The organism is Mycolicibacterium diernhoferi, from assembly GCF_019456655.1.
Taxonomy (GTDB): domain Bacteria; phylum Actinomycetota; class Actinomycetes; order Mycobacteriales; family Mycobacteriaceae; genus Mycobacterium; species Mycobacterium diernhoferi.
On the sequence record NZ_CP080332.1, the window covers coordinates 5,535,547 to 5,763,583 of the forward strand.

The 228,037-nt window shown below is 67.8% G+C and carries 222 protein-coding genes, 7 tRNA genes, 1 other RNA gene and 3 pseudogenes (2 of these 233 running past the window's edge); 95 read left to right on the forward strand and 138 right to left on the reverse strand.

All coding sequences use genetic code 11. The features are described 5' to 3' along the window. A protein-coding gene (gene dacB / locus K0O62_RS26340) for a D-alanyl-D-alanine carboxypeptidase/D-alanyl-D-alanine endopeptidase (RefSeq protein ID WP_073856876.1) crosses the window boundary here: on the reverse strand, positions 1–751 show its 5' portion. 626 nt of this gene lie to the left of the window's left edge; only the first 751 of its 1,377 coding nucleotides appear in the window; its start codon is at positions 749–751; its stop codon lies off the left edge, out of view. Positions 752–818: 67 nt separating this feature from the next. Between dacB and K0O62_RS26345 the strand changes: the two genes are divergently transcribed. The 3 genes from K0O62_RS26345 to K0O62_RS26355 all read left to right on the forward strand — a co-directional run bounded on the left by K0O62_RS26345 (position 819) and on the right by K0O62_RS26355 (position 3,119). Continuing rightward, a complete protein-coding gene (locus K0O62_RS26345) occupies positions 819–1,307 on the forward strand; it encodes an inorganic diphosphatase (RefSeq protein ID WP_073856877.1) in 489 nt (162 codons plus the stop codon). Between the two features lie 93 nt (positions 1,308–1,400). After that, positions 1,401–1,922, forward strand: coding sequence for a 2-oxo-4-hydroxy-4-carboxy-5-ureidoimidazoline decarboxylase (locus tag K0O62_RS26350; protein ID WP_073856878.1), 522 nt, complete (start codon positions 1,401–1,403; stop codon positions 1,920–1,922). A gap of 27 nt (positions 1,923–1,949) precedes the next feature. After that, positions 1,950–3,119: a serine hydrolase domain-containing protein gene (locus K0O62_RS26355; protein WP_073856943.1), complete on the forward strand. Its 1,170-nt coding sequence runs from the start codon at positions 1,950–1,952 to the stop codon at positions 3,117–3,119. Here the strand turns inward: K0O62_RS26355 and K0O62_RS26360 are convergent. Further along, positions 3,074–4,039 carry an oxygenase MpaB family protein gene (locus K0O62_RS26360; RefSeq protein WP_073856879.1) on the reverse strand — a complete coding sequence of 322 codons (966 nt, stop codon included), beginning with the start codon at positions 4,037–4,039 and terminating at the stop codon, positions 3,074–3,076. The two genes, K0O62_RS26355 and K0O62_RS26360, sit on opposite strands and share 46 nt — an antisense overlap. Before the next feature lie 82 nt (positions 4,040–4,121). Here K0O62_RS26360 and K0O62_RS26365 point away from each other — a divergent pair, with 82 nt between their 5' ends. Further along, positions 4,122–4,766 (forward strand): TetR/AcrR family transcriptional regulator, encoded by a 645-nt coding sequence (locus K0O62_RS26365; RefSeq protein ID WP_073856880.1) that lies wholly within the window; start codon positions 4,122–4,124, stop codon positions 4,764–4,766. Here the strand turns inward: K0O62_RS26365 and K0O62_RS26370 are convergent. The 3 genes from K0O62_RS26370 to K0O62_RS26380 are packed head-to-tail and all read right to left on the reverse strand — an operon-like array spanning position 4,753 to position 7,240. Beyond that, positions 4,753–5,226 carry a nitroreductase/quinone reductase family protein gene (locus K0O62_RS26370; RefSeq protein WP_073856881.1) on the reverse strand — a complete coding sequence of 158 codons (474 nt, stop codon included), beginning with the start codon at positions 5,224–5,226 and terminating at the stop codon, positions 4,753–4,755. The two genes, K0O62_RS26365 and K0O62_RS26370, sit on opposite strands and share 14 nt — an antisense overlap. A gap of 9 nt (positions 5,227–5,235) precedes the next feature. Beyond that, positions 5,236–6,837: an aldehyde dehydrogenase (NADP(+)) gene (locus K0O62_RS26375; protein ID WP_073856882.1), complete on the reverse strand. Its 1,602-nt coding sequence runs from the start codon at positions 6,835–6,837 to the stop codon at positions 5,236–5,238. 28 nt (positions 6,838–6,865) lie between these two features. Further along, positions 6,866–7,240: a hypothetical protein gene (locus K0O62_RS26380; protein ID WP_073856944.1), complete on the reverse strand. Its 375-nt coding sequence runs from the start codon at positions 7,238–7,240 to the stop codon at positions 6,866–6,868. A 137-nt stretch (positions 7,241–7,377) separates the two neighbouring features. Here K0O62_RS26380 and K0O62_RS26385 point away from each other — a divergent pair, with 137 nt between their 5' ends. From K0O62_RS26385 to K0O62_RS26395, 3 genes are read left to right on the forward strand one after another with little or no spacing between them, the layout of a single operon-like run. Then, positions 7,378–11,304, forward strand: a complete 3,927-nt coding sequence (locus K0O62_RS26385) for a Pls/PosA family non-ribosomal peptide synthetase (protein WP_073856883.1) — start codon at positions 7,378–7,380, stop codon at positions 11,302–11,304. Further along, the gene (locus tag K0O62_RS26390; RefSeq protein WP_073856884.1) at positions 11,301–12,641 is read left to right on the forward strand and encodes a M1 family metallopeptidase; all 1,341 of its coding nucleotides are present in this window, start codon (positions 11,301–11,303) and stop codon (positions 12,639–12,641) included. Before K0O62_RS26385 ends, K0O62_RS26390 begins: the two co-directional genes overlap by 4 nt. Next, complete coding sequence (locus K0O62_RS26395) at positions 12,638–13,894, forward strand: hypothetical protein (protein ID WP_073856885.1); 1,257 nt, start codon at positions 12,638–12,640, stop codon at positions 13,892–13,894. The genes K0O62_RS26390 and K0O62_RS26395 overlap by 4 nt, the downstream gene beginning before the upstream one ends. On the opposite strand, the gene K0O62_RS26400 is transcribed toward K0O62_RS26395, so the two are convergent. Beyond that, the gene (locus tag K0O62_RS26400) at positions 13,869–14,453 is read right to left on the reverse strand and encodes a TetR/AcrR family transcriptional regulator (protein WP_073856886.1); all 585 of its coding nucleotides are present in this window, start codon (positions 14,451–14,453) and stop codon (positions 13,869–13,871) included. The genes K0O62_RS26395 and K0O62_RS26400 overlap by 26 nt on opposite strands. A gap of 2 nt (positions 14,454–14,455) precedes the next feature. After that, entirely contained in the window at positions 14,456–16,231 is a 1,776-nt protein-coding gene (locus K0O62_RS26405) for an N-acyl-D-amino-acid deacylase family protein (protein WP_073856887.1), read from the reverse strand. Positions 16,232–16,351: 120 nt separating this feature from the next. Here K0O62_RS26405 and galE point away from each other — a divergent pair, with 120 nt between their 5' ends. The 4 genes from galE to K0O62_RS26425 are packed head-to-tail and all read left to right on the forward strand — an operon-like array spanning position 16,352 to position 19,960. Then, complete coding sequence (gene galE / locus K0O62_RS26410) at positions 16,352–17,335, forward strand: UDP-glucose 4-epimerase GalE (RefSeq protein ID WP_073856888.1); 984 nt, start codon at positions 16,352–16,354, stop codon at positions 17,333–17,335. 33 nt (positions 17,336–17,368) lie between these two features. Beyond that, positions 17,369–19,156, forward strand: coding sequence for a hypothetical protein (locus tag K0O62_RS26415; protein ID WP_097933477.1), 1,788 nt, complete (start codon positions 17,369–17,371; stop codon positions 19,154–19,156). A 17-nt stretch (positions 19,157–19,173) separates the two neighbouring features. Then, a complete protein-coding gene (locus tag K0O62_RS26420) occupies positions 19,174–19,548 on the forward strand; it encodes a carboxymuconolactone decarboxylase family protein (protein ID WP_073856889.1) in 375 nt (124 codons plus the stop codon). A gap of 52 nt (positions 19,549–19,600) precedes the next feature. Further along, entirely contained in the window at positions 19,601–19,960 is a 360-nt protein-coding gene (locus tag K0O62_RS26425; protein ID WP_073856890.1) for a hypothetical protein, read from the forward strand. On the opposite strand, the gene K0O62_RS26430 is transcribed toward K0O62_RS26425, so the two are convergent. Then, on the reverse strand, positions 19,957–20,526 hold the full coding sequence (locus tag K0O62_RS26430; RefSeq protein WP_073856891.1) for a TetR/AcrR family transcriptional regulator: 570 nt from the start codon (positions 20,524–20,526) through the stop codon (positions 19,957–19,959). The two genes, K0O62_RS26425 and K0O62_RS26430, sit on opposite strands and share 4 nt — an antisense overlap. Positions 20,527–20,573: 47 nt before the next feature. Between K0O62_RS26430 and K0O62_RS26435 the strand changes: the two genes are divergently transcribed. Continuing rightward, positions 20,574–21,404, forward strand: coding sequence for a lysophospholipid acyltransferase family protein (locus K0O62_RS26435; RefSeq protein WP_073856892.1), 831 nt, complete (start codon positions 20,574–20,576; stop codon positions 21,402–21,404). On the opposite strand, the gene K0O62_RS26440 is transcribed toward K0O62_RS26435, so the two are convergent. Further along, a tRNA-Thr gene (locus tag K0O62_RS26440) sits at positions 21,404–21,476 on the reverse strand. The genes K0O62_RS26435 and K0O62_RS26440 overlap by 1 nt on opposite strands. A gap of 64 nt (positions 21,477–21,540) precedes the next feature. Beyond that, positions 21,541–22,752: a DNA polymerase III subunit delta' gene (locus K0O62_RS26445; RefSeq protein WP_073856893.1), complete on the reverse strand. Its 1,212-nt coding sequence runs from the start codon at positions 22,750–22,752 to the stop codon at positions 21,541–21,543. Between the two features lie 80 nt (positions 22,753–22,832). On the opposite strand from K0O62_RS26445, the gene K0O62_RS26450 reads away from it, so the two are divergent. Continuing rightward, entirely contained in the window at positions 22,833–24,401 is a 1,569-nt protein-coding gene (locus K0O62_RS26450) for an adenylate/guanylate cyclase domain-containing protein (protein ID WP_073856894.1), read from the forward strand. Here K0O62_RS26450 and topA read toward each other — a convergent pair. The 3 genes from topA to K0O62_RS26465 all read right to left on the reverse strand — a co-directional run bounded on the left by topA (position 24,376) and on the right by K0O62_RS26465 (position 28,171). Then, a complete protein-coding gene (gene topA / locus K0O62_RS26455) occupies positions 24,376–27,201 on the reverse strand; it encodes a type I DNA topoisomerase (RefSeq protein ID WP_073856895.1) in 2,826 nt (941 codons plus the stop codon). The two genes, K0O62_RS26450 and topA, sit on opposite strands and share 26 nt — an antisense overlap. A 111-nt stretch (positions 27,202–27,312) precedes the next feature. Then, a complete protein-coding gene (locus K0O62_RS26460; protein WP_073856896.1) occupies positions 27,313–27,894 on the reverse strand; it encodes a hypothetical protein in 582 nt (193 codons plus the stop codon). Positions 27,895–27,967: 73 nt separating this feature from the next. After that, on the reverse strand, positions 27,968–28,171 hold the full coding sequence (locus K0O62_RS26465) for a cold-shock protein (protein WP_006243848.1): 204 nt from the start codon (positions 28,169–28,171) through the stop codon (positions 27,968–27,970). Positions 28,172–28,455: 284 nt separating this feature from the next. Here K0O62_RS26465 and K0O62_RS26470 point away from each other — a divergent pair, with 284 nt between their 5' ends. Together K0O62_RS26470 and K0O62_RS26475 are read left to right on the forward strand one after the other, a co-directional pair. Then, a complete protein-coding gene (locus K0O62_RS26470) occupies positions 28,456–30,804 on the forward strand; it encodes a DNA 3'-5' helicase SftH (protein WP_073856897.1) in 2,349 nt (782 codons plus the stop codon). A 272-nt stretch (positions 30,805–31,076) separates the two neighbouring features. Then, positions 31,077–32,162 (forward strand): PAS domain-containing protein, encoded by a 1,086-nt coding sequence (locus K0O62_RS26475; RefSeq protein WP_073856898.1) that lies wholly within the window; start codon positions 31,077–31,079, stop codon positions 32,160–32,162. On the opposite strand, the gene K0O62_RS26480 is transcribed toward K0O62_RS26475, so the two are convergent. From K0O62_RS26480 to ssd, 7 genes are read right to left on the reverse strand one after another with little or no spacing between them, the layout of a single operon-like run. Continuing rightward, a complete protein-coding gene (locus K0O62_RS26480) occupies positions 32,159–32,590 on the reverse strand; it encodes an Rv3654c family TadE-like protein (RefSeq protein WP_264002300.1) in 432 nt (143 codons plus the stop codon). The two genes, K0O62_RS26475 and K0O62_RS26480, sit on opposite strands and share 4 nt — an antisense overlap. Beyond that, positions 32,487–32,783 (reverse strand): TadE family type IV pilus minor pilin, encoded by a 297-nt coding sequence (locus K0O62_RS26485; RefSeq protein ID WP_073856899.1) that lies wholly within the window; start codon positions 32,781–32,783, stop codon positions 32,487–32,489. Before K0O62_RS26485 ends, K0O62_RS26480 begins: the two co-directional genes overlap by 104 nt. A 23-nt stretch (positions 32,784–32,806) precedes the next feature. Continuing rightward, a complete protein-coding gene (locus K0O62_RS26490; RefSeq protein WP_073856900.1) occupies positions 32,807–33,010 on the reverse strand; it encodes a DUF4244 domain-containing protein in 204 nt (67 codons plus the stop codon). Positions 33,011–33,022: 12 nt separating this feature from the next. After that, a complete protein-coding gene (locus tag K0O62_RS26495; protein ID WP_073856901.1) occupies positions 33,023–33,580 on the reverse strand; it encodes a type II secretion system F family protein in 558 nt (185 codons plus the stop codon). Then, positions 33,577–34,359: a type II secretion system F family protein gene (locus K0O62_RS26500; RefSeq protein WP_073856902.1), complete on the reverse strand. Its 783-nt coding sequence runs from the start codon at positions 34,357–34,359 to the stop codon at positions 33,577–33,579. Before K0O62_RS26500 ends, K0O62_RS26495 begins: the two co-directional genes overlap by 4 nt. Beyond that, entirely contained in the window at positions 34,356–35,522 is a 1,167-nt protein-coding gene (locus tag K0O62_RS26505; protein ID WP_073856903.1) for a TadA family conjugal transfer-associated ATPase, read from the reverse strand. Before K0O62_RS26505 ends, K0O62_RS26500 begins: the two co-directional genes overlap by 4 nt. After that, the gene (gene ssd, locus K0O62_RS26510; RefSeq protein WP_073856947.1) at positions 35,519–36,574 is read right to left on the reverse strand and encodes a septum site-determining protein Ssd; all 1,056 of its coding nucleotides are present in this window, start codon (positions 36,572–36,574) and stop codon (positions 35,519–35,521) included. Before ssd ends, K0O62_RS26505 begins: the two co-directional genes overlap by 4 nt. Positions 36,575–37,035: 461 nt before the next feature. On the opposite strand from ssd, the gene K0O62_RS26515 reads away from it, so the two are divergent. Next, positions 37,036–37,911 (forward strand): HAD-IB family hydrolase, encoded by an 876-nt coding sequence (locus tag K0O62_RS26515; protein WP_073856904.1) that lies wholly within the window; start codon positions 37,036–37,038, stop codon positions 37,909–37,911. Between the two features lie 390 nt (positions 37,912–38,301). Here K0O62_RS26515 and K0O62_RS26520 read toward each other — a convergent pair whose 3' ends face one another. Beyond that, a complete protein-coding gene (locus tag K0O62_RS26520) occupies positions 38,302–39,039 on the reverse strand; it encodes a Fic family protein (RefSeq protein ID WP_073856905.1) in 738 nt (245 codons plus the stop codon). Between the two features lie 125 nt (positions 39,040–39,164). Here K0O62_RS26520 and acs point away from each other — a divergent pair, with 125 nt between their 5' ends. Beyond that, positions 39,165–41,111, forward strand: coding sequence for an acetate--CoA ligase (acs, locus tag K0O62_RS26525; RefSeq protein WP_220045479.1), 1,947 nt, complete (start codon positions 39,165–39,167; stop codon positions 41,109–41,111). 11 nt (positions 41,112–41,122) lie between these two features. On the opposite strand, the gene K0O62_RS26530 is transcribed toward acs, so the two are convergent. Further along, the gene (locus K0O62_RS26530) at positions 41,123–41,785 is read right to left on the reverse strand and encodes a S1 family peptidase (protein ID WP_097933981.1); all 663 of its coding nucleotides are present in this window, start codon (positions 41,783–41,785) and stop codon (positions 41,123–41,125) included. A gap of 111 nt (positions 41,786–41,896) precedes the next feature. Here K0O62_RS26530 and K0O62_RS26535 point away from each other — a divergent pair, with 111 nt between their 5' ends. Both K0O62_RS26535 and K0O62_RS26540 read left to right on the forward strand, forming a co-directional pair. Continuing rightward, positions 41,897–42,400, forward strand: a complete 504-nt coding sequence (locus K0O62_RS26535; protein WP_073859310.1) for a phage holin family protein — start codon at positions 41,897–41,899, stop codon at positions 42,398–42,400. Between the two features lie 10 nt (positions 42,401–42,410). Beyond that, entirely contained in the window at positions 42,411–43,397 is a 987-nt protein-coding gene (locus tag K0O62_RS26540; protein ID WP_073859309.1) for an alpha/beta fold hydrolase, read from the forward strand. Here K0O62_RS26540 and marP read toward each other — a convergent pair. From marP to nth, 4 genes are read right to left on the reverse strand one after another with little or no spacing between them, the layout of a single operon-like run. Then, on the reverse strand, positions 43,385–44,575 hold the full coding sequence (gene marP, locus K0O62_RS26545; protein ID WP_073859308.1) for an acid resistance serine protease MarP: 1,191 nt from the start codon (positions 44,573–44,575) through the stop codon (positions 43,385–43,387). The genes K0O62_RS26540 and marP overlap by 13 nt on opposite strands. Then, positions 44,572–45,336, reverse strand: a complete 765-nt coding sequence (locus K0O62_RS26550) for an NUDIX hydrolase (RefSeq protein WP_073859307.1) — start codon at positions 45,334–45,336, stop codon at positions 44,572–44,574. Before K0O62_RS26550 ends, marP begins: the two co-directional genes overlap by 4 nt. Further along, positions 45,329–45,979 carry a TlpA family protein disulfide reductase gene (locus K0O62_RS26555; protein ID WP_073859306.1) on the reverse strand — a complete coding sequence of 217 codons (651 nt, stop codon included), beginning with the start codon at positions 45,977–45,979 and terminating at the stop codon, positions 45,329–45,331. Before K0O62_RS26555 ends, K0O62_RS26550 begins: the two co-directional genes overlap by 8 nt. Beyond that, the gene (gene nth, locus K0O62_RS26560; RefSeq protein WP_234800290.1) at positions 45,976–46,656 is read right to left on the reverse strand and encodes an endonuclease III; all 681 of its coding nucleotides are present in this window, start codon (positions 46,654–46,656) and stop codon (positions 45,976–45,978) included. Before nth ends, K0O62_RS26555 begins: the two co-directional genes overlap by 4 nt. Before the next feature lie 145 nt (positions 46,657–46,801). Here nth and K0O62_RS26565 point away from each other — a divergent pair, with 145 nt between their 5' ends. Together K0O62_RS26565 and crp are read left to right on the forward strand one after the other, a co-directional pair. After that, positions 46,802–47,053: a hypothetical protein gene (locus tag K0O62_RS26565; protein ID WP_073859321.1), complete on the forward strand. Its 252-nt coding sequence runs from the start codon at positions 46,802–46,804 to the stop codon at positions 47,051–47,053. A 141-nt stretch (positions 47,054–47,194) separates the two neighbouring features. Further along, positions 47,195–47,869 carry a cAMP-activated global transcriptional regulator CRP gene (gene crp, locus K0O62_RS26570; protein WP_019510750.1) on the forward strand — a complete coding sequence of 225 codons (675 nt, stop codon included), beginning with the start codon at positions 47,195–47,197 and terminating at the stop codon, positions 47,867–47,869. 91 nt (positions 47,870–47,960) lie between these two features. Here crp and K0O62_RS26575 read toward each other — a convergent pair whose 3' ends face one another. From K0O62_RS26575 to sp36, 3 genes are read right to left on the reverse strand one after another with little or no spacing between them, the layout of a single operon-like run. Further along, positions 47,961–48,743 carry an MBL fold metallo-hydrolase gene (locus K0O62_RS26575; RefSeq protein WP_073859305.1) on the reverse strand — a complete coding sequence of 261 codons (783 nt, stop codon included), beginning with the start codon at positions 48,741–48,743 and terminating at the stop codon, positions 47,961–47,963. A gap of 4 nt (positions 48,744–48,747) precedes the next feature. Continuing rightward, positions 48,748–49,209, reverse strand: coding sequence for a RidA family protein (locus K0O62_RS26580; RefSeq protein ID WP_073859304.1), 462 nt, complete (start codon positions 49,207–49,209; stop codon positions 48,748–48,750). Beyond that, positions 49,206–49,370, reverse strand: a complete 165-nt coding sequence (gene sp36, locus K0O62_RS26585) for a Sp36 family protein (protein ID WP_097933991.1) — start codon at positions 49,368–49,370, stop codon at positions 49,206–49,208. Before sp36 ends, K0O62_RS26580 begins: the two co-directional genes overlap by 4 nt. Before the next feature lie 48 nt (positions 49,371–49,418). On the opposite strand from sp36, the gene bagA reads away from it, so the two are divergent. Both bagA and bagB read left to right on the forward strand, forming a co-directional pair. Continuing rightward, positions 49,419–50,456, forward strand: a complete 1,038-nt coding sequence (gene bagA / locus K0O62_RS26590; RefSeq protein ID WP_073859303.1) for an ATPase BagA — start codon at positions 49,419–49,421, stop codon at positions 50,454–50,456. Between the two features lie 6 nt (positions 50,457–50,462). Then, a complete protein-coding gene (bagB, locus tag K0O62_RS26595; protein WP_073859302.1) occupies positions 50,463–51,593 on the forward strand; it encodes an ArsA family ATPase in 1,131 nt (376 codons plus the stop codon). A 6-nt stretch (positions 51,594–51,599) separates the two neighbouring features. On the opposite strand, the gene K0O62_RS26600 is transcribed toward bagB, so the two are convergent. After that, positions 51,600–51,956, reverse strand: a complete 357-nt coding sequence (locus tag K0O62_RS26600) for a WhiB family transcriptional regulator (protein ID WP_073859320.1) — start codon at positions 51,954–51,956, stop codon at positions 51,600–51,602. Between the two features lie 226 nt (positions 51,957–52,182). Here K0O62_RS26600 and ponA2 point away from each other — a divergent pair, with 226 nt between their 5' ends. From ponA2 to K0O62_RS26630, 6 genes are all read left to right on the forward strand, one after another. Next, positions 52,183–54,636: a transglycosylase/D,D-transpeptidase PonA2 gene (gene ponA2 / locus K0O62_RS26605; RefSeq protein ID WP_073859301.1), complete on the forward strand. Its 2,454-nt coding sequence runs from the start codon at positions 52,183–52,185 to the stop codon at positions 54,634–54,636. Positions 54,637–54,656: 20 nt separating this feature from the next. After that, complete coding sequence (locus tag K0O62_RS26610) at positions 54,657–55,604, forward strand: metallophosphoesterase (protein WP_073859300.1); 948 nt, start codon at positions 54,657–54,659, stop codon at positions 55,602–55,604. Beyond that, positions 55,601–56,704: an L-cysteine desulfhydrase Cds1 gene (gene cds1, locus K0O62_RS26615; protein WP_073859299.1), complete on the forward strand. Its 1,104-nt coding sequence runs from the start codon at positions 55,601–55,603 to the stop codon at positions 56,702–56,704. The genes K0O62_RS26610 and cds1 overlap by 4 nt, the downstream gene beginning before the upstream one ends. A gap of 226 nt (positions 56,705–56,930) precedes the next feature. Further along, positions 56,931–57,004: transfer RNA gene (locus K0O62_RS26620), tRNA-Pro, on the forward strand. 183 nt (positions 57,005–57,187) lie between these two features. Beyond that, complete coding sequence (locus K0O62_RS26625; protein WP_276036158.1) at positions 57,188–57,946, forward strand: SPW repeat domain-containing protein; 759 nt, start codon at positions 57,188–57,190, stop codon at positions 57,944–57,946. A 70-nt stretch (positions 57,947–58,016) separates the two neighbouring features. Beyond that, a complete protein-coding gene (locus tag K0O62_RS26630; protein ID WP_073859297.1) occupies positions 58,017–58,802 on the forward strand; it encodes an acyl-CoA thioesterase in 786 nt (261 codons plus the stop codon). A 15-nt stretch (positions 58,803–58,817) separates the two neighbouring features. Here K0O62_RS26630 and K0O62_RS26635 read toward each other — a convergent pair whose 3' ends face one another. After that, a complete protein-coding gene (locus K0O62_RS26635; protein WP_073859296.1) occupies positions 58,818–59,282 on the reverse strand; it encodes a GatB/YqeY domain-containing protein in 465 nt (154 codons plus the stop codon). Positions 59,283–59,316: 34 nt separating this feature from the next. On the opposite strand from K0O62_RS26635, the gene K0O62_RS26640 reads away from it, so the two are divergent. From K0O62_RS26640 to K0O62_RS26660, 5 genes are read left to right on the forward strand one after another with little or no spacing between them, the layout of a single operon-like run. Further along, the gene (locus K0O62_RS26640; protein WP_073859295.1) at positions 59,317–60,318 is read left to right on the forward strand and encodes a DUF7847 domain-containing protein; all 1,002 of its coding nucleotides are present in this window, start codon (positions 59,317–59,319) and stop codon (positions 60,316–60,318) included. A gap of 1 nt (position 60,319) precedes the next feature. Further along, on the forward strand, positions 60,320–60,919 hold the full coding sequence (locus K0O62_RS26645; RefSeq protein WP_073859294.1) for a DUF4129 domain-containing protein: 600 nt from the start codon (positions 60,320–60,322) through the stop codon (positions 60,917–60,919). Further along, on the forward strand, positions 60,916–62,004 hold the full coding sequence (locus tag K0O62_RS26650) for a DUF4350 domain-containing protein (RefSeq protein WP_073859293.1): 1,089 nt from the start codon (positions 60,916–60,918) through the stop codon (positions 62,002–62,004). The genes K0O62_RS26645 and K0O62_RS26650 overlap by 4 nt, the downstream gene beginning before the upstream one ends. Continuing rightward, positions 61,902–62,954, forward strand: coding sequence for an AAA family ATPase (locus K0O62_RS26655; RefSeq protein ID WP_205870692.1), 1,053 nt, complete (start codon positions 61,902–61,904; stop codon positions 62,952–62,954). The genes K0O62_RS26650 and K0O62_RS26655 overlap by 103 nt, the downstream gene beginning before the upstream one ends. A gap of 35 nt (positions 62,955–62,989) precedes the next feature. Next, positions 62,990–64,309, forward strand: a complete 1,320-nt coding sequence (locus K0O62_RS26660; protein WP_073859319.1) for a DUF58 domain-containing protein — start codon at positions 62,990–62,992, stop codon at positions 64,307–64,309. On the opposite strand, the gene K0O62_RS26665 is transcribed toward K0O62_RS26660, so the two are convergent. Continuing rightward, the gene (locus K0O62_RS26665; protein ID WP_073859291.1) at positions 64,306–65,298 is read right to left on the reverse strand and encodes a stage II sporulation protein M; all 993 of its coding nucleotides are present in this window, start codon (positions 65,296–65,298) and stop codon (positions 64,306–64,308) included. The two genes, K0O62_RS26660 and K0O62_RS26665, sit on opposite strands and share 4 nt — an antisense overlap. A 27-nt stretch (positions 65,299–65,325) precedes the next feature. Here K0O62_RS26665 and K0O62_RS26670 point away from each other — a divergent pair, with 27 nt between their 5' ends. Genes K0O62_RS26670 through lfrA form a run of 3 tightly spaced genes read left to right on the forward strand, consistent with a single transcriptional unit; the run spans position 65,326 to position 68,217 of the window. Next, positions 65,326–66,090, forward strand: a complete 765-nt coding sequence (locus K0O62_RS26670; RefSeq protein WP_073859290.1) for an RDD family protein — start codon at positions 65,326–65,328, stop codon at positions 66,088–66,090. Positions 66,091–66,145: 55 nt separating this feature from the next. Next, complete coding sequence (locus K0O62_RS26675; protein ID WP_073859289.1) at positions 66,146–66,709, forward strand: TetR/AcrR family transcriptional regulator; 564 nt, start codon at positions 66,146–66,148, stop codon at positions 66,707–66,709. Then, positions 66,706–68,217, forward strand: coding sequence for an efflux MFS transporter LfrA (lfrA, locus tag K0O62_RS26680; RefSeq protein ID WP_073859288.1), 1,512 nt, complete (start codon positions 66,706–66,708; stop codon positions 68,215–68,217). The genes K0O62_RS26675 and lfrA overlap by 4 nt, the downstream gene beginning before the upstream one ends. Here lfrA and K0O62_RS26685 read toward each other — a convergent pair whose 3' ends face one another. Then, positions 68,218–69,402, reverse strand: coding sequence for a hypothetical protein (locus tag K0O62_RS26685; protein WP_131817471.1), 1,185 nt, complete (start codon positions 69,400–69,402; stop codon positions 68,218–68,220). 504 nt (positions 69,403–69,906) lie between these two features. Then, positions 69,907–71,223: a carotenoid oxygenase family protein gene (locus K0O62_RS26690; protein ID WP_073859286.1), complete on the reverse strand. Its 1,317-nt coding sequence runs from the start codon at positions 71,221–71,223 to the stop codon at positions 69,907–69,909. Between the two features lie 96 nt (positions 71,224–71,319). Between K0O62_RS26690 and K0O62_RS26695 the strand changes: the two genes are divergently transcribed. From K0O62_RS26695 to K0O62_RS26720, 6 genes are read left to right on the forward strand one after another with little or no spacing between them, the layout of a single operon-like run. After that, positions 71,320–71,979, forward strand: a complete 660-nt coding sequence (locus tag K0O62_RS26695) for a PadR family transcriptional regulator (protein ID WP_073859285.1) — start codon at positions 71,320–71,322, stop codon at positions 71,977–71,979. Positions 71,980–72,000: 21 nt separating this feature from the next. Continuing rightward, on the forward strand, positions 72,001–72,678 hold the full coding sequence (locus tag K0O62_RS26700; RefSeq protein WP_073859284.1) for a hypothetical protein: 678 nt from the start codon (positions 72,001–72,003) through the stop codon (positions 72,676–72,678). A 28-nt stretch (positions 72,679–72,706) separates the two neighbouring features. Then, on the forward strand, positions 72,707–74,023 hold the full coding sequence (locus tag K0O62_RS26705) for an MFS transporter (RefSeq protein ID WP_073859283.1): 1,317 nt from the start codon (positions 72,707–72,709) through the stop codon (positions 74,021–74,023). Positions 74,024–74,050: 27 nt separating this feature from the next. After that, positions 74,051–74,767, forward strand: a complete 717-nt coding sequence (locus K0O62_RS26710) for a class I SAM-dependent methyltransferase (protein ID WP_073859318.1) — start codon at positions 74,051–74,053, stop codon at positions 74,765–74,767. 11 nt (positions 74,768–74,778) lie between these two features. Continuing rightward, positions 74,779–76,260, forward strand: coding sequence for a glutamate-cysteine ligase family protein (locus K0O62_RS26715; protein WP_073859282.1), 1,482 nt, complete (start codon positions 74,779–74,781; stop codon positions 76,258–76,260). A gap of 20 nt (positions 76,261–76,280) precedes the next feature. Further along, complete coding sequence (locus K0O62_RS26720; RefSeq protein ID WP_073859317.1) at positions 76,281–76,952, forward strand: class I SAM-dependent methyltransferase; 672 nt, start codon at positions 76,281–76,283, stop codon at positions 76,950–76,952. A 3-nt stretch (positions 76,953–76,955) separates the two neighbouring features. Here the strand turns inward: K0O62_RS26720 and K0O62_RS26725 are convergent, their stop codons facing one another. The 13 genes from K0O62_RS26725 to K0O62_RS26785 all read right to left on the reverse strand — a co-directional run bounded on the left by K0O62_RS26725 (position 76,956) and on the right by K0O62_RS26785 (position 89,201). Continuing rightward, on the reverse strand, positions 76,956–78,107 hold the full coding sequence (locus K0O62_RS26725; RefSeq protein ID WP_073859281.1) for an acyl-CoA dehydrogenase family protein: 1,152 nt from the start codon (positions 78,105–78,107) through the stop codon (positions 76,956–76,958). Positions 78,108–78,167: 60 nt separating this feature from the next. Beyond that, positions 78,168–78,662, reverse strand: coding sequence for a DUF2243 domain-containing protein (locus K0O62_RS26730; RefSeq protein WP_073859280.1), 495 nt, complete (start codon positions 78,660–78,662; stop codon positions 78,168–78,170). A gap of 86 nt (positions 78,663–78,748) precedes the next feature. Beyond that, positions 78,749–79,828: an ergothioneine biosynthesis PLP-dependent enzyme EgtE gene (egtE, locus tag K0O62_RS26735; protein ID WP_073859279.1), complete on the reverse strand. Its 1,080-nt coding sequence runs from the start codon at positions 79,826–79,828 to the stop codon at positions 78,749–78,751. Further along, on the reverse strand, positions 79,825–80,775 hold the full coding sequence (egtD, locus tag K0O62_RS26740) for an L-histidine N(alpha)-methyltransferase (RefSeq protein ID WP_073859278.1): 951 nt from the start codon (positions 80,773–80,775) through the stop codon (positions 79,825–79,827). The genes egtE and egtD overlap by 4 nt, the downstream gene beginning before the upstream one ends. Continuing rightward, a complete protein-coding gene (gene egtC, locus K0O62_RS26745; RefSeq protein ID WP_073859277.1) occupies positions 80,775–81,497 on the reverse strand; it encodes an ergothioneine biosynthesis protein EgtC in 723 nt (240 codons plus the stop codon). Before egtC ends, egtD begins: the two co-directional genes overlap by 1 nt. Then, complete coding sequence (gene egtB / locus K0O62_RS26750) at positions 81,490–82,776, reverse strand: ergothioneine biosynthesis protein EgtB (protein ID WP_073859276.1); 1,287 nt, start codon at positions 82,774–82,776, stop codon at positions 81,490–81,492. Before egtB ends, egtC begins: the two co-directional genes overlap by 8 nt. Continuing rightward, complete coding sequence (gene egtA / locus K0O62_RS26755; protein ID WP_073859275.1) at positions 82,776–84,023, reverse strand: ergothioneine biosynthesis glutamate--cysteine ligase EgtA; 1,248 nt, start codon at positions 84,021–84,023, stop codon at positions 82,776–82,778. Before egtA ends, egtB begins: the two co-directional genes overlap by 1 nt. A 93-nt stretch (positions 84,024–84,116) precedes the next feature. Further along, a complete protein-coding gene (locus tag K0O62_RS26760) occupies positions 84,117–84,779 on the reverse strand; it encodes a sensor domain-containing protein (RefSeq protein ID WP_425561808.1) in 663 nt (220 codons plus the stop codon). A gap of 30 nt (positions 84,780–84,809) precedes the next feature. Beyond that, positions 84,810–85,256 carry a hypothetical protein gene (locus K0O62_RS26765; protein WP_234800287.1) on the reverse strand — a complete coding sequence of 149 codons (447 nt, stop codon included), beginning with the start codon at positions 85,254–85,256 and terminating at the stop codon, positions 84,810–84,812. 148 nt (positions 85,257–85,404) lie between these two features. Beyond that, positions 85,405–85,752 carry a hypothetical protein gene (locus tag K0O62_RS26770; RefSeq protein WP_073859272.1) on the reverse strand — a complete coding sequence of 116 codons (348 nt, stop codon included), beginning with the start codon at positions 85,750–85,752 and terminating at the stop codon, positions 85,405–85,407. A 52-nt stretch (positions 85,753–85,804) separates the two neighbouring features. After that, positions 85,805–86,884 (reverse strand): glycoside hydrolase family 183 protein, encoded by a 1,080-nt coding sequence (locus K0O62_RS26775; RefSeq protein WP_079244604.1) that lies wholly within the window; start codon positions 86,882–86,884, stop codon positions 85,805–85,807. A 2-nt stretch (positions 86,885–86,886) separates the two neighbouring features. Then, entirely contained in the window at positions 86,887–87,933 is a 1,047-nt protein-coding gene (locus tag K0O62_RS26780; protein WP_073859271.1) for an aspartate-semialdehyde dehydrogenase, read from the reverse strand. Between the two features lie 2 nt (positions 87,934–87,935). Then, a complete protein-coding gene (locus tag K0O62_RS26785; protein ID WP_073859270.1) occupies positions 87,936–89,201 on the reverse strand; it encodes an aspartate kinase in 1,266 nt (421 codons plus the stop codon). Between the two features lie 215 nt (positions 89,202–89,416). On the opposite strand from K0O62_RS26785, the gene glnT reads away from it, so the two are divergent. The 7 genes from glnT to K0O62_RS26820 all read left to right on the forward strand — a co-directional run bounded on the left by glnT (position 89,417) and on the right by K0O62_RS26820 (position 96,018). Further along, on the forward strand, positions 89,417–90,721 hold the full coding sequence (glnT, locus tag K0O62_RS26790; protein WP_073859269.1) for a type III glutamate--ammonia ligase: 1,305 nt from the start codon (positions 89,417–89,419) through the stop codon (positions 90,719–90,721). A gap of 21 nt (positions 90,722–90,742) precedes the next feature. Then, a complete protein-coding gene (locus K0O62_RS26795) occupies positions 90,743–91,612 on the forward strand; it encodes a class II glutamine amidotransferase domain-containing protein (RefSeq protein WP_073859268.1) in 870 nt (289 codons plus the stop codon). Then, positions 91,600–92,283: a protein glxC gene (locus K0O62_RS26800; protein ID WP_073859267.1), complete on the forward strand. Its 684-nt coding sequence runs from the start codon at positions 91,600–91,602 to the stop codon at positions 92,281–92,283. Before K0O62_RS26795 ends, K0O62_RS26800 begins: the two co-directional genes overlap by 13 nt. 11 nt (positions 92,284–92,294) lie before the next feature. After that, positions 92,295–93,632 (forward strand): FMN-binding glutamate synthase family protein, encoded by a 1,338-nt coding sequence (locus K0O62_RS26805; RefSeq protein ID WP_073859266.1) that lies wholly within the window; start codon positions 92,295–92,297, stop codon positions 93,630–93,632. Next, entirely contained in the window at positions 93,629–94,825 is a 1,197-nt protein-coding gene (locus tag K0O62_RS26810; RefSeq protein WP_073859265.1) for an NAD(P)/FAD-dependent oxidoreductase, read from the forward strand. Before K0O62_RS26805 ends, K0O62_RS26810 begins: the two co-directional genes overlap by 4 nt. An 85-nt stretch (positions 94,826–94,910) precedes the next feature. Further along, on the forward strand, positions 94,911–95,558 hold the full coding sequence (locus K0O62_RS26815) for a type II toxin-antitoxin system RelB family anti-toxin (RefSeq protein ID WP_073859264.1): 648 nt from the start codon (positions 94,911–94,913) through the stop codon (positions 95,556–95,558). Positions 95,559–95,829: 271 nt separating this feature from the next. Next, positions 95,830–96,018 carry a hypothetical protein gene (locus K0O62_RS26820; protein WP_131817470.1) on the forward strand — a complete coding sequence of 63 codons (189 nt, stop codon included), beginning with the start codon at positions 95,830–95,832 and terminating at the stop codon, positions 96,016–96,018. Positions 96,019–96,276: 258 nt separating this feature from the next. Here the strand turns inward: K0O62_RS26820 and K0O62_RS26825 are convergent, their stop codons facing one another. Next, positions 96,277–96,567: a WXG100 family type VII secretion target gene (locus tag K0O62_RS26825; RefSeq protein ID WP_079244780.1), complete on the reverse strand. Its 291-nt coding sequence runs from the start codon at positions 96,565–96,567 to the stop codon at positions 96,277–96,279. After that, positions 96,567–97,205, reverse strand: coding sequence for a WXG100 family type VII secretion target (locus K0O62_RS26830; protein ID WP_073859262.1), 639 nt, complete (start codon positions 97,203–97,205; stop codon positions 96,567–96,569). The genes K0O62_RS26825 and K0O62_RS26830 overlap by 1 nt, the downstream gene beginning before the upstream one ends. 242 nt (positions 97,206–97,447) lie before the next feature. Between K0O62_RS26830 and leuA the strand changes: the two genes are divergently transcribed. From leuA to K0O62_RS26845, 3 genes are all read left to right on the forward strand, one after another. Next, positions 97,448–99,274, forward strand: coding sequence for a 2-isopropylmalate synthase (leuA, locus tag K0O62_RS26835; RefSeq protein WP_073859261.1), 1,827 nt, complete (start codon positions 97,448–97,450; stop codon positions 99,272–99,274). Positions 99,275–99,322: 48 nt separating this feature from the next. Next, positions 99,323–99,739 (forward strand): SHOCT domain-containing protein, encoded by a 417-nt coding sequence (locus K0O62_RS26840; RefSeq protein ID WP_073859260.1) that lies wholly within the window; start codon positions 99,323–99,325, stop codon positions 99,737–99,739. Between the two features lie 192 nt (positions 99,740–99,931). Continuing rightward, positions 99,932–103,072 (forward strand): NAD-glutamate dehydrogenase domain-containing protein, encoded by a 3,141-nt coding sequence (locus K0O62_RS26845; protein ID WP_234800286.1) that lies wholly within the window; start codon positions 99,932–99,934, stop codon positions 103,070–103,072. A 67-nt stretch (positions 103,073–103,139) separates the two neighbouring features. On the opposite strand, the gene K0O62_RS26850 is transcribed toward K0O62_RS26845, so the two are convergent. Continuing rightward, positions 103,140–104,219: an LLM class flavin-dependent oxidoreductase gene (locus K0O62_RS26850; protein ID WP_073859259.1), complete on the reverse strand. Its 1,080-nt coding sequence runs from the start codon at positions 104,217–104,219 to the stop codon at positions 103,140–103,142. A 391-nt stretch (positions 104,220–104,610) separates the two neighbouring features. Here K0O62_RS26850 and K0O62_RS26855 point away from each other — a divergent pair, with 391 nt between their 5' ends. Further along, positions 104,611–105,207, forward strand: coding sequence for a TetR/AcrR family transcriptional regulator (locus tag K0O62_RS26855; RefSeq protein ID WP_207551007.1), 597 nt, complete (start codon positions 104,611–104,613; stop codon positions 105,205–105,207). Between the two features lie 16 nt (positions 105,208–105,223). Here the strand turns inward: K0O62_RS26855 and K0O62_RS26860 are convergent, their stop codons facing one another. Beyond that, positions 105,224–105,538 (reverse strand): cupin domain-containing protein, encoded by a 315-nt coding sequence (locus K0O62_RS26860; protein WP_097933987.1) that lies wholly within the window; start codon positions 105,536–105,538, stop codon positions 105,224–105,226. Between the two features lie 31 nt (positions 105,539–105,569). Beyond that, positions 105,570–106,067, reverse strand: a complete 498-nt coding sequence (locus tag K0O62_RS26865; RefSeq protein ID WP_165637055.1) for a flavin reductase family protein — start codon at positions 106,065–106,067, stop codon at positions 105,570–105,572. A 120-nt stretch (positions 106,068–106,187) separates the two neighbouring features. On the opposite strand from K0O62_RS26865, the gene K0O62_RS26870 reads away from it, so the two are divergent. Next, complete coding sequence (locus K0O62_RS26870) at positions 106,188–106,844, forward strand: 3,4-dihydroxy-2-butanone-4-phosphate synthase (protein WP_073859255.1); 657 nt, start codon at positions 106,188–106,190, stop codon at positions 106,842–106,844. Positions 106,845–106,853: 9 nt separating this feature from the next. Here K0O62_RS26870 and K0O62_RS26875 read toward each other — a convergent pair whose 3' ends face one another. Beyond that, the gene (locus tag K0O62_RS26875) at positions 106,854–107,714 is read right to left on the reverse strand and encodes a mycofactocin-coupled SDR family oxidoreductase (protein WP_073859254.1); all 861 of its coding nucleotides are present in this window, start codon (positions 107,712–107,714) and stop codon (positions 106,854–106,856) included. Positions 107,715–108,042: 328 nt separating this feature from the next. Here K0O62_RS26875 and K0O62_RS26880 point away from each other — a divergent pair, with 328 nt between their 5' ends. Beyond that, entirely contained in the window at positions 108,043–108,813 is a 771-nt protein-coding gene (locus K0O62_RS26880; RefSeq protein ID WP_073859253.1) for an SDR family NAD(P)-dependent oxidoreductase, read from the forward strand. Positions 108,814–108,864: 51 nt separating this feature from the next. Further along, positions 108,865–110,109, forward strand: coding sequence for an ethanolamine utilization protein EutH (locus K0O62_RS26885; protein WP_073859252.1), 1,245 nt, complete (start codon positions 108,865–108,867; stop codon positions 110,107–110,109). Between the two features lie 12 nt (positions 110,110–110,121). Here the strand turns inward: K0O62_RS26885 and K0O62_RS26890 are convergent, their stop codons facing one another. Together K0O62_RS26890 and K0O62_RS26895 are read right to left on the reverse strand one after the other, a co-directional pair. Continuing rightward, a complete protein-coding gene (locus K0O62_RS26890; protein ID WP_097933989.1) occupies positions 110,122–110,385 on the reverse strand; it encodes a class I SAM-dependent methyltransferase in 264 nt (87 codons plus the stop codon). A gap of 77 nt (positions 110,386–110,462) precedes the next feature. After that, on the reverse strand, positions 110,463–111,452 hold the full coding sequence (locus K0O62_RS26895) for a DEDDh family exonuclease (RefSeq protein ID WP_073859251.1): 990 nt from the start codon (positions 111,450–111,452) through the stop codon (positions 110,463–110,465). A gap of 73 nt (positions 111,453–111,525) precedes the next feature. On the opposite strand from K0O62_RS26895, the gene K0O62_RS26900 reads away from it, so the two are divergent. Beyond that, positions 111,526–112,863 (forward strand): Mur ligase family protein, encoded by a 1,338-nt coding sequence (locus tag K0O62_RS26900; protein ID WP_083603735.1) that lies wholly within the window; start codon positions 111,526–111,528, stop codon positions 112,861–112,863. Next, the gene (locus tag K0O62_RS26905) at positions 112,860–113,567 is read left to right on the forward strand and encodes a type 1 glutamine amidotransferase (RefSeq protein ID WP_073859250.1); all 708 of its coding nucleotides are present in this window, start codon (positions 112,860–112,862) and stop codon (positions 113,565–113,567) included. The genes K0O62_RS26900 and K0O62_RS26905 overlap by 4 nt, the downstream gene beginning before the upstream one ends. A 35-nt stretch (positions 113,568–113,602) precedes the next feature. Here the strand turns inward: K0O62_RS26905 and K0O62_RS26910 are convergent, their stop codons facing one another. The 3 genes from K0O62_RS26910 to K0O62_RS26920 all read right to left on the reverse strand — a co-directional run bounded on the left by K0O62_RS26910 (position 113,603) and on the right by K0O62_RS26920 (position 115,575). Next, positions 113,603–114,514 (reverse strand): type IV toxin-antitoxin system AbiEi family antitoxin, encoded by a 912-nt coding sequence (locus tag K0O62_RS26910; protein WP_073859249.1) that lies wholly within the window; start codon positions 114,512–114,514, stop codon positions 113,603–113,605. Between the two features lie 104 nt (positions 114,515–114,618). Next, positions 114,619–115,230 (reverse strand): recombination mediator RecR, encoded by a 612-nt coding sequence (recR, locus tag K0O62_RS26915; RefSeq protein ID WP_073859248.1) that lies wholly within the window; start codon positions 115,228–115,230, stop codon positions 114,619–114,621. Between the two features lie 15 nt (positions 115,231–115,245). Next, entirely contained in the window at positions 115,246–115,575 is a 330-nt protein-coding gene (locus K0O62_RS26920; protein WP_073859247.1) for a YbaB/EbfC family nucleoid-associated protein, read from the reverse strand. Between the two features lie 152 nt (positions 115,576–115,727). On the opposite strand from K0O62_RS26920, the gene K0O62_RS26925 reads away from it, so the two are divergent. Next, on the forward strand, positions 115,728–116,435 hold the full coding sequence (locus tag K0O62_RS26925) for an Rv3717 family N-acetylmuramoyl-L-alanine amidase (protein WP_073859312.1): 708 nt from the start codon (positions 115,728–115,730) through the stop codon (positions 116,433–116,435). Here the strand turns inward: K0O62_RS26925 and K0O62_RS26930 are convergent. Then, on the reverse strand, positions 116,432–116,869 hold the full coding sequence (locus K0O62_RS26930) for an SRPBCC family protein (protein WP_073859246.1): 438 nt from the start codon (positions 116,867–116,869) through the stop codon (positions 116,432–116,434). The genes K0O62_RS26925 and K0O62_RS26930 overlap by 4 nt on opposite strands. A 70-nt stretch (positions 116,870–116,939) precedes the next feature. On the opposite strand from K0O62_RS26930, the gene K0O62_RS26935 reads away from it, so the two are divergent. Continuing rightward, positions 116,940–118,322 (forward strand): FAD-binding oxidoreductase, encoded by a 1,383-nt coding sequence (locus K0O62_RS26935; protein WP_073859245.1) that lies wholly within the window; start codon positions 116,940–116,942, stop codon positions 118,320–118,322. After that, on the forward strand, positions 118,319–119,623 hold the full coding sequence (locus K0O62_RS26940; RefSeq protein WP_073859244.1) for a class I SAM-dependent methyltransferase: 1,305 nt from the start codon (positions 118,319–118,321) through the stop codon (positions 119,621–119,623). The genes K0O62_RS26935 and K0O62_RS26940 overlap by 4 nt, the downstream gene beginning before the upstream one ends. Here the strand turns inward: K0O62_RS26940 and K0O62_RS26945 are convergent. The 4 genes from K0O62_RS26945 to ffs all read right to left on the reverse strand — a co-directional run bounded on the left by K0O62_RS26945 (position 119,562) and on the right by ffs (position 124,160). After that, positions 119,562–120,695 (reverse strand): diguanylate cyclase domain-containing protein, encoded by a 1,134-nt coding sequence (locus tag K0O62_RS26945; RefSeq protein WP_073859243.1) that lies wholly within the window; start codon positions 120,693–120,695, stop codon positions 119,562–119,564. The two genes, K0O62_RS26940 and K0O62_RS26945, sit on opposite strands and share 62 nt — an antisense overlap. 63 nt (positions 120,696–120,758) lie before the next feature. Further along, positions 120,759–122,672 (reverse strand): DNA polymerase III subunits gamma/tau, encoded by a 1,914-nt coding sequence (locus K0O62_RS26950; RefSeq protein ID WP_220045480.1) that lies wholly within the window; start codon positions 122,670–122,672, stop codon positions 120,759–120,761. A gap of 39 nt (positions 122,673–122,711) precedes the next feature. Further along, positions 122,712–124,007, reverse strand: coding sequence for an aspartate aminotransferase type Ic (locus K0O62_RS26955; RefSeq protein WP_073857206.1), 1,296 nt, complete (start codon positions 124,005–124,007; stop codon positions 122,712–122,714). A 58-nt stretch (positions 124,008–124,065) separates the two neighbouring features. Continuing rightward, an RNA gene (gene ffs / locus K0O62_RS26960) (signal recognition particle sRNA small type) lies at positions 124,066–124,160 on the reverse strand. A 97-nt stretch (positions 124,161–124,257) separates the two neighbouring features. Here ffs and K0O62_RS26965 point away from each other — a divergent pair. The 4 genes from K0O62_RS26965 to K0O62_RS26980 all read left to right on the forward strand — a co-directional run bounded on the left by K0O62_RS26965 (position 124,258) and on the right by K0O62_RS26980 (position 127,367). Further along, positions 124,258–124,343: transfer RNA gene (locus tag K0O62_RS26965), tRNA-Ser, on the forward strand. 70 nt (positions 124,344–124,413) lie between these two features. Beyond that, complete coding sequence (lucA, locus tag K0O62_RS26970; RefSeq protein WP_073857207.1) at positions 124,414–125,100, forward strand: lipid uptake coordinator LucA; 687 nt, start codon at positions 124,414–124,416, stop codon at positions 125,098–125,100. 83 nt (positions 125,101–125,183) lie between these two features. Further along, the gene (locus K0O62_RS26975) at positions 125,184–126,206 is read left to right on the forward strand and encodes a S1C family serine protease (protein WP_073857208.1); all 1,023 of its coding nucleotides are present in this window, start codon (positions 125,184–125,186) and stop codon (positions 126,204–126,206) included. 897 nt (positions 126,207–127,103) lie between these two features. Continuing rightward, positions 127,104–127,367: a hypothetical protein gene (locus K0O62_RS26980; protein WP_073857209.1), complete on the forward strand. Its 264-nt coding sequence runs from the start codon at positions 127,104–127,106 to the stop codon at positions 127,365–127,367. Positions 127,368–127,380: 13 nt separating this feature from the next. On the opposite strand, the gene ligD is transcribed toward K0O62_RS26980, so the two are convergent. Together ligD and K0O62_RS26990 are read right to left on the reverse strand one after the other, a co-directional pair. Then, positions 127,381–128,433, reverse strand: coding sequence for a non-homologous end-joining DNA ligase (gene ligD / locus K0O62_RS26985; RefSeq protein ID WP_073857210.1), 1,053 nt, complete (start codon positions 128,431–128,433; stop codon positions 127,381–127,383). Beyond that, entirely contained in the window at positions 128,433–129,479 is a 1,047-nt protein-coding gene (locus K0O62_RS26990) for an ATP-dependent DNA ligase (RefSeq protein ID WP_073857211.1), read from the reverse strand. The genes ligD and K0O62_RS26990 overlap by 1 nt, the downstream gene beginning before the upstream one ends. A gap of 150 nt (positions 129,480–129,629) precedes the next feature. Here K0O62_RS26990 and K0O62_RS26995 point away from each other — a divergent pair, with 150 nt between their 5' ends. Further along, positions 129,630–130,025, forward strand: coding sequence for a hypothetical protein (locus K0O62_RS26995; protein ID WP_131817411.1), 396 nt, complete (start codon positions 129,630–129,632; stop codon positions 130,023–130,025). A gap of 28 nt (positions 130,026–130,053) precedes the next feature. On the opposite strand, the gene K0O62_RS27000 is transcribed toward K0O62_RS26995, so the two are convergent. From K0O62_RS27000 to K0O62_RS27040, 9 genes are all read right to left on the reverse strand, one after another. After that, on the reverse strand, positions 130,054–131,502 hold the full coding sequence (locus tag K0O62_RS27000) for an MCE family protein (protein ID WP_073857213.1): 1,449 nt from the start codon (positions 131,500–131,502) through the stop codon (positions 130,054–130,056). Position 131,503: 1 nt separating this feature from the next. Continuing rightward, a complete protein-coding gene (locus tag K0O62_RS27005) occupies positions 131,504–132,628 on the reverse strand; it encodes a virulence factor Mce family protein (protein WP_073857214.1) in 1,125 nt (374 codons plus the stop codon). Next, a complete protein-coding gene (locus tag K0O62_RS27010) occupies positions 132,628–133,929 on the reverse strand; it encodes an MCE family protein (protein WP_425561807.1) in 1,302 nt (433 codons plus the stop codon). The genes K0O62_RS27005 and K0O62_RS27010 overlap by 1 nt, the downstream gene beginning before the upstream one ends. Next, positions 133,926–135,212 carry an MCE family protein gene (locus K0O62_RS27015; protein ID WP_073857362.1) on the reverse strand — a complete coding sequence of 429 codons (1,287 nt, stop codon included), beginning with the start codon at positions 135,210–135,212 and terminating at the stop codon, positions 133,926–133,928. Before K0O62_RS27015 ends, K0O62_RS27010 begins: the two co-directional genes overlap by 4 nt. Then, positions 135,209–136,237, reverse strand: coding sequence for an MCE family protein (locus K0O62_RS27020; RefSeq protein WP_073857216.1), 1,029 nt, complete (start codon positions 136,235–136,237; stop codon positions 135,209–135,211). The genes K0O62_RS27015 and K0O62_RS27020 overlap by 4 nt, the downstream gene beginning before the upstream one ends. After that, positions 136,234–137,682, reverse strand: a complete 1,449-nt coding sequence (locus tag K0O62_RS27025) for an MCE family protein (protein ID WP_073857217.1) — start codon at positions 137,680–137,682, stop codon at positions 136,234–136,236. The genes K0O62_RS27020 and K0O62_RS27025 overlap by 4 nt, the downstream gene beginning before the upstream one ends. Positions 137,683–137,686: 4 nt before the next feature. Beyond that, positions 137,687–138,541: an ABC transporter permease gene (locus K0O62_RS27030; RefSeq protein ID WP_073857218.1), complete on the reverse strand. Its 855-nt coding sequence runs from the start codon at positions 138,539–138,541 to the stop codon at positions 137,687–137,689. Then, positions 138,538–139,293, reverse strand: a complete 756-nt coding sequence (locus K0O62_RS27035) for an MlaE family ABC transporter permease (RefSeq protein ID WP_234800159.1) — start codon at positions 139,291–139,293, stop codon at positions 138,538–138,540. Before K0O62_RS27035 ends, K0O62_RS27030 begins: the two co-directional genes overlap by 4 nt. 282 nt (positions 139,294–139,575) lie before the next feature. Next, positions 139,576–140,076 carry a MarR family winged helix-turn-helix transcriptional regulator gene (locus K0O62_RS27040; RefSeq protein ID WP_073857363.1) on the reverse strand — a complete coding sequence of 167 codons (501 nt, stop codon included), beginning with the start codon at positions 140,074–140,076 and terminating at the stop codon, positions 139,576–139,578. A gap of 128 nt (positions 140,077–140,204) precedes the next feature. On the opposite strand from K0O62_RS27040, the gene K0O62_RS27045 reads away from it, so the two are divergent. The 10 genes from K0O62_RS27045 to K0O62_RS27085 all read left to right on the forward strand — a co-directional run bounded on the left by K0O62_RS27045 (position 140,205) and on the right by K0O62_RS27085 (position 149,415). Then, positions 140,205–141,140, forward strand: a complete 936-nt coding sequence (locus K0O62_RS27045) for a spirocyclase AveC family protein (protein ID WP_079244358.1) — start codon at positions 140,205–140,207, stop codon at positions 141,138–141,140. Between the two features lie 17 nt (positions 141,141–141,157). Further along, a complete protein-coding gene (locus tag K0O62_RS27050) occupies positions 141,158–141,334 on the forward strand; it encodes a DUF7156 family protein (RefSeq protein ID WP_165693813.1) in 177 nt (58 codons plus the stop codon). Positions 141,335–141,363: 29 nt separating this feature from the next. Next, complete coding sequence (locus tag K0O62_RS27055; protein ID WP_073857220.1) at positions 141,364–142,440, forward strand: threonine aldolase family protein; 1,077 nt, start codon at positions 141,364–141,366, stop codon at positions 142,438–142,440. Continuing rightward, entirely contained in the window at positions 142,437–143,534 is a 1,098-nt protein-coding gene (locus K0O62_RS27060) for an ATP-dependent DNA ligase (RefSeq protein WP_073857221.1), read from the forward strand. The genes K0O62_RS27055 and K0O62_RS27060 overlap by 4 nt, the downstream gene beginning before the upstream one ends. 141 nt (positions 143,535–143,675) lie before the next feature. Beyond that, positions 143,676–143,945, forward strand: a complete 270-nt coding sequence (locus tag K0O62_RS29060; RefSeq protein WP_234803603.1) for a hypothetical protein — start codon at positions 143,676–143,678, stop codon at positions 143,943–143,945. After that, on the forward strand, positions 143,945–145,555 hold the full coding sequence (locus K0O62_RS27065) for an FAD-linked oxidase C-terminal domain-containing protein (protein WP_308214471.1): 1,611 nt from the start codon (positions 143,945–143,947) through the stop codon (positions 145,553–145,555). The genes K0O62_RS29060 and K0O62_RS27065 overlap by 1 nt, the downstream gene beginning before the upstream one ends. A gap of 37 nt (positions 145,556–145,592) precedes the next feature. Then, positions 145,593–146,237: an MBL fold metallo-hydrolase gene (locus tag K0O62_RS27070; RefSeq protein ID WP_073857222.1), complete on the forward strand. Its 645-nt coding sequence runs from the start codon at positions 145,593–145,595 to the stop codon at positions 146,235–146,237. A gap of 6 nt (positions 146,238–146,243) precedes the next feature. Next, on the forward strand, positions 146,244–147,104 hold the full coding sequence (gene gluQRS, locus K0O62_RS27075) for a tRNA glutamyl-Q(34) synthetase GluQRS (protein ID WP_073857223.1): 861 nt from the start codon (positions 146,244–146,246) through the stop codon (positions 147,102–147,104). A gap of 44 nt (positions 147,105–147,148) precedes the next feature. Further along, positions 147,149–148,651, forward strand: coding sequence for an ABC transporter permease subunit (locus K0O62_RS27080; RefSeq protein WP_079244560.1), 1,503 nt, complete (start codon positions 147,149–147,151; stop codon positions 148,649–148,651). Then, positions 148,648–149,415 (forward strand): amino acid ABC transporter ATP-binding protein, encoded by a 768-nt coding sequence (locus K0O62_RS27085; protein WP_073857224.1) that lies wholly within the window; start codon positions 148,648–148,650, stop codon positions 149,413–149,415. The genes K0O62_RS27080 and K0O62_RS27085 overlap by 4 nt, the downstream gene beginning before the upstream one ends. Before the next feature lie 10 nt (positions 149,416–149,425). Here the strand turns inward: K0O62_RS27085 and K0O62_RS27090 are convergent, their stop codons facing one another. The 7 genes from K0O62_RS27090 to tgt all read right to left on the reverse strand — a co-directional run bounded on the left by K0O62_RS27090 (position 149,426) and on the right by tgt (position 158,089). After that, a complete protein-coding gene (locus K0O62_RS27090) occupies positions 149,426–150,982 on the reverse strand; it encodes an acyl--CoA ligase family protein (protein WP_073857225.1) in 1,557 nt (518 codons plus the stop codon). Between the two features lie 82 nt (positions 150,983–151,064). Further along, entirely contained in the window at positions 151,065–151,625 is a 561-nt protein-coding gene (locus tag K0O62_RS27095) for a TetR/AcrR family transcriptional regulator (RefSeq protein WP_073857226.1), read from the reverse strand. Then, positions 151,622–152,974, reverse strand: coding sequence for a hydroxysqualene dehydroxylase HpnE (hpnE, locus tag K0O62_RS27100; RefSeq protein ID WP_073857227.1), 1,353 nt, complete (start codon positions 152,972–152,974; stop codon positions 151,622–151,624). The genes K0O62_RS27095 and hpnE overlap by 4 nt, the downstream gene beginning before the upstream one ends. Before the next feature lie 28 nt (positions 152,975–153,002). Continuing rightward, complete coding sequence (locus K0O62_RS27105; RefSeq protein WP_073857228.1) at positions 153,003–154,334, reverse strand: acetyl-CoA hydrolase/transferase family protein; 1,332 nt, start codon at positions 154,332–154,334, stop codon at positions 153,003–153,005. 10 nt (positions 154,335–154,344) lie between these two features. Beyond that, positions 154,345–155,550 (reverse strand): saccharopine dehydrogenase C-terminal domain-containing protein, encoded by a 1,206-nt coding sequence (locus tag K0O62_RS27110; protein WP_073857229.1) that lies wholly within the window; start codon positions 155,548–155,550, stop codon positions 154,345–154,347. A 78-nt stretch (positions 155,551–155,628) separates the two neighbouring features. Further along, on the reverse strand, positions 155,629–156,852 hold the full coding sequence (locus K0O62_RS27115) for a cytochrome P450 (RefSeq protein ID WP_073857230.1): 1,224 nt from the start codon (positions 156,850–156,852) through the stop codon (positions 155,629–155,631). Between the two features lie 19 nt (positions 156,853–156,871). Further along, positions 156,872–158,089, reverse strand: coding sequence for a tRNA guanosine(34) transglycosylase Tgt (gene tgt, locus K0O62_RS27120; RefSeq protein WP_073857366.1), 1,218 nt, complete (start codon positions 158,087–158,089; stop codon positions 156,872–156,874). A 55-nt stretch (positions 158,090–158,144) separates the two neighbouring features. Here tgt and K0O62_RS27125 point away from each other — a divergent pair, with 55 nt between their 5' ends. Both K0O62_RS27125 and K0O62_RS27130 read left to right on the forward strand, forming a co-directional pair. Beyond that, complete coding sequence (locus K0O62_RS27125; RefSeq protein ID WP_079244476.1) at positions 158,145–158,585, forward strand: lipoprotein LpqH; 441 nt, start codon at positions 158,145–158,147, stop codon at positions 158,583–158,585. Between the two features lie 118 nt (positions 158,586–158,703). Continuing rightward, complete coding sequence (locus tag K0O62_RS27130; protein WP_073857231.1) at positions 158,704–159,219, forward strand: lipoprotein LpqH; 516 nt, start codon at positions 158,704–158,706, stop codon at positions 159,217–159,219. 54 nt (positions 159,220–159,273) lie between these two features. On the opposite strand, the gene K0O62_RS27135 is transcribed toward K0O62_RS27130, so the two are convergent. Next, positions 159,274–159,588, reverse strand: a complete 315-nt coding sequence (locus K0O62_RS27135) for a DUF732 domain-containing protein (RefSeq protein ID WP_073857232.1) — start codon at positions 159,586–159,588, stop codon at positions 159,274–159,276. Between the two features lie 145 nt (positions 159,589–159,733). Here K0O62_RS27135 and K0O62_RS27140 point away from each other — a divergent pair, with 145 nt between their 5' ends. Beyond that, the gene (locus tag K0O62_RS27140) at positions 159,734–161,131 is read left to right on the forward strand and encodes a PE-PPE domain-containing protein (RefSeq protein WP_165636998.1); all 1,398 of its coding nucleotides are present in this window, start codon (positions 159,734–159,736) and stop codon (positions 161,129–161,131) included. On the opposite strand, the gene K0O62_RS27145 is transcribed toward K0O62_RS27140, so the two are convergent. Then, the gene (locus tag K0O62_RS27145) at positions 161,095–162,291 is read right to left on the reverse strand and encodes a zinc-binding dehydrogenase (protein WP_073857234.1); all 1,197 of its coding nucleotides are present in this window, start codon (positions 162,289–162,291) and stop codon (positions 161,095–161,097) included. The genes K0O62_RS27140 and K0O62_RS27145 overlap by 37 nt on opposite strands. 112 nt (positions 162,292–162,403) lie before the next feature. Here K0O62_RS27145 and K0O62_RS27150 point away from each other — a divergent pair, with 112 nt between their 5' ends. Beyond that, a complete protein-coding gene (locus K0O62_RS27150; RefSeq protein ID WP_131817413.1) occupies positions 162,404–164,083 on the forward strand; it encodes an alpha/beta hydrolase family protein in 1,680 nt (559 codons plus the stop codon). Between the two features lie 41 nt (positions 164,084–164,124). On the opposite strand, the gene K0O62_RS27155 is transcribed toward K0O62_RS27150, so the two are convergent. The 3 genes from K0O62_RS27155 to K0O62_RS27165 all read right to left on the reverse strand — a co-directional run bounded on the left by K0O62_RS27155 (position 164,125) and on the right by K0O62_RS27165 (position 165,232). Further along, positions 164,125–164,215: transfer RNA gene (locus tag K0O62_RS27155), tRNA-Ser, on the reverse strand. Positions 164,216–164,267: 52 nt separating this feature from the next. Beyond that, complete coding sequence (locus tag K0O62_RS27160) at positions 164,268–164,717, reverse strand: nucleoside deaminase (RefSeq protein WP_073857236.1); 450 nt, start codon at positions 164,715–164,717, stop codon at positions 164,268–164,270. Beyond that, entirely contained in the window at positions 164,714–165,232 is a 519-nt protein-coding gene (locus tag K0O62_RS27165; RefSeq protein ID WP_073857237.1) for a tRNA adenosine deaminase-associated protein, read from the reverse strand. Before K0O62_RS27165 ends, K0O62_RS27160 begins: the two co-directional genes overlap by 4 nt. Before the next feature lie 77 nt (positions 165,233–165,309). Between K0O62_RS27165 and K0O62_RS27170 the strand changes: the two genes are divergently transcribed. Then, positions 165,310–166,269 (forward strand): prephenate dehydrogenase, encoded by a 960-nt coding sequence (locus tag K0O62_RS27170; protein WP_207550992.1) that lies wholly within the window; start codon positions 165,310–165,312, stop codon positions 166,267–166,269. On the opposite strand, the gene K0O62_RS27175 is transcribed toward K0O62_RS27170, so the two are convergent. From K0O62_RS27175 to K0O62_RS27195, 5 genes are read right to left on the reverse strand one after another with little or no spacing between them, the layout of a single operon-like run. After that, positions 166,232–166,816: a putative glycolipid-binding domain-containing protein gene (locus K0O62_RS27175; RefSeq protein WP_234800160.1), complete on the reverse strand. Its 585-nt coding sequence runs from the start codon at positions 166,814–166,816 to the stop codon at positions 166,232–166,234. The genes K0O62_RS27170 and K0O62_RS27175 overlap by 38 nt on opposite strands. Then, positions 166,809–167,579 (reverse strand): ABC transporter permease, encoded by a 771-nt coding sequence (locus tag K0O62_RS27180; RefSeq protein ID WP_073857240.1) that lies wholly within the window; start codon positions 167,577–167,579, stop codon positions 166,809–166,811. Before K0O62_RS27180 ends, K0O62_RS27175 begins: the two co-directional genes overlap by 8 nt. Continuing rightward, the gene (locus tag K0O62_RS27185; protein ID WP_073857241.1) at positions 167,576–168,232 is read right to left on the reverse strand and encodes an ABC transporter permease; all 657 of its coding nucleotides are present in this window, start codon (positions 168,230–168,232) and stop codon (positions 167,576–167,578) included. Before K0O62_RS27185 ends, K0O62_RS27180 begins: the two co-directional genes overlap by 4 nt. 32 nt (positions 168,233–168,264) lie before the next feature. After that, the gene (locus tag K0O62_RS27190; protein ID WP_073857242.1) at positions 168,265–169,374 is read right to left on the reverse strand and encodes an ABC transporter ATP-binding protein; all 1,110 of its coding nucleotides are present in this window, start codon (positions 169,372–169,374) and stop codon (positions 168,265–168,267) included. Between the two features lie 7 nt (positions 169,375–169,381). Then, positions 169,382–170,323, reverse strand: coding sequence for an ABC transporter substrate-binding protein (locus K0O62_RS27195; RefSeq protein ID WP_073857243.1), 942 nt, complete (start codon positions 170,321–170,323; stop codon positions 169,382–169,384). Between the two features lie 131 nt (positions 170,324–170,454). On the opposite strand from K0O62_RS27195, the gene K0O62_RS27200 reads away from it, so the two are divergent. Continuing rightward, the gene (locus K0O62_RS27200) at positions 170,455–170,814 is read left to right on the forward strand and encodes a LapA family protein (protein ID WP_073857244.1); all 360 of its coding nucleotides are present in this window, start codon (positions 170,455–170,457) and stop codon (positions 170,812–170,814) included. Between the two features lie 4 nt (positions 170,815–170,818). Here the strand turns inward: K0O62_RS27200 and K0O62_RS27205 are convergent, their stop codons facing one another. Next, positions 170,819–171,832, reverse strand: coding sequence for a phosphotransferase family protein (locus tag K0O62_RS27205; protein ID WP_073857245.1), 1,014 nt, complete (start codon positions 171,830–171,832; stop codon positions 170,819–170,821). Positions 171,833–171,856: 24 nt separating this feature from the next. After that, positions 171,857–172,462: a histidine phosphatase family protein gene (locus K0O62_RS27210; protein WP_073857246.1), complete on the reverse strand. Its 606-nt coding sequence runs from the start codon at positions 172,460–172,462 to the stop codon at positions 171,857–171,859. 17 nt (positions 172,463–172,479) lie between these two features. On the opposite strand from K0O62_RS27210, the gene K0O62_RS27215 reads away from it, so the two are divergent. Then, on the forward strand, positions 172,480–173,238 hold the full coding sequence (locus K0O62_RS27215) for an SDR family NAD(P)-dependent oxidoreductase (protein ID WP_073857368.1): 759 nt from the start codon (positions 172,480–172,482) through the stop codon (positions 173,236–173,238). On the opposite strand, the gene K0O62_RS27220 is transcribed toward K0O62_RS27215, so the two are convergent. Further along, positions 173,235–175,154 (reverse strand): alkyl/aryl-sulfatase, encoded by a 1,920-nt coding sequence (locus tag K0O62_RS27220; RefSeq protein WP_073857247.1) that lies wholly within the window; start codon positions 175,152–175,154, stop codon positions 173,235–173,237. The genes K0O62_RS27215 and K0O62_RS27220 overlap by 4 nt on opposite strands. Positions 175,155–175,209: 55 nt before the next feature. Then, positions 175,210–175,701, reverse strand: a complete 492-nt coding sequence (locus tag K0O62_RS27225; RefSeq protein ID WP_073857248.1) for a metallophosphoesterase family protein — start codon at positions 175,699–175,701, stop codon at positions 175,210–175,212. Between the two features lie 92 nt (positions 175,702–175,793). On the opposite strand from K0O62_RS27225, the gene K0O62_RS27230 reads away from it, so the two are divergent. Continuing rightward, positions 175,794–178,136 carry a putative bifunctional diguanylate cyclase/phosphodiesterase gene (locus tag K0O62_RS27230; protein WP_073857249.1) on the forward strand — a complete coding sequence of 781 codons (2,343 nt, stop codon included), beginning with the start codon at positions 175,794–175,796 and terminating at the stop codon, positions 178,134–178,136. Here K0O62_RS27230 and K0O62_RS27235 read toward each other — a convergent pair. From K0O62_RS27235 to K0O62_RS27280, 10 genes are all read right to left on the reverse strand, one after another. Beyond that, positions 178,102–178,497 carry a nuclear transport factor 2 family protein gene (locus tag K0O62_RS27235; protein WP_073857250.1) on the reverse strand — a complete coding sequence of 132 codons (396 nt, stop codon included), beginning with the start codon at positions 178,495–178,497 and terminating at the stop codon, positions 178,102–178,104. The genes K0O62_RS27230 and K0O62_RS27235 overlap by 35 nt on opposite strands. A gap of 67 nt (positions 178,498–178,564) precedes the next feature. Next, entirely contained in the window at positions 178,565–179,254 is a 690-nt protein-coding gene (locus K0O62_RS27240; protein ID WP_079244482.1) for a TetR/AcrR family transcriptional regulator, read from the reverse strand. Positions 179,255–179,295: 41 nt separating this feature from the next. After that, complete coding sequence (locus K0O62_RS27245) at positions 179,296–180,738, reverse strand: NAD(P)(+) transhydrogenase (Re/Si-specific) subunit beta (RefSeq protein WP_073857251.1); 1,443 nt, start codon at positions 180,736–180,738, stop codon at positions 179,296–179,298. Beyond that, positions 180,735–180,938 (reverse strand): hypothetical protein, encoded by a 204-nt coding sequence (locus K0O62_RS27250; RefSeq protein ID WP_073857252.1) that lies wholly within the window; start codon positions 180,936–180,938, stop codon positions 180,735–180,737. The genes K0O62_RS27245 and K0O62_RS27250 overlap by 4 nt, the downstream gene beginning before the upstream one ends. Beyond that, positions 180,935–181,261: an NAD(P) transhydrogenase subunit alpha part 2 gene (locus K0O62_RS27255; RefSeq protein WP_073857253.1), complete on the reverse strand. Its 327-nt coding sequence runs from the start codon at positions 181,259–181,261 to the stop codon at positions 180,935–180,937. Before K0O62_RS27255 ends, K0O62_RS27250 begins: the two co-directional genes overlap by 4 nt. After that, a complete protein-coding gene (locus K0O62_RS27260) occupies positions 181,254–182,399 on the reverse strand; it encodes an NAD(P) transhydrogenase subunit alpha (protein WP_073857254.1) in 1,146 nt (381 codons plus the stop codon). The genes K0O62_RS27255 and K0O62_RS27260 overlap by 8 nt, the downstream gene beginning before the upstream one ends. A gap of 28 nt (positions 182,400–182,427) precedes the next feature. After that, complete coding sequence (locus tag K0O62_RS27265) at positions 182,428–183,594, reverse strand: acyl-CoA dehydrogenase (RefSeq protein WP_073857255.1); 1,167 nt, start codon at positions 183,592–183,594, stop codon at positions 182,428–182,430. A 4-nt stretch (positions 183,595–183,598) separates the two neighbouring features. Further along, positions 183,599–184,588, reverse strand: a complete 990-nt coding sequence (locus K0O62_RS27270; protein ID WP_073857256.1) for an NADPH:quinone oxidoreductase family protein — start codon at positions 184,586–184,588, stop codon at positions 183,599–183,601. Between the two features lie 288 nt (positions 184,589–184,876). Beyond that, positions 184,877–185,974: a phosphotransferase family protein gene (locus tag K0O62_RS27275; protein WP_073857257.1), complete on the reverse strand. Its 1,098-nt coding sequence runs from the start codon at positions 185,972–185,974 to the stop codon at positions 184,877–184,879. Then, entirely contained in the window at positions 185,967–187,217 is a 1,251-nt protein-coding gene (locus K0O62_RS27280) for an acyl-CoA dehydrogenase family protein (protein WP_073857258.1), read from the reverse strand. The genes K0O62_RS27275 and K0O62_RS27280 overlap by 8 nt, the downstream gene beginning before the upstream one ends. Before the next feature lie 40 nt (positions 187,218–187,257). On the opposite strand from K0O62_RS27280, the gene K0O62_RS27285 reads away from it, so the two are divergent. Next, positions 187,258–187,878 (forward strand): TetR/AcrR family transcriptional regulator, encoded by a 621-nt coding sequence (locus K0O62_RS27285; protein WP_097934183.1) that lies wholly within the window; start codon positions 187,258–187,260, stop codon positions 187,876–187,878. A 15-nt stretch (positions 187,879–187,893) separates the two neighbouring features. Here the strand turns inward: K0O62_RS27285 and K0O62_RS27290 are convergent, their stop codons facing one another. The 14 genes and pseudogenes from K0O62_RS27290 to K0O62_RS27355 all read right to left on the reverse strand — a co-directional run bounded on the left by K0O62_RS27290 (position 187,894) and on the right by K0O62_RS27355 (position 205,079). Beyond that, positions 187,894–189,423, reverse strand: a complete 1,530-nt coding sequence (locus tag K0O62_RS27290; RefSeq protein WP_073857370.1) for a class I adenylate-forming enzyme family protein — start codon at positions 189,421–189,423, stop codon at positions 187,894–187,896. 38 nt (positions 189,424–189,461) lie between these two features. Next, positions 189,462–190,550 (reverse strand): acyl-CoA dehydrogenase family protein, encoded by a 1,089-nt coding sequence (locus tag K0O62_RS27295; protein WP_073857260.1) that lies wholly within the window; start codon positions 190,548–190,550, stop codon positions 189,462–189,464. After that, entirely contained in the window at positions 190,547–191,725 is a 1,179-nt protein-coding gene (locus tag K0O62_RS27300) for an acyl-CoA dehydrogenase family protein (protein WP_073857371.1), read from the reverse strand. The genes K0O62_RS27295 and K0O62_RS27300 overlap by 4 nt, the downstream gene beginning before the upstream one ends. Before the next feature lie 41 nt (positions 191,726–191,766). Next, positions 191,767–192,525, reverse strand: coding sequence for an SDR family oxidoreductase (locus tag K0O62_RS27305; RefSeq protein ID WP_073857261.1), 759 nt, complete (start codon positions 192,523–192,525; stop codon positions 191,767–191,769). After that, on the reverse strand, positions 192,522–193,739 hold the full coding sequence (locus tag K0O62_RS27310; protein WP_073857262.1) for an acetyl-CoA C-acetyltransferase: 1,218 nt from the start codon (positions 193,737–193,739) through the stop codon (positions 192,522–192,524). Before K0O62_RS27310 ends, K0O62_RS27305 begins: the two co-directional genes overlap by 4 nt. Before the next feature lie 159 nt (positions 193,740–193,898). Beyond that, positions 193,899–194,573: a TetR/AcrR family transcriptional regulator gene (locus K0O62_RS27315; RefSeq protein ID WP_073857263.1), complete on the reverse strand. Its 675-nt coding sequence runs from the start codon at positions 194,571–194,573 to the stop codon at positions 193,899–193,901. A gap of 376 nt (positions 194,574–194,949) precedes the next feature. Next, complete coding sequence (locus tag K0O62_RS27320; RefSeq protein ID WP_073857264.1) at positions 194,950–196,467, reverse strand: AMP-binding protein; 1,518 nt, start codon at positions 196,465–196,467, stop codon at positions 194,950–194,952. A gap of 182 nt (positions 196,468–196,649) precedes the next feature. Continuing rightward, the gene (locus tag K0O62_RS27325; protein WP_079244401.1) at positions 196,650–198,089 is read right to left on the reverse strand and encodes a carotenoid oxygenase family protein; all 1,440 of its coding nucleotides are present in this window, start codon (positions 198,087–198,089) and stop codon (positions 196,650–196,652) included. Between the two features lie 289 nt (positions 198,090–198,378). Then, entirely contained in the window at positions 198,379–199,818 is a 1,440-nt protein-coding gene (locus K0O62_RS27330) for a carotenoid oxygenase family protein (protein WP_220045481.1), read from the reverse strand. 155 nt (positions 199,819–199,973) lie between these two features. Further along, positions 199,974–200,410 (reverse strand): annotated as a pseudogene (locus tag K0O62_RS27335) (nitroreductase family deazaflavin-dependent oxidoreductase). Between the two features lie 87 nt (positions 200,411–200,497). Next, positions 200,498–201,175: a response regulator transcription factor gene (locus K0O62_RS27340; RefSeq protein ID WP_079244867.1), complete on the reverse strand. Its 678-nt coding sequence runs from the start codon at positions 201,173–201,175 to the stop codon at positions 200,498–200,500. 61 nt (positions 201,176–201,236) lie between these two features. Beyond that, positions 201,237–202,358 carry an NDMA-dependent alcohol dehydrogenase gene (locus K0O62_RS27345; RefSeq protein WP_073857266.1) on the reverse strand — a complete coding sequence of 374 codons (1,122 nt, stop codon included), beginning with the start codon at positions 202,356–202,358 and terminating at the stop codon, positions 201,237–201,239. 28 nt (positions 202,359–202,386) lie between these two features. Continuing rightward, positions 202,387–203,838, reverse strand: coding sequence for an aldehyde dehydrogenase (locus K0O62_RS27350; protein WP_073857267.1), 1,452 nt, complete (start codon positions 203,836–203,838; stop codon positions 202,387–202,389). Continuing rightward, positions 203,835–205,079, reverse strand: coding sequence for an aromatic ring-hydroxylating oxygenase subunit alpha (locus tag K0O62_RS27355; protein ID WP_073857268.1), 1,245 nt, complete (start codon positions 205,077–205,079; stop codon positions 203,835–203,837). The genes K0O62_RS27350 and K0O62_RS27355 overlap by 4 nt, the downstream gene beginning before the upstream one ends. Before the next feature lie 156 nt (positions 205,080–205,235). Here K0O62_RS27355 and K0O62_RS27360 point away from each other — a divergent pair, with 156 nt between their 5' ends. Further along, positions 205,236–205,430 carry a ferredoxin gene (locus K0O62_RS27360; protein ID WP_073857269.1) on the forward strand — a complete coding sequence of 65 codons (195 nt, stop codon included), beginning with the start codon at positions 205,236–205,238 and terminating at the stop codon, positions 205,428–205,430. A 152-nt stretch (positions 205,431–205,582) separates the two neighbouring features. Then, positions 205,583–205,993, forward strand: a complete 411-nt coding sequence (locus K0O62_RS27365; protein WP_073857270.1) for a nuclear transport factor 2 family protein — start codon at positions 205,583–205,585, stop codon at positions 205,991–205,993. A gap of 23 nt (positions 205,994–206,016) precedes the next feature. Here K0O62_RS27365 and K0O62_RS27370 read toward each other — a convergent pair. The 15 genes and pseudogenes from K0O62_RS27370 to K0O62_RS27440 all read right to left on the reverse strand — a co-directional run. Then, positions 206,017–206,482: pseudogene (locus tag K0O62_RS27370) on the reverse strand (CAP domain-containing protein); the annotation flags it as partial. A gap of 128 nt (positions 206,483–206,610) precedes the next feature. Further along, complete coding sequence (locus K0O62_RS27375; RefSeq protein ID WP_234800162.1) at positions 206,611–207,183, reverse strand: Rv1363c family protein; 573 nt, start codon at positions 207,181–207,183, stop codon at positions 206,611–206,613. Between the two features lie 48 nt (positions 207,184–207,231). Then, positions 207,232–207,780: an Rv1363c family protein gene (locus tag K0O62_RS27380; RefSeq protein ID WP_073857272.1), complete on the reverse strand. Its 549-nt coding sequence runs from the start codon at positions 207,778–207,780 to the stop codon at positions 207,232–207,234. Continuing rightward, complete coding sequence (locus K0O62_RS27385) at positions 207,744–209,195, reverse strand: MCE family protein (protein ID WP_073857273.1); 1,452 nt, start codon at positions 209,193–209,195, stop codon at positions 207,744–207,746. The genes K0O62_RS27380 and K0O62_RS27385 overlap by 37 nt, the downstream gene beginning before the upstream one ends. Before the next feature lies 1 nt (position 209,196). Continuing rightward, entirely contained in the window at positions 209,197–210,321 is a 1,125-nt protein-coding gene (locus K0O62_RS27390) for an MCE family protein (RefSeq protein WP_165636999.1), read from the reverse strand. A gap of 8 nt (positions 210,322–210,329) precedes the next feature. Further along, positions 210,330–211,640, reverse strand: a complete 1,311-nt coding sequence (locus K0O62_RS27395; RefSeq protein ID WP_073857275.1) for an MCE family protein — start codon at positions 211,638–211,640, stop codon at positions 210,330–210,332. Next, positions 211,637–212,896 carry an MCE family protein gene (locus K0O62_RS27400; RefSeq protein WP_079244281.1) on the reverse strand — a complete coding sequence of 420 codons (1,260 nt, stop codon included), beginning with the start codon at positions 212,894–212,896 and terminating at the stop codon, positions 211,637–211,639. Before K0O62_RS27400 ends, K0O62_RS27395 begins: the two co-directional genes overlap by 4 nt. Then, a complete protein-coding gene (locus tag K0O62_RS27405) occupies positions 212,893–213,921 on the reverse strand; it encodes a virulence factor Mce family protein (RefSeq protein WP_073857277.1) in 1,029 nt (342 codons plus the stop codon). Before K0O62_RS27405 ends, K0O62_RS27400 begins: the two co-directional genes overlap by 4 nt. A gap of 19 nt (positions 213,922–213,940) precedes the next feature. Then, entirely contained in the window at positions 213,941–215,374 is a 1,434-nt protein-coding gene (locus K0O62_RS27410; RefSeq protein WP_073857374.1) for an MCE family protein, read from the reverse strand. Between the two features lie 5 nt (positions 215,375–215,379). Continuing rightward, on the reverse strand, positions 215,380–216,210 hold the full coding sequence (locus K0O62_RS27415; RefSeq protein ID WP_073857375.1) for an ABC transporter permease: 831 nt from the start codon (positions 216,208–216,210) through the stop codon (positions 215,380–215,382). Between the two features lie 20 nt (positions 216,211–216,230). Next, complete coding sequence (locus K0O62_RS27420) at positions 216,231–216,998, reverse strand: MlaE family ABC transporter permease (RefSeq protein WP_073857278.1); 768 nt, start codon at positions 216,996–216,998, stop codon at positions 216,231–216,233. A 432-nt stretch (positions 216,999–217,430) separates the two neighbouring features. After that, positions 217,431–218,480: an NADP-dependent oxidoreductase gene (locus tag K0O62_RS27425; RefSeq protein ID WP_073857279.1), complete on the reverse strand. Its 1,050-nt coding sequence runs from the start codon at positions 218,478–218,480 to the stop codon at positions 217,431–217,433. Between the two features lie 73 nt (positions 218,481–218,553). Beyond that, positions 218,554–219,786 (reverse strand): aromatic ring-hydroxylating oxygenase subunit alpha, encoded by a 1,233-nt coding sequence (locus K0O62_RS27430; protein WP_165637000.1) that lies wholly within the window; start codon positions 219,784–219,786, stop codon positions 218,554–218,556. Between the two features lie 847 nt (positions 219,787–220,633). After that, positions 220,634–220,706, reverse strand: a tRNA-Arg gene (locus K0O62_RS27435). A 35-nt stretch (positions 220,707–220,741) separates the two neighbouring features. After that, positions 220,742–220,830 (reverse strand) — tRNA-Ser (locus K0O62_RS27440). A 118-nt stretch (positions 220,831–220,948) separates the two neighbouring features. Between K0O62_RS27440 and hisC the strand changes: the two genes are divergently transcribed. From hisC to K0O62_RS27455, 3 genes are read left to right on the forward strand one after another with little or no spacing between them, the layout of a single operon-like run. After that, positions 220,949–222,001 (forward strand): histidinol-phosphate transaminase, encoded by a 1,053-nt coding sequence (gene hisC, locus K0O62_RS27445; protein WP_073857281.1) that lies wholly within the window; start codon positions 220,949–220,951, stop codon positions 221,999–222,001. Continuing rightward, positions 221,986–222,444 carry a hypothetical protein gene (locus K0O62_RS27450; protein ID WP_073857282.1) on the forward strand — a complete coding sequence of 153 codons (459 nt, stop codon included), beginning with the start codon at positions 221,986–221,988 and terminating at the stop codon, positions 222,442–222,444. The genes hisC and K0O62_RS27450 overlap by 16 nt, the downstream gene beginning before the upstream one ends. A 17-nt stretch (positions 222,445–222,461) precedes the next feature. Next, positions 222,462–223,271 carry a crotonase/enoyl-CoA hydratase family protein gene (locus K0O62_RS27455; protein ID WP_073857283.1) on the forward strand — a complete coding sequence of 270 codons (810 nt, stop codon included), beginning with the start codon at positions 222,462–222,464 and terminating at the stop codon, positions 223,269–223,271. Positions 223,272–223,291: 20 nt separating this feature from the next. Here K0O62_RS27455 and K0O62_RS27460 read toward each other — a convergent pair whose 3' ends face one another. From K0O62_RS27460 to K0O62_RS27470, 3 genes are all read right to left on the reverse strand, one after another. Then, on the reverse strand, positions 223,292–224,308 hold the full coding sequence (locus tag K0O62_RS27460) for a bile salt hydrolase (RefSeq protein ID WP_073857284.1): 1,017 nt from the start codon (positions 224,306–224,308) through the stop codon (positions 223,292–223,294). 34 nt (positions 224,309–224,342) lie between these two features. Next, positions 224,343–224,432 (reverse strand) — tRNA-Ser (locus K0O62_RS27465). Between the two features lie 19 nt (positions 224,433–224,451). After that, entirely contained in the window at positions 224,452–224,964 is a 513-nt protein-coding gene (locus K0O62_RS27470) for a MarR family winged helix-turn-helix transcriptional regulator (RefSeq protein WP_073857285.1), read from the reverse strand. 41 nt (positions 224,965–225,005) lie between these two features. On the opposite strand from K0O62_RS27470, the gene K0O62_RS27475 reads away from it, so the two are divergent. Beyond that, entirely contained in the window at positions 225,006–225,977 is a 972-nt protein-coding gene (locus K0O62_RS27475; protein WP_073857286.1) for an NAD(P)H-quinone oxidoreductase, read from the forward strand. An 18-nt stretch (positions 225,978–225,995) separates the two neighbouring features. On the opposite strand, the gene K0O62_RS27480 is transcribed toward K0O62_RS27475, so the two are convergent. Further along, positions 225,996–227,192 carry a cysteine desulfurase-like protein gene (locus tag K0O62_RS27480; RefSeq protein WP_073857287.1) on the reverse strand — a complete coding sequence of 399 codons (1,197 nt, stop codon included), beginning with the start codon at positions 227,190–227,192 and terminating at the stop codon, positions 225,996–225,998. 156 nt (positions 227,193–227,348) lie between these two features. Between K0O62_RS27480 and K0O62_RS29110 the strand changes: the two are divergent. From K0O62_RS29110 to wzt, 3 genes and pseudogenes are all read left to right on the forward strand, one after another. Beyond that, positions 227,349–227,456 (forward strand): annotated as a pseudogene (locus K0O62_RS29110) (hypothetical protein); the annotation flags it as partial. Beyond that, positions 227,453–227,959 (forward strand): bacterial proteasome activator family protein, encoded by a 507-nt coding sequence (locus tag K0O62_RS27485; RefSeq protein ID WP_073857288.1) that lies wholly within the window; start codon positions 227,453–227,455, stop codon positions 227,957–227,959. The pseudogene K0O62_RS29110 and the gene K0O62_RS27485, both read left to right, overlap by 4 nt. Positions 227,960–227,965: 6 nt before the next feature. Further along, positions 227,966–228,037, forward strand: partial view of a galactan export ABC transporter ATP-binding subunit Wzt/RfbE gene (gene wzt / locus K0O62_RS27490; RefSeq protein WP_073857289.1) — the beginning only. 732 nt of this gene lie beyond the right edge of the window; only the first 72 of its 804 coding nucleotides appear in the window; it begins with the start codon at positions 227,966–227,968; the stop codon falls past the right edge of the window.

A 228,037-nucleotide genomic window follows, 5' to 3' on the forward strand; every position in this document is an offset into this window, starting at 1 on the left:
CCAGCGCACGGCCGGCGTCCAGGCCGGGGGTGCGGGAGCGCCGCGAATCCACCGTCGTCGGCTGGGTGCGGCCGCCGTCGAGCATCACCGACTCGATCGGCGCGATGTCCCCGCCGTCGATGTCGAGCGGATCCCAGCCCGGCGCCATCGTGGGCCCGCTGTATTCGCCCAGGTCGACCTGCACCGCGGTGACCCGGGTGCCGGTGCTGCGGACCTGTTCGGCGAGATCGCTGATCCGGGCCGCGCCCTTGTACCAGGTGCGCCTGCCCGGTTCGAAGGCCGACAGGGTCGGATCCCCGCCACCGTGCAGCACCACCACGCCGGGACGGTTGCCGGCCAGGACCCGGGTGGTCAGGGTCGCGTCCCGGTCCAGCGTCAGCAGCGCAGCCGCCGCGGTGAGCACCTTGTTCGTCGACGCCGGCTGCATGGGGATGCGTTCGCCCTGTTCCCACAGTTCAGCACCGGTGACGCCGTCGGTCACCCGGCCGGTCAGCGCGCCGAGGTTCGGGTCGGCCAGCGCGGCGGCCAGCGTGGCGGTCAACCCCTTGCGGGTCGGTTCGGTGGTGGCCTCGCCCAGCGGCCGGACCCCGGGTGCGGCCGTCACCGCGGCGGGTTGTTCGGGCAGGGCACTGCGCGCCGACGTGCGTGAGGAGGTCAGCACCGCGGTGACACCGACCACGGCAGCCACCAGAACGAGTACCACCAGGCCGATCACCAGGTGGGTGGATCGGCGCCATCTCCCGGGCCGCATGCCTTGCAGCGTATCGCTCCTCTAGGGTGGACCCGCCAGAGGAAAGCAAGCCGAAGGAGCAACGCCGGTGTCGTTCGACGTCGTCATCGAGATCCCCAAGGGATCGCGCAACAAGTACGAAGTGGACCACGAGACCGGCCGCGTCAAGCTCGACCGGTACCTGTACACCTCCTTCGGATACCCGGCTGACTACGGCTTCTTCGAGGACACCCTCGGCGAGGACGGCGATCCGCTGGACGCGCTGGTGCTGCTGCCCGAGTCCGTGTTCCCCGGCTGCATCGTCGAGGCCCGCCCGGTCGCGATGTTCAAGATGACCGACGAGGCCGGCGGCGACGACAAGCTGCTGTGCGTGCCCGCCGGCGATCCGCGCTGGGACCACATCCAGGACCTCGCCGACGTGCCACCCTTCGAGCTCGAGGCCATCAAGCACTTCTTCGTGCACTACAAGGACCTGGAGCCGGGCAAGTTCGTCAAGGCCGCCGATTGGGCCGGCCGCGAAGAGGCCGAGGCCGAGCTGCAGCGCTCGATCGAGCGTTTCAAAGCACAAGGTCACTGACACTCCCCCGCGGGACTCCGCGGTGGGACACGATTTTGCCTCGATGTAACACGAGGTAACCCGGGCGTGTCCTGGCCCTTCGATCATGGATGCGTGTTGCTGCATCAAGGGATCGGCCTCGACGTGTTCAACACGCTGCCCGAACGCAAGGCCGTGCACGCGCTCTATGAGTGCGTCAACAGCTACGGGCTGGCCCGTGAGCTCGCCCGCGGCCGCCCCTACGCCGATCACGAGGCGCTGTTCCGCCGGGCCGACGCGCTGCTGTTCGCGTTGTCCGAGCCGGCGGTCGATCAACTGCTGGAAACCTGCCCGGACGTCGGCCGACGCCCCCGTAGTGCCCGGTCGGCGGCCGAGCAGTGCGCGGTGTGGGACGAGGACCCCACCACCATGGACGCCCTCAGCACGGCCGCCCGCGAGTACTTCGACCGGTACGGCTTCCCGTTCGTGATGTTCGTCGACGGCCGTTGCGCCACCGAGGTCCTGAAAGCCCTCGACAGTCGCCTGCATCACGAGGTGGAGATGGAACGCAAGATCCTGCGCAACGAACTCGCCAAGATCGGCCGGACCCGGTTGGAGCGCATGCTCGGACCCGAAGGCGGATTTCACAACTGGTGACAGCCCACCCGGTACATGATGTCGGGCATGGGAAATGTCGAAGGGTTCTGGTCGCCGGAGTTCGCCCCCCTCGCGGAGGCACTGCAGCAGGCCATCAACGACGGCGAGGAGTGCGGCGCGGCGATCGCGATCGACGTCGACGGCGAACTGGTCGTGGACATCTGGGGTGGCCACGCCGACGCGGCGCGTACGACACCCTGGACGGCCGACACCATCGTCAACGTCTGGTCCTCCACCAAGAACGTGACCGCACTGGCCGGGCTGATGCTCATCGACCGGGGACTGATCGACGCGCACACCCCGGTGGCCGAGGCCTGGCCGGAGTTCGGCGCCGCGGGTAAACAGCGAATCACATTCGGCCACTTACTGACCCACTCGTCGGGACTATCCGGGTGGGAGCAACCGGTGACACCCGAGGATCTGCTGGACTGGGACCGCTCGACCACCATGCTGGCCACCCAGGCGCCGTGGTGGGAACCGGGAACGGCCACCGGCTATCACGCGCTCACCCACGGACACCTCATCGGCGAAGTCGTCCGTCGGCTCACCGGTCAACCGTTGAAGCAGTTCGTCGCCGAGCAGATCGCCGGCCCGCTGGGTGCGGACTTCCAGATCGGCGCCCGGCCCGAAGATGCCGGACGGATCGCCGAGATCATCGCCCCCGCAGATCCGTTCGAGGGCATTCCGCCGATGGACCAGTGGAGTGAACCGATGCTCAAGACGTTCACCGGTCCGGCACCGGACCCGCTGATCGCCAACACCGCAGGATGGCGGGGCGCCGATATCGGTGCGGCCAACGGCCACACCAACGCCCGCGCGCTGGCCAGGATCCTGTCCGCAATCTCGCTGGGCGGCACCGTGGACGGGGTGACGCTGCTGCGTCCGGAGACCGTCGAGCGCATCTTCGAGACCCAGCTGGAGGGCCCCGATCTGGTGCTGGCCGGCCATCACCTGCGGATGGGCCTGGGCTTCGGATTGCCCAGTCCCGCCATCGGTTACATCCCGGACGGCAAGATCTGCTTCTGGGGTGGCTGGGGCGGTTCCTGGGAGTCGATGAATCCGGACCGGCGCACCACCATCGCGTACGTGATGAACAAGATGGGCCCCGGTATCGAGGGATCGGCCCGCACCGACCGCTACTTCCGGCTGATCTACGAGGCCCTGGGCGCGAACGACTCCAACTCGTGGCGGGTGTGAAAGGCCCGCAGCTGCTCGTAGCGGTACCGGTTGTACGCCATCGGCTCCAGCACGGCCCATTTCGGTAGCCAGCGCCGCGCCGCCTTGATTCCGGCTTTGTAACAGGAGAATTCGGCTTGCTTGGCCGGATTCCAACTGCTGTTCAGCAGTTCCTGCATCTTCGGGTGGGTTGCCGACTCGGCGCAGATACGGGCCGGGCGGGCCAGCGCGGGCACCGCGAGCTTCCACACCGGCGCCACGATCTGATGCAGCCACTGCGGGCCGAACAGGGTCGGCACCGGCGGCGCGGCGAACTGATCGGCCGCCCACTGCAGGAACGGGTTGTCCGCGAGTTCGGTCGCCGCGACCTCGTCGTAGTAGGCCTGCATCTCGGCCACCGTCGCGGGCACGTCGGCGGCCGAGGACGGGATCCCGACATCGGCCACCGCACCCACGGTGCGCCACACCACCTCCCGTTGTTCATCGGTGAAGTTCTCGCCGTAGACGGCGATGTAGCCCGCGTAGAACACGTTGAGTGAGGTGGCCCCGACCCACTTCCACAGCTTGGGGTCCAGTGCGCTGTACCGCTCGCCGTCGAACTCGCCCTTGCCCACCCCGTGCACGGCGGCGTGCTTGGTCTTCAGCCGCTGCGTGGTGGCCGCCCGGTCCGCCTCGTCGGCGAATGCCAGCGGGCCGTTCCACAGATAGCTGTTGATCCCGCGGTCGGTGAAGTTGGCGGCAAACCGGCCGCTGGCGTCGACGGCGGCGGCCACCTTGCGGTAGGCCACCTGATCGAGGGCGAGCCGGCCGAACAGGCCGAACGCCAACGGCATCCCCATCCACCAACGCACGTCGGCGGCCAGTTCGCGGTGCGGCTGGCCGGGGTCCCAGGGCTTGGGATCGCCGGTCTGCGAGTCGATCTCCGATACCGTGTCCGTCATCTTCCGGCCTCTCTGCCAAACAGGAAACGCCCGTGTGCAGATTAGGAAATCAGCATCCATCGGGCTGTGTCAAGATGTTCCGGTGAGCAAGGTCAGCCGTCGCTACGGCGGACAGTCCGCCGATGACCGGGTGGCCGAACGCCGGGCCCGGCTACTGGCGGCCGGCCTGGAGTTGATGGGCACCCGCGGCATCGCGGGCACCACCGTGCGTGGGGTCACCGAGGCCTCCGGGGTGGCGCCGCGCTACTTCTACGAGAGCTTCTCCGACATCGAGGCCCTGCACCTGGCGGTCTATGACGCGATCATCGAGGAGAGCGCGCACCGGTCGGTCACCGCGCTGGCCGACGCCCCCGACGACGACCTCGCCCGGACCCGGGCGGTGCTCAGCGAACTGGTCGACCTCATCCTCGCCGACCCGCGCAAGGGCAGGATCCTGGTCCTGGAGGCGACCGCCTCCCCGGTGCTGGGCCGGCGCAGCCTGGTCGAGTCCAGCCGCTTCGCCGGGATGCTGGCGTCCACGGCGTCCAGCGGCGGCGATCCCGGCCTGCAGCCCGAAGGCCTCCCGACGGACCTGCGACTGGTCGCCCAATTCCTGGTCGGCGGGGTGATCAGCACCATCGGGGCGGTACTGCTCGGCGATGTCGAGGTCGACCGCAAGCACCTGGTCGACGTACTGGTCAACCTGTTCGAGGCGGTCCGCGCCCCGGCGGCCGTCAAGAAAGCTTGATCGCCGCGATCTTCAGTCGGCCGACCGCGTCCTCCCACTCGGCGCGGGTGGGCAACCGGCCGCCGGAAAAGCTCATGCCCATCTGGCGTTGCGCCTTCTTCGGGCCGTAGGAAAGCGCGAGCCGCTCGACGATGTCGACGACCGCCGCCGGGTCGGTGATCAGCTCGCCGCGCATGGTGCGGGTCTTCCCGCGGTGCGACACCTGGACCGGCGCACCGCCTTTGAAGTTGTACTTCCATTGCGCCTCCAGCACGACGTAGAGCGAGCCGTCGAGCTGGTGGGCGCTGACCGGGGTCGCGTACCGCTTACCGGATTTGCGGCCGGTGAACGACACCAGCATGAAATCCGACAGCGGCCCGCCGAGCGGGGACTTGAGGGCGAACTTCAGCGCGGGGTTGACCACACGCAGGAGCGCGTCGGGGGGATGCACGGCCTCGACGGCCGCCGATTGGTCTGCCATGTCCCCACGTTAGGGCCCCTCGGCCGGGCTGACCAGCACACCGTCGACACGGCGCCACAGCCCGTCGGGGTTGCCGTCGGCAACGGCGCTGGGCAGCAAGGCTTTCGGAACGTTCTGATACGCGACGGGACGCAGGAAACGCTCGATCGCCCGGGATCCGACCGAGGTGGTCCGCGAATCCGAGGTGGCCGGGAACGGGCCGCCGTGCACCATGGCGTGGCAGACCTCGACACCGGTGGGCCAACCGTCGAACAGCACCCGTCCCGCCTTGAGTTCGAGTAGCGGCAGCAACTCACGCGCGACGTCGTGGTCGGACTCGTCGGCGTGCACGGTCGCGGTGAGCTGACCTTCGATGCCGCGGGCAACGGCCTGCATCTCGGCGGTGTCGGCACAGCGCACGATCAGGCTCGACGAGCCGAACACCTCGGCCTGCAGATCGTCCGACGCCAGGAAGGTCTGCGCATCGGTGGTGAAAAGAGCTGCGTGACAGGTTGTCTCACCGCCCGGCTCGCCGCGTCCGACCAGCTCGGCGCGCGCGGCCAGCTTCTGCACACCGGCCGCGTAGTTGCCGGCGATGACCGGTGTGAGCATCGCGGTGGCCGGAGCCGCGGCCAGCGCTGCGCGGGCGGCGGCGACGAAGGCGTCCAGGCCGGGCCCGTCGACGGCGACGATCAGTCCGGGATTGGTGCAGAACTGCCCCGACCCCAGCGTCAGCGAACCGATGAACGCCCGGCCCAGCTCGGCGCCCCGGCCACCCAGTGCACCGGGGAGCAGGAAGACCGGGTTGATCGAACTCATCTCGGCGTAGACCGGGATGGGCTCGGGGCGGGCGGCCGCCGCGGCAGCCAGCGCGAGCCCACCGCCGCGGGATCCGGTGAAGCCGACGGCCTTGATCCGCGGATCGCTGACCAGCGCGGTACCGAGACCGGGACCGGTGCCGAACAACAGCGAGAAGGTTCCGGGCGGCAGCCCGGCATCGGCGACGGCCGCGGTGACGGCGCGGGCCACGATCTCCGAGGTGCCGGGGTGCGCGTCGTGGCCCTTGACCACGACGGGGCAGCCGGCGGCCAGGGCGGACGCGGTGTCGCCACCGGCCACCGAGAACGCCAGCGGGAAGTTCGATGCGCTGAACACGGCCACCGGGCCGAGCGGGATGAAACGCTGCCGGACGTCGGGGCGCGGCACCGGCGTGCGGTCGGGTTGCGCGGTGTCGATGCGCGCGCCGTTCCAGCTGCCCTCGCGCAGCACCTCGGCAAACAGCCGCAACTGGCCGGTGGTGCGCCCGAGCTCCCCGGTGATGCGGGGCTGGGGCAGGCCGCTCTCGGCAACGGCCCGCGCGATCAGGCCCTCGCCGGCCGCTTCGAGGCGTGCGGCGATGTCGTCCAGGAATCGGGCGCGCGCCTCGGCGGTGGTGGCGCGGTACACCGGGAAGGCCTCGGCGGCTGCGGCGGCTGCAGCCTGCACATCGTTGGCGTCGCCGTAGCGGTAAACGGGGTCGAGCTGTTGCCCGGCGGCCGGGTCGAAACCTCGGATCTGCGGACCGGTACCGGTGACCGGTGTTCCGGCGATGATCATCTGGCCGGTCGGAGGGCTGGAAACGCTGGTGGTCACGTCATCAACGCTAAGCCCCCGGTGCGGGCTAGGCGCAAGCGCGGTTGCGCTGCTCCAGCAGATCGAGCACGGTGTGCCCCAACTCTGCGAGGTCCTCGCCGGATGTGGCGTCGACCAGGGTCACCCCGTCGGCCACCCCCGCGGTCTCGATGTCGGCGATCAGCCCGGCCAGCCCGCTGACGGTGCCCGCGTAGCGCACCCCGTCCGCGTCGGACCCGAGCGAGGCGTAGGCGGCACGCACGTCACCGGCGACGGCCACCAAGATGTCGAGGATCACCGCGACCTCGCCGTCGTCGCCGCGCAGCCGGGCCCGGGCCCGTCGCGCCTGCTGCAGGTCACTGGCGGACACCCGGACAACCGGGGCCGGACCGGAGGTCAGCTCACTCCACGCTTCATCTGCCACGAATAACCGCACATACCCAGGTTAGGAACGCACCGCGGCCCGGCCAACGGTTGCAATCAGCACGACCGTAAGGAAATTTTCCCGGTGCATTCACGCGCCGCTCGCGGGCCCGCCGGGGCGCTTAGTAGTTTGGAGCAGTGACAGCGGAGACCGGCCAGGCGATTCCTCCTCAGTACCTTCTCTCCCCGGCAGCCGCTCCGCCACGGACCCTGGTCGACGTCCTCTACGAGACGGCCAACCGCTACCCGGACGCCCCCGCCATCGACGACGGTGAGGTGCAGCTCACCTATGCCGAGCTGATCAGCGACATCGAGGACAGCGTGGAATGGCTGGCGGCCCGCGGTATCGGCCGCGGTGACCGGATCGGCATCCGGATGGCCTCGGGCAGCTACGCCCTCTACACCGCGATCCTGGCCACCCTGGCCACCGGCGCCGCCTACGTCCCGGTCGACGCCGACGACCCCGAGGAACGCGCCGCACTCGTCTTCACCGAGGCCGAGGTGGTGGCGGTCATCACCGACCAGGGCCTGGTGCGCGGCCCGGGTTCCTCCCGCGGCTGGCGGGCGGCGGCGCCACTCACCCGCGACGACGCCTGGATCATCTTCACCTCCGGATCGACCGGCACCCCCAAGGGTGTCGCGGTGACGCACCGCAGCGCCGCGGCCTTCGTCGACGCCGAGGCGCGGATGTTCCTGCAGTCCTCGCCCATCGGCCCCGGCGACCGGGTGCTGGCCGGGCTGTCGGTGGCCTTCGACGCCTCCTGCGAGGAGATGTGGCTGGCCTGGCGCAACGGCGCCTGCCTGGTCCCGGCACCGCGGTCGCTGGTGCGCAGCGGGATGGACCTGGGCCCGTGGCTGGTGTCCCGGGACATCACCGTCGTCTCGACCGTCCCCACGCTGGCCGCGCTGTGGCCGGCCGAGGCACTGGAGTCGGTGCGGTTGCTGATCTTCGGCGGTGAGGCCTGCCCGCCCGAACTCGCCGAACGGCTCGCGGTGGACGGGCGCGAGGTGTGGAACACCTACGGCCCGACCGAGGCGACCGTGGTGGCCTGCGCGGCCCGCCTGGACGGGTTCGGAAGGCTGGAGCGCAGCGACCCGGGTCATGAGCCGCGCCCGGTCAGCATCGGGCTGCCGCTGCCGGGCTGGGACCTCGTCGTGGTGGACCGCGCCGGTCTGCCGGTGGGCCCGGGCGAGGTCGGTGAGCTGGTGATCGGCGGCGTCGGGCTGGCCCGCTACCTGGACCCGGAGAAGGACGCCGAGAAGTACGCGGCCATGCCGTCGCTGGGCTGGGAGCGCGCCTACCGCAGCGGCGACCTGGTGCGGCTGGAGGCCGACGGCCTGTACTTCCAGGGCCGCGCCGACGACCAGGTCAAGGTCGGTGGGCGGCGTATCGAACTCGGCGAGGTGGACAACGCGCTGGTGCACCTACCCGGGGTGAGCGCCGGGGCGGCCGCCGTGCGCCGCACCGCCAGCGGCACGCCCCTGCTGGTCGGCTACATCGCAAGCGCCGACCCGGAATTCGACCTCGCCAAGGCCCGCGCCGAGCTTTCCGAGGCGCTGCCCGCCGCGCTGGTCCCCCGCCTGGTGCTGCTCGACGAACTGCCCACCCGGACCTCGGGGAAGGTGGATCGCAACGCGCTGCCGTGGCCGGTCGACCCCGCCGCCGGAGGCGCGGGGGCCGAGGAGCCCGAACTGGGCGGCACCATGGGCTGGCTGGCCGGACTGTGGCGCGACGTGCTGGCCGCGGTGGTGGACGGACCGGAAGCCGACTTCTTCGCCCTCGGCGGCGGATCGCTGTCGGCCGCGCAACTGGTCGCGGCGGTGCGCGCCCGTTATCCGCAGGTCACCGTCGCCGATCTGTACGACCACCCGCGGCTGGGTTCGCTGGCCGGCTATCTCGACGAGCTGGCCCCGCCCCCGGAGGTGGTGCGCCGCGACGTCACACCCACACCGGTTCGCACCCAATTGGCACAGGTGGCGCTGTCGGTGCCGCTGGCCACGCTGACCGGCCTGCAGTGGGTGATCTGGCTGGCCATCCTGAACAACCTCGCCGCCGCCGTGGACCTGGTGCCCTGGGCGGCAGGCGTGAACTGGTGGTGGATCATCGCCGGGTTCCTGGTCTTCATCACCCCGCCCGGACGGATGGGCATCGCCGTACTGGGTGCGCGCACCCTGCTCTCCGGGTTGCAGCCGGGCACTTACCGGCGCGGCGGATCCGAGCACCTGCGGGTCTGGTTCGCCGAGCGGCTGGCCGAGGCCAGCGGGGCGGAGAATCAGGCCGGGGCCCCGTGGCTGGTGTATTACGCCCGGGCCCTTGGTAATTCGATCGGCAAGGGGGTCGACCTGCACTCCGCACCGCCGGTCACCGGGATGCTCACCCTGGGCCATCGGTGCTCGATCGAACCCGAGGTCGACCTGACCGGGCACTGGATCGACGGGGACCTGTTCCACGTCGGCCCGATCACCATCGGCAACGACTCCACCATCGGTGCCCGCACCACCCTGCTGCCGGGGGCGTCGATCGGCAAGAACGCCGATGTCGCCGCCGGCTCCGGCGTGATCGGCAAGGTCAAGAACGGGCAGTACTGGAAGGGCTCGCCGGCGGCGAAATCCGGTAAGGCGCGCCACCCTTGGCCGCAGGAGCGGCCCGCCCGCGCCCCGGTGTGGGTCGCCGTCTTCGGCATCACCTCGATGCTGCTGGGCGCACTGCCGCTGGCCGGGCTCGCCGCCGGGCTGGCCGTGCTCGGCTGGGCGATCCGCGACACCGCCACCGGAGCCGACGCGATCGTCCCGGCCCTGATGTGGACCCCGGTGGGAGCACTGGTCGCCGTGGCCGTGTACGCCGCACTGACCGTGATCGGGGTACGCCTGCTGGCCATCGGACTGACCGAGGGCTATCACCCGGTGCGCAGCCGCGTCGGGTGGCAACTGTGGGCCACCGAACGGCTGATGGACGCCGCGCGCAACTATCTGTTCCCGCTCTACGCCAGCCTGCTCACCCCGTGGTGGCTCCGCCTGCTCGGCGCCAAAGTGGGCAAGGACACCGAGATTTCGACCGCGCTGCTCACCCCGAAGTTCACCGAGATCTGCGACGGCGCTTTCCTGGCCGACGACACCATGGTGGCCTCCTACGAGCTCGGCGGCGGCTGGATCCACGTCGCGAAGGCCACCATCGGCAAACGAGCGTTCCTGGGCAACTCGGGTATCACCCAGCCCGGCCGCCGGGTGCCCGACGACGGGCTGGTGGCCGTGCTGTCGGCCACCCCGCACAAGGCCAAGGCGGGTTCCTCCTGGCTGGGCAGCCCGCCGATCCGGTTGCGCCGCAAGCCCACCGCCGCGGACACGATCCGCACCTTCCACCCGTCCACCGAGCTGCGGGTGATGCGCGCGGTCGTCGAGACCTGCCGGCTCATCCCGGTCATCGTCACCTTCGCGATCGGCGTCGCGGTGCTGGGCGCGCTGCACCACCTGGCCGGCGCCATCGGCTACGGCTGGACCGCGCTGGCCGGCGGTTTGGTGCTGCTGGCCGCCGGGGCTGTCGCGGGTGCGATTGCGGTGGCGGCGAAATGGATTGTGGTGGGCCGCATCGAGGCGGTCGAACACCCGCTGTGGTCATCGTTCGTGTGGCGCAACGAGGTGTCGGACACCTTCGTCGAGACGGTGGCCGCGCCGTGGTTCGCCCGGGCCGCCAGCGGCACCCCGGTGATGAACATCTGGCTGCGTGGTCTGGGTGCCCGGATCGGCCGCGGGGTCTGGTGCGAGACCTACTGGCTGCCCGAGGCGGATCTGATCACCCTCGGCGACGGCAGCACCGTGAACCGGGGTTGTGTGGTGCAGACCCACCTGTTCCACGACCGGATCATGCGGATGGACACCGTGATCCTCGACGAGGGCGCCACCCTGGGCCCGCACTGCGTGGCGTTGCCGGCCTCGCGCATCGGCGCGGGCGCCACCGTCGGCCCCGCCTCGTTGGTGATGCGCGGTGACGAGGTGCCGCCGTGGACCCGCTGGCAGGGCAACCCGATCGCACCATGGACGGTCAAGCGCAAGAAGCACGACCGATGAGGCCGGCCAAGAAGCCGGCCCGCAAGTCCGCCCACCAGCCCCCGGTGATCGACCCCTACCTGCCCCGCAACGGCAACTTCGGCTACCGGGTATCCCGCTACGAACTCGACCTCGAATACAAGGTGGCGATCAACCGGCTCGCCGGATCGGTCACCATCACCGCGGTGACGCTGGCCGCGCTGCGCACCTTCAGCCTGGACCTCTCCGATGCCATGTCGGTGTCGAAGGTGACGGTGAACGGTCGGCGCCCCAACCAGTTCCGCTGTTCGGCGGACAAGCTGCACATCACCCTCGGCGCGGCCCTGCCCGCCGGCGCCGCGATGACCATCGCGATCCGCTACGGCGGGACACCCCGTCCGCTGCGCACCGTCTGGGGAGAGGTCGGCTTCGAGGAACTGTCCAACGGCGCGCTGGTCGCCGGGCAGCCCAACGGGGCGGCCTCCTGGTTTCCCTGCGACGATCACCCGGCGGCCAAGGCCAGCTACCAGATCCGGATCAGCACCGACAGCCCGTATTACGCACTGGCCAACGGCGAACTGGTCTCCAAGCAGGTGCGGGCCAGCCACACCGTCTGGGTCTACGAGCAGGCCGAGCCCACCTCCACCTACCTCATCACGCTGCAGATCGGGGAGTACGAACGGCTCCGCCTGCAGAAGAGCCCGGTGCCGATGTACGCCGTGCTGCCGGACCGGTTGCGCGGCGACTTCGAACACGACTTCGCCCGCCAGCCCCAGATGATGAAGCTGTTCACCCGGCGGTTCGGGCCGTACCCGCTGGCCACCGGGTACACCGTCGTCGTCACCGATGACGACCTGGAGATACCGCTTGAGGCCCAAGGGCTTTCGATCTTCGGCGCCAATCACTGCGACGGCAGCGGCTCGGCGGAACGGCTGATCGCCCACGAACTGGCACACCAGTGGTTCGGCAACTCGGTGACGGTGCGGCGCTGGCGCGACATCTGGCTGCACGAGGGGTTCGCCTGCTACGCGGAATGGCTGTGGTCCGAGGAGTCCGGCGGGCCCAGCGCCGAGGAGCGGGCACGCAGTTACCACCGCAGGCTCTCCGATTCCCCGCAGGATCTGCTGCTGACCGATCCCGGCCCGGCCGACATGTTCGACGACCGGGTGTACAAGCGCGGCGCGCTCACCCTGCACGCCCTGCGCGGAGTCATCGGTGACGATAATTTCTTTGCGCTGCTTCAGGATTGGACCGCCCGCTACCGGCACAGCACCGCCGTCACCGATGACTTCACCGGTCTGGCCGCCAATCACACCGACGTCTCGCTGCGGTCGCTGTGGGACCGCTGGCTGTACTCCGAGGACGTACCGGACCTGTGACCGACGCCAGCGCGGCAGTACCGGCCCGCGGCCCGGTGACGCGGGGCAGCGTCACCCGGGTCGGGATCGCCACCGCGTGCTCGGCGCTGTGCGGCTACGCCGTGCTCTATCTGGCCGCCCGCGATCTGGAACCCGCCGGATTCTCCCTGTTCGGGGTGTTCTGGGGGGCGTTCGGACTGGTCAGCGGCGCGGCGAACGGCCTGCTCCAGGAATCCACCCGCGAGGTCCGGGCGCTGCGCGGCCAGATCGTAACCGGGCCCGAACGCACCCGCCCGATGCGGGTCGCGGCCGTCGTCGGCGTGGCGGCGGCCGGTGTGATCGTGCTCAGCTCGCCGCTGTGGTCGGCGCAGGTGTTCGGGGAGTCCCGGTGGCTCAGTGTGGTGCTGCTGAGCATCGGCCTGGCCGGATTCTGCCTGCACGCAACGCTGCTCGGCATGCTGGCCGGGGTCGACCGGTGGACGCAGTACGGATCGTTGATGGTGACCGACGCCGCGATCCGGGTGGCGGTCGCCGCTGCGGCCTTCGTGCTGGGCTGGGGACTGGCCGGGTTCCTGTGGGCGACCGTCGCCGGATGTCTGGCCTGGCTGATCCTGCTGGTGGCCTCGCCAACGGCCCGGGCAGCGGCCCGGTTGGCGACCGCCGGTTCGCCGCGCACCTTCCTGACCGGGACGCTGCACTCGGTGGCCGCCGCCGGTGCCAGCGCCGTCCTGGTGATGGGTTTCCCGGTGCTGCTCAAGGCCACCTCCGGCGAGCTCGGGGCGGCCGGCGGTGTGGTCATCCTGGCGGTGACACTGACCCGGGCGCCGCTGCTGGTGCCGCTGACGGCCATGCAGGGCAACCTGATCGCACATTTCGTGGATCAGCGGCACCGCCGTTTGCGCGCACTGGTCGCGCCCGCGGGCCTGGTCGTTGCAGTCGGGGCGGTCGGGGTGCCGGCGGCCTGGCTGGCCGGACCGTGGCTGCTGCGCACCGCGTTCGGAGCGGACTATCAAGCCCCCGGCGTGCTGCTGGCCTGGTTCACCGCCGGGGCGGTGTCCCTCGCGCTGCTCACCCTGACCGGCGCCGCCACCGTGGCCGCCGCGCTGCACCGGGCGTACGCGGCGGGCTGGGTGGGCGCCACGCTGGCCGCGGTCGCCCTGCTGCTGCTCCCGCTGGACCTGGAGACCAGGACCGTCGTCGCGCTGCTGTGCGGTCCGATGGTGGGCATCGCGGTGCACCTGTACGCGCTCAGCGTCCACCGAGCAGGTCGGTGAGCAACGCGATCCGCTTGTCCTCCAGATCGGGGGTCGGCAGCACCCCGCGCAGCAGCGCGGCGCCGTCGAAGGCGTTGGTCAACAACGCCCGGACGACGGGCAGCAGGTCGGGGTCGAGGTTGTCGATGCCGGGCACGCCCGCGGCGACCTCGTCGATCTTGGCCGCGTACTCGGTGAGCACGTGCTGCAGGGTGGCACGCAGCGCAGCGTCGGTGCGGGCCGCCACCATCAGTTCGTAGAGCACGGCGTTGGTGTCGTTGCCGGTGACGTCCCGCAGGATCGTCAGTGCCGATTCCAGCGCGGGCTTGTCCGCGGGGATCTCGGCGACCCGTTTCCCGAACAGGTCGAGCTGGCGGCGCAACACCTCATGGCCGGTGGCGGCCATGAAGTCCCCCATCGTCGGGTAGTGCCGGAACAGCGCGCCGACGGACAGGCCGGCCCGTTTTGCGATGATCGCCGCCGACGCACGGGCGTAACCGATTTCGATGATCGTCTCGATGCCGGCGTCGAGCAGCCGGGCGACGGTCTCCGCCCGGCGCTGCTGTTGGGTGCGGGCCATCGCTAGACCGTGGCGGTTGCCGCAGTACCGGCCCGCAGGTACCGGCCGCTGCGGACCGTGGCGCCGTAGCCGTCACGGAATCTGCCGCGGGCGAACACCACCTGGCCGTTGACACCGGTGGCGATGACGGTGTCGTCGTTGCGGTTCACCATGCGGCTCAGTCCGCCGTAGAACGGCACCACCGCCTCGTGATAGGCGTTGACCGAATCATCGAGGGCGCCCACGTCGATCACCACGAAGTCGGCCCGGTCCCCGCGGCGCAGGGTGCCGGCGTCGAGTCCGAACCAGTCGGCGACCTCCGCGGTCAGCCGGTGCACGGCGCGCTGCGGGGTGAGGAACGGCCGCCCGGCCTCATCCGCATCGCGGACCCGCTTGAGCAGGCGCAGCGCGTAGTTGTAGAACGCCATGTTGCGCAGGTGCGCGCCGGCATCGGAGAAGCCCATGTGCACCGAGGGATCCGCGGCCAGCCGGTCGAGCACGTCGGGGCGGTGGTTGGCCACGATCGTGGTCCAGCGGACATTGCGTTCGCCGTTGTCCACCAGCACATCCAGGAAGGCGTCCAGCGGATGGATGCCCCGCTCGTCGGCGATCTGGCCGAAGCTCTTGCCGATCAACGACCCGTCCGGGCATTCGACGATGGTGGCGTCGTGGAAATCACGGTGCCACAAGGTGGGTCCGAGCTTGCGCCGGTCGAACGACCGGCGGAACCGGCGCCGGTATTCGGGGTCGGCGAGCAGCGTGTTGCGCTCCAGCTGATCACGCAGGTGCAGCGCCGCGGTACCGGCGCCGAACTCCTCGAAGACCGGCAGATCGATTCCGTCGGAATACAATTCGAACGGCACCGGGAGATGCTGGAACCGCACCTGGGCGCCGATCAGCTTGTTCAACACCCGGGTGCCGATGCCGATGACCCGCGCGGCGCCCGGTGAGGACTTGGCATCGGCCGACACCAGCAGGCTCATCTTCACACCGGGCCGGCGGCCGAACAGGCCGCTGCTCTCCAGGAAGAAGTTCAACGCTTCCTGCGCGCGGGCCACGTTGGGTGCGCTCTGCAACATGCGGCCGCGCCGGCGCAGCACCTTGATCAACCGGCGGCGTTCGCGCCAGGTGGCGAAGGTGGACGGCAGCGCGCGGGACCGGAACCGGTCACCGTCGAGTTTGTCGATGGCGGCATCCATCCCGGACATGCCGAGCATCCCGGCGTCCAGGGCCTGCTCGAGGCGCTGGGCCATGGTCTCCAGCTCGGCGTCGGTCGGGACGACACCGCGGGTGGTGGCGCGGTCCAGGCCGAGCACCGAGGCGCGCAGGTCGGAATGCCCGAGCAGCGAGGCGATGTTCGGGCCGAGCGGCAGTGCGTCGATGGCGGCCACGTACTCGGCGGGGTTGTGCCAGGTCTTGTGTTCGGTCAGCGCGCCGTGCACGTACTCGCGCGGTACCGCCTCGACCCGGCTGAACAGATCGGCGGCGTCCTCGGTGTCGGCGTACACCGTGGACAGTGAGCACATGCCGAGCAGCACGGTGGTGACGCCGTGGCGCACCGATTCGCGCAGGCCCGGGTCGAGGAGCACCTCGGCGTCGTAGTGCGTGTGCACGTCGATGAAACCGGGGACCACCCATTTGCCCGCGGCGTCGATCACCTCGGGGCACCCGGTCTCGTCCAGTGGTGCGGCGGAGACCTCGGCGACGATGCCGTCGCGGATGCCGAGGGAGCGGGTCAGCGGCGGGCGTCCGGTGCCGTCGAACCACAGGCCGTCGCGGATGATCACGTCGTAGGACATCTCGCGACCCTAGGTTAGATAGCGATTGCTCACTATCTTTTTGCCGAATTTCGTCCACAGCACGGGCACCACATGTCTGCCTAGACTTTGCCCCCGAAGGACCCGAACAAAGGACAACACATGACCTGGCTCGTCACCGGTGGCGCCGGATACATCGGTTCGCACGTCGTGCGTGCGCTGACCGCATCCGGTACCGACGTCGTCGTGATCGACGACCTGTCGACGGGGCTGGCCCACTTCGTGCCCGCTCGCGTCGAGCTGGTGACCGCAAACCTGCTGGACTACGACACGGTCCGGGCCACCCTGGCCGACCACCGGGTGACCGGGGTGATCCACGTCGCCGGCTACAAGTACGCCGGCGAGTCGGTGAAGTACCCGCTGCACACCTATCAGCAGAACGTCACCGCCATGGCGACCCTGCTGCAGGCGATGGCCGATACCGGCGTCGACCAGATCGTCTTCTCCAGCAGCGCGGCCACCTACGGAACCCCCGACGTCGAGCTCGTCGACGAGCTGACCCCCACCGCGCCCGAGTCCCCGTACGGGGAGAGCAAGCTGATCGGGGAATGGCTGCTGCGCGACGTCGCCCGGTCCCGCGACCTGCGGCACACCAGCCTGCGGTACTTCAACGTGGTCGGCTCGGGATCGGTGGACCTGTTCGACCGCAGCCCGCACAACCTGTTCCCCAAGGTCCTCGACATGCTGTTCAACGGGAGTGTCCCGCAGATCAACGGCGGGGATTACGACACACCCGACGGCACCTGTGTGCGCGATTATGTGCACGTCTCGGACCTGGCCTCCGCCCATGTGGCGGCCGCCCGCCGGATGGAGGCCGGCAAGGACCTGGAGCCCGTGTACAACCTGGGCAGCGGATCGGGCACCTCGGTGCGCGAGATCATGACGACCATCCGCGAGGTCACCGGGATCGACTTCGAGCCGAAGGTGAACCCGCGCCGGCCCGGCGATCCGGCCCGCATCGTGGCAGCCGGCGATCTGGCCGCCCGCGACCTGGACTGGCAGATGCGCCATTCGCTGACCGAGATGGTCGCCTCGGCCTGGGCCGCCCGCCAGGAGGTCGGGCAGGACTATCCGACCGTGAGCTGATGCACGGCAGCGGGCTCCGTACAGTCGGCTGAGATGAAATGGAGTCCGGGCGAGCGGAGCGACGGGAGATGGATCTGCCGCACTGCCGTCGCGCTGATCGCGGTGCAGCTGCTGATCCGTTCCGTGCTGGCCTTCGGCGGCGACTTCTACTGGGATGACCTGATCCTGGTCGGCCGCGCCGGCACCCAGGACCTGCTCTCGGCTCAGTACTTGTTCGACGACCACGACGGGCACGTCATGCCCGGGGCGTTCCTGTTGGCCGGCGCCATCACCCTGGCCGCCCCGCTGCAGTGGTTCGGCCCGGCGCTCAGCCTGATCGTGCTGCAGGCGCTGGCCTCGGCGGCGTTGCTGCGGGCGTTGTACGTGATCTTGGGCTGGCGGCCGGCACTGCTGGTCCCGTTGACCTTCGCGCTGTTCACGCCGCTGACCGTGCCGGGTTTCGCCTGGTGGGCGGCCGGCCTGAACTCGCTGCCGATGCAGGCCGCGCTGGCCTGGGTGTGTGCCGACGCGATCCTGTTGGTGCGCACCGGCAATCGGCGATACCTCGTGACCGGCGTCCTGGTCTACTTCGGCGCGTTGCTGTTCTTCGAGAAGTCCGCGGTGATCCCGTTCGTCGCGTTCGCGGTGACCGCGCTGCTGGCCTGGGTGACCCGCGCGTCGGTGGCGCAGGTGTGGCGTCGTGGCCTCCGCCTGTGGGTGGGATTGCTCGCGGTGACGGTCGCATGGATCGGCGTGTACCTGATCGTCGTCGACCAGAAGCGCTGGTCGCTGGACCTTCCGATGACCTGGGACCTGCTGTGGCGCTCGATCACGCACGGCATCGTCCCGGGGTTGGCCGGCGGTCCGTGGGAGTGGCAGCGCTGGGCGCCGGCGTCGCCGTGGGCCACCCCGCCGGTGACGGTGATGGCGCTGGGCTGGCTGGTGCTGGCCGGCACGCTGGCGGTGTCGCTGTACCGCAAGGAGCGCATCGGCCCGGTCTGGCTGGCCGCCGTGGGGTACGCGGTGGCGTGCCAGGTGCCGATCTATCTGATGCGGTCATCGCAGTTCACCGCGCTGGAACTGGCTCAGACGCTGCGTTATCTGCCCGATCTGGTGGTGGTGCTGGCGCTGCTGGCCGCGGTTGCCTTCCGCGCCCCGAACCGGGAGTCCTCGCGTCGCCTGGACGCCTCCCCCGCCCGGTCGGCGGTGGTCATCACGGTGGCGGTGGCGTTCGTGGCCAGCAGCCTGTATTCGACGGTGACGTTTCTGCGGGCGTGGCAGGACAGCCCGGTGCCGGAGTATCTGGCCAACGCCCGCGCCGGACTCGCCGCGGTCGATCCGCTGGCGGCCCCGCTGCTGGATCAGGAGGTGGACCCGATGATCATGCAGCGTGTGGCGGCCCCGGAGAACCTGGCCAGCCACATGTTCGCGCTGCTGCCGGGACCCGGATTCAGCAGCGCCACAACGGAACTGCGCGTCTTCGACTCGACGGGCCGGTTGCGCGACGGATTGGTCACCTGGATCCGGACCATCACCCCGGGGCCCGAGCCGGGCTGCGGCTACCTGGTGCAGACCGATGGCGACGAGGTCGTCATGAAACTGGACGGGCCGCTGCTGCCGGCGGACTGGACGGCCGAGATCAACTACCTGGCCAACAGCGAGGGGTCGCTGACCATGTCGCTGAGCGAGGGCCCTGCGGTGAAGGTGCCGGTGCATCCGGGCCTGAACCGGGTGTTCGTCCGGCTGCCCGGGGCCGGTGACGCGATCCGGGTGAGCGCGAACACCGCCGCGTTGGCGGTGTGCATCGCGTCTGGGCCGATCGGGTTCGTCGCGCCTCGTTGAGTGGCACGATAATAAGCATGACTAACTTACGCGCCGACGGCCTGCGTGTGTTCCGTGAACTGCTCCCCGGCCTGCTGCCCGACGACGACGCGGACGTCGAATTCGGCGACGGGTTCGCCCCTGAACTCATGGACATCGGCATGCAGACCGTCTTCGGCGCGTTGTGGACCCGCCCGGGCCTGGCCAAGCGGGACCGCAGCCTGGTCACCCTCGGCATCCTGATCGCATTGCGCGCGACCGACGAACTGCCCTATCACTTCAAGATCGCCCGGCAGAACGGGCTGACCGACTCCGAACTCGCCGAGGTCATCTACCACGCCAGCGGATACGCCGGATTCCCCGCCGCGAGTACGGCCCGCACCATCGCCGCCGACGCGCTCGCCGACGACTGACCACCGGCGTGTGCGCACGCCACTTGTCGGTGCCGGTCCCTACCCTGTTGGCATGGATTCCCGGCCGTCCGTCGTCGCACCCTGCAGGCACTGCAATATCGAGACGGTCTGGCTGCAGATGGCCTACGGCGGCTGGCGGCTGTTCGACGCCGAGATGCACCCCACCGATGAGAGTGCCGCCGGGAACCGGTTCGCGATCCGGCGCCTCACCCGCCAGGTCGTCGATCTCGACGATGTCCACGAGGCCCGTTGGCCGGCGAAGTGCCTACAGCTGCACCGGTTCCGCTGCCCGGCCAGCCATGACGATTCGCTGTTCCACCACCGCCGGCCGCGGCAGGCCAACGACATCGATCTCGAGGATCTGTGGCACCGCCTGGCGGAGCGTAAGGTCGCCCAGCGCCGGGCCGGCTAGCGCCGTTCGGCGATGAGGCGGCTAGCGGCGTCCACCGCGACCGCGCGCCGGTGCGCGATCGTCTCCGGATCGTCGGTGACCGCGTCGGGGTGCGGCAGGTGCGCCCAGGCCAACCCGGTCGAGAACAACAGCACGATCAGGTCCTCGGGCCGCCAGGCCGGGTCGACGTGGCCGGCGGCCTGCGCGGCTTCGATGGCCGCAACCGCCTGCCCGGGCATCGGTTCGCCGTCGAACTCGGGCGCACCGAGGTCGAGTCCCTCCAGCTTGGCCCAGGTGATCATCCGGAGATGCTCGGGCCGGCGCCACGCCAGGTCATAGATCTCACCGACGAATTCCGCGACCGCCTCGGGGCGCAGCGTGACCGACGCGAAGAGCTCCCGGCCATCGCCGACGAACACCTCCCGGAACAGGGTCTCCTTGTCGCCGAAGTGGGCGTACAGGCGTTCCTTGCTGGCCTTGGCCTCCTTGGCGATGCGGTCGATGCGGGCGCCGGCCAGACCGCACCGAGCGAACTCGGCGCGGGCGGCAGCCAGGATCGCCGAACGTAGTTCCGTCGTGGTTCTCACAGCGGAAGCATAACCAGACGAACTGGTTCGTTCGGTATGGTGGCCGTATGAGCGTCCTGACCGACACCGGATCCCTGATGGATCAGCCCGGACGCATCCGGGCCATTCGGCGTGCCGTCCAAACCGTCGCCGACCGGATCGACCCCCTGGTGAGCCTCTGCCGTCCATACGTCGAGGGCCTGGACCGCCTACCCCGCGATGGCCGATTCCTGTTGGTGGGCAACCATACTCAGGCGGGGATCGAAGGGTTCCTGATTCCGTATCTGGTGCGCCGGGAGATCGGGCGGCTGGTGCGCCCGTTGACCGACCGGGCATTCGGCAATATGCCGCCGCCGATGGCCGATCTGCTGGCCGCGTGCGGCGCGACCGTCGGCGCACCGGAGTCGGCCCGGGAACTGATGCGGCATGGCGAACCGATCCTGGTGTTCCCCGGCGGCGGGCGCGAGATCTCCAAGTTCCAAGGCGAAGAGAACACCTTGAGCTGGGAGGGCCGCGCCGGGTTTGCCCGCCTCGCGGTCGAGAACGACTATCCGATCGTGCCGGTGGCGCTGCTCGGCGGTGATGAGATCTACCAGAGCTTCACCACCCGCGATGGCCGCTGGGGGCGGCTCAGCCAGGCCCTGGCCGGGAAGCTGCCCGGGAAACCCGATACACCGATACCGCTGCTGCACGGGGTCGGCCCGACGCTGATCCCCCGACCACAGCGGATGTACGTCCGGTTCGGGGCGCCGATCCGGGGAACCCAGACCGACGAACTGCGTGAACAGACCAAGGATGCGCTGGAAGGGGCGCTGGCCGACCTGATCCGGGTGCGCGCCGAGGATCCCTATCGCCGACTCAACCCGCTGGCCTGGACCGCAGCGGTCCGCCCGAAGTGAGCCACCCAGGGGAATCGAACCCCTGACCTATTCATTACGAGTGAATTGCTCTACCGACTGAGCTAGGGTGGCGCGCTCTTTGCAGAGCGGCATGAGTCTACGACAGCACCTGCGCAGCACCCAAGTTGATGTCCGATCAGGTCCGCAGCGCCTGCCCGATGGTGGCCACCATGGCATCCACGGCGAACTTCGGCTTCACGTTCGTGGCGAGCGCCTCTCGGCACTGCAGCACCGCCTCGATACAGCGCAGCAGCCGGTCCGGCGGGACGTGCTCGGCCATCGCGCCGGCCTTCTCCGCCATGTCCGGGTGGTTGGCCACCACCTGACCGGCGCCCGCCGACACCACCATCGCGTCCCGGAAGTAGGTGGCCAGGTCCATCAGGGCCCGGTCCAGCGCGTCCCGGGATGCGCGGGTCTGGCGCGACTTCTGCCGCTGTTCGAGCTGTTTCATCGCGCCGGCCGCACCGCGGATGGTGCCCGCGGTGCCCTTCCCGGTCCCGCCCGCGCCGAGGGCGGTCCGCAGTTCCTCGGCCTCGGTCTCGTTGCGGTCCACGGTCAGCGCCTTGGCCTCCGCCTCGGCGGTGGCCACCAGTTCCTCGGCGGCGCCGAACGCCCGGGACGGCGTCGCCGCGTCGCGGGCCAGGCTCAGCGCGCGTTCCCGGCGCAGCCGGGACTCCGGGTCGGTGGCCAGCCGCCGCGCCCGGCCCACATGCCCGCCGCTGACCGAGGCCGCCCAGGCCGCCACATCGGCGGCGATTCCGTCGCGCTCGGTGAGCACCGTGGCGATCGCCGCGGTCGGCGGCGTCACCAGGGCGACATGCCGGCACCGCGAGCGCAGCGTGACCGCGATGTCCTCCGGGTCCACCGACGGCGCGCAGAGCAGGAACACCGTCGACGGCGGCGGTTCCTCCACCACCTTGAGCAGCGCGTTGGCCGCCCCCTCGGTGAGCCGGTCGGCATCCTCGACCACCACGATCTGCCACCTCCCGGTGCCGGGCCGCCGTGACGCGATCTGGACGATGTCGCGCATCTCCTTGACCCCGATGGACAACCCCTCCGGGATGATCCGGCGCACATCGGCGTGGGTGCCGGCCATCGTGGTGGTACAGGCGCGACATTCACCGCACCCGGGTTCCCCCTCGGACGTGCACTGCAGGGCGGCGGCGAAACACACTGCGGCGATGGAGCGTCCCGAGCCCGGCGGGCCGGTGATCAGCCAGGCGTGGCTCATCCCACCGGCCGTCAGACCGCTGTGAGACTTTTCACCCCGAGCTGCCGTCGCGGCCGTGAGCAACTCGGCCTCCACGAGGTCCTGGCCCACCAGACGCGAGAAAACACCGCTACGCACCGGTCAACAGTAGTGCCACCCGGGGACACGACACGCTGGCAGCGGCACGACACGTCCGCCCGGCCCGATACGGTAAACGGGTGAACGCGGAGGTGATACCCATCGGGCGCATCAGCGCGTTCATCCGATGGGTGGCCCGCACGCCATGGCCGGTGTTCGGTCTGGGGATGGTTCAGGCCGACATCATCGGCGCGTTGCTGGTGCTCGGCTTCCTGCGCTACGGCCTGCCACCGGAGGACCGGATCCAGTTGCAGGAGCTGCCCGCCTTCAACCTCGCCGTCTTCCTCGGCTATCTGTTCGTGTCGTTCACCATCGCCGCCTACATCACGCTGCGGATGCTCATCCCGGTGATCCGCTGGCAACGCCGCGACACCCTGCTCGGCGACACCTCCACCACCATCACCGAGGTGGCCCGGGTCCGCGCCCTGAAGATGCCGTTCTACCGGTCGGTCATCAACGTGACCAACTGGTGCCTGGGCTCGATCGTGTTCATCGTGGCCAGTTGGCCGGTCGCCAGCAAGTCGGCTCCGGTGGTGGCGGTGGCCACCGCGCTGGGGGCCACCGCGGTGGCGATCATCGGCTATCTGCAATCGGAACGGGTGCTGCGCCCGGTCGCGGTCGCCGCACTGCGCACCGGGGTGCCGGAGAATTTCCGGGCCCCCGGGGTCATCCTGCGCCAGGTGCTGACCTGGGTGCTGTCCACCGGGGTGCCGATCCTTGCCATCGTGCTGGCGGTGGTGGCCAGCAAGTTCGAGGTTCTCAGCGCACCGGCGGAGAAGCTGACCACGCCGATCCTGCTGCTGGCCATCGCGGCACTGCTGATCGGTCTGATCGGCACCATCCTGGTCTCGATGTCGATCGCCGACCCGCTGCGGCAGCTGCGCTGGGCGCTCGGCGAGGTGCAGCGCGGAAACTACAACGCGCATATGCAGATCTACGACGCCAGCGAGCTCGGACTCCTGCAGGCCGGCTTCAACGACATGGTGCGCGATCTCGCCGAGCGGCAGCGGCTGCGTGACCTGTTCGGCCGCTATGTCGGCGAGGACGTGGCCCGCCGTGCGCTGGAGCGCGGCACCGAGCTGGGCGGCCAGGAACGCGACGTCGCGGTGCTGTTCGTCGACCTCGTCGGTTCCACACAGCTGGCCTCGACCGTCCCGGCCTCGGAAGTGGTGAACCTGCTCAACGAGTTCTTCCGCGTCGTCGTCGACACCGTGAACAAGCACGGCGGGTTCGTCAACAAGTTCCAGGGCGACGCGGCACTGGCCATCTTCGGCGCCCCGATCGAGCATCCCGACGCCTCCGGTGCCGCGCTGGCGGCCTCCCGTGAACTGCACGACGAACTGGTGAATGTGTTGGGGCAGACCGAGTTCGGCATCGGGGTGTCCGCGGGCCGGGCGATCGCCGGACACATCGGGGCCCAGGCCCGGTTCGAATACACCGTCATCGGCGACCCGGTGAACGAGGCCGCCCGGCTCACCGAGTTGGCCAAGCTGGAGGAGGGTCACGTGCTCGCCTCCGCCATCGCGGTCAGCGGGGCCCTGGACGCCGAGGCTCTGGCCTGGGACGTCGGCGAGACCGTCGAACTGCGCGGGCGCACGGCCCCGACGCAGCTGGCCCGGCCGGTCAGGCCTTTTTCGCGGCCTTCTTAGCCGGCGCCTTCTTGGCGGCCGTCTTCTTGGCGGCGGCCTTCTTCGCCGGAGCCTTCTTGGCGGCCTTCTTCACCGGACCACGGGCCCGACGATCGGCCAGCAACTCCGAGGCCCGCTCGTCGGTGATCGACAGCACGTCGTCACCCTTGCGCAGGCTGGCGTTGGTCTCGCCGTCGGTGACGTAGGGGCCGAACCGGCCGTCCTTGATCACCATCGGCTTCTCCGACACCGGATCCACCCCGAGCTCGCGCAGCGGCGGGGTGGCAGCACCCTGACGGCCCCGCCGTTTGGGTTCGGCGTAGATCTTCAGCGCCTCATCGAGGGTGATGGTGAACATCTGCTCTTCGGTGGCCAACGATCGAGAGTCGGTGCCGCGCTTCAGATATGGGCCATAACGGCCGTTCTGCGCGGTGATCTCTTCCTTGCTCTCGGGATCGACACCCACCACCCGCGGCAGCGACAGCAGCTTGAGTGCGTCCTCGAGGGTGACCGTCTCCAGATCCATCGTGCGCAGCAGCGAACCGGTGCGCGGCTTCGGACCGGTGGGCTTCTTGCCCTTCTTCGCCGGGCTGCCCGCCTCCCCGTCATCCGGTGGCTCGGGCAGGATCTCGGTGACGTACGGGCCGAATCGTCCGTCCTTGGCCACGATCTCGTGCCCGGTCTCCGGATCGACGCCCAGCGATCGTCCCTCTTGCGGTGTGGCGAAAGCCTTTTCGGCGAGCTCGAGGGTCAGCTCGTCCGGCGTCAGCTCATCCTTGAGGTTGGCGCGCTGCGGCTTGAGTTCACCCGGATTGTCCGGGTCGGCGATCATCCGCTCCAGGTACGGCCCGTTGCGGCCGACGCGCACATTGACCGCGCGCCCCTCGGCATCGTCGAACAGCTTGATGGAGTTGACCTCTCGGGCATCGATGCCCTCCAGGTTGCCGCCGACGAGCTGTTTGAGCCCGCCCTCCCGGGCGACCGAGCCGTCCGCACCGTGCTCGCCACCGAAGTAGAAGTTGTTGAGCCAGTTGGTCCGTCGCTCGTTGCCGGCGGCGATCTCGTCGAGTTCGTCCTCCATGGCGGCGGTGAAGTCGTAGTCGACCAGCCGACTGAAATGCTGTTCCAGCAGCCCGATCACCGCGAACGCCACCCAGGACGGCACCAGCGCGCTGCCCTTCTTGTGGACGTAGCCGCGGTCCTGGATCGTCTTGATGATCGAGCTGTAGGTCGACGGCCGCCCGATACCCAGGTCTTCCAGCGCCTTGATCAGCGAGGCCTCGGTGTAGCGGGCCGGGGGCGAGGTGGTGTGCCCGTCTGCGGTGAGATCGGCGGCGTCGACCCGCTGCCCCTGGGTGAGGTTGGGCAGGCGGCTCTCGGCGTCGTCGGCCTCGCCACCGGCCTGGTCGTCCAGGCTCTCGACGTAGGCCTTCAGGAAACCCGGGAAGGTGATGGTGCGCCCGGAGGCGTTGAACACGACCTGCTCGCCACCGGCGGCCTGGCCGGCGATCCGCAGGCTCAGTGTGGTGCCGCGCGCGTCGGCCATCTGCGAGGCCACGGTGCGCTGCCAGATCAGCTCGTAGAGCCGGAACTCGTCGGTGTCCAGGGCGCTGTGCAACTGACCCGGGGTCTGGAACACGTCGCCGGCGGGGCGGATCGCCTCGTGGGCCTCCTGCGCGTTCTTCACCTTGCGGGTGTACTGGCGCGGGGTGGGGTGCACGTACTCCTGGCCGTAGAGCTGACCGGCCTGCGTACGGGCGGCGTTGATCGCGGACTCCGACAGCGTGGTCGAGTCGGTACGCATGTAGGTGATGTAGCCGTTTTCGTACAGCCGCTGCGCGATGCTCATGGTGCGCTCGGAGGTGAAGCGCAGCTTGCGGCCGGCCTCCTGCTGCAGCGTCGAGGTCATGAACGGCGGGTAGGGCTTGCGCGTGTAGGGCTTCTGCTCCACCGAGGAGACGGTCAACTGTGCCCCGCGCAGCCCGGTGGCCAGCGCCGCCGCGGCGGCCTCGTCGAGCACCCGCACCTCGTCGGGCTTGCGGACCGCGCCGAGGGAGTCGAAGTCGCGCCCGGTCGCCACCCGGCGCCCGTCGACGGTGTTCAGTTTCGCGGTGAACTTCGGCGGGGCGGCCTGCGGATCGGACACGCTGGCGTCCAACTCGGCGGTGACATCCCAGTACCCGGCGCTGCGGAAGGCCATCCGCTCGCGTTCACGCTGCACGATGATGCGGGTCGCCACCGACTGCACGCGGCCGGCCGACAGCTTCGGGGCCACCTTCTTCCACAGCACGGGTGAGACCTCGTAGCCGTAGAGCCGGTCCAGGATGCGCCGGGTCTCCTGCGCGTCTACCAGGTCGATGTCCAGGTCACGTGGGCTTTCCGCGGCGGCCCGGATCGCCGGCTCGGTGATCTCGTGGAACACCATCCGTTTGACCGGGATGCGCGGTTTGAGCGTTTCGAGCAGATGCCAGGCGATCGCCTCGCCCTCACGGTCACCGTCCGTCGCGAGATAGAGCTCGTCGACGTCCTTGAGCAGGCTCTTGAGCTCGGTGACGGTGCTCTTCTTGTCCGGGCTGACGATGTAGAGCGGTTCGAAGTCCGCATCGACGTTGACGCCGAGACGCGCCCACGGTTCGGACTTGTACTTCGCAGGCACATCGGCGGCAGCTCGCGGCAGGTCACGGATGTGGCCACGGGAGGATTCGACGATGTAATTGGAGCCGAGGTAGCCCGCAATCTTGCGTGCTTTAGTCGGCGACTCGACAATCACGAGCCGCCGAACGTTACCGGCGCCTGCCCGGCTCCGGTCGTCGTCAGCCACCTTCTTCTTCTCTCCACTTCAGCTGTTGCCAAACGTCGTGCGACGACCTGGCAACTGACAATTTCGCATCCTGGGCGGGCATGTGCAAACTGGCTCGCCCGTCAGACACCCTTATATTCGCGGCCACTGTGCGAACGCATCAGGGTCGTCCGGAGGTTCCCCGACATTCTCTACCAGCCGTGACAGCCGTCGCCTACCGCTGATGCGCAACCCCGGACGCGACCCCCGAGTTCCGATCAGCGTCGGGGCGATTCCCACCCGCATCAGCGCCGACGCGAGCGCGGCGTGGGTGTCGGGCGCGTGCGGGTCCAATCCCAGCAAGAAGCGATCATCGGCCTCGGGGTGCCCCGCGGCCAGCGTCCAGGCCCGCAGCTCGCGCGCGCCGGGCAGCCACTGGGCCGGCACGGTCTTCACCGCGCCGCGCGTCCACTCCCGGGCGATGTCTGCCAGCCGGCCGTGCATCCCGGTGCGCACCAACGGGGTGTTCTCGTCGGTGCGCGCGATCTCCGGTTCCAGACCGACCTCGCTGATCATCGCGGCCAGTTCCCGGGCCCGCCACAGCTGATCGACGACGACGGACAACCGCGCCGCACCGCCGCCGATCACCACCTGACCGTGGGCAGCCAGCAGCCCGGTCAGGTCGGCGACGGCGGGCGGCACCGACTCGGCCGAGAAGAAGGACAGCTGGCTCACATGACCGACACTATCGGCGTCCGATACGAAAACACCCCCGGCTCGGCCGGGGGTGTCCTCCTAGTGAGGTGGCTCAGACGGCGCGAACGCCGGTGGCCTGCGGCCCCTTGGGGCTCTGGCCGACCTCGAACTCGACCTTCTGGTTCTCTTCCAGGGTGCGGAAGCCCGACCCCTGGATCTCCGTGTAGTGGACGAAGACGTCAGCGGAGCCGTCCTCGGGGGCGATGAAGCCGAAGCCCTTTTCCGCGTTGAACCACTTCACAGTTCCCTGTGGCATCTTTCGTACATTCCTTCTCTTACCGGGTGCGGTTCACCGACTTCCGGTGTACCGGGCCCGTTCCGACCGCTTACCAACGCGTGTGTCGCCGGAACTCGACCCGACCTACAACCTCGCAGGAACCGCGATCGCAACGTTCGATCCTGCGGGTGCTGAAACACGAACACAGAAGCTGCGACCACGTTCAGTCAACCATGTTCAACGCGTCTGCGACAGTCTTCAAAATGATCATGTAGTTAACAATTGACCTGGATACGCATCAAAACGATCTTGAAAGGCGACCCTTGTCTGATTCCGGGACGGATTCCGGGTCCGATTTCGGCCGGGACCTGCTGACTCGGGCGATCGAGGGCACCGACCCGGGCGAGCATCCGGTGCGCCACGTCGAGGACCTGCCGCCCAGGCGCGGGGCGCCCCGGGACTGGCCGCGCTGGGCCGATCCGGACCTGGTCGCCGCATTCGCCGACCGGGGCGTCAACGCCCCGTGGTCCCATCAGGTGGAGGCCGCCGACCTGGCTCATGCCGGCCGGCACGTGGTGCTGTCCACCGGGACCGCGTCGGGCAAGTCGCTGGCCTACCAGCTACCCATACTCACCGCGCTGGCCGCCGATCCGCGGGCCCGCGCGCTGTATCTGTCCCCGACCAAGGCGCTCGGGCACGATCAGTTGCGCGCCGCGCAGTCGCTGACCGATGCGCTGCCCCGGCTGCGGGATGTGGCGCCGAGCGCCTACGACGGGGATGCCACCACCGATCTGCGCCGGTTCGCCCGCGAACGGTCGCGGTGGATCTTCTCCAATCCGGACATGATCCACCTGTCGCTCCTGCGTAACCACGCGAAATGGGCCGTCTTCCTGCGGAATCTGCGCTACGTCGTGGTCGACGAATGCCACTACTACCGCGGCATCTTCGGATCGAATGTGGCCCTGGTGCTGCGCCGGTTGCTGCGCCTGTGCGAGCGGTACTCGGGATCGCCGACGGTGATCTTCGCCAGTGCCACCACCGCGGCGCCCGCCGACACCGCCTCCGAGTTGATCGGGCAGACCGTCGCCGCGGTGACCGAGGACGGCTCCCCGCAGGGCGGGCGGACGGTCGCGCTGTGGGAGCCGGCCCTGCTGCCCGAACTGGTCGGCGAGAACGGGGCGCCGGTGCGCCGCTCCGCCGGAGCAGAGGCCTCCCGCGTGATGGCCGACCTGATGGCCGAGGGGGCCCGCACCCTGACCTTCGTGCGATCGCGCCGCGGTGCGGAGCTGACCGCGCTCGGCGCCCGGGCGCGATTGGAGCAGGTGGCTCCGGACCTGGTCGACCACGTCGCGTCCTACCGGGCCGGATACCTCGCCGAGGACCGCCGGGCACTGGAGCACGCGCTGTCCGAGGGGCAGCTGCGCGGCCTGGCCACCACCAACGCCCTGGAGTTGGGTGTCGACATCGCCGGGCTGGACGCGGTGGTGCTGGCCGGCTTCCCCGGCACGGTCGCCTCGTTCTGGCAGCAGGCCGGGCGCTCGGGGCGGCGCGGGCAGAGCGCACTGATCGTGATGATCGCGCGGGACGATCCGCTGGACACCTACCTGGTGCATCATCCGCAGGCGCTGCTGGACAAACCCATCGAGCGGGTGGTCATCGACCCACGGAATCCGTACGTCCTGGGCCCGCAACTGCTGTGCGCCGCCACCGAGCTGCCGCTCACCGACGCCGAGGTGAGGGCCTGGGACGCCGATGCCGTCGCCGCGACGCTCATCGACGACGGTCTGCTGCGCCGCCGGCCCGGCGGGTACTTCCCGGCCCAGGGCGTGGATCCGCATCCGGCGGTCGACATCCGCGGCTCCACCGGCGGGCAGATCGCGATCCTGGAGACCGGGACCGGGCGGGTCCTGGGCACCACCGGCACCGGCCAGGCCCCGGCGACCGTGCATCCCGGCGCCGTCTATCTGCATCAGGGCGAGACCTATGTGGTGGACGATCTGGACTTCGAGGACGGCATCGCCCTGGTGCACGCCCAGGATCCCGGGTACACCACCTCGGCGCGGGAGGTCACCGACATCGCGGTGACCGGCGACGGCGAGCTCAGCAGCCACGGTCCGGTGACGGTGGGCGTCGTTCCGGTGTCGGTGTCGAACACCGTCACCGGGTACCTGCGGCGCGCGCTGGACGGCGAGGTGATCGACTTCGTCGAGCTCGACATGCCGACCCGCACCTTGGACACCGTCGCGGTGATGTGCACGATCACGCCGGAAGCGTTGTCCGACAACGGTATCGAAGCGTTGTCGGTCCCCGGCGCGTTGCACGCGGCCGAGCACGCGGCGATCGGCCTGTTACCGCTGGTGGCCAGCTGCGACCGCGGCGACATCGGCGGCGTGTCCACAGCCGTCGGTCCTGGGCCCGGCACGACGGCCGGGTTGCCGACGATTTTCGTCTACGACGGGTATCCCGGCGGCGCGGGTTTCGCCGAACGCGGCTACCGGCAGATCCAGACGTGGTGGGCGGCGACCGCCGCGGCGATCGAGGCGTGTGAGTGCCCGGCCGGTTGCCCGTCCTGCGTGCAGTCCCCCAAGTGCGGCAACGGGAACGACCCCCTGGACAAGGCGGGCGCGGTGCGGGTGCTCCGCCTGGTACTCGACGCGCTGGCGCGACACTGATACCGCGCTTCGGCCCACCCCTCGGCGACCGCCACTGCCGGCGCGCCGAGTCCAGGCCTAGCGGAAAACGGTCGGACAACGCGATCCGTTTTCATCCCCGATCACCCGGGCACGTCGGGAAAATTACCCCTGACCGGCAGTTACCGCAATCCTTCGGACTTCCGCAACCATGTTGAACGGTATCCACGAAGGACATACCCAGCATGTTCCTACGAAATCCGCACCCTGAGCGAACCCGGCTTGCGCCCCGAATCGCCGCTAGACTGCCTGCCATGAACCACGACTGGTTGCTCGTGGAGACGCTCGGAGACGAACCTGCCGTGGTGGCGCAGGGCTCCAGAACCAAGAACCTGGTACCGACCAGCAGTTTCCTCCGTCGGAATCCGCATCTGATGGCCATCGAGTCCGCCATCGGGGCGACCGTGCGCGCCGGGCACGGCCTGAACATCATCACCCCCAAACATGACCGCGTAATTCGTACCGAGGTGGTGTGCATGACCGACGGGGTGGTCCACGGGGTGCATCTGTGGGTGGGGCCGCCGGACGCCGAACCCCCGGAGCGCCCGATCCCCGGCCCGGTCAAATGGGACCTGTCCTCCGGTATCGCCACCGACACCCCGGAGTCGCTGGCCAACGCCGGCCGGGATGTCAGCGTCGAGGCCACTCACGGGCGGGCGTTCGCCGAGGATCTGCCGGCCCGCGCGTTGAACGCCAACGAGTCCGAGGTGCTGTCCATGGTGATCAAGGCCAAACCGGGCTATCAGCTGTGCAGCACCTGGGATGTCACCGACTACCGCGGCGAGCCGATCACCGTCGGTTTCGTCGCCCGGGCGATCGAGGAGCAGCAGGAGGACGGCAGCGATCGGCTGATCTGCCGGGCGATGAACTGGCGCAGCGTGCGCGAGGGTCCGGTGGTGCGCCCCGACGATCTGGCCCAGCGCATCCTCAACGGATTGGCCGCACCCGGCGTGCACCGCGCTCTGGTCGACCTGACCCACTGGCGGTTGCTCAAGTGGCTGGACCGCCCGGCCCCGTTCTACGACTGGCGGGCCTTCGACGGCGACGTACCGGCGCTGCATCCCGACGATTTCGACCAGACGCAGACCATGCGGGCCGAGATCGCGGGTGGCCCGACGGCGCGGGTGCTCCGGTTGCCCGCCGTCGGCGGGGGTTACACCCCGGTGCACGTCACCGCCAACATGGTGGAGATCGACGAGGACACCCACGCCGCACTGCTGTCCATGCGGCTGCCCACCGAGGAGGAGCTCGCGGCGGTCCGGGACGGTGCCGACCACTCGACCCGCACCAGCCTGAAATCTATTCTGCGCCTCGGCAAATCGACCGACTCCGCGGACTAGTCCGCGGGCCCGGCGCGGGCCCGGGCGGAGGCCCGCCAGCCCGGCACCCCGGCCGCGGCCTCGACGGTGATGACGGCGTCGAGCCCCTGCACGGTGCAGTCGGTGACCGCGGTGCGCACCGCCGCGGCAACCGACACCGCCCGGGCGCAGGCGACCTGATGCCCGGCCGCCACCCAGGCGGCCGCCGACAGCGCGGCCAGATCCGCCGCGGACTGGGCCCGGTGGCGCGCGATCACCACCGACCCCAGCACCGCCACGCCGACCGTCACGGCCGAGAGCACCGCGATCATCGCCAGGCCGACCAGGCTCGCCGACCCGGTGTCCTCAGCCGCCCGGCTCCACCGCCGACACCGCCTCGGCCGTGATGGTGATCCCCGGCAGCAGCGGCGATCTCGTGCTGACCCGGGCGACCAGCGTCTCACCGTCACGCCGTATCGAGACCACCGCACCGTCCGGCCCGGCCCGGCGCGCCGCCGCCGCCCCGTCATCACCGCGGGCGGCCAACCGAGCCGCCTCCCGGGCGGCATCCACGCAGCGGATCTGCAGCACCACGGCATTGAGCCCGGCCAGGCACACCACCAGCACCGAGGCCAGCGCGGCGATGGCGAACGCGGCCTCCACGGTGACCGCACCGCTGTCATCGGTCAGACGCTGGTGCTCAGCGCGCGGCTGATGATCTTCGACAGGGCGCTGACGATGGAGTCGCCGGTCACCACCGTGTACAGGATCGCGCCGAACGCCGCGGCGGCGATCGTGCCGATGGCGTACTCGACCGTGCTCATCCCGGATTCGTCCGCCACGACGAGCATCAACCGGGCTTGAAGGCCCCGAATAGTGCTGCGTACCATCACTTTCCCCTTTCACCACAGACCCGACCACATCAGGTCGCCGGCCAGCCCGGCGACCACCGGGACGATGCCCAGGCAGATGAACGCCGGCAGATAACAGAGCCCGAGCGGGCCGGCGATGAGCACCGCCGCCCGCTGGGCCGCAGCGTCGGCCGCGGCCCCGGCATCGACGCGCACCTGCTCGGCCAGTTCGGTGACATTGGTTGCCAGCGCCGCCCCGGAACTGGCCGAGCGGCGCGCCAACCGCGCCAGCACCACACCGTGCCGGTCACCCTGATCACCGGGATCCGCCCAGGCGCGTTCGGAACCGGCACCGAGGGCGAGCAGTTGCGCGGCGCGGTTGAGCTGCCCGGCCAGCGCGGGCGGCGCCAACTCGGCTGCGGCGGCGGCCGCCGAGGCCGTCGCCATGCCCGCGGACAGACAGGCGGCCAGCACATCGAAACAGGAGGCCGCCGCCAGCGGATCGGCCGGCCGGACACCGGCCGTGTCGCCGGATGGGGCTCCCCGGAGCGGCGCCCGCCCGGTGCCCACCAACAGCGCGGCAGCGAGAAACACAGCAGCCCAAGTCATATCGGCAGTCCCGCGACGATCCGGTCCGACCAGTACAGCCCCAGACACGACAGCGCGATCCCGATCACCAGCAGCACTCCTCCCGTGCCCCCGGAGAACAGGAAACCGAGCGGGTCCGCACCGATCAGTTGGCCCAGCGCGATCCCCAGCACCGGCATGCCGGCCAGCACCGCGGCCGTCGTCCGCGCACCCGCCAGCCCGGCCTCCACCCTGGCCCGGAACCGGTCCCGCTCCACGATGTCGTGCTGGGCGGCGCGCATCAGGGTCGCGATGGCCAAACCGTGCGAGGCCGCCAGCTGCCAGCACACCGCCAGCCGTTCCCAGCTGTCCGCAAGCGCGGACCGTTGCGCAACCGCCCGCAGACCCATCGCCACGTCGGCGCCGAGCCGTCCACGGGCGGCCACCAGGCACAGCCGCTCACCCACATCGCCACCGAGTTCGGCACCCGCGGCGCCGAACGCCGCCACCGGATGCGCACCGGCTCGCAGCTCCCCGGCCACCATGTCCAGACCGTCGCGCAGAGCGGCCGATTCGGTGGATCGTCGGCGCCGGACCGCCGCCGCGCGCCGGCGGGCGGCCAGGGTGATCCCGAGGAGGGCCGCCGCGATCAGCACCGTCGCCGGCAGCACGAGGGCGACGGCGAGCGCCACCGGCACAGCGGTGGCCCGTACCGTCCACGCCGAGGGTTTCCGGGCCCGGCCCACCCCGGCCAGCCTGGTCCGCGCGGGCGCCGGTGTCACCAGCAGTGCCGCGGCCAGCAGCACGGCCGCGGCGGTCACCGGATACCCCGCTCTGCCAGATGGGTGTCGAGTATCGCTGCACCCGAACCGAATCCGCCATCGGCATGCCAGGCGGTCCGGGCCTGCACCCAGCCCTGCGATCCGCGGCCCAGCACCGCGATCTCCGCGAGCCGACGTCTCCCACGGACATCGCGGCCGACGTGCAGGACGACCTGCACCGCGGCGGCGAGCTGACTGTGCAGGGCGGCCCGATCCAGTCCGCCGAGGCCGGCGAGCGCCTCCAGCCGGGCGGGCACCTCGGCGGCGCTGTTGGCGTGCACCGTGCCGGCTCCGCCGTCATGCCCGGTGTTGAGTGCGGTGAGCAGATCGACCACCTCGGCACCGCGAACCTCCCCCACCACGATGCGGTCCGGGCGCATCCGCAGCGCCTGGCGCACCAGGTCGCGGACGGTGACCTGGCCGACGCCCTCGATGTTCGCGCCCCGGGCCACCAGCTTGACCACGTGCGGATGCCGCGGCGCGAGTTCCGGTGCGTCCTCGACGCAGACGATGCGCTCATGCGCGTCGACCGCGCCCAGCGCGGCCGACAGCAGGGTTGTCTTCCCGGCACCGGTACCGCCGCAGATCAGGAATGCCAACCGGCCGGCGATGATCCGGTGCAGCAGTTCCAGGGCGGGCCCGGGGATCGCACCGCCGGCCGCCAGTGCGGCGAGGTCTTGCCGGGCCGGGCGCAGGACGCGCAGTGAGATGCAGGTGCCGGCGGCCGCGACGGGTGGCAGCACGGCATGCAGCCGCACCGAATCCTCCCCGAGACAGCTGATCTGACCGTCCACCCAGGGTTGGCTGTCGTCGAGCCGACGGCCGGCCACCAGCGCCAGCCGCTGGGCCAGCCTGCGCACCGACTCCTCGTCATCGAACCGGATCGCGCTGCGGCGCAATCCGTTCCCATCGTCCACCCACACCGCGTCGGGCGCGGTGACCAGCACATCGGTGGTGCCCTCGCCACGCAACAGCGGGTCCAGGATGCCCGCGCCGGTCAGCTCGGTCTGCAGGATCCGCATGCCGGCGAGCACCTCGGTGTCACCGAGCAGGCCGCCGGATTCCGCGCGGATCGCCTCGGCGACGACCCCGGGGCGCAGTGGTGCCCGTTCGACGGCAAGGCGCTCCCGGACCCGGTCGATCAGCGAGCCGGTGTCGGTCATGACGCGGGCTGCCCGGTGAGCATGCCCATGACGCGGTTCGCAGCCCGTGCCAGCGGGGACCGGGTTCGCATCCGCAGCCCGCCCCGCTCCAGCGCATCGGCCAGCCCCGGTTGTGGCCGCATGGTGGCGACCACCGGCAGGCCCACCGTGGCCGCGATGTCCGCGGCCCGCAGACCGCCGGGCGACGGACCGCGCACCACCAGGCCGACGTTGGGATTCACGGTCTTCACCCATCCGGCCAGCGCTCCGGCGGCCGCGGCCGACCGGACATCCGCCGGCACCACCATCGCCACCAGATCCGCGGATTCCAACGCGGTTTCGGCGGCCGGGCTCACCCGCCGGGGAACGTCGCAGACCACCGTCACCCCTGCGCGCCGGCCCGCGTCGATGACGGCGCCGAGCGGCCCGGCCTCGACATCCCCGCCGTCCCGGCCGCCGGAGAGCACGGTGACCCCGCGACGCTGCGGCAGCGCCGCGTGCAGCGCATCGAATCCGAGCCGGCCGTCCCGCAGGGTCAGGTCCGGCCACCGCAGGCCCGGCGTGTTCTCGGTCCCCATCGCCAGGTCGATGCCACCGCCCCACGGGTCGATGTCGATCAGCAGGGATTGTGGGGCCGACTGGGCCAGTGCCGCCGCGAACAGCGAGGCGCCCGCTCCTCCGCACCCGCCCAGCGTCGCCAGCACCGCGCCGTGGAGGGTGGTCGAGCCGTGGTCCTGCGCTGCCGCCGCCAGCAGGTCGACGAGCACCTCGTCCTGCTGGGGCAGTCGGACGACCTGTTGCGCGCCGACCGCCACCGCCGCCTTCCAGTCCTCGACGTCGGGAGCCGCGGATCCGACCACCAGGACCTGATCGCGACGGGGCAGAGCCTGCGCACAGAGCCGGCCGGCGGCCGGCGTGTCGAGCACGACCGCCCGCGCGCTCACCCAGACCGTGCGACTGGACGGGTGGTGGGCGTGCACCACCCGGGCCCCCGTCGCGGCGGCCACCCGGTCGATGTCGTCCCGCAGCGCCGGATCGTCGATCAGAGCCAGCACTGCCGCGGTCGTCGCCATGGCGTCCACCGTGCCGAACCGCGTCGCGGCGGCACCAGGGGTCGCCGGCGATCTGTGCATGCAGGGGTGATTGTGGAAAACCTCGGACCTTCGCCGAGCCGCCTCCGACGTTGTGCAACGAACGTAGAAAACCGCGTTCCGCAACGATCATGAACCGTGCCGACGAAATCGGCCCAGAGGGCTTTGATGAGCGAATTTTGTCCCACAAAAAGGACGACCCCCGCCAGGGGGGGAGGAGGCGGAGGTCGTCGTGTATCAGCCCCGGGAGGTCGGGCTGATCCACACTCGGCCATAGCCGAGTAAGGCCCACTATACACACGGAAATGCCCGGTCGCGCAAGTACCAATCCAGGACATTTGCCCAAATTGCGAAAATTTGTGCAGTTTGCGACACGTGGCGTGACCTGCCACTTTCCCAGCGTTGGGAAACCCGTCCCTCGGCCTGCACCTATGCTGTGACGCGTGACGGAATCCAATGGGCACGCCGACGAAACGGGCGCACCGGAACCCGCAGCACACACCGGCCAACCGGTGCGCACCGCCGCCTTTTTCGATCTTGACAAGACAGTCATAGCAAAGTCGAGCACCCTGGCGTTCAGCAAACCGTTCTTCGATCAGGGACTGTTGAACCGGCGTGCAGTCCTCAAGTCCTCCTATGCCCAATTCCTGTTCCTGATGTCGGGCGCCGACCACGATCAGATGGATCGGATGCGGACCTACCTCACGGATATGTGCACCGGCTGGGACGTCGAGCAGGTGCGTTCGGTGGTCGGCGAGACGCTGCACGAGATCGTCGACCCGCTGGTCTTCGCGGAGGCCGCGAACCTGATCGCCGACCACAAGCTGTGCGGCCGCGACGTCGTGGTGGTGTCGGCATCGGGCGAGGAGATCGTCGCGCCGATCGCCCGCGCGCTCGGCGCCACCCACGCGATGGCCACCCGGATGGTGGTCGAGGACGGCAAGTACACCGGTGAGGTCGGGTTCTACTGCTACGGCGAAGGCAAGGCCGAAGCGATCCGCGAGCTCGCCGCCCGGGAGGGCTACGCGCTCGAACACTGCTACGCGTACTCCGACTCGATCACCGACGTGCCGATGCTGGAAGCCGTCGGGCACCCCTCGGTGGTCAACCCGGACCGCGCCCTGCGCAAGGAGGCGGCCGCCCGATCCTGGCCGGTGCTGACCTTCAGCCGGCCGGTATCCCTGCGCGACCGGCTGCCGGCACCGTCGGGCGCGGCGGTGGCCACCACCGTGGCCGTCGGCCTCAGCGCCCTGGCCGGCGGGGCGCTCACCTACTCCGTGCTCCGCAAAGTCCTGCCCCGCACCGTTACCCGCCGGTAGCTGGGCGGGGAGCCGTAACGATCGGGATTCACCCCGGGTTGATACTTGATGTGACTGCGGTCACGTAGTACAAAGGAGGCACGGAAGCTCGACGAGGCCAAGGCCACATCGGAAGAGAAGATGTGATCTCCCGACTCAGGCTTCCCAGCGCGGATCCCCGGAACCCACGCGGAGCACATGCCGCGGAATAGGCAGAAGCGTTGTGGGCCTGCGGAATTGCGAGAAGCGAATGACGTCGACGACCCCTTGGGTGGGGTTGCAGTCGTAGCGCACCGGAAGAACGCCGAGGCCACCCACACAACCGACCTGAGCACGCATGGTAACCGGAGTCCGTGCTAGCGGGCGGCGAGCCGAATCAGACGAGAGTCTGACCTCGGAACGTCGCCCGCTTCATTTGCTGGCCTGTGCAATCGAAAGCGCTTCGCGCGCACCGGCAAGCAGCCCCTGACTGCTGAACACCAGCCACGCGCCCAAGCCGTTCGGTGTCCCCGACGCGAATCCGCGGGCGGCCGCCCGGTAATTGCCCGACTGCTTCATCCAGAACATCTCCGGCACGCCGAGCCCGTGTGGGTCCAGACCGGTGGACATCGTGATGAGCCGGGACACCGCCCGCGCCACCACGCCGTCGGCGGTGCCGAACGGCGCCAGCGTCAGCAGTTCCCCGTGCGCGACCGCCGCCAGCACGAAGGCCGGCACGTTGGTCCCGCCGGTCACCAACTCGGCCAGCATCTCCAGCCTCGGCCCCACCTCGGGCGCCGATCGCGGCCGCCCCAGATGCTCGTCGTCGACCAGATCCGCGGCCGCCAGCGCGTGCAGTCGCGCCAGCGCCTGCAACGGTGCGCGCTGCCACACACCGGTCAGCGCGGTGGCCCCGCCCTCCAGGGCTTCGGACACCCGCAGCGCACCGGCGAGCACCGGGTCGGGCTCGCCGTCCTCGGACAGGCTCAGCGACCCGCCGTCGAGCACCGACGACGCCCGGGCGGCCCGCAGCGAGGCCTCGGCCGCGGTGGCCGGCCAGCCGCGTAGGTTGGTGCGGTGCCGGTGGGCCCGGCCGAGCTCCTCGCGGGCCTCCTCTCCGGCGGCCACGACGCCCTCGAGGGCAACCAGCGGGGCGAGTGGATCGGTCATTTCGATTACGCTAGCCGACCGCTGGGCTCGCAATCTCCGACGCTCGGCGCAGTACGCGCGCCGTCCGCAGGGCTTATTGTGACGACCCAACGTTGGTGCAACCCCCGGTGACTACAGTCACACCCATGAGCAACTCCGCTTACCCGCCGCCCGCCGATTTCGCGGCCAACGCCAACGCCACCAGCGCCCTCTACGACGAAGCCGAGCACGACAGGCTGGCCTTCTGGGCCACACAGGCCAACCGGCTGTCCTGGCAGGCCCCGTTCGACGAGGTCCTGGACTGGTCGAACGCACCGTTCGCGAAATGGTTCGTCGGCGGAAAGCTCAACGTCGCCTACAACTGCGTGGACCGCCACGTCGAAGCCGGCAACGGCGACCGCGTCGCCATCCACTGGGAGGGTGAGCCCGTCGGTGACGCCCGCTCCATCACCTACGCCCAACTCCAGGACGAGGTGAACCAGGCCGCCAACACCCTGACCGAACTCGGCCTGACCGCCGGCGACCGGGTCGCCATCTACATGCCGATGGTGCCCGAGGCCATCATCGCCATGCTGGCCTGCGCCCGCCTGGGCGCCATGCACAGCGTCGTCTTCGCCGGCTTCTCCGCCTCCGCACTCAAGGCGCGCATCGAAGACGCCGCGGCCAAGATCGTCATCACCTCCGACGGCCAGTTCCGCCGCGGCAAGGCCGCCCCGCTCAAGGCCGGTGTCGACGAAGCGCTGCACGCCCTCGGCGAGGCCAGCCCCGTGCAGCACGTTCTGGTGGTGCGCCGCACCGGAATCGACGTGCCCTGGCAGCAAGGCCGCGATCTGTGGTGGGACCAGACCGTCCCCAAGGCGTCGGCCGAACACACCCCGCAGGCCTTCGATTCCGAGCAACCGCTGTTCCTGCTCTACACCTCGGGCACCACCGGCAAGCCCAAGGGCATCGTGCACACCTCCGGTGGCTACCTGACCCAGGCCTCCTACACCCATTCGGTCGTCTTCGACCTCAAGCCCGAGACCGACGTCTACTGGTGCACAGCCGATATCGGCTGGGTGACCGGGCACACCTACATCGTCTACGGGCCGCTGTCCAACGGCGCCACCCAGGTGGTCTACGAGGGCACCCCGGCCTCCCCGACCGAACACCGCCACTTCGAGGTCATCGAAAAGTACGGTGTCACCATCTATTACACCGCGCCGACGGTGGTGCGCACCTTCATGAAGTGGGGCCGCGAACTGGCCTTCGAGCACGACCTGTCCAGCATCCGGCTGCTCGGCTCGGTCGGCGAACCGATCAACCCCGAAGCCTGGCGCTGGTACCGCCTGGTGTTCGGCGCCGACACCGCCCCCATCGTGGACACCTGGTGGCAGACCGAGACCGGCGCGGCGATGATCAGCCCACTGCCCGGGGTGACCACCTGCAAACCGGGCTCGGCCATGACCCCGCTGCCCGGCATCTCGGCCAAGATCGTCGACGACGACGGCAACGACCTCAAACCCGCCATCGACGGCGAAGAGCACACCACCGGCTACCTCGTCCTGGACAAGCCGTGGCCGGCCATGCTGCGCGGCATCTGGGGTGACGACGAACGGTTCAAGGACACCTACTGGTCCCGGTTCGCCGAACAGGGCTGGTACTTCGCCGGTGACGGCGCCCGCTACGGCACCGACGGCGAGATCTGGGTACTCGGGCGCATCGACGACGTCATGAACGTCTCCGGGCACCGGATCTCCACCGCCGAGGTCGAATCCGCGCTCGTCGGGCACGCCGGGGTCGCCGAAGCCGCCGTGGTCGGCGCCACCGACGAGCAGACCGGCCAGGGCATCTGCGCCTTCGTCATCCTCAAGAGCCACGCCGCCCAAATGAGCCACGAACAGATGGTCGACGAACTGCGCGCCGAGGTATCCAAGGAGATCTCCCCGATCGCCAAACCCCGTGAGATCCATGTCGTTCCGGAACTGCCCAAGACCCGCAGCGGCAAGATCATGCGCCGCCTGCTGCGCGACGTAGCCGAAGGCCGCGAACTCGGCGACACCTCAACACTGTTGGACCCCAGCGTGTTCGAGGCGATCCGCGCCAGCAAGTAGCGCGGACCGGGCTAGCCGACCGGCACGAATCCCGTGCCGGGCCGGTTCTTGGCGGTGATGTCGGCGAGCACCGAGTTGATCGACATGGTGACCGCGGGCGTGTGCAGAGGCACGTACTTGACCACGCAGGTCGGTAGTTCCTCGGTGAACGCGCCGTGGATCATGCCGACGAGTCGGTTGTCCACGGTGACCGGGGCGCCGGAGTCACCGGGCTGCCCGCACACCTGGTTCAGGATGGTGCCCGGATCCTGTCCGGGACCCCAGGTGACGCCGCAGGAGTATCCGGTGGTGCGGCCGAGCTTGCAGGCGACCTGACCGAACGACGGGTCCGGGGCCAGCCCGTCGATGCGGAACCCCTTGACGGTGTTGACCGGACGCACCCGCTGCGGATCGAATTCGATGACGGCGTAGTCGAGGCTGTCGTTGCCGGCGACCATGACGCCCAGGGTTCCGGCGGACTGCAGCCCCTCGGCGGCGACCACGGCTCCGGGTCCACCGCAGTGCGCCGAGGTGAAGCCGACGAGCTTGCCCTGGGCGTCGTGCCCGATCGCGGTCAGCGTGCAGAAGGCGTGACCGTCGATCACGATCCCTGATCCCCCACCGAGTTCCACCGGTCCGTCCGCCTGCGCTGCCGGAGCGGTCAGCAGGGCCGCACCAACCAGCAGTGAAAACAAGCGCGCAACGTGCTGCCAGCGGTGCCTCAAGATGTCCCCGTTCAGTCGGTTCCGGCCATTCTATGTCGGCTATGACGGACCGCCCGCTGCTGACATGGCAACATAGCCCGCATGAGTAATGGGGACCGCAAGAACGGCGTGCCAGCCACCGTGACGTCGATTCCGCTCGTCGATCCACACGCTCCGAAGGTCGACCCGTCCATCGGCGACCTCGTCAAGGACGCCACCGCGCAGGTCTCGACGCTGGTGCGTGCCGAGGTGGAGTTGGCGAAGGCCGAGATCACCCGCGACGTCAAGAAGGGGCTGACCGGCAGCGTCTTCTTCATCGCGGCGCTGGTGGTGCTGTTCTACTCCACCTTCTTCCTGTTCTTCTTCATCGCCGAACTGCTCGACAGCTGGCTGTGGCGCTGGGCGGCGTTCCTGATCGTGTTCGGCGTGATGGTGCTGACCACGATCGTGTTGGCCCTCTTCGGTTATCTCAAGGTGCGCCGGATCCGCGGTCCGCAGCAGACCATCGAGTCGGTGAAGGAGACCAAGGAGGCGCTGACCCCGGGCCACGACCGGCCGGCGGAGGCACCGCGTCCCGCGCTCACCACCGATCCTTCGGGCTGGTAGCCACCGCGTCATGCACCCCCGTCCCGATCCGTCGGTTGTGCGCATAGACGGACCGTGGCGGCACCTGCAGGTCCACGCGAACGGCATCCGCTTCCATGTGGTGGAAGCCGAGAGCTCGCAGGGCGACCATCACGGCGGCGGCGACCGCCCGCTGGTGATCCTGCTGCACGGCTTCGGGTCCTTCTGGTGGTCGTGGCGCCACCAGCTGAGCGGGTTGAGCGACGCGGCGAGCGCAGCGACGGGGGAGATCAGACCCCGGGTGGTGGCCGTCGACCTGCGCGGCTACGGCGGCAGCGACAAACCCCCGCGCGGCTACGACGGCTGGACGCTGGCCGGTGACACCGCCGGCCTGGTGCGGGCGCTGGGCCACAGTTCGGCGACGCTGGTCGGCCACGCCGACGGCGGCCTGGTCTGCTGGGCCACCGCCCTGCTGCATCCGCGGGCGGTGGACGCCGTCGCGTTGGTCAGCTCACCCCATCCGGTCGCGCTGCGCGATTCGGTGCTCACCGACGCCGCTCAGCGCCGGGCGCTGCTGCCCTGGTTGCTGCGCTACCAGATGCCCATCTGGCCGGAACGCAAACTGATGCGGCACAACGCGATCGAGGTCGAGCGCGTGGTGCGCAACCGGGCCGGGGGCAGCTGGCAGGCCACCGAGGACTTCGCCGCGACGATCCGCCACCTCCGGGAGGCCATCCAGATCCCCGGCGCGGCGCATTCGACGCTGGAGTACCAGCGTTGGGCGGTGCGCAGCCAGTTACGCGCCGAGGGACGCCGATTCATGCAGTCCATGAAACGGCCGCTGACCATCCCGCTGCTGCATCTGCGCGGCGGGAGTGACCCCTACGTGCTTGCCGACCCGGTGCGCCGCACCCGGCCGTTCGCACCGCAGGGCCGGTTCGTATCCGTCGACGGCGCCGGTCATTTCGCACACGAGGAAGCCCCGGGGCGGGTCAACGACGAGCTGACCGGATTCTTCGGCGAGCTCTATCCAGGCTGACCGATGCAGGTGCCGGTGGGCACCGGCGTGGTGTTACCGACCTTGAGCCGCTGTGGCAGCACTTCTTGGGCGGTGAGCACGAACCCGGTGTCCGCGTCGTCGACGGCGGCACCGAACACCACGCCGAGCACCTTGCCATCCTTGTCGACCATCGGGCCGCCGGAATTGCCTTGTTTGACAGTCCCTCTGATGGTGTAGACGGTGCGGTTCACGGTCGTGGAGTTGTAGATGTCGGGGCCGTTGAGCTCGATCGTCTCGCGCACCCGGGCCGGCGTCGCGGTGAAATCCCCGCCGCCCGGGTAGCCCATCACGATGGCGTCGGTGGTCGGCTTGGCCTCGTAGTCGTCGAAGAGCAACGGCACCGACGGCAGGTCCGGGACGGCCAGGATGGAGATGTCCTGGTTCGGGTCATAGGACACGACGCTGGCCTCGTAGGACTCGCCGTTGACCTCGACGGTGACGGTCTCCGCCCCGGCCACCACGTGCGCGTTGGACATCACCCGGTTCGGCGCGATGACGAAACCGCTGCCCTCCAGCACCTTCTGGCAACTCGGCGCGACCCCGCGGATCTTCACCACGCTGCCGCGGGTCGCCTCCACGACCGGTGACGCCGCCAGCGTCGCATCGGGCGCGTCCACCGCGACGACCGGGGTGCGGCTGAAGGGCTCCAGCACGGCGGGCAGACCGGAGGTGTCCAGCAGATTCGCCAGTCGCGTCGGGACCTTCTTCAGCCATTCCGGTGCGAGCGCGTCGACCTCGCTGAGCACCTTGGAACCACGGACCGCCCCGGCCAGCGTCGGCTGACTGGTCAGCGGGGTCGCCAGCAGCCAGGCCGCCACCAGCACCGTGACCAGTTGCAGCGCCGAACCGATGAGCGAGTCGACCGCCCGCAGAACGGGATTACGGATGGCGCTGCGCACCGCGCGGCCCAGCACGACACCGGCGATCTCGCCGATCACCACCAGGGCCAGGATGAGGAACAGGGTCGCGAACAGTTTGGTGCGGGGGCCGTCGATGCCGCCGACCACGTGCGGGGCCAGCAGCACACCGGCCACCGCGCCGAGCACCACGCCGACGAAGGACAGCAGCGAGCCGAGCGCACCCGAGCGCCATCCGGAAACCGCGGCCACGAAGGCGACGGCGAGAATGGCGAGGTCGAGCCACTGGGACGATGTCATTGTTGGGCCTCACCGTACTGGCTGGCGCCACCAACCAGCGCCATTGCCTCGTTCAACTCGCGCACGTCGTCGGTGTCCCAGGGCTGCGCCCACCCGGCGACGTCCAGCATCGCCGAGATCACCTGCCCGGTGAACCCCCACACCAGCATCTGGTTGAGCAGGAACGCCGGGCCGGCGAACCGGCTGGTGTTGGCCTCGCGGTACACCATCAACCGGTTCTCCGGATTGATGAAGGCGCGCAGCGGAACCCGCGCGACGATCGCCGCCTCGGCCGGATCGACCACCCGGACGGGGCCGGGATCCGGCGAGTAGGCCAGCACCGGCACCACATGAAAACCGGTCGGCGGGATGAACATCCGGTCCAGCACCGCCAGCGGGACCAGCCGGTCGGTGTCGACGCCGGTCTCCTCACGGGCCTCGCGCAGCGCGGTGGACACCGGGCCGTCATCCTCCGGGTCCGACACCCCGCCCGGGAACGCCGCCTGACCCGAATGATTTCGCAATGTGGAGGCACGCACCGTGACCAGCAGATCGGTCGCCGGCGGCGGCCCGCCCGCGGGTCCGTCGACCGGGCCGGAGAACAGCACCAGCACCGCGGCGTCGCGTTTGGTGCCCGCGCGGGTGGCCGATTCGTTGGCGGCGCTGATCGAAGCCAGAACATCGGCCGGCACCCGGCGGCGGTAGGCGTCGGGCACCGAGGCCACATTGTCGACCAGGGGCCGCAACCAGTCAGGCGCAGCCAGAGGGGTGAGGTCAGCCAACCGGCACTCCTATCGAAGAATTCACCGCCGCGGCGATCTCATCGGCGTCGGTGAACGGTCGCGGCAGGATTTCGGCCACGCTACCGTCCGACGCCAGAACCACCGTTGCAGGCATCACGTTCGGAACCTTGAGCGCGGCCGCGACCAGGCGGCGCCCGTCCTGCAGGGTCGGCAACCGCACCCCCAGCTCGGCGAGTCTGAGCAGACCCGCCGTTTCGTTCTCGTCCTGGTGCACGGTCAGCACGGTGACCCGATCGCCCATCCGCCGCTGGTACTCGGCCAGTGCCGGCAGTTCATCCGCGCACGGTCCACACCAGTAGGCCCACAGGTTGAGCACCACGGGCCGGCCGGCCAGCGCCGGAGCGAGATCCACCATGGTGCCGTCCCCCGCGCATTCCAGACTGATCCCGCGCAGCGAGGTCGGACCGGGCGCGGTGCCGCCGGCCGGGCACGGTGCCAGGTCGGCGCGGGCACGGGGCTCGGCCAGAGCCTCCGGGGTGTCGGCGTCCCGGTGGTCGCGGGCGGCCGGGGATCCCGGATCGACCGATTGCGGGGACCCGGTGTCGAGCTCGCGCAGGAGTGCGTAGCCGAGCGCCACCAGGATGATCAGTACTGCCGCGGTCCAGCGGGCCGAACGGCTCACAGCCCGGCCAGCGCCAGCAGATGCTCGGTCTCCGGACCTTTCACCAGTGCTGCGGCGGTCAACTTGTCGGTGGGACCCATACCGAAAGACGGGCAGTCCTTGGCCAGCACACACACCCCGCAGGCCGGGCGGCGGGCGTGGCAGACGCGGCGGCCGTGAAAGATCACGCGATGACTCAACAGGGTCCACTCGCGGCGTTCGATGAGCTCGCCGACGATGTGCTCGACCTTCACCGGATCCTCTTCGTCGGTCCAGCGCCAGCGCCGGACCAGCCTGCCGAAGTGGGTGTCGACGGTGATGCCGGGGATACCGAACGCGTTACCCAGCACCACGTTGGCGGTCTTGCGACCGATCCCGGGCAACGTCACCAGGTCCTCCAGATTCGCGGGCACCTCGCCGTCGAACCGGGCCTCCAGCTGCTGGCCGAGGTTGATCAGCGAGTTGGCCTTGTTCCGGTAGAAGCCGGTGGGCCGGATCAGCTCTTCGAGCTCGGTGCGGTCGGCCTGCGCGTAGGCCAGCGCGGTGGGGTACTTGCGGAACAGCGCCGGGGTGGTCAGGTTGACCCGCTTGTCGGTGCATTGGGCCGACAGGATGGTCGCCACCGTCAGCTCCAGCGGGGTGGTGAAATCGAGCTCGCAGTAGACGTGCGGGAAGGCCACCGCCAGGGTGCGATTCATCCGCCGGGCACGCCGAACCAGCCCCAGCCTGGTCTCGGTCCTCTCGCTCACCCGAATCAGCGTACTGAAATGCCTGAGCAGCGCTGGTGCCGACCGGTGGCAAAACGTGATCCTGTTGAGACCTTGCCCGTGTTTACTCTCCCGTGTGTCTTGGTTGCTGGTCGCATTCATCCCAGGGTTGCTGATGTTGGCGACCTTCGGGCTCGAGCGCCTGGAAGCCGGTCTGGAGCGGGAGGACACGAAGACCCTGCGCCGGAACATCGGGACCGATTTACTGGAACGCAGACGTCCGGCTCCCCGCGATCCACACGAGTTCGCCGGCCTGCCGACGCGGCCGGCGGCGTCGGTGGGGAGCAATCCGCAATTTCCGGCGACTCGCCAACCCAATCGTGTGTAGCGTTGGCTCGTCGCGAAAGGCTTCTGCCCGCCGCGTCGGCGGGGCCAACCTCTAGAATGATTCCGCTAACCAGCTGTGCTGTTGGCCACGACATGTCAAAACGAGCGTGTCATATCACCGAAGAGCTTAAAGAGGGGCAACGTGGACGAGATCCTGGCCAGGGCCGGAATCTTCCAAGGGGTAGAACCCACCGCGGTCGCTGCGCTGACCAAACAGCTGCAGCCGGTCGATTTTCCGCGCGGACACACGGTGTTCGCCGAGGGTGAGCCCGGTGACCGGCTCTACATCATCACATCCGGCAAGGTGAAGATCGGCCGACGCTCCCCCGACGGCCGGGAGAACCTGCTGACCATCATGGGGCCGTCGGACATGTTCGGCGAACTGTCGATCTTCGACCCCGGCCCGCGGACGTCGAGCGCCACCACCATCACCGAGGTGCGCGCCGTCTCGATGGACCGTGAGGCGCTGCGCGCGTGGATCGCCGATCGCCCGGAGATCGCCGAGCAGTTGCTGCGCGTGCTGGCGCGTCGTCTGCGCCGCACCAACAACAACCTGGCCGACCTGATCTTCACCGACGTGCCCGGCCGGGTGGCCAAGCAGCTGCTGCAGCTGGCCCAGCGCTTCGGCACCCAGGAGGGCGGCGCGCTGCGCGTCACCCACGACCTCACGCAGGAAGAGATCGCCCAGCTGGTCGGCGCCTCGCGTGAGACCGTGAACAAGGCGCTGGCCGACTTCGCGCACCGCGGTTGGATCCGGCTGGAGGGCAAGAGCGTCCTGATCAGCGACAGCGAGCGCCTGGCCCGCCGAGCGAGGTAGCGAGCGAGCATCCAGCTCCGAGCGAGGTAGCGAGCGAGCATCCAGCTCCGAGCGAGGTAGCGAGCGAGCATCCGGCAGGGTGCCGCGCCACCTACTGTCTGAGGTAGTCGAGCTGGGCCTGGGTGGACTTCTCCGCCGCAGGCCACAGCTTCTTGTCCACATCGGTGTAGACGTGTTCGACGACCTGTCGCGCGGTCGCGTCCTCACCGAGGACCCGAAGGGCCGCGCGCACCTGATTCAGTCGTGCCTCGCGGTGCGCCAGATACTTCGCCGCGACCTCCGAGAGATCCTCCAGATCCGGCCCGTGCCCGGGCAGCACCGTGCGCCGGCCCAGTCCCTGTAGCCGGCGCAGCGAGTCCAGGTAGGCCACCAGGCTGCCGTCCTCGTCGTCGATGACGGTGGTACCGCGGCCCAGCACGGTATCGGCGGTCAGCACCGCGTCATCGAGCACGAACGACAGCGAGTCTGCGGTGTGTCCCGGGGTCGCCATCACGGTGATGCGCAGTCCCGCCGCGTCGATCACCTCGCCGTCGGAGAGCGGCCCGCCCATACCGCGCAGGAACCCGCTGCCCACCGCGCGCACCACCGCGCCGGTGCGTTCCACCAGCTTGTCGATGCCATCGGTGTGGTCGCCGTGTTTGTGGCTGATCAGCACCAGCGGAATCCGGCCCAACGCGGCGATCCGGTCGATGTGTTCGGCATCGTCGGGGCCGGGGTCGACGATCACCATCTCGTCGCTACCCGGTCCGCGCAGCACCCAGGTGTTGGTGCCGTCCAACGTCATCATCCCGGGGTTGTCGCACAGCAGGACCGAGACCGTCGCCGTGTCTGTTTCCACGACGGGTCTCAGCACGCCGTACGCGGGATGGGTCATCCGATCACCCGATCTCGACGATCGCTTCCACCTCGACCGGAGCGTTGCGCGGCAGCTCGGACACCCCGACCGCCGACCGGGCGTGCGCGCCCTGCTCGCCGAACACCTCGCCGAACAGTTCGGAGGCCCCGTTGATGACGCCGGGTTGCCCGTCGAAGCCGGGGGCCGAGGCCACGAAGCCGACGACCTTGACCACCTTCACCACGGCGTCAACGCCGACCAGGGCGTGCACGGCGGCCAGCGCGTTGAGCGCGCACTGGCGGGCCAGTTCCTTGGCCTGCTCGGCGGTCACCTCGGCGCCGACCTTGCCGGTCGCCAGCAGCTCGCCGCCGGCGATCGGCAACTGTCCCGCGGTGTAGACCAGGTTGCCGGTGCGCACCGCCGGCACGTAGGCCGCCAGCGGCGCCACCACGTCGGGCAGCTCGATGCCCAGTTCGGCGAGCCGGGCGGACCAGTTCTGGGTCACTGCTTGGGCTTCTTCAGGTAGGCGACGTGCTGCTCACCGGTGGGGCCCGGCAGCACCGAAACCAGCTCCCAGCCGTCCGAACCCCATTGATCCAGGATCTGCTTGGTGGCATGCGTCAGCAACGGAACGGTGGCGTACTCCCAGCGGCTCACTTCACTCATGGGGGCGAGCTTATCCGCCGACGGCGCCCGCATGGTTAGCATGCAGGCGTGGAACACGAATCCAACGACCGCAAGCCGGTCGGCTGGCCATCCCGCCTGACCAAGGCACGGCTGCATTTCGTCACCGGTAAGGGTGGCACCGGAAAGTCGACGGTCGCGGCCGCCCTGGCGCTGACGCTGGCTGCCGGCGGACGCAAGGTGCTGCTGGTCGAGGTCGAGGGCCGCCAGGGCATCGCCCAGCTCTTCGACGTCCCGCCGCTGCCCTACAAAGAGGTCAAGATCGCGACCGCCGACGGCGGGGGCCAGGTCAACGCGCTGGCCATCGACACCGAGGCGGCGTTCCTGGAATACCTCGACATGTTCTACAACCTCGGCATCGCCGGGCGCGCCATGCGCCGCATCGGCGCGGTCGAGTTCGCCACCACGATCGCGCCGGGTCTGCGGGATGTCCTGCTCACCGGCAAGATCAAGGAGATCGTGGTGCGCTCGGACAAGCAGTCCAAGGCGGGCAAGGACGGCCAGATCGCCTACGACGCGATCGTCGTCGATGCCCCGCCGACGGGGCGGATCTCCCGCTTCCTCGATGTCACCAAGGCGGTGTCCGAGCTGGCCAAGGGCGGCCCGGTGCACTCGCAGGCCGACGGCGTCGTCAAGATCCTGCACTCGGATCTGACCGCCATCCACCTGGTCACCCTGCTGGAGGCGCTGCCGGTGCAGGAGACCATCGAGGCGATCAACGAACTGCGCGACCTCGGCCTGCCCATCGGCAGTGTCATCGTCAACCGCAACATCCCGACCTATCTACCGTCGGCGGACCTGGCCAAGGCCGCCGAGGGTGACATCGACGCCGACGCCGTCCGGGCCGACCTGGAGTCGGTCGGGATCACGTTGTCCGACAGCGATTTCGCCGGGCTGCTCACCGAGTCCATCCAGCACGCCACCCGGATCGCGGCGCGCACCGAAAGTGCGGAACTGCTCGAGGATCTCGAAGTGGCCCGCCTGGAGCTGCCCGCCATCGCCGACGGCGTCGACCTCGGCAGCCTGTACGAACTCGCCGAAGCACTTGCCGCCCAAGGAGTGAGGTAACCCGTCATGAGCACCACTCCTGCCGCCCTGGACCTGGGCGCCATCCTGTCCGACACCTCCAACCGGGTGATCGTGTGTTGCGGGGCCGGCGGTGTCGGCAAGACGACCACCGCTGCGGCGATGGCGTTGCGCGCCGCCGAGATCGGCCGCACCGTCGTGGTCCTGACCATCGACCCGGCCAAGCGGCTGGCCCAAGCGCTGGGCATCGAGAGCCTGGGCAACAACCCGCAGCGGGTCCCGTTGGCCCCCGAGGTCACCGGTGAGTTGCACGCCATGATGCTCGACATGCGCCGCACCTTCGACGAGATGGTGCTGCAGTACTCCGGGCCCGGGGTCGCCGAATCGATTCTGGAGAACCAGTTTTACCAAACCGTGGCGACCTCGCTGGCCGGCACGCAGGAGTACATGGCCATGGAGAAGCTCGGCCAGTTGTTGGCCGAGGACAAGTGGGATCTGGTGGTGGTGGACACCCCGCCGTCACGCAACGCCCTGGACTTCCTGGACGCCCCGAAGCGGCTGGGCAGCTTCATGGACAGCCGGTTGTGGCGCATGCTGCTCGCACCCGGGCGGGGCATCGGCCGCATCGTGACCGGCGCCGTCGGACTGGCCATGAAGGCCATGTCCACCGTACTGGGCTCCCAGATGCTCTCTGACGCAGCGGGTTTCGTTCAGTCTCTGGATGCGACGTTCGGCGGTTTCCGGGAGAAGGCGGATCGCACGTACGAACTGCTCAAGCGCAAGGGCACCCAGTTCGTGGTGGTATCGGCCGCCGAACCCGATGCGCTGCGGGAGGCTTCGTTCTTCGTCGACCGGTTGTCGAGCGAGAGGATGCCGCTGGCCGGCCTGATCCTCAACCGCACGCATCCGACGCTGAGCCACCTGGCCGGCGAGATGGCCGAGGAGGCCGCCGACGCCCTGGACGCCGCCAAGGGGCCGGGCGGGTTGACCTCGGCGGTGCTGCGGATCCACGCGGCTCGGGCGGCGACGGCCAAACGCGAGATTCGACTGCTGTCCCGGTTCACCGGCGCCAACCCGCACGTGGCGATCGTCGGCGTGCCGTCGCTCCCGTTCGACGTGTCGGACCTGGAAGCGCTGCGCGCGATCGGAGATCAGCTCACCGGGGCGGGTGCCGCCTAGGCGGATCTAGACGGCGCTGCGGTGCTTGCGCTGGGCGGCGAAGAACTCCGCCCAGGACACCACCTCGGGGTGCTGCTTGAGCAGGGCGCGGCGCTGACGTTCGGTCATCCCGCCCCAGACACCGAATTCCACCCGGTTGTCCAGCGCGTCGGCACCGCATTCGGCGATGACGGGGCAGTGCCGGCAGATTACGGCCGCCTTGCGTTGGGCGGCACCGCGCACGAACAGTTCATCGGGGTCGGCCTGGCGGCAGCGAGCCTGCGAAACCCACGCGATCCGGGCTTCCGCCTCGGCGCCCGGAACGACAGAGTGGTGTTGGGCGCCTACACCGATCTTGTGCGTGGCGGATGTTGTAACTGACACCAGCAATCCCTTCGTCCGGACTACATACCATGCAGATGTTATCTGCGCCACATTGCGTCAAGAGTGTTACCTGAATCGCATTGTCTGTCCAAGCTAGGTGGTCACTGGCCTTTTACGCAACAGTCAGATCACGATTTTTTGGGACGGCCGTGCCGTCGGCCCCCCAAATCCGGCATTCGCACCGCTCGCAGGCCCCCGATTGGACCCGCTGGCTACTCTGTAACTCATGCCTGAGCAGCCCTCGACGCCCCCGCCGGTCGCGGTGACGGTCATCAAACTGATGTGGTGCTGCCTGTTGGCCGCGGTCATCGCCGCCGCGCTGATGTTCCCCGTCGTCGGCGGGATCGGCCTGATGTCGAACCGGGCCTCCGATGTGGTGGCCAACGGATCGGCCCAACTCGTCGAGGGGGACATCCCCGCGGTCTCGACGATGACCGATGTGCGCGGCAACCCGATCGCCTGGCTCTACAGCCAGCGCCGGTTCGAGGTACCCATCGATCAGATCGCCAACACCATGAAGCTGGCGATCGTCTCCATCGAGGACAAGCGGTTCGCCGAGCACAACGGGGTGGACGTGCAGGGCACCCTGACCGGCCTGTCCGGTTACCTGTCCGGCAAGACCGACACCCGCGGCGGGTCCACCATCGAGCAGCAGTACGTGAAGAACTACCAGCTGCTGGTGGTCGCCCAGACCGACGCCGAGAAGCGCGCGGCCATCGAGACCACCCCGGCCCGCAAGCTGCGCGAGATCCGGATGGCGCTGACGTTGGACAAGACGCTGACCAAGCCGGAGATCCTGACCCGCTACCTGAACCTGGTGTCCTTCGGCAACGGCGCGTTCGGCGTCCAGGATGCCGCCCAGACCTATTTCGGCGTCAACGCCTCCGAATTGAACTGGCAGCAGGCCGCATTGCTGGCCGGCATGGTCCAGTCGACCAGCGTGCTGAACCCCTACACCAATCCCGAAGGGGCGCTGGCCCGGCGGAACCTGGTGCTGGACACCATGATCGAGAACGTGCCGCAGGAGGCCGAGGCACTGCGGGCGGCCAAGCAGGAACCGCTGGGCGTGCTGCCCCAGCCCAACGAGCTGCCGCGCGGCTGCATCGCGGCCGGGGACCGCGCCTTCTTCTGTGACTATGCGCTGGAGTACCTGGCCCGGGCCGGGATCAGCAAGGACCAGATCGCCAAGGGCGGGTACCTGATCCGCACCACCCTGGATCCCGATGTGCAGGCCAACGTGAAGTCGGCCATCAACCAGTACGCACCCAGCGACGTCACCGGCGTCGCCAGCGTGATGAGTGTGATCCGGCCCGGTAAGGACGCCCATCCGGTGGTCGCCATGGCCAGTAACCGCACCTACGGCCTGAACACCGACGCCGGCGAGACCATGCAGCCGCAGCCCTTCTCGCTGGCCGGGAACGGCGCGGGATCGGTGTTCAAGATCTTCACCGTCGCCGCGGCCATGGAGATGGGCATGGGTATCGACACCCAGCTGCCCGTGCCGCCGGCGTTCCAGGCCAAGGGCCTGGGCAGCAGCAGTTCGCCGGGCTGCCCGGCGGCCACCTGGTGCGTGCGCAACGCCGGCAGCTACCGGGCTTCGATGAACGTCACCGATGCGCTGGCCACCTCCCCCAACACCGCCTTCGCCAAACTGATCTCCCAGGTCGGGGTGCCCAAGGCCGTCGACATGGCGGTCCGGCTCGGCCTGCGGTCCTACGCGCTGCCCGGCACCGCCCGTGACTACGACCCGAACAGCACCGAGAGCCTGGCCGACTTCGTGAAGCGCCAGAACATCGGGTCGTTCACCCTGGGCCCCATCGAGGTCAACGGCCTGGAGCTGTCCAATGTCGCCGCGACCCTCGCCTCCGGCGGGACCTGGTGCCCGCCCAACCCGATCGACAAGGTGTACGACCGGCACGGCACCGAGGTCGCGGTGACCACCGAGACCTGCGAACAGGTGGTGCCCGAAGGGCTGGCCAACACGCTGGCCAACGCGTTGGGCAAGGACGACACCGGCGCCGGGACCGCGGCCGGGGCGGCCGGCTCGGTGGGCTGGAATCTGCCGATGTCCGGCAAGACGGGCACCACCGAATCGAACCGGTCTTCGGCGTTCCTCGGATTCACCAACGCGTTCGCCGCGTCCAACTACATCTACGACGACTCCACCACGCCGAGTGAGCTGTGCTCTTTCCCGTTGCGCCAGTGTGGATCCGGAAACCTGTTCGGCGGCAACGAGCCGGCCCGCACCTGGTTCACCGCGATGAAGCCGATCACCCCGGAGAACGTGGTGCTGCCGCCGACCGATCCGCGCTACGTGGAGGGCGGCCCGGGCTCCCGGGTGCCCAGTGTGGGCGGTATGAATCTGGACCTGGCGCGCCAACGGCTCAAGGAGGCCGGATTCCAGGTGGCCGACCAGCCGTCCTCGGTCAACAGCACGTCCCCGGCCGGTTCGGTGGTGGGCACCTCGCCGTCCGGGCAGACCATCCCCGGGTCGATCATCACCATCCTGACCAGTAACGGCATCGCTCCCGCGCCCCCGCCGCCACCGGTGGGTCTGCCGATCCCGGGGCTGCCGGCCCCGGTCGGGGAGACGGTCATCCAGATCCCCGGCCTGCCGCCGATCACGGTGCCCGTCCTCGGGCCGCCACCGCCTCCACCGCCGCCCCCACCGGTGCCGTGATCGGGCAGTAAACTGCTGACATGTCGCACGTGAGGAACACCGCTGCGATCGCCGCTGGCACCCTTGCCGCGGGGATCGGCTACGCGTCGCTCATCGAGCGCAATGCGTTTGCGCTTCGGGAAGTGACGATGCCGGTACTGACACCGGGCTCCACCCCGCTGCGGGTGTTGCACCTGTCGGACCTGCACATGCTGCCGCGTCAGCGACGCAAGCAGGCGTGGTTGCGGGAGCTGGCGTCGTTGCAGCCCGATTTCGTGGTCAACACCGGGGACAACCTGTCGCATCAGAAGGCGGTGCCCGCCGTGGTGCAGGCGCTCGGCGACCTGCTGTCGGTACCCGGTGTGTTCGTCTTCGGCAGCAATGACTACTTCGCGCCGCGGCCGAAGAACCCGGCGAACTATCTGTTCAACAAGAAGCGCCGGATCCACGGCGACCCGCTGCCCTGGCAGGATCTGCGTGCGGCGTTCACCGAGCGCGGTTGGCTGGACATGACGCACATCCGCCGCGAGTTCGATGTGGCCGGGCTGCGGATCGCCGCCGCCGGGGTGGACGACCCGCACCTCAAGCGGGACCGCTACGAGACGATCGCCGGCCCGGCCAGTCCGACCGCGAACCTGACCCTGGGTGTCACGCACTCCCCCGAACCGTGGGTCCTGGACCGCTTCGCCGCCGACGGCTATCAGCTGGTGATGGCCGGCCATACCCACGGCGGCCAGCTGTGCCTGCCGTTCTACGGCGCCATCGCGACCAACTGCGAGCTGGACCGCTCGCGGGCCAAGGGCCCGTCGCAGTGGGGTGCGAACATGAAGCTGCACGTGTCGGCGGGCATCGGCACCTCGCCGTACGCGCCGGTGCGGTTCTGCTGCCGTCCGGAGGCCACCCTGCTCACCCTGGTGGCCAGCCCCACCGGGGGCCCGGCGGTGGGTACCCACGTCGGACAGGCACATCCGACCGTATCGGCACGGTGAGCGCCGGAGGCGACATCGCCTGTGGCGGGCCTCGGGACTGGGTGGACAACGCCGTCCGGTTGATCGAGGCCGATGCCCGGCGCAGCGCCGACACCCATCTGCTGCGCTACCCGCTGCCGTCGGCGTGGGCCGCCCGCCACGATGTGGCGCTGTATCTCAAGGACGAGACCACCCACGTCACCGGCAGCCTGAAGCACCGGTTGGCGCGTTCGCTGTTCCTCTACGGCCTGTGCAACGGCTGGATCGGTGAGGGCACCACGGTCATCGAGGCGTCCTCGGGATCCACCGCGGTATCCGAGGCGTACTTCGCCGCGCTGCTGGGGCTGCCATTCATCGCCGTGATGCCCCGCTCGACCAGTGCAGCCAAAATCGCGCTGATCGAATCACAGGGTGGCCGTTGCCATTTCGTCTCTTCGTCCGGCGAGGTGTACGAGGAGGCCGAGCGGCTGGCGGCGGAGACCGGCGGGCATTACCTGGATCAGTTCACCAACGCCGAACGGGCCACCGACTGGCGCGGGAACAACAACATCGCCGAATCGATCTTCGAGCAGATGTGCGAGGAGGCCCACCCGGTGCCGGACTGGGTCGTGGTGGGAGCGGGCACCGGCGGCACCAGCGCCACCATCGGCCGCTATCTGCGCTACCGCCGGTACCCGACCCGGTTGTGTGTGGTGGACCCGGAGAATTCGGCGTTCTACCCGTCCTACGCGCTCGGTGACCCCCATTTCGAGACGGGCGCGTCCTCACGCATCGAGGGGATCGGCCGACCGCGGGTGGAGCCGTCGTTCCAGCCCGGTGTGGTGGACCGGATGATCGCGGTGCCCGACGCCGGATCGGTGGCCGCGGCCCAGCACGTCAGCCGGGTCCTCGGCCGCCGGGTCGGCCCGTCGACGGGCACCAACGTATGGGGTGCGTTCAAGCTGCTGGCCGAGATGATCGCCCAGCGGCGCAGCGGATCGGTGGTCACCCTGCTGGCCGACAGTGGCGATCGTTACACCGACACCTATTTCGACGCCGCGTGGCTGACCAGCCAGGGGCTCGATCCCTCCGAACCCGCCGAGACGCTGCGCAGGTTCGAATCCTCGGGACTCTGGGCCTGATCCTCGCGCCGGCCGCTCAGATACAGCCACAGCGCCGCCAGCACGAAGAAACCGATGTAGATCGACGCTCCCAACACGGTCATGGCGGTCTCTTCTCGCAGTCGCGGACCGCTCCCCCGAGCGGCACCTGTGCCCTCTACAACACCATCGGGGTCCGACAATCTTCCCGGTCGGGAGCCGTTTGGATTTCCGGCCACCCAGTGCGATACGCTGTCGTGGCTTCACTCGGGGTGTGGCGCAGCTTGGTAGCGTGCTTCGTTCGGGACGAAGAGGTCGTGGGTTCAAATCCCGCCACCCCGACTCGTGTGATCGCAGGTAAGAGGCCCTGACCGGGAAATCCGGTCGGGGCCTCTTGCGTACCGGCTGTTTCCATCGGGTCGGCCATGAACGTGCAGAGTGGGGCGCGGTTGGGGACCGTTTCCGCGGCCGATAGGGCCGGTAGACCCTATTCGCCCTGCTGGCCGCGGTGCAACGTATTGGCTTATGACGTCCAGTGATTGGATCGGCTGGACTGCAGTAGCGGTCGGTGGGTGCGCTGTGGTGTCAGCCTTCGCGTTCACTACGACTCAGGTCGGGCAGGGACTCGCCTTCGGTTTCGGCGCCTTCATCGTCTTCTTCGGAGCACTGTCCGTCCTCGCCCACGATCGGGCCCCCGATCACTGGGGTCTGGCGGTCGTCGGCCTGGCGATGTTCACCGTTCCGTTCATCGGCAACGGCTTCAGCTATGACCGGTGGTCGTCCTGGACGTGCTGGTTGGCGGGTGGCCTGGCAGTGATCCTCGGCGGCTTCGCCTGGATGCATGACCGGACGACGACCGAGTACGGCATCTCCGATGTGGGAGACAGCCAACGGCTGCGGCACCCGTGGAGCTACTGGATCGGGCGGCTGGCGTTGATCGTCGGCCTCGCCGCCGTGCTTCTGAGCATCGGGCTGCCCGCCACGGCCGCCCCGAGGGCGGTCACCATCGGCCTGGGCGCGATGATCGCCGTGGTCGCCGTCTGGTCGCTACTGGCCTCCGAGCCCACCCACAATTTCCTGACGCTCGCCATCGTGGGATTCGCATTGTTCTTGTCGCCCTGGGTGGCGGCGTTCAGCGGGGACGGCATCGCATGGACGGGCTGGGTGGCCGGCGGCCTCGCCACCGCGCTGGGGGTGGCGGGCTACGTGCGAGGTGAGCGCGGAGACTTCGCCACCGCCGTCCGCGACGATTCGACCGAGCGGTACCGCAGGCGATACCGCTGACGCTGTTCGGAGAAAGACCATGCCGCGGCCTCCCGGACAGGCCCAACCAAGCGGTTGGTACGGTCCGGGGATGACCACCAAGAGCTGGATCGCCGGCCTGCTCGATTTCGACCGGGACGGTGACGTGTTCATCGCGCCGCAGTGGAGCGCCCCGGGCTCCCGGCTGTTCGGCGGGCTGATCGCCGCGCAGGCACTCGGTGCGGCGGGCGCCACGGTCGGCCCGGACAAGTTGCCGCAGTCCCTGCACGCCTATTTCGTGCGCGGCGGCCGGTACGGGGTGGACGTCGAGTTGGAGGTCGAACGCACCCGCGACGGCCGGTCCTTCGACACCCGCCGGGTCACCGCACGCCAGCAGGGCAAGGTCATCCTGGAGATGATCACCTCGTTCCAGGTGGCCGAAGAAGGCCCGGACTGGCACCCACCGCGGCCCCCGTCCCTGGCCTTCGACGCCGCCATCCCCAAGGACCCGGCCCTGGAATCAGCCGAACGCTTCGAACTGCGGGCCGACCCCGCCGACGAGTCGCCGTGGGCGGTCCCGCCGTATTGGGTGCGCACCCGGGACGTCATCGAGGACGACCCGCTCATCCGGGCCTGCACGCTCACCTACATCTCCGACATCGGCCCGGTCCCAGCGGCCCGGCCGCCGGGCACCCCGGCCAACGACGAGGTCGGGTTCGCCGCCAGCTTGGATCACTCGGTGTGGTTCCACCGGCCGTTCGCGCCCGATCAATGGCACCGCTACGAGGTCGACTCGCTGGGCAACAGTCACTCCCGCGGGCTGGTCGTGGGCGGGCTCTACGACCGGACGGGCTCGCTGATCGCCAGCACCAGCCAGCAGGCGCTCTGGCGGCTGTGACCTTCTAGCGGCGACCTACAGGCGGGCCTTCACCGCCGCGGACAGCCGGGCACCGTCGGCCTTGCCGGCCGCGATGGCGGTGGCCGCCTTCATCACCTGCCCCATCTGCCGGACACCGGGACGCTCGCCGAGTTCCTCGGCGACCTGAGCCAGGGCGGTGTCGACCACGTCCGCCAGTTCGGCGTCGGTCAGCGGGGTGGGCAGATACTCGTCGATGACCCGCGCCTCGGCGTGCTCGTTGGCCGCGAGTTCGCCGCGGCCGTTCTGGGTGTAGATCTCAGCCGCCTCGCCGCGTTTCTTCGCCTCGCGGGCCAGCACCTTGAGGACGTCCTCATCGGACAGCTCGCGGGCCTGTTTCCCCGAAACCTCTTCGGCCTGGACCGACGCCAACAACATGCGCAGTGTCGCGGTGCGCAGCTTGTCCTGCGCCTTCATCGCCGCCGTCAGATCGGCACGCAACCTGTCCTTCAATTCCGACATGGCTGTGACGCTACGCCAGTGACAGGATGGAGCCATGAGTGCTGACGCCGGCGGGTACTACTACCCGTACGCAGCACCCGGCATCATCCCGTTGCGCCCGCTCAACCTGTCGGAGATCTTCAACGGCGCGTTCGCCTACATCCGGGCCAACCCGAAGACCACGCTCGGGGTGTCGACCATCGTGGTGGTCGTCGCGCAATTGCTCGCCGTGGCGCTGCAGTTCGGCCCGCTGGCCACCGGCGGGGCCCTGGCCCCGCCCGATCTGACCGGCCCCGATCCCGACGTCACCGTCCTGATGGGCTCCCTCACCGGGGCGATGGCCGGGGCGGTCGCCGTCTGGTTGTCCTCGATCGTGCTCAGTGGCCTGCTCACCGTCATCGTGGGCCGCGCCGTGTTCGGTTCCGCCATCACCATCGGCGAGGCCTGGCAACGGGTCCGCGGGCGACTGCTCGCGCTGCTGGCCTATGCCGCGCTGGAGACCCTCGGCGCGGCACTGGTGGTGGCCGCGGTCGCCGGGGTCATCACGATGGTCGCCTTCGTGCTCAACGGCTGGGCCGCGTTCGCGGTCGGGGTGCCGTTGGTGTTCGCCGCGATCGTGGCGCTGGTCTTCCTGTTCACCAAGCTCAGCTTCGCACCCACCCTGATCGTGCTGGAGCGGTTACCGGTGGTGGCCGCGATCGAACGCTCCTTCGCCCTGGTCCGCAGGGATTTCTGGCGGGTGTTCGGCATCCGGGTGCTGGCGATGTTGGTTGCGGCGCTGATCTCCACGGCGGTGGGGATGCCGTTCAGCATCGGCTCGCAGGTGCTGATCCTGATGGGTGACTCGGCCGGGGCAGCGCTCGCCGGGATGGCGTTGGCCGCCGTCGGTGCGGCGATCGGTCAGATCATGACCGCACCGTTCACGGCCGGGGTGGTGGTGCTGCTCTACACCGACCGCAGGATCCGCGCGGAGGCCTTCGATCTGGTCCTGCACACCGGCGCCGGCGGCGGGCCGGCCGAGTCCACCGACGACCTCTGGCTGACCCGCCGGCCCTGACGTGACCGGACTGAACATCGACGGCGACGCCGCGCACGACGCTGCCCAGCGTGAGCTCAGCAAGCCCATCTACCCCCGGCCGTCGCTGACCGATCAGGTCTCGGCCTGGCTGGACCGCGCGCTCTACCGGATCTTCACCGACGGTTCCTGGCTGCCCGGCGACTGGATCACCGCCGCGTTGCTCGGGACGGTCCTGATCGCGGCGATCATCGCGGTGATCCGGGTGGCCAGACGCACCATGCGCACCGACCGGCAGTCCACCGGCACCCTGTTCGCCGGCCACGAGCTGAATGCCGACCAACACCGTGTCGAAGCTGAAGCGTATGCCGCACAGGGTGATTGGACACTGGCCATCAGGCACCGGTTGCGTGCGGTGGCCCGAGGGCTTGAGGAGTCCGGCACGTTGGATCCGGTGCCCGGGCGGACCGCGACCGAACTGGCCCGTGACGCCGGTGTCGCGCTGCCCGAACTGCGCGCCGAGTTCCACCGGGCCGCGGAGACGTTCAACGGGGTCGCCTACGGCGCGCAGGTCGGCACCGAATCCGGGTACCGCCAGATCGCCGAATTGGATCGCAGCCTGCTCCGGGCGGCGGCCGGATGACCGGCCGTCGCTGGATCGTGGTGGCACTCCTGGCGATCGTCGCGGTCTCCGTCCTCAGCGCCTATCTGACCGCGCCCCGGACGGGCGGTCTGATGGAGGCCGATTCGACCTCGCCGGACGGGGCGCACGCCCTGGTCACCCTGTTGCGGGAGCACGGGGTGGAGGTGGTGGTCGCCGACGATGTGGACGCGGTCGCGTCAGCGGCGCGCCCGGACACCCTGATCCTCATCGCCCAGACGTTCTTCCTGCTCGACGACGACGGGTTGAACCGGCTGGCCGGACTGCCCGGGGATCGGCTGCTGGTCGCCCCGTCCGCCCGCACCCGGGAACGCCTGGCCCCGGCGGTGCAGCTGGACGGTTCCATCCAGTTCGGTGGACGACCGGATTGCGAACTACGGGAAGCGATCACCTCCGGCGATGTCCAGTTCGGCATCAGTGACAGCTTCCGCCGCGAGGATGACCTGCCCGCCATCCGCTGTTATGGCGGTGCGCTGCTGCGCTATACGGACGCCGATCGCACCATCACGGTGGTCGGCAGTTCGGACTTCATGACCAACTCCGGCCTGTCTGGGCCCGGCAGCGCGGCGCTGGCGATGAATCTGGCCGGCACCCACGACCGGGTGATCTGGTACGCGCCGCAGCGTATCGAAGGTGAATCCAGCGGCGAGGCATCGCTGTTGGATCTGGCTCCGCCTCAGGTCGGGTGGGTGGTGTTGCAGCTGTGCGTGGTGGTGGCACTGCTGGCCTGGTGGCGCGGGCGGCGGCTGGGCCCGCTGGTCGCCGAGCCACTGCCGGTGGTGGTCCGGGCGTCGGAGACGGTTCAGGGCCGGGGCCGGTTGTACCGCTCCCATCGTGCCCGTGACCGTGCCGCCGACGCGCTGCGCGCCGCCACGCTCACCCGGCTGCTCCCCCGGCTCGGACTCGCGCGCAACGCCGCACCGTCGGCGGTGACCCAGGCCGTGGCCCGACGCACCGGGAGTGACTGCGGCGCCGTGCTGTTCGGGCCCGCACCCGGTACCGACGCCGAACTTCTCGCCCTCGCCCACCACCTCGACGATCTCGAAAGGCAGGTCGCCCAGTCGTGACGACACCTCCACACCCCCGGGACGCGCTGCTCGCGCTGCGCACCGAGATCTCCAAGGCCGTGGTCGGCCAGGACGCCGTGGTGAGCGGCCTGGTCATCGCCTTGCTCTGCCGCGGCCATGTCCTCCTCGAAGGCGTGCCAGGGGTCGCCAAGACGCTGTTGGTGCGCAGCCTGGCCGCCACCTTGGCACTGGATTTCAAACGGGTGCAGTTCACCCCGGACCTGATGCCCGGCGATGTCACCGGGTCGCTGGTCTACGACGCCCGCACCGCCGAATTCGAGTTCCGGGCCGGGCCGGTGTTCACCAATCTGCTCTTGGCCGACGAGATCAACCGCACACCACCGAAAACCCAGGCCGCGCTGCTGGAGGCCATGGAGGAACGTCAGGTCACCGTGGACGGACAGGCCCGCCCGCTGCCTGATCCGTTCATCGTCGCGGCGACCCAGAACCCGATCGAGTACGAGGGCACCTACCAGCTGCCCGAGGCGCAGCTGGACCGCTTCCTGCTCAAACTGAATGTGGGACTGCCGCCCCGCGATCAGGAGATCGCCATCCTGGGCCGGCACGCGGGCGGATTCGACCCGCGCGATCTGTCCGGGCTGACTCCGGTGGCCGGCCCGGCCGAACTGGCCGCCGGGCGCGAAGCGGTCCGCAACGTCCGGGTGGCCCCGGAGATCCTCGGCTACCTGGTCGACATCGCAACGGCCACAAGGAATTCCCCGTCCATCCAACTCGGGGTGTCTCCGCGCGGCAGCACGGCCCTACTGGCCACCGCACGCGCGTGGGCCTGGCTGTCCGGCCGCGACTACGTCACCCCCGACGATGTGAAGGCGATGGCCGGCCCGACCCTGCGTCACCGCATCGCGCTGCGCCCGGAAGCCGAGTTGGAGGGGGCGGACCCCGACGGTGTGCTGGCCGGAATCCTGGCCTCGGTCCCGGTGCCCCGCTAGTGATTCCGGCGGGCTGGGGCGGAGCGACCGGGGGATTGACACTGTCGGGCCGGGCCGGGCTGGTGGCCTTGATCGGCATTCTGCCGATCGTGGTGTCCCCTTGGCCGGCATCGACTTTCGCCATCGTGCTGGCGGTGCTCGCCGTCGCTCTGGGCACCGATGCCGCGCTCGCGGCGAGCCCCCGGCGGCTGGTCGTGCAGCGGTCGGGTGACACCTCGGCGCGGCTGGGACAGAGCGTGGACAGCATCGTCGAGATCCACAATCCGGGCCGCCGGGTGCGGGGCGAGATGCGGGACGCCTGGGCTCCCAGTGCCCGCGCCCGCCCACGCACCCGAGCGCTGGACATCCCCGCCGGCGGGCGAGCCCGCCTGGTCACCACCCTGGCACCGGTCCGGCGCGGCGATCAGATCGCCGCGCAGGTCACCGTGCGCACGGTCGGCCCACTCGGGCTGGCCGGGCGGCAGCGCTCCCACGACGCGCCCCACCGGGTGCGCATCCTGCCGCCGTTCCTGTCCCGCAAGCACCTGCCCTCCCGGCTGGCCAAACTCCGCGAGCTCGACGGCATGGTGCCGGTGCTGATCCGCGGGCAGGGCACCGAATTCGATTCGCTTCGTGAGTATGTCGACGGTGACGACGTCCGGTCCATCGACTGGCGTGCGACCGCGCGCCGCGCCGATGTGGTGGTGCGGACCTGGCGGCCCGAACGGGACCGGCGGGTGGTCGTCGTGCTGGACACCGGCCGGACGTCGGCGGGCCGGATCGGCGTGGATCCCACCTCCTCCGATCCCGCCGGATGGCCGCGCCTGGACTGGTCGATGGACGCCGCGCTGCTCCTGGCGGCCCTGGCTTCCCGGGCCGGGGATCGCGTGGATTTCCTTGCCCACGACCGGGTTTCCCGAGCCGCCGTGTTCAACGCCACACGCGGCCAGCTGCTCGCGTCGCTGGTGACGGCGATGGCTCCGCTGCAGCCGGCGCTGGTGGAATCCGATACCGCCGCAATGGTCGCCGCGATCACACGCCGGGTCCGCCGGCGCGCCCTGGTGGTGTTGCTCACCGATCTGAACGCCTCGGCCCTGGACGAGGGCCTGATGTCGGTGCTGCCACAACTGGCCGGCAGGCACCAGGTACTGCTGGCCGCGGTCGCCGACCCGCGGGTGGACGCGCTGGCAGCCGGCCGGGCCGACGCAGCGCAGGTCTACGACGCGGCGGCGGCCGAACGCCTCCGCAACGACAGGCACGCCATCGCCGCGCGGCTGCGCAACCACGGTGTCGACGTCATCGACGCGCTGCCCGACCAACTGGCGCCCGCCCTCGCCGACCGTTACCTGGCAATGAAGGCCGCGGGCCGGCTCTAGGCCGTGGGTACCACGTCGGGCGCGTCATCGATGTCCCCGGTCTCCCCGGCCCGGGAGGCCTTGGCACCGAAGTGGAAAACATAGGCCAGAAAAGCGATCTCGGCGGTCACGCCGACGGTGATCCGGGCCCAGGTCGGTAACGGGGACGGAGTCACCAGCGCTTCGATGAGCCCGGAGATCAGCAACACCACGACCAGTCCGCCGGCCACCGACATGACGGCGCGGCCACGCTCGGCGAGCAGTTGGCCGCGGGGCCGGTCCCCCGGTGAGATCACCGACCAGCCCAGTCGCATCCCCGCAGCCGCCGCCAGGAACACCGCGGTGAGTTCCAGCAGACCGTGCGGGGTCAGCAGACCCAGGAACACATCCCCCTTGCCGGCCCCGAACATCAGCCCGCCGGACACCCCCACATTGGCGGCGTTCTGGAACAGCACCCACGGGATCGGCAGGCCCGCCAGGATGGCGAACACGATGCACTGCGCGGCCACCCAGGCATTGTTGACCCACACCCGCAGAGCGAACGAACCGGCCGGATTCTCGCTGTAGTACGAGGCGAAGTCGTGGTTGATCAACTGCTCCAGTTCAGCTGGTGTCCCGATCGCGGCCCGCACCTCCGGACTACCGGCCACCCAGAATCCGACGAGCAGCGCGACGAACAGGAAACCCAGCGCCGACCCGAGCCACCAGCGCCTGCAGTCGTAGGCGACGACCGGAAATGAGACCGTCCAGAACCGGAGGAACTCGCTGCCCAGCGGGGCACGTTCACCGGTGATCGCGGCGCGCGCCCGCGCGATCAGGCCGGACAGCCGGCCGACCAGGACCGCATCGGTGGTGGCACTGCGGACCATGGAGAGGTGGGTGGACACCCGTTGGTAGAGGTCGACCAGTTCGTCGATCTCGGCGCCGGTGAGGTTGCGCCGCCGTTTGGTCAGCTCCTCGAGCCGGTTCCACGCCGGGCTGTGGGCGAGCACGAACGCGTCGACATCCACGGGTGCGATCCTAGTAGCGTCGCGGGCATGGCCTTCCAGCCCGAACCTCTGGTGACCGGCGACGCCGTGCAGCTCGATGTGTCGATCGCCCAGCTGCCGGTCCGCGCGCTGGCCGCGTTGATCGACGTCACGGTGATGGCCGCCGGTTACGCGGTGCTGACCGTGCTGTGGGCGCTGACCCTGCGCGACTTCGACCCGGCACTGTCGGCGGCCGTGTTGATCATCTTCATGGTGCTGGTGCTGGTCGGGTATCCGGTGGTGTTCGAGACCGCGACGCGCGGCCGGTCGCTGGGCAAGATGGCCCTGGGGTTGCGGGTGGTATCCGATGACGGCGGTCCGGAACGGTTGCGGCAGGCAGCTTTTCGTGCGCTGTCCAGCGTCATCGAGATCTGGATGCTGACCGGCGGCCCGGCGGTCATCTGCAGCATGCTCTCACCGAGGGGCAAACGGATCGGTGACGTGTTCGCCGGCACCATGGTGATCAGTGAGCGCGCGCCGCGGTTGAACCCGCCACCCCCGATGCCGCCGGAACTGGCCTGGTGGGCGGCCACCCTGCAGTTGTCCGGGCTCGGCCCCGAGCAGGCCGATATGGCCCGGCAGTTCCTGTCCCGCGCCACCGGACTCGAGCCCGGACTGCGCGAGCAGATGGGGCGCCGGATCGCCGCGGACGTGGCGGCCCGGATCTCGCCGCCGCCCCCGCCGGACGTGCCACCTGAGTTGATGCTGGCCGCGGTGCTGGCCGAACGGCACCGTCGCGAGCTGGCGCGCCTGCAGGCCCGCCTACCCAGCTGAGACAAATTGGGACATCGATGTCCCAATTTGGATCTACACAGGTACACTATGCGCCATGAGTGTCTCCGTCGTGGCCGAGACCGGGGCGCGTGGTCGTACCCGGCGCGCGATCGTCGAAGCCGCCATCTCGGTCATCACCGACAACCCGGCCGCCACCCTGAGCGATATCGCCGAGGTCGCCGGCGTCGGCCGCAGCACACTGCACCGCCACTTCCCCGAACGCACCGATCTGCTGCGCGCGGTCGCCCTCCAGGTACACGCAGCCAGCAACGCCGCCATCGAGGCAGCCGACCCCACCTGCGGACCCGTGCTCGCGGCGTTACGGCGCGTGGTCGAAGGTCACCTCGACCTCGGCCCGATATTCGTCTACATCTACACCGAGCCGACCATCCAGGCCGATCCGGAACTGGCCGCCCACCTCGATACCGGCGACGAAGTGATCGCCGAAATCCTGGCCCGCGCCAGCGCCGACAAGCCGGCGTACCCGCCCGGCTGGGCACGCCGGGTGTTCTGGTCGCTGCTGCTGGCCGGTTACGACGCCATCAAGCAGGACGGCACCCCGCGGCACCAGGTCGTCGACGCCATCATGCACAGCCTCACCAAGGGAACCATCACATGACCACCGGGTCGCTCGCCACACCGACGATCCCGACCCGCCGCGCGTGGGTCGCACTCGCAGTCCTCGCGCTACCGGTCCTGCTGATCGCCATCGACAACACCGTGCTGGCCTTCGCACTGCCGGTGATCGCCGAGGACTTCCGCCCGTCGGCATCCACGCAGCTGTGGATCGTCGACGTCTACTCGCTGGTGCTGGCCGCCCTCCTGGTCGCCATGGGCAGCCTCGGGGACCGGATCGGCCGGCGCCGGCTGCTGATGATCGGCGGCACCGGATTCATGGTGGTCTCCGCCGCGGCGGCCTTCGCGCCCAGCGCCGAGATGCTGGTCCTCGCGCGTGCCGTGCTCGGCTTCTTCGGAGCCATGTTGATGCCGTCCACGCTGTCGCTGATCCGCAACATCTTCACCGATGCGTCCGCACGCCGTCTGGCGATCGCCATCTGGGCGTCCTGCTTCACGGCGGGTTCGACGCTGGGACCGATCGTCGGTGGCGCACTGTTGCAGCATTTCCACTGGGGCGCGGTGTTTTTGATCGCGGTGCCGGTCCTGCTGCCGCTGCTCATCCTGGGACCCAAGCTGATCCCGGAGTCCCGCGACCCGAATCCGGGTCCGATGGACCCGGTCAGTGTGGTGTTGTCGTTCGTGGCGATGTTGCCTCTGGTGTGGGCGATCAAGACCGGCGCCCACGACGGTCTGTCGATCCTGGTGCTGGCCGCCGCGGCGGTCGGCCTCGCTGCGGGCGCGCTGTTCGTGCGGCGGCAGAACCGACGGGACATCCCCATGCTCGACATGGCGTTGTTCCGCTCCGCCCCGTTCACGTCCTCGGTGCTGGCCAACTTCCTGTCGATCGTCGGCCTGATCGGGTTCATCTTCTTCGTGTCCCAGCACCTTCAGCTGGTGCTCGGGTTGAGCCCGTTGGAGGCGGGCCTGGTCACGCTGCCCGGCGCGGTGGTGTCGATGATCGCCGGCATTTCGGTGGTCAAGGCGGCCAAGCGGTTCAGCGCGCAGGCCCTGATGGTGACCGGCCTGGTGTTCGTCGCCGCGGGCTTCATCATGATCCTGCTGTTCCGCCATGATCTCTCGGTCGCGGCGATCATCGTGTCGTTCGTGGTGCTGGAGTTCGGTGTCGGTGTCTCCCAGACGATTTCCAACGACACCATCGTGGCCTCGGTCCCCCCGGCGAAAGCCGGTGCCGCATCGGCGGTTTCCGAAACCGCCTACGAACTGGGCGCGGTGGTCGGCGCGGCCACCCTGGGCACCATCTTCACCGCGTTCTACCGGGCGAATGTCGAGGTGCCGGCCGGACTGACACCGAGCCAGGCCGGGGATGCCGCCGAGAGCATCGCCGGCGCGACGGCGGTGGCCCGCGAGGTGCCGGCGCCGATCGCCGACAAGCTCCTCGAATCGGCCCACACCGCGTTCGACTCGGGGATCGCCCCGACCGCGATCATCGCGGCGACGCTGGTGCTCGCCGCCGCGATGATCGTCATCGTCGCCTTCCGGCGGGTCTGATCAGGCTGCTGCCCGCGGATTTCCCGCGCGCTTCGGTGAGCTCTTGCCCGAGGCGGCCTTCTTGAGGCTGGGCCGGGTGGCAACCGGTGCGGCCTCTTCGGGCTCCTCGATCTCCGCCTCCTCGGTCGGCTCGGCCACGGCCTCGGTGTCATCGGCCGGGGCCTCGGCAACGGGTGCCTCCGCCGGGGCTTCGGCCGCGGGCACCTCTGCCGGGGCCTCGGCAACGGGCGCCTCGGCCGGGACTTCCGCCGCGGGCGCCTCGGCCGGGGCGTCGGTGTTGCTCACCGGGGTCACCGTCGGTACACCGGCGTCCGCCTCGGCACCCGGGAGCGAGATCGTCAGGGTGGGCGCGTCAGCGTCGGGCACAGTGGCCACGGACGCGGCCAGGTTGGCGGTCCGGTTCACCGAGGCGGGCTGACCCGCCTTGAGCGCGTTGACGAGCATCATCCGGATGAAAGGCACCGTTCCGGTGGTGAACTCCTCGGCGTGCAGCACGATGTTGGACAGCACGTCGGCGATGCCGTTCTGCACGGCGTTGATGATCTTCGCCGGGTTCAACGACGTCAGCGAGGCCAACACCGCCTTGGTGCTGATGACGATCTGCTGCACCAGCGGGGTCGAGCCGGTATCGAATCCGATGCCGACGGTCGAGGCGACCGTCGCCAGCACGACACTCAGCCCCACGTCGAACAGTGCCGGCACCATCGCCTGTCCGACCTTGAACGGCCGCTCGAGCATCGGCTGCAACGGTGTCCACACTCCGTAGATGAGATTCATGATCGGATTCAGGCCGCTCAACAACAGACTGTCGATTGCGGCATTGATCTTGCCCTGGCCGATCAGGGAACCGGCCTCCTTGAGCGCCGCGGGCAGGCCCTCGACGAGCTCACCGATGGCAGCACCGCCGGCGCGGATCGCCTGCGCCAGCTGATCGACGGTGTACCTCTGGTTGGCGAGGATCTGCCGCAGGATCGGCAGTGGGTCGGCGATCTCGCTGCGGATTGTCTGGTTCAACCACTCGCCGGCCTCGATGACCACCGGCTTGAAGACCGTGATGGGGTTCTCGATCGAGGTGGTCAGGGCGACCGCGGGGGGCGGGCTCAGGTCCGGATGCGGCGCGATCGGGGTCACCGCGATCACGCTCGCACCAACCAGTGCCACCCCGGCGGTGATGTACGGCTTCATGGACAACTGCATTGACATCGTTTGCCAACCCTTCGTGGAGTACCCCCGGACCGGACACAACTTACTCAGCAGTAAGTTGACGTCAAGCGAGATTTGTAAAGTGACATGCCCTGCCATCTGCAGTATTGCGCACATTGCGCGTTGGGGACGTTGCTGCTGAGAGGGGTTATTGCACCTTCAGTAAAGCTGGGCAAACCGACGTACACGCAGAATCAATAGTTGCCTCTAGCAACTAATCCAGGACGGCCACCCGCACTATCCCGCGTTTGCTGTCCGGAAGTTACCAATCGGTATGACCTGCGTGATTCAGCGCACAGGCAGCCTATGTCGTGGTTTGCGCCACTCTTGCCGCCCCGGACCGCCGACCGGCGGGGGCGTCCACCTGCGCACGACCGGTGGCGTCATTTCAGCAACGAGTATGCGCCCCACCCCAGCGGTTGCCGGTATCGCCGGCACCGCGTCACCGGTGCGGTTTACCGCGTCCACATTGTGAGACGGAGGCGATCAGGCGCCGATCCAGTTGCCGTGGAAACCGAAGGGGACCCGTTGCGGGAGCGCGATGGTCGCCACCGGCGCACCGGAGAAGTCGGACGCATCGAGGATGACGAGATCGCTGCCGTCGCGCTGCGGGTCGTAGACGAAACTGAGGTACCAGCCGCTGCTCTCGTCGGCCTGCCCCGCGGCAGGCACGAACACGGCTTCACCGGATACGCCCGGCCCGAAGGAGTGCGTCTGCGCCGCGCCGGTGGACAGATCATGGCGCACCAGGTCGCTGTCGCCCACCGAGACCGAGTAACGGGCCGGCAGTCCGGCCAACCGATCGTCGATCCGGGGGAACTCGACGGCACGGTCATCGAGTTGGCGCTCACCGACCACACCGGTGCGCAGATCGATGCGCCACTCCCACAGCACCGCCTGCTGATCGAACCCTCCGCTGTCCCGCCACAGCTCCGGGTACCGAGCCGCTTGCAGCACAATCGAATTCGCATCCTCGTAGGCGTTCGCGACATGGAACACATAGCAGGGGTCGATCTCGAACCAGCGAATCTCACCGAACGGGTCGTCGCGGCGCAGCACCCCGAACCGGGCGCCGTGACCCTCGCTCCAGCGGTAGGGCATGTCCCCGGGCTGATTGATCGCGACGTTCAGGTCGAACACCACGGGCAGGTCCATGAAGACGACGTGACCGGCGGTCATGGCGAAGTCATGCATCATGGTGTGCGCCTTCACATCCACCGGCCGGTTGATCGTCAGCTCCCCGTGGGCATCCACCCGGTGGTAGCTGACATAAGGCTCGACGAGGCTGCCGTAACCGAAGAAGTGCATCTCACCGGAGGTCGGGCAGATCTTGGGGTGCGCGGTCATCGAGTTGGCCAGCTTGCCCCCGAAGTCGTAGGCGCCCAACGTCTCCAGCTCATCGCTGATCTCATAGGGAAACGAGGATTCGACCAGCGCGAGCGTCTTGCCCGCATGGTTGACGACGTGCGTGTTCGACGTCGCCGCGCGCAGGTTGCGCGTCCCGTCCCGGTTGTAGAGCGGGAAGTCCTCGATGAAGCTGTCGGTCCGCACCCATCGGTTGCGGTACCACTTGGCGGCGCCGCCCTCGATCCGAACACCATGGATCATGCCGTCGCCCATGAACCAGTGCGCGGTGTCCTGCCGTGGGTTCGGCCCGTTACGCAGGTACCAGCCGTCGATCTCGGGCGGGATCACGCCCCGTACCGGCAGGTTGTACTCGGTGAGTTCATCGGCAACGGGTGCGTAGTTGCCGCGCAGGAAAAAATCCCCGGTGGCGGGCAGTGCGGATTCCGTGGTGGCCATGACACCACGATCCCACAGAAATAGACCATTGCATCGCGATAGCTCTCGATATATCGTAAACGTATCAGAAACTATCGCGAGAGAAAGAAGCGATCCATGAACACCCCCACTCCCCCCTTCGGCTTCGGACCCGCGGGGTTCGACCGCAGACACGCCCGCCGCGACTTCCGCGATCACCTCCGCGCTCACGCGGCCGGGCCGCAGGGCCCATTCGGTCCCGGTTTCGGCCCAGGTCCCGGCTTCGGCCCAGGTCCCGGCTTCGGCCCGGGCTTCGGCTTCGGTCCCGGCGGCGGCCCACGCGGCCGTGGCGGGCGGGGCCGAGGCCGCCGCGGTGACGTGCGCGCCGCGATCCTGACCCTGCTCACCGAACGCCCGATGCACGGTTACGAGATGACCCAGGAGATCTCGGCCCGCAGCAACGGACTGTGGAAGCCGAGCCCCGGCTCGGTGTATCCGACACTGCAACTGCTGGTCGACGAGGGTTTGATCACCCCGGTGGAAAGCGAGGGCAGCAAGAAGACCTTCGGGCTCACCGACGAAGGCCGCGACGCCGCCGGCAAGATCGAGACCCCGCCGTGGGAGGAGATCGCCGGGGACGCCGATCCCAACGCGGTGAATCTGCGGGCCGCGCTCGGCCAACTCTTCGGCGCCGTCGGACAGTCGACACACGCCGCCACCAGCGATCAGCAGCGGCGCATCCTGGACATCATCAACACCGCGCGCCGGGACATCTACCAGATTCTCGGCGAGGAGTGACTCGATAGCATCGGGGTCACCATGGACTCCGACACCCTCACCACCTATCTGGTGCCTGCGCTCGTAGCGCTTCTGACCGCGGCCGGCGGCCTCATCGGCGTGTCGGTCCGCGACGCGGACGCCTACGAGCGCAGGCGGGTGTTGTGGCTGGGCTTGTTGGTGATCGCCACCGCGATCGTCACCATGTCGGCGGTGAGCTCGGCGACCGGCGTCGGACGCCCCATCGCCGCCGTGGGCCTGACGGTCTCGGCCTGCGCCGCCGCGATCGGCACCCACTTCCTGTGGCGCCGCGTCGTCCCCGAGGCGGAACCGCGCAGTGTGCTGCTGTCCCGGGTGTCGATCGGCATCGCGGTCGCCGTCATCATCGCCTCCGTATCGATGACCTACGTCGCGGGCACCGGCTGCCGGCAGGCCGAACCGCTGATACGAACCGCGTGGGTCGAATCGGGTTACGCCCAACCCGGGATCCCGGGTCAGGGCCCCACCTCGGGTGAGGTCGCGGACTGGGCGAAGCGTCTGCGCGAGCAGGCAGATCAGGTCACCGCGGGCAGCATCGCACCCCGTGCCCAGCGTCTCGCGGGGCTGGCCGACGAGATCACAGCAGCGGCTTCGGACCGCGATTTCGCCAGGCAGGCGGTGATAAGTGCGGAGTATTTCGACGTGCTCGGCGCCTTGATCAAGGAATGCCATCCGCAGTAACCGCTGACGGGCCGATAAACTCCGGCCAGTGACTTTCACCGACACCTCGGCGCCCGACCAGACTCCCGGCGATCGGCAGAAAGTCCGGACCGCGCTGATGGCGAGCCTGGTCGGCACCACGATCGAGTGGTACGACTTCTTTCTCTACGCCACCGCGGCCAGCCTCGTCTTCAACACCGCCTTCTTCCCGGATCAGACCTCGTTCGTCGGCACCCTGCTGGCATTCGCCACCTTCGCCGTCGGATTCGTGGTCCGCCCCATCGGCGGTTTCGTATTCGGTCACATCGGCGACCGGATCGGACGCAAGCGCACGCTGGCGCTCACCATGTTCCTGATGGGTGGCGCGACCGCGCTGATGGGCCTGCTGCCCACCGCGGCGCAGATCGGCGTCGTCGCCCCGATCCTGCTGTTGCTGCTGCGCATCGTGCAGGGCTTCGCGCTCGGCGGCGAATGGGCCGGCGCCGTGCTGCTCGCGGTCGAGCACAGCACCCCGCAGCGGCGCGGCTTCGCCGGCAGCATCCCGCAGGTCGGCCTCGCACTGGGACTGGCACTGGGCACCGGTGTGTTCGCGCTGCTGCAGACGGCGATGTCGGCCGAGGCCTTCCTGTCCTACGGCTGGCGCATCGCGTTCCTGTTCAGCGTCGTGCTGGTCGTCTTCGGGATCGTCGTGCGACTGAAGGCCTCCGAGACGCCGGCCTTCGAGAAGGTCAAAGAGGACAACGACGTCGCGGCGACGCCGCTGAAGGAACTGTTCCGCGGGCCGTCGCTGCGCCCGACGGTGCTGGGCATGTTGAGCCGCTGGGGTGAGGGCGCGGCCTTCAACACCTGGGGCGTGTTCGCCATCGCCTACGCCACCACCACGCTGCACCACGGCAAGGTCGACGTGCTCATCGTGGTGACCGGGGCCGCGCTGCTGATGGCGGTGCTGCTGCCGGTGTCCGGGCTGCTGGCCGACAGGTTCGGCCCCAAGCGTGTCTATGCCACCGGTATCGCCGCCTATGTGGTGGCGGTGTTCCCGGTGTTCGCCCTGTTCAACACCGGCAGCCTGGTGGCCTTCACCGTCGGCATCGTCATCGTGTTCGGTGTCGTCCACGCCTGGTTCTACGGTGCTCAGGGCACCCTGTACGCCTCGCTGTTCCCGGCCCGGATCCGCTACACCGGGTTGTCCACCGTCTATCAGCTGTCCGGGGTGTACTCCTCGGGCCTGACCCCGCTCATCCTGACCGCGCTGATCGCCGTGGGCGGGAACGCGCCGTGGCTGGCCTGTGCTTATCTCGTGCTGACCGGCCTGATCAGCATCGTGGCCACGCTGATGCTCAAGCCGATGGATATGGCCGACTTGTAGCGTGAAGCCGTGACCGATCTCGACCGGATGCCCCGCGGTGGCCCCGACGCGTCGTGTCTGGACCGGCTGTTGCAGACCGACCGGCCCGAGTACCTGGACCGCGATGATGTCGCGCCCGCGGTGAAGCGCAGTGTCGTCGACGCGCTGGAGTGGACCGGCCGGGTGTTCGGTAGTCACCAGCAGTTCGCACACATCGCTCTCGACGAGATCGCCGACGTACCGGACCCGAGGATCCTCGAGCTGGGTGCCGGCCACGGCGCGCTGTCGACGCTGCTGCTGGAGGCTCACCCGACCGCGCAAGTCATGGTGACCGATGTCGAGGCGGATTCGGTCGCCGCGCTGGCCGCCGGGGAGCTGGGCAGCCACCCCCGTGCAGTGGTGCGGCAGATGGATGCCACCGCAATCGACGCGCCCGAGGGCCATTTCGCGCTGGCGGTGTTCGCATGCTCGTTCCACCATCTGCCGCCGGCGACGGCCGCTGCCGCCCTCGCCGAGGGCACCCGGGTCGCGGACAAACTTCTGATCATCGATCTGCCCCGCCCGCCGGCGCCGCTGCACGTGCTGCGCCTGGCGACGATGTTGCCGCTCGCCCCGTTCATCCCGTTCGTGCACGACGGCGTGATCAGCTCACTGCGCAGCTACAGTCCCTCGGCGCTGCGCGCGCTGGCCGAACATGCCGGCGTCACCATCGAGCTTCGCGGCGGACTTTTCAGTCCGCAGATCGCAGTGGCCTCCCGCCGCTAGAGTGTGTGACTGTGGGCGAAGAGGTTTCACGCACGCAGTTCAGCCGCGCTCAGCGCCGCGAGTACCGACGCAAGGTCCAGCTGTGCCTGGACGTGTTCGAGACCATGCTGGCCCAGTCGAGTTTCGAGTTCGACCGGCCGCTGACCGGTATGGAGATCGAATGCAATCTGGTCGATGACGACTATCAGCCGGCGCTACGCAATCAGGAGGTCCTGGCCTCCATCGCCGATCCGGCCTACCAAACCGAACTGGGCGCCTACAACATCGAATTCAACGTTCCACCGCGTCCGCTGCCCGGTCAGTCCGCCCTGGAGTTGGAGGACGAGGTCCGCGCCAGCCTCAATGCCGCCGAGGCCAAGGCCGCCGAGGACGACGCCCACATCGTGATGATCGGGATCCTGCCGACGCTGATGCCCGAGCACCTGAAGACGGGGTGGATGAGCGAGTCCACCCGTTATCAGGCGCTCAATGACTCGATCTTCACCGCGCGCGGTGAGGACATCGACATCGATATCACCGGGCCCGAGCGGTTATCCCTGCAGTCGGCCGATATCGCACCCGAATCAGCTTGTACCAGTATGCAATTGCATCTTCAGGTGTCGCCGGCGGAGTTCGCCGAGAACTGGAATGCCGCGCAGGTGGTGGCCGGCCCCCAACTTGCACTGGGCGCCAACTCGCCCTATTTCTTCGGCCACGAACTGTGGGCGGAAACCCGCATCGAACTGTTCAGCCAGGCCACCGACACCCGGGCCGACGAGCTCAAGACCCAGGGGGTGCGTCCACGGGTCTGGTTCGGCGAGCGGTGGATCACGTCGATTTTCGATCTGTTCGAGGAAAACGTCCGGTACTTCCCGTCGCTGCTGCCCGAGATCTCCGACGAGGATCCGGTGGCCACCCTCGCCGAGGGCCGCACCCCCCAACTTGCGGAGCTACGTCTGCACAACGGCACCATCTACCGGTGGAATCGGCCCGTCTATGACGTGGTGAACGGCAAGCCGCATCTGCGGGTGGAGAACCGGGTACTGCCTGCCGGTCCTACGGTGATCGACATGCTCGCCAACTCGGCGTTCTACTACGGCACCCTGCGTGCGTTGACAGACGAGGACCGACCGTTGTGGACCAAGATGAGTTTTGCTGCGGCACAACATAATTTCTTCGCAGCGGCCCGGCATGGAATGGAGGCCCGGCAGTACTGGCCCGGGCTCGGCGAGGTGACCGCCGACGAACTGGTGTTGCGCGAACTGCTGCCGCTGGCCCACGAGGGGTTGCGGCGCTGGGGTGTGGCGGCCGAGGTGCGGGACCGCTATCTCGGGGTCATCGAGGGACGCGCCAAGTCGGGGCGCAACGGCGCCGCCTGGCAGGCTGCCACCGTACGGGCCCTGCAGGAGCGCGGTATGGCGCGTCCCGCGGCGCTGGCCGAGATGCTGCGGATGTACTGCGAACACATGCATTCCAATGCACCCGTCCACACATGGGATACACCCACCCGCTGACCCGGCGTACGTTGGATGTCATGGCATCTGAGGTTTTGGACTGGGACAGCGCATACCGCCAGGACGGCGAGTTCCAGGGCCCGCCGCCGTGGAACATCGGCGAACCGCAACCCGAACTCGCGGCCCTGATCGCGGCCGGCAAGGTCCGCAGCGACGTCCTGGATGCGGGGTGTGGACACGCCGAGTTGTCGCTGTCACTGGCCTCCGACGGCTACACCGTGGTGGGTCTGGATCTTTCGCCGACGGCGATCGCCGCGGCCAACAGGGCAGCACAGGAACGCAACCTGCGGACCGCCAGCTTTGCCCAGGCCGACATCACCTCGTTCACCGGCTACGACGGCCGGTTCAGCACGGTCATCGATTCCACGCTGTTCCACTCGCTGCCGGTGGACGCCCGGCACAACTACCTGCACGCCGTGCAGCGTGCCGCCGCACCTGGGGCGACGTTCTATGTCCTGGTCTTCGCCAAAGGCGCGTTCCCGGCCGAACTGGAGACCAAGCCCAACGAGGTCGACGAGCGCGAGCTACGCGACGCGGTGGCGGCGCACTGGACCGTCGATGACGTCCGTCCGGCGTTCATCCACGCGAACATGCCCTCCGGTCCCGGGGCGCCGTTCGAACTGCCGCCCCATGATCTCGATGAGAAGGGCCGCATGAAGCTGCCCGCCTACCTGCTCACCGCGCACAAGTAGCGCTCAGAGGCCGCCGCGGGACACCAACTGTGCGGCGATGACGTTGCGCTGGATCTCGTTGGTGCCCTCGCCGACGATCATCAGCGGGGCGTCGCGGAAGTAGCGTTCGACGTCGTATTCGGTGGAGTAGCCGTAACCGCCGTGGATGCGCACCGCGTTCAGGGCGATCTCCATGGCGACCTCGGAGGCGAACAGTTTGGCCATGCCGGCCTCCATGTCGCAGCGCTCCCCGCTGTCATAGCGTTCGGCGGCATGCCAGGTGAGTTGGCGGGCGGCGGTGAGCTTGGTGGCCATGTCGGCCAGGTAGTTGCCGATGGACTGGTGTTTCCAGATCGGCTGGCCGAAGCTTTCGCGCTGCTGGGCGTAGGCCAGCGAGTCCTCCAGGGCGGCGGTGGCCACCCCCAGTGCGCGGGAGGCGACCTGGATGCGGCCGGTCTCCAGGCCCTTCATCATCTGGGCGAAGCCCTTCCCCGGGGTGGCGCCCAGGATCGCGGTGGCCGGGATGCGGTAGCCGTCGAAGGCCAGTTCGCAGGATTCCACCCCCTTGTAGCCCAGCTTGGGCAGGTCACGTGAGACGGTCAGGCCCGGTCCGTGCTCGACCAGCACGATCGAGATGCCCCGGTGCTTCGGCTCGGCGGTGGGGTCGGTCTTGCACAGCAGCGCGATCAGATCCGAGCGTCGGGCGTTCGAGATCCACGTCTTGGCCCCGGAGATCACCAGGTCTTCGCCGTCGGGGCGGGCCACGGTGGTCATCGCCTGCAGGTCCGAGCCACCACCGGGTTCGGTGAGCGCCATCGTCGCGCGGACCTCGCCGGTGGCCATCCGCGGCAGGTAGGTCTGCTTCTGTTCCTCGGTGCCGAACAGGGTGAGCAGTTTGGCGACCACGGTATGCCCGCCCATCGCGCCGGCCAGGCTCATCCAGCCCCGGGCCAGTTCCTGGGTGACCTGGGCGTAGCACGGCATCGACACCGGGGACCCGCCGAACTCCTCGGGGACAGCGAGCCCGTAGATGCCGATCTGCTTCATCTGCTCGATCCAGCGTTCGGGGTAGGCGTTGGCGTGCTCGACCTCCTGCACGCTCGGCTTCACCTCCCGATCGATGAAGTCACGCACCGTCTGGATCAGGAAGGACTCTTCATCGCTGAGCTGGGTCACAAGATCACATTAGAAGGGCGGTGGCCCGCCGTCGGTGAGCAGCCGGGATCGGCGCTCGCATCAGTCGCCCCGGTGCGCCCGGGCCGCGGCACCCAGCGCCCGGTCTCCGCGCCGATAGAGCAGCCATCCCGCCACCAACAGCACGACGCTGAGCAGCAGGAAGCCCAGGTCCCACGCCAGCGGAGCACCCAGGTCGTCGCGGACGTGGTGGACCTGCAGGATGTGGTGGTCGATCACACCCTCGACCAGGTTGAAGATCGCCCAACCCATCAGCAGGAGGCCGAAGTGAAACGACCAGTTCGGCGCGAGGCGACCCTGGCGCCAACTGATGAGCATCATGATGGTGCCGGCCCACACCAGCAGCCAGGTCGCCACGTGGAAGATGCCGTCGGCGAGCACGTTGACCTCCAGTCCCGCGAGTGTGTCCACCGGGTAGTCGTCCACATGACTGACCATGTGGTGCCACTGCAGAATCTCGTGCAGGACGATCCCATCGATGAAACCCCCGAAGCCGAGCCCCAGTAGCAGCGCCGGCAGCACAGTGGGCCTTCTCACCGCCGCGGAACGATCGCGAGTATCGAACTGGCCATGCAAGAGGGTCTACCCGCCGGCCGGCGGACGAAACGGGCCCCGGCGCCGATCTAGCCGACGGCCACCAATGCCTCGGCCAGCCGCTCCAGGTCCTCCACGCCACCATCGACATGCGGGGACACCCGCAGCACCGCCCCGTCCATCTCGCCCGGCGCGCGCTCCACCTCACACGCGGTGGTGACGATCTGATGCTCGGCGATCAACTTGGCGCGCACCGCTGTAGGCCCGGCCCCGTTGGTCGGCCGCAGCGTGGTCAGCGCGGTGGGCTCATCGACCGGTTCGATCACCTGCCACCCGGGCACCTCGGCCAGCACCGTGCGGGTCAGTCGGCCGACCTCGGCGAGTCGGGTCCGCACCGCTACCGGTCCGGCGGCCAGATGTTCACCGAGTGCCAGCGAAAATCCCAGCCGAGCACCGATATTGGCCTCGCGCATCTCCAGCGGCGCCCACCGCGGCGACAACCGGCCGTACACCTCGGGTCGCACCGCCAGCGCCCCGACACCGCGCGGGCCGGCCAGCCACTTCCGCGACGAGGTGTACAGCACGTCGGCATCCACCGCGCAGTCCACGTGCCCGAGGCCCTGCGCCGCGTCCACCACCAGCGGCAGCCCGAGTGCCCGGCACACCGGCGCGAACTCCGTCAACGGCTGCACGATCCCCCGGTGGCTGGCGAGCACGGTCAGGTGCACCAATGCCGACGGGTGGGCCTCCAGCACCGCGGTCGCCTCCCCCACCCGCAGTCGGCCCATCTCGTCGGCGGGCAGTGTCCGCACCTGGAAACCGTTGGCAGCCAGGATCGCCAGATTGGGGCCGTACTCCCCGGGCAGGCACGCCACCGTGCGTGGTCCCGTCCAACTGCTCAGAAACAGGTCCAACGCGTGGTTGGAGCCCGTGGTGTACACGACCTCGGCATCCGGCATCCCGGCCAGGGCCCGCACCGCGGCCCGGCCGGCATCCAACGCCGGTGCCGCCGCCTCGCCGGCCACATAACCACCCACCTCGGCCTCATGCCGGGCGTGGGTGGCGGCCGCGTCGATCACCGCATTGCTCTGCCGCGAGCACGCCGCACTGTCCAAGTGCACACCGGCCACCGGAACTCGCGCCGACCGCCAGTGCTCGGCGAGGCTCATTTCACCGCCAGCGAGAGACCGAAATCGCCTGCGGCGTCAGACCACCAGTGGGTGCGCGTCAGGCCGGCGGCCGCCAACTCCGCTGCCACTGCATCGGGCCGGAACTTGCAGGACACCTCGGTCAGGATCTCCTCCCCCGCCGCGAAGTCCACCGTGAGGCCGAGCCCGCCGATCCGGACCCGTTGGTCCGTGGTGGATCGCAACCACATCTCGATGCGCTCCTGCGCTGCGTTCCACCGTGCGACATGGTCGAAGGCCGCCAGGTCGAACGTGGCATCCAGCTCCCGATTCATCACCGAGAGAACGTTGCGGTTGAAGGCCGCGGTCACCCCGGCGCTGTCGTCGTAGGCGCGGACCAGCCGGTCGACGTCCTTGACCAGGTCGGTGCCCAACAGCAGCGAATCCCCGGGCTGCATCGCCCCGGCAAGTGCGGCAAGGAATTCCGCGCGCGGACCGGGTGTCAGATTCCCGATCGTGGAACCGAGGAACACCACCATCCGGCGACCCAGCTTGGGGATGGTGCCGAGATCCTGTTCGAAGTCACCGCACACCACCTCGATCTCCACACCCGGATACTCCGCGTGCAGCGCGGTCGCGGCGTCCCGCAGCACGCTCGGATCCACGTCGAACGGGATGAATCGCTTCAAGGATCCGTTGTCCCGCATGGCGTCCAGCAGCAGTCGGGTCTTCTCCGACGTACCGCTACCCAACTCGACAAGAGTGTCGGCGCCGGAGGCGGACACGATGTCGGCGGCCCGCTCCCGCAGGATGGATGCCTCGGTGCGGGTCGGGTAGTACTCGGGCAGCCGGGTGATCTGATCGAACAGATCGCTGCCCGTGGCGTCATAGAACCACTTGGGCGGCAGTGTTTTCGGCGTCTGCTGCAGTCCGTGCAGGACATCGCGCCGCAGCGCTTGGCCCAGGTCCGATGCCGTGCCGGTGACCATCACGATCCTTCCAGTGGGGTGAGCGTGAGACCCGCGCCCGAGACTTCGACGAGGTGCCGATCGGGGATGTCACGCCAGGACGGGTCTTCGTCGTACGGTTCACTGGCCAGCACGATGCCGTCGGCCCGTTGCAGCACGAACAAGGTGTCACCCCAGGTGGTCGCGAGCAGCCGAGAGCCGTTGCCGGCCAGGATGTTCAACCTCGCACCGGGATCGCGTGCCCCGACCTCCACGACGACCTCGCCCAGCGCATCCAGTCCACGTTCGAAGATGTAGGAGGCCAGGACTGCACTGTCGACCGTCGATTCGGCGGACGCAGACGGCGCGAGGACGGCGCGGTCGACGATCCCGTTGTGCGACAACAGCCACGTCCCGTCGGTGAACGGTGCCGAGGCCGAGGGCTCGATGGGCATGCCGACGGTCGCCGACCGCACTGCGGCCACCACACATCCGCTGCGCAGTGCCGGTGCCACCGAGGCGAACGAGGCGTCACCCCACAGCGGTTTGTCGCTGCGCCAGCGCCGAACCCCGGCGCTCTCCCCCGCATCGCTTCGCTCCAGCCCCCAGGTGTCGAAGAACCCGACACCCCAGCCGTCGGCGTTGATGGTGCCGTGTTTCTGGCGCCGCGGCGAATAGGACTGCACCAGTAGCCCGCTGGGCGGATCGAGGACCAACGAGGACACGGTGACCGGGGCGCCCAGCCACCCGATATGCCTACACATCCCAAGCCAACCGGACGCCGGAGAAGATCTGCCGCCGGATCGGGTGGTCCCAGTTACGGAAGCTCGGCCGCAGGATGTCGGGCGCGACCGCCCAGGATCCGCCGCGCAGCACCCGGTAATCCCCGGCCCCAGCACCGTCGAAGAACGGTTCGCTGTACCGGTCATAGATCATCGGGGTGAACCCCGGCCAGGGCCGCAGCGTCGAGGTCGTCCACTCCCACACATCACCCAGCATCTGCTCCGCGCCGTAGGCCGAGGCGCCCGCCGGATACGCCCCCACCGGCGCCGGGCGCAGCGCGTCACCCCCGAGATTGGCCAGGTCGGGAGTCGGTTGCGCGTCGCCCCAAGGGAATCGGCGCCGGGTTCCGGTCACCGGATCCCACGCGCACGCCTTCTCCCACTCGACTTCGGTGGGCAGCCGCGCACCCGACCAGGCGGCGAAAGCCTCGGCTTCGAAGTAGGTCACGTGCTGGACGGGTTCGTCGTCCGGGATGGTCTCGCGGTGACCGAACCGGGTGCGGCTGCCGTCGGCGTTCCAGAACGCGGGGGCGACCAGGCCGGCTTGTGCCCGGTAGGCCCAGCCGTTGGCGGACCACCATCGCGGCGTCCGGTAGCCACCGTCGTCGATGAACTCGCGCCACTGCGCGTTGGTGACCGGGACCCTGCCGATCCGGAACCCCTCGACATGGACGGTGTGGGCGGGCCGTTCGTTGTCCAGCGAGTAGTGTTCCTCGGAAGCGTTGACGCCCAACGTGAACGGACCGGCGGGAATCAGCACCGATGTACCGGCGACGCAGGCGCGGCCGGCGGGCAGCGCGGTGCCCGCGCTGAGCAGCGGAGGGCCGGCACGCAGGTTGAGCGCCTGCAACATGGTCTCGTCGTGTTGATGTTCATGGGAGATCACCAAACCGAAGCGGAACAACGCCTCGTCACCGTCCGTACGATCCAGTGCCTCGAGAGCTTTGTCGCGCACGGTCGCGCAATAGACCCGGGCATCGGCCGGCGGGAGCAACGGCAGTTCGGCACGACTGGCCCGGGAATGCACGAATGCGTCGTAGAGCGAGTCGATCTCGGGCGTGAGCAGGCCGGGCATGCTCGGGTCTCCGTCGCGCAGCAGCCAGAACTCCTCCTGTTGACCGATATGCGCGAGGTCCCACACCAGCGGGCTCATCAACGGGTCGTATTGACGGTGCAGTTCGGCGTCGTCGAAGTCGACGAGCGCCAGCGTGCGCTCCCGGGCCCGGGTCAGTTCGGTGGCCAGCGCCTCCGGTGACGTCATCATTCGCCCTTCGCCAGTTGGGTCAGTGCCGCCGGTATGCCGTGTTCGACCACCCGATCGGTGAACTCGTCACCCGGACAGCGCCCCGCCTCTGCGTCGGCGAGCAGCCCGGCCATCGCATCGGCGAGTTCGGGCGGAGCGTGCTCGGCGGCGGCCGACACGCATTGCACCGCGGCGGCACGCAATCGCGGGTCGGCGAGCCCGGCCCGGGCCGCGAGATCCCATTCGCCGGCCACCGGTGCGGTGGCCGACACCGCCGCCTGCGCGGCTTCCGGCTGGTCCAGCAGTGTCACCAGGGTGAAGGCCACGGCCGGCCAGATGGTGTCGGGAACGCTGTCGAGGTAGCGGATCTCCAGCCACCGGCGCGGTCGCACCGGGGGGAACAGCGTGGTCAGGTGGTAATCGAGGTCCTCGTCGGTGGGCACCCGGCTGCCCAGTTGCGCGCGTCCCTCGGCCCAATCGGCGAAGGCGACCCACTCGGTCACGGGCGCGACCTCGGTGCCGTTCACCAGCATCACCGGCGCCCGCAGCGCATAGCGCGCCCAGTCCGCGGCCGGATCGTCGCCGTCATCGCCGAGTACCGGCCCGCACCGGGCCGCATCCAGTTGGCCCCACACGCGTTGCCGGGAGCTACGCCACCCGGTGAAGTGCCCGCCCAGCAGCGGCGAGTTCGCCGCCAGCGCGATCATGGTGGGGCCCAGGGCGTGCGCCAGACGCACCCGGTCCGCCCAGCCCGCTCGCGGCCCGGCCTCGATGTTGATCTGGATCGAGGCGGTGGACGTCATCATGGCCGCACCGGCCTCGGCGCTGCCGGTGGCCGCGAAGAAGCGCTCCATCGCCCGGTAGCGGGCCCCGGGGTTGACGCGCCGCGTCGGCCGCAGCGGGTCCGCGCCCAACAGGACCAGTCCGAGGCCGTGCTCGGCAAAGTGTCCTTGCAGCACCGCGCGGTCGGCGGCCATTCCGGTGATCGCGGCACCGGGCCCGTCGGCCGGTGGACCCGAGAGTTCGACGGCGCCGCCGGGTTCGACGGTGATGGCGCTGCCTCCGGGCAGGTCTGGCACCCCGGAGATCACCGCGCTGAGTTCGTCCCAGCCCGGGCGGCGCTGTGGGTCGGCGATGTCGAAACAGTGCGCCTCGATCTCGAGGCCGACCTTGCCGATCGGGCCGTCGCGCAGGCAGTTCGCCGCGACGCGCGCGGCGGCCTGGCCGGACGCGCACGCGACGTCCCACGTGGCGGTGGTGGTCATGCGAACCACTCCTCCCCGGCTCTGGACGCTACGAGCTTTTGCTATTGAATCTTCCAGACAGGTCCGACATATTCCCGAGGGATTTGCCTGCCGTCACTGCCCGAGGGTGTTCTGCATGGCTCCCGCCAGTACGTTGACCGCGGGTCCGCCGTTGCCGGGCTGGCACACCTTCGCCTGGAGCAGAACGTTTTCCCGCAATCGGGTCTGTGTGAAACACCGCCGGTCGGTGCCGCCCTCCTGCTTGACCCAGACCGCGTCGGTTTCGGTGGCGGCGCTCCCGGAGAACGTCCACACCTGATTCACGAATTTGTCCAGATGCATCGTGGTCGTCTGCCCGGCGCATCCGGTGGTCCGATCGGTGACGCGGTGGTAGGCCCGGGTCGCGGCGTCGTTGGTGGCGAAGACGCCGACGGCCTGTTTGACCAGGCGGGTCGGGTCGGTGGCGGAGGTCTGCGCCACCGCGGCGTTGAAGGAGGCCAGATCGGGGTCGGCGTACACGTCGGGGAGCCCGATGTCGGCCCAGTTGTTGCAGGCCGGGTTGTCGACGTAGAAGGCCTGTACCGGGTTGGCGAACTCGGCTTCCCAGGTCAGCGCCGTCCCGACGATGTTGCTGACCGATCCCTTGGGCAGCACGGCGTAGCTGACGACGCCGGGATCGGACGGTCGGGCCGGGGCCGGAGCAGCGAGTGTCATGGCCATACCCGAAGCCACCCCGAAGGCCACCCCCACCCCGACGGCGAGTGCTGTCAGCCGCATGGCATCGATCATGCCAAAGCGGGCAAGCCCTCAGAACAGAGTCTGGGTGCAGTAAGTGCGTGCCGGCGCCGGATACGGCCATGCATAAGCACCGCCGGCGGCCGGGCAGGCGGACTGGTCCCTGACCTCCAGGCGCTGGGTGATCTGCACCAGAACGCCCTCGCCGCGCTTGCCGCAGTCGGCCTTTTCGACCAGGCCGATCGGCATCTCCATCAGGTAGCAGTGGTTTGCCACCAGGTTCGGCACCAGGCACAACCGCGCGGTCGACGGTTCGGCGTAGGCGGTGGGCAGATGCTGGTACTCGGTGGTGGGGCAGTCGCCCGCGGCATCGGTGGTGGCGCCGACGGTGTAGCTGGGGTCCTGGGTGCATGCCACCTCGACGGCGTGTGCCGGCTCCTGGGCCCGGCCGTCGCCGGCGTAGATGCCCCCGTCGATCTGCACGCAGTCGCCGAGGGCGAACACGGTCCCCGCGGCCACGTCAGGTTCCGCGGTGCGCAGGGCGCACCCCGACAACGCCGCCACTACCACGAGCGCAAAGGCAAACGCGGTAATGGTCGGCGCTCGGCGTGTCATGGTTAGCGACACTCTCACGAATGAGGTCAGAGTGCCAAGAGTTACGGCTGATTCAGGGGCGTGCGGGTGTGATCGGCTGCTGCTGGGGGCCCTGCTGGCCGGCCTGGCCCCCGGGGCCGCCCGGGAAGAAGGCATGCGGCGGGCCCATCGGCGGTGGCCCGCCGCGATGGAACATCGTCGCCGGACGGTCCGGGCCTCCGCGGTGGTGGCCGCCCCCGTCGGAACTCTTGCCCAGGATGAAGCCCGAGAAGAAGATCACGGCGACGATGAAGATCACGCCCGCGACGATGCCCACCCAGGCCGCGGCCTGGGTGACGCGATTCGGGCGGGCGGGTGCTGGCGCTGCGGCGACGGCCACCGGTGCCGTGGTCGTGGTCGAGATGTCGTTCGGTTCACTCATGGATTCATGATGCAGACCCGCAGCAAGGTGTCGGCTGGCTACGGATTATGAATCAGCTGTGAAACGGGCGCACCGCGTACTGGATCACCCGGTACGGCGTCCCGCCGCGTGGCGTGGTGTTCCACTGGCTGACGAAAACCCGCAACTCGTCCAGTGTGGATGCCGGGGAGATGTAGCCGCCGTACGGCTGGGCCAGCCGGTTGTCGTATGGCGCGGGCAGGTCGGTGGGCCGGTCGGGCCACGGGGCGCCCACCACCACCGTCGTCACCGGCGCCGACCCGAGCTGGGTGGGGTGGTTGGCGACCCGCACCTCCATGTTGAGCGTGCTGGCGTTGAAATATGACAGGACCGTCTTCCCGTCGATCTGGCGCACACTCATCTCGCCCACCCGATCCGGCCACAGCGGTGTCGGCTGATGGCCCCAGCCGGCGTCGGCCGACCAGCCCTGCCATGCGGCACGATCCAGGAAGTCTTGCGGGGCAACGCGGTACAGCGTGACCGGGGCGGTGCGGTCGAAGTTGTCGGCCACGATGTACACCCAGCCCCGCGCGGAATCCGGGGTCGGGATCGGGTCGTAGTAGCCGCTGACCTGAGACTGCCCGCCACCGACGAAGTCGGCCGGACGTTGCGACCCGGGCACCGTCGGCCAATTCTCCTTCGCGGCATCTGCTTTCACCAACCGCGTGGAGGCGGGCGCCAGGTTGAACGTGGTGGCGACCAGCATGTAGTTCTCGCGGTTGATCGACACGACGCCGGCCGGGAGCTGGGAGGCGCCGGCCGGTGCGGGCTCGGCCAGCAGCGGCGCCCGGGTACCCGAGACTCCGGTGATGCGGACACCGTCGGGGGCGGTGATCGAGTCGGGGTCCACGTGCAGCGCCACCGGCGAATACCAACCGCCGAAACCGACACCCTGCCCGGCGAAGCTGTCCCCGCACACCTGCAGCAGCCGGCTCGGGAACTCCATGAACTCGCACAGGTCCGTCGCGCCGATTCCGTAATCGCCTGTCGCGGTGCCCGTTCCAGCCACCGGACCGAGCATGACGACCTGCCCCGGCGACAGGTTCAGGTCGGCATGTGCGGGTGGACTCAGCGCCAATGCCAAGGCCGACGCGATGGCGCATGCCACCCGCATTGTCAGAGTTGCTGGGCCAGCAGCTCGGCGATCTGAATAGTGTTCAGTGCAGCACCTTTTCGCAGGTTGTCACCGGACACGAACAGGGCCAGACCGCGCCCGCCGGGCACCCCCTCGTCCTGACGGATCCGGCCGACCAGCGAGTCGTCGGCTCCGGCCGCCGCCAGCGGCGTAGGCACGTCGACCAGGGACACACCCGGGGCCCCGGCCAGGAGCTCCTTGGCCCGTGCCACCGAAAGCGGCTGGGAGAACTCGGCGTTGATCGACAGCGAGTGCCCGGTGAACACCGGTACCCGCACGCAGGTGCCGCTCACGGCGAGTTCCGGGATGCCGAGGATCTTTCGGCTCTCGTTGCGCAGCTTCTGGTCCTCGTCGGTCTCACCCGACCCGTCGTCGACCAGCGAACCGGCCAGCGGCACCACGTTGAACGCGATGGGCGCGACGTACTTGACCGGAGCCGGGTAGTCCAGCGCCGAACCGTTGTGCACCAGCTGCTCGACCCCATCGATGACGGCGCGCGCCTGGGTGGCCAGCTCCTCGACGCCGGCCAGTCCGGTGCCGGACACAGCCTGGTAGCTGGAGACGATGAGGCGGGTCAGCCCGGCCTCGTCGTGCAGCGGCTTGAGCACCGGCATGGCGGCCATGGTGGTGCAGTTCGGGTTGGCGATGATGCCCTTTGGAAGAGACCGGGCACGGTTCGCGACATCTCTGTCGAAGTTGACCTCGCTGACCACGAGCGGGACCTCGGGGTCCTTGCGCCAGGCCGAGGAGTTGTCGACGACGACGGCGCCGGCCGCGGCGAACCGCGGCGCCTGCACCCGCGACATGGTCGCGCCCGCGGAGAACAGGGCGATATCCAGCCCGGACGGGTCGGCCGTCTCGCTGTTCTCGACCTCGATCTCCTGGCCGCGGAAGGTCAGCTTCTTCCCCTCGGAGCGGGCCGAGGCGAAGAACCGCACCGAGGTCGCCGGGAAGTTCCGCTCTTCGAGCAGGGCCCGCATGACCTGGCCGACCTGTCCGGTCGCGCCGATGACACCGATGTTGACCATTTTCAGATCCCGCTTCCGGCGTACACGACGGCCTCCTCCTCGCCACCGAGGCCGAAGGCCTCGTGCAGCGCGGAGACCGCCACGTCCAGATCGGTGTCCTTGACCAGCACCGAGATCCGGATCTCCGAGGTGGAGATCAGGTCGATGTTGACGCCGGCCTCGGCCAGCGTCTCGCAGAACTTGGCGGTGACACCCGGGTGGGAGCGCATGCCGGCGCCCACCAGCGACACCTTGCCGATGTGGTCGTCGTAGAGCACCTGGGTGAAGCCGATGTCACTCTGCAGCGAGGACAGCTTCTGCACGGCGGACGGGCCGTTCTCCCGTGAGCAGGTGAAGGTGATGTCGGTCTTGCCGTCCTCCACCTTGGAGATGTTCTGCAACACCATGTCGATGTTCACGTCGGCGTCCGCGACCGCGCGGAACACCTTGGCGGCATAGCCGGGCACGTCGGGCAGGCCCACGACGGTGACCTTCGCCTCGCTGCGGTCGTGCGCGACTCCGGTCAGAATGGCGTCTTCCATGGGGATGTCCTCGATCGATCCTTTGACGATGGTGCCGGGCTTGTCCGAATACGACGAACGGACGTGTATCGGAACGTTGTACCGACGGGCATATTCCACGCAGCGCAGCATCAGCACCTTCGCGCCGCAGGCAGCCATCTCCAGCATCTCCTCGAAGGAGACGGCGTCCAGGTGTCGGGCGTTGGGAACGATGCGCGGGTCGGCGGTGAAGATGCCGTCGACGTCGGTGTAGATCTCGCAGACGTCCGCCTTCAGCGCCGCCGCCAGGGCCACCGCCGTGGTGTCCGATCCGCCGCGGCCCAGCGTGGTGACGTCCTTACTGTCCTGGCTCACGCCCTGGAAGCCGGCGACCAGCACGATCAGACCTTCGTCGAGCGCCTCACGCAGCCGAGTCGGGGTGACGTCGATGATCTTGGCGTTGCCATGGGTACCGGTGGTCACGACCCCGGCCTGCGACCCGGTGAACGAGCGGGCCTGCGCGCCGAGCGACTCGATGGCCATGGCCACCAGCGCGTTGGAGATGCGTTCCCCGGAGGTGAGCAGCATGTCCATCTCGCGGGGCGGCGGCGCCGGGGATACCTGACGGGCCAGGTCGAGCAGGTCGTCGGTGGTGTCACCCATCGCGGAGCAGACCACGACCACGTCGTTGCCGGCCTTCTTCGTCTCCACGATTCGCTCGGCGACGCGACGGATCCGGTCGGCGTCCGCCACCGAAGATCCGCCGTATTTCTGCACGACGAGCGCCACTGTGAACCTCTCAACAAGCCGGGGATGTCCCGACAAGGATACGGGGTGGGCGCATCCCCCTATTACCCACGCGGGCCGGGACCCGTTACCCGACCGAAACAACACGAAGCGTTCACGTAACAGAAACCCGGTTTACTCCCAGTAATCACAACGGAGCTCCCGTGCGGCCGACCACGTTTCACAGCGTGATACTTTGATTCCCGATAGGAGACAGGATGACCCCCGACCTCGCTACCCTGGCTGAACAATCAGGTACCAAGTTCATCCTCGCCCTGTTCGTCGACCTGCGCGGGAAACCCTGCGCCAAACTTGTTCCCGTCGAAGCCGTCGACCAGCTGGCCACCGAGGGGGTCGGCTTCGCCGGTTACGCGGTGGGCGCCATGGGACAGGAACCCAAGGATCCCGACCTCATCGCCATCCCGGATCCCGCGTCGTTCACCCCGATCCCGTTCATCAGGGACGGGCTCGCGCTGGTGCACTGCGATCCGCACGTGGAGGGCAAGCCGTGGCCGTTCGCTCCCCGGGTCATCCTCAAGAACCTGATCCAGCAGGCCGCCGACGCCGGATTCGAACCCTGGGTCGGTGCCGAGGTGGAGTACTTCCTGCTGCGCCGCGCGGCCGACGGCAGCCTGGTCACCGCCGACGCGGACGACACCGCCGCCCAGCCGTGTTACGACGCCCGCGGCGTCACCCGAATGTATGAGCACCTCACCGCCATCTCCACGGCGATGAACACCCTCGGCTGGTCGAACTACGCCAACGACCACGAGGACGGCAACGGCCAGTTCGAGCAGAACTTCCAGTTCGCCGAGGCACTGGTCACCGCGGACCGGGTCATCACCCTGCGCTATCTGCTCTCGATGATCGCCGCCGAACGCAATATGGTCGCCACCTTCATGCCCAAGCCGTTCGCCGACCGGACCGGCAACGGCCTGCACTTCCATCTGTCGCTGACCAGCGGCGGCACCCCGGTGTTCCCGTCGGACTCCGACCAGCGGGGCCTGGGACTGTCCGAGACCGCGTACGCCTTCATCGGCGGCGTCCTCGAACATGCCTGCGCCCTGCAGGCCGTCATCGCCCCGACAGTCAACTCCTACAAGCGGACCGGGGCCACCAGCACCGCATCGGGCGCATCGTGGGCACCGCGGAAGCCGAGCTATGGCGGGAACGACCGCACGCACTACATCCGGGTGCCCGACGACCAGCGTATCGAGCTACGCGGTGGGGACGGCTCCGCCAACCCCTACCTGGCCATCGCCGCGACACTCGGCGCCGGGCTGGACGGCGTCAAGCGCAGCGCCGACCCGGGAGCTGTTGGCAGCCAGGGCAATTCAAATCTGCCACCCACGCTGCTGCATGCGATCGACGAGTTGGAGACCGACAACGTGGTGCGCGGCGTCCTGGACGCTGCCGGCGAAGGCGTCGCCGACTACTTCGCCGGACTCAAGCGCGAGGAGTTCTTCGCCTACCACGGCACCGTCGCGCCGTGGGAAGTCGATTCCTACCTGACGGCTTTCTAGAGAGAAAGGGCAACCACAACTATGTGTGGAATCGTGGGGTTACACCTACGCACGGAGGAGCTGCACCCCCGGCTGGGTGAACTGCTCGCCGGCATGCTGTGCGAGATGTCGGACCGCGGCGCCGATTCGGCCGGTATCGCGGTCTATGGGGACCCGACGTGGTCACCCCCGGGACGGGGCTGCGTATCGGTGACCGACATCGCCGAGGCCCCCGACCTCGGACCGGATGTCGCTGTGGTGCAGGTGGACTCCACCTACCTGTTGTCGGCTGACGAACCGTCCGAGAAACTCCTTCAGCGTGTACGGGCAGCGCATCCCGAGGCCCTGATCGCCGGCTTCGGTGCCGACCTCGCCGTCCTCAAGGGCGTCGGGCACCCCCGCGATCTCAGCGATGCCTGGGGGCTGGCCAAGGCCCAGGGCTGGCAGGGTGTCGGCCACACCCGGATGGCCACCGAATCCGCGGTGACGCCCTCGGGCTGCCACCCCTACACCGTCGGCCCGCAACAGTGCCTGGTGCACAACGGTTCCTTCTCCAACCACGCGACCATCCGCCGCGACCTGCAGCGTGCCGGTGTGGCCTTCGACAGTGAGAACGACACCGAGGTCGGCGCCCGGTTCGTGGCCCAACAATTGGCCGCCGGTCGCGATGTGGAGACCGCTTTGAAAGAACTCCTCGTGTCCTTTGATGGCTTCTACACCCTGCTCGTCTCCAACCACGACTCCTTCGCCGTGGTCCGCGACGCCATCGCCTGCAAGCCGGCGGTGATCGCCGAAACCACCGACTGGGTGGCCATGGCCAGCGAGTACCGCGCGCTGGCCGGACTGCCCGGCGTCGAATCCGCCAAGATCTGGGAACCCGAACCGGAGGTCGTCTACGCATGGACACGCTAGTGAAGTACGACCTGCGCAGCACACCGCTGCGTGAGGTGAATACGGCACTGCACCAAGCAGATCTGGAGGGTGAGTTCGTCATCGACCATCCCGATGGCGCACACAATGTGGCCGTCGGGGTGAACGCACCCGTCGGCGTGCGCATCGAAGGCCACGTAGGCTACTACGCCGCCGGGATGAACCAGCAGGCCGACATCGTGATCAACGGCAACGCCGGAACCGGCGTCGCGGAGAACATGATGAGCGGCACCGTGCGTGTCACCGGCAACGCCTCACAGTCCGCCGGAGCCACCGCACACGGCGGGCTGCTCGTCATCGAGGGCGACGCCGCGGCGCGCTGCGGCATATCGATGAAGGGTGTCGACATCGTGGTCGGCGGCAGCATCGGCCACATGAGCGCGTTCATGGCGCAGGCCGGCCGCCTGGTGGTGCGCGGAGATGCCGGTGAGGCACTGGGCGATTCGATTTATGAGGCCCGCATCTACGTACGCGGCGCGGTGAGCTCGCTGGGCGCCGACTGCGTCAAGAAGGACATGCGGCCCGAGCATCACGCCGAGTTGGCCGAACTCCTCGCTGCGGCAGGCTATTCCGACGAAACCACGGAGTACACCCGGTACGGTTCGGCCCGCAACCTCTACCACTTCCACGTCGACAACGCCAGCTCCTATTAGAAAGCCACCTGATGAGCTCACCTACTGACGACCGGGCCCGGCTGGGCCTGCGCGAATCGGCGACCTTCGACCGGACCACCATCGCCGCCATCCAGCGGGCCGCCGAAACCGGCATCTACGACATCCGCGGTTGGGGCGCCAAGCGAGCCCTGCCGCACTTCGACGACCTGCTGTTCCTGGGGGCATCGATGTCGCGGTACCCGCTGGAGGGATACCGCGAACGCTGCGGCACCGATGTGGTACTGGGCGGTCGGAACGCCAAACATCCGTTGCACCTGGATATCCCGGTCACGATCGCCGGGATGAGCTTCGGTGCGCTGTCCGGGCCGGCCAAGGAGGCGCTGGGCCGCGGGGCCAGCGAGGCGGGCACCTCGACCACCACCGGTGACGGCGGGATGACGCCGGAGGAGCGTGGCCAGAGCAAGCACCTGGTCTACCAGTACCTGCCGTCGCGCTATGGCATGAACCCCGACGACCTGCGTAAGGCCGATGCCATCGAGGTCGTACTCGGGCAGGGCGCCAAGCCGGGCGGGGGCGGAATGCTGCTGGGGCAGAAGATCTCCCAGCGGGTCGCCGGGATGCGTACGCTGCCCGAGGGCATCGATCAGCGCAGCGCGTGCCGCCATCCGGACTGGACCGGTCCCGATGACCTGACGATCAAGATCAACGAGTTGCGGGAGATCACCGACTGGGAGAAGCCGATCTACGTCAAGGTCGGCGCCACCCGCACCTACTACGACGTGAAGCTGGCGGTGCACGCCGGCGCGGACGTGGTGGTGGTCGACGGCATGCAGGGGGGCACCGCAGCCACCCAGGAGGTCTTCATCGAGCACGTCGGTATCCCGACCCTGGCCGCCATCCCGCAGGCGGTGCAGGCGCTGCAGGAACTGGGCGTGCACCGCAACGGTGTGCAGCTCATCGTGTCCGGCGGGATCCGCAACGGCGCCGATGTCGCCAAGGCGCTGGCACTGGGCGCCGACGCGGTCGCGATCGGTACGGCCGCGCTGATCGCCCTGGGCGACAACCATCCCCGTTACGAGGCCGAGTACCAGAAGCTGGGCAGCGCGGCCGGGTTCTACGACGACTTCCAGGACGGCCGCGACCCCTCCGGGATCAGCACCCAGGATCCGGAGCTGGCGGCACGCTTCGACCCGGTCGAGGGTGGCCGCCGGCTGGCCAACTTCCTGCGGGTGTTGACCATGGAGGCGCAGACCATCGCGCGGGCCTGCGGGAAGGCCCACGTCACGCACCTGGAGCCCGAGGATCTGGTGGCCATCACCATCGAGGCGGCCGCCATGGCCCGGGTGCCGCTGGCCGGTACCAACTGGATACCGGGCGCCGGCCTGTGAACGCGACCGCTGACGTCGTCATCGTCGGAGGCGGGCTGGAAGGTACCGCCACGGCATGGGCTCTGAGCCAGCGCGGTGTCACCGATGTCTTTGTGGCCGAACGCAGTACCGTCGGATCGGGCATGACCGGTAAGTCCAGCGGAATCGTGCGCTGCCACTATGGGGTCAGCTCGCTGGCCGCCATGGCGACCTCGAGCCTGGATGTCTTCGAGAAACCGGAGCAGTTCCTCGGCGACCATGCGACCGATATCGGCTTCCGCCAGACCGGGTACGTGGTCGGGGTCGGCGAACCCAACGTCGGCGCACTGCGCAACAGCCTGGCCGCGCAGCGCGCGGTCGGCGTGCAGACCGAGGAGATCGGTGTCGATGAGGTCGCGAAGATGTGGCCGCACGCCGACCTGACCCCCTTCGCGGCCTTCGGCTGGGAGGCCCGCGGTGGATACGGCGATGCGTATCAGACCGCCCAGGCATTCGCCATCTCCGCACGCAATGCCGGGGTGCGGGTGCGCCAAAGCTGCGAGGTCACCGAGCTGATCGTCGCGGGTGACAAGGTGACCGGTGTTCGACTGGCCGATGGGACCGAGGTTTCGGCGGAGACGGTCGTCATCGCCACCGGTGTCTGGACCCAGCCCTTCCTCGCGCGCTACGGCGTCGACGTACCCATCTCGGTGCACCGTGAGCAGATCGTGATGCTCTCTCCCGGCATCGATCTGGGCCCGGTGCCGGTATTCTCCGATCTGGTGTCACTGCAGTATGTGCGCCCCGATGTGAACTCCGAGATCCTGTTCGGCAACTCCGATCTCGCCGAACTGGAGATCGCCGACCCCGATCACTACCTCAACCGTGCCGACGAGGCCTTCATCGATCTGACGGTGGACAAGATCAGCACCCGGTTCCCGGGTTTCACCGACGCGGCGATCACGACGAGCTACGCGGGCTGCTATGACGTCACCCCGGACTGGAACCCGGTGATCTCGAGGACCGGCATCGCGGGCCTCGTCGTGGCGGCGGGCTTCAGTGGACACGGATTCAAGATCGCGCCGGCGGTGGGCAGATTGGTCGCCGACCTGGTGGTCGAGGGCGCAAGCTCCGATCCGCGGATACCCGAGTCGGACTTCCGACTGTCCCGGTTCACCGAGGGTGACCTGCTCAAGAGCCCCTTCCCATATGTCGGGGCCGGCGAGATGCGCTGACTCCGGCTCGCAACCCGAGCGCCGATGCACTTTGGAATTCGTCGTTCCCCGAGCAGGATGGAGGGATCCGCGAGACAGGAGAACCGTGAGCGACCAACCGCTGCTTCGCAATGAGTCCGGAACCGCTCGGGAACGGAATCCGCACGAACCGGTCGACGAGCTGGAGTTCGAGGCCGCGATCGGCCGGAATGTGCGCCAACTACGCCAGCAGCATGGGCTGACCGTGGCGGACATGGCGGCCCGGGTCGGCATCTCCAAGGCGATGATGTCCAAGATCGAGAACGCCCAGACCTCCTGCAGCCTGTCGACGCTGGCGCTGTTGGCCCGCGGGCTCGACGTCCCGGTGACCAGTCTGTTCCGCGGGGCCGATGTGGAACGACCGGCGGCGTTCGTGAAGGCCGGGACCGGTGCGGAGATCGTGCGCAACGGCACCAAGCAGGGACACGAGTATCAGCTGCTGAGCTCGCTGCGGGGCGAGCACAAGCGCCTCGAGTGCCTGCACGTGACGCTCACCGAGAAGAGCCAGACCTACCCGCTGTTCCAGCATCCCGGCACGGAGTTCATCTACATGCTCGAAGGGGTGATGGACTACAGCCACAGCCGGTCGGTGTACCGGTTGCATCCCGGCGATTCCCTGCAGATGGATGGTGAGGGCGCGCACGGGCCGGTGGACCTGGTGGAGTTGCCCATCCGGTTCCTGTCGGTGATCGCGTTCCCGGACTCTCAGGTCTGAGCCTGCGTGCGCATCCTGCGTCTCCTGCACCCCGGTGGCGAAATCGCTTATCGCGGTGGCTAACCCGCTGGCGACCGCCGCCAGTTCGTTGACGCCTGCGCCCAGCTGCTCCAGGGCCGTCGTGATGGTGCCCTTTTCCGCAATGTTCTGGGCATCCACGAACGCCTTCGCCCCGGCCAGCGCGGGTTCGAATACCGTCAGACCCTGCCCGATGTTGCGCCATTGCGCGGCAGTCAGATTCATCATCGCCGCATTACCGGAGGGCCAGGTCATGGCGAGGCCGAACACTGGGATCATCCTGAGGAACGGGGTGATCAGCCACCACTTGGCAGGCGGCGGCACGTTGCTCCCGTTGGGGCCGTATGGCGCGTCGCCGGCCGTCGTCCGGCCCGGGTCACCGCTGACGCCCCCGGACGGGCCGGGCCCGCCCGGGGTCGAGGCGGAGTCGGCGTTGCGGTAGTTGAACCCGGTCGCCTCCAACATCAACCCGACGTTCTTGAACGCGTTGGCAGCGTCCGCCAGTCCCCTACCGAACTCGTCGGCCTGCCGCCCGTAGGCGATGCCGAAGCTCAGTCCCGCGGGATCCGTTCCGGAGGCGATGCCCCCGGACAGCACCTGACTCATCGCGTCCGACAACGCACCGAGCTGGGCCCCCAGCGACCCGACCTGTTTCCCCGCATCGATCAGCTGCTGCGGCTCTACCTCGATCCGCACGCAATCAGCCCGCCCACATCTTTCCGTTCTTGGCGACGGCGTCGGTGTAGTTCTTGTGCGCGTTCTCGGCGACCTTGCACAGCTGTTCCAGCGACGTCTTCATCTGCTCGGCGCCGTCGTTCCACTGCCGCCGGGACTGCTCCTGCGCCTCGGACGCCTCGCCCGACCAGTTGGCCCGCAGCGCGGCCATCGCCTGGTCGATCTCCTCCAGCACCTCGGTGACCTCACGACCGAACTCGGCCATGTGATCGATGGCACTCTGCAGCTGCGGAAAGTCCACCACCAACTTCGGCATCACAACTCGCGCTCAGTCTGGGACTCCGCCCCGGGCTCCACAGGCCGCTCCACCGGCGCCTTCTCCATCGGCTCCGCACCACCGGCCGCCTCCGCGTCGGTCTCGACCTGCTGCGCCGGCGCGGTGGCCATCTGCACCGCTTGCTGGGCGGCACCGGCGGCCATCTGTCCGGCCTGGGTCAACCCGCCGGTCAGTTGCTCGCCCAGCTGGGCGGGCATCCCCACCGCCTGTGACATCGGTTGCACGACGTCTCCGAGGTTCATCTGCTGGGAAAGGTTCGGTACCTGCCCGGAGCCGGAGACACCGGCCCCACCTGCGACGCCACCGCCGCTGCCCTGCATGGTCCCGTCCAACGCGCCGCCGGCGTTCTCGTCGGTCGCCGCGTAGTTCCGGGCAGCCACGTTGAGGGCGTCCGACATGGTCTGCAGGGCGCGGATCACCTGCCCCGCACCGTTGTGCCATTGGTCCCAGTACTTGTCGAACGCCGCCGCCGCCTCGCCGTGCCAGCCGGATCCGAGCAGGTTGCCGCTCTCAAGATCAACCGCGGACAGACCGTCCTGCAGACGCTGCCCGGCCCCGCTCAAACGGTCCGCTGCCAGGTGCAACTCCGAGGTCACGACCTCGACCGACTGCCCCATGCGCCCCCGAATTCAGTAGCTCGTCTAGCAGACTAAGCCCGCTCCGAGCACCCCTACGACACCAAATTCCAGCCCTCTACCACGGGCGTTTTGGCCCGTGGACGACCGGGAGTAGAGTGTCTGACGTGCAGCGGGTGCTCCTCCTCGGACGCCGCGACGGGGTCTGATCCAGACTGGCCTCCCGTCGCGGGTCTTCGCGATGCGCCGGTCTGAATTCCTCACAACGACCCGGAGCCGAGATCATGACCACCCCTGAGACCAATTCTTCTTCTGCTGTTTCGCCGGATGCCTTCTCGTCCGTGCGCACCATCGCCACCCCGAGCGGCGCCCCCAACCCCGGCCAGCCTGCCTGGAACACCCAGCGCGGCTCGTCGATGCCGGTGAACCGGTACCAGTCCTTCGCCAGTGAGGTCGAAGACATCCGGCTGCCCGACCGCACCTGGCCCGACAAGGTCATCGAAACCGCCCCGCAGTGGTGCGCGGTGGACCTGCGAGACGGCAATCAGGCGCTGATCGACCCGATGAGCCCGGCCCGCAAGCGCCGGATGTTCGATCTGCTGGTCCGGATGGGCTACAAGGAGATCGAGGTCGGCTTCCCGTCAGCCAGCCAGACCGACTTCGACTTCGTCCGCGAGATCATCGAGGACGGCGCCATCCCGGACGATGTCACCATCCAGGTGCTGACGCAGTCCCGTCCCGAGCTGATCACCCGGACCTTCGAGGCCTGCCGGGGCGCCAAGAGCGCGATCGTGCACTTCTACAACTCGACCTCGATCCTGCAGCGTCGCGTCGTGTTCCGCGCCGACAAGGATGCGATCAAGAAGATCGCCACCGATGCCGCCGAGCTGGTGCTGCAGGAAGCCAAGAAGTACCCGGACACCAACTGGCGCTGGGAGTACTCCCCGGAGTCCTACACCGGCACTGAACTGTCCTACGCCAAAGAGGTGTGCGACGCGGTCACCGAGACCCTGGGCGCCACCCCGCAGAACCCGGTCATCCTGAACCTGCCCGCCACCGTCGAGATGGCCACCCCCAACGTCTACGCGGACTCGATCGAGTGGATGCACCGCAACCTGGCTCGCCGCGACTCCGTGATCCTGAGCCTGCACCCGCACAACGACCGCGGAACCGGCGTCGCCGCAGCGGAATTGGGCTACCAGGCCGGCGCCGACCGGATCGAGGGCTGCCTGTTCGGCAACGGTGAGCGCACCGGCAACGTCTGCCTGGTGACGCTGGGCCTGAACATGTTCAGCCGCGGTGTCGACCCGCAGATCGACTTCTCCAACATCGACGAGATCCGCCGCACCGTCGAATACTGCAACCAACTGCCGGTACACGAGCGCCATCCCTACGGCGGCGATCTGGTCTACACCGCCTTCTCCGGCAGCCACCAGGACGCCATCAACAAGGGCCTGGACGCGATGAAGTTCGACGCCGACGCCGCCGATACCGACGTCGACGACTTCCTGTGGCAGGTGCCCTATCTGCCGATCGACCCCAAGGATGTCGGCCGTACCTATGAGGCCGTTATCCGGGTCAACTCGCAGTCCGGCAAGGGCGGCGTCGCCTACATCATGAAGGCCGACCACGGTCTGGTGCTGCCGCGGCGCCTGCAGATCGAGTTCAGCCAGGCGATCCAGCAGATCACCGACGGTGAGGGCGGCGAGGTCTCGCCCAAGGAGATCTGGGACGTGTTCTCCGAGGAGTACCTGGCCCCGATCCTGCCCCTGGAGCGGATGCGTCAGAAGGTGGTCGCCTCCGAGGTCGACGGCGGCACCGACACCATCACCGCGATCGTGAAGATCAACGGTGAGGAGCGCGAGATCGTCGGCGCCGGCAACGGACCGCTGGCGGCGTTCTGCGACGCCCTGGGTGCGGTCGGCTTCGAGGTGAACGTGCTGGACTACTCCGAGCACGCGCTGTCGGCCGGTGAGGAGGCGCAGGCCGCGGCCTACGTCGAGGCGTCCATCGGCGGCAAGACGGTCTGGGGTGTCGGCATCGCGACGTCGATCACCACCGCGTCGCTGCGGGCCGTCGTTTCGGCAGTGAACCGCGCCGCTCGGGGATAAGGTGACCTAGACCGAAGCGTGCACATCCACGGTTGAGGAGAATCCGCCGTGTGGGATTCATTCTGGGACTATTTCTGGTCGTTGCTCGTCATCTTCGCGTTCATCGCGTACCTGATCATCCTGTTCAACATCCTCACGGACTTGTTCTGGCGTGACCACAAGACCTCAGGCTGGGTGAAGGCGATCTGGGTGTTCTTCCTGATCGTCTTCCCCTATCTGACGGCGCTGATCTACCTCATCGCCCGGGGCAAGGGGATGGCCGAACGGGCGCAGGCCGCGGCCGTGGCCGCCAGGCAGGAGACCGACGAGTACATCAGACAGGCTGCCGGCCGGTCGCCGGCGCAGGAGATCGCCGACGCCAAATCCCTGCTGGATTCGGGGGCCATCAGCCCGGACGAGTACGAAGCGCTGAAAGCCAAGGCGATGAGTTACACCGTGCCGCCGACGGGACAGGAGTCCCGGTAGAACGTCGACCACTACCCCATCACTGTGGACTGGGTTACACACTGTATTGATCGCGCGTCAATCCGTAACGGAGTGATCCGGTCGCTTTCACAGTTTCCCCTGGAGACTCATAGCCGACGGCCCGCCGGGCCAAATCGGTTGTGAATCGCTATAACTCGTGCCGCAACGACGCGGCACGTCCAGGAGGAATTCGTGATCCCGCACGCCTCGTTCTTCGATGCCGAACGTCAGACCGCCCTGGCAGGTGATGACATCGCGGTCGGTGTGACCGATACCGCCGAGGAGGGCCGACTGCGGTTCTCGCTGTCCGCGCTGCATCCGGTGCCGCTGCGCCGGATGCTGCCCGCACTCGAGAGCATGGACCTCGAGGTCATCAACGAGCACACCAACTCCTGGAACAGGCCGGACGGGTCCGTGTGCCACGTCTACGATCTGGTGCTGGACACGAACGGCCCGGTCGCGTCCGAGCAGATCTGCGACACCTTCCGCGCCGTCTGGGCGGGCCGGATCGAAGCCGACCGGTTCAATGCCCTGATCCCGGTGGCCGGCCTGCACTGGCGACAGGTCGCGGTGTTGCGTAGCTACAGCCGCTACCTGCGGCAGCTGCCGATGCCCTACGGCCAGAACCGTATTCAGCAGGTGCTGCTGGACAACCCGGGCGCGGCCGTCGCCGCGGTGGCACTGTTCGAGACGCGGTTCAAGGACGGCGCCGACGCCGCGGCGATCGAGGCAGCCGATGAGCGACTCGCCGCCGAGATCGACCGGGTCGCCCATATCGACGCCGACCGTGTCCTGCGTGCCTACCGCAATCTGATCAACGCGACCGTGCGCACCAACGCCTTCCACGACGGTGCGTTCAGCGCGGCGGCGCCGTACCTGGTGCACAAGTTCGATGCCCAGCAGATCGACGAACTGCCGCAGCCCCGACCACTGTCCGAGATCTTCGTCTACGCACCGGAGTTCGAGGGGCTGCACCTGCGCTTCGGCCTGGTGGCCCGCGGCGGGCTGCGCTGGTCGGACCGCCACGACGACTACCGCGCCGAGGTGCTCGGATTGGTCAAGGCCCAGGCGGTGAAGAACGCGGTGATCGTTCCGGTCGGCGCCAAGGGGGTCTTCGTGGTCAGGCAGCCGGCCGCGGGCCGCGAGGAGGCGCTGCACTGCTACCGGCATTTCGTCTCCGCCCTGCTCGACGTCGTCGACAACGACACCGAGGGCGAGGATCCCTACCTCGTGGTGGCCGCCGACAAGGGCACCGCCACCTTCTCCGACGCGGCCAACGCCGTGGCGCTGGAACGCGGCTACTGGCTCGGCGACGCGTTTGCCTCCGGCGGATCGGCCGGCTACGACCACAAGTCGATGGGCATCACCGCCCGGGGCGCCTGGGTCAGCGGTGACAGCCATCTCGAAGAGCTCGGAATCGACGCTGATGCCGATGAATTCCGGGTTGTCGGCATCGGGGACATGAGCGGTGACGTGTTCGGCAACGGGATGCTGCTGCGCCGCGGCATCAGACTCGTGGCCGCCTTCGACCACCGGCACATCTTCGTCGACCCGGTCCCTTCGGCCGAGGCCGCCCGCGGCGAGCGGGAGCGACTGTTCGCGCTGCCGCGCTCGTCCTGGGACGACTACGACCGCACCCTGATCAGCGCGGGCGGCGGGGTCTGGTCCCGCGAGTCCAAGACCATCGCGGTGTCCGAGCAGATGCGCCGGTCTCTCGGCATCACCGAATCACCCACGCACCTGACCCCCAACGACCTGATCGGCCATATCCTGCGGGCCCCCGTCGATGTGCTGTTCAACGGCGGCATCGGCACCTATGTGAAGGCCGGCGACGAGCAACACAGCGAGGTCGCCGACAAGGTGAACGACGGCGTGCGGGTGAACGCCGCCGACGTCCGGGCCCGGGTCATCGTGGAGGGAGGCAACCTCGGGGTATCGCCGCGCGGGCGGGTCGAATTCGCCCGCCGCGGTGGGCACATCAACACCGATGCCATCGACAACGCGGCCGGCGTGGACTGCTCCGATCACGAGGTCAATCTGAAGATCCTGCTGGCCGGCCGCTTCCCGATCGCCGAGCGGGACGCGCTGCTGGCCGAGATGACCGACGAGGTCGCCGCCCACGTCCTGGCCAACAACACCGCGCACAACCGACTGCTGCGCGATTCGCGCTCCGACGCGGCCGCATTGGTCAGCGTGCACGCCCGGATGATCTCGATGTTGGAGGACAAGCGCGGCCTGCACCGCGAGCGGGAGCAGCTGCCCAGCGCCGAGGAGTTCGCGGCGATGGCCAAATCCGGTGCGGGCCTGACCCGCCCCGAGCTGGCCACCCTGATGGCGCACGCCAAGCTCGATCTCAAGGCCGAACTGCTGGCATCCGAAGAGTTCGAGGACCCGTATTTCACGGCCGCGCTGCACCGGTACTTCCCGGCCACGTTGCGCCGTCGGCTCGGCGCACAGGTCGAAGAGCATCCGTTGCGCCGCGAGATCATCGCCACCACGGTGGTCAACCACCTGCTGGCCACCTCCGGTCTGACCTACGCCTTCCGGCTGGCCGAAGAGACCGGAGCCACCGCGGGCGATATCGTGCGGGCGCACGCGATCGTGTCCGAGGTCTTCGACCTCGATCAGCTCTGGGACGACATCCATTCCGCGGCACTGACCCCCGCCCTCACCGATGCGCTGATCGTGGAGAGTCGCCGTCTGCTCGACCGTGCTTCCCGTTGGTTCCTGCTGAATCGGCCCCAGCCGCTGTCCATCGCCGATGAGATCGCCCGGTTCGGCCATCCTGTCGCGACATTGCGCGGCAAGTTGCCCGAGATGCTGCGCGGGGACGAACTCGCCACCGCCGGACGGATCTTCGATGACTTCGTCGGCCGCGGAACCCCGGCCGGTGTCGCCGGCAGGATCAGCGAATCCCTGTACGCCTACAGCCTTCTCGACATCGTCGACATGGCGCTTGCCGACGGTGAGGATGCCACGCACCTGGCGCACATCTATTTCGAGCTCTCGGCACATCTCGGGGTCGACCATCTGCTGCTGGCCGTCTCCGCGCTGCCGCGCGGCGGCCGCTGGAACGGGCTGGCCCGGCTGGCGCTGCGTCAAGACCTGTACCGGTCACTGCGCGACCTGGCCAGGGAGGTGAACCGGATGGTCGGCGCCGGGCCGGGCCCGGTGGACATCATCGCCGAGTTCGAGGCCTACAACCGGCCGCGGATCGAACGGGCGCGGCGCACTCTGCAGGATTTCCTCGCCGTCGAGAATCCCGACCTGGCGGTGGTGTCGGTGGCGGCCACCCAGATCCGCCGGCTCACCAACGCGAATCAGCCGGGCTGAGACATGAAACAGCCGGGGTGAGCGGTGCTCACCCCGGCTGGTCCGGTCAAACTGTGGTGCTGATGCCTCAGGGCTTCAGGTGCGCGACCTGGGGCAGCACCTTGGTGCCGACGAGTTCGAAGCTGCGTCGGTAGACGTCCGGGTTGTCGGTGTACTCGTGGCCGAAGGAGATCAGCGAGCCGAAGCCGCCGACCTCGTTGTACAGCTCCTCGATCTTGGCGGCGACAGTCTCCGGCGAACCCACGAAGTGGAAGTTGTCCACCATCCACTCGGCGGACAGCTCCTCCAGCGTGATGGTGCCGCCGGTCATCATCTCGCCGATGCCGAGCTTGATGAAGGTGGGGATGTTGTAGTTGCCCCACAGATCACCCATCGCACCGTTGAGGTAGCCCTCGCGTGCCTCCTCGTCGGTGTCGGCGACGAACACGTCGCGACAGATGCGCCAGTCGGCCCGGTTGGGCGTGTGACCGGCGGCCTCGGCAGCCTCGGCGTAGGTGGCCCAGTGCTCCTTGAGCACCGAGTTGTGCACCTGCTGGCTCATCGGGAAGTAGCCGTTGCGACCGGCCACGGCCAGGGTCGGCGACTTGGCCTGCATGCCGGTCATGATCACCGGGATGCGCTCCTGCTTGGGCACCAGGTGCGGTCCGTGGATGTCGTCGTCGTAGGCCGGCATGTCGACGGTCCAGTACTTACCCTCGATCCGGAACGGTCCCTTCTTGGACCAGATGCTCTCGATGATCTCCAGCGCCTCGGTCATCATCTCCGGGTTCTGCTTACCGGTGTTGAAGAGCTGAGCGTCACTGGGGAACGCGCCGGGAGCGAAGCCCGCGATGTAGCGTCCCTCGGTCATGTGGTCCAGCCACATGATGCGGTGCGCCAACGCGATCGGGTTGTGGTAGGCCAGCAGGTGGGCAGCGGCGCCGAGCTTGATCTGCGAGGTGATCTGCGAGGCGGCCGCGATCATCGCGTCCGGTGCCGGGCTGGGCTCCCCACCGAGGGTGTAGTGCTCGGCAAAGTAGGCCTCCGACCAGTTGTACTCATCCGCCCACTTGGTCAGCGTCAGGTCCCAGTCGATGACCTGCTTGGCCGTGCGCTTGCCGTGTGAATAGGCGCGCGAATAGGGGATGTTGAAGATGCCGAACTTCATCTCGGTGTCCTTCCGTAGGGGTGTGCGGAGATATCGGGAAACCTTGCCGCCATGGGGATCTGCCCCTGCTTGACGCGACTCGCACTTTTCGTACATTTGTAGAAACAACGCGATAGCGGCCAACGTAGCGACGCGGTGGCGCGGGTGTCAACAGCTAGGACGAAGAAATCTTCTGTTTACATAAGTCAACGGGCACAGGGGAATTCGCTCTGCACCGCACGATCATCCAGGTCAGTGCGACTTGCGCCGCGCTGACCTGCACTTTCTACATTCGTAGGGTTCTGCATGGCGCTCACCCGGGTGCCGGTAATGGTTGCGGTACCCTCACCAAAACACGCACAGTCAGGAGTCGACGGTGAAGAGATCGGGCAGCCGCTCAGAGGCGACCGCCATGGCCCTCGTCGAGGCCGCACTCCAGATCATCCGCGAATCCGGGGTCAAGAGCGTCACACACCGCAAGGTGTGCAGCTACGCCGGCGTGGCGCTGGGTAGCAGCACCTATCACTACGAGAACCTCGACAACCTCATTCTCGATGCGTTCGCGCATTACGTGGAGCGCGTCTCGGTCCGCTACGAGAACCACTTCGAGGGCGCAACCTCGGACGATGACCTGGTCGACGCGATTCTCACGCTGGTCAACGCGATGACGACCGATATGGGCAATGCGATTCTGGAATGGGAACTGCTGGCCGAGGCCGGCCGCCAGGACGCATACCGGGAACTCGGCCACAAGTGGTCCAGTCGGGCTCGCACGGCGGTCGAACGCTACGTGTCGCCGAGGGTCGCCCACATGCTGGAGACGATCTGGGACGGGTCCACCGTGCATCGGGTACTCAATGGCACCGAACTGGACGACGCCGGCCTGCGTGAGCTCCTCAAAGCCACCCTCGCGCTGGACCCCGCCAGGGGCTATCCGCGTCGGCAGGAAGCGGCCAAGCCGGCGAAAAAGCCTACAAAGAAGGCGGCTACCAGGCGAAAGGCCTCGTAGCCGCCCTCCGGCGCCGTCACTGGTTGATGACGAACACCTTGCGGATCTTCTCGTGCACGGTCCAGGTCATCTTCTCGCCGGGCTGACAGATGAAGAGGTCACCCTGGCCGACCTCGACCGTCTGCCCGGATTCAACCGTGACCGTAGCGCGACCCTGCAGGATCACGACGGTTTCCTGGCCCTGGTAGCCGTTGTGCACACCGGGTTCGGCTTCCCACACGCCGTGCTTCTGGCCATCCGCGGTGTACAGCACCGCCGAGCGCGCCGGCGGGTTGCCGGGCTTCTCACTCTCGGTCAGTTCCACGGTCAACGGGTCGTAACGCTTGATCACAGTGCCATCCTCATTCTTCGTAGGGTTGTTGTTACAGATCCGGCGTGCCGAGCTGCCGGAAACTGGATCGGAAAAACACCAGCGGCTCGGACCGCTCGTCTTGTGCCAGTTGCATACTCAGTACATCGGCGGTGATGATCACGTGGTCTCCACCGTCGAAGGTGTCCGCCACCTGCGCCTCGATCCAGGTATGCGAACCCTCGATCAACGGGACCCCGGTTTCCGTGCCCGGCGCCCAACGCATCTCGGCGAACTTGTCCGTGCCCGACTTGGCGAAGGTCAGCGCCACCGCCTGTTGATCTGCCGCCATCACGTTGACCGCGAACTTCCCGGTCGCCGCGATCAGCGGCCAACTGGTCGACTTCCGATCCACCGACAGCAGGATCATCGGCGGGTCGAGTGACAGGGACATGAAGGACTGAACCGTCAGACCGACAGGCGTACCGTCGGCCAGGCCACTGACCACCACCACGCCCGTCGGGAAGTTGCCCATCACCGTGCGGTAATCCGCACTCTGTTCTGTCCTCACGGGCATCTCGCTCCCCAATCTTCGAAGAACTCTTCACATTGCCGAGTTTCTACATATGATGAAACTACGTACTTGCGGGTTACGTCAACCCGTAGCGAACGCTGGACCGGAAGGCGGACCATGAACACGAAACTGCTTGCTGCAGAACTGGATGAGCCGACACCAGTATCCGAACTGGGCGCCGAACGGGTCCGCCGGGCATGCAGCGCGATGACCGCCGGCGAGCCGGTCGTGCTGTCCGACGGCACGGAATCCTCGCTGGTGCTGCTGAGCTCGGCGGCGACCCCGGCCGGGGTGTCCCGGCTGATCAAGGCGGGCTCGGGCCTGCTCTTCGTCGCCGTAGAACAAGATCGGCTGCGCCAGTTGCGCATTCCTCCGATGGCCGCCGACCACCATTCGTCGAGCAGTCGTTTCCATGTCGCGGTGGACGCCGCAGTCGGGATCGGAACCGGAATCTCGGCAACCGACCGCGCACGCACCGTTCGCCTGATCAGCGATCCCGCTTGTGGCATAGACGATTTCGTCCGTCCCGGGCACGTGATCCCGGTAGCCGCCGACATGACTCCACCGCATGCACCCGGCACCGCCGAACTGGCACTCGCGCTGGCCCGCCTGGCCGCCGATTCTGTGCCCACCGCGACATACTGCGCACTGACTTCCGAAGGCGATCCCAGCTCGGTGGCCGGGCCCGAGGAGGGCGCTGCGATCGCCCGGCAGAACGGGCTCGCATACGTCCTGCGTGAGGATGTGCTGGCCGCGTTCTACCGGGCGCGGTAGCGGCGGACCTCAGTCGTTCGGGATCTTGAAGGGGCCCATGGCACCGGCATCGACCACCATGGCGGTGCCGGTGACATAGCGGCTGACATCGGACGCCAGGTACAGCACGGCGTTGCTGATGTCCTCGGGCTGCACGAACGGGATCGGCAGCGCATTCATGCCCTTCAGCGCGGGGATCGAATCCTCCTGCGTGGCATCGGGTTTACCGCCCGAGAAGAGTGTGTTGTAAGCATCGTTGTTGATCATCAGGGTGTCGACGTTGGTCGGGTTCACCGAGTTGACCCGGATCCAGTGCGGGGCGAGCTCGCCGGCCAGGGTGCGCATCAGCCCGTTGGCGCCGTGCTTGGACGCGGCGTAGTGACCGACGTTGAGCTCGGCGACCAGCCCGGAGATCGAACTGATGATGATGACCGATCCGCCCTGGTTCTGCTCGATCAGATGCGGCACCGTCGCCTTGACGGTCTTCCAGACACCGGTGAGGTTGGTGTCCAGCTGATCCTGGAACTGCTCCTCCGAGATCTCCCACATCGGGGCGATGTCGTTGACCGTCCCGGCATTGGCAACCACGACATCGAGTCGCCCCAGTTCCTTGACACCCTGATCGACAAAGGTTTTCAGGCCTCCGAGATCGCGGACATCGACCCGCCCGGCAACGATGCGACGACCGGTCTCGCGCACCAACCGCACCGTCTCGTCCAGATCGGCCGGCGTGGACATCGGATACGGCACGGTATCGATCTGCTTGCAGATGTCGATGGCCAGGATGTCCGCACCCTGTTCGGCCAGCTTGATCGCGTGCGAGCGGCCCTGCCCGCGGGCGGCGCCGGTGACGAACGCGACCTTTCCGGTCAGGTCCAACGGGTTGCTCATGTCACTCCTACCTGCTTTTTCCCACATTTGTAGGAATTGAGTGCACGGTACGGATGCGCGCCGCCGCTGTCAATGGCTTCCCGAGAAGTTGCAATCCTGCTGTTGGCCAACAGTATTACGTTCATGTGAACCGGCGCCTGCCGCTTCGGCGCCTCGTTGACACTCGCGCCTATTCGTGGTTATTGTCGGCTGGATCACACTTTCTACATATGTCCACATTCGGGTCGCGGCGCCAGCCATCCGCTGGCAGCATTCCCGGATATCCGAAGCGGGCGGTCACCGACAGACCGTGGCGCACTGGACATCACAGAGATAAGGAACACTCAGCATGACGACTCCTCGCCGACTTGTCGGACGCATCGCACTGATCACCGGTGGCAGCAACGGCCAGGGCGCCGCCCACACCCGCCGGCTCGCCCAGGAAGGTGCCATCGTCTACTTCTCCGACGTCGACACCAAGACCGGCTCCGCACTGGAGGCGGCGCTGCGCGCAGAGGGCCTCGACGTGCATTTCCGCAAGCAGGACGTCAGCAGCTTCGCGCACTGGCAGGAGATCGTCTCCGAGATCGACGCTGATCACGGGCGGCTGGACATCCTGGTCAACAACGCCGGTATCGCGGATCTCTACGACGCCGAGCAGGCCACCGAAGAGTCCTGGCAGCGGATGATCGACATCAACCAGAAGAGCATCTGGCTTTCCTTCAAGGCCACCGTCCCGCTGCTGCGCAAGAGTGACCACGCGTCGGTGATCAACACCTCCAGCATCTTCGGCCTCGTCGGCGCCGACGGCTACATCGCCTACGTCGCGTCCAAGGGCGCGGTGACCCTGATGACCAAGTCCACCGCGATCACGTATGGCCGAGAAGGCATCCGTGTCAACAGCATTCACCCCGGCTACATCGCGACCCCGATGCTCGAAGAGGAGCTCGCGGGACTGCCCGAGGGATCAGAAGAGAAGATCCTCGAATCGATCCCGCTGGGCCGCTTCTCCCGCGCCGACGAGATCTCCGGCGCGGTCGCCTTCCTGGCGTCCGACGACGCCTCTTACATCACCGGCGCCGAACTGCTGATCGACGGCGGACATCTGGCCGGTCGCTGAGCTCTCAGGTTCTTCCGCCACACTACTTCTGATTTGAGAGGGTGATTCACCTTGGAACTCGTTGGACAGATCATCGTATGGATCATGATGGGATTCATGGTGCTCGGCGCGGGCGCCTACATCGTGCGTCCGGAGTCCCCGCTTGCGGGCGAATTCCGGGACGGCATCTACACCATCGGCCAGATCTTCATCCCGGTGGCCGGCATGATGGGCATCATTCCGCTGCTGGTGCCGATGATCGACAAGTTCATCGGCCCCATCTACGAGTGGCTGCATTCAGACCCGGCGATCGCCGTCAGCACCTTCCTGCCCAGCGATCAGGGCGCCTACGCGCTGTCGCTGGAGGTCACCAACAGCCACGCGGCCTGGATCCTGGCTTTCACCGTCAGCCTGACCGCCGGCGCGGTGATCGCCTTCTCCATCCCGGTCGGTCTGGCCATGCTGGACAAGAAGGATCACAAGTACATGGCGCTGGGCACCATGTGCGGTCTGCTGGCCATCCCGTTCACCTCGCTGACCATGGCGCTGCTGCTGATGCAGAGCGGTGTGCTGCTGCGTGAGGGCATCGACACCTCTGGCCCGGGCACCAAGCCGTTCGACCTCTCCTTCGGAGAGGTGCTCCTCAACCTGATTCCGCTGGTCATCATCATGGTGGCGATGGCCCTGGCACTGAAGTTCTTCACCGACTTCATGGTCAAGGCGTTCCTGGTGTTCGGCAAGGTCATCCTGATCGTCACCACCGTCTCGATGACGGCCAACGTGGTCGAGTACTTCACCGGCGTGTTCACCATGATCTTCGGTTCATTCCCGCTGGCACCGTTCATCGCCGACGCCGAGGATCAGTTCCGGGCGCTCGAGGTCGTGGGCTACATCGGCGTCATGCTGGCCGGTGCCTTCCCGATGGTTTACGCGATCCGCACGGGTCTGGCCAAGCCGCTGCAGGCGGTCGGCGACCGGTTCGGGGTCTCCGAGGCCGGCATGACCGGTTTCCTGGCCGGCGCGACGAACGTCCTCGCGCTGTTCCGGGTGGTGCCCTTGATGCCGCCGCGGGACCGGGTGCTGACCATCGCCTTCTCGGTGTGTGCGGCCTTCGCCATCGGCGACTACCTGGCATTCACTGCCAACTTCCAGCCGAACATGATCGTCCCGATGATCATCGGCAAGCTCGCCGGTGGCGCCATTGCGGTGGCCATCGCGATCTGGCTGGCGGTGCCCTACCTGAAGCGGTTCGAGCAGGAGGAAGCCGACGAGAACGAGACGGACAAGGACAAGGACGGGGACCCGGTCCTCGCCTGACGTCCCATCTGATCAATCTTCGGGTCGGTGCACCCTCTTCCGGACACACCGGAGGAAGTGCACCGACCCGAAGACGTTCAGCCGCCGCGACCCGAGTTCGGCCACCTCGAAGCCGTGGTTTCGCGCCATATCGGCCAATCTCTGCGCCTGCACATCGGCGATGTGCAGGCGCCCTTCCGGTTTGAGCACCCGAAACGACTCGGTGAGCGCGGCTTCCCGGGCATCGGGATCGAGGTGGTGCAGCGTCAACGACGACACCGGATACCTGACCACCATGATGCGTCGCCATACCGGACGCACCGTGCAGCAATGGATTCTTGAGCGACGGATGGCAGAGGCCCGTCGGTGGCGGCTCAGAACAGCGTGAACTGGTCGCCGTCGCCGGTGGTGTCGACGAACTCTTCGATGTCGGTGCCACCGACCACATGCTCGATCAGCGCCATGAACTCGGCATCGCCGACCAGCGGGATACCGTGCTCAACGGCCTGGTATCCCTTGCCCTGGTCGGGCGTGGCCTCGTTGCAGATCACCAGCGAGGTCTGCTGGTCCACCGTCTCGGCGTAGCCCAGCCCGGCGTGCAGGATCCGCTCAATCACCTCTTCATGGGTGCGTGTCATCTCGGCCGACAACGCCACCCGCATGCCCTGCACCAGCGGTTGCCCCGGGATGTAGAGGCCCGGGTTCTGGTACTCGCACGGCAGCCGCGCCGCCAGCACCTTCAGCGGCCGCAACTCCTCGTGGGTCACCCGGCCGTTGGGCCATACCCGGCGACTGACCGACCGGATCGGCAACCACGACTTGCGCTCGCGGGCCGCGACCAGCGCGGGCTTGAGGATCTGGGTGAGCACCAGGGCGTCGTCCAGGGCGTCGTGCGGGCGCAGTTGCGTGGCGCCGTAGTGCCGGGCCAGCGTCTCCAGACGCAGGTTCTCCGTGCCCAGGTCCAGCCTGCGGGCGAGCTCCACCGTGCACATGACGGTGTCGACGGGCAGCTGCGAGTCCACCAGCTCGGCCTCGGCGGCCAGGAACGCGTAATCGAACGCCACATTGTGGGCGACCAGCGTCCGCCCGTGCAGGACCTCCATGAGCTGCGGCGCGATATCCCCGAAGGTCGGCTGGCCGTCCAGCATCTCGGCGGTCAGGCCGTGCACATGCGTGGGGCCCGGATCCACCCCCGGATTGAGCAGGGAGGACACGCTCTGCTCGATGCTGCCGTCGTCACTGACTGCCAGCGCCGCGACACTCACGACCCGCGCCTGGCCCGGCCGGAAACCCGTCGTCTCCACATCGACGACGGCCCATCCGGTGCCCGCCTCGGCCGACGGACGGCCCCAGCACTGGCTCATACCCCGAGGATGGCACGGGGGTCTGACAACACCGAATCGCACCGCCGCGTGTCGGGCACCTAATATTCGCAGGATGGGCACGACCGGCGGGCAGAAGCGCAGCGACCCGGGGAACGATCCCGGCGGGCTGGGGGTACCTCCCGCTCGCGGGGGGGAGCGCAGCGACCCGGGGAATGATCCCGGCAACCGAGGGCTGACTCTGCGAGGTCGCCTTGCGCTGGGTGCCGGCGCGGCCGCACGCTGGGCCTCCCGCGTCACCGGACGTGGCGCCGGCGCGATGATCGGCGGCCTGGTCGCGATGACGATCGACAAGTCCGTCCTCGGCCAGCTCGGCTCCGGCCGCCGGACGGTGGTGGTGACCGGCACCAACGGCAAGTCCACCACCACCCGGATGATTGCCGCGGCGTTGCAGACCCTCGGCCCGGTGGCCAGCAACAGCGAGGGCGCCAATATGGACGCCGGTCTGGTGGCCGCACTGGCCGCAGCCCGCAACGCCGATCTGGCCGCTCTGGAAGTCGACGAGATGCACGTGCCGCACGTCAGCGACGCGGTGTCACCGTCGGTGATCGTGCTGCTCAACCTGTCCCGCGATCAGCTCGACCGGGTCGGTGAGATCAATCACATCGAACGCACGCTGCGTGCGGGGCTGGCCCGGCACCCCGGCGCCGTGGTGATCGCCAACTGTGACGACGTGCTGGTGACCTCGGCCGCCTACGACTGCCCCAACGTGGTCTGGGTGGCCGCCGGCGGCAGCTGGGCCGGCGATTCGGTGAGCTGCCCGCGATCCGGTGAGATCATCGTCCGGGACGGGAGTCACTGGTATTCCACCGGAAGCGATTTCAAACGCCCCACTCCCCAGTGGACCTACGACGAGTCCGAGATCCATGGCCCGGAAGGCTTTTCGGCACCGATGACGCTCGCGCTGCCGGGCGCGGTCAACCGCGGCAACGCCACCCAGGCGGTTGCCGCCGCGGTCGCACTCGGCGCCGACCCGGTCGCGGCGGTCGCCGCGGTGTCGACCGTCGACGAGGTCGCGGGCCGGTACCGCACCGTCCAGGTCGGCGACCACACCGCCCGGCTGCTGCTGGCCAAGAACCCGGCCGGCTGGCAGGAAGCACTGTCGATGATCGACAAAGACGCTGCAGGAGTGGTGATTTCGGTCAACGGCCAGGTTCCCGACGGTGAGGATCTGTCCTGGTTGTGGGATGTGCGATTCGAGCATTTCGAACGGACCCAGGTGGTGGCCGCCGGTGAACGCGGAACCGATCTGGCGGTGCGCCTCGGGTACGCCGGGGTGGAGCACACCCTGGTGCACGACACCGTCGCCGCCATCGCCTCCTGCCCGCCGGGCCATGTCGAGGTGATCGCGAACTACACCGCGTTCCTGCAACTGAACAGGCGAGTCTCGTGACGGTTCGGATCGGGTTGGTACTGCCCGACGTGATGGGCACCTACGGCGACAGCGGCAATGCGGTGGTCTTGCGACAACGGCTGCGGTTGCGCGGAATCGACGCCGAGATCGTCGAGATCACGCTGTCCGATCCGGTGCCCGACTCCTTGGACATCTACACCCTCGGCGGCGCCGAGGACTATGCGCAGCGGCTGGCCACCAAGCACCTCATCCGGTACCCCGGCCTGCAGCGTGCGGCCGTGCGCGGCGCACCGGTGCTGGCCATCTGCGCCGCCATCCAGGTGCTCGGCCACTGGTACGAGACGTCGGCCGGAGAACGCGTCGACGGTGTCGGCCTGCTCGATGTCACGACCTCACCGCAGGACACCCGCACCATCGGCGAGGTGTCCTCCAAGCCGCTTTTGGCCGGGCTGTCCCAGCCGCTCACCGGATTCGAGAATCACCGCGGCGGAACGGTTCTCGGCACCGATGCGGCTCCCCTGGGCGCGGTCACCAAGGGTGCGGGTAACCGCGCCGGAGACGGCTACGACGGCGCGGTGCAGGGCAGTGTGGTGGCCACCTATCTGCACGGGCCGTGCCTGGCCCGTAACCCGGAACTGGCCGATCATCTGCTGTCCCAGGTGGTCGGTGACCTACCGCCGCTGGAACTGCCCGAGGTGAACCTGCTGCGCACCGAGCGGTTGGCCGCCCCGCGGCGGGTCTAGGGTCGGCACACCCAGGCCCTTTCCCGCCGCGACCCCTACGCCACTTCCCGCCCAAACGAACAAATGGGCAGGAAAGTACGAGAGTCCCACACCTTTTCGTCAATCTCGGTGCCGCCGCGGCGGCCAAAGGCCTCCCCGACGCGTTCCAGGATCTCCGACTTCGTATCCTCCGCGATGACCCGAATCACCTCGTAGCCACGCTGATGAATTTTCGGCAACCGTTTGTGGTCCGTGACGTACTGCGGTCGAGAAGTCCGATGCTGATCGCCGTCATACTCGACGCCCAGCCCGATCTCCCGCCACCCCATGTCCAGATAGGCGAACACCCGGCCGTACTCGTCGAACACCGGGATCTGCGTCTCGGGTATCGGAAACCCGTTGTCTATCAACAATAGTCGCAACCAGCTCTCCTTCAGCGATGCCGCCCCGGGGTCGACCAGCGGAAGGAGTTCGCGCAGTTGCCGCACGCCCCGCACGGGTCCGTAGCGCTGCATCAGCGTGGTCACTTCGGCACGGTCGAACGGGGCAGCGCGCATCAGCGCATCGAGGCGGCCGATCGCCTTGGACCGCGTTTGATAGCGGCCCAGATCGAATGCAGTACGCGCCAGGGTGGTCACCGGGATCCCGTCGATCAGCGTCGTCTCGTCCGGGCCGATCCGGTCCATCCGCACCATCAGACCGGGCTGGCGCCGGCGCTGGGCGGTGAGGATCTCGATCGGTTCGGTGTCGTCGACCCAGTCGGCCCCATGCAGCGCGGACGCCGCGACTCCGGTGATCACCCCGGTGCGCCCGGAGGTCAGCCAGGCCGCCCGCGCCCGGTCGGACAGCGTCGGGATCGCGTTCTTCGGTGCCCATACGCCACGGAACAGCGGGCGGTACCAACGGCGCAAATCTTGGCGGGGCATCCCCTCTCCAAGGGCTTCTCTGCCCAGAAATATTTCGGTCATGTCGGCATGCTCGTCCGCAGGTCCGACAGGCCGTGTCCAGGTTGACGAAATGGTGGGATCTACTCACACTTTCCCGCCCGTTTGTTCGTTTGGGCGAGAAAAACTCAGACCATGGCGCGGCGGCCGGCGAGGGCACGGCCCAGCGTCAGCTCGTCGGCGAACTCCAGGTCACCGCCCATCGGTAGACCCGAGGCGATCCGGCTGACCGTCAGGCCCGGGATGTCGCGCAGCATCCGCATCAGGTACGTCGCGGTCGCCTCACCCTCGGTGTTGGGGTCGGTGGCGATGATGACCTCGGCGACGTCCACACCGTCGACCCGCTCCCCGATCCGGTTGAGCAGTTCACGGATGCGCAGCTGGTCCGGTCCCACCCCGGACAGCGGATCCAGCGCCCCACCCAGCACGTGGTAGCGCCCGCGGAACTCGCGGGTGCGTTCCACCGCCTGGATGTCCTTGGGCTCCTCGACGACACACACCAACGAGGCGTCCCGGCGCGGGTCATTGCAGATTCGGCAGCGTTCCTCGTCGGAGACGTTGCCGCACACCGCACAGAAGGTGACGCCGTCGCGGATCCGGCCGAGCACCGCGGTGAGCCGGTCGATGTCGGGCGGTTCCACCGACAACAGGTGAAACGCGATGCGCTGGGCGCTCTTGGGCCCGATACCCGGCAGCTTGCCGAGCTCATCGATCAGGTCCTGAACCGGTCCCTCAAACATTGCGGTACAAGTCAGCTACCCCGGAAGCCCGAAATCGCCCATCCCGCCGGCCAGCGGGCCGAGCCGGGTCTGGGCCAGGATGGTGACCTGCTTGGCGGCGTCGGCGAGCGCGCCGACGATGAGATCCTGCAGCGTCTCCGGATCGGAGGGATCGATCACCTTGGGGTCGATGGCCACCGCGATGACCTCACCGCTGCCCTTCATGGTGACCTGCACCAGGCCGCCGCCGCCCTGGCCGTGCACCTCGGCGTTGGCCAGCGCCTCCTGCGCCTCCATCAGTTGCTGCTGGACCTGTTGTGCCTGCGCGAGCAGCGCAGACATATCGGGCTGACCACCGGGTTGCATGACTGTCCCCTCTTGATTGCGACCTGGTCTCGACTTCATTCCACTCGCGAGCCCGAGGCGGTTTGCCCTTCAACATTAGCCGCCGCCGCGACTACCGTGGCGGCGTGCACGTCCCCACCTGTTTGCGTGTCGGCGCCATCGCCGCAGCGACCATGCTCGCCGCCGCCGGCCTGTCCTCCTCCGCCGTTCCGCCTGCCGCTGCCGCACCGAGTGCGATCGCCGGAAAGATCGTGTTCCTCGACCCCGGCCACAACGGCGCCAACGACGCATCCATCAGCCGCCAGGTTCCCACCGGCCGGGGCGGCACCAAGGACTGCCAGGCCAGCGGCACCACCACGAACTCCGGGTATCCGGAGCACACCTTCAACTGGGATGTCACGCTGCGTGTCCGCGCGATTCTGGACGCCAACGGGGTGCGCACGGCGATGTCACGCGGCAACGACGACGCCGTCGGCCCATGCGTCGACGAGCGGGCGGCGATGGCCAACGCGCTACGGCCCAACGCCATCGTGAGCATCCACGCCGACGGCGGGCCGGCCACCGGCCGCGGGTTCCACGTGCTGTACTCGTCGCCGCCGCTGAACACCGTCCAGGCCGGTCCGTCGGTGCAGTTCGCCCAGATCATGCGCGATCAGCTGCAGGGATCGGGGATCCCACCGGCCACCTACATCGGCTCGAACGGCCTGAACCCGCGCTCGGATATCGCCGGGCTCAACCATGCCCAGTTCCCGTCGATCCTGGTCGAGCTGGGCAACATGAAGAACCCGGCCGACTCCGCCCTGATCGAGTCGGAGGCCGGCCGGCAGAAGTACGCCGAGGCGGTGGCGCGTGGAATCGCCACCTGGTTGGCCAACAGCTAGCCTTCGAGTTCCTTCTTGAGGTTGCCCAGCACCTCGTCCTGAATCTTGCGCAGACCCAACGGCGCGAACGTCTTCTCGAAGAAGCCCTTGACGCCGCCGGCGCCGGTCCAGGAGGTCTTGACGGTGACCGTGGAGCCGGTGCCCGCGGGCGCGACCGTCCAGTTGGTCACCAGCGAGGAGTTGGCGTCCTTCTCGATCACGGTCTTGCCCGCGACGTCGACGGCGGCCTTCACGTCGCGAGACCGCGACTTGGTGGCCTGCAGCTTCCAGGTCACCACGGTGCCGGCGCCCTGACCACCCTCGAGCACGGAGTAATTGCTGTAGTGCGAGGAGAGAATCTTCGGCCGCACCGTCTGGTAATCGGCGACCGCGGCGAGCACAGCTTCCGGCGCGGCATCTATCAACACAGTGCTGGAAGCGCTGACCTGTCCCATGAGTGCAAAACTCCTGTCATCACGTATCGGTTCGGTCGCGTCGTCGGCGACCGAGGACTAGCGTATATGTGTGTCTGTTCTTGCAACCGACGCGCAAGCTGTACACGGGGAGGGCGTGCAGCGTCTACTGGCGAGTTATCGCGCCATCCCCGCGACAGCGACTGTGCGACTGAGCAAACCCACGTCGAATCTGTTCCGGACGCGGGAGCGCAACACTGCGCCGGGTCTGGACACCTCCGGACTGACCGGCGTCATCGCGGTGGATCCGGTGGCGCGCACCGCCGATGTCTCGGGCATGTGCACCTACGAGGATCTGGTCGCCGCGACGCTGCCCTACGGCCTGTCCCCATTGGTGGTTCCGCAACTCAAGACGATCACTCTCGGCGGCGCAGTGACCGGACTGGGCATCGAGTCCGCGTCGTTCCGTAACGGGCTGCCGCACGAATCGGTGCTCGAGCTCGACATTCTCACCGGCGCCGGTGAACTCGTCACCGCCGGCAGAGACGAACACCCGGATCTGTATCGCGCCTTCCCGAACTCCTACGGCACGCTCGGCTACTCGGTGCGGCTGCGTATCGAGCTGGAGCCGGTGCTGCCGTTCGTCGCGCTGCGCCACCTGCGCTTCCATTCGATCGACGAGATGGTCGCGGCGATGGACCGCATCATCGAGACCCGCGGGTACCAGGGTGTGCCGGTGCACTACCTGGACGGGGTGGTGTTCAGCGCCGAGGAAAGCTATCTCTGCCTGGGTATCCAGACCGACACAGCCGGCCCGGTGAGCGATTACACCGGCCAGGACATCTACTACCGGTCCATCCAGCATGCCGATGGTGAACGCCACGACCGCCTCACCATCGCCGACTACCTGTGGCGGTGGGATACCGACTGGTTCTGGTGTTCAAGGGCGTTCGGCGCGCAGCACCCCACGCTGCGGCGGGTGTGGCCGCGACGCTACCGACGCAGCAGCTTCTACTGGAAGCTCATCGGCTACGACCAGCGCTTCGACATCGCCGACCGGATCGAGAAGCGCCGTGGCCGCCCGGCCCGGGAGCGAGTGGTGCAGGATGTCGAGGTACCGCTGCAGAACTGCGCCGGATTCCTGAACTGGTTCTTGGACAACGTTGCCATCGAACCGATCTGGATCTGCCCGTTGCGGCTGCGTGAGACCGACGCGCAATGGCCGCTGTATCCGTTGCAACCGCACCGCACCTACGTGAACATCGGGTTCTGGTCCTCGGTGCCGGTCGGCCCCACCCCCGGGCACACCAATCGCCTCATCGAGGCCAAGGTGTCCGAACTCGGCGGGCACAAGTCGCTGTACTCGGAATCCTTCTACAGCGCCGAGGAATTCGATGCGCTCTACGGCGGTGACACCTACACGTCCGTGAAAAAGACCTACGACCCCGACTCGCGACTGCTCAACCTCTACGACAAGGCGGTGCGCAGGAAATGACGACCTTCAAAGACCGCGCGGATCAGCATCGGATGAACCTCGCCGAGATTCTGGAACTGTTTGCCTCAAGCAAACTTCCGTTGAGGTTCTCCGCCTATGACGGCAGCACCTCGGGCCCGCCGGACGCCGCGGTGGGTCTGGATCTCAAGACACCCCGTGGCACCACCTACCTGGCGACCGCCCCGGGCGAGCTGGGCCTGGCCCGCGCCTATGTGTCCGGTGACATAGAACCGTTGGGGGTGCACCCCGGCGACCCGTATGACCTGCTGCGGGCACTGGCCGACCGGATGAAGATCAAGCGTCCACCCGCACGGGTGCTGGCGTCGATCATCTCCTCTATCGGGATCGAGCACCTGGTGCCGATCCCACCACCTCCGCAAGAGGCGCTACCGCGCTGGCGACGGGTCGCAGAAGGACTGCGGCACAGCAAGACCCGCGACGCCGAGGCGATTCATCACCACTACGACGTGTCGAACGCGTTCTACGCGAGGGTGCTCGGCCCGTCGATGACCTACACCTGTGCCTGCTATCCGGATGAGCAGACCACCCTGGAAGAGGCGCAGGACAACAAGTACCGGCTGGTGTTCGAGAAGCTGCGGTTACGGCCCGGCGACCGGCTGCTCGACGTCGGTTGCGGCTGGGGCTCCATGGTGCGCTACGCCGCCCGGCGCGGGGTCCGCGCGCTGGGCGTCACCCTGTCGGCCGAGCAGGCGGCGTGGGCACAGCGCGCGATCGCCGACGAAGGCCTGACGGATCTGGCGCAGGTGCGCCACGGCGACTATCGCGACGTCACCGAGTCCGGTTTCGACGCGGTGTCCTCGATCGGCCTGACCGAACACATCGGGGTGGCCAACTACCCGGCGTACTTCGCGTTCCTGCAGGCGAAATTGCGCGTCGGCGGCCTGCTGCTCAACCATTGCATCACCCGGCCGAACAACCGGGCCGGCGCAACGGCGAACTTCTTCATCGACCGTTACGTCTTCCCGGACGGCGAGCTGACCGGTTCCGGGCGCATCATCGCCGAGGCCCAGGATGTCGGCCTCGAGGTCCTGCACGAGGAGAACCTGCGCCGGCACTACGCATTGACGTTGCGCGACTGGGGCCGCAACCTGGTCGAGCACTGGGACGAGGCGGTCGCCGAGGTCGGGCTGCCCACGGCCAAGGTGTGGGGACTCTACATGGCCGGTTCGCGACTCGGTTTCGAATCGAATGTGGTTCAGCTGCACCAGGTTCTGGCGGTCAAGCTGAACGACCAGGGACACGACGGCGATCTGCCGATGCGGCCGTGGTGGACTCCGTAGGGTAGCCCGCGCACATCGCCCCACCGGCACGTTTCGCCTCGTACATGGCGGAGTCGGCATGCCGGACCACCGCGTCCACGGTGAAGTGCGGCTCCGACGGGGACATCGCCGCGATGCCGATGCTGACCGTGAACTCCACGTCGCCGAGCTGCACGCGGGTCAGCGCACGCACCCTGTCCACCAACTTCGGCAACGCGGCATCCCCGTCCAGCAGCGACACCAGGACCAGTTCGTCGCCGCCGATGCGCGCGGTGAACTCGTCCGGGCGGGCCACCTCCTGCAGTCTGGCGGCCAGTGCGACCAGCGCCGCGTCGCCTGCCGCATGCCCACCGGAATCGTTGAGTCGTTTGAAGCGGTCGATGTCACACACCGCCATCGCGACCGTCGCCTGCGGTCCCCGCGCCAACGCCTGTCCCACCGAGGCATACATGCCACGCCGGTTGCGCAGCCCGGTCAACGAATCGTAGTGCGCCGACCGCGCCGTCTTGACGATCGCCCGTCGGCCCATGTCGATCAACACCGACCCCACCAGCGGAACGATCACCACCCACACCAGCGCGGGCATGTAATAGATGAACAGTTCGAAACCGCTGCGCTCCCCGACCAGTACAGCCCGGGCAACGATGCCCGCGATCACCGCGGCGCCGAGCACACAGTGCACCAGCAGGACCCGCGCACCGAGCAGGAAACCGGCGAACACCCCGACGATGCCCATATAGGTCATGGCGGACAGTTGCGCCGCCGCGGTGGACAGGGTGCCGACCGTGCACACCAGGGCGATGTCGGCCCACACCACGAATGCGATCGCCTGGGTGTACGACGGCCACGGGCCGCGCATCCAGCGCCAGCCCACCGCGACGGCCGACGCCGCCACCAGGATGTGCAGGACCCGCACCGGGACACCGGTGGGCCCGGCCGGATGGAACTGCACGATGACGAGCAATCCCGCCATCCCGATACAGCTCACCCCGGTCACCATGACGAACAGCCGCATGAAGCGGCCATCGGTCAGCGCGCGGGTCGCGAACCGATACTCACGCGCACCCCAGGCTTCAGCAATCGGGTTGGTCACTGCCTACCTCTCGGAACCCTTGTCCCGAGCAAACAGCTTAGCCCAACCCCAGAAATGCGCCAGCTAACTCTGGTCGATGCGCTTGGCGCCCAGTTCGTTCTGCAGGAGTTCGATCGCCACTTCCTCCGGATCGCGGCGCACCACATCCGAGGTGTCGCTGCTGGCCTCGGCCAGCATGCGCTCCTCCTCGGCTTCCCGGTCCTGCCGCGGCGCCGGACCGGCGTCCGAGGGTGCCGGTTCCCCGGAGTCCGGCACGCACCGGATCTGCCAGTTGACCCCGAGAGCGTCCTTGAGCGCTTCCCGGATGACGTCGGTGTTGCGCTGCTCGCTGAGTCGCCGGGCCAGCGGCGGCGCCCGGTGGCTGAGCACCAGGGTGTCGCCGTCCAGCGCCCGGACGATCGCGTCCGCGAGCATGGCGTTGACCGGCTTGCTGCGGGCATTCACCTTCTCGCGCACGGTGTCCCACATCGCACGAACCGCGGCGGCATCCGGCTGGCCGACCGCCGGGGCGGGCGGCGCCGCGGCCGGCGGCGGGACCGGCTCGGGTTCGGGGACCGGCGGCGGGGTCGGCGCCACCGGCTCGGGTGCCGGGGCGGGCTCGGGCTGCGGGAGTGGCCGCGGCTGCGGCACGGGCGTCGGTGGGGGCGTCGGAACGGGCGCCGACGGAGGTGCCGGGGCGGGCTCGGGCGGGGGTGCCGGGGCGGGCTCGGGCGGGGATGCCGGCGCGGATTCGGCCGCAGCCTGCGCCCTGCTCGCCCGGACGAACTGCCGAGCCGGGATCGGCGCGGTGGCCTGCGGCACGGCGCCATCGCCGGGGATGGCCATGTCCAGCCTGGTCTCGATCCGCTCGATACGTTGCAGCAGAGCCGATTCGGTGTCGTGCGCCGAGGGCAGCAGCAGCCGGGCGCACACCACCTCGAGCAGCAGCCGCGGAGCGGTGGCCCCGCGCATCTCGCCGAGACCCGCGTGCACCACTTCCGCATAGCGGGCCAGCGTGGCCGCACCCAGCTTGCCGGCCTGCTCACGCATCCGATCCAGCACACCGTCCGGGGCGTCCACCACCCCACGGTCGGCGGCATCCGGAACCGCTTGCAGCACAATGAGATCGCGGAAACGCTCCAGCAGATCGGTGGCGAACCGGCGCGGATCGTGTCCGGCGTCGATCACCGACTCCACCGCCCCGAACAACGCCTCGGCATCGCCGGCGGCCAGCGCGTCGACCGCCTCGTCGATCAGCGCGACGTCGGTCGCCCCCAGCAGGGACAGCGCCCGCTGGTAGACGACGTGGTTGTTGTCGGCGCCGGCGACCAGTTGGTCGAGCACCGACAGGCTGTCGCGCGGGGATCCGCCGCCGGCGCGGATCACCAGCGGGTAGACGGCGTCCTCCACGGTGACGCCCTCGTCACGACAGATCCGCTCCAGCAGGGTGCGCATCGTCTTGGGCGCCAGCAGCCGGAACGGGTAGTGATGGGTGCGGGACCGGATGGTGGGCAGCACCTTCTCCGGCTCGGTGGTGGCGAACACGAAGATCAGGTGGTCCGGCGGCTCCTCGACGATCTTGAGCAGCGCGTTGAAGCCCGCGTTGGTGACCATGTGGGCCTCATCGATGATGAAGATGCGGTACCGCGACTGGGCCGGCGCGTAGAACGCGCGGTCGCGCAGTTCACGGGTGTCGTCCACACCACCGTGGCTGGCCGCGTCCAGTTCGGACACGTCCACATTGCCCGGGCCGTTGGGCGCCAGCGCCACACACGAGTCGCACACCCCACACGGGGTCGGGGTGGGGCCCTGCTCGCAGTTCAGCGAGCGGGCCAGGATGCGCGCCGACGACGTCTTGCCGCAGCCGCGCGGCCCGGAGAACAGGTACGCGTGGTTGATGCGTCCGGCGGACAGCGCCGTCGACAACGGCGCGGTGACATGCTCCTGGCCGACGACCTCGGCGAAGCTTGCGGGTCGGTACTTCCGGTAGAGCGCCACGGTCAGCAGGTTACCGAGTGGCGCCGACGTGCGAGGCGGTCAGTCACGTGCCAGCAGCGATTCGGTGGCCGCCAGCAGCGCGCACGTCGACAGACCGTCGATGGCGGACCGCAGGTCGGACTCCGCCGGGAAACTCGGCGCGATCCGGATGTTCTTGTCGTCTGGGTCGATGCCATACGGGAACGACGCCCCCGCCGCGGTGACCGCGATGCCGGCGTCCTTGGCGAGCGCAACCGTGCGCTTCGCGGTACCGGGCAGCACATCGAGGCTGACGAAATATCCGCCCTTGGGGTCGGTCCAGGACGCGATCTTGGACGCGTCCAGGCGGTCGGCCAGGATCTCGGCGACGAGGGCGAACTTGGGTGCCAGGAGGTCCCGGTGGCGCTGCATGTGCGAGCGGACACCGTCGGCGTCACCGAAGAACCGCAGGTGACGAAGCTGGTTCACCTTGTCCGGGCCGATCGACTTCTTGCCCGCGTGCTTGAGGTACCAGGCGAGGTTCTCCGCCGAGGCACCGAAGAAGCTCACCCCGGCACCGGCGAAGGTCATCTTGGAGGTGGAGGCGAACACCAGTGGCCGGTTCGGGTTGCCCGCGGCCGCGGCCAGTCCCAGCACGTCGATCGGCTCGACGAAGTCGGGCGTGATGGTGTGCACCGCGTAGGCGTTGTCCCAGAACAGCCGGAAGTCCGGCGCCGCGGTCTTCATCTGCATCAGCCGCGCAACGACGTCCGGCGAGTAGGTGGTGCCGGTCGGGTTCGCGTAGACCGGCACACACCACATGCCCCGGACGGCCGGGTCGGCGGCGACGAGTTCCTCGATGAGGTCGACGTCGGGCCCGTTCTCGCGCAGCGGCACCGGGAGCATCTCGATGCCGAAGCTCTCGGTGATGGCGAAGTGCCGGTCGTAGCCCGGTGCCGGGCAGAGAAATTTCACGCCCGGCTCCGCCGACCACGGGCGCGGCGAGTCCACACCACCGTGCAGCAGCGAGAACACCACCGTGTCGTGCATGAACTCCAGGCTGGCGTTGTTCCCCGCGATCAGGTTGGCGACCGGGATGCCGAGCAGTTCGCCGAAGATCGCGCGCAGCTCGGGCAGGCCCTGCAGACCGCCGTAGTTGCGGGTATCGGTGCCGTCACCGTCGCGGAAGTCCTCCCGCCCGGGCAGCTCGAGCAGCCCGTTGGACAGGTCCAGCTGAGCCGGGGACGGTTTACCGCGCGTCAGGTCGAGGGCGAGACCTTTGGCCTGTAGCTCGGCGTAGTTGCGCTGTTGCAACTCGTGCTGAACCGACAGTTCGTCGCGGCTCAGTGACTCGAACGACGGCGACTCAAACGACACGGTGGACCTTTCACGCGAAGCCGCGAACCCAGGTAGTCAGAAAAACGGTGCTCAACACGTAAGGGGACCCCGCGCACCCGCCAGAGCCCATTGACCCTTGCTGCCTTCCGGCCCTGGGGGAGTTCACAGGATGGACGCCGCGCGGGGTCCGGTGACCGAGTGTAGTCCCCCGCCCCGAGAGACAGCGGAGCGACCGGGCATGTACCCCGGCTGGTCGGGGCACTCCTGTCGGTCGGTTAGGATTGCCGACGGAGGATTCGCCTAGTGGCCTATGGCGCTCGCCTGGAACGCGGGTTGGGTTAATAGCCCTCAGGGGTTCAAATCCCCTATCCTCCGCAGTTGGTCCGGGGCGTGACCGAAGATCGACCAGGTCACGCCCCGGGACCACAAATCGTCGAGGAGGACTATGCGGCGCGGTATCGCATCGCTATGGCACGCGTCATCGCTGGTACTCGCCGGGGTTCTCTTCTTCCTATTCGTTCTGCCGCGCTGGTTCGAGCTGACCGGACAGTGGCCGGTTGCCCTGGGTACCGTGATGCGCATCGTGTGCGGCCTGCTCATCGGCCTCACCGCGTTGCCCGTCGTGCTGACGCTGGTCCGCACCCGCAAGCCCGAACTCGGTACGCCGACGTTGGCCCTCTCGCTGCGGGTCTGGTCGATCGTCGGCCACCTTGCCGCCGCGGTGTTGATCCTCGGCGCCGCGATCAGTGAGATCTGGCTGGATCTCGACGACGCCGGCCAATGGCTGTTCGGCATCTACGGAGCGGCCGCCGCGATTGCCCTGCTCGGCGCATTCGCCTTCTATCTGGCGTTCGTGGCCGAATTGCCGCCGCCGCCGCCGAAACCGCTCAAGGTCAAGGCCGAGAAGCCGAGCACGAGCACCGAAGTGCAGCTCACCGAACCGGCCGAGACCGACGAGACCACGGAATCCGCAGAGGCCGACGAGCCCGCCGAAACCGCAGACGACGAGGCCGACGCCGAAACCGAATCTGCCGAAGAAACCGATCCTGACGAGGGCAAACTGCGCAACCACCGGCCGTCCGGGAAGACCCGCCGCACCCGCACCCGCGGCGGCGTCGCCACCGACAATTGACGCGCCGGGCGACTTTGACGTCGACAGGTCGCCGCGACCCCGTCAAGATTGAGGTGACACCTCCGGCGCGCGGAAGGCGGCGAATGCGCAAGGTCCTCTCTTGGTGGTGGCTCACCGCCCTGTTCACCGCGTTCGCTGCGGTCCTGCTGGTCGCCCCGGCCACGGCCGCCGCCGATCCCGCGGCACTGGCCGTGGCCGCCGATCAGGTCGAGCCCTCGGTGGTGCGGTTGGACACCGTCGTCGACTACCAACACGTGATGGGCACCGGCACCGGCTTCGTGATCGACGGCGCCGGCCAGGTCCTGACCAACCACCACGTCGTGCAGGGCGCCGACGTCATCACCGCGGTGGTGGGCGGGCGCTCCTTCGACGCCGACATCCTCGGTTACGACCGCGGCCGCGATATCGCGGTGCTCCAGCTGCGCGGGGCGGGTGGGCTGCCGGTGGCGGCGCTGGGCGACTCCACCCGCATCGCCATCGGAGATCCGGTGATCGCGATCGGCAATGCCCGCGGCAGCAACAGCCCACTGACCAGGGAACCCGGCACCATCACTGCGCTCGGCCGCACCATCAGCGCCGAAGATGAGCTGACCGGCGCCAAGACACAGATGTCCGGTCTCTTCGAGATCGCCGCGCCGGTGCGGTCCGGCGACTCCGGTGGACCGGTGATCAACGCCGCCGGGCAGGTCATCGGCGTGACCACCGCGGCGACGATAAATTTCCAGACCGGCCCGGGCGGCGAGGGCTTCGCGATCCCCATCAACGAGGCGATGGCCATCGCCGGTCAGATCCGGTCCCGCACGCCGTCGGACACCGTGCACATCGGTCCGCCCACCCTGCTCGGTGTCGGGGTGAGCAGCGCCGAACAGCACTCGGCCTTCCCCGGTGTCCTCGTGCACGAAGTACTGCGCGGCGGGCCCGCAGAACTGGCCGGCCTGGCCAACGGCGACGTCATCCTGACCATCGACGGGACACCGATCGAGTCCGCCGCGGGCCTGACCCAGGTCCTGGATCGGCACTACCCCGGCGACGTCATCGAGCTGACCTGGGTCGACCGGGCGGGCCAACACAGGACCGGAAAAACCACGCTGGGCGCGGGCGCGTGAACACGCCGGAACCGCGACACGCCCGCTGAATCAGGCCGGGCACGCCGTTCTGCAAGAAATATTTTCGTATTCTACGGCCGCGTCGAATTAGTCCTGCGGGCGTTGCTCACGCAACCGTCGGCGACAAAATGTGACGTATTCGTCAAATTCCGCACCCCGTCTTCACGGCGGCCCGCTTCATGTGGCAATGTAGGCAACGGCTGTTGTCATTATCGTGACGATCGGCCGTGAGAACAGTCGCCGACACCGCACACTCGTTGCAGCATTTCCGTGCGATCGACGGCCCGACCGCACGTCACGCCTATTTTGGCAACCGCGGGCGGCCCGACCCGGCTTGCGGTTCGGCATCCGCGATACCCGCGAACGCCCGCCGCGGTGTCCGCGGGGAACTCGATTCATTCTTCAATCCCGCACGGCCATAAGCGCTTTCGTGCGATCCCGGCATCGGCGACAGTCACCGCGGATCACTCCTCCGGTTTACCGCGCCGCCGCACGCCGACCGCCGGGCCGACCGGTGGCCCGGCCCGCAAACGCACCCGTGATTTCCGCAGGATCCAGTCCGGCCCGGACCGTCGATCCGGTCCGCAACCACCGGGTGACCCGGGCCGCGACGGCTAATGCCGATGCGGGCACCTGGCAACGCTCACCGAACCCACCCGGGTTGCCCCCGGCAGGGCGGCCGAGTTTTATTACACCTACGTCAGTTAGTTGCGGGAGCAACGGACCCCCCCGTTGCTGGATGGCCCGGAAGGCCGCTGACCTGCAGATTGTCCATCCACAGCCGTCCGAGGAAAGCCTTTCCGGCGCCGCGCTTCGGCGTTACATTGACTCCACGAATTGCGGATCGCAGCTGTGCACGAGCAACAGTCTGTCCCGCGCCCGGCAAGGGGAGACATTGTGGTCGAAACCGTCGTAGCGGCTTATCTGATCGGATGGGTGATCAGCGCGGTGGGCATCTTCGTCGCCAGCAGGAGAGTGGGCGGCCACGACCCGGTGCCGTTTCAGTTCGTCCTCAGCGCCGCCGCCGGCGCACTGTGGCCGCTGTTGATTCTGGGCGCCGTCGAGTTCAGCTCGGTGGCCGCGGCATCGAGCGCTGCCGCGCACCTGGATGCCCCGCAACACCGTCTTCTGGCCAGCGCCCCGGTCGTGCCGCTGCGCTGACCTCCCCGCCCGGTCAGCCGTTCTTGACCGGGTTTCCGTCCTCGTCCCAATTCTCGGCGACCTTCTTGCTCGGCTGCACCCGTGGCGGCTCCCCCGGCATCTTCGGGTAGCTCGGCGGATACGGCATATCTCCCAGGCCACGGTCTTCGTCGGCCTTCACCATGTCGAGCAGGACCTGGATCGACTGCGCGTCATCATCGATGCCCGCCCAGGGGTCGGGCCGGCCCGCGATGAAGTCCGGCACCGTGGCGATCGTGTAATCGTCGGGGTCGGCAGAACTCAACTCCGACCACGCCAGCGGTGTCGACACGGTGGCGATCGGCGTCTTGCGCGCCGAGTACGCCGAGGCGAACGTGCGGTCGCGGGCGTTCTGGTTGTAATCGATGAACAGCCGCTTGCCGCGTTCCTCCTTCCACCAGGAGGTGGTGACCGCCTCGGGAGCGCGCCGCTCGACCTCACGCGCCAGCGCGATGCCCGCCCGGCGCACCGCGATGAAGTCCCAGTCGGTGGCGATACGCAGGAACACGTGCACACCGCGCCCGCCGGAGGTCTTCGGATAGCCCACCAGGCCCAGCTCGTCCAGCAGTGGTTTGAGGACATCGACGGCCACGGCGGCGGCCTCGGCGAATCCGGTGCCGGGCTGCGGATCCAGGTCGATGCGCAGTTCGTCGGGATGCTCGGTGTCCGGGCAGCGCACCTGCCACGGGTGCAGCGTCACCGAGCCCATCTGGGCGGCCCACGCGATGGCCGACGGGTGGGTGATCTTGAGCGCGTCGGCGGTGCGTCCGGACGGGAAGGTCACGGTGCAGGTCTGCAGATAGTCCGGGTGCTTCTGCGGCACGCGCTTCTGATAGATCTCCTCGCCGTCGATGCCGTCCGGGAAGCGCTGCAGGTGAACCGGTCTGTCCCGCAACAGGTTCACCATCCGGTCGGCAACCGCGAGGTAGTAGTCGAACAGCGCCCCCTTGGTGCCCTGGGCGCCGAGTTCGGGAAAATACGGTTTGTCGCGGTTGGTCAGCCGCACCAGTACGCCGTCGACGTCGATCTCTTCGGCCTTGCTCGCCATCAGTTCTTCTCCAGCACGTCGGACAGGTCGTAGTTCAGCGGCACGTCCAACTGGGCGAACGTGCAACTGTCCGGATCCCGGTCCGGGCGCCAGCGCAGGAATTTCACCGCATGCCGGAATCGTTGTGCACCCGGTCCATTCCCTTCCATCTGGTCATAGGCCACCTCGCATACCCGCTCCGGACGCACCGGAATCCAGCGTTTGTCCGCCGCGGAGTTCCACCGGCTCGGTTCGCCGTCGCGGACGTCGTCACCGATCCGCAACGGCTCCAGATCGGCCAGCAGCGACAATCGTGCCTTGGCGGTGAAAGATGCCGCGCCGCCCACCATCTGCAACTCCCCGTCCTCGCGGTACAGGCCGAGCAGGATCGACCCGATGCCCTCCCCACTCTTGTGGACGCGGTACCCGATGGCCACGCAGTCGGCGTCGCGGTGGTGTTTGACCTTCACCATCTCGCGCTTTCCCGGCAGATAGGGCCCATCCAGGCGCTTGGCGATCACCCCGTCCAGACCGGCCCCCTCGAACTCCTGCAGCCATTGCGCGCCGAGCGCAGGGTCCTCGGTGGTCCGGGTGACATGACACCAGGACTTCTGGTCGATGCAGTCCAGCAACCCCTGGCGCCGCGCCCTGAACGGCTCGCCCAGCAGTGACCGGTCACCGACGGCCAGCGCGTCGAAACCGATGAAGTGCGCAGGGGTTTCCGCGGCCAGCCGGTCGATGCGACTCTGCGCGGGGTGGATCCGCTGGCTCAGCGACTCCCAGTCCAGCCGGGTGCGCCCGTCGAAGTCGCGGGGCACCACGATCTCCCCGTCCAGCACGCACCGGTCGGCGAGTTCATCGCGCACCGCCGCGATCACCTCGGGAAAGTACCGGCCCAGATCCTTGCCGCTGCGCGACAGCAGCACCACGTCGTCACCGTCGCGGAAGACCAGGGCGCGGAAGCCGTCCCATTTGGGTTCGAAGGACCACACCCCCGCCTCGGTCGGCACCTTCGTCTGCGCCTTGGCCAGCATCGGCTCCAGCGGCGGCCGTACGGGCAGGTCCACGCCTCACTCCTTGGTCGTCGGTCCCCACTTGGACCTCCACATCACCACAAACTCATCGCAGCCACCGGCGATTACCCGGCACACGAGTGGTTGACACGCCCGAACTGCGTCAATTTGAATGACCGGGTGCGACTGATCACACTGAGCGGGATGGCCGGCACACTCGCGCTCTCGGCGCTCGTCTGCTTTCCGACCGCTGCAGCGGCACAACCCGAGCCGGATGATCGGTACGCGAACTCCGAGTGCTTCTACAGCCTCACTGCGCCGGCGGCAGTGACGTTGCCGGGTGGTGGACAGGCGGTCTCCACCGAGATCGGGATGACCCACTGCACGGGCCTGGCCCAGTCGGTGCGGACCACGGCATGCGTCGCCCGTCCCGGCGACAGCGGGTACTGCACCACCAAGAACGGGTATGTGAACAGCGCGGCTCACGCGCCGGGCGCACCCAGCGGGAGCTACACGGCGACCGGCGAAGGGTGCTACCGCCTGCGCTCGGATCTTGCGCTGGTGTGTGTGCCCGCAGGACCCGTCTCGGCCACGTTCTAGTTCCCAATCTCCGCGCCGCAGAACGTGATCAACTACCCGGCGGCACCAGCATGTCCTCCAGCGTGCGTTCCGCCGGTGCGGTGGCGGTCAGGTCTCCCTGTCTGTGCAGCCGCCCGTCGGGTCCGATATAGGTGCCCGTGGCCGGATCGTATGGCGCGACCGCGACCGCGATCGGTGGAGGTGACTGCTGCGCCGGGGCCGGCGGTGGCCGGTGCGGGACGTCCTGACCGGACAGGGTCGCGTTCGGGTCGCCCTTCCAGCTGAGCCCGTCGTTCAACGGCACGTACTCTTCGTCGCTCTCGCATATCCGGGCCGTCGGGGCCCGTTTGCCCGGGCGACCGATGCAGGGATAGTTACGCGCGCCGCGGACGTTGAACATCGCGTCCTGCGGGATCCGGCAGTAGAGGTCGTCCTCCGTGCGTTCCGGGGAGTCCTCGTAGGAAGCGTCGCGCATCTGGCTCGCGGGCAGGAAGCCGGTGGTGCATGGTGGCGGCAGGTTCAGGTTCAGGTTGAAGCTCAGGAACGCGCCCTTGTAGGCCAGCTTGTTCTCCCGGTTGGCGACACCGGTGCCCTGCTGAATCTGATTACCCATGGGGATCAGCACCAGAAGCTGTTCGATGGCCGGGCTGTAGGTGACCAGGACCGGAGCGATATCGGCCAGATTCGCCATCACCACCGGCAGCGTGGGGTTCACCCGGTCGAACAGCTGACGCACCTGATCCGCTGCGGCCGGACCCTTCTGGAGCACACGCGCGACCGCACGGTCCTGCCGGTGTAGCTGCCCGGTGATGTCCGCCAGATTCGACGCCCACGCCTCGATGGAGTCCGCGGTGCCGGTCTGCGTATCGAGGATCGGCGCCACGTTGTCCACCAGACCGGTGAGATCGCGCAGGTTCGCCTTGGCGTCGATGGCCAGATTGGTCGAGCCCTTGACGAATCGCGAGATCTCGGGCCCCAGTCCCCCGAAGGCGGTGTAGGACTCGTCGATCAGGGTGCGCAGATTATCGCCGGGGATCGCCCGCAGGCCGGTGTTGGTGGCGTCGAGCAGGGTGTTGATGTCCGGCGGCACCGAGGTGCGGTCCCGGGGAATCACGTCGCCGTCGGCCAGGGGCGGCGCATCGTCGGACACCGGCAGCAGCGCGACGTACTGTTCGCCCACGGCCGATCGGCTGTGCACTTCGGCGTCGACGTCGCTGGAGATCGGCAGGTCCGAGCGGAGCGACAGCACGGCCTCCACCTCACCGGCGTCCGTCAGGATGACGTTCTCGACGAGGCCGACGGTGGTACCCCGATAGGTGACGTTGGCTCGTTCGTACAGTCCGCCGGCGTCGGGTAATTCGACGGTGACCCGGTAGTGGCCATACCCGAACAGCAGTGTGGGCAGCCGCATGTAGCCGAATGCCATGTACGCGAAGCTGACTGTGGTCACGGCGAGGAGAATCGCGATCTGAATCCAGATCCGTCGCGTCATCCGCATGTCAGCGCCCCTGGTCCATCCGGTACGGGTACACCAGCGGATTGCCCGCCGTGTACGGGCTGGGGAACACCCCGATCGTTCGGCCCCACTGCATTTCGAGCTCGGTGAGGTCACCCTCCCAGCGGGTGCCGGTGAAGATGGCGGCGTCGAGTCGGCTCAAGGTCAGGTCGATCACGGCGGTCAGGTTGCCGTAGTCACCGCGGACCCAGTTCTCCAGAGTTTCGTTGGGCCAGGGATAGGTGGCGTAGTAGCTCAGCGACCGGGTCAACGAAGGACCGGCATCCGCGAGTCCCTTCAGCGTGGGGCGCAGCTGCTTGAGCTCCTTCACCAGATTCTCCTTGGTCTGGTTGACGGTGTCGGCGGCCAGTGCGCTGAATCTCCCGAACGCGACCAGGGCGTCGGCGAGCTTGTGCCGCTGCTCCGAAAGCACCGACAGGGCATCGGGAATCGTCTTGAGCGCCCTGTCCAGGGTCGGCTTCTGCGCTGCCACCTGGCCGACCAGATTGTTCAGACTCTCCGAGGCGGAGATGATGTCCTCGGTCTGATCGTCGACGTACCTGGTGAACTCGTCGAGTTGGGTGATCAGACTCCGCAGGTCGTCCTCGCGTCCGGCGAACGCCGTGCTCAGCGCCGCGGTGATGTCCTGGATCTGGCCGATGCCGCCGCCGTTGAGGACCATCGACACCGCCGCCAGCGTCTGTTCGGTTGTGGGATAGGAACTTCCGGAGGATAGCGGGATCACCTCGCCCTGGCGGAGCCGCCCGTGGGGCGGCACATTGCGCGGCGGCGTCAGCTCGATGTGCTTGGAGCCCAACAGGCTGGTCTGCCCCACCGCGGCAGTGACGTTGGCCGGCAGGTCCACATCGCCGTTGAGCGACATCGTCACCAGCGCGTGCCAGCCGTCGCGCTCGATCCTGGTCACGTTGCCCACGGTGACATCGCCGACCCGGACCCGGGAGTTTCGCTCGATGTTGTCGACGTCGGGAATATGCGCCTGGATCGTGAACGCGTCGGGTCCGCGGCCTTCGGTGCCCGGCAGCGGAAGCGAGTTGGCGCCCTGCCACTCACATCCTGTGAGGGCCAACACGGCTCCGATCAATGCCGCCGTCACGCACCGCACCGTCATCACGGGGCACCTCCCGCCGGTACCATCATTCCCTCCAGGCCCTCGGCCGGATTCGTCGACGCGGGGACCTCCGCGGCCGGCGGCGCCGGTACCGGCGCGGGCGCAGCTGCGGGCGTATCTGCGGGTGGGGGAACGTAGTCCGGACGCAGCCAATCCTCGCTGTAGGTGATCTCGTTGGGGCGCGCGGTGGCTCCGACGAAGGGGTTGAGGCCCAGCGGCGGGAAGTTCCACTGCCGATTCTTGACGATGGGCGCCAGATACTGCACGCAGAGTTTCGCCGACTGCTCCGCGCCCAGCCGCGACGCGGCCTGGATCGCCCCGCAGATGAAGGAGATCGGGTTGGAGAAGTTTGTCAGCGCCAGCGCACCGGTGAGCGCGCCCTGCGCGGGCTCGTAGATGTTCACGAAGTTCTGGAACGCCGTCGGCGCGATGTGCAGGGTCTCCTTGAGGTCGCCGAGGCTCTGGTTCAGGGCCGTGGTGACGGAACCGAGCCGGTCCGAGGCCGTGCCGACCGCCTCGGTGTTCTGCGCCAGGAAATCCGTGACATCACCGACCACCGAATCGATATCGGCCACAGCCGATCCGACTTCGTCGGGCGTGTTGCTCAGCAGAGATGTCGCGCCGGCGAGATTGCGGTTCAGCCCGCGCAGGGTGTCGGTGCTGCTCTGCAACGCCGACACCAGGATGGACACGCTCTTGACGCTGGAGAACAGGTCGGTGCTGTGATCACCCAACGCCGAAAAGGCCTGCGACAGCTTGATCAGCGTGTCCCGGATGTTCTCACCCTCACCGCGCAGGTTGTCGGCGGCGGTGGTGACGAACGCGCCGAGCGTGCTGAATCCGCCGGGCTCGGTCGGTTGAAGTGTCTCGGTCAGCCGCCGCAGCTGCTCACGGAAGTCGTCCCACTCCACCGGGACGGCGGTCCGCTCCCCGGGGATCACCGTGCCGTCCTGCATGGTCGGGCCTGCTTCATAGGACGGGGTGAGTTGTATCGCCCGCACAGAAACCAGTGACGGCGACATGATCACCGCGTTTGCGTCCGCCGGCACCTGATGCGCGCCGTCGAACCAGAAGGTGATCTTCACCTTGTCGGTCTGCGGCTCGATCTTGTCGATCCTGCCCACCGGAACGCCGAGGATGCGCACCTCGTCACCGACGTAGATGCCGTTGCTGTTGGCGAAGTACCCGATCACGTGCACCCGGTTGACCTGGTCCGAGATCCGCACCGCAGCCACGATCCCGGCGATGAGCACCAGGGACAGGATCACCGAAAGACCCGCTCGCATATCCCGTTTCGTCACCCTCTGCCCTCCTCGGACGGTTCGCCCGGCCCGGGGATATCGATGGGGGCCGACACCGGAGGAGCCGGCACGACCGCCGGCGGTCCCGGCGGCGGCCCACCCGGCGCGGGCGCGGGCGGCGGCTCACGGTAGGGGTAGCGCGGGTCGCCCGGTTTCCCCGTGATCGCGTCGGGCAACGTGAGACGCGGTTCGCCACCCTGACCTGTGCGCGGGTACGGAACCGGCAACGCGGGCGTGCCGGGCTGGCCGACCTGAGGATCGGCCAGCTGCGAGGGCAGTAGCGTCGCGGGATCCAGGCCGAGATCGGAGAATGCGGCGTCGACGAAGGGTTGCACGAACTGGCCCGGCAACAGATTCGACAGGTACGCCTTGAAGAACGGCCCGGAGGACACCGACTCACCGAGCGACATCGCGTACTTGTTCAGCTTCTTGATGGATACCTGGATGTCCTGTTTGTGGTCGTCGAGGATCGCCAGGGCATCGTTCAACTTCTCGACCGCGGGGGTGAAGCCCTCCTGGTTCTCGGCGATGAAGCCCTTCAGCTCCTGCGCGACCGCCGACACGTGCGCCGACAGTTGGTCGAGGGCACTGCGTTGGTTTTGGAGCTGTGCCAGCAACGCATTCGCGTCCACAGTCAGGCTGACAACCTGCGTGCTGCGGTCGGACAGCACCGCGGTGGCCTCGCGCGCATTCTCCAGCAACTTCCGCAGTTCGGAGTCACGCCGGTTCAGCGTCGCCGAGAACTGGCCGACCCCGTCGACCGCCGCCTTCAGCGCGGGTGGGGTGTCCTTGAAGGTCTCGCTCAGCACCGCCAGCGATCGAGACACCTGGTCGGTGTCGAGCCCGCTGATCTGGGCGGTGATGTCACCCAGCGCGTCGGGTAGCTGGTAGGGCGCCTGGGTCCGCTCCAGCGGAATCGGCCCGTCGAGTGCCGCATCGCCGCGCGGCGTCAGTTCCAGAATCTTCGACCCCAGCAGGCTTTTCGTCTTGATGGCTGCCTCGGACCGGTCGCCCACCCGGATGCCTTTGTCGGCGTTGAACCGTACGGCCACCTGCCGTCGGTCCAGCCGGATGCTCTCCACGCGGCCGACCTCCGCACCCGAAACCTGGACGGGTGCACCGACGATGAGACCGCCGGCGTCCGCGAACATGGCGGTGTAGGACTTGTTGGTGTTGACGAAAGGGATCCGGTCGTAGTTCAGCGCGGCGACCGCGATGGCCACGACGATGCCGATGCCCACCGCGCAGAGCACCAACGGGTTCCGTTCGGAGAAGCGTCTCATCGGGGCGCGCACCTTCCCGAATCCTGGCCGGCCAGCTTGATGAACACCGGTTGTCCGCCCTTCCCGTTGACCTTCAGCACCGCATCGCACAGATAGAAGCTGAAGTAGTCGCCGTAGAGGCCGAATCGGCTCAAGGTCTGGTACTTGCTGGGCAGCGTCGACAACAGCGAGTCCAGATAGACCTTGTCACCGACGATCAGACCCGCCGTCCGGTCAGTCTCCGCGATGACCTCCTTGAAGGGCTGGCGCGCCCGCCGGAGCAGATCGGCCGTGGTGCCCGCCGCCGCGTCGGTGTAGGCGATGGAGTTGGCGATGCCCTCCTTGCTCTCCGCGAGCGTGCCGACCGTCTGCGACAGGGCCTCGACGGCTTTCGCGAACTGCGTGTTCTCCTCACCCAGGGAGCCGAGCACGGTGTTGAGATTGGTGATGACCTCGCCGATCAGTTGATCGCGGTCGCCGAGTTTGGCTGTCAGCGAGGCGGTTTGGGTGAAGAACGCATTGATGGTGTCCCCCTGCCCCTGGAACGCGCTGATCAGTTGACTGGACAGGGCGTTCACCTGGTCGGGGTCCAACGCACGGAACAGCGGCCGGAAGCCCCCGATGAGCGCGTCGAGGTCCAGCGCCGGGGAGGTCCTGGCCAGCGGGATGGTCTGCCCCGGCAGCAGCCGCCGGGCGTCGCCGGCCCCTTCCTCCAGTGCCAGGTATCGCCCGCCGATGAGATCGTCGTACCTGATGACCGCCCGGCTGCCGTGCGTCAGGACCACCGAGTCGTCCACCCCGAAGTCCACGGCGACCGTGGTGTCCGGTTGGATCACGATCTTGTCGACCTTGCCGACCTCCACGCCGCCGATCCGCACGAACTGTCCCGCCCGCAGCCCGGAGACATTGGCGAACACCGCGCTGTAGACGTTCTCCTTCTCGAACCGCAGGTTCGCGAACACCGCGAACATGGCGAACAGGAAGAAGGTGCAGACGGTGAGGAAGATCGCCAACCGCCAGACGGCCGCGCTGAGGTTGCCCGTCATCGACCCGCCCCCTGGTGTGGCTGCGGCGGTCTCGGCGTCGGCTGGGCCAGCCCCGGGTACGGCGGTACGAACGGCTCCGCCCCCGGCCTGGGCCCGGGATCGCGGGGGGCACCGGGCGGCGGCGCCGGCGGCAGGCCGGGATAGAGCGGGGTGCCGTCGGGTGCGTACTGCGGCGCGCCGTAGGGTGGGGCACCGGGGTACGGGATCGGGCCCGGCGCCGGGCCACCGTGCTGGTAACGCACGCTGGGCGGTTCGGGGATGCCCCGGGTGGTGGGGAAGAAGTTCGCCCAGCCGGGGAATCCGATGCCGGGGTTGGGCCGCCAGTCGAGTCCGGTACCCCAACCGGTGTCGGTGATCAGCTGCCGCACCGGGAAGTTGTGCGCGACGTCGGGGAGTGAACCGCAGCTCGGTTTGCCTCCCGGTCCGCCCTTGGCGCCGACGACCGGCAGGTTCTTCGGGTACTTGTAGGGGTCCTCCCCGGCCAGGATCGCGACGTCGAGGATGACCGACTTTCCGTTGCCTCCCACGATGTCCCAGCCGCCCTTCTCCAGCATGGTGGTCCCGCCCTGCAACGTGCAGGTGTAGGTGGGGCTGTACTTCTCCAGCAGACTCGTGGTCGGTTCCAGCGCGTTGATCGCGGTGGCGATGTTCCCGACGTTGGGCCCCAGCAGCGCTGTTCCGCTGTTCGCCAGGCCGGTGACGTTGAGCAGCAACGCATCCAGCGCCTGGGCGTTATCGGTGATCGTCGTGCTGGTCGTACCGAAGGAGTCCAGAATCTTCATGATGTTGCCGGCGGCGACGCCGTAGGTGTCACTGAAGGCGCGCACCGAGTTCCAGTCGTCCCGGATCACCTCGGCGCGCGGATTCAGTTGCAGCAGGACCGCGTTGGCGGCGGTGGTGGCCTCGCCGATCCGCTCACCCTGGCCGCGCAGGCCGTCAGCGAAGGCACCGAGCACGGAGTTGAGCTTGGCCGGGTCGATCTGTTCCAGGAGTTCGGTGAGATTGCCGAACACCGTGTTGACTTCGGTGCTGACGTTCTGGGACTCGATGACCGCCCCGGCCCGCAGGCGAGCCGGACTCGGATCCTCGGGATAGACGAGGTCGACATACTTGGCGCCGAACGCGGTGGTGGCACGGATCTGGGCCTGCACATTCGCCGGGATCTTGTGAGCCTGCTCGGGGAAGAGTTGCAGGGTCAGCGTCACCTCGCCGGCGCCCGGGTCGACGGCCTCCACGCGGCCCACCTGGACACCGCGCATCTTCACCTTGCCCCCGGGATCCATCACCAGTCCGGCCCGGTCGGAGGTGACGGTTACCGGCACGAAGGACCGGAACGTTCCTCGGAAGAGACTCAGGCTGACGAAGACCAGCAGCCCGATCACCACGAGCAACACCAGCGTCCACCACGCGGGATCCACCCTGCGTTCACCGTTTCGCGGTTGCATCGCGCTACCCCGAGAGGTTGAAGCTGCCGGACTGGCCGTAGATGGCCAGCGATACGAACATGGTCACAGCCACCGCAGCGATAAGTGAGGTGCGGACCGCGCGGCCGACCGCCTCCCCCACGCCGGCCGGGCCACCGGATGCGTTGTAGCCGTAATAGGTATGGACCAGCATCACCACGATCGCCATGACGATCGCCTGGAAGAACGACCACATCAGATCGGTCGGGTTCAGGAACGTCGTGAAGTAGTGGTCGTAGACGCCCGTCGACTGGCCGTAGACCAGAGTGGTTCCCACCCGGGTCGCCAGGAACGCCATCAGCACCGCGACGCAGTACAGCGGGATGACGACCACGACGCCGGCCACCATCCGACTCGAGGCGAGGTAGGCGATGGAGCGGACACCCATTACCTCCAGCGCGTCGATCTCCTCGCTGATCCGCATGGCACCCAACTGCGCCGTGGCCCCGGCACCGATGGTGGCGGCCAGACCGATCCCGGCCACCAACGGGGCGATCAGACGAACGTTGAGGTACGCGGAGGTGAACCCGGCCAGCGCATCCACACCGATCTCCTGCAGCTGACTGTAGGCCTGGACGGCGATCAGGGAACCGGCCGACAGGGTCAGGAACCCCACGATGACGACGGTGCCGCCGATGACAGCCAGCGCGCCGGTGCCCAGGCTCATCTGGGCGATGAGACGCACCACTTCGATCTTGTAGTGCACCAACGCATCCCAGATCCCGCGGATGGTCAGGCCGTAGAACTCGGTCTGTTCCCCGAGGCGGCGCCACCCGGCGACCAGTCCGCGCACCCGGGTGCGGGTGCGCACGAACAGGGTGCTGGGCGTCGAGACCGTCATGCCCCCGCCTTCACCGCGACGGCCGTGGCGATGACGTTGATGACGAACAGCGCCAGGAAGGTGAAGACGACCGTCTCGTTGACCGCGTTGCCGACGCCGGCCGGTCCGCCGCCGACGGTGATGCCCTTGTAGCAGGCGATCAGCCCCGCGGTCATCCCGAAGATCGCGGCCTTGAGGAGGCAGACGATCACCTCGGGCATCCCGACCAGAAGCGTCAGACCCGCGGCGAAGGCGCCCGGGGTGACGTTCTGCAGGAACACCGAGAAGAAGAACCCCCCCACGATTCCCGTCATGGTGACGGTCGAGGCCAGCATGAGCGACACCAGGGTGGCCGCCAGCACCCGGGGCACGACGAGTGCCTGGATCGGGTCGATGCCGAGCACCCGCAAGGCATCGATCTCCTCGCGGATGGTGCGGGCCCCGAGGTCGGCGCACATGGCGGTGGCGGCCGCGCCGGCGATCACCAGGACCGTCACCACGGGGCCGATCTGGGTGACTGCGCCCAATGCCGCACCGGATCCCGAGAAGTCAGCGGCGCCGATCTCCACCAGCAGGATGTTCAGGGTGAAGGTCGTCAGCACGGTGAACGGGATGGCCAGCAGCACGGTCGGCATCATCGAGACCCGCGCGACGAACCAGCACTGGAGCAGGAACTCGCGCCACGCCCATGGCGGCCGAAAGATCTGGATGATCGTGTCCAGGCACAGGCCGAAGAACTCGCCCAGCGCGATCGCGGGTGCCGGCCCACGCACCGCTCTCACTCAGCGGCGCCCGGTTTGCGCCGACGAACCGTGCTTCACCTCGAACATGGCTACCTCCTGCGACACATGGCATTTCGCCTCAGCGAGCGGCCATGACCGGAACCAGAGTCGCGGGCCACCGTACAACAGCCCACACAAAGAGGACACTGAAATGCGAAAAATTTATTCGACCGGCCAAATATTGGCAGTTCACCGATTCGGGTTTGCTCCCACGCCGTGATCCATTCGCCCACCGGACCGAGGACACTTCACCCGTTCGCCGAAGTCGACGCTCTAGGACGAAGCGGAAAAGTCGAGGCCGAGCAGCCGCGAACCCAGTTCGGCGAGGATGTCCCGCAGTTGCGTCATCCGCTCGGGACCGAGCACGGCCTCGACCTCCGCGTCGAGTTCCACCCCGATATCGCGGGCGTCGGCGATCAGCCCCCGGCCGGCCGCGGTGTACCGGACGATTTTCGCGCGCGCGTCATCGGGGTCGGGCACGCGCTCCAGGTAGCCCAGTTCCTCGAGGTCGGTGACGAGTTGACCGATCGCGTTCTTGGATACGTCCTGAGCTTTTGCGATATCGGTGATCCGGCTCCCGCCCCAGTCCAGATAGACCATCAGTCGCGCATGCGCCGGGCGCAGTCCGGCATGCCCCCTCTCACGCGCACGCTCGATGCTGGCCCGCGCCATCCATTCGCCGAACTCGATGACGTGCCGCTGCAGCGAGGTGCGATAGAACTGGGAGACATCGGCATCCTCGGGCAGGCCGCGAAATCTTCCGCGATCACCCATCTGCCGCGTCACCCCTTGCGCGACTGATCATCTCGCGACCCTCCGACCACTACCACCCGCCCGGTGTGGTTGACACCACACTCCATGTTAGTGAAGCTGTCTTCACCATACTAGCGATCGGACGCCGAATGGACGTACTGCTTGCAAGCGCGGGCTCGACTCCGCCGGCCCTGACGGATCCGGCCGGCACCTGGGTCTTCAACATCGCGGTTCCCATCGTCGGCGGCATCTTCATGCTGCTGGCCATCCTGGACGTCGTCCGACGTCGCCGCCTCACCTGGGGCTTCCTCTTCTTGTTCTGCAGCCTGTCCATCTACTGGATGGAAACCGCGGGTGACTGGGCCCAGCACCTGATCTACAGCCCGGCCTTCGCGCAGCATCATCTGCTGGAATGGTTACCCGTCAAGACGCCGAATGACCCGCTGTTCATGCCGTTCGCGTACGCGGTCTATTGGGGTGTGCACGCCCTACTGGTGCTGTGGCTCAGCCAGTGGGTAGCCTCGAAGACCGGCTGGAGCATGCTGAAATCGCTGTTGATCCTTGCCATCCCGATCAACTACGTGTGGGACTTCGTGGTCGAGGGCGCCGCAACCGCCATGGGATGGTGGACGTACGACCCGGGCATCGGCCCGGTCCTGCAATGGCCGAACGGTGGCCAGATCACCCTGCTGTGGACCATCGGATTGATGTGCGTATGGCCGAATCTGATCGCCTACTGGGCCGGCAAGCCACCGATACGCAGCCTCAACCACCTCGAAAGATTCTGCGGCCTAAGGCGATTCACCGCACCAAAGGAAACGGTGGCACCCGGCGGTTCCGCTGCCGTCGGCACAACCGGTCCGGGACGACCGGTCGGCGTCGCGACGGCACCACGTGTGCTATCCAAACAGCAGGAGTTCGACGACCACCTCAACTACGTGGTCACCATAGCGCGGTGGCGGTTCGAGCTTCTGCGACTCGGGGCCTGGTTCATCGGATTCCAGGTCAGCTTCGTCCTGCTGCTCGTCGTCCCATTGCTGCTGATGCGGATCCTGACCGGCATCAGCAGCCCATACATCCCCTAGGCGAGAGGCCGACAGCCATGCCGAACGACACGAGCCGTTCGATGAAGGATCTTCCCCCGGAGTTCTTCCTGCCTCCGGAGTCCGACGCAGAACTGTGGCGTGAAACCGCCCGGTTGCTCGCGGGCAGCGTTGCCTTCATGGTGGCGCTGGCCGTGATCGTGCTCAACACACGCGGGATTGTCGTGCGAGTCTGACCTCGCCCGCGTCTGGGACCATCGACACTGTGCCGATTTCCGCCCTTCACGATCCGCAGTGGCGCAGCTTCGCCAGCGACAACTACGCCGGGGTGCACCCGGCGGCGCTCGCCGCCATCGCCGCGGCCAACGGCGGCCACCAGGTGGCCTACGGCGAGGACGCCTACACCGAGCGGCTGCGGGAGGTGATCCGCGCGCATTTCGGCGAGGCCGCCGAGACGTATCCGGTGTTCAACGGGACCGGCGCCAACGTCGTCGGGCTGACCAGCCTGCTGCCGCGCTGGGGTGCGGTCATCACGGCCACCTCGGCCCACATCAACACCGACGAGGCCGGCGCACCCGAGCGGATGACCGGGCTCAAACTGCTCACGGTGCCCAGCCCGGACGGCAAGCTGACCCCCGACCTGGTGGCCCGCGAGGCGTACGGCTGGGGCAATGAGCACCGCGCCCAGCCGCTGGCGGTCAGCATCAGCCAGACCACCGAACTGGGCACGCTCTACAGCCCCGACGAGATCCGCATCATCGCCGCGTTCGCACATGAGCACGACATGGCCGTGCACCTGGACGGCTCCCGGCTGTGGAACGCGGCCGCCGCCCTCGATCTACCCCTGCGGGCGTTCACCACCGATGCGGGCGTCGACGTACTGAGCCTGGGCGGCACCAAGAACGGTCTGCTCGGCGCCGAGGCGGTGGTGGTGCTCGACCCCGCCCGGGCGACCGGACTGACCTATCTGCGCAAACTGACCATGCAGCTGGCCAGCAAGATGCGCTTCGCCTCGGCCCAGCTGCTGAGCCTGTTCGAGGACGACCTCGGGTTGCGTAATGCCCGGCACGCCAACGCCATGACCACCCGGTTGCGCAACGCACTGGAGGCCGGGATCGCCGACGGATCGCTGCCGTCGCTGGAGTTCACCCAGCCGACGCAGGCCAACGCGATTTTCGCGACGCTGCCGACCGGGGTGGCCGACCGGATCCGGGATCGGGTGCGCTTCTACGACTGGGACCGGGCCCGCGGCGAGGTGCGCTGGATGACGGCCTGGGACACCACGCCTGCGGATGTCGACGCATTCGTGGCCGTGATCGGCGAGGAACTGAGCCGGGCGTGAAACTGCCCGTGCTGCCGCCGGTGCTGCCGATGCTGGCCAAACCCGTCCCGGAGATCCCGCCCGGCGCGAGCTATGAACCCAAGTGGGATGGCTTCCGGTCCATCCTGTTCCGCGATGGTGACGAGGTGGAGCTGGGCAGCCGCAATGTCCGTCCGCTGACCCGGTACTTCCCCGAACTCGTCGCAGCGGCCCGCGCCGAGCTGCCGCCACGCTGCGTGATCGACGGTGAGATCGTGATCGCCGGCGAGCACGGCCTGGACTTCGAAGCGCTGCAACTGCGTCTGCATCCGGCCGCATCGCGGGTGCAGCTGCTGGCCGGACAGACACCGGCGGCGTTCATCGCCTTCGATCTGCTGGCGCTGGGCGACGACGATCTGACCGGCCGCCCGTTCGCCGAACGGCGCCGCGCTCTGGTTGACGCGCTGGCCGGATGCGGGCCCACGTTTCATCTCACCCCCGCCACGACGGATCCCGCCATCGCGCAGCGGTGGTTCGCCGAATTCGAGGGCGCCGGCCTGGACGGGGTGATCGCCAAACCGCTGGACGGCACCTACCAACCCGACAAGCGGGTGATGTTCAAGATCAAACACACCCGCACCGCCGATTGCGTGGTCGCCGGGTATCGGCTGCACAAGTCCGGTGACGATGCGATCGGTTCGCTGATGCTCGGGCTCTACGACGACGCCGGCGCATTGGCGTCGGTCGGCGTGATCGGCTCGTTCACGATGGCGCGCCGTCGCGAGCTGTTCACCGAATTGCAGCCGCTGGTGGCCACATTCGACGACCATCCGTGGAACTGGGCCGCCCACATACCGCAGGGCCCGTCGCAGCGGCGGACCGCGAACTCCCGCTGGAACCCCGAGAAGAATCTGTCCTTCGTACCGCTGCGCCCGGAACGCGTGGTGGAGGTGCGCTACGAGCGCATGGAGGGCGGTCCCGGGGGCGAGCGGAGCGACCGGGGCAGGCCCCGCTTCCGGCACATGGCGCAGTTCAACCGCTGGCGACCGGACCGCGATCCCCGATCCTGTGGCTTCGACCAACTCGACCGGCCGCTCACTTTCCGGCTGGGCGACATCATCCCAGGACTCGGCTGAGCCGGGTATTGCAGCTGGCACCCATTTTCTGCCCCGGCCACCATGCCCGGCGGTTGGGGGCCAGCGTGGGCGACATGGGGCGCGGTGCGGCGCGAGGATGGCTCTCATACCCCGTTCCGACCCACCGAGGGAGATGATGAGATGTCTTCTCAGACTGCACAAAACCCGGCCAACCTCGACAACGGTGTCATCACGCGGTTCACCGAGGCCGTCGGCGGCCATGCCGAGGTGATCACCGATCCGGTGTCGGTGCGTGACCGCGGCCACGACTTCTGGGGCGTCGGCGGCACCGCCGAGTTGATGCTGCGCCCGCACACCCGCGACGAAGTCGCCGCCATCATGGCGATCGCCGCCGAGTATCGCGTCGCGGTGGTCCCGCGCGGCGGGCATCGAACTGCTCGGGCGGCATGATGCCCGACGGCGGCCGGGTGCTGCTCGACCTGTCCGGGCTGAACCGCATCCTGGATATCGACGTCGAGAACCGCTGTGCCAGAGTCGAAACCGGTGTCATCAATTCCGACCTGCAGGAGGCTCTGGCCCCGTACGGGCTGTGCTTCTCCCCGGACCCGGTCTCGGCGCATCTGGTCACCGTGGGCGGCAACATCATCGAGAACGCCGGTGGCCCACACGCGCTGAAATACGGGGTCACCTACAACCACGTGCTCTCGGCCGATGTCGCCCTGCCGGACGGGACGACCGCCACATTCCGCGCCGACGACGAGGGACCCGACCTGCTCGGTGTGCTCATCGGCTCCGAAGGCACCCTCGGCATCGTCACCGCGGCCACCGTGGCGCTGCGCCCCGTCGCGGAGGTGACGCACAGCCTGATGGGCGCCTTCGCCTCGGCACGGGAGGCCGCCGACACGATCGCCGCGATCATCGCCACCGGGGTGGTGCCGGCCGCGGTGGAATGGCTGGACCGGGCCGGGATCGCCGGGTTGCAGCAGTTCTATGACACCGGCTATCCGCTGGACGCCGACTCCATCGTGCTCATCGATGTCGACGGCAGCACCGCCGAGGTGGCCCGCGACCAGGCGATCGTGGAACGGGTGCTGCGTGAACACGCCACCGAGGTGCGCATCGCCGAGGAGCAGGCCGACCGTGACGCGCTGTGGTACGGCCGGCTCAACGCCCCCAACTCGGTGGTGGCCAGCGGCAAGGGCTTTTTCATCGGTGACGTCACCGTCCCCCGCGACCGGATCCCCGAGATGCAGGAGGCGATCGGAGCCACCGCGGCCCGGCACGCCGACGGACTGCTGTTCATCGCGGTGTGCGGCCACGCCGGTGACGGTGATCTGCACCCCACCACGTTTTACGACAAGGACAATCCGTTGGCCGCCTCCGCCCTGCAGGCGGCCAACAACGAGATCATCGAGGCCGCACTGGCATTGGGCGGAACGATCACCGGTGAGCACGGGGTGGGCACCGAGAAGATCGCGTTCATGCCCCGGCGCTTCACCCCGGTGGAGATCGCCGCCCAGCGCTCGATCAAGACGGCCTTCGACCCCCTCGGGATTCTCAACCCCGGCGTCATGTTGCCCGAGCCGAGCCCGGACGAACCGGACACCCGTGCCTTCGGCGCCGCGGTAGGCGACGCGCTGGCCGGCCGGCTCACCCCGGATCCGGATGCCCCGCTCACCGCCGGCGAGAACACCGATGTGACCGTCAACCTGGGCAACCTCAGCCTGGTCGTCGGCGCCGATGCCACTCTGGCCCAGATCAACGCCCACCTGGCCGAGCACGGGGTGTATTGCGCGGCGGTGCCCACCACCGGCACCGAGCGCCGCATCGGCGAGGTGGTGGCCACCGCCACCGGAACCGAACGCGACCACATCCGGCACGCCCTGCTCGGCGCGGACGTCACCGTCCTCGACGGCGACGCACCGGCCCGTTTCGGTGCCGAAACCATGAAGGACGTGGCCGGATACGACACCAAACTCCTCTACATCAGCGCCCGGGGTGCCTTCGGTGCTCTGCGCACCCTGATCTTCAAAATCGGGGTTGACCTCAACAATGGTTGATGTTCAAGGCTGGGGCCATGTCGATCAGGAGGAAGTCATGAAGCAGATCCGCTCCGACCTGTGGGAGACCCGACAGGACAACCCTTTCCCCGGCCTGAAGACCCACGCCTACCTGTGGACCGGCGGACCCGACGGCAACGTGTTGTTCTACAGCCCACAGACCGACGCCGATTTCGCCGGCCTGCACCGGCTCGGCGGGGTGTCCCATCAGTACCTGTCCCACCGGGATGAGGCCGGCCCGGTGCTGGCCGCGATCGCCGGGCGGTTCGGCGCCAGCCTGCATGCGCCGGCGGTCGAACTGCTCGACATCGGCAGGCACGCCCACGTCGACGTGCCGGTCGCCGGCAGGTACGTCGACTCCTGCGGCATCGAGGTGATCCCGACGCCGGGGCACACGCCGGGCAGCACCAGCTACCTGGTGCCGGGCGCGAACGGGCAGACCTACCTGTTCACCGGGGACACCATCTTCCTCGGCGAGGACGGCCGCTGGGCGGCGGGCTATATCCCGCCGATCAGCGATCCCGGTCCGCTGGCGCACAGTCTGCGGGTCCTCGGCGGGTTGACACCCGACCTGGTCATCTCCAGCGCCTTCGGGCACGAATCCGCGGTCCAGGCCCCCGGGCCACGGCGTTGGGCACAGTGTGCCGCGCAGGCCCGGGAGAAGCTGGCGGAGGTAGCCTGATCCAGCGTGGCACCCCTCTCCGGCCGGTTCGCGCCCAGCCCGTCGGCCGACCTGCACATCGGCAACCTGCGTACCGCGGTCCTGGCCTGGCTGTTCGCCCGGTCATCGGGACGCCGGTTCCTGATCAGGGTCGAGGACCTCGATGACCGCACGTTCAGCGATGTGGCCGCCCGCCAGCTCGCCGACCTGCGCGCCATCGGCGTGATCTCCGATGAGCCGCCGGAGTACCAGACGGCGCACACGAGCCGTTACGACACCGTCATCGCGGAGTTGGCCGCGCGCGGCCTGGTCTACGAATGCTATTGCAGCAGAAAGGACATCCTCGCCGCACCGCGCGCTCCCCACGCACCGGAGGGCGCCTACCCCGGCACCTGCCGGGACCGGCCTGCCCCGCCCGATCCGTCCCGGCCACCGGCATTGCGACTGCGCAGCGACACCTCCTCCTACACCGTCACCGACGTGCTGCACGGCACGTTCACCGGAGTCGTCGATGATTTCGTACTGCGCCGCGGCGACGGGGTGACGGCGTACAACCTGGCCGTGGTGGTGGACGACGCCGCCCAGAACGTCGACCAGGTGGTGCGCGGCGACGATCTACTGTCCTCCTCGCCGCGGCAGGCGTATCTCGGCGCCCTGCTCGGCTATCCCCCGGTGACCTATGCCCACGTCCCACTGGTGCTCAACGAAGACGGCAAGCGACTGGCCAAACGCGACGGCGCGGTCACCCTGGCCGAGATCGGCGTGCAGCAGACGCTCACCCTCATCGCGGACTCACTGGGCTATACCGCCACCACGCTGGACGGGATGCTGACCGAGTTCGATCCCGCGTCTCTCCCCCGTCAACCGTGGGTATACCGCCCCGTGTGAGCGAAACCCTGTGCCCGGCGGATCACCGTTGCTACCGTCCGGCCGTGCTCGGAATTCTCCGGCGGGCGCTGCTCGCCATACTTCTGGTCGCCGCGGTGGTTGCCGGCGCAGTCGGTTGCGGATCCTCCGGTGACAGGGCCGACGATCCGATCAAGTCCGCCGGGGTGCTGCGGGTCGGCACCGAGGGCACCTATGCCCCGTTCAGCTACCACGACCCGGCCACCGGCCAGCTCGCCGGTTATGACATCGACGTGGCCAAGGCGGTCGGCGAGAAACTGGGTGTCCCGGTCGAATTCGTCGAGACCCCGTGGGATTCCATCTTCGCCGCCCTGGAGGCCAACCGGTTCGACATCGTCGCCAACCAGGTCACCATCACCCCGGAGCGGCAGGCCAAATACGATCTTTCCGAACCCTATTCGGTCGGCGAGGGTGTCATCGTCACCCGCGCCGACGATGACTCGATCACCTCGCTGGACGACCTGAAGGGCAAGACCACCGCCCAGTCGACCACCAGCAATTGGGCCCAGGTCGCCCGCGACGCCGGCGCCGATGTCGAGGCGGTCGAGGGATTCGCCCAAGCCATCACACTGCTCAACCAGGGCCGCATCGACGCCACCGTGAACGACAGCATCGCGGTCTACGCCTACCTCGCCGAGACCGGGGACACCTCGGTGAAGATCGCCGCGCAGACCGGGCAACAGAGCGATCAGGGCTTCGCCGCCCGCAAGGACAGCGGTCTGCTGCCCGAACTCGACGGCGCGCTCGAGGACCTGCGCGCCGACGGCACACTGTCGCAGATCTCCCAGCGCTATCTGTCCGCCGACGCCACCGGCGGCGCGCAGACCCAGACCGGCCCGGCCACCGATCAACAACCACCGCAGGTACGTTCGACACTGCAGCTGGTGCTGGACAACCTGTGGCCACTGGCCAAGGCGGCGCTGACGATGACGATTCCGCTGACGATCATCAGCTTCGCGCTGGGATTGGTGATCGCCCTTGCGGTGGCGCTGGCCCGGTTGTCCTCGAATCCGGTGCTGAGCAACGTGGCCCGGTTCTACATCTCCATCATTCGCGGCACCCCGCTACTGGTGCAGTTGTTCATCGTGTTCTTCGCGCTGCCGGAGTTCGGGGTGAGGATCGATCCGTTCCCCGCCGCGGTGATCGCGTTCAGTCTCAACGTCGGCGGGTACGCCGCGGAGATCATCCGTTCGGCGATCCTGAGTGTCCCCAAGGGTCAGTGGGAGGCCGCCGAGACCATCGGCTACAACCGCGCCGGCGCACTGCGGCGCATCATCTTGCCGCAGGCCACCCGCGTTGCCGTGCCCCCGCTGTCGAACACGTTGATATCGCTGGTGAAGGACACCTCGCTGGCATCCACGATCCTGGTGACCGAACTGCTCCGGCAGGCGCAGATCGTGGCGGCACCGACGTTCGAGTTCTTCGCAATGTACGGCACCGCGGCGATCTACTACTGGCTGATCTGCCTGGTGCTGTCGTTCGGGCAGGCCCGGGTGGAACGCCGACTGGAAAGGTATGTGGCGCGATGAGTGAAGCGCAGACCGAGTATCGGGTGGAAGCCGCCGACGTCGAGAAGGCGTTCGGGGAGCTGAAGGTGTTGAAGGGGGTGTCCTTCAAGGTCGCTGCCGGGACGGCCACCACGATCATCGGGCCCTCCGGATCGGGCAAGACCACGCTGCTGCGAACCTTGAACGCGCTCGACCGGGCCGACTCCGGGGTGATCCGGGTCGACGACGTCGAGATCGACTTCGCCGCGCCGACAACAAAAGCCGAGGTGCGCCGGTTCCAGTCGCGCAGCGGCTTCGTGTTCCAGGGGCACAACCTGTTTCCGCACAAGACGGTGATCGAGAACGTCACCGAAGGCCCGCTGATGGTCCAGAAGCGGCCGAAGGACGAGGTCATGGCCGAGGCCGTCACGTTGCTCGATCAGGTCGGCCTGGCCGCCAAACGCGACCAGTACCCGTTCCAGCTCTCCGGCGGGCAGCAGCAGCGGGTGGGTATCGCACGGGCGCTGGCGCTCAAACCCAAGGTGGTGCTGTTCGACGAGCCGACCTCGGCGCTGGATCCGGAACTCGTCGGCGAGGTGCTCTCGGTGATCAAGGATCTGGCCGTGCAGGGCTGGACGCTGGTGATCGTCACCCACGAGATCCAGTTCGCCCGCCAGGTGTCCAACCAGGTGCTGTTCACCGACCAGGGCATCATCCTGGAGAGGGGCACACCGGAGGAGGTCATCGGCAACCCCAGGCAAGAGCGCACCCGCCAGTTCCTGCAGCGGATCCTCAACCCGCTCTGAGCCCGGTCCTTCAGTCCGGATCCCGCTTCTGAGCGCGGGCGCGCAGCACGTTCTTCCGGATCTTGCCCGTCGACGTCTTGGGTAGCTGCTCGAACAGCATCGTGCGCGGGACCTTGAAGCCGGCCATCCGCTCGCGCAGGAACCGGGTCAGCTCTTCGGGAGTGACCTCCGACCCGGTGCGGGTGGTGATGAACGCGACCGGGACCTCGCCCCACTTCTCGTCCGGGGCCGCGACGACGGCGGATTCGACCACCTCGGGATGGCTGTCGATCGCCTTCTCCACCTCGATGGACGCGATGTTCTCACCACCGGAGATGATCACATCCTTTGCCCGGTCCCGGATTTCGACATATCCGTCGGCGTGCATGACACCGAGGTCGCCGGTCAGGAAGTGTCCCGACCGGGTGGCGGCGGCGGTGGCATCGTCATCGTGGTAGTAGCCGAGCATGACGTCGTTGCCCCGCACCGCGATCTCACCGATCGTCTCGCCGTCGCGCGGCACGTCCACACCGGCCTCGTCCAGGATCCGCAGCGGGTCGGCGATGATGTTGCCGACACCCTGGCGGGCCCGCAGTTTCGCGGCCTCCTCGGGCGCCAACTCGTCCCATTCCGGTTGCCATACGTTCACCGCGACCGGACCGTAGGTCTCGGTGAGACCGTAGAGATGGGTGACGTCGAAGCCGAGCGGGGTCAACCTGGCCAGCAGCGCCGGTGAGGGCGGGGCACCGCCGGTGTCCACATGCACGGGGTGCGGCAGCGGTTGCGCGGCCGGATGCTCCGCGATCATGGTGAGCACGGTCGGGGCGGCGCTGAAATGGGTGACGGCGCCGCCATGCAGCGCCGTCCAGATGTCGCCGGCGTCGATCTTGCGCAGGCAGACGTGGGTTCCCCCCGCGGCGCCCACCGCCCAGGTGAAGCACCACCCGTTGCAATGGAACATGGGCAGGGTCCACAGATATCCGGTCGAGGGGGCGAGTCGGGTGTGATAAGCCATCGCGACGGCTTGTAGGTAGGCCCCGCGGTGGTGGTACATCACCCCTTTCGGGTGGCCGGTGGTGCCCGAGGTGTAGTTGATCGCGAGCAGGTCACGCTCGTCGACCTGCACTTCGTCCTCGGGGAACGGCACCGCGGGCAGCCACGCCTCGTAATCGTCGCCCTCGCCCCCGGCCACCACCGCATCGATCCCGAGGTCGGCCGCGAGTTCGCGGGCGCGGGCATCGAACTCCTGGGTGGCGACCAGCATCCGCGCACCGGAATGGCCGATGATGTATTGCATCTCGGCAAACGACAGCCGGGTGTTGATCGGTACCAGAACCGCCCCGCGGGCGGGCACCGCCTGATGCAGTTCCAGCATGACGTGGCTGTTGGTGCACAGTGCGGCCACCCGGTCGCCGCGCTGCACGCCGGCGGCCGCCAGCGCGGAGGTGACCCGGCCGCACCGGTCCGCAAACTCGGTGTAGGTAAGCCGCAGATCGCCGTCGATGACGGCCATACGCTCGGGAAATGCTCGGGCAGATCGCTGCAGCAGGCTGTTCGGTGACAGTGGCGCAAAGGTGAAGTCAGCCATGATCGGACGGTACTCCGGTCCGGCGTCGAGAGGAACCGTGAAGAGTCCGGGTTAACCGCGGAGTGCGTTGCGGGGCAACCGACTACGGTCGGGATGCGCGTTCGGTCGCCCAGTCGATCAGCGAGGTGAGGTATTCCAGCACCACCTCTTCGGGATGCGCCTCGGGGTCCTCGAGGTGCAGCCGGGCCAGCTCCTCGATGGAGGCCAGCAGAATCCGTGCGGCCGGTCCGTCCGGATCGAGGCGCAACGGTCGGGCCGCGACGGTCCTGGCATAGGCCCGCCCCAGCTCGATCCGCACCCGGGCCTCCGGCGGGGCACCCTCCGGCGGTCGCAGGATGATCCGCCAACTCGTCGGCGCCGCGTGCAGATAGGCCAGGATTCCGCGGCCCAGTTCGTCGATGTCGCGTGCGCGCTCGACACTGCCCATCCCGGCGAACGCGATGGCCGATTCCCGGTCCAGCAGTGCGGTGGTCAAACCTTCCAGATCGGTGAATTGTTGGTAGACAACGGCTCTGGTGACACCGGCGGTCCGGGCGATGCGGTCGACGGTCAGCGCGGTGTAACCGTCGGCGGCGACGATATCGCGGGCCACATCGAGCAGTTGATCCCGACGCTGCGCACCGCTGAGCCGGCGGCGGGTCATTTCTTCAGCAGCAGATCGACAGCCTTGGCCGCGCTTTGCACCGCACTCTCCATGGTCGCCGACCAGTCGGTGGCGGTCCAGTCCCCGGCCAGCACCAGCGAGGGCACCGAGGTGCGTTGCGGCGGCCGCAACCCGTCGGTGCCGACCACCTGGGAGAAGGTGGCACGCGGCATCTTGACCACCTGAGCCTCCAGCACCTTCGCTTCCGCCGCGGCCGGGTAGTAGCGACGCAGCAGGGCCATCTGCTCGTCGATGATCTCCTCGTTGCTCTTGTGGATCTGCTCGTAGGCGCCGCTGGTGGTCAGGCAGTACAGCCAGGCCCGTTCGGTGCTGCGGCCGTGCATGATCTGCCGGTCGAAGACCTCGTCGATGACCCCGGTCCCGCCGATCAGCCCCTCGAACGCGGACTCGGTGCCCAGCGGCCGGTCCAGGTAGAGGTTGGTGCTGACGATCGGGGTGTAGCCGAGTTTGTCTGCAGCGGCATAGATCTCGGGATGCTCGGGCAGGTCGTCGAGCAGGCCGCCGATGTTCGAGTTGGGTACCGCGCACACCACGGCGTCGGCCGGGATCTCGGTGCCGTCGGCCAGCGTCACGCCGGTGACCTGGCCGTCGGTGATGCGGATCTTGCGGGCCACCGCCCGGTATCGCACGTCGACCCCGTGCCGCTCGAAGACCTTCAGCGCCCCCTCGATGTAGAGGGTGTCCAGGTCGACGGTCGGGTAGCCGATGGTCACCGGGGTGCCATGTCTGATGCCGAGCCGGATGCCGGTGCTGAGTACGTTGGCGAAGACCTTCGCCGATTCCTGCGCCACCGGTTCGGCGGCGATGCCCAGAGCCAGCCAGTCCCACAACGCTTCTCGGGCCGGGGCCGGCATACCGACCCGGTCGAACCACTGCTCGGTGGACAGGTCGGCCAGATCGGCCGGTTGCCGCAGCGCCTGCCAGCCCAGCAGCATGGTCGCGCGTGCGGCACGCAGCTTGTCGGCCCAGCTCGCGTCCGGATGCACCCCGAGCAGGGTTTTGACCGCACCCACACCGGTGGTGTGCATGGTGACCTTGCGACCGTCCGGCCAGCGCAGCGTGGAGGATTTCGGGAAGGCGATGTGTTCGCGGGTGCCGACGCTGCGCAGGTAGCGGTACAGGTGCTGATACCCGCTGGCGATGACGTGCTGCCCGTTGTCGGGCACGTCGTCGACGGCCTCGGCCCGCATGGCGTGCGCGCGACCACCGAGGCTGCCGCGGCGCTCCAGCAGGGTCACCGTGCAGCCCGCCTCGGCCAGCCAGACCGCAGACGCCAGTCCGGCCAGTCCGCCACCGATCACCACGAACCGCCGCGTGTCGTCTCCCATCCGGCGACGCTAACTTACAGTTTGTAAGTTAGACAAGCCTGATGACCGGCGACCGGCCGTTGGCCGCCCGGGCCGCGGCCTCATACAGCTCATCCCGGAACTGCGGATGCGCGATGGCGGCCAGCGCCTCACCGCGTTCGCGGACCGTCAATCCCTCCAGTTCGGCGGTGCCGTATTCGGTGACGATGACGTCCACATGGTGGCGCGGCGTGGTGATCACCGCACCCGGGCCGAACCACGGCACGATCCGCGACCGCAACCGTTCACCCTTCAGGTAGGTCGACGGCAGGCAGATCAGCGACCGGTCGGTCAACTCCAGTCCGGCGCCGGCCACGAAATCCTCGGCACCGCCGATCCCGCTGAACTGGCCGCCGTCGATGGTGTCGGCGACCACCTGGCCGTGGATGTCGATCGCCAGCGCACCGTTGATGGTGACCATCCGGTGGTTCTTCGCGATCGTCTCCGGGGCGTTGACCAGCTCGACCGGCAGGAAGGCCACCTCCCGGTTGCCGTCCAGCCACTCGTAGAGTTCCGAGGACCCGAACGCGAACGTGGTCACGCTCACGCCCTCGTGCTGGCCCTTCTGCGTGTTGGTGATCTTGCCTGCCCGGTGTAGCCGCATGCAGCCGTCGGTGAACATCTCACTGTGCAGGCCGTAATGGCCGCCGTCGCCCTCGGCGAGCAGTGTGGCGATCTGATTGGGGATAGAACCGATACCGGTCTGCAGGGTCACCCCGGACGGCATATAGCCGACGGCGTTCTGTGCGATCGCCCGGTCGATCTCGCTGGGCGGCGCGTCCCCGCCGGGCAGTGCCGGCGGAGCCTCCGAGGAGTGCACCAGGATGTCGATCTCGTCGACGTGCAGCGCATGCCGATTGTCCTCCCCCAGACCGTATGTCCGTGGGAACGCATCGGAGGCCTCGACGATCAGCAGTCGGTCGGGATCGGCTCCGGCCCGGTGCAATTCGTCGATGGTGCCCCCGGCGTGCAGCGACAGCGAGCACCAGCCGTCGGCATCCGGCGGTGTCGCGACGGTCGCCACCACCCGGGGCGCCTGACGCCGCAGCAGCGGGCCGAAGCGCCGGAAATCCGCGGGCAGGAACTCGACGTCGGCGCCGCTGTCGCGCAGCGCCCGGTCCAGTGGTCCGTAGAAGCCCGACAGGTAGTGCACACCCTTGTGGTTGAACAACTCGGTGAGCACCGCGAGCAGGGCCCCGTAGACCCGCAGATCGGTCCAGTCGTCGCGCTCACCCAAAGCACGCAGGAACGCCGGCGGCTGACCGGGCCCGAGCGGGATACCCAGGGTGTCCACGGACCTCAGTCGGGCGGCGGCCTGCTCGGCGGTCAGCTCTACTGGCATGGCCGTGACGCTACAGCTCCTTGATGCCCCACGGTGAGCCGTAGGCGGTCAGCAACTCCAGGAACGGCACCGCGTCGAAGGCCTCCGGGCCCAAGACCCCGGCGCCCTTCCAGGTTCCGGTGGCCAGGAGTTCCAGGGCGACAACGGGATTGATGGCCGTCTGCCACACCACGCACTGGTGCCCGTACTCGGCCATCGACCATTCGTTGTCGACCACGTGGTACAGGTAGGTGGACCGGGGCCGGCCGTCCTTACCGGTGCCGGTCACCCACAGCCCGGCACAGGTCTTGCCCTTCATCTTGGGCCCCAGCGTGGCAGGGTTGGGCAGGCAGGCCGCCACCACATCGCGCGGGCTGACCTCGACGGGACCGACCTTCACCTTCTCCGTGCGGTCCAGGCCGAGCTTGTGCAGCGTCTTGAGGACGTCGATGAACTCCTCACCCAGGCCGTACTTGAACGTCGCGCGCTTGCAGTCCACCCAGCGCGGCATCAACAGCACCTCTTCGTGCTCGACGTTGACGCACTCCACCGGACCGATTCCCTCGGGGAAGTCGAAAACCTCTGGCTCACTGAAGGGTTCGGTGACGAACCAGCCGCGGTCGGCCTCCCAGATCACCGGCGGATTGAGGCACTCCTCGATGGTCGTCCAGATCGAGAAGGACGGCGCGAACTCGTAGCCGTCCACGGTGAGGTTGGAACCGTCGCGGGTGCCGAGTTCCTCGATCTCGCTGAACAGATGGTCGGCGGCGTACCGGGCGAAGACATCGGACAGACCGGGCTCCACACCGATACCGACCAGCGCGAGCCGGCCCGCCGACTCCCACTCCTGCGCCACGGCGAACTGCTGGTCGCCCAGTTTCACCCCGGTCTGCTCGTAGGGCTTGTCGGGGTGGCGCACCGACAGGCTCATCGCCATGTCGAGATAGTCGGCGCCGCCCGCGAGCGCCCCGTCGAAGATCGGCATCACGAAGCGGGGATCGACGGCGTTCATCACATGGGTGATGCCGTGCTCACCGACCAGCGCCGCGACCGCGTCGGCGGAGGTGGCATCGACCTGGGCGGCGCTGAACCGGGCGTCGCCGACCGCGGCGGCCGCCTGCTCCGCGCGCGCCCCGTCGTAGTCGCTCACCACGATCTTTTCGAAGAAGTCTCGCCGCGCAGCGATCGCACAGAACGCCGAGCCGACGCCGCCGGCACCCACCAAGAGAATCCGCATATCGACACCATACGGTGCCGAGACCGACGAAATGATGGCTTTTTCTCGTAGTTTTACACCGAATTGATCGTTTGGCGGTCAAAAGGCAACTGAAAGCGAAGCCAGGCCGCGCAGGGTGACGTTCGGCTTGTAGACCGGCTCGGCCGCCGGCCGGGCCCGCGGAAAACGGGCGGTGAGCTTGCTCAATGCCACCCGGGCCTCCAGTCGGGCCAGCGGCGCGCCCAGGCAGAAGTGCGGTCCGAGCCCGAAGGACAGGTGCCGAACCGAATCCCGATCCGGCCGGAACTCGTCGGGGGCCTCGTACATGGCCGGATCCCGCTGCGCGGCCGCCAGCAACAACAGCATGGTGTCGCCGCACGCGACGTCCACCTCCCCGATGCGCATGTCCGCCCCGGCGATCCGCATCGACAACTGCACCGGCGGATCGAACCGCAGCGTCTCCTCGACGATCGCGCTCGCCCGGTCCGGATCGGCCGCCAGCGCCGCCCAGTACCCGGTGTCGCGCAGCATCTGCTGCGCGGCATTGGCGATCAGGTTGACCGTGGTCTCGTGTCCGGCGATCAACAGCAGGTTGCAGGTGGCGACGATCTCTTCGGCGCTCAACTGGTCACCGTCCTCCTCGGCGGCGATCAACGCCGAGATCAGATCCTCGCGCGGGTGGGTGCGGCGTTGTTCGACCAGACCGCCGAGATATTCGCGCAGCCAGTCCCCCGCGGCGAGGCGGGCGTCGGCCTGTTCGGCCGGCTCACCGGTGATCGTCATGATCGGGTCCAGCGCCTGGGCCACCAGCGCTGCGGCACTGCTGAACCGGGATTCGTCGGCGACCGGGACGCCGAGCAGCCGGCAGATCACCGCGACCGGCAGTGGATAGGCCAGATCGCTGATCAGGTCGCCGGATCCGGCCTCGGCCATCGCGTCGAGCAGGCCGTCGACCGTGGCGGCGATCTCGGGCTCCAGTTCACGGACCACCCGCGGCGCGAATGCCTGCTGCGCCAGCCTGCGCAGCCGGGTGTGATCGGGCGGGTCCAGGAAGAGAAAGCCCGGGGTGTTCCCGCGCGGCGGCATCGCCCCGGCGGCCAATTGGCGTTGCACGACAGTGGATTTCATGCTGTCGCTGCAGGAGTCCGGGTGCCTCAGCACGTCCTCGCAGTCGGCGAACGACGAGAACACCGTCATATTGGATTCCGGCATCAGCAGCGGGCCGCGCTCACGGATCTGCGCGAACAGCGGGTACGGATCCGCCCGGTTGGCCGGGTCGAGCAGCTGGACCAGCAACATCTGCGCGTCCGCAGAACTCGTCATGCCCTTATTGTACAAACGTCTAAGAAGCCCCTGAGCTGCCGTAATACCGGCCGAGGACGTCTTCTCGCAGCTCGTCGAACTCGCCGGCGATGATCGATTCACGGATCCGGTCCACCAGCCGGATGATGAATCGTTCGTTGTGGATGGTGCACAACGTGGAGGACAGCATCTCCTTGGCCTTGAACAGGTGGTGGATGTACGCCCGGGTGTAGTGCGCGCAGGTGTAGCAGTCACATTCGGCGTCGATGGGTGTGAAGTCTCGCTTGTACTGCGATCCGGTGATGTTGAACCGCCCCCTCGCCGAGTAGACCGCGGCGTTGCGCGCGACCCGCGACGGGGAGACACAGTCGAAGGTGTCCGCGCCGGCGGCCACCGCCGCGAACAGGTCATCGGGTTCGCTGATCCCGAGCAGATGCCGCGGTTTGTCGTCCGGCAGCTCGTCGGTGACCCAGCCGACGATGGTGGCCAGATTCTGCTTCTCCAGCGCCCCACCGATGCCGAAGCCGTCGAACCCGAGGTCGGCCAGACCACGCGCGGCCTTTCGGCGCAGATCCTCGTACTGCGCGCCCTGCACCACTCCGAACAGTGCCTGATACGGCTTGTCGTGGCGCACCTCGGTGAGGCGGCGATGCTCGGCCACGCAGCGCACCGCCCAGTCGTGGGTGCGGCGCACCGATTCTTCCTGGTAGCTGCGGGTGTTCACCAGCGTGGTCAGCTCGTCGAACGCGAAGATGATGTCCGCGCCCAGCTGATGCTGGATGCCGATGGACACCTCGGGGGTGAACCGGTGCTTGGATCCGTCGCGGTGCGAGCGGAACGTCACCCCGTCCTCGTCCACGTGAGCCAGCCGCTCCTTGCCCTCGGCGATGACGTCGTCGGCCTGCACCCGACTGGCATCCATCGCCAGCACCTTCTTGAATCCGACGCCCAGTGACATCACCTGGAAACCACCGCTGTCGGTGAAGGTCGGCCCCGGCCAGTTCATGAAGGCGCCCAGGCCACCGGCCTCGTCCACCACGTCGGGCCCCGGCTGCAGATAGAGGTGGTAGGCATTGGACAGGACTGCCTGTGCACCAAGGTCTTTCATGGTCTCCGGCAGCACCGACTTGACGGTGGCGGCGGTCCCGACCGCGATGAACGCCGGGGTCTGGATATCGCCGTGTGGCGTATGGATGGTGCCGACGCGCCCGGACCGGCCGGGCAGCTCGGCCCGTACCTCGAAGAACTGCTCACTCACCCCGATATTCAACCAAGTCACTGTGCCCGCTTCCGCCCGGCCGTACATTCGGTCCATGAAAATCCGAGCGTTGTTCCTGATCGCAGCAGCCGGGGCGACCTGCGTCGCCTGCTCATCCGACCGCGCGGCCGAGCCGCTACCGGAGGGTGTGCTGCCGGCTGGCACGGCACAGATCAGCATCGACGGCCGCGACGGCGGCACCACCCACGACGTGCACTGCTCGTCGACGGGCTTCCTGACCAGCATCACCGCCGGCACCGACGCCTCCGGGCTGACCGCCCTGGTCTCCGGTGGCGACGGGCTGATCGCCGAAGCGGTCGGTATCCGCGACAAGGCCGGGTTCACCGGCAACTACAACGCGGGACTGGGAGAGCCGGCCGCGGAGGTCTCCATGACCGGCCCCACCTACGTCATCACGGGCACCGCGACGGGTTTCCGGACCGATGCCCAGAGCTTCGTCGCCGACGGGAAGTTCATCCTCCGGGTTTCTTGCTGACCATCGCGTCGATGTCAAGCATTTCGCGCAAACTGATCATGAAGTGTCGGCGGCGAACCATACTGCACACAGGCCGTCGGGGGGTCCTTGACGGGTAACACGGAAAAGGAGATCAGACGTGAAACGTGCCTTTGTCGTCGCCGTAGGTGGCGCCGCACTCGTGATCGCAGGCCTGTCCGGATGTTCGTCGGACAACAACTCCTCCTCGGCCACCACGACCGAGGAGACAACCGTATCGGTCACCACCACCGTGGAGACCACCACGGTCGCCGAGTCTCCGTCCGTCACCACCGGGGCGGCCACCACGAAGGTCACCATCGACGGTCAGGACCAGGCCGTCGAGGGCAACGTCGTGTGCGCCACGACGGGCGGCAACGTCAACATCGCCATCGGTGAATCCATGACCGGCATCGCCGCGGTGGTCAGCGAGGGCGACGCCCCGACCGTCAGCTCGGTTGCGCTCGGCAACGTCGACGGTGTGTCGCTCGGCTTCACCCAGGGGGCCGGCGGCGAAGCCACCGCCGAGAAGGACGGCAACACCTACAAGATCAGCGGGACCGCCACCGGCGTCGACATGGCGAACCCGACGACACCGTTGAACAAGCCGTTCACCATCGAGGTCACCTGCCCCTGATCGGGTCACGCTCACCAGGACGGCGGCGCTCCCACTCGGGGCGCCGCCGTTCTGTCATCCGGTGTAGCCGGCCGCCGATTCGCGCAGCTGCCAGATCTGGGCCGGGCACAGCTCGTTGACGGCCTGGTTGATCAGGTAACCGGCCTGGTAGTAGTCGCTGGTGTGGAAATCGGCCTTGAGCTGATCGACCAACTGCGCGTACGGCATCTTCGCCGCGACCCGGTCGCAGACGCTGTGCCCGTAGGCGATGGCGACATCACCGTTGGGGAAGTTGTAGCCGGGCCGCACATGCACATTGACCAAGTAGGCCACCACATCCGCCTGGGCCGGCGGCGCGTTGTGCGCCGAAATGCCCGCCATACCAGCCATCCCCGCCGTCACCGCGGCCGCCGCCACCAATACCCGAGAAGCCTTCATGCGCGCTGACTCTAATCCCCCGCCGGTCAGGACGCGGCAAATCCCTCCTGCGACAGGCAATACCCATGTACCGTCCTGGTCGTCGAGGGGACATTGGATGACTGTAGGACACCGCAGAACACTTTTGACGGCGCTGGCCGCCCTGGGGCTCTCGGTCGCCCTGGTGCTCGGACAGGCGACCGGGGCGACGGTGCATTCGCTGGTCACCTTGGTCAACACCGTCATCGGCATCGGCGGCGGCAAGGACGCGACCTCGCAGCGGTTGCCCCTCAAGCTCAATCAGACCCTCGTGCCGCCCGGCTACACCTACATCGGCAGCGCGTACCCGGCCACGCTCGACATGACCAACAGCATCCGGGTGGGAATGCCGGTGCTGCACGAACACCTGACCGATACGCTGGCCACCTCGTCCGGGAAGATCCTCGTCGCGGGCTATTCCGAGGGGGCGCTGCTCGTCCAGCAACTCAAGCGGGACATCGCCCGTTCGGCGAATCCGCCGTCACCGCTGGACCTGAGCTTCCTGGAGATCGCCACACCCTTCATCCCCAACGGCGGAATCTATGCCCGGTTCCCCGGCCTGTTCATCCCCGGCATCCTCCCCGGCCTCGCGATACCCGGCATGGGTCCCGCCCAGCCCACCCAGTACAACACCACCTACATCACCAACGAGTACGACCCGTACGGCGACTTCCCCGCCTACCTCAATCCGGTGGCGCTGCTGAACAGCCTTCTCGGACACCACTATGCGCACATCGACCGGTCCTACAACCCGATGGACCCGAACGCCGAGGGCAACCTCGTCAAGGAGGTACCCAACGGCGCCGGTGGCACCGACACCTACATCCTGGTGCCGAATCCACGACTGCCGCTGCTCGGTCCGCTCCGCGACATCGCCGCCCGGCTGGGTGTGACACCGGTGTCCGAGCGGTTCCTCGGATTCATCGAGCCGCTGCTGCGGGTCATCGTCGACATGGCCTACACCGACCGGTTGAACCTGAATCCCGAAGTCCGCAAGCCATTCTCGTTGATCACTCCGCCGCACAAGGTCCTGGAGGCGCTGCACGCCGTGCCGGGGGCACTGCGCGAAGGGGTGCAGAACCTGCTCGGCAGGAAGCGCACGCCGGGGGCGCCCGAGCAGGAACCCGATCTCCCGGCCGCCGGCAGCCAGGATCGAACGGCCTCAGCGCCCTTGCGTAGCGTCCCGGACCCCACGCCGGCACCCGAGGTCGATGCCGAGGCGGCCGACGAGACCGAGGTCGATGCCGAGCGTCCGGTGACCGCGGTCCAGAAAAAGAAGAAGTTCGAAGCCGGCCCGTTGGAGAAGGCGCTGCGCGGCACGATCCGGACGGTCTTCGGCCACCAGAAGCCCAGCAAGAAGCCCGCCGAGAAGCCCGTGGCCGAGACGCCGGACACCCCCGCCCCCTCCGAGGGCGCCGGATCGGGGAAGACCGACTCCGATCAGGACAACCGCGACGACGGCGCCGCGGCGGCCTGAACGGGTTCGACCGCGGCGCTGCGCGGGTCGATCAACACCTTGGCGTGGGCTTCCGGGTCGCCGAGTGCGGTGAACGCCGCGTCCACCCCGTCCAGCCCGACGGTGCCGGTGACCAAGGCCGAGGCATCGATCTTGCCCTCGGCCAGCAGGTACAGGGTGTCGCGGAATTCCAGTGGTGTGTACGCGAACACGAACCGCAGGTCGATCTCCTTGCCGTTCGCCAGCGCCGGCCGGATCCGGTCGTCCCCCATACAGACCCCGACCACGATGACCCGGCTGTTGACCGGTGCGGCGGTGATGGCCCCGTCGATCATGCCCGGCACCCCGACGCACTCGAAGATGACGGGCCGTTTCGGGCCGGCCGCCCCCAGCTTGTCCGCGACCCGGTACAGGTGCGCCCAGCCGGGCACCTTGCGCAGCTTCTCCATCGATCCCATGCCGAGCTCGTACAGGTCGGGGGCCGCGGTGATGACGCCCTTCTGCCGGGCCACCCGGTCATACGGTGACTCGTGCGCCGGATCGACCACCACGTGCGCGCCGCACCGGCCCGCCAGCGCGCGGCGCGCGGGCGAGAAATCGGACGCGACGATGGTGGACACACCCATCGCCTTGAGATGGCAGATGACGGCCAGCCCGACCGGCCCGCAGCCGATCACGATGGCGGTGTCGCGGCGCCCGATCTCACTGCGCCGCACCGCGTGCAATGCGACCGCCATCGGCTCGGTGAGGGCGGCGGTGTCGACGTCCAGACCGTTGGGCACCACGAAACTCATGGCGGCCTCGGTGAGCACCTGTTCGGCGTAGCCGCCGGGGGCCAGCGGCGAAAGTCCGGTCAAGTGCACGCCGCCATGGGCGCGCAGCAGCGGGAAGGACACCACCGTGGCGCCGACCTTGAACTCCTTGGCCACGCCGCGGCCCCGCTCGACGATGTCCCCACAGAACTCGTGGCCCATCACCACCGGGGTGTCCCCGCGCATGAAATCCGGGTACCCGACCGCGTCCATCACCTCCACGAGTTCGTCGGCGTGGTCCTTGGCGTGCAGGTCGGATCCACAGATCCCGCAGCGCCGCACGTCGAGCACCAACTGGCCGGGCGCCGGGCGCGGAGCGGGAAGGTCGATAACCGACAGTTCGCCGGATACACAGCTGACAGCCCTCATAGGTATTTCCCTTCGTCAGTATCCGAGTATGGCGGTCTGCCAAAACCGCCCGTGGGTCTTACCGCCCTGTCAATATGCGGAAAGCAATCTGAGTCGAAGGTCAGGGGAAATCATGGAGCGCCTCTCCGTGTGGGTCAGCGCTGGGCTGTTATCGGCCGGGGTATCGGCGGCCGTGCTCGCCGGTGCCGGCGTGGCGGTGGCCGACGACGGCACGTCCGGCAGCTCTGAGGGGTCGTCCTCGAATGCCACGTCGGGTCCCGCCTCGCAGTCCACGACCGCCACGGACCCGACCGGTTCCGGGTCACCCGATACCGGCCCGGACACCGCGCCGGACAGCGACGCCAAACCGGACCCCGCACCCGAGCCCGAGCCCGACGAGCCTGAGGCCGGACCCGAGCCCGCGGCCGAGGAGCCGGCACCGGAGGCCACCCGCCCCGAGGACAGCGTCGCCGAGGCCCCGAAGAAACCCAAGCGCCACCTCTTCGCCCGGTTCGGTGCGTCACCGTCATTCAAACCCCACAGCGCCGCGCGGACCGCGTCGGCACCCGAACCGGCCGCAGCCGTCAGCGCCCCGGCCGCTACCGAATCACCGGCGGTGGTCACGCCCGCCGCGACCGACATCAGCGCCGCCGTCGCGCCGTCGGCCGGGCCGGCCGCGTCACTGGCGCTGGCCGCCGTCCCGGCCGAGGCTGCGCCGGTGAAGGCCGCGGCCGCGCCGGGGGGCTCGCTGTTCCGGTGGATCGCCGGGGTGACCGACTCCATCGTGCGGGCGGTCGGAGGGCTTGCGATCAACACCCTGCAGGCGCTGGAGGCACTGGTCACCGGCCCGCCCGCACTGCCGGCGAACAGCACGGTGACAGTGCGGAACTCGACGATTCTGCTGTCCAGCGGACAGCGGATCAAGGCGAACTGGTACTACCCCGAAGGGGAGACGGTGCCGGACAAGATGATCGTCCTGCAGCACGGCTTCTTCGCGCTCGGTCCGATGTACAGCTACACCGCGGCCAACCTCGCGGAGGCGACCGGCGCCATCGTGGTCACCCCGACGATCTCGTCGAACTTCTTCGCCCGTGACGACGCGTGGCTCAACGGGGCGGGCATGTGGAACAGCATCGCCGACCTGTTCACCGGCGATCGCAAGGCTCTGACCGACAGTGCGCTGGCTGCGGGCTTCGCCACCCGCTACGGCCTGGACCCGGCGACCGCCGCGCTGCCGGTGAAGTTCGGGCTGGCCGGACACTCGGCGGGTGGTCAGCTGGTGGCGGCGGTGGCCGGCTATCTGGTGGACAAGAACGCCGCCGACGATCTGGTCGGGGTGATCACCCTGGACGGGGTCCCGACCGGCACCGTCATGGCCGACACGCTGCGCAAGCTGCAGGACTACCAGGACGCCACCGGTCGCTACATCCCGATCCGGGAGATCGGCGCGCCACCGAACGCGTTCAACTTCATCGGCAATGTGAAGCAGGCGCTGAACGAGGCACGCCCGGGCCGGTTCAACGGGGTGGTGCTCTCCGGCGGCGTGCACATGGACTCGATGCGCGGCGGCAACCCGATCATCCAGTTCGCCGCCTACCTGATCGCCGGCTTCCCGAAGCCGCAGAACCAGCAGGCCGTCGACATCCTGGCGGCCACCTGGTTCACCGAGTGGTTCGCCGGGGACACCGACAACGGTGACGAGCTGGCCCCGGGCAGCGCCCTGCCGATCAGCACCCCGAAGGGCACCGCGAACGGCGTCGTCATCGGATCGGTCGCGGTACCCGCGGCGCGGTTCGTCACCCTCGCGGTCTGACAGACCAAAAGCCCCCGTCCGCATTCGGACGGGGGCTTTCATGGCGGTGGCGGAGGGATTTGAACCCTCGGACGGGGGTTACCCGTCACACGCTTTCGAGGCGTGCTCCTTAGGCCGCTCGGACACGCCACCGGCGAGAAGCTTACCGGGCGCGCGCGGCTGGCCATAATCGCGGGCCGACCCGTCAGCGCTGCCGGGCGAAGAACTCCTCCAGCGGGGCGGCACACTCGGCGGCCAGCACCCCGCCGCGCACCTGCGGCCGGTGCGTGAGCCGGCGGTCGCGCACCACATCCCACAATGAGCCGACGGCGCCGGTCTTGGGTTCCCAGGCCCCGAACACCAGCACCCCGATCCGCGCCATCACCAGCGCCCCGGCGCACATGGTGCACGGTTCGACCGTCACCGCCAACGTGCAGCCCTCCAGCCGCCACCCGTCACCGAGCCGGACCGCCGCCGCGCGCATCGCCAGGATCTCGGCGTGCGCGGTCGGGTCGCCCAGAACTTCGCGGGCATTGGCGGCGCGGGCCAACTCGGCGCCGTCGGGTCCGAAGACCACCGCACCGATGGGGACGTCGCGGGGCCCGGCCGCACGCGCGGCGTCCAGAGCGGCCCGGATCTGTTGCTCGGGATTCACCGACCGAGTTTGTCGAGCACCGCGCCCAACTCGTCGTCGAAGCCCAGCCGCTGGGCGATCGCGGTGATCTGCTCCTCGATCTCCATCTCCTCGTCGGAGACGATGACGCCGAGCACCCCGTCGGGCAACCCGATGTCGGAGAGCACCCCGAGGTCGCCCTCCTCGAACGGGTCCGCGTCCTCCAGGTCCTCGTCGTCGATGTCGGAGTCCAGCTTGTCCAGCACCTCGGCGGCAATGTCGTAGTCCAGCGCGGCGGTCGCATCCGAGAGCAGCAGCCGGGTCCCGGCCGGGGCCGGCCGCACGATCACGAAGAACTCCTCGTCGACGTTGAGCAGGCCGAAAACCGCCCCTGCGCTTCGCAATTCCCGCAGCTCGGTCTCGGCGGCCGACAGGCTGTTCAACACCGCCTTACGCATGGGGGTGCACCGCCACTTGCCGTCCTCACGGACGACCGCTACTCCGAATCCACCGGGCAGGTTGGCAGCATCCTGCGCCGGGGCACGCTGTGCTCCCATGGGCGCTAACGGTAGTCCCCGGCCGGGGCAATGACCACCTATTCACCGCCCACCCGACGGTGTGCCAACCTAGACCGGTGACCGACACTCCGGTATGCGTGCTGGGCCTGGGACTGATCGGCGGATCGCTGATGCGGGCAGCGGCCGCGGCGGGCCGTGAGGTGTTCGGCTACAACCGCTCGGTGGACGGTGTGAAGGCCGCCCAGTTCGACGGCTACGACGCCACCACCGCGATCGACGCGGCGTTGTCCCGCGCCGCGGACAGCGGAGCCCTGATCGTGCTGGCCGTACCGATGCCCGCGCTCGGCTCCATGCTCTCCCACGTCCGGGCCCACGCCCCGGACTGCCCGCTCACCGACGTGATCAGCGTGAAGGGCCCGGTGCTGGCGCAGGTCGAGGCCGCCGGTCTGCGCCCGAGGTTCGTCGGCGGGCACCCGATGACGGGCACCGCGCACTCCGGCTGGGCCGCGGGCGACGAACACCTGTTTGCCGACACCCCGTGGGTGATCAGCGTGGACGACGACGTGGACGCCGGCGTGTGGGCCGAGGTGATGCACCTCGCCCTGGCCTGCCGTGCTTTCGTGGTGCCGGCCCGCTCCGATGAGCACGACGCCGCGGCCGCCGCGATATCGCACCTGCCGCATCTGCTGGCCGAGGCGCTGGCGGTCACGGCCGGGGACGTGCCGCTGGCCTACGCCCTGGCCGCCGGATCGTTCCGGGACGGCACCCGGGTGGCGGGCAGCGCGCCCGATCTGGTGCGCGCCATGTGTGAGGCCAACTCCGAGCAGCTGCTGACCAGGCTGGACCGCAGCATCGAACTGCTCACCCAGGCGCGCACGAACCTCGCCGAGCACACCTCGGTGGCCGATCTGGTGGAGGCCGGTCACGCCGCCCGGATCCGCTACGACAGCTTCAGCAGGCCCGACATCCTGACCGTCACCGTCGGCGCCCCGCAGTGGCGTGAGGAACTCGCCGCGGCCGGCCGGGCCGGTGGCGTGATCAGATCCGCTCTGCCAGTCCGGGGTAGTCGAGGATGAAGCCGTCGTCGTCCACGGTGATGGTGGTCTCGGCGACCGGCGACTTCAGGCTGATCTCCTTGGAACCGGTGCTGGTGTAGCTGATCGTCTCGAGCTCCACCGTCAGCTCCGGCAGCCGCACGTACACCACCGGCAACTCCAGCGATTCGGCCCGCTGGTAGAGCCCGGTCCGGCGGATCGGCAGCGCGTTGAAGAACGGGCTGAACACCACGTCGACGTCCAGTGCGCCCTCGAAGGCGGCCCGGCTGGTCTGGTTCTGGTGGTCCCGCACCAACCACATGCCCTCTTCGTCACGGGCGATGGACAGCTGGCGTTCCCGTTCGGCCAGCGTCATGGTCAGCGACAGTCGCTTGGTGGCCCCGGTCTCGTCGGTGACCAGATCGTAGGACGTGCTGAACGCGGGGTGTGACGATGTGGCGGCGGCCACGATACGGCCGTACGCCTTGATCCGTTTGCCCGACAACTGCACGCGCACCGACTCCATCCGCGGCACATCGTGCGCACGCCAGGTAAGGATCGCCGGCCACTCCTCGGCTGGTTCAGTCACCCTCATACCGTATGCGACCGCCCCCGGACTGCGTAGCCGCCTTGGGCGATTCGAGTGCCACCTCGTCGTTGATCAGCGGTTGCGGTAGCCGGGCACCCCGCCCGAACCGGTCGGCCCCGGGTTGGGACAACCACACCGCCAGGGCCAGCGCGGCGTCCAGGATGAGCGCCAGCGCGGTCACCATCAAGGCTCCGACCAGCGCCAGATAGAACTCGCGCACCTTGATCCCGTCGATCAGGTACCGGCCCAGCCCGCCCAGACTCGCGTACGCCGCGACGGTGGCTGTCGCCACAATCTGCAGGGTGGCGGTGCGTAGACCACTCAGGATCAGCGGAAGGGCGTTGGGCACCTCGACGCGCAACAGCACCTGCCGTTCGGTCATGCCCATGGCGCGGGCCGCATCGACGACGGCTCGGTCGACGTTCGCGATACCCGAATAGGTCCCGGCCAGCAGCGGCGGGATGCCCAGCAGCATCAGCGCCACCGTGGGCGGGATCAGCCCGAGCCCCCACAGCAGCACACCGAGCAGCAGCACGCCCAGGGTGGGCAGGGCGCGCAACGCGTTGACGCCGGTGACCACCAGGAAGGTGCCCCGACCGGTGTGCCCGATGAGCAGCCCGATCGGGATGGCGACCAGCGCCGAGAACAGCACCGCGATCAGGGTGTACTGCAGATGTTCGACGATCCGGATGCCGAGACCGGCCGGGCCGGACCAGTTGGCCGCGGTGAAGATGTAGGACAGCGCCTCGTTCAGGAAGTTCACCGGGCACCGGCCTTCGCACGGGGGCGCCGGTCCCACGGGGCGAGCGCCTTGCCCGCGAGCAGGATCAGCGTGTCGATCACCACCGCCACCACGAAGATCGCGATGATGCCCGCGATGATCTGCCCGCTCTTGTTGGCCTGATAGCCCTCGGTGAACCAGGTGCCGAGCCCGCCGATGCCGATCACCGAACCGACCGACACCATCGAGATGTTGGTCACCGCCACCACCCGCAGGCTGGCGATCAGCACCGGGATGGCCAGCGGCAGTTCGACTTTGATGATCCGGGTCAGCGGCCGGTAACCGACGGCGGTGGCCGCGTCGAGCACATCGGCCGGTACCGCGTCCAGCGCCTCGGGTACCGCGCGCACCAGCAGCGCGGTGGTGTAGAGCGTCAGCGCCACAATGACATTCGCCTCATCCAGGATGCGGGTCGGAATGACCAGGGGCAGCACCACGAACAGCGCCAGCGACGGGATGGTGAACACGATGCTGGCGATCACCGTGATGATCCGGCGCGGCGCCGTCGTGCGCTGGATGATCGCACCGATCGGCACCGCGATGAGCAATCCCAGCACGATCGGCACCAGGGACAGCCGCAGGTGGATCAGGGTCAGCGTCCACGCGTCGTCGAGGTGGGTCAGCAGATACGTCATGGCTGTCGGTTCGCTCCGCAAGCGTCGCTCATCTACCCGACCTTCGGGACCCGGCGCTGCTGCCGCAGCGCGGCCAGTACGTCGTCGGCCCGGACCCCACCGAGCAGCCGGCCGTCCTGATCGACGGCCACCCCGAGCCCCGACGGCGAGGACAGCGCGGCATCCAGTGCGAGCCGCAGGCTGCCACCGGGCCGGAAGAACGATCCCCCGCCGATTGTGCTGTCGTAGAGGCTACTTCCGTTGCGGTGCACCTCGACGCCCTCGGCGTTGATCCAGGCGAACGGCTTCCCGTCGGCGTGAGTCACCAGCGCCCAGTCCCCGGATGCCAGCTGCAACTGGTCGACGTCGCCCTCGGCGACCTGGCGGATGTCGTGCAGCGGCAGGCCGTTGGCCTCGAAGAACTGCAGCCCGCGGTAGCCGCGGTCGGCGCCGACGAATTCGGACACCAGTTCGTTGGCCGGGTTCGACAGCACGAAGGCCGGGTCGGCGTACTGCTGCAGCACCCCGCCGCGGCCGAACACCGCCACCATGTCCGCGAGTTTGACCGCCTCGTCGATGTCGTGTGTGACGAACACGATCGTCTTGCGCAATTCGCTTTGCAGCCGCAGGATCTCGTTCTGCAGCTCCTCACGCACCACCGGGTCGACGGCGCTGAACGGCTCGTCCATCAGCAGGATGGGCGGATCGGCGGCCAGCGCGCGGGCGACTCCCACTCGTTGCTGCTGCCCGCCGGACAGCTGCGACGGATAGCGTTGCGCCAGTTTCGGATCCAGGCCGACACGGTCCAGCACTTCGAGAGCGGCCCGGCGGGCGCTGCGCCGTGACTCGCCCTTGAGCACCGGGACGGTGGCGACGTTGTCGACCACCCGCTGGTGCGGCATCAGGCCCGCGCTCTGGATCACGTAGCCGATGCCGAGCCGCAGCTTGACCGGGTCGACCTTGGTGACGTCCTTGCCGTCGACGGTGAGCGTGCCCGAGGTCGGCTCGATCATCCGGTTGATCATCCGCATCGAGGTGGTCTTGCCGCAGCCGGACGGCCCGACGAAAGCCGCCAGGGTGCCTTCCGGGATGTCGATGGTGAGGTCGTCGACGGCCACGGTGCCGTCCGGGTAGCGCTTGGTGACGCCTGTGAACGTGATCATCGCGTCCTCACTTACCCGGCAGCGGTTGGTCGAAACCGTGTTCGGCGATCCAGCTTTCGGCCGCCTCATCGGGGTCCACACCCTCGTTACCCTCGACCGAGGTGTTCAGCGCGATCAGCGCCTCGGTGGTCAACTCGGCGCTCACCGCGTCCAGCACGGACTTCAGCGGACTCGACATCTTCTGGGATGCGACCAGCGGCACCACGTTTGCGGCGAGGAAGACACTCTCCGGGTCCTCGAGGACCACCAGGTTGCTCTTCTCGATGGCCGGCGAGGTGCTGAAGATATTGGCGGCGGTGACGGTTCCGCCGGTCAGCGCCTGCACGGTCGCGGGGCCGCCACCGTCGCTGATCGCGATGAAGTTCGCCGGCGAGATGTCCAGCCCGTACTTCTCCTTCAAGCCGACCAGACCGGTCTGACGGGTCTGAAACTCCGAGGGCCCACCGACTTTCACCTCCGCCGAGCGGGTGGCGAGATCGGCGATGGACTTCAGGTTCCAGCGCTGCGCCGTCTCCTCGGACACCGCCAGGGTGTCCTTGTCCTCGGCGGGCGAGGGATACAGGATCGACAGATCGCCGGGCAGCGCCTTGAGCAGCGCGATCAGCACCGCATCCGAGGTGGTCGCGGTCGCCTTCGCGTCGAAGTACTGCAGCAGGTTTCCGGTGTACTCCGGTATCAGGTCGATGGAGTGGTCCTGCACCGCGGGAATGTAGGTTTCTCGGCTGCCGATGCCGAACTGCCGTTTCACGGTGAAGCCGTTGGCCTCCAAGGCTTGGGCGTAGATCTCGGCGATGATCTTCGACTCGGTGAAGTCGGCCGAACCGACCGTGATCGACCGCAGGTCGCCGGACACCTCACCGCCGCCGAGCGGATTCGAGCTCCCGCAACCCGCGCTGAGCAGCGCGAGCAAAGCGGTGCAGACGACGATCAACTTACGGATGCTGCGCATACCGTCCCCTCGGCCCTTGGTGCGTCCCCGCGTGGCAATTTCTCGACAGTAACGGGCCACGACGCGACATGCCGGGCTTTGATTCAGCGTGAGGGGCTTTCGCGCGCCGAGAAAACAGGCAAGATGGCAGTATGAGCAATGATCCGTACGCGACCCCGCCCGACCCGGACTACCCGCTCGAACCCCTCGGACCCACCGATCCCGTCCCGCCGGTGACCGATACAGCAAACTCGACGTCGAAGAAGCAGGTCAAGTTCACCCGGGCCGCCGCCCTGTGGTCGGCGCTGGTGATCGGCCTGCTGATCCTCATCGTGCTGCTGATCTTCATCGCGCAGAACACCGCTTCCGCACAGTTCGCATTCCTCGGTTGGCATTGGAGCCTGCCGCTGGGGGTGGCGATCCTGGGCGCCGCGGTGTGCGGCGGGTTGCTCACCGTGGCCGTCGGCGCCGTCCGGATGCTGCAGTTGCGGCGCGCCGTGAAACGCCGGTAGCGCGCTACAGGGCGGCCAGGCCCTCCGCGATCAGCGGGGCGACAGCCTCGCCGACCCGAGCCGGCGCATCCGAGCCCTCGCGGCCGCGGAAGTCGATGCCGGCGGCGATGATGGCCAGCTTGAAATAGGCCAGCGCCATGTAGAACTCCCAGTTCTGCAGTTCCTGGCCGCTGGCCAGCGCGTAGCGCTGGGCCAGGTCGTCGGCCGGCGGCAGCAGGTCGGAGGTCCACGCCGCCCGCATGCCCAGCACATCGTCGAAATTCGGGTTGCGGTAGACGCACATCAGCGCCGCATCCGAGAGCGGGTCGCCGAGGGTGGACAGCTCCCAGTCCAGCACCGCACGCACCAGGGTGGGGTCGTTCTCATCCAGGATGGTGTTGTCGATGCGGTAGTCGCCGTGCACGATCGAGGCCCGCGGACTCGCCGGAATCCGTTCCGCCAGAGCCGAATGCAGACGCAACACATCATCGTCGCGGGCATCGTCGGGCAGCCGGACGTGCTCCCACTGCGAGCCCCAACGGCGCACCTGCCGTTCCAGGTAGCCGTCGGCCTTCCCGAAATCACCCAGGCCGACGGCCGCCGGGTCCACGGCGTGCAGATCGGCCAGCACCTTGATCAACGCGTCGACGGTCTTCTCGATCACCGCGGCGTCGCCGAGGGCGGCCAACTCGTCAGCGCTGCGAACCACGACACCGTCGACGTTCTCCACCATCTGGAACGGGGCGCCGAGCACCGAGTCGTCGTTGCGCATGGTGACCGCGCGGGCCACCGGCACGGCACTGCCGGCCAGCGCCGCGACCACCTTGTACTCGCGGGCCATATCGTGCGCCGACGGGGTCAGCCCGTGCAGCGGCGGGCGGCGCAGCACCCACTTGGACGCATCGTCGAATACCCGGAAGGTCAGGTTCGAGCGGCCGCCGGAGATCAGTTCGGCGCGCAGCTCCCCGGAGCGCGCGACACCCTCGGCGCGAAGGTGGCGGTCCAGTGCGTCCAGGTCCAGGCCGTCAAGATTGGTCACGGGGAATGTCTACCAGGGACCCGGTCAACGCATGTTCCGGGGCAGCAGGTCCCACACGTGCTCGGTCCCGTTGACCGATCCGACCATCAGCCGGCCCGACCGCGACGACAGCACCCGGGTCACCGAGACGTAGTCGACGTGGAAGGACAGCAGCCGCTCGGTGCCCAGGATGTGGTGCAGAGCCACATTGATCACCCCGCCGTGACTGAACACCGCGACGGTGTCCTCGTGGTCTCCCGCCGCGACCAGGTCCTCGACGGCGGCGATCACCCGTCCGGTGAACTCGGCCTCGTCGACCGCGCTGGGCAGCTTCCCGGCGGCCAGCCGGGCCATCTCCTCGGGGTTCTCCTTCGCGATCTGCTCGATCGGCACGTAATGGCCCAGGTCGCGGTCGTACTCGGCCAGTCTCGGATCGACCTCGACACTGAGCCCGAGCTTCTCCGACAGCGGGCCGGCGGTCTGGATGGCGCGCCGCTGCGGGCTGCTCACCAGCCGGTTGACCGGGAACCGGGCCAGCGCATCGGGAAGCCGGCGGGACTGCTCGATGCCCTGTTCGGAAAGCTGCGGGTCGGAGCCCTCACCGGGCTCACTGCGCAACGGGAGCGCATGTCGGATGAGAAGGAGTTGCACCGTGCCACCATATGGCCATGGGTTACCCGGCCGAATTGTTCGACCTCACCGACCGCGTCGCACTGATCACCGGCGGCAGCCGGGGACTCGGCCGGGAGATGGCGTTCGCCGCCGCGCGCTGCGGCGCCGATGTGGTGATCGCCAGCCGTAAGTACGACGCCTGCGTGGCCACCGCGGAAGAGATCACCGCCCAGACCGGGCGGGTGGCCTTCCCCTACCAGGTGCACGTCGGGCACTGGGATGAGCTCGACGGCCTGGTCGACGCCGCCTACGACCGGTTCGGCCATGTCGACGTGTTGGTGAACAACGCCGGGATGTCACCGCTGTACGACAAGCTGACCGACGTCTCGGAGAAGCTCTTCGACGCGGTGTTCAACCTCAATCTGAAGGGCCCGTTCCGGCTTTCCGCCCTGGTCGGCGAGCGGATGGTGGCGGCCGGCCGCGGCTCGATCATCAACGTCAGTACGCACGGCTCGTTGCGGCCGCACCCGTCGTTCGTCCCGTACGCGGCGTCCAAGGCCGGCCTGAACGCGATGACCGAGGCACTGGCGTTGGCGTACGGCCCCACCGTGCGGGTCAACACCTTGATGCCCGGGCCGTTCCTGACCGATATCAGCGCGGCCTGGGACTTCGGTGACGAGAACCCGTTCGGCCACAGCGCCCTGCAGCGCGCCGGACAGCCGCACGAGATCGTCGGCGCCGCACTGTTTCTGATGTCGGACGCCTCCAGCTTCACCACCGGGTCCATCCTGCGGGCCGACGGCGGGATCCCCTAAGGCGTCACGATGGTGAACCCGGGATCGGGCCGGTCCAGCACGCCGAGCAGGGTGGCCAGCGCCCCGGTGTCGCCGGTGACCTCGACACCCGGCGAGTCGGCGTCCCCGGCGGCCAGGGCCAGCAGCCGCATCTTCGTCGCGAACGTGACGGTGGCCGTGGCCGTCGCGGGGTCGGATCCATCTCCCGTCGCTCCGCTCGCCCGGCCGGCAACCCGGCGGTGCACCAGCACCCCGTTACGCAACGTCAGCCGGTAGTCGGCCGCGAGGTCGACGAACGTCACGTCGATGGTCAGGTCGAGATCCCAAGCGCACGGGCCGTTCACGTTGATGGCGAAGGTGTCGAAGATCTGCTCGGGGGTCAACTGGCCCAGTAGGGACGGCGAAGCCGCCGTGGTGGGCGTGCCGAAGACACCGTCGCGCAGTTCGGTGGCCCCGGACAGGAAGAAGTTGCGCCACACCGCGTTCTCGGCTCCGTAGGCGAGTTGCTCGAAGGTGTCCGCATAGAGTTCGCGCGCACCGGAGTGGCTCTCGTCGGTGAAGATGACGTGGTCCAGAAGCGTTGCCGCCCAACGGAAATCTCCGTCATCGAATGCCGCTCGAGCCACCTCGACGACCCTGTCGACGCCGCCCATGGCCGCGACGTAGCGCGGGCCCAGAGCTTGGGGCGGATGCTGCCAGAGCCGGCCCGGGTTGCCGTCGAACCAGCCCATGTAGCGCTGGTAGACGGCTTTGACGTTGTGACTGACCGAACCGTAGTAGCCGTGGGTGTGCCAGGCCTTCTCCAGCGCGGGCGGCATCTGGAACGTCTCGGCGATCTCGATCCCGGTGAAGCCCTGGTTGAGCTGACGCAGGGTCTGGTCGTGCAGATAGGCGTACAGATCCCGCTGCACCGACAGGAATTCGACGATGTTCTCCCGCCCCCAGGTCGGCCAGTGATGCGAGGCGAACACCACATCGGTGCGGTCACCGAAGGTGTCCAGGGCCTCGGTGAGGTAACCGGCCCAGCCATGCGGGTCGCGCACCAGTGCGCCGCGCAGGGTCAGCAGGTTGTGCAGATTGTGGGTGGCGTTCTCGGCCATGCACAGCGCCTTGAGCGCGGGGAAGTAGAAGTGCATCTCGGCGGGCGCCTCGGTGCCGGGCGCCATCTGGAATTCGATCTCGATGCCGTCGACGGTGTGCCTCTCACCGGTGCTGCGGATATCGACGGTCGGCACGATCAGCGCCACCTCACCGGTGGACGGGACCTGCCCCAGACCGCAGCCGACCTGCCCCTGCGGCCCGCGGTCCAGCAGCGCCCCGTACATGTAGGACGCGCGCCGGGCCATCGCGGTGCCGGCGTAGACGTTCTCCTGCACGGCGTGCTCGGTGAAGCCCTCCGGCGCCAGCACCGCGACCTCGCCGGCGTCGACCGCTTCCTGGGTGGTCACCCCCAACACGCCACCGAAGTGGTCGACGTGACTGTGGGTGTAGATGACCGCGCGGACCGCGCGCTCACCCCGGTGCGCCCGGTACAGCGCCAACGCGGCGGCCGCGGTCTCGGTGCAGACCAGTGGGTCGATGACGATGACCCCGGTGTCCCCCTCGATGAAGCTGATGTTGGACAGGTCCAGACCACGGACCTGGTAGATGCCAGGGACCACCTCGTAGAGCCCCTGTTTGGCGCACAGCTGGGATTGCCGCCACAGGCTCGGGTGCACGCTGTCCGGGGCGTCGACCGGGCTGGAACCGGACAAGAACGAGTACGAATCGTTGTCCCACACCACCCGACCATCGGCGGCGGTCACCACGCACGGGTCCAGACGGCCGAGAAAACCACGGTCCGCATCCGTGAAATCCCGGGTGTCCTCGAAGGGCAGGGTGCTGCGCTGTGCCCGGTTGGCGGTGGCGATGGCCTCGGTGGGCGGCTTGTGCTCCATACCCAGGACCCTGCCACCCGCGCTCGGGCCGCGCGCCCGATATCGTCCGGCTGACTCAGAGCCGGTGCAGCACGACGTCGGTCAGCGCGCCGTCGTTGATCGAAGCGGTCATATAGGTGCAGAACGGTTGACGCCGCCGGTCGGTGGGCGAGCCCGGATTGAGCAGACGCAGTCCGGTCGAGGCCGTCCCGTCCCACGGGATGTGGCTGTGCCCGAAGACCAGGACATCGGTGTCCGGATAGAGCCTGCCCATCCGCTCGTCACGCCCGCCGGACGCACCGGTCTCGTGGGTGACGGTGAACCGCACCCCGCCGAGCGTGACGTCGGCGCGTTCGGGCAGTCGCGACCGCAACTCGTCGCCGTCGTTGTTCCCCCAGCACGCCACCAGCAACCGCGCCCGGTCGTGCAGCCGGTCCAGCAGATCCGGGGTCACCCAGTCGCCGGCATGCACCACCACGTCGGCATCATCGACTGCTTCCCACACCGCGGCGGGCATGTCCCGCGCCCGCTTTGGTACGTGCGTGTCCGAAATCAGCAAAAGCCGCATCCTTGCCAGGCTATCGCAGCCATACCGTGTTGCTGGACCGGCTGCGTTCATTCACTGTCGCCGGTGCGTAAAACGGCTCTAAGCTGCATGTAATGCACATGAACGGCGCCAACCCCTGCTATCCCGCCGGCCTGGCGGTTTATCTGGTGTTTGTTTGCTGGTTGGCGTTCGGCTGGGGCGGTGTGCAGGTAACCACGATCGTCAGCTCGGTCGGCTTCGTTGCGTTCAGTGCACTTGCCTGCGCGTGCGCCGTCGTAGCCGCGCGCGCCGGGCGGGGCACCATCCGGGCCGGCTGGGCCGCGGTCGCCGTCGGATTCCTCGGCTGGGTGGCAGGCAGCCTGATCTGGGCGTACTACGAACTCGTCCGCGGGGTCGAGCCGCCGGTCCCGTCCGCCGCCGATATCGGGTTCCTGGCACTGCCCGTGGCCGTCGGTGTGGTGTGGGTGCTGCGGACCACCAACGGCAGGCTGTCGGCCTTCCGACAGCTCCTCGACGGCGCCGTCATCGCCTCCTCGCTGTTCCTGTTGGCGTGGGTGACGGCACTGCACGACGTGTTCGTCGAAAACCGTCTGAACAGCCTGCACTCCACGCTGACCGTCCTGTATCCGATAGCGGCGCTGACGATGGTCACCATGTCGATGCTGGTGTTGACCGCGGTCCCGCCGGGCCGCCGGTACATCCTCGGGCTGGTCACCGTCGGGCTGGTGGCCATCGCGCTGGGTCAGATCACCACGCTGTACGTGCGGATGTACGACGTGTCCCCGGCCAACCAGTTCCCGATCATCAGCAATGTCACCGGGCTGCTGATGATCGCGGCCGCCGCACACATGTCGGCCACCGAAAGACGTCCGCGGCATGCCGATGATCACCGTCCGCTGCGGACCACCATCCTGTGGCTGCCGTTCGCACCGATGCCGTTCGCGGTGCTGGCCGCCGCGATCCACCTGTGGCCCGATGCCGGTACCCGCCCGGTTCTGCTGGGCGCGGCGGTCCTGGTGATCGCCGCCCTGATCCGCCAGCTCACCGTGCTCGTCGAGAACCAGCATCTGCTCGAGGAGGTCGCCGAGCACGCGTTCCGGGATCCGCTGACGGGTCTGGCCAATCGGCTGCTGTTCACCGACCGCCTGGATCACGCCATGGTGTTGCATCACCGCGACGGGCGCCCGGTCGCGGTGCTGTCGCTGGACCTCGACGACTTCAAACTGGTCAACGACAACCTCGGGCACCACTGCGGCGATGCGCTGCTGCGTGAGATCGCGGACCGGTTGATGCGCAGCGTCCCCGAGGGCCAGACCGTCGCCCGCCTCGGTGGCGACGAGTTCGCGATCATCATCGAGGCCGGGCCGGAGACCCCCGAGGAAATCGCCGATCGCGTCATGCACGCCTTCGATCCCGCGTTCCACCTGGACGGGGAGGACGTGTACATACATCCCAGCGTGGGGCTGGCCGCCGCACCCAACCCGTGGGAGCCCGCGATCAGCACCGAGGAACTGCTCAAGCGGGCCGACGTGGCGATGTACGTGGCCAAGCGCTCCGGGGTGGGTGGCGTTCAGGTGTTCGTCCCCGGCATGCAGATCGGCACCGGCGACGGCGAGCCGGTCCGCGGGGACAGCGGCCAGATCCAGCTGCCCGCGGTCTCGGAGATCCGGATGCTCGGCCAGCTGCGCCGGGTCGTGGAGGGCCGGGAGCTCCGGATGGCCTACCAGCCGCAGATCTCGCTGGCCACCGGTGAGATCGTCGGTGTCGAGGCACTGGTGCGGTGGCCGCACCCCGAGCTGGGTCTGTTGACCCCCAACCAGTTCCTGCCGCTGATCCGGCGCAACAACCTGATGGGCGCGGTCACCGATCTGGTGCTCGAACAGGCGGCCCGCGACGTCGCGAGCTGGTACCAGCCCGGCATCCGGGAGATCCCGGTGGCGGTCAACCTGTTCGCGCCGTCATTCAACGACACCACACTGCCCGGTCGGATCGAGGCGGTGCTGGCCCGCCACGGGGTGCCGCCGGCGGCGGTGACCATCGAGCTCACCGAGCACTACCTGCTGGCCAATGTCCGGCAGGCGCGGCACGTCATCGAGCAACTGCGCGGGGCCGGGCTGCGGGTCTCCATCGACGATTTCGGCAGCGGATACTCGACCATGAGTTATCTGCGCGACCTGCCGATCGACGAGCTCAAACTGGACCGCAATTTCGTGGCCCCGATGCTGCACAATCCGCGGGCCGCGGCGATCGTGCATTCGGTGATCAAGCTCGCGCACACCCTCGGGATCACCAGCGTCGCCGAAGGCGTCGAGGACGCCGAGACCGTCGAGCTGCTGCGCGGTTACGGCTGCGGGGTGGCGCAGGGCAACTACTTCGCCGAGCCGACGTTCAGCACGGCACTGCACACCCAGCTGAAGACCTCTACCCGGCGAGCAGCTCCGCCATCCGCGGTATGACCGCCTGCAGTCCCTTGAGCGGCCTGATCATCACCTTGAACGAGACGATCTCGCCCTGCTCGTTCCAGTGGATCATGTCGATGCCGTCGACCACGATGCCGTCGAGGGTGGCGGTGAACTCCAGGATCGCCGAGCTCTCGCCGTACCACTGCTCCACGTAGCGGAAGTCGGTGCCGCCGAAGACCTTCGCCGCGGCGTTCAGATACATCGCGGTCTTGGCCCGGCCCTGCTGTGGGGTGAATACCGCCGGTGAGTAGAAGACCGCGTCCTCGGCCAGCAGCTCATCGAGTGCGGCCGAATCGTGATTGCCATCCGATGCTGTCGCGTAATCGATCCAACGCTGGATCACCTGCGGGGTCATGGACCCATACTGCCTGAGTGCGCCCGAAGGGATGCGAACCGCAGGCTCCGCTCCGCACTCAGACATCTCAGCGCTTCTTCTTGCGCCCGTCCGGGCCGGCGGGGAGCTTCAGCCCGTTTACCCACAGTTTCGTCAATGTGTCGACGACGTCGTCGAGATCACGCTCCCCGACGACAAGGACTTCCATCGCCATCCGGCTCACCATGCCGGACAACGCATAGGAGGTGAGCAGCGGGTCGAGGGACCGGTCCGCGAGCCCGCGGCCCTGCAATTCCGCGATATGGCGGGCATTACGTTCGACGAACTTTTCCGACCGGTGACGGCGTAGCGCTTCGAAATCGGTATCGATCGTGGCGACCTGCCGCATGAGCGCCATCAGTTTTGCGTTCCGCAGGTACGCGACCAGGTAGGCGCGGTTGCTGGCCTCGATCACTGCTGCGGGATCGTCCTCATCGGCGACATGCGGCATCCCGGGGTGCAGCATGTCGTCCTCTGCCGCCGCCAACACCGCGGCAAAGATCTCTTCCTTACTGGAGAAATACGTGTAGAAGGTTCCGGCCGAGCAATGTGCCTCCGCGGTGATGTCGGACAGCCGCGATCCGAGGAATCCGTCACGCTCGAACACCGTTCGTGCGGCGGTCACCAGCGCCGCGCGGGTGCGCAGGCCGCGGGCGGTACTCGGCAGCTCCTTCGCCTCGGGTGCCCCGACACGACGCCGGACATCGTCGGCGATGTCCGGCACGTCCTGCTCCCTCATGGCTCAAGTTCTACTGGAATCGGAATTCACCCTGCAACCGGTCAGAGCACCTTGAGTTCTTCGATGACCTCGGAGACAGATTTTTTCGCGTCACCGAACAGCATCGAGGTCTGGTTGAGGAAGAACAGCGGATTCTCGATACCGGCGTACCCCGAGGACATCGACCGCTTGAGCACGATCACCGACCGCGACTGGTCGACATTGAGGATCGGCATGCCGTGAATCGGCGAACTCGGATCACTGCGCGCCGCCGGATTGGTGACGTCGTTGGCGCCGATCACGATGGTGACGTCGGTACGGTTGAACTCACCGTTGACGTCGTCCATCTCCCTCATCGCGTCATAGTCGACGTCGGCCTCCGCCAGCAGCACATTCATATGCCCCGGCATACGCCCTGCCACCGGATGGATCGCGTATTTGACCTCCACGCCCCTGGCTTCGAGCAGGTTGGACATCTCCTTCACCGCATGCTGTGCCTGGGCGACGGCCAGACCGTAACCAGGCACCACGATGACCTGGTTGGCGTAGGCCATCTGGATCGCCGCGTCGGCGGCGGAGGTCGCCTTGACCGCGCCCTGTTCTGTGGTCGTGACGGCGCCACCGTCGGCACCACCATCACCGCCGAACGAGCCGAACACGATGGCGGGGATGGACCGGTTCATCGCCTTGGCCATCAGGTTGGTCAGGATCGAGCCCGAAGCGCCCACGATCATGCCCGCGACGATCATTACGGAGTTGTCGAGCGCCAGACCCGCAGCAGCAGCGGACAGTCCGGTCAATGCATTCAACAAGCTGATGACGACCGGCATATCGGCGCCACCGATCGGTAGCACCACGAACAGGCCCATGATCCCGGCGAGCACCAGTACCAGCGCGATCGTCCACCCGGGGCTGCCGCGGCCCGCGTTCAGTCCTATGCAGACCGCCGCAGCCACCGCCCCGAGCAGTAGCACCACATTACATACCTGAAAGAGCTTGGCGGACTTGACGAGTGACGCCTCGACCTTCCTCGGGATGGACTCCTGCAGCTTCAGGAACGCCACCAGTGAACCCCAGAATGACACCGACCCGATGATCGCCGCGAATAGCGATCCCACCACCAGGGCCACCGTGGGGTGCTGCTCGGCGGTGAAACGGGCAAACCCGTCGGTCTCGATGAACTCGGCCCATGCGATCAGTGCGACAGTGCCGCCACCCACACCGTTGAACAGCGCGACCAACTGCGGCATCGCGGTCATCTTGGTCTTCTTCGCCGGCGGTACCCCGAGCAGCACGCCGACCGCCAATCCGGCCGCGATCAGAATCCAGTTGACGGTGGCAGTGTCGCGCACCGAGATCAGCGTGGCCAGCACGGCGATGCCCATGCCGGCGGCCGCGATCCAGTTGCCGCGTACCGCGGTCTTGGGTCCGGTCAGGCCGGACAGCCCCACGATGAACATCCCGAAGGACAGGATGTAGAGAACAGTGACGATGTGGTTGTTCACTTCTCCACGCCCATCCGGCTTACGCCTTCATTGCCGATATTCCCTGTCGGAATTGAAAGTCCGACGATGATGCTGAGTACCGCGAGCGCACAGGCGGCCAGGTAGGCCATGGCCTCAAGCGTCTCGCCGGCACCGAAAACCGGGACAGCCAGGGCCAGCAGCGAGGCCGCCGTGAGCAAGACGTTGACCAGGTAGTTCACTTCTTCTCTCCAACAACATGTTTGGGGATTCGATGCTTGTCCTTGAACATGCTGAGCATTCGATCCGTCACGAGGAATCCACCGATCACGTTCAAGGTTCCGAAGATGAGCGCGACGAGGGCGATGATCCGTACCCCCCAGCCGGCGTCGCCGGGCAGGTGCCCCAGCACGATCAGTGCGCCCAGGACCACGATCCCGTGGATGGCGTTGGTACCCGACATCAGCGGCGTGTGCAGCGTGTTCGGCACCTTGGAGATCACCGCGAACCCGACGAAACCGGACAACACCAAAATCGCCACGTTGGCCAGCAACTGGTCATACATGTTCGTTCATCTCCCGGTCGGCGGGCAGGCAGCGGCTGACACAGGCGGCAGCGAGGATCTCATCGGAGAAATCCGGGGCGACCGCAGAGTCGGTGATGATCAACTCCAGCAGCGCGGTCAGGTTCTTGGAGTACAACTCACTGGAATGCTCCGGCATGGTTGCGGGCAGGTTCATCGGCGAGCAGATCGTCACACCGTGTCTGGTGACGGTCTGGCCGGGCTCGGTGAGCTCACAGTTGCCGCCGGTCTCGCCGGCCAGATCCACCACCACCGAACCGGGCCTCATCGCCTCAACCGCGGCGGCTGTCACCAGCCGCGGAGCGGGACGTCCCGGCACCAGCGCGGTGGTGATCACCACATCGCTTGCGGCGATGGCCTTCTCCAGTGCCCGCTGCTGCTGGACACGCTCCTCGGCGGTGAGTTCACGGGCGTACCCGCCCTCGCCCGCCGCATGAATCTCCAGGTCGAGCCAGGACGCGCCGACGGACCGGACCTGGTCGGCCACTTCCGGGCGGACGTCGTAGCCGGTGGTGCGGGCACCGAGCCGCCTGGCGGTCGCCAACGCCTGCAGACCGGCCACGCCGACGCCCAGCACCAGCACCGTCGCCGGTTTCACCGTGCCGGCTGCCGTGGTGAGCATCGGAAAGAACCGGGTGGATTCCGAGGCGGCCACCAGCACCGCCTTGTACCCGGCCACATTCGCCTGGGAGCTCAAGGCATCCATGGCCTGGGCTCGCGAAATCCGCGGAATCGCTTCCACCGCAAAGGCCTGCACGCCGGCCCCGGTGAGCGCAGCGATCTGATTCTCGGCATCTCGCGGGGCCAGGTGCCCGATCAGGGTCTGTCCTCGGCGCAGCCGGGCCACCTCGGCATCGGAGGGTGGCGCTACCTTGAGCACCACATCGGCAGACCACGCATCCCCGGTCGTCGCTCCCGCGGCGATGTACGACGCGTCGGGTAACAGCGCACGCGCACCGGCGCCGGGCTCGACCACCACGGCAAGCCCTTGACCGATCAATGACGCCACCGCCTTGGGCACCAGCGCAACCCGCCGCTCGTCGGCACCGGATTCGGCCACCACGCCCACCGTCAACGGGGTTTCCTCGTGGTGCACAGCGCCGGCATGAACGTCTGTCATAACGAAGTACTCTCTGGTCTCGGGTGGGTCACCGGAGCAACGCCCGGCTCATGACGACCCGTTGAATCTGGTTGGTGCCCTCGTAGATCTGCGTGATCTTCGCGTCGCGCATCATCCGCTCGACGGGGAAGTCGACGGTGTAGCCGGCACCCCCGAACAGTTGAACGGCGTCGGTGGTCACCTCCATGGCGACATCGGAGGCGAAACATTTCGATGCGGCGGAGATGAATCCGAGTTCTGTCTCGCCACGCTCGGCACGTGCCGCCGCGGAGTACACCATCAGGCGGGCCGCCTCGATCTTCATGGCCATATCGGCGAGCATGAACTGCACGCCCTGGAAGTCGGAGATCGACTTCCCGAACTGCTTGCGGTCCTTGGTGTAAGCCAGCGCAGCGTCGAACGCTCCCTGTGCGATACCGACTGCCTGTGCCCCGATGGTCGGTCGCGTGTGATCCAGCGTCGCCAGCGCCGTCTTGAACCCGGTACCCGGATCACCGATCATCCGGTCCCCCGGAATTCGACAATTCTCGAAGTACAGCTCCGTCGTCGGCGATCCCTTGATCCCCAGCTTGCGTTCCTTGGGCCCGACGGTGAAGCCCTCATCGTCGGCGTGCACGACGAACGCAGAGATCCCGTTGGCGCCCTTGTCCGGATCGGTCACGGCCATCACCGTGTACCACGACGATCTACCGCCGTTGCTGATCCACGCCTTGGTGCCGTTGAGGATCCAGTCCTCGCCGACCGCTTTGGCCCGTGTCCTCATCCCCGCGGCGTCACTGCCGGCCTCCCGCTCCGACAGCGCGTAGGACGCCAGACTGCCGTCCACGAGATCGGGCAGCACCGTCTTCTTCAATTCCTCGGAGCCATGGAGGATCAGCCCCATGGTGCCCAGCTTGTTGACCGCCGGGATCAACGACGCCGAGGCGTCCACCCTGGCCACTTCTTCGATGACGATGCATGCGGCGACGGAGTCCGCGCCCTGGCCTCCGTAGGCTTCGGGGATGTGCACGGCGTTGAAGCCCGAGGTGTTCAAGGCCGTGAGCGCCTCCTCCGGGAACCGGGCATGCTCGTCGACCTCGGCCGAGTAGGGCGCGATCTCTTTCTCCGCCAGCCCGCGGATGGCGGCGCGCAACTCTTCGTGTTCCTCGGGCAGCTGGTACAGGTTGAAATCGGCTTGTGCTGTCAGACTGGGCATCTGATCACTCCCCTGCCATGAACGCCAGCCGGCCCACTGTGCTGCCCTCGCCGAGACGTGCCAAACCGTCGGGCACATCGGCCAGTCCGAGTCGTTCGCCGATGAGCGGCCGCACCACACCGAGGTCGGCCAGCCTGGTCAGCTCGTCATGGCATTCGCGCACCGGTGCGGAGTTCTGGGTGTTGTACAGCCCCCAGTGCAGCCCGATGATCGAATAGTTCTTGACCAGTGCATGATTGAGCCCCGGTGTAGGAATGGTGCCGCCTGCGAATCCGATGATCAGGATGCGGCCCTCGAACGCAATGCATTTGGTGGACTTCGTGTATGAATCGCCGCCGACCGGGTCGAAGACCACGTCCGCTCCGCGACCACCGGTGACGGCCTTGACCACCTGGACGAAGTCCTGTTCGCGGCGATCCACCACCACGTCGGCACCGAGTTCGGCGGCGTAGGCGGCCTTGTCCGCACCCCCGACGACTCCGATCACGGTGGCTCCGGCGGCCTTGCCCAGTTGGACGGCCGCGCTGCCGACACCACCTGCCGCCGCGTGCACCAGCAGCGTCTCGCCCGCCAGCAACTGGGTCCGGCGGTGCAGGGCGAACCAGGCCGTCTGATAGCCGACGGTCAGTACCGCGGCCTCCGCGTCGTCCAACGACCGCGGGGCGGGGAACACCGTCGAGACCGGCATGACCGCCGACTCGGCGAATCCACCGTGCTCCGGGGTGGCCACACCGATGACACGGTCACCGATATCGAAGCCGGAGACCCCATCCCCCAGCGCGGTGATCTCGCCGCACAGTTCTGAACCCGGCGTGAAGGGCAACGGTGGTTTCACCTGGTACTCACCGAGGCACAGCAACACATCCGCGAAATTCGCGGCGGCCGCACGGACCCGGACCCGGACGTGCCCGGGCGACGGTGTCAGTTCCTCCACGTCCCGCAGCCGCAGCACGTCGCGGGGCTGACCCAATTCTTCAACACGCCAAGCCTTCATAGTCCTCAGTCCCTTGCTCGAGATTTCATCGGTTCGGCATTCATCGGTTCGGTTCAGATCGGTTCGATGTCGGCCCCATTCACGCCGCCGGGGCCCAGACCCGTTGCGCGGACGCCGATCGGCTGCGGTTCGTGGTGACGGGTAACTCGACCCATCTAATATGAAGTTGAGGCCAAGTTCAAGTCTGTGGGCCGCAGGAGATCCGGTGAATTCTGCCGAATCCGCCGTCCCCGAAGACACCACGCTACCCGCGACAGTTGTTACGAGACAGCCAGTTTGGCTATGCCGTCAGCGATGCCGATCGATGAGTTCCAGGCTGCGACGCTCCATCAGCACCGTCAGCCGGCCGAATGCCCGGAAGGCCGGGTTGGTGGTCTGGCCGTGGTAGTAGCGGTAGTAGATCTGCTGACAGATCGCCGCGGTGCGGAACAACCCGAAGATCTCATAGAAGGCCCATTCCCGTTCGCTGAGACCGATATTCGTCCGGGTGCAGTAGTAGTCCACCACCTGCCGCCGGGACAACATGCCGGCGACCTGCGTCGGTTGACGGCGAAACTCGTGGAGATCCGGTTCGTCGTCGGCCTCGATCCAGTACGCCAGGGCGCCACCGAGATCCATCAACGGGTGGCCGATGGTGGCGAGCTCCCAGTCCAACAGACCGACGGGGCTGTGCGGATGTTCCCTGTCGAAGACGAGGTTGTCGAAACGGAAATCATTGTGAATCAGACAGGACCGATCGTCGACCGGTTCGTTCTCGTCGAGCCACGCCATCACCGACTCGAAGTCGCCGACATCGGGTGTCATGGCCTGTCGATAGCGCTTGGACCATCCACCCAACTGACGGTGGATGTAGCCCTGGCCCCGGGACAGCCAGCCCAGCTCGGCTGCAGTGGGGTCGAGCTGGTGCAGGTCGATCAGGACATCCAGCGCACGAGTACACAGTGTGGTGATCTCGTCGGCGGAAAGCTCCATCTCCGGCGGGAAGTCCTGGCGGGGAATGTGCCCGTCGACCCGTTCCATCACGTAGAACGGGGTGCCGATCACCTCGACATCCTCACAGAGGCCCACCATGGTGGGCACGTACCCGAACACCGGGCGCAGCGCATGCTGGATGCGGTACTCCCGGGACATGTCGTGGGCGCCGGCCGATTTGTGCCCGCCCGGCGGCCGGCGCAGGATCAGGTCCCGGTCCGGTAAGCGCACCAGATAGGTGAGGTTGGAGGCGCCGCCGGAGAACTGCCGAACCTCCGGGCGGCCCGGCACGGCAAAACCGTGTTCGCCGAGCCAGGCGCACAGACGGTCGACGTCGAAAGCATCCTCGGCGCGCACCGCCGTGGCATCGGCGACCTCGACGGCCTGCGCGGAATCATGCGGAAGGCTAGACATATTTGGCCAACTCCAGTCTGCTGATCACTCCGAGATGCACCTCATCGGGTCCGTCGGCGAGCCTCAGTTGACGCGCCAACGACCACGCGCCGGCCAGCGGGAAGTCATCCGAGAGCCCACCTCCACCGTGGATCTGCATGGCGAAGTCGACGACCTCCTGCACCACACCCGGCACGTGGGCCTTGATCTGGCTGACCTCACCGAGCGAGCCACCTGGCCCGACCGTGTCCAGCTTCCACGCCGCATTCAGCACGAGCAGACGGGCCGTGTCGATCGCGATGCGGGCCTTGGCGATCCGTTCCTTGTTGCCACCCAGTTCGACCAGCGGCTTACCGAATGCGGTCCGCTCACTGCCACGTCGGCAGGCCAGTTCCAGAGCCATCTCGGCCAATCCGATCAAACGCATGCAGTGATGCACCCGGCCCGGCCCCAACCGGCCCTGTGCAATCTCGAAGGCGCGCCCCGGGCCGAGCAGGACATTCGTCGCGGGGACCCGCACATCGGTGAAGGACACCTCACCGTGGCCGAAGGGCTCGTCGTAGCGGCCCATCGCCGGGAGCAGACGCTCGACGTGCACACCCGGCGCATTGCGCGGCACCAGGACCATGGTGTGCCGGGATCGCCTCGGCGCGAGAGGATCTGACACACCCATGAAGATGAGCACCTCGCATCGGGGATGCCCGATGCCGGTGGTCCACCACTTTCGCCCGTTGATCACGATGTCGTCACCGTCGTTGACGGCGGTGGCAGCCATGTTGGTGGCATCCGAGGAGGCCACCCCCGGTTCGGTCATCGCGAACGCCGACTGGATGGACCCGGCCAGCAGCGGTTCCAGCCATCGTTCGCGCTGCTCGGCCGTGCCGTACCGGAGCAGCACCTCCATGTTGCCGGTATCCGGGGCATTGCAGTTGAAGACATACGGCGCCAATTCCGACCGTCCCGTCTCCTCGGCGATCGGCGCGTACTCCACGTTGGTCAATCCCAGTCCGCCACTCGTGCCGAACCGCTCTGCGTAGTCGCCGGCATGTTCAGCCGGCAGGAACAGGTTCCACAGGCCGGCCGCCCGGGCCTTGGCCCGCAACTCGTCCAGCAACCGCAGGGGTTCCCACGGGTTTCCTCCGCCGGTGCGCAGGGCGGATACCTCAGCGTGATACCGCTCCTCGACCGGTGTGATCTCGGCGGCGATGAAGGCGCGGACGCGGTCGAGAAGTTCGACTGCGCGAGAGGAGGGTTCGGGATTCATGGGCTTGACCCTACCCCGGCTATTGAGCAATGCTCAATAGGTGGCCAACAAGAAGAGTTCCGGTGGGAGCCCGCGTCCCGCATTGCGGCTCAATTTCGGTGATCGGCGAGATCAGTTGCTGGCCATCGGATTAGGAATCCTGGTCAAGGAGCCGATCCACACCTTGTCGCTGGACGAAGTGGCCAAGAAGGCCGGCATCTCCCGCAGTCTGCTGTTCCACTACTTCCCGACCAAGAGCGACTACTTCGATGCGGTACTCGATGTCGCGGCCCAGCGTGTGCTCGACAACACGGCGCCACCCGCCGACGCCCACCCGGATGCGGCACTACGCCACATCGTGGGCGCGCTGTTCGAACAGATCGATCGACGCCGTGAGTTCTACCTGGCGTTCATCTTCGGCCAGGGCGCGCTCACCCTGGGCGGGGACCGGGTCGCAACCCTGCGCGCCGACCTCGGTGGACGTGTGGTGGACGCCCTGGAACTGGGCGAACGCCCGGGTGCGGTGACCACCGTGCACGCCTGGGTCGCCTACGTGGAAGATCTTGCATTGCAGTGGAGCAGCGTGCCGGCCTCCGACCGCGGCGACACACTCGCCGAGCGGGTCGATCATTGCATTGCCGCGCTGCACAGTCTGATCGCCCTGCAACCCGGTGCCCGGTAGCACCGGCCGCATACGTCATCCGGCCACCGTCGTCGGCGGCGCAGCACGACCGGTGAGCATCTCGGCCAGCACCCCGCGGTCGATCGCGCGTTTGAGTATCTTGCCGGTCGACCCCGTCGGCAACCGATCGACGAACTGCACCACCCGCGGGATCTTGTACGCCGACAGTCGCTCTCGGGCCCAGGCCATTATCTCCGCGGCGTCGGTACGTGACCCTGGACCCACCACGACGACGGCGGCAACCTCTTCGCCGTAATGCTCGTGCTCGATACCGACCACCGCAGCCTCGATGATGTCGGGATGTTCGTAGAGCACAGCCTCGACCTCACTGGGATACACGTTGTAACCCCCGCGGATGATGAGCTCCTTGGCTCGGCCCACGATCCGTACGTTGTGCTCGGCGTCCATCTCCCCGATATCGCCGGTACGGAACCAGCCGTCCGCTGACAACACCTCGGCGGTGGCGTCCGGACGGTGGTGGTATCCGCGCATCACCGTCGGGCCTTTGATATAGACCTCCCCGGCGGTATTCGGTGCGGCGGGCAGGCCGGCAGCATCGCGAACCTCGACGGCGGTGTGGAACGCCGCTGTCCCGACGCTCCCGGGTGGCGCATGCGGACCGCCGTAGGTGCCGATCGCGGTGGTCTCGGTCAATCCGTAGGCCTCCAGCAAGGTGCAGCCGAACGTTTCCTGGAATGCGGAGTTGACGGCACCGGGCAACGACGCACCCCCGGAGATCGCCAGGCGAAGGTTGATGAAGTCGGCCGCGGACGCACCAGCGGCATCGTGCAACATGGCATTCCACATCGTCGGCACCCCGCACATGACCGTCAGCCGGTCGCGGCGCAGCATGTCCAGCATCGCCTCGGCGGAGAACCGCGGCAGCAAGGACATGCTCGCACCGGCGGTGAGCGCCAGCATCAGCACCGCCGTCTGACCGAAGACGTGGAACAACGGCAGCCCGGTGCCGATCCGGTCTGCGGGTGTGGCGCCGGCCAGCCGCACGGCGATCTCACCCGCGGCCAACACATTCCCGACGGTCAGCTCGGCGCCCTTGGGCCGCCCGGTGGTCCCGGAGGTGAACAGGATGACGGTGACATCCTCGCCGGCACCGTCATGTGCGGTGGCCGGCGACTCGCCGGCGCCGGTCTCGGCCCCTTCGGTGAGGCTCCACACCGGCACTCCGGCGGTGGCCGCCGCCTCGGAGGCGACGGTACCCAGCTCATGCCAGGCAATCACCAGCGTGCAGCCCGCCTCGGCGATGAAGTACTCCAACTCGGCTCGTGTCGACATGGTGTTGACCGGCACCACCACCGCCCCGAGCGCCTGTACGCCGAGGTAGGCAACCACGAACTCGGGAACCGTCGGAGCGATCAGCAGAACTCGTTGCCCCGCAACGACGCCCTGCCGGTGTAGGGCACCGGCGTAGGCCAGGACGTCGTTGCGGAGCCGCCCATAGGACCAACGGTCCAGGGCACCTTCGATGGCGGTCTGCTCGGGTTGCCGCCCGGCCTGGGTCAGCAATGGGGTGATGACGTTGACCACGTCCGCCTTTCCGTCCATGGGGTGTCAGTGCCGTCGGGTCAGCGGGGCAAGTCGACCAACTCCGCGAGCCGCGCCCGGTGCCGGCCCGGAGTACCCAGTGCGATCTGGTCGGCCTTGGCCCGCTTGAGATACAGATGCACCGGGTGTTCCCAGGTCATTCCGATACCCGCGTGCATCTGCACCGCCTCCTCGGCGGCGGTGACGGCCACCTCGGCGCAATAAGCCTGGGCGACACTGGCGGCCACCGATGCGTCGGGATCACCGGCCGCAGCGGTTGCGGCGGCATACCGCGCAGCGGCAGCCGCGGACTCGACGCCGGTGTACAGGTCTGCCAGTCGGTGCTTGAGCGCCTGGAATCCACCCACAATTCTGCCGAACTGGCGCCGTTCCTTGACGTAGTCGACCGTGGCGTCCAGGCACCACCGGGCAAGACCGAGCTGCTCCGACGCCAGCAGGGCTGCCCCCACCTCCAGCGCTCTTTGGATCACGTCGGCCGCATCACCGGTCAGCAATGTGCCCGCCGCACCGTCCAATGTAACGTGGGCGAGTTGCCTCGTCATATCCAGTGAGACAACGGGAGTCAGTGTGGCCTCGCCGGAAGGCACTGCGTACAAAGCGGTTCCGTCCGGCGTCGAGGCTGGGACCAGCAGTATATCGGCCTCCAAGGCGCCGGCCACGCTGGTGATCGTGCCGGTGAGCCGACCGTCGAGCTCCTGGACCGTCCTCACGTCGGCGGTCGGGCAGGTCGACCAGGCGACGGCCAGTGCCGCCGTCTGCTCGCCCTGAGCTATCCGGCCCAGCAGGTCGGTGTCGGACTCCAGGAGCGCCGTGGTCGCGATCACCGCGCTGGTCAGGAACGGCACCGGCGCGACCCTGCGGCCGAGTTCCTCCAACACCACCGCGGCCTCCCGCAGGGAGCCGCCCGCACCCCCGCGCTCCTCGGGTATCAGGAGCCCGCCCAGCCCGATCTCGACCGACAATGCCTTCCACAGCCCATCGACGACCGCCCGGTCGGCGTCGTACATCCGGGTGACGGCGTCCGGGTCGCACCGTGCGTCGAGCAGACTCCGCACGCTGGCGCGCAGCTCTTCCTCGACTTCGGTGTAGAGCAGGTCGAGTTCGGTCACTTGGCCGTCTCCTTCCAGGGAATGTCCTTGTCGACGCGGGCTTCGGCGGGCAGACCCAGCACTCGTTCGCCGATGATGTTGCGCAGGATCTCCGAGGTACCACCCTCGATGGAGTTGCCCTTGGCGCGCAGGTAGCGGTAACCCGCGTCGCGACCGCAGAGATCGACGCTGGTGGGCCGCACCATGGTCCAATCCGAATAGTGCAGGCCCTCTTCGCCGAGCAGTTCCAGCTCCAGACCCGTCAGCTTCTGGTTCAGTGCGGCGAACGTCAGCTTCATCGCCGACCCTTCGGGCCCGGGTTGGCCGAGCGCGAGCTTCTGCCGCAGGCGCGTCCCGGCGAGGCGGGCCACCTCGGCATCCACCCAGTGCCGCATCAACCGGTCGTGCAGCTCCGGTGTCCGTTGCTCGGGGCGACTGCGCCAGGTGCCGGTGACCGTGCCGATCATCCCGCCTTCACGGGGCGCCGCCTGCCCGCCGATGGCCACCCGCTCGTTGTTGAGCGTGCCGTTGGCCACTGCCCAACCCTGCCCCACGTCGCCGAGCCGCTGATCGTCGGGAATCCGCACATCAGTGAGGAAGACCTCGTTGAACTCGGCCTCGCCGGTGAGCTGCCGGAGCGGGCGTACCTCGACCCCGGGGACAGTCATATCGCACAGGAAGAAGGTCATACCGCGGTGCTTGGGAATGTCGGGGTTGCTGCGGGCCAACAGGATCCCGAACCGGGCGTTCTGTGCGTCCGACGTCCACACCTTCTGGCCGTTGACCACCCAGTCCTCGCCGTCGGAGACCGCACGGGTGGCGACGGCCGCGAGATCCGAGCCGGCGCCGGGCTCACTGAACAGCTGGCACCAGATCTCCTCCCCGGTCCACAACGGCCGCAGGTAACGCCGCTTCTGTTCCTCGGTGCCGAAGGCCAGGATGGTCGGTGCCGCCATGCCGAGCCCGATGATGTTCGATTCCGGCCTGTTGTTCGGGGCACCGGCCCGGTCCAACAAGGCATCGACCTCGAGCTGCCAGGCCGCCGGCAGGCTCAACCCGCCGTGGCCCTGCGGATAGGACACCCGAGCCAGTCCGGCGTCGTAGCGGGCCCGTAGGAATTCCAGCCGCTCCACCGTCGCAGGATCGTGGGCCGCCAGAAAGTTCTCGACCCGATCTCGCAACTCCTGCAGTGTCATCACTTTCGCACCTTTCTCGCGGAGCTGCACCGCGCTATCGCTCACGTGTCACCCGTGGTGAGGCTCACGCCGCCGTCGACGACGACGGTCTGACCGGTCATCCAGGCCGAGTCCTCGGACAGCAGGAAGGCCACCACACTGCCGATGTCGTCCGGCTCGCCGAGCCGTTTGAGCGGGTAGCCCTGGGCCACCAGATCTGCACGGCCCTCGTAAAGGGCTGCAGCGAATTTCGTCTTCACCACTGCGGGTGCCACTCCGTTGACGCGGATGGCGGGGCCGAGTTCGACGGCAAGCAGTTCGGTGATGGAGTTGAGCATCGCCTTGGTCGCGCCGTAGAACCCGATCCCGGGTTCGGTGCGAATCGCCGAGAGCGAGGAGACGTTGACGATGACACCGGCGTTGTCCTTCATCCACGCCCGGTGGACCTTTTGCACCCACGACAGAGTGGAGATGCAGTTGACCTCGACGATCTTGCGTGCCGCAGCGAGATCGAGCTCCAGCACCGGGCCGAAGGTCGGATTGATACCGGTGTTGTTCACCAGGAAGTCGATGCTGCCGAAGGTCGAGATCGCCTGGTGCACAGTGTCATCCTGATGGCCGAGATCGTCGGCCTTACCGGCGACGGCCAGCGCGTTCGCGGGTCCACCCAACTGTGCGACGGCCTCATCGAGTGCGTCCTTACCGCGGGCGGTGATCACCACCTTTGCCCCGTCGGCCACCAACCGTTGTGCGATGCCCAGCCCGATACCACGGCTGGCACCGGTCACGATCGCGGTCTTACCCGTGAATCGGCCGCTCACGAAAGACGTTCGATGATCATGGCCATGCCCTGGCCGCCGCCGACACACATGGTCTCCAGGCCGAACTGCTTGTCATGCCATTGCAGCGAGTTGATCAGGGTGCTGGTGATGCGGGCACCACTCATCCCGAACGGGTGACCGACCGCTATGGCGCCACCGTTGACGTTCAACCGGTCCAGGTCCAGACCCAGCTCACGTGCGGACGGAACAACCTGCGCGGCAAAGGCTTCATTGATCTCCGCCAGGTCGATATCGCCGATCGTCATGCCTGCGCGGGCCAGTGCTTGGCGGGACGCCTCGACCGGCCCCAGCCCCATGATCTCCGGGGAGAGACCGGAGACACCGGTGCTGACGATACGGGCCAGCGGAGTGAGGCCCAGCTGCTTTGCCAAGGTGTCCGACATGATCACGATCGCGGCCGCACCATCGTTGAGCGCACAGCAGTTGCCGGCGGTGACGGTGCCGTCGGGCCGGAAAGCCGGCTGCAGCGAAGACAATCCCTCCAGGGTCACCCCCGCGCGGGGACCGTCATCCTTGCTGACCACGGTGCCGTCCGGCAGCGTCACCGGTGTGATGTCACGGTCCCAGAAGCCGTCGGCGATCGCGGCTTCGGCGAGGTTCTGGCTACGCACCGCGAACGAATCCTGCTCGGCTCGTGTGACACCCGCGAACTGTGCGACGTTCTCAGCGGTCTGTCCCATGGCGATGTAGACATCGGGTAGCGAGCCCTCATCGCGGGGGTCCGCCCAGGTCTGCCCACCGGCGGCGAAGGCCGCGGTGCGGGCCTTGGCCTCGTCGAAAATCGGGTTCTCGGTATCGGGCAGGCCATCGGCGGCGCCCTTGAAGAAACGGCTCACCGTCTCCACGCCGGCCGAGATGAAGGCCTCACCCTCGCCGGCCTTGATCGCGTGGAAAGCCATCCGGGTGGTCTGCAGGCTGCTGGAGCAGTAGCGGTTGACGGTCACGCCGGGCAGATAATCCATACCTGCCAGTACCGCAACGACTTTCCCGAGGTTGTGCCCAGCCTCACCCGCGGGTTGACCGCAACCCAGCATCAGGTCGTCGATCGCCTTCGGGTCCAGCTCGGGCACCTTCGCGAGAGCGGCCGAAACCATCTGGACGGTCAGGTCGTCCGCGCGCATATCCTTCAGCGATCCCTTGCCGGCCCTGCCGATCGGCGATCGGGCAGTCGAGACAATAACGGCTTCGGGCATCAACGCTCCTTTGAAGGTTCCAGACAGGTGTTCAGGCCAAACAGGTGAAAAGTCACCCACCGATGTTCCAGCGTGCTGGAAAACCGTTTCTATGGCCTATATCTGGCGCACTTCTCCCCCCAGTTGGGGGATGCCGCGTCGTGCGGACTCGGGCGCGATCTAGGTGGCTGCGTCCGAATCGACGATGCCGCGCAGCATGATGTCGCGCATGGCTTGGCCGACTTCGGCGCCGGTCATCTCGCCGCCCGGGCTGTACCACCGGTGCATCCAGTTGACCGCGCCGAGGATCGTATACGTCACCATCCGGGCGTCCAGGTCAGACTTGAACTCCCCGTTAGTAATTCCATCCTCGATGATCGACCGGACGGCCTGCTCGAAGCGACGCGCACTGTCCAGGAAAACCTGCTGCAACTCGGTTCCCGACGAACTGATCCAGCGCGCATCCTCCTGGACGTAGATGTTGAGAAACGGGTACTGCTTTTCGTAGGACGTGGCCAACATCTCGATCACCTGGGAGATTCGATCGATCGCCGGACCCTGCTTGGCCGCCACCGCTTCGGCACTCGTGACATTGAAATCGGTGCTCTGGCGCACCAACTCCAGGAAGATCTCGTCCTTCGTCGCGAAGTAGTAGTAGATGTTGGACTGACTGACGCCGAGATGCTTGGCGATATCGGTGATGCTGGTGCCGTTGAATCCGTTGATCGAGAACACCTCAGCGGCCTTCTCGAGAATCTGCGCGCGCTGTTCCAGCCAGACCGGGCTGCGTTCCTTGCGCGCGAGCTCGCGCCGTTGGGCAATCTTGCTGGGCTTACGCGCCTTCGACTCCGTCATGAGCCGGCTTCCCCGTCGTCCGATACTCCTCCGGTACCCACCTGCGAATCAGAGCGTGCGGTGCCGGCCGGTTGATCCGTCATCAGCATGTCTTCCATGCTCTCATCCCCCGCACGACCGCACGACATCCAGCGCACGGAGATTCGACCCGAGGCCTGAGAGCGCCTCTCGGGCCGGTCACGTCCGAGCCGCTACGGACCGGCCGAAGCCGGTGTGCAAGAAGACGTGCTGGCCACCGCCATGGCCACCGGCGCACGGCGTCTGGGCTTTACCGGCGCCAGTCCTGAGTTCACCGGCGCACGGCGCAGCCACGAAGGTCATGTCGGCCGAGATTACCGGCAACCAGGAGTTGCGTCAATAGTTATATTGACGCAGATCACACCGTGCTGCTCAACCGGTCATAGGTCGCAGCACTGTTCCCCTGATCCCGCAGCAGGTGCTTACGCACCCGCGATGTGGGCGTCTTGGGCAGCGCGTCCGCCAGTTCGAGATAACGCGGCTGCATGAACGCGGGAAGACGCTCGCCGAGGAACTCGACCACCTCCGCAAGACGGATCTCCCGGCCGGGTTCAGGGACGATGAACACCTTCACCTCGTCGTCACCCGCGTACTCGCCGGGGTGGGCCACACAAGCCACCTCGTCGATGCCGGGGAATGCCAGCACTTCCCGCTCGACCTCGAAGCTGGAGATGTTCTCGCCCCGTCGGCGCAGTGAATCCTTGTAGCGGTCATGGAAGTAGTAGAAACCGTCCGCGTCGGCGCTCACCGCATCCCCGGTGTGGTACCAGCCGTCCCTCCACGCCGCCTCGGTCGCCGCGGTATCGCCCTGGTAACCCAGCGACATCAGGATCCGTTCGTCCGAGCGCACGATCAGCTCACCGATCGTGCCCGGCGGGACGTCGCGGCCCTCATCGTCGATCACCCGTGCATGGAAGCCGGCGCGCACTGTTCCACAGCTGCCCGCCGGTACCGACTGGTCGATCACCTTGGTGATCACCATGCTCGTCTCGGTGGATCCGTACGCCGTGCACAACCCGCGTAATCCGAACCGTTCGATGAATCCTTCTGCATCCGATGGCAATGGGGCCGCGAGCAGGAACTCCATGCTGTGGTCACGGTCCTCGACCGAGACCGGCCTGGACTCGAGATACTGGGCGACTGTGCCGGGTGCGACGGCGAAGGTGGAACCCAGTTCCTTGGCGGTCCGCCAGTACGTCGACATCGCGGGCGACCGCCGCACGACGATCGTGCCGCCCACCCGCAACATCTGCACCGACGGCGCGAACGCCGAAAGATGGAACCAGGGCAGATCAGCCTGGAAGACCGATTTCTCGGTGAGCCCGGCGCCCTCGATCAGCCAGTCGACGACGCCGCAGAAGTACGCATGGGTGCTGATGGACGCCTTCGAGGGGCCCGTCGTACCCGAGGTGAGGAGTAGGCAGTGTGGGTCCGACGGCAGCACCACCGGCGTCGGGGGCACTGCCAGGTCACCCGCCTCGCACAACAGCGCGGGGTCGACCTGTCGCCGCGCCCAGTGCGGCGACAGGTTCTGCGCCTCGGCCTCCTCGGCGACCACGACAGTCGGATCGATCCGCTCACAGGCGTTGGTCAGCATCTGACCCCGGTAGGCGGGATTGACCGGAGCGATCACCGCTCCCAACAGCGTCGCCCCCCACCAGGTACGGATCCAGCCCGGGCCGTTGGACAGCAGGATCATCACCCGGTCACCCGGGCCGACTCCCTGCGCCGCGAGCACAGCGGCCGCGCTCCTACCCGCCTCGAGACTGTCCTGCCACGTCCACGTCACGCCGCCTTCGAACTTCACCAGCGGCCGGTCCGGCCAGGTCGCCGCTCCCCTGAGGAGAAGTTCGAGGATGGTGTCGGATTCGGGCATGTGGGTCCTCCTGGGGCTACGGGTTCCAGCGAGCCTACGGTGTTTCTCGGCAGGCGATAGCGGGCAATCGAACCGAGCTGGGTGACGTGCGGGTGGTGCGACTCTTCCCGCCGGAGATCGTCCGGCGGGAAGAGTCCGCGTGAGCGTGGTTGTACGGTAATACTTCTCAGAGTTCGGGTGAACTAGTGGAAGTCCATCCAGTGTCCGTGCGGGGTCCAGCCCACAGCGAAGGGCAGCACCACCTTGGCCACCGGGCCCGAGGGCAGGTCGTCTGCGTTGAAGACCATGAAGTCGGTGTGGCGTTCGTTGAAGTACGACACCGGGGTGATCAGGTAGCCGTCACCCTCTGGTGCATCCGGGGTGCGCGGCACGAAGACCGACTCGTACACCCCGACCGGACGGTCATGCTTGATCGTGTAGCTGTCCTCTTTACCGGTGTGCACGTTGCGGCGCATGACGGTGTTCATCCGCATGCCGTCCTTGACCCGCTCGCCGGCGGTGTAGAAGCCCCACTCATACGGCTTGCCCCAGAACCGCTCATCGATCTTCGGCAGCTCCGCCGGGGTATCGCTGAGGTGTTCGCTGGTGGCCCTGCCCTTTTCGAGGTCCAGGACCCAGCGCCCGATGCAGGTGGTACCGACCTGCCAGAACGGGACGAACGGTCCGCCCGGAGGGAACACCTCATCGGTCTTGAACGGTGGCGAGTTGAAGATCGGTCCGTCGAGCACGATCTTGCCGTCGATCTCGTTGGCCGACAACGTGTGCATGATGTATTCCGGCTCGAAATCGGCCTCGATCCACTGCACCGGGCCATCGATGTCATCACGGCGGATCACCGCGATCACCGTCGGCAGGCTGGTGTCCCACCCATAGATTCCGCGCCCCTGGGCGATACGGGCCCGATCCTGCAGGAACGGCGCGAACGCCACGATCGCGTAGTTCTCGGTGATCCACATATCGTGGGCGATCGCGCAGTACGGCCCGTCATCGAGATGCTTGGTGCGCACGACACCGTCCAAAGTGACACAGTGCACGCTGATGAAGGGCTTGCGATCGCGATAGGTGCAGCTCCACAGCTCCTCCTTCACGTCATCCCACTTCGGGTGCGGCCCGAACGCGCCGTCACCGAAGCACACCTTCTCGAACAGGCCGTCGGAGAGCTGACTGGACCACGGGACGATCCCCTTGGTCTCCAGGGTGATCGGATCCAAAGCGATCGGCGGACAGCCCTGCTCCGAAAGTGCCAAAACCTCACCGTTGAACGGCATCGCGTTGATATTGGCTGTGCCCTGCGGGATGCCGGCATTGTGCTCGTCGCGGATCGCGTCACCCAGACCCCAGGCTCGCCAATCATCGAATTTGCCATCGGCATAGGAGAACAACGACCGGCCCGCACGCTCCTCGGCGACGAACTTCGGCGTGCGCACCCAGCGGTTGCGGAACTCGACCTTGCCGTCCCGAAACACCAGGCCCTGCACCATGCCGTCGATGGTATAGACGGTTTCGAGGCCCTGCTTGTTCGGGCGGCGCCAGGTCGGTCCGTTGCGGTAGAAACCACCCTCCAGCCCGTCGGGCAGTTCACCCTCGACGATGCAGTCCTCGATCGTGGCTTCAAAGCGCATGGGCCGATATGGCCCTCGCTGATTCGCGGGAACACCCATAGAGATCAACTCCTTCAACTCAAGCATTGAGACACGCCAACTGGCCACGCTCGCGGTGGCGGCTGTCAATAGCATTATTGACAGCCGCCGGTCCGGGTGTCAACCCCTGGACTCGCCACCGAACTGTCCAGGGGCAGCAGCATTTACATCTGATCTGGAATCAGGCCACGGCAGCGCGGGAACTCATGCACAGCACAAAGCCCGGCGGCGGCGAGCGTGCTCACCACCACCGGGGTTCCTGGGTCTCGCGCTAGCGGAAGTCCATCCAGTGTCCGTGCGGGGTCCAGCCCACAGCGAAGGGCAGCACCACCTTGGCCACCGGGCCCGAGGGCAGGTCGTCGGCGTTGAAGACCATGAAGTCGGTGTGGCGTTCGTTGAAGTACGACACCGGGGTGATCAGGTAGCCGTCACCCTCTGGTGCATCCGGGGTGCGCGGCACGAAGACCGACTCGTACACCCCGACCGGACGGTCATGCTTGATCGTGTAGCTGTCCTCTTTACCGGTGTGCACGTTGCGGCGCATGACGGTGTTCATCCGCATGCCGTCCTTGACCCGCTCGCCGGCGGTGTAGAAGCCCCACTCATACGGCTTGCCCCAGAACCGCTCATCGATCTTCGGCAGCTCCACCGGGGTATCGCCGAGGTGCTCGCTGGTGGCGCGGCCGGCCTGCAGATCGAGCACCCAACGGCCGACACGACTGGTGGACACCTGCCAGAACGGGATGAAAGGACCACCCGGAGTGAAGAGTTCATCGGTCATGAACGGAGGCGAATCGAAGATCGGTCCGTCGAGCACGATCTTGCCGTCGATCTCGTTGGCCGACAACGTGTGCATGATGTATTCCGGCTCGAAATCGGCCTCGATCCACTGCACCGGGCCATCGATGTCATCACGGCGGATCACCGCGATCACCGTCGGCAGGCTGGTGTCCCACCCATAGATTCCGCGCCCCTGGGCGATACGGGCCCGATCCTGCAGGAACGGCGCGAACGCAACGATCGCGTAGTTCTCGGTGATCCACATATCGTGGGCGATCGCGCAGTACGGGCCGTCATCGAGATGCTTGGTGCGCACGACACCGTCCAAAGTGACACAGTGCACGCTGATGAAGGGCTTGCGATCGCGGTAGGTGCAGCTCCACAGCTCCTCCTTCACGTCATCCCACTTCGGGTGCGGCCCGAACGCGCCGTCACCGAAGCACACCTTCTCGAACAGGCCGTCGGAGAGCTGACTGGACCACGGGACGATCCCCTTGGTCTCCAGGGTGATCGGATCCAAAGCGATCGGCGGACAGCCCTGCTCCGAAAGTGCCAAAACCTCACCGTTGAACGGCATCGCGTTGACAGCACCGACACCCTGCGGGATGCCGGCGTTATGCTCGTCGCGGATCGCGTCCCCCAGACCCCAGCCCCGCCAGTCCCCGAATTCGCCATCGGCATAGGAGAACAACGACCGGCCCGCACGCTCCTCGGCGACGAACTTCGGCGTGCGCACCCAGCGGTTGCGGAACTCGACCTTGCCGTCCCGAAACACCAGGCCCTGCACCATGCCGTCGATGGTGTAGACGGATTCGAGGCCCTGCTTGTTCGGGCGGCGCCAGGTCGGTCCGTTGCGGTAGAAACCACCCTCCAGCCCGTCGGGCAGTTCACCGGAGACGATGCAGTCCTCGATCGTGGCTTCAAAGCGCATGGGCCGGAAGGGGCCTCGCTGATTCTCCGGGACACCCATGATAATCCGCCTTTGCTCATGCAACGCAGAATCGACCGGTGCCGGCTGCGTCGTCAATAGAATTATTGACAGCACCGGTCCCGACTGTCAAGACCATGGCCGACTGCAGGAGGTGCTCAACTCACGGGAGTCAGGACGAATATCGGGATCTGCCGATCGGTATTACGCTGGTAGTCAGCGTAATCCGGCCAGCCGCCACCGCGCGTTCCCACCAGAACTCCTTTTCGGCACCGTGAACCTCCCGGGCGTCATAGTCCGCACTGACCGTTCCATCCTGCAACTCGACGCGGGGGTTCTTCGCGACGTTGTAGTACCAGACCGGGTGTTTGGGTGCGCCACCCAATGAGGCGACGATCGCGTAGCAGCCGTCGCACTCGACTCGCATCAACGGAACCTTGCGCAACTTACCGGTTTTGGCTCCCACACTCGTCAACAGGACCACCCGCTTGCCTTTCAGTACCGCGCCCCGAGTTCCGCCGGATTCCAGGTACTCCTCGGCATTTTCGCGGGCCCAGTCCCACGCGCATGGCTCATATTCTCCGACAAGTGGCATACCGCGAGCATAGCGACCGATCACCGCCCTGATCGGCGTTTGCCGATCACAGACAAAGCGAATATTGCTATCTACCAACGCCTTACGTCATGCGATGAGACCGAGTTGCTGAGCCCGACTGGCGGCTTCCGCACGATTGCGCACGCCCAGTTTCCGATAGACGGCACTCGCGTGTTGCTTGACCGTCCACCGCGACAAGTTCAGCCGCGTCGCCACTTCCGGATTACTCAGCCCGGAGGCGACGTGCTGCAGAACATCGAGTTCACGTCTGGACAGGCGGGCCGCGGCGACGGTCGGCGGCTTCGGGAACGCCCGGCCACCCTCCGCGACACGTCTGATCGCGTCGACCATCGCCTCCGACGGCATCAGCTTCGGCAGGGAGGCCACCGCCCCGTGTTTCACGGCCAACGCGGCCGACAGGGGTGCTTCCTCCGACATCAACACCACCTTGATCTCGGGCATCCGCTCCGCCAGCGTGCGGCACAGGGTGAAGCCCGACCGCCCCGCCAAGGAGGTACTGATCAGGACCAGTTGGGGCCGACGCCGCTGCACCACCTGCCAGGCGGCGGCCGCAGACGCCGCCACCAGGCAGGTGGCCACCCACGGCTGTCCCGCCAGGACTGCACGCACGCCGGCGCCCAACAACGGATGTTCGTCGACCACCAGAACCCGCTGCGGCCCAATGTGATCGAGCAACGGTGTGCGCGCATCCGGTCCGGTGCCGACGAGGCCGACCGAACCGGCATCGCGCCCTTCCGTGGACATGGAGATACCCTTCCTGATCGAGCAACCGTCGACTGCGACAGCTCTCGCGCCAAAACTGAAGTCAGTCGTCGTAGACGATGACGCCGCGCAGATTCTTACCGTCCTTCATATCGCTGAAGGCCTGGTTGATGTCTTCGAGTCGATAGGTCTGCGTGATGAGCTCGTCGAGCTTGAGCTTCCCGCCGCGGTACAGATCGCAGATCCGCGGGACGTCATTGCGCGCGATGGTGTCGCCGTAGAGCGAGCCTTGCAGTCGCTTTCCGGACATGGCCACCGAGAACAAGTTGATCTGGACGTCCATCTGTGTCGCTGGAGCCGCCGAGGTCAGCACCATCACCCCGCCGGGGCGAGTCATCGCTTCGGCACCGGCCAGCAGATCGCCGGCCAGCACGCCGACGGTGATGATCACCCGATGGGCCCCTTGGCCATTCGTCAGTTGCGCCAGAATCGGCGCCGCTTCCTCGATGCTGGACACTGCGTGGGTGGCGCCGAATTCCTTGGCCTTGTCCCTCTTGAACGCCACCGGGTCGATCGCGATGATGTCGCGGGCGCCCTTGTGCACCGCACCCTGGACCGCGTTGATCCCGACCCCGCCGATGCCGAGGATGACAACAGTGTCACCGAGCTGCATATCGGCCGCGTAGACCGAGGAACCCCAACCGGTCGGCACCCCGCAGCCGATCAGGGCGGCCTTGTCCAACGGGATGTCCTTGCCGATCTTGGTGACCGAATTGCGGGGCGCGCACACGTACGGCGCGAAGGTACCCAGGTAGGACATGCATCCCACGCCCTGACCGCGCGCGTGCACGCGGTGCGTTCCATCGGGCGCGACACCGCCGAGGATCCCCGCGCCGAGCACACACAGGTTGCCACGGCCGGACGCACACAAGTCGCAGTGCCCGCAGGCCGGCAGGAACGACATCACCACGTGATCGCCGACGGCCAGGTCGGTGACCCCCGGTCCCACCTCGACGATGACGCCGGCGCCCTCGTGGCCGCCCAGCAACGGGGCGAACGGGATCGGGATCACTCCGTCATCGAAGTGGTTGTCGCTGTGGCAGATTCCCGAGGCGGCCAGTTTCACCAATACTTCGTGCTGCTTGGGCGGGTCGATCTCGATCTCTTCGACGCTCCAGCCGGAGTTGGTGCCCGGCTCCCAGAGCAATGCGCCTTTGGTCTTCATACGGTTCTCCTCTGCCTGGAATCGCTTGTCACCACTGGATCATCTTGGTTTCGAGGTACGCCGCGATCCCTTCCGGACCGCCTTCCCGGCCGTGCCCGGACTGTTTGAACCCGCCGAAAGGCTGAGACGCGCAGACGGCGTGGCTGTTCACGAAGATCTGGCCGGTACGCACCTCGCTGACCACACGCTTGGCGATCTGCTGGTCATTGGTGTAAACCGACCCCGACAGCCCATAGGGCGAGTCGTTGGCGATATCGATCGCCTCGTCGATGCTGTCGTAGGAGATCATCGAGATGACCGGACCGAAGATCTCTTCACGAGCAATCCGCATGCTGTTGTCGACATCGGTGAACAGCGTGGGCTCCACGTAGAATCCCTTGTCCAGGTGCGCCGGTCGGCCCCCGCCGCAGGCGATCTTCGCGCCTTCCTGGCGGCCGATCTCGATGTAGCTCTCCACCCGGTTGCGCTGACGCTCCATGGCCAGCGGTCCCAGCATGGTCGCCGGATCGAACGGATCGCCCACCACCATCCCGCTCATGGCGAAGGCCATCGCTTCGGCGAATTCCGCGGCACGCGAACGGGGAACCAGCACCCGGGTCAGAGCCGCGCAGATCTGTCCGGAGTGGCCGATGCCGCCGGCCAACAGCGTCGGCAGGACATCGCCGAGTTCCGCGTCGTCGGCGATGATCGCCGCGGATTTGCCACCGAGTTCGAGGGAGACCCGCGCGATGCGTTCACCGCACAGGCTGCCGACACGTTTGCCTGCTTCGGTGCTGCCGGTGAAGGTGACCTTGTCCACGTCCGGATGCCTGACGAGGTGTTCGCCGACCTCGCGTCCGGCCGGGAGAATGCTGACCACGCCCTCGGGCACGCCGGCGGCCTCCAGGCATTCGGCCAGCATGTAGGTCGTGAGCGGTCCCTCGGGCGCCGGCTTCAGGACGACCGTGCAGCCGGCCGCCAACGCCGAGCCCAGCTTCAATGCGGCGCCGCCGACGGGTGCATTCCACGGAATAATCGCGCCCACCACCCCGACGGGCTCGCGGACGATGCTGACATTGGCGTCACCGTCGACGCGGTCCTCGACGAAGGCCACCCGCTCGTGCAGACCGGCGGCCTGCCGCAGCATCTGCACGGCCATCCCGTGCAGGGGCCCGCCGAGTGCCACCGGGGCACCGATCTCGGCGGCGAACACCGCGGCGAATTCGGGCACCCGCTTCTCGACCTCGTCGGCGATCCGGTTCAGCAGCTGACTGCGTTCCTCCGGGCTCGTCTTGCGCCAGGGTCCGGCGAACGCATCGCGGGCAGCTGCCACCGCACGGTCGACATCTGCCGGCGTGGGCTCCGGGACACGGGAGATGACCTCCTCCGTGCTGGGCGAGATCACCTCGATGTGCGCATCGCCGGCCGGTTCGACCCATTCCCCGCCCACATACAACTTCTCGAAAGCGGGGACGGACTTCTGGTCCATTACTGACGTCATCGAACACTCCTCTGCGCGGTTGGTGCGGGTTGGTCTGGGTCGGGGCGCCCGGTGGCACGGGCCAGACTGCGGTGCATCTCGGTGACCGACGGCTCGTTCTCACCGATGAGCAAGCTGTCACGGAACCCGCTCTGCACCGCCGCGTTGATCCCGGGCACCTGCGCGTAGTCCTCTTCGGCAAGCGCCACCCTGGCCCCTTCGTAGAACGGGCCGATCGCGGCCCGCTCGTCGGCGGACATGTCGGCCGGCAGCATGATTCGGTTGTCGGTCAACTGTTCATTCGGTTCGCGGCCCGGGAACACCCGCGTGATGAATCGAATCCCGACGAAATCCGGTGCGGTGATGATGGTGTTGGGCCACAAGTAGAGCACGGTGTTGTACGGAGCGGCCTCGAGTCCGTCGAGCACCGTCTCCACGTCGGGCGCCGCGGCCATCTCGGTGACCACGTTCATCGACCAGGTGGTCCGGAGGTGACGCCCCTCCGGTCCGAATGCGTCGTGGGTGGACACGTTGCCGATGAACGACGGGGCCAAGGTTCGGGCATGCACCGTCTTGACGTGGTAGCTCTCCAGGTAGCCGCACAGGGCGACCTTCCAGTTGACACCGTGCGGCAGATTCTGCAGTTCTTCGACGGCGAAGACGTCCAGGTCGCACATCTGCAGCTGAACGGCGAAGTCACCGAGAAACACGTCGATGTCCATCTCGATCGTGGGATCGAGCACCACGAAGATCAACCCGTGCCGCTCCGCGCAGGGCAACTCCACCAGCCCGTTGTCGCAGAAGTCGATAGCGCCGAACTTGGCAGGCTGCGTCACCGAGCGCAACTCGCCGGCCGGACCATAGGTCCACGCATGGTAGGAACAGCTGATCCGCTTCTGGATCTGGCCTGCACCCTCGAGCAGTTTGGCCCCGCGGTGCGAACAGGAATTCAGGAAGGCTTTGACCGACCCGTCGTCCTGTCGGATCAGCATCACCGGGACGTCCTGCAGCAGCTCGGTGCGATAGGTCCGCGGACCCGGCAGCTCGCTGGACAGTGCGGCCACCAGGGGCACGGTGCGCATCAGCGCCCGCTCGGCGGCCGCCACGTCGGGATCCAGATACTCACTGGCCGGCACCAGGCGGGCGCCGTCGGGGTGTACGTCCGTGGTGCCCGCCCGCACATGTTCGATGTGGCGCAGCGTCAGTGCCCGGCGTGTCCGTTCCGGGAGATCACCGGTGTTCGTGGCGGACTCGATGGTCATGCCGGGTTACGCTACCGCTCCTCGGCAACGTCCGTCAATAGCACTATTGACGCCACTCGGGGTGGACTGTTTGGATCCACTCCGGCGCTTTCGCCACAGCCCCGCGGCGCAGTATGCAGTCACCCCGACCCACCCGAACAGGAGTCCGGCGTTTTCATGAAGATTCGACTCGACCGACCCACATGTCAGGCACATGGCCTTTGTTACGCAGTCAATCCCGCACTCTTTCCGATCGACGACGACGGATACTCGACACTGACCGAGCACGAGCTCGCGCCGGGCGATGAGCACGACGCGCGTGCCGCCGTGGCGGCCTGCCCCGAGGGCGCGCTCGCCATCCGATCGGAGTGACCCGCCGGGTCGCCGCGCACGCATCGGCAAACTTGTCAATACCTACATTGACAGTCCGCGGCGGCCGCCGCTATGTTCGTGGAGATCGCCGGCTGCATCGAAGCCGAGTGCGTCTGCGCACCAGCCACCACGTGTCAGAAGAAAGGCCAGCCATGTCCGAAGCCGAAAACCGTGAGTTCATCCAGGAGCTCTACGCAGCTGTCGCCGAAGGCAATGTTGCGCCCCTGTTCGCCGCGATGAACGAGGACTTCGTCACCTACGAGGCCGACTCGCTCCCCTTCGGCGGCGAGCACCGCGGCTTGGAGGCCAATCAGCGTCTGGTGCAGTCCATCTCCCAGTACGTCGACTTCACCACCCTCAAGATGGACCATTTCCTGGCCGGAGGCGATCTGGTGCTGGCGCTGGGCAGCGTGGTGTGGCAGGGACTCGAAGGTGACCAAGCCATCGAGATGCCGTTGGGTGAGGTGTGGGAGGTCCGTGACCGCCGGCTCATCTCATCACGTCCGTTCTACCTGGACACCGCGGCCATGCTGACTCCGGCCCCGAAAGCTGCTGACGTCTGACCTATTTGCACTGACATCGCCCCGCCTGTGATCTGTCCCCGCAGGCGGGGCGATGTCGTGGACGGTCTACGGCCTTCCGTACACGGCCACCACGACGGTTCGATCGAGGTTGTTCTCCGACCAGACGCCCATTTCGGTGTTCGCGCAGTTGGCCATGATCGCGTACTGGACGGGGTCGTGATACCACCGGTTGATCAACTCGATCCCGCTCATCGCCAGAGCAGGATGGATGGCCACGGTCTCGGCGACCACGGCGCGGTAACCGGCCGCGTGAGCGCGATCCTGAGGTGTGGACCCGTCCGTGCCGGTGTCCCCCTCGAGCTGCCGGTTCCGTATCAGGTCCTGGGCGTGCCACTGGGCGGCCAGGCGCAGCTGCGGGCTCGGACGGAGTTCACCGGTGCAACCTGCCTGCCGTTGCACGGTATACACATTCCCCACCACACTGTTGTTGAACCGGACGTTGTCCGCCCGCGCGGCCGGGGTGCCCAATCCCGCAGCGGCGCAAAGCACGACGCCTGCTGCCAGTGCAGATCTCCAACTCGGCGGCGTCTTCGAACTCAGCACACGATCTCCCTACCCGGATTGAACAGTTCTCTGGTCGGCGTCCGCCTCATGACTCACACCGGGGTGAAATCCGAGATCAGCCAGCGTCCGTCGACCTTCTGCATCGACACCCGGATGCTCGAGGCGGTGTCGGTCGGCGCGTCGGCACCGACCGTGACCGTCTGATTGACGAGCACCAACGCCACGGCGTGGTCGGGCGCGGCCGATATCGAGGCGGCCGCCGGCACCGTGGCCTGTGCACCGATCTTCTGCTGTTTGGCAGCCGGGATCACCACCTCCTCGGTGAGTCTGGCGTACTCGGCCTTGAAGTCGCCGGTGAGCAGATTCTGAGCGGCAGCCAACTCCTGCTCGGCGGTATCCGGTTGATAGGACAGCAACGCGGCGACCGCGTCCTTGGCCGCCTGCAGCGACTCGGTCTGCGCAAGCTCGGCGCCCTGCACCGTCGACTCCTGCCACTTCAGATACCCGGCGGCCAGCGTGAGCGTCAGGGCCAGTGCCGGCAGCAGCCCGTAGGCCACCACGCCGGCTGTGCCGATCCTGCGTCGTGCCGCGGCAGGCCGATGCTCGGCTTCCTCGTCTTCGGGCACCACTGTTTCGCGATCACCGAGATCAGCGTCGATCGACATCGTCAGCACTCCGTCCATTACCTCAGCCGCGGTCCGTGGGTTCGCGGGTCAGTTCACAAAGACGACTTCGGAGACTTTCGCTCCGTCGCCGGAGTTCTGTACGCCGATCCGCATCCGCCACAACCGCTCCGGTTGATCGGGTTCGCCCGGCGTGACTGTCTTGATTCCGACCGTCACCAGCACCTGCGCCCGATCCTCCGACAGGGACTCCACGGCCGCTTCGGTGACCGTTCCGCGCGAGGACGATCGGGTCTCTTTCAGCACCTCGAGAAAGGGGCCCGAGTTGTTCTTGAAATCGTCGTGGAACGCGCCCGTCGACGAGTCCAGAATCCGCTGTACCGCAGCGTCGGCGTCGGATGCCTCGATGGTCGTGAGGTCCAACGCGCCTTGACGACCCGTACTGAGGAAGAGTTCTCGCTGCGCCGCCAGGTCATTCGTGGCAGCGGACCGCACGCCGAGCCAACCGATCAGTCCGCCCAGTACCGCCACGATGACCAGGCCCAGGATCAGTGCCGCCCGAACCGGACGTGCACCAGCGCGATCGGGCTCGGCACCCTCCGTCAGTTGGCGGGTGACGGCGTCAGCATCGTCTGCCACGTCTTGTCCTTCGGTGCATTCTGGCTGAGATCACTCTGGGTGTAGGTTTTTCCGTCCGGTCCGATGTAGGACCCGGTCGCCGGGTCGTACAGCGCCGTGGCGATCGCCGGTGGCGACACCTCCGGTGCCGGACCGGGAGCCGGCGAGAGCTGAGGGACATCCTGACCACTGAGCGTGGCGTTCGGGTCACCCTTCCAGTTGTGGCCGTCGTTGAGCGGCACGTACTCGTGATCGCTCTCGCACATTTCGACGGTGGGTGCCCGCTTGCCGGGCCGAGTCAGGCACGGATAGTTACGGGCGCCACGCACCGCGGTGAAGCGTGAGTCCTGCGGTATCCGGCAGTAACGGTCTCCCGGCGGCCCGTCGGGAGCGTCCTCGAAACTCGGTGGCCGAATCTGTGATGCCGGAAGGAATCCCGTCGAACACGTCGGCGGCGCATTGAGGTTGAGGTTGAAGTTCAACAGTGTTCCGTTGAAGGGTGTCTTGACGTCCTGCAACATCACGGCGCTGCCCGACATGCTGGCGACACCCTGGGGCAGCAGTACCAGTAACTGTTCGATGGCCGGTTGATAGGCCACCCCGACGTTTCCGATGGTGACCAGGTTCGCCAACAGTACCGGCAGGGTCGGTTGCCATCGTTCCATGAGCGCACGGGCCTCATCGGCCGCCGGTGGACCGGCGGTGAGGAAGCCCGACACACCCGCGTCGTGGTCTTGTAGCGATCCGGTGATGGACGCCAGGTTCGCGGCCCACGCCTGGATCGAATCCGCCGTCTGCGTCTGGGAATCCAGCACGGGCTGGCTGTTGTCGATCACCGAGGTGATGGACTCCAGGTTCGCCCGGGAGTCGATGGCCAACGCGGTGGTGCCCTTGACGAGCCGGGCGATGTCGGGCCCCATACCGCCGAAGGCCTGGTAACTCTCCTCGAGCACGGTGCTGAGGTCGTCTCGCGGGATGGCCTGCAGCCCCCTGTTGGTGGCGTCCAGCAGACCGTTGATGTCCGGCGGCACGGTGGTGCGGTCCATCGGTATGACGTCCCCGTCCTGCAGCGGCCGCGACGTGCCGTTGCGGGGCAGAAGAGCGATGAACTGTTCCCCGATCGCGGACTGGCTGTGCACTTCGGCGTCCAGGTCCGACGGGATCGGGATATCGGAGTTCAACGACATCACCGCGTGCACCCGGCCGTTCACGAGGTCCACGCTCTTGATCCGGCCGACCTCCGTCCCCCGGTAGGTGACGTTGCCGGCCGCGTAGAGACCACCGGCACGCGGGAGTTCGACGGTGACGGTGTACCGGCCCACGCCGAAGATGAGTGTCGGGGCCTTGATGTAACCGAAGACCATCACGGTTCCGGCGACCAACGCGATCGAGAAGAACACCAGCAGTTGGAGTTTGATCCGCCTGGTCAGAATCATGTCAGGACCCCTGATTCCGGTGGTAGGGAACGATCAGCGGGTTTCCGGCGGTGTACGGGCTGGGCAGTTGACCTATCGTCCGGCCCCACCGCATCTCCAGTTCGGTCAGCTTGCCTTCGAACCGGGTGCCGGTGAACATGGCCGCGTCGATCCGGCTGAGCGTGAGGTCGAAGATGCCGGTCAGGTTCACGTAGTCTCCGCGGACCCAGTTCTCGATGGTCTCCTTCGGGAACGGATAGGTCGACAGGTAACTCAGCGACCGCGTCATCGAGGGCCCGGCGTCGGCGAGCGATTTCAGTACCGGGCCGACGTCGTCGAGTTCCCTGACGACATTGTCCTTGCTCCGGTTCACCGCATCGGCCGCCAACTCGCTGAACTCCCCGAACTCGGCGAACGCCTCCGTCAGATCCCCACGCTCGTCGTTGATCACCGCCAACGCGTCCGGAATGGTCTGCAGCGCCTTGTCGACGACGGGTTTCTGGGCGGCGAACTGCCCGCTCACCGCGTTCAGGCTGTCGGTGGCCGCGATGATGTCGTGCTTCTGGCCGTCGAGCTCCCCGACGAAGAGGTTGAGCTGCTCCAGGAAGCTGCGCATGTCCTGTTCACGGCCCTTGAAGGCAGTACTGAAGGCCCGGGTGATGTCGTGGACCTGGCCCAGACCGCCGCCGTTGAACAGCATGGACACCGCGGCCAGCGTCTGCTCGGTGGTCGGGTAGCTGGCATCGTTCTCCAGTGGAATCAGAGATCCGTTCTGCAGCTTGCCCTTCGGCTCCTCATCGACCGGTGGTGCGAGTTCGATGTGCAACGTGCCCAGCAGGCTGGTCTGGCCGATCTTGACCGTTGCGTTCGCGGGCAGTTCCACGTTGCCGTTGAGCGTCATGGTGACCAGCGCATGCCAGCCCTGCCGTTCGATGTTGCTGACGTTGCCGACCGTGACGTCGCCCACCCGAACCCGGGAATTCCGCTCCAGGTTGGTGACCTGAGGCAATTGGGCCTGCACCTGGAAGGCACCGGGGCCGCCCCCTTCGGTACCGGGCAGTGGCAGCGAGTTCACGCCCCGCCAGCCGCACCCTGACAGTCCCACGGCCAGGACCAGCAGCGTCGCCGCCACGGCGGATCGAGGCATCCGGCCGGTCATGAGCCCGCTCCGGCAGGAACCATCAGTCCGGGCAGTCCCGCCGCAGGATCGGTCGGAGGCGGTCCGGGCTGTGCGGCCTCGGCGGTGGTGTCACTCTCGGCGGCCGGCGGTACGCTCGCCGGCGGCTCGGGACGGAAATCGGGCCGCAGCCAATCCTCGCTGTGAGTCACCTCGTTCGGCCGCGCCATGGTGCCCACGAACGGGTTGAGACCGATCGGCGGGAAGTTGTACTGACGGTTCTTCACTATCGGCGCCAGATACTGGACGCACAACTTCGCCGACTGCTCGGCATTGAGACGAGACGCCGCCTGCAGCGCTCCACACAGGAAAGAGATGGGGTTGGCGAAGTTGTTGGCGGCCAGGATCCCGGTGGCTGCGGCATTGCCGGGCTGGAAGATGTTCACGAAGTTCTGCAGCCCGTTGGGCAGGACGTGTAGAGCCTGCTTGACGTCCCCGAGGCTCTCGTCGACGGCGGTCGTGATCGAGGCGAGCTTGTCCGATGATGTACCCAGCGCCTCGCGGTTCTCGGCCACGAAGCCCTGGACGTCATCGGCAGCGGTGTAGATGTCGCTGATGGCCTGCCCGAATTCATCGTGGTCGTTGGCCAGGACCGACGTGACGGTGGCCAGGTTCCGGTTGAGCTGACCCATCAGATCCGTACTCGATTTCAGGGCGGTCACCAGGATCGACAGATTCCGCATCGTGTCGAAGATGTCGGTGCTGTGATCACCGAGCGCCGAAAACGCCTGCGCCAGTTTACTCAACGTATCGCGGATGTCGGCGCCCTGGCCGCGCAGGTTGTTTGCGGCGGTGTTGATGAAACCGCCGAGCGGGCTCACCCCGTCTGCCCCGGTCGGCTGCAGGGTATCGGTCAGGGTCTCGAGCTGTTCACGAAAGTCGTCCCACTCCACCGGAACCGCGGTGCGATCCTCCGGAATCACCCCGTTGTCCGGGAATTCCGGTCCCCCGGTGAATACCGGGGTCAGTTGGATGGCGCGCGCCGAAACCAGCTGTGGCGATATGATCACCGCCTGTACGTCGGCCGGAACCTTGTACTTGGAACTCACCCAGAAGCTGATCTTCGCTCGGTCGGGTTGCGGTTCGATGGTGTCGATCTTGCCGACCGGGACACCCAGCATCCGTATCTCATCCCCGGGAAAGATGCCGTTGCTGTTCGCGAAATAGGCCACCACATGGGTGCGCCCGACCGTCGGCACCATCCGTATCGCCACGACCACGCCGGCAACCACGGACACCACCACGGCGATCGCCAGCGCGGCCCGAAGATTCATGGTGCGCCCACTCATTGTTGTGCTCCGTCGTTCGGGGTCTGCGCCTGCGCGTCCGGCAGTGTCGCCGGCGGCCCGGGCGGCGGACCGCCCGGCGCGGGGGCGGGCAGCGGCTCGCGATAGGGATAGCGAGGATCGCCCGGATTACCGGTGATCGCGTCGGGCACCGTGAGTCTGGGCTCACCACCCTGCCCGGTCCGCGGGAAGGGGATGGGCAGCGCCGGGGTTGCCTTCTGGCCCACCTGGGGGTCGATCCGTTCGGTGGGCAGCAGAACGTTCGGATCCAATCCCAGATCAGAGAACGCCGCGTCGACAAACGGCTGAATGAACTGGCCGGGTAGCACATTGGCCAGGATCGCCTTGAAGTACGGGCCCGAGGCCACCGATTCGCCCAGCGACATGGCGTAGGAGTTCAGCAACTTGATGGCCTTCTGGATCCGTTCCTTGCGGCCCTCCACGATCGCGAGGGCACCGTTGAACTTGTCCAGCGCCGGCCGCAGTGTCTCCCGGTTGTCGGCGACCAGTCCCGAAACCTGCTGGGACAACGCGGAGATGTCGCCGGAGAAGCGGTCCAGGGCGGAGCTCTGGGTCCGCAGCTGTGCAAGCAGGACATTGGAATCGGTGATCAGGCCGACCACCTGGTCGGTGCGTTCGGCGAGGATGCCGGTCACGCTGTTGGCGTTCTCCAGGAGCCCGCGTAGCTGCGCATCCCGCTCGTTGAGGGTCTGTGAGAAGCGGGCCGCGCCCGCGACGGCCGCCTGCAGGTCGGGCGCGGTGTTCTGGAATGTCTGGGCCAGCGTCGTCAGCGATTCGTTGAGCTGGTCGGTGTGCAGCCCACCGATGGTGTCGGCCAGATCGCCGAGGGCGTCCGGCAATTGGTATGCCGACGTGGTGCGGTCCAACGGTATGGGTCCGGAGAGATCGCCGTCCCCGCGTGGGGTGATCTCCAGAATCTTGGCTCCGAGCAGACTCTTGGTCTTCACCGCGGCTTCGGCGCGGTCGCCCAGATCGACGCCGTTGTCCACCTTGAACGTGACCACCACACTGGTGCCGTCCAGGTCGACCCCCTCGACCTCACCCACCCGCAGGCCGGCCACCTGCACTGCGGCGCCGGTCTTCAGTCCGCCCGCTTCGGCGAAGTACGCCGAGTGCTCGGTGCCGGTGTCGAAGAAAGGTAACCGCTTGTACTGCAGTGCCGCCACCGTCACCGCGGCTGCCAACGCCACACCGACCACCCCGATGATCGCCGGATTGCGTTCGGAGAAGTGTTTCATTTCGGTGCACACCGTCCCGTGTTCTGACTGGCGAGTTTGACGTAGACAGGCTGGCCGCCCTTGCCATTGACCTTGAGCAGCAGATCGCAGATGTAGTACGAGAAGTAGTCGCCGTGCATGCCCTGCCGAGCCAGGCGCTGGTAGGCGTCGGGCAGTGTGTTGAGCAGGTTGTCGACGTACTCATGATCGGCGACGACCAGGCCGCTCACTCGATCCGACTGCGAGACCACGGTTTTCAATGGTTCCCGGGCCTGGCTGAGCATGTCGGCCACAGACCCGGAGACGGCGCTCGTGTACCTGATGGCATCGCTGATGTCGGTCTTGCGGTCGGCAAGGCCTTCGACCAGCTCCGACAGCGAGTCCACGGCCTTGGCGAACTGGTCACCCTGATCGCCCAGCGAGCCCAGCACCGAATCGAGATTGCCGATGACCTGGCCGATCAGGGCGTCACGGTCGGCCAGTGTGTCGGTCAGGGTCGCGGTCTGGGCAAGGAACGAACTGATGGTCGCCCCCTGATCCTGGAACGCGTCGATCAACTGCCCGGTGAGCAGATTCACCTGTTCGGGATCGAGCGCACGGAACAGCGGACGAAACCCGCCGATCAGAGCGTCGAGGTCCAGAGCCGGTTCGGTGCGGTCCTGCGGGATCACCTGTCCTGGCGCGAGTCGCTGAACGGGCCCGGCGCCTTCGCGCAGTTCCAGGAAGCGTCCGCCGATCGGGTTGTCGTAACGCACAGCTGCTTCCGAGCCCTCGGTCAGGATCACCGTGTCGTCTGCGCTGAATTCGACCACCGCCAGACGCTGGTCGTTGAGGGTGATGTTCTTCACCTTGCCGACCTCGACGCCCGCGATACGGACGAAGTCACCCGCCTGCAGGCCACTCACATTCGTGAAGTCGGCGCGGTAGGTGTTCTCCTTCTGGAAACGGAGCTGCGCGAAGATCGTCAACAGCGCGAAGGTACCGAGCAGGCAGACCACCACGAAGAGTCCCAGGCGCCAGATCACGCCACTGAGCTTGTCTCTCACCGCGTCATCCCTCTGTCGGTCATTCCGTCACGCTCGGAGGTGAAACTGGCTGCGGAGGTCCGGGGTTCGGTCCCGGGCCGGTTCCGTAGGGCGGCGGGGGGTTCGGTACACCCGGCACCGGGGGCGGTGGCGCCCCGTGCGGCGGGCCGGCCCACAGCGGTGCCCCGTCCGGACCGAACAGCGGGGCGCCGTAGGGCGGTGCGCCCGGATAGGGCACCGGACCGATGGCAGGCGGTCCGTCGCCCCGGACGCTGGGCGGCTCGGGCACCGCACGTGTCGCAGGCAGCCAGTTGACCCAGTACGGGCTGCCGATCCCCGGGTTGGGGCGGATGTCGACGCCGGTTCCCCACCCGGTGTTGGTCACCAGCTGGCGCACCGGGAAGTTCAGGTGGGTGTAGGGCAGTGATCCGCACCCGGGCTTGCCGTCCGGGCCGCCCTTCGCCGCGACGATGGGCAGGTGCTCCGGGAACTTGTATGGGTCCTTACCGAAGTGCAGTGCGGCATCGGCGATCTCGGTCCGCCCATTTCCACCGAATGCTCGGTAGCCGCCGTTGTCGAGGAAGAACTTGGTGCCCACCAGCAGACAGGTGTAGCTGGGGTTGTACTTCAACAGCAGATCTGTCGTCGGCTCGAGGATGTTGACCGCGTTGACGAAGTTCTCCTTGTTGGGCTCCAAGAACTCCGTTGCGCTTCTGGCGAAACCGATCACACTGAGCAGCAGTGCATCCAGTTCTGCAGCCTTGTCGGTGATGGTCACGCTGGTGGTGCTCGCGGCATCCATGGTCGACACGATGTCCTGGGCGGCTGCTGAATACGTATCACCGAAGGCGCTCAGGGACCGGAAGTTCTCCGCAACCTGCCCCATCCGCGGGTTGACGGCGAGCAGCACCTCATTGGCGGCGGTGGTCGCCTCGCCGATGCGTTCCCCGTGGCCTCGCACACCCTCGGCGAAGGCGCCGAGGACCGCGTTCAGCTTCGCCGGGTCGATCCGGTCCAGCACGCCCATCAGACTCTGGAACACCGTGTTGACCTCGGTGCTGACGTTGCGAGAGTGCAGTACCGCACCCGACACGAGTCCCTTCGGACTGGGATCCTCCGGCGGGATCAGCTCCACGTACTTGGCGCCGAAGGCCGTCGTCGCGCGGATCTCCGCCAGCACGTTGGACGGGATCGCGGAGGCCTGGTCGGGAAAGATGTCCAGCTTGAGGCTCACCGGGTGCCGGCCGCCCTCGATGCCGGCCACCCGGCCGACCTGAACACCGAGCATCTTGACCTTCGCCCCGGACTCCATGACGAGGCCGGCACGGTCCGAGGTCAGCGTGACCGGGACAAAGGTGCGGAAGGTTCCCGCGAACAGGCCGGCGCTGAGCAGGACCACGGCGGTCACCACCACGACCAGGAACACCGACCACAGGGCGGGGTGCACCCGCGCGTACAGACTCTTGTTGTTCATCGTCATTAACCCGAGAGGTTGAAGTTGCCGGATTGCCCATAGATGGCCAGCGAGACCAGCAGCACCGCCAGTGCCGAAGCGACCAAGGAGGTGCGCACCGCGCGCCCGACGGCCTCACCCACCCCGGCCGGGCCACCGGCGGCGGTGAACCCGTAGTAGGTGTGGACCAGCATGATGACCACGGCCATCGTGACAGCGAGGAAGAAGGACCAGATCAGGTCGGTCGGACTGAGGAAGGTGTTGAAGTAGTGGTCATACACACCCGAGGACTGCCCGTAGACAGAGGTCGTGCCGAACCGCGCCGCAAAGAACGACATCAGGATCGCCACGCAGTACAACGGGATCACCACGATGATTCCGGCGATCACCCGGGTGGAGGCCAGGTAGGCGACCGACTGGATGCCCATCACTTCCAGGGCGTCGATCTCCTCGTTGATCCGCATCGCCCCCAGTTGGGCGGTGGCGCCGGCCCCGATGGTCGCCGCCAGCCCGATCCCCGCGGTGAGCGGGGCGATCAACCGCACGTTGAAGTACGCCGAGGCGAAGCCGGTCAGTGCTTCCACGCCGACCTGCGAGAACTGGTTGTAGCCCTGCACGGCCACCAGAGCGCCGGTGGTCAGGGTCAAAAACCCGACGATCACCACGGTTCCGCCGATCACCGCCAACGCCCCGGTGCCCAGACCCATCTGAGCGATCAGGCGCAGCAGCTCTGTTCGGTAGCGACGGAACACCTCGGCGGTCGAAACCAATGTCTCGACGAAGAACTGGGTCTGTACACCGAGCTTGAGCCAACCGCCATACCACCGGCGCACGCGTCGTTCGAGGCGCGGAAACATGGTCCGCACAGCCGTCTGCGTCACAGGGTCGCCTCCACACTCACGGTGCTTGCCAGGATGTTGATCGCGAACAGTGCGACGAATGTGTACACCACGGTCTCGTTCACCGCGTTGCCCACACCGGCCGGTCCGCCTTGAACGGAAGTTCCCTTGTAACAAGCGATCAGACCGGCCGCCAGACCGAACAGGCCGGCCTTTATGAGCGCCGTCACCACGTCTGCGAGGCCGGTGATGATCGTCATACCACCCGCGAATGCCCCCGGTGTCACATCCTGGACGAACACCGAGAAGAAGAATCCGCCGGCGATACCGACGAGGATGACGACCGAGGACAACAGCACCGCCACGAAGGTGGCGGCCAGCACCCTGGGGACCACCAGCGCCTGGATCGGATCGATGCCCATCACCCGCAGCGCGTCGAGTTCCTCACGGATCGTTCGGGCGCCTAGGTCCGCACACATGGCGGTGGCCCCCGCACCTGCGATCACCAGTACCGTCACCACGGGGCCCAGCTGGGTGACGGTGCCATACGCCGCACCGGTGCCCGAATAGTCGCCGGCGCCGAACTCGATCAACAGGATGTTGAAGGTGAAAACCAGCAGCACGGTGAACGGGATCGACAGCATCAATGTCGGGAGCAGCGAAACCCTTGCCACGAACCATGACTGGGTGAGGAACTCTCGCCAGGCGAACGGCGGCTTGAACATCTGCACGAATGTGTCCACGGACATCGCAAAGAAGGCACCGATCCCGCGGAACGGCCTCAGCAGATCATCTGTCGCGATCATCTGTGTCCCTCTTCGAATTCTGTCGAGTTTGTCCGGCGATCTGCGTACCCGCATGTCATCGAATACTGTTGTTGCACTTGCGGAATAACACGGAGGCTACCCCGCATTCGCAGCAACGGTCAATAGCTGTATTGACCGTTGCTGTAGCGAACTGTTCGCAAGCTCAACGGATGCGCCGTCGTTTCCTGTTCCACGGGTCAGCCACCGCGCGGAAGATATCGCACCCTCGGCATAGGTCACCGAACGTATTGAATGTCAGTTGATTTCAGAACAGATCAATGTCATCCCCACCGGCTGGGTGAGGGCGGATCGGGAGGTCGGCGACTGCCGACCGGGTAAGACGTTGTGAAGCAGGATATTTCCAGAGACCGAGCCGGCCGATCGGCGGTGGGGGGGTGCCGACCGGCCGGCTTCGGAGTTTCCGGCAGGAGACTAGCTGCTGGCGGCCTGAGCCGCCGCGGGGGCGGCGCTTGCCAGCCCATCTCCTACTTGCAGAACCAACTTGCCGGTGTTGGCACCGTCGAAGAGCATGTTCATGGTGCGTCCGTACGCCTCGATGCCGCCGGTCTCCACCTGTTCGTGAGTGACCACGTCGCCACGCCGAATCCAGTGCCCGAGCGCGGCATAGGCCTCCGGATAGCGCCGGGCGAAGTCGAAGACGATGAAGCCGGTCAACGACGCACGCTTCATCAGCAGCTGCATGTACCGCGACGGCCCCGGCTGCGGGTCGGTGGCGTTGTAGGAGGAAATACCGCCGCACAGCGCGATTCGGGCGCCGCGACGCAGATGGCCCAACGCGGACTCGAGGACCTCACCGCCGACATTGTCGAAGTACACGTCGATACCTTTGGGCGCCGCAGCCCTGAGGGCCTTTCCGATCGATCCGGCCTTGTAATCGATGGCGACGTCGTAACCGAGTTCCTCGGTGAGCCAGGCACACTTCTCCGGCCCGCCCGCGACGCCGATCACCCGGCAACCCGATAGCTTGGCAATCTGTCCGGCAATGCTGCCGACCGCGCCCGCCGCACCCGAGATCAGCACGGTGTCACCGGGTTTCATCTTTCCGACATCGAGCAGACCGAAGTAGGCGGTCAGACCCGGGAAACCCAGGGCGCCCAACCAGGCCGGGGCCGGGGCCAGCGACTCGTCGACGTGCAGGACATCGTGGCGCCCGTCGGACACCGCATATTCACAGACGCCGAACATACCGGATACCGTCTGCCCCACTTCGTATTCCGGATGGCGCGACGCGTGCACGCGGCCAACGGCATGGGCCCGCATCACGGCCCCGATCTCCACCGGTTCCACATAGGTCGGAACTTCTCCGATCCAGCCACGCATGGCCGGGTCGAGGGAAATGTACTCCACGCGAACCACGAACTCGCCGTCACCGGGCTCGGGAATCGGCTCTGTGGTGATCTCCCAGGTGGAATCGTCGGCTCGGCCCACCGGGCGCTTTGCCAATCGGACTTGTTTGTTCACTTTGTCTCCGTGAGGGTATGGATGTTCGAGCCGCCGCGATGAGCCACGCCGGCTGATGAAAGGCTGAGCGCGGTTACGCGCTGGGTGTCACCGGCTGATCGGGGTTGGGACGGCCCAGCGCCCGCGCCATCACCCGGTGCATCTCGGTGACCGTGGGCTCGTTCTCACCCACCAGCAGACTGTCCCGCAGGCCGCTGCGGATCGCCTTGTTGATCCCGGGCACCTGTCCGTAGTCTTCTTCCTCCACAGCCGTCCGCGTGACCTGTTGGAACGGCTCCACCATCGCCCGCTCGTCGTCGGTCATGAAGGCCGGGACCATCGTCCGGTAGTGCGTGATCTGATCGTGCGGCTGATGCCCGGGGAACAGCCGGTTGATGAATCGGATGCCGATGAAATCGGGGGCCGTGATCACGGTGTTCGGGTACAGGTAGAGCACCGTGTTGTAGGGCGCATACTGCAACCCGTCGAGCACTGCGTCGACATCCTCGGCCTCGGCCATCTGCACGACTTCGTTCATCGACCAGGTGGTCCGGAAGTGGCGGCCGTCCGGGCCGAACGCATCATGGGTGGACACGTTGCCGATGAAGGCCGCCGCCAGGGTCTTGGCGTGCACGACCTTGACGTGATAGCTCTCCAGGTAACCGCACAGCGCCAGTTTCCAGTTCACCTCGTGCGGCAAGGTGCGTTCGTCGGCCACCTTGAAGGTGTCGAGATTGCACAGCGCCAGCTGCGGCGCGAAATCGCCGAGGAAGGCGTCGATATCCATCTCGCCCTGGGCATCGAGCATCACGAAGATCAGTCCGTAGCGCTCCGCGCACGGCAGCTCCACCAGACCGTTGTCACACAGTTCGACCTTGCCGAACTTGCCGGGCTGGGTCACCGACTTCAATTCACCGTTCGGCGCGTAGGTCCACGCGTGGTACGAACAGCTGATCCGCTTACCGACCTCGCCGGCACCTTCGAGCAGACGTGCTCCACGGTGCGAACAGGAGTTCAGGAAGGCCTTGACCGACCCGTCGTCCTGACGGACCAGCAGAACCGGTACATCGAACAACATCTCGGTGCGATACGACCGCGGACCCGCCAGTTCACCGGACGTTGCGGCGACCAACGGCACCGTGTGCATCAACGCCCGCTCCGCTGCGGCCAGTTCCGGATCCAGATACTCACTGGCGGGTATCACGCGCACCCCATCGGGGTGGGCATCTGTGGTGCCCGCCCGCACGTGCTCAATATGGCGCAGGGTCAGCGCGCGCCGCGTCTCAGCCGCAAATTCGCCGGTACTCATTGTGGACTCGATCGTCATGCCCAGCGACGCTACCGCCATCCAGCAACATTCGTCAATACTGGTATTGACACTACTCCGAGCGAGTTGCAGGGTTCGCAGAAGCCGCTGTGGTTCACAGGTATCACACGGTTGCCCAGCCCGGACGGGAACGGATGTTTCAACCAATGGAGAAATTTCTGGCAGCTGCGCGCACGGTCGCGCGATGCGGCGGCGGGTATGGTGGCGTTGGCGGCCGACTTCGGGTCCGGCGCCCGCGGGCCGCGGAACGCGCAACCGCGCCCGCCAGGCCGTCGATGTCCGACTTCCATTGCGCCGCAGTGGAGATCGTGGGATCACACACGGGGCAAGGGGACGCCGTATGCACGGCGACCGGCATCGTGTGTGAACGGTTGTCCGACACATCGGCGGCGTGCCGACGCAGTCTTCGATCGCTACGACACGGGGTGGCGACGTGACGCCGGGTGACCGCGGCCAAGACGTCTGACGCCGGCGGGTGTCCCCGCGGTGGCGTCGCGGTGGAACGCCGAGGTGGCGGCCCTCGCCGGCGGCAACGGCAGCCCGCGTGGACCCGAGTGCCAGCAATCGCCGGGCGCGGCAGACCCCAGGTGGGCCGCAGAACCCGACGTCGCCGCGAGCCGGCTTCTGGGCAGCAAGGCGCGAGCGCCGGCGACGAGGCGCGGGCGTCCCTGAGATGAGCGGTGCGCGGCGAGGCGTCGGTGGACGTGTCGGCCCACTGCCGGCGACGGCATGGAAGCACCGTGTCCGGCATCACACCCATCGGCCCGGGCGTGCGGTCGGAAGGGGTGAAAAAAAGCGGCTCCCGGGCGTGTTTCACATGCCGCGGGAGCCGTCTCACCTGTCTGAGTGCGCCCGAAGGGATTCGAACCCCTAACCTTCTGATCCGTAGTCAGATGCTCTATCCGTTGAGCTACGGGCGCTTGGGTGAAGCTTGTCGAACTATTCAGTTATGCAGCGGAGGCGAGAGGATTTGAACCTCCGGTCCGCTTTAAGGCGGACAACTCATTAGCAGTGAGTCCCATTCGGCCGCTCTGGCACGCCTCCTGAACGATCTGAGGGTACCGGACCCCCGGAACCGCCGAGCGCAAAGATTACACAGGCCGGGCGGTCAAAGGCAAAGCGCGACATCGGAGGCCTTTGTGAGCACCCCTAGAATGGCTGGGTGACCGCCCGTCTGCGACCCGAGCTGGCCGATCTGCCGGCCTACACGCCGGGACGCACTGTGCCCGGCGCCATCAAGATCGCGAGCAATGAGACCGTGCACGGTCCGCTGCCCAGCGTGCTGGAGGCCATCGCCGCCTCCGCCGAGACCATCAACCGGTATCCGGACAACGGCTACCGCGATCTGCGGGAGCGCCTCGCCAAGCACGTCGACTTCGCCCCGGAGAACATCTCGGTGGGCTCCGGATCGGTGAGCCTGTGCCAGCAGCTCATCCAGATCACCTCGACGGTCGGCGACGAGGTGATCTTCGGTTGGCGCAGTTTCGAGATCTACCCGCTGCAGGTCCGCACCGCCGGGGCCACCCCCGTCGCGGTGCCGCTCAAGGACCACGTGCACGACCTGGACGCAATGGCCGCCGCGATCACCGAACGCACCCGGCTGATCTTCGTCTGCAACCCGAACAACCCGACCTCCACGGTGGTCGACCCCGCCGCCCTGCAGGCGTTCGTCGAGTCGGTGCCCTCCGACATCCTGGTCGTCATCGACGAGGCCTACGTCGAGTACATCCGGGACGGCCTGCTGCCGGACAGCCTCGGTCTGGTCCGCAAGCACCCGAACGTCGTCGTGCTGCGCACCTTCTCCAAGGCGTACGGGTTGGCCGGGCTGCGCATCGGCTACGCGGTGGCCGATCCGGGCATCGTCACCGCGCTGGGCAAGGTGTACGTCCCGTTCACCGCCACCACCATCTCCCAGGCCGCGGCCATCGCCTCGCTGGACGCCGCCGACGAACTGCTGGTCCGCACCGACGCCGTCGTCGCCGAGCGCGCCCGGGTCAGCGCCGCACTGGCCGAGGCCGGTTACGAGTTGCCGCCCTCGCAGGCCAACTTCGTCTGGCTGCCCCTGCCCGGCCGGAGCGCCGAATTCACCAACGCCGCGGCCGACGACAGACTGCTGGTGCGCCCCTACGGGGAGGACGGGGTGCGGGTGACGGTGGCCGCCGAGCACGAGAACGACGCGTTCCTGGCATTCGCCCGGAAATGGATCGGCCAGTGATCCGGGCCGGGGTGGCCGCCGCGACCGGACTGGTGGCGCTGGGTCTGTTGACCGGCTGTGGGCGCACCACCGAGGGCACGGTGGCCCAGACCACCGAGCCGGGGCCGCCGCTGTCCTCGGCGCCCAGCCGACCCGGGTCGCCGGGCCTGCCCACCTTCCCCGGGCTGCCCGAGATCACCATCCCGAACTTCCCGATGCCCGGCCAGCAGCCCGACGTGCCGGATGTGCCCGCCCCTCCGAACGCGCTGACGATGAAGTGCACCGAGTTCAACAAGCTCGATGCGGCCACCAAGAAGGCGGTCGTCAACGCGATCCTGGAAGGTGAGCAGTCGATTCTGGGCCCTGAGAACGTCGACATCGCCCGATCGCTGGCGGAGGCGGTCTGCCAGTTCCTGACCGGCGCCACGGTCCGGGAGGTGCTGCTCGGCGGCCCCGTTCCGTAGCGGGTTAGCCTGGCGCCATGGCATACGAATCCGTCACCGTGGACATCGCCGACCATGTCGCCCGGGTGACCCTGATCGGCCCTGGCAAGGGCAACGCGATGGGTCCGGCGTTCTGGGCGGAGATGCCCGATGTGTTCGGCACCCTGGACGCCGACCCGGAGGTGCGCGCCATCGTGCTGACCGGTTCTGGCCGGAATTTCAGCTACGGGTTGGACCTGGTGACGATGGGCGCCAGCCTGCCGGGCCTGGACTCCGGCGCCAAGGGCCGGTTGGACTTCCACAAGATGATCGCCAAGATGCAGGGCGCCATCAGTGCGGTCGCCGACTGCCGCACCCCCACCATCGCCGCTATCCAGGGCTGGTGCATCGGCGGCGGCGTCGACCTGATCAGCGCCGTGGACATCCGCTATGCCAGCGCCGACGCCAAGTTCTCGGTGCGCGAGGTGAAGCTGGCCATCGTCGCCGACGTCGGCTCGCTGGCCCGGCTGCCGCTCATCCTGTCCGATGGCCACCTGCGTGAACTCGCCCTGACCGGCAAGGACATCGACGCGGCGCGCGCCGAGAAGATCGGTCTGGTCAACGACGTGTACGCCGACGCCGACGCCACGCTGGCGGCCGCGCACGAGACCGCGGCAGAGATCGCGGCCAACCCGCCGCTGACCGTGCACGGCGTCAAGGACGTGCTCGATCAGCAGCGCATCGGCCGGGTGTCGGAGAGCCTGCGTTATGTGGCGGCGTGGAACTCGGCGTTCCTGCCGTCCAAGGATCTGGGCGAGGCGGTCACCGCGATGTTCCAGAAGCGCCCGCCCCAGTTCACCGGGGAATAGCCCCGCTGTTTGGGCGCCCGTCAGCCCTGCGCCGCCTTCAGTTGCGCCAGCAACTGAAGGGACAGGAACGTCATCGGGCCCTTGTCCTCGAACCGGTCTGACACATTGCCGGCGATCCCGCCCTGCACGGCCAGCTCGCCGATCAGGTCCAGCTTGAGCTGCGGGCTGCCTTCGGTGAAGTCGAGGTCCGCGAGGTCCACCCACACGATGTTGGGCCGGGTGGTGGACTCGTAGACGTAGCGCTTGTTGGTCAGGTCCAGCACGACCTGCCAAATAGTCTGCGACGCATCGGGTTTGCCGGGGTCCGGGATGCGGAACGGCTGCGCCGCGTTCCGGATCACCGACATCATCCCGGCGATCGCCTCGACCTGCCCGCCCGGCTTGGGCAACCGGCTCACGTAGTAGCTGGCCCGGGCGAACCGGTCGGTGGCCAGCGTCGACCCGGGCAGCGGGGCGGACCCGCCGAGCCCGTCGAACGACTTCACCAGTTCCAACTGCTGGTCGAAGGTCGGCGAATTGGTCATCACCCGGTAGTCGCGGTCGTGGTAGATCTTCGCCTTGCCGTCGATGTACTCGATGATCGCCGAGTCCCCGGTGGCGTCGTCGAGCGCCAGGTGGATGGCCGGCGGCTTACCGCCGGTGGGATCGTCCATCTGGACCACCTGCAGATCGGTCTGCTCGACCCAGGCCACCGCATCGGCGACCGTCGCGAAGTTGTCCAGGAAGTACTGCAGCCAGATCGCCTGGCTCAGCTGGGTGCGGTCGGGATCCGGTGTGCCGAAGGTGGATTCGGCGAGCCAGAGCACGTGTCCGGCCAGTCCGGCCTCGTTGATGCCGTCCACCGAGATGATGTCGAAGGCGGTGGCGATCACGCTGCCGTACTTCGAGGTCCACTGCAGCTTGCCGCTCACACCGTCATCGCGGGTGACGCCGCGCGGCTGCTTCCACAGGTTGGTCATCAGGTCCTTGTGGAAGTCCATGTTTCGTCCCACCAGAACCGCGTCGCCGGCGTCCGGCCAGATCACTCGGGTGCACACGCGCAACAGCCTAGCCGTGCCACCACGGGAATCATGGCGGTGGCGGAGGGATTTGAACCCCCGGACGGTGTTAGCCGTCTCTCGCTTTCAAGGCGAGTGCATTAGGCCGCTCTGCCACGCCACCGCGGAACAGCCTAAGCGGTCTACACCCGTCCGATTTTGGCGGGCCGACCATTGGCCTGCAGCCCAGCGCTGATCCGGCGGCAGTTCTCCCCCGTCGCGGTGATCTGCGAGCGGGACAGCCGGCCCAGATAGTGGCTGCGCACCCCGGCGCTGTAGGTCTGCCTGGCCTCGGCCAGCAGGGCCCGCCCCTCGTCGGTGATGATGGCCAGTACGCCGCGACGGTCGTCCGGGCTGGCGACCCGGTTGACCAACTGCAGCTTTTCCAATCGATGGATCTGCCGGGTCACCCGACTGGGCAGGGACATCAGTCCCTCGGCAAGATCCCCCATCCGCGCCGATCCACTGTCCGAGGTGTCCAGAATGTCGAGCAGGCGGACATCATTGAGAGCCAGGCCGTGGCTATCCACCAAGGACCTGTTCAAAGTCGCGTATAAACGTAACGCCGAGTCCAGAAAATTTTGCCAAGATTTCTGCTCAGCGATATCCAAGCCTGGCATGGTGCTTGCCGTTCGGCCACCGATGATCGCTTCCATGGCCAAATCTTAAGGTCGGACCGCATAGTAGCGTGAGCCGAATGCGGGCCATTTTTGCAGTTTCAACCGAACGTATGACATGGCAAGAAGTTCCCGACGTCGCAGCTCACGCGGGTGAAGTTGTGATCAAGGTGGTTGCCGCGGGAGTGAATCGGGCCGACCTGCTACAAGCCGGAGGTAGCTACCCGCCGCCGCCCGGCGCCAGCGAGACCCTCGGCCTGGAGGTCTCCGGGACGATCGCCGAGGTTGGGCCGGGCGTCGCCGGCTGGACCGTGGGTCAACCGGTGTGCGCTTTGCTGGCAGGCGGTGGTTACGCCGAGTTCGTCGCGGTGCCGGCGGCCCAGCTGATGCCCGTTCCCGACGGTGTCGGGCTGGTTGAGGCGGCCGCCCTGCCCGAGGTGGCGTGCACGGTGTGGTCCAACCTGATGATGACCGCGCGGCTGCAGCCCGGCGCATTACTGCTGATCCACGGCGGGGCGAGCGGCATCGGCACCCACGCCATCCAACTGGCGCGCGCCTTGGGCACCCGGGTCGCGGTCACCGCCGGCTCCGCGGAGAAGCTCGCGGTGTGCTCGGATCTGGGCGCGGAGATTCTCATCAATTACCGCGACGAGGACTTCGCCGAAAAGGTGCGCGGAGCGGGTGGCGCCGATGTGATCTTCGACATCATCGGCGCCAAATACCTGGACCGGAACATCGATGCGCTGGCCGACGGCGGCCGTCTGGTGATCATCGGCATGCAGGGCGGAGTGAAGGCCGAACTGAACATCGGCAAGTTGCTCGGCAAACGTGCCGGGGTGATGGCGACCGCCCTGCGGTCCCGGCCGGTCGACGGTCCGGACGGTAAGGGCGCGATCGTCGATCAGGTGAAGGCCAATGTGTGGCCGCTGATCGCCGAGGGGAAGATCCGGCCCATCATCGGAGCCGAACTGCCGATCGAGCGGGCCGCGGAGGCCCACCAGCTGCTGCGCGACAGCGCCGTCACCGGCAAGGTGCTCCTGCGCGTCGGCTGACCACGCCCGATTGCCCTGCTAGCCCAGGGACGCCAGCACCCGCACCAGCTGGTCGACCTCGGCCGCAGTCGAGTAGTGCGACAGACCCACCGTGATCGCGCCGCCGATGTCGTCGACGCCGAGCGCGTCCAGCACGCGGGAGTGCTCACTGCGTCCGACCAGCACCCCGTTGTCGGCCAGTCGCTGCATGACCCGCTCGGCGGGCACCCCGTCCACGACCAGGCTCAGCACCGGGATGCGTTCGGCCGGGCTGCCCAGCACCAGCACCCGCGGCAGCGAGCGCAGCGAGGACAGCAGGTAGGTGAACAGCCGGTCCAGGTAGAGCGCAGCCGATTCCATCGACACCGCGAGACGTTCCCGGCGGGACCCGGACGCCGCCTCGTCCAGGTTGGCGAGGTACTCGACGCTGGCGACCACGCCGCCGAGCAGGCCGTACTGGTGGATCCCGGTCTCCAGCCGGGCCGGCCCACGCGCGTGCGGGTCCAGCGACACCGAACTGAACTGCGCGATGACGGCCGGATCGCGGAACACCAGCGCGCCGATCGGGGGGCCACCCCAGGTGACCGCGTTCAGGGCGACCACATCGGCGTCGATGTCGTCGATGTCGATCATCCGGTAGGGCGCCGCGGCCGAATGATCGACGATCACCAGACCGTTGTTCTCGTGCACCAGCTTGGTCACCGGCGTCAGATCGGTGATGGTGCCCAGCGTCGCCGAGGCCGAGGTGATCGCCGCCAGCCTGGTCGGCGGGGTGATCAGGCCCTCCCACTGCCAGGACGGCAGTTCGCCGGACTCGATGTCCACCTCGGCCCATTTGACCTTGGCGCCGTACCGGTTCGCCGCGCGCAGCCACGGCGCGATGTTGGCCTCGTCGTCGAGGCGGGAGAGCACGATCTCGTAGCCCAGGCCGACCCGCACCGAGGCGGCGTCGGCCAGCGAGGTCAGCAGCACGGCACGATCGGCGCCGAGCACCACACCGTCGGGATCGGCCCCGACGAAGTCGGCGATCGCCTGCCGGGCCGCGGCCAGCACCGTCGCGCTGCGCCGGGCCGATGGGTGCGGACCCGTCGTGATCGGCTTGGAGCCACGGAACGCGGTCGAGACCGTGGTGGCCACCGAGTCGGGCAGCAACATCCCGTTCTGCGCGTCGAGGTGCACCCAGCCGTCGCCCAGCGAGGGGTGCAGCCCCCGCACCCGGGCAACGTCGTACGCCATGTCAGCCACCTTAGAACGTCCGCGAATCGCACAGACGAACACGCATTGGTCAAGGATCCGGCCGCCCCACGCGGAGGGGCCTTGATCGCATCGGCAGCCATACTAATGCAGCGGGCCCGACCACCGGGGTGCGAATTGCCCTGTTGCTGGTGGTGCAGCACACCGGTCGTCCGCGGGTCGGTGACGCCGGACGGACTAGTGTCGCTAGACAGCTCACGGTCGTGGACGAAGATCTATGACAACGGGACGACAGGAAAGCAATGACGATCAACCCCGATGATGACGACAACGTCGAGATCCTGACCGGCGATGCGGCCCAAGAGGCCGCCGCCGACGACGACAAGGCGCTGACCGACCTGATCGAACAGCCTGCCAAGGTGATGCGGATCGGGACGATGATCAAGCAGCTGCTCGAGGAGGTGCGGGCGGCGCCGCTGGACGAGGCGAGCCGCAGCAAGCTGGCGCAGATTCACAGCAGCAGCATCCGCGAGCTCGAGGAGGGCCTGGCCCCCGAACTGCGCGAGGAGCTGGAGCGGCTGACGCTGCCGTTCAGCGACGAGTCGGTGCCCAGCGAGGCGGAGCTGCGCATCGCGCAGGCCCAGCTGGTGGGCTGGCTGGAGGGCCTGTTCCACGGCATCCAGACCGCGTTGTTCGCTCAGCAGATGGCCGCCCGCGCCCAGCTGGAGCAGATGCGTCAGCTGCCGCCGGGGATGGTCCCGCCCGGACAACGCGGCCCGGGGCATCCGGGGACCGGGCAGTACCTGTAGCCGCCCGTGTCGAACGAACCATTCATCTCCACCGAGAACGCCTGGGTGGAGTTCCCGATCTTCGATGCCAAGTCACGG

Excerpts from the sequence above, each read along its gene's own strand:
- K0O62_RS26355 (WP_073856943.1), top strand. The coding sequence starts at position 1,950 with ATGGGAAATGTCGAAGGGTTCTGGTCGCCGGAGTTCGCCCCCCTCGCG.
- K0O62_RS26360 (WP_073856879.1), bottom strand. The coding sequence starts at position 4,039 with ATGACGGACACGGTATCGGAGATCGACTCGCAGACCGGCGATCCCAAG.
- K0O62_RS26370 (WP_073856881.1), bottom strand. The coding sequence starts at position 5,226 with ATGGCAGACCAATCGGCGGCCGTCGAGGCCGTGCATCCCCCCGACGCG.
- K0O62_RS26390 (WP_073856884.1), top strand. The coding sequence starts at position 11,301 with ATGAGGCCGGCCAAGAAGCCGGCCCGCAAGTCCGCCCACCAGCCCCCG.
- K0O62_RS26400 (WP_073856886.1), bottom strand. The coding sequence starts at position 14,453 with ATGGCCCGCACCCAACAGCAGCGCCGGGCGGAGACCGTCGCCCGGCTG.
- K0O62_RS26405 (WP_073856887.1), bottom strand. The coding sequence starts at position 16,231 with ATGTCCTACGACGTGATCATCCGCGACGGCCTGTGGTTCGACGGCACC.
- galE (WP_073856888.1), top strand. The coding sequence starts at position 16,352 with ATGACCTGGCTCGTCACCGGTGGCGCCGGATACATCGGTTCGCACGTC.
- K0O62_RS26415 (WP_097933477.1), top strand. The coding sequence starts at position 17,369 with ATGAAATGGAGTCCGGGCGAGCGGAGCGACGGGAGATGGATCTGCCGC.
- K0O62_RS26420 (WP_073856889.1), top strand. The coding sequence starts at position 19,174 with ATGACTAACTTACGCGCCGACGGCCTGCGTGTGTTCCGTGAACTGCTC.
- K0O62_RS26425 (WP_073856890.1), top strand. The coding sequence starts at position 19,601 with ATGGATTCCCGGCCGTCCGTCGTCGCACCCTGCAGGCACTGCAATATC.
- K0O62_RS26435 (WP_073856892.1), top strand. The coding sequence starts at position 20,574 with ATGAGCGTCCTGACCGACACCGGATCCCTGATGGATCAGCCCGGACGC.
- K0O62_RS26465 (WP_006243848.1), bottom strand. The coding sequence starts at position 28,171 with ATGCCACAGGGAACTGTGAAGTGGTTCAACGCGGAAAAGGGCTTCGGC.
- K0O62_RS26475 (WP_073856898.1), top strand. The coding sequence starts at position 31,077 with ATGAACCACGACTGGTTGCTCGTGGAGACGCTCGGAGACGAACCTGCC.
- K0O62_RS26490 (WP_073856900.1), bottom strand. The coding sequence starts at position 33,010 with ATGGTACGCAGCACTATTCGGGGCCTTCAAGCCCGGTTGATGCTCGTC.
- K0O62_RS26495 (WP_073856901.1), bottom strand. The coding sequence starts at position 33,580 with ATGACTTGGGCTGCTGTGTTTCTCGCTGCCGCGCTGTTGGTGGGCACC.
- K0O62_RS26505 (WP_073856903.1), bottom strand. The coding sequence starts at position 35,522 with ATGACCGACACCGGCTCGCTGATCGACCGGGTCCGGGAGCGCCTTGCC.
- ssd (WP_073856947.1), bottom strand. The coding sequence starts at position 36,574 with ATGGCGACGACCGCGGCAGTGCTGGCTCTGATCGACGATCCGGCGCTG.
- K0O62_RS26520 (WP_073856905.1), bottom strand. The coding sequence starts at position 39,039 with ATGACCGATCCACTCGCCCCGCTGGTTGCCCTCGAGGGCGTCGTGGCC.
- acs (WP_220045479.1), top strand. The coding sequence starts at position 39,165 with ATGAGCAACTCCGCTTACCCGCCGCCCGCCGATTTCGCGGCCAACGCC.
- K0O62_RS26535 (WP_073859310.1), top strand. The coding sequence starts at position 41,897 with ATGAGTAATGGGGACCGCAAGAACGGCGTGCCAGCCACCGTGACGTCG.
- K0O62_RS26540 (WP_073859309.1), top strand. The coding sequence starts at position 42,411 with ATGCACCCCCGTCCCGATCCGTCGGTTGTGCGCATAGACGGACCGTGG.
- marP (WP_073859308.1), bottom strand. The coding sequence starts at position 44,575 with ATGACATCGTCCCAGTGGCTCGACCTCGCCATTCTCGCCGTCGCCTTC.
- nth (WP_234800290.1), bottom strand. The coding sequence starts at position 46,656 with ATGAATCGCACCCTGGCGGTGGCCTTCCCGCACGTCTACTGCGAGCTC.
- K0O62_RS26575 (WP_073859305.1), bottom strand. The coding sequence starts at position 48,743 with ATGACCCATCCCGCGTACGGCGTGCTGAGACCCGTCGTGGAAACAGAC.
- sp36 (WP_097933991.1), bottom strand. The coding sequence starts at position 49,370 with ATGAGTGAAGTGAGCCGCTGGGAGTACGCCACCGTTCCGTTGCTGACG.
- bagB (WP_073859302.1), top strand. The coding sequence starts at position 50,463 with ATGAGCACCACTCCTGCCGCCCTGGACCTGGGCGCCATCCTGTCCGAC.
- ponA2 (WP_073859301.1), top strand. The coding sequence starts at position 52,183 with ATGCCTGAGCAGCCCTCGACGCCCCCGCCGGTCGCGGTGACGGTCATC.
- K0O62_RS26610 (WP_073859300.1), top strand. The coding sequence starts at position 54,657 with ATGTCGCACGTGAGGAACACCGCTGCGATCGCCGCTGGCACCCTTGCC.
- K0O62_RS26625 (WP_276036158.1), top strand. The coding sequence starts at position 57,188 with ATGACGTCCAGTGATTGGATCGGCTGGACTGCAGTAGCGGTCGGTGGG.
- K0O62_RS26630 (WP_073859297.1), top strand. The coding sequence starts at position 58,017 with ATGACCACCAAGAGCTGGATCGCCGGCCTGCTCGATTTCGACCGGGAC.
- K0O62_RS26635 (WP_073859296.1), bottom strand. The coding sequence starts at position 59,282 with ATGTCGGAATTGAAGGACAGGTTGCGTGCCGATCTGACGGCGGCGATG.
- K0O62_RS26640 (WP_073859295.1), top strand. The coding sequence starts at position 59,317 with ATGAGTGCTGACGCCGGCGGGTACTACTACCCGTACGCAGCACCCGGC.
- K0O62_RS26650 (WP_073859293.1), top strand. The coding sequence starts at position 60,916 with ATGACCGGCCGTCGCTGGATCGTGGTGGCACTCCTGGCGATCGTCGCG.
- K0O62_RS26670 (WP_073859290.1), top strand. The coding sequence starts at position 65,326 with ATGGCCTTCCAGCCCGAACCTCTGGTGACCGGCGACGCCGTGCAGCTC.
- K0O62_RS26675 (WP_073859289.1), top strand. The coding sequence starts at position 66,146 with ATGAGTGTCTCCGTCGTGGCCGAGACCGGGGCGCGTGGTCGTACCCGG.
- lfrA (WP_073859288.1), top strand. The coding sequence starts at position 66,706 with ATGACCACCGGGTCGCTCGCCACACCGACGATCCCGACCCGCCGCGCG.
- K0O62_RS26685 (WP_131817471.1), bottom strand. The coding sequence starts at position 69,402 with ATGAAGCCGTACATCACCGCCGGGGTGGCACTGGTTGGTGCGAGCGTG.
- K0O62_RS26690 (WP_073859286.1), bottom strand. The coding sequence starts at position 71,223 with ATGGCCACCACGGAATCCGCACTGCCCGCCACCGGGGATTTTTTCCTG.
- K0O62_RS26695 (WP_073859285.1), top strand. The coding sequence starts at position 71,320 with ATGAACACCCCCACTCCCCCCTTCGGCTTCGGACCCGCGGGGTTCGAC.
- K0O62_RS26700 (WP_073859284.1), top strand. The coding sequence starts at position 72,001 with ATGGACTCCGACACCCTCACCACCTATCTGGTGCCTGCGCTCGTAGCG.
- K0O62_RS26710 (WP_073859318.1), top strand. The coding sequence starts at position 74,051 with ATGCCCCGCGGTGGCCCCGACGCGTCGTGTCTGGACCGGCTGTTGCAG.
- K0O62_RS26720 (WP_073859317.1), top strand. The coding sequence starts at position 76,281 with ATGGCATCTGAGGTTTTGGACTGGGACAGCGCATACCGCCAGGACGGC.
- egtE (WP_073859279.1), bottom strand. The coding sequence starts at position 79,828 with ATGAGCCTCGCCGAGCACTGGCGGTCGGCGCGAGTTCCGGTGGCCGGT.
- egtD (WP_073859278.1), bottom strand. The coding sequence starts at position 80,775 with ATGGTCACCGGCACGGCATCGGACCTGGGCCAAGCGCTGCGGCGCGAT.
- egtC (WP_073859277.1), bottom strand. The coding sequence starts at position 81,497 with ATGTGTAGGCATATCGGGTGGCTGGGCGCCCCGGTCACCGTGTCCTCG.
- egtB (WP_073859276.1), bottom strand. The coding sequence starts at position 82,776 with ATGACGTCACCGGAGGCGCTGGCCACCGAACTGACCCGGGCCCGGGAG.
- egtA (WP_073859275.1), bottom strand. The coding sequence starts at position 84,023 with ATGACCACCACCGCCACGTGGGACGTCGCGTGCGCGTCCGGCCAGGCC.
- K0O62_RS26760 (WP_425561808.1), bottom strand. The coding sequence starts at position 84,779 with ATGCGGCTGACAGCACTCGCCGTCGGGGTGGGGGTGGCCTTCGGGGTG.
- K0O62_RS26770 (WP_073859272.1), bottom strand. The coding sequence starts at position 85,752 with ATGAGTGAACCGAACGACATCTCGACCACGACCACGGCACCGGTGGCC.
- K0O62_RS26775 (WP_079244604.1), bottom strand. The coding sequence starts at position 86,884 with ATGCGGGTGGCATGCGCCATCGCGTCGGCCTTGGCATTGGCGCTGAGT.
- K0O62_RS26780 (WP_073859271.1), bottom strand. The coding sequence starts at position 87,933 with ATGGTCAACATCGGTGTCATCGGCGCGACCGGACAGGTCGGCCAGGTC.
- glnT (WP_073859269.1), top strand. The coding sequence starts at position 89,417 with ATGACCCCCGACCTCGCTACCCTGGCTGAACAATCAGGTACCAAGTTC.
- K0O62_RS26795 (WP_073859268.1), top strand. The coding sequence starts at position 90,743 with ATGTGTGGAATCGTGGGGTTACACCTACGCACGGAGGAGCTGCACCCC.
- K0O62_RS26800 (WP_073859267.1), top strand. The coding sequence starts at position 91,600 with ATGGACACGCTAGTGAAGTACGACCTGCGCAGCACACCGCTGCGTGAG.
- K0O62_RS26805 (WP_073859266.1), top strand. The coding sequence starts at position 92,295 with ATGAGCTCACCTACTGACGACCGGGCCCGGCTGGGCCTGCGCGAATCG.
- K0O62_RS26820 (WP_131817470.1), top strand. The coding sequence starts at position 95,830 with ATGGCGAGGCCGAACACTGGGATCATCCTGAGGAACGGGGTGATCAGC.
- K0O62_RS26825 (WP_079244780.1), bottom strand. The coding sequence starts at position 96,567 with ATGCCGAAGTTGGTGGTGGACTTTCCGCAGCTGCAGAGTGCCATCGAT.
- K0O62_RS26830 (WP_073859262.1), bottom strand. The coding sequence starts at position 97,205 with ATGGGGCAGTCGGTCGAGGTCGTGACCTCGGAGTTGCACCTGGCAGCG.
- leuA (WP_073859261.1), top strand. The coding sequence starts at position 97,448 with ATGACCACCCCTGAGACCAATTCTTCTTCTGCTGTTTCGCCGGATGCC.
- K0O62_RS26850 (WP_073859259.1), bottom strand. The coding sequence starts at position 104,219 with ATGAAGTTCGGCATCTTCAACATCCCCTATTCGCGCGCCTATTCACAC.
- K0O62_RS26855 (WP_207551007.1), top strand. The coding sequence starts at position 104,611 with ATGGCCCTCGTCGAGGCCGCACTCCAGATCATCCGCGAATCCGGGGTC.
- K0O62_RS26870 (WP_073859255.1), top strand. The coding sequence starts at position 106,188 with ATGAACACGAAACTGCTTGCTGCAGAACTGGATGAGCCGACACCAGTA.
- K0O62_RS26875 (WP_073859254.1), bottom strand. The coding sequence starts at position 107,714 with ATGAGCAACCCGTTGGACCTGACCGGAAAGGTCGCGTTCGTCACCGGC.
- K0O62_RS26880 (WP_073859253.1), top strand. The coding sequence starts at position 108,043 with ATGACGACTCCTCGCCGACTTGTCGGACGCATCGCACTGATCACCGGT.
- K0O62_RS26890 (WP_097933989.1), bottom strand. The coding sequence starts at position 110,385 with ATGGTGGTCAGGTATCCGGTGTCGTCGTTGACGCTGCACCACCTCGAT.
- K0O62_RS26895 (WP_073859251.1), bottom strand. The coding sequence starts at position 111,452 with ATGAGCCAGTGCTGGGGCCGTCCGTCGGCCGAGGCGGGCACCGGATGG.
- K0O62_RS26900 (WP_083603735.1), top strand. The coding sequence starts at position 111,526 with ATGGGCACGACCGGCGGGCAGAAGCGCAGCGACCCGGGGAACGATCCC.
- K0O62_RS26910 (WP_073859249.1), bottom strand. The coding sequence starts at position 114,514 with ATGACCGAAATATTTCTGGGCAGAGAAGCCCTTGGAGAGGGGATGCCC.
- recR (WP_073859248.1), bottom strand. The coding sequence starts at position 115,230 with ATGTTTGAGGGACCGGTTCAGGACCTGATCGATGAGCTCGGCAAGCTG.
- K0O62_RS26920 (WP_073859247.1), bottom strand. The coding sequence starts at position 115,575 with ATGCAACCCGGTGGTCAGCCCGATATGTCTGCGCTGCTCGCGCAGGCA.
- K0O62_RS26925 (WP_073859312.1), top strand. The coding sequence starts at position 115,728 with ATGCTCGCCGCCGCCGGCCTGTCCTCCTCCGCCGTTCCGCCTGCCGCT.
- K0O62_RS26930 (WP_073859246.1), bottom strand. The coding sequence starts at position 116,869 with ATGGGACAGGTCAGCGCTTCCAGCACTGTGTTGATAGATGCCGCGCCG.
- K0O62_RS26940 (WP_073859244.1), top strand. The coding sequence starts at position 118,319 with ATGACGACCTTCAAAGACCGCGCGGATCAGCATCGGATGAACCTCGCC.
- lucA (WP_073857207.1), top strand. The coding sequence starts at position 124,414 with ATGCGGCGCGGTATCGCATCGCTATGGCACGCGTCATCGCTGGTACTC.
- K0O62_RS26975 (WP_073857208.1), top strand. The coding sequence starts at position 125,184 with ATGCGCAAGGTCCTCTCTTGGTGGTGGCTCACCGCCCTGTTCACCGCG.
- ligD (WP_073857210.1), bottom strand. The coding sequence starts at position 128,433 with ATGGCGAGCAAGGCCGAAGAGATCGACGTCGACGGCGTACTGGTGCGG.
- K0O62_RS26995 (WP_131817411.1), top strand. The coding sequence starts at position 129,630 with ATGGCCGGCACACTCGCGCTCTCGGCGCTCGTCTGCTTTCCGACCGCT.
- K0O62_RS27000 (WP_073857213.1), bottom strand. The coding sequence starts at position 131,502 with ATGCGGATGACGCGACGGATCTGGATTCAGATCGCGATTCTCCTCGCC.
- K0O62_RS27005 (WP_073857214.1), bottom strand. The coding sequence starts at position 132,628 with ATGACGGTGCGGTGCGTGACGGCGGCATTGATCGGAGCCGTGTTGGCC.
- K0O62_RS27015 (WP_073857362.1), bottom strand. The coding sequence starts at position 135,212 with ATGAGACGCTTCTCCGAACGGAACCCGTTGGTGCTCTGCGCGGTGGGC.
- K0O62_RS27020 (WP_073857216.1), bottom strand. The coding sequence starts at position 136,237 with ATGACGGGCAACCTCAGCGCGGCCGTCTGGCGGTTGGCGATCTTCCTC.
- K0O62_RS27025 (WP_073857217.1), bottom strand. The coding sequence starts at position 137,682 with ATGCAACCGCGAAACGGTGAACGCAGGGTGGATCCCGCGTGGTGGACG.
- K0O62_RS27030 (WP_073857218.1), bottom strand. The coding sequence starts at position 138,541 with ATGACGGTCTCGACGCCCAGCACCCTGTTCGTGCGCACCCGCACCCGG.
- K0O62_RS27040 (WP_073857363.1), bottom strand. The coding sequence starts at position 140,076 with ATGGGTGATCGCGGAAGATTTCGCGGCCTGCCCGAGGATGCCGATGTC.
- K0O62_RS27045 (WP_079244358.1), top strand. The coding sequence starts at position 140,205 with ATGGACGTACTGCTTGCAAGCGCGGGCTCGACTCCGCCGGCCCTGACG.
- K0O62_RS27050 (WP_165693813.1), top strand. The coding sequence starts at position 141,158 with ATGCCGAACGACACGAGCCGTTCGATGAAGGATCTTCCCCCGGAGTTC.
- K0O62_RS29060 (WP_234803603.1), top strand. The coding sequence starts at position 143,676 with ATGTCTTCTCAGACTGCACAAAACCCGGCCAACCTCGACAACGGTGTC.
- K0O62_RS27065 (WP_308214471.1), top strand. The coding sequence starts at position 143,945 with ATGCCCGACGGCGGCCGGGTGCTGCTCGACCTGTCCGGGCTGAACCGC.
- K0O62_RS27070 (WP_073857222.1), top strand. The coding sequence starts at position 145,593 with ATGAAGCAGATCCGCTCCGACCTGTGGGAGACCCGACAGGACAACCCT.
- K0O62_RS27085 (WP_073857224.1), top strand. The coding sequence starts at position 148,648 with ATGAGTGAAGCGCAGACCGAGTATCGGGTGGAAGCCGCCGACGTCGAG.
- K0O62_RS27090 (WP_073857225.1), bottom strand. The coding sequence starts at position 150,982 with ATGGCTGACTTCACCTTTGCGCCACTGTCACCGAACAGCCTGCTGCAG.
- K0O62_RS27095 (WP_073857226.1), bottom strand. The coding sequence starts at position 151,625 with ATGACCCGCCGCCGGCTCAGCGGTGCGCAGCGTCGGGATCAACTGCTC.
- hpnE (WP_073857227.1), bottom strand. The coding sequence starts at position 152,974 with ATGGGAGACGACACGCGGCGGTTCGTGGTGATCGGTGGCGGACTGGCC.
- K0O62_RS27105 (WP_073857228.1), bottom strand. The coding sequence starts at position 154,334 with ATGCCAGTAGAGCTGACCGCCGAGCAGGCCGCCGCCCGACTGAGGTCC.
- K0O62_RS27110 (WP_073857229.1), bottom strand. The coding sequence starts at position 155,550 with ATGCGGATTCTCTTGGTGGGTGCCGGCGGCGTCGGCTCGGCGTTCTGT.
- K0O62_RS27115 (WP_073857230.1), bottom strand. The coding sequence starts at position 156,852 with ATGACGAGTTCTGCGGACGCGCAGATGTTGCTGGTCCAGCTGCTCGAC.
- K0O62_RS27125 (WP_079244476.1), top strand. The coding sequence starts at position 158,145 with ATGAAAATCCGAGCGTTGTTCCTGATCGCAGCAGCCGGGGCGACCTGC.
- K0O62_RS27135 (WP_073857232.1), bottom strand. The coding sequence starts at position 159,588 with ATGGCTGGTATGGCGGGCATTTCGGCGCACAACGCGCCGCCGGCCCAG.
- K0O62_RS27140 (WP_165636998.1), top strand. The coding sequence starts at position 159,734 with ATGACTGTAGGACACCGCAGAACACTTTTGACGGCGCTGGCCGCCCTG.
- K0O62_RS27145 (WP_073857234.1), bottom strand. The coding sequence starts at position 162,291 with ATGAGGGCTGTCAGCTGTGTATCCGGCGAACTGTCGGTTATCGACCTT.
- K0O62_RS27150 (WP_131817413.1), top strand. The coding sequence starts at position 162,404 with ATGGAGCGCCTCTCCGTGTGGGTCAGCGCTGGGCTGTTATCGGCCGGG.
- K0O62_RS27165 (WP_073857237.1), bottom strand. The coding sequence starts at position 165,232 with ATGGGAGCACAGCGTGCCCCGGCGCAGGATGCTGCCAACCTGCCCGGT.
- K0O62_RS27185 (WP_073857241.1), bottom strand. The coding sequence starts at position 168,232 with ATGACGTATCTGCTGACCCACCTCGACGACGCGTGGACGCTGACCCTG.
- K0O62_RS27190 (WP_073857242.1), bottom strand. The coding sequence starts at position 169,374 with ATGATCACGTTCACAGGCGTCACCAAGCGCTACCCGGACGGCACCGTG.
- K0O62_RS27195 (WP_073857243.1), bottom strand. The coding sequence starts at position 170,323 with ATGCGCAGCATCCGTAAGTTGATCGTCGTCTGCACCGCTTTGCTCGCG.
- K0O62_RS27200 (WP_073857244.1), top strand. The coding sequence starts at position 170,455 with ATGAGCAATGATCCGTACGCGACCCCGCCCGACCCGGACTACCCGCTC.
- K0O62_RS27215 (WP_073857368.1), top strand. The coding sequence starts at position 172,480 with ATGGGTTACCCGGCCGAATTGTTCGACCTCACCGACCGCGTCGCACTG.
- K0O62_RS27220 (WP_073857247.1), bottom strand. The coding sequence starts at position 175,154 with ATGGAGCACAAGCCGCCCACCGAGGCCATCGCCACCGCCAACCGGGCA.
- K0O62_RS27225 (WP_073857248.1), bottom strand. The coding sequence starts at position 175,701 with ATGCGGCTTTTGCTGATTTCGGACACGCACGTACCAAAGCGGGCGCGG.
- K0O62_RS27230 (WP_073857249.1), top strand. The coding sequence starts at position 175,794 with ATGCACATGAACGGCGCCAACCCCTGCTATCCCGCCGGCCTGGCGGTT.
- K0O62_RS27235 (WP_073857250.1), bottom strand. The coding sequence starts at position 178,497 with ATGACCCCGCAGGTGATCCAGCGTTGGATCGATTACGCGACAGCATCG.
- K0O62_RS27240 (WP_079244482.1), bottom strand. The coding sequence starts at position 179,254 with ATGAGGGAGCAGGACGTGCCGGACATCGCCGACGATGTCCGGCGTCGT.
- K0O62_RS27255 (WP_073857253.1), bottom strand. The coding sequence starts at position 181,261 with ATGTATGACCAGTTGCTGGCCAACGTGGCGATTTTGGTGTTGTCCGGT.
- K0O62_RS27260 (WP_073857254.1), bottom strand. The coding sequence starts at position 182,399 with ATGACAGACGTTCATGCCGGCGCTGTGCACCACGAGGAAACCCCGTTG.
- K0O62_RS27265 (WP_073857255.1), bottom strand. The coding sequence starts at position 183,594 with ATGCCCAGTCTGACAGCACAAGCCGATTTCAACCTGTACCAGCTGCCC.
- K0O62_RS27270 (WP_073857256.1), bottom strand. The coding sequence starts at position 184,588 with ATGAAGGCTTGGCGTGTTGAAGAATTGGGTCAGCCCCGCGACGTGCTG.
- K0O62_RS27275 (WP_073857257.1), bottom strand. The coding sequence starts at position 185,974 with ATGTCTAGCCTTCCGCATGATTCCGCGCAGGCCGTCGAGGTCGCCGAT.
- K0O62_RS27280 (WP_073857258.1), bottom strand. The coding sequence starts at position 187,217 with ATGAATCCCGAACCCTCCTCTCGCGCAGTCGAACTTCTCGACCGCGTC.
- K0O62_RS27300 (WP_073857371.1), bottom strand. The coding sequence starts at position 191,725 with ATGACACTGCAGGAGTTGCGAGATCGGGTCGAGAACTTTCTGGCGGCC.
- K0O62_RS27310 (WP_073857262.1), bottom strand. The coding sequence starts at position 193,739 with ATGCCCGAAGCCGTTATTGTCTCGACTGCCCGATCGCCGATCGGCAGG.
- K0O62_RS27315 (WP_073857263.1), bottom strand. The coding sequence starts at position 194,573 with ATGACGGAGTCGAAGGCGCGTAAGCCCAGCAAGATTGCCCAACGGCGC.
- K0O62_RS27320 (WP_073857264.1), bottom strand. The coding sequence starts at position 196,467 with ATGCCCGAATCCGACACCATCCTCGAACTTCTCCTCAGGGGAGCGGCG.
- K0O62_RS27325 (WP_079244401.1), bottom strand. The coding sequence starts at position 198,089 with ATGCGCTTTGAAGCCACGATCGAGGACTGCATCGTCGAGGGTGAACTG.
- K0O62_RS27330 (WP_220045481.1), bottom strand. The coding sequence starts at position 199,818 with ATGCGCTTTGAAGCCACGATCGAGGACTGCATCGTCTCCGGTGAACTG.
- K0O62_RS27340 (WP_079244867.1), bottom strand. The coding sequence starts at position 201,175 with ATGTCCACGGAAGGGCGCGATGCCGGTTCGGTCGGCCTCGTCGGCACC.
- K0O62_RS27345 (WP_073857266.1), bottom strand. The coding sequence starts at position 202,358 with ATGAAGACCAAAGGCGCATTGCTCTGGGAGCCGGGCACCAACTCCGGC.
- K0O62_RS27350 (WP_073857267.1), bottom strand. The coding sequence starts at position 203,838 with ATGACGTCAGTAATGGACCAGAAGTCCGTCCCCGCTTTCGAGAAGTTG.
- K0O62_RS27355 (WP_073857268.1), bottom strand. The coding sequence starts at position 205,079 with ATGACCATCGAGTCCGCCACGAACACCGGTGATCTCCCGGAACGGACA.
- K0O62_RS27360 (WP_073857269.1), top strand. The coding sequence starts at position 205,236 with ATGAAGATTCGACTCGACCGACCCACATGTCAGGCACATGGCCTTTGT.
- K0O62_RS27365 (WP_073857270.1), top strand. The coding sequence starts at position 205,583 with ATGTCCGAAGCCGAAAACCGTGAGTTCATCCAGGAGCTCTACGCAGCT.
- K0O62_RS27375 (WP_234800162.1), bottom strand. The coding sequence starts at position 207,183 with ATGTCGATCGACGCTGATCTCGGTGATCGCGAAACAGTGGTGCCCGAA.
- K0O62_RS27385 (WP_073857273.1), bottom strand. The coding sequence starts at position 209,195 with ATGATTCTGACCAGGCGGATCAAACTCCAACTGCTGGTGTTCTTCTCG.
- K0O62_RS27390 (WP_165636999.1), bottom strand. The coding sequence starts at position 210,321 with ATGCCTCGATCCGCCGTGGCGGCGACGCTGCTGGTCCTGGCCGTGGGA.
- K0O62_RS27395 (WP_073857275.1), bottom strand. The coding sequence starts at position 211,640 with ATGAGTGGGCGCACCATGAATCTTCGGGCCGCGCTGGCGATCGCCGTG.
- K0O62_RS27400 (WP_079244281.1), bottom strand. The coding sequence starts at position 212,896 with ATGAAACACTTCTCCGAACGCAATCCGGCGATCATCGGGGTGGTCGGT.
- K0O62_RS27410 (WP_073857374.1), bottom strand. The coding sequence starts at position 215,374 with ATGAACAACAAGAGTCTGTACGCGCGGGTGCACCCCGCCCTGTGGTCG.
- K0O62_RS27415 (WP_073857375.1), bottom strand. The coding sequence starts at position 216,210 with ATGTTTCCGCGCCTCGAACGACGCGTGCGCCGGTGGTATGGCGGTTGG.
- K0O62_RS27420 (WP_073857278.1), bottom strand. The coding sequence starts at position 216,998 with ATGATCGCGACAGATGATCTGCTGAGGCCGTTCCGCGGGATCGGTGCC.
- K0O62_RS27430 (WP_165637000.1), bottom strand. The coding sequence starts at position 219,786 with ATGACGATCGAGTCCACAATGAGTACCGGCGAATTTGCGGCTGAGACG.
- K0O62_RS27450 (WP_073857282.1), top strand. The coding sequence starts at position 221,986 with ATGGATCGGCCAGTGATCCGGGCCGGGGTGGCCGCCGCGACCGGACTG.
- K0O62_RS27455 (WP_073857283.1), top strand. The coding sequence starts at position 222,462 with ATGGCATACGAATCCGTCACCGTGGACATCGCCGACCATGTCGCCCGG.
- K0O62_RS27470 (WP_073857285.1), bottom strand. The coding sequence starts at position 224,964 with ATGGAAGCGATCATCGGTGGCCGAACGGCAAGCACCATGCCAGGCTTG.
- K0O62_RS27475 (WP_073857286.1), top strand. The coding sequence starts at position 225,006 with ATGCGGGCCATTTTTGCAGTTTCAACCGAACGTATGACATGGCAAGAA.
- K0O62_RS27480 (WP_073857287.1), bottom strand. The coding sequence starts at position 227,192 with ATGGCGTACGACGTTGCCCGGGTGCGGGGGCTGCACCCCTCGCTGGGC.
- K0O62_RS27485 (WP_073857288.1), top strand. The coding sequence starts at position 227,453 with ATGACGATCAACCCCGATGATGACGACAACGTCGAGATCCTGACCGGC.